Raw genomic sequence first — 225,101 nt, forward strand, 5'->3', positions numbered from 1 at the left:
TTAATTTTGGCGGCCTACCAGGGCCCGTGTTTCGGGGGGGGGCCGGGGGCGGGCGCACGCGCGCGCGCGCGCGCGGGGGGGGGGGGGGGGGGGGCGGGTTTTTTTTGGGCCCCCGGCCCCACCGCCGTTTCCCTCATTTTCCCCTGACCGGGGCCCTGACTTCTGTCCGTAACGCGCAGTTCGCGCGGCGGAATGAATTACCTGAGAGACTTTGTTCCCGTAGAGAACTTAAGGCTGTCCCTGTCACCGCGCGCCGCTACGGGCGCGCACCCCTTTGATCCTGAAAGGTCACTCATGCCCTTGGCTCTGCTCGCACTCGCGATCTCGGCCTTCGGTATCGGCACCACTGAGTTCGTGATGATGGGCCTGCTGCCCAACGTCGCGAACGACCTGGGCACCAGCGTGCCCACCGCCGGCTACCTCGTTTCCGCCTACGCTCTCGGCGTCGTCATCGGCGCCCCGCTGCTGACCGCCCTCGGCTCGCGCATCCCCCGCAAGCGGATGCTGCTGCTGATGATGGCGGTCTTCACGGCCGGCAACCTCGCGTCCGCGCTCGCCCCGAACTTCGGCCTGCTCATCGCGGGCCGGCTGCTGGCCGGCCTGCCGCACGGCGCGTTCTTCGGCGTCGGCGCGGTCGTCGCGGCCCGGCTCGTCAAGGAAGGCCGCCAGGCCCGCGCGGTCGCCACGATGTTCCTCGGCCTCACCGTCGCCAACATCGTCGGCGTCCCCGCCGCCACCCTCCTCGGCCAGCACCTCGGCTGGCGCGCGACCTTCCTGGTCGTCGCCGCCATCGGCCTGCTCGCCATGGCCTCGCTGGCCAAGCTCGTCCCCTATGTACCGCGCGACGAGCAGAGCGGCGTCAAGCAGGAGCTGCGCGCCCTCGGCAACCGTCAGGTACTCCTCGGCCTGCTCACCGCGGTCTTCGGCTTCGCGGGCGTCTTCGCCGTCTACAGCTACCTCGCCTCGATGATGACCAAGGTCACCGGCTTCACCGAGTCGACCGTCCCGGTGGTGCTCGCCCTCTTCGGCATCGGCATGACCCTCGGCGCGCTCGCCGCGGGCCCGCTGACCGACCGGGCGCTGCGCCCGACCCTGTACGGCTCGCTCGGCGCGCTGGCCGTCACGCTCGTCGTCTTCGACTTCACCGTGCACGTGAAGTGGGCGGCCCTGGCCACCGTCGTCGTCCTGGGCGCGGTCGGCTTCATGACCACCACGCCGCTGCAGATGCTGGTGATGCGCAAGGCCGAGCACGCCCCGACGCTCGCCTCCGCCTCCAACCACTCCGCGTTCAACCTCGCGAACGCGGGCGGCGCCTGGCTCGGCGGCGTCGCGATCGCCGCCCACTGGGGCTGGACGTCCCCGACCCTGGTCGGCGCGGCCCTGGCCGTGGTCGGCCTGGCGATCGCCATCACCGCGGGCCTCCTGGACCGCACACCGACCCGCTCCCGCATCGTGGCGACGAGCGAGGCGGGCGCGACGGCTCAGGAACCGACACACGCCAACTGAGCACACGCCAACCGAGCGCGTGCCAACTGAGCCCAAGCCGACTGAGCGCGTGCCAACTTGGCCGTACCGTTTGCCCCCCACCTCCCCGTGGGGGGCAAACCGTTTCACCCCCCACTGCCCCCATGGGGGTGCAAAAAGGTCCCCTTCTCAACACGGTAGTGGGCGGCACTGACAACGAGGCGGCACTGACAATGAGGCCGCCCGCACCTTCCGGTCAGCCGCCCGGTCAGCCCCCCTCCCGCCACCGATTTGTCGTCGGGAGGCGGCGGTCCTTGCCGAAGCCCTTGGCGGAGATCTTGGTGCCCGGGGGGTACTGGCGGCGCTTGTACTCGGCGGTGTCGACCAGGCGGAGGACGCGGGTGACCAGTTCCGGGTCGAAGCCGCGGGCGAGGATCTCGGCGTGGCCCAGGTCGCGGTCGACGTAGAGGTCCAGGATCGCGTCGAGGGTGGGGTAGTCGGGGAGGGAGTCGGTGTCGACCTGGCCGGGGCGGAGCTCCGCGCTGGGTGGCTTGGTGATCGAGTTCTCGGGGATGGGGGGCGTCTCACCACGGGCGGTGGCTGTTCGGTTGCGCCACTCCGCCAGTTGGAAGACGACCGTTTTGTAGACGTCCTTGATCGGGCCGTACGCGCCTACGGAGTCGCCGTACAGGGTCGAATAGCCGCACGCCAGCTCGGACTTGTTGCCGGGGGCGAGGACCAGGTGGCCTTCCTGGTTGGAGATCGCCATCAGGGTCGTGCCGCGGATGCGGGACTGGAGGTTTTCCTCCGCCAGGCCGGTCAGGTCCAGTGAGCCCATGTACGCGTCGAACATGGGGCCGATGGGGACCGTGCGGTAGTGCAGTCCGGTGCGGCGGGCCAGTTCGGCGGCGTCGTCCTTGGAGTGTTCCGAGGAGTAGCGGGAGGGCATGGAGACGCCGTGGACGTTGTCCGGGCCGAGCGCGTCTACGGCGATCGCGGCTACCAGGGCCGAGTCGATGCCGCCGGAGAGGCCGATCACCACGCTGCGGAAGTTGTTCTTGGTGATGTACGCACGCAGGCCCATCACCAGGGCGCCGTAGATTTCCTCCGAGGCGTCCAGGCGGGGCGCGGGGGCGGGCATCGGCAGCGGCTCGTACGGCGGCAGCGGGTCCGAGGAGAGCGTGACGTGGTCGACGCGGAGGCCGTCGTCGACGACGCCGGACGGCGGCTCGGGCGTGGCGGCCGGCAGGTCCAGGTCGAGGAGGAGACGCTGCTCGGTGAACTGCGGGGCGCGGGTGAGCACATCGCCGGCCGCGTCCACCACGATCGAGTCGCCGTCGAAGACCAGGTCGTCCTGGCCGCCGGTCATCGCCAGATACGCCGTCGTGCAGCCCGCCTCCTGGGCGCGCTTGCGGACCAGTTCCAGCCGGGTGTCGTCCTTGTCCCGCTCGTAGGGGGAGGCGTTGACGGAGAGCAGCAGGCCCGCGCCCGCCGTACGGGCGGCGGGCACCCGGCCGCCGTCCTGCCACAGGTCCTCGCAGATGGCGAGGGCGATGTCGACGCCGTGCACCCGGACGACGGGGAGCGTGTCGCCGGGCACGAAGTAGCGGTACTCGTCGAAGACGCCGTAGTTGGGCAGGTGGTGCTTGGCGAAGGTGAGCGCCACCCGGCCGCGGTACAGCACGGCGGCGGCGTTCTGCGGGGCGCCGGCGGGCCGCCCGTACCGCGGCTGGTCGCGCTCGCAGCGGTCCAGGTAGCCGGTGACGACGGCGGTCTCGCCGAGGCCCTCGTCGGCCAGCCGGGCGGCCAGGGCGCGCAGCGCGCTGCGGCTCGCCTCGACGAAGGAGGGCCGCAGGGCAAGGTCCTCGACGGGGTAGCCGGTCAGCGCCATCTCGGGGAACGCCGCCAGGTGCGCGCCCTGCCCGGCTGCCTCCCGGGTGTGGCGCACGATCGTCTCGGCGTTGCGGGCGATGTCGCCCACACAGAAATCGGTCTGATGCAGAGCCAGGCGAAGTTGAGGCACGTGAGGGAGTGTAATCGTCGTACTGACGTTATGGGGGGCGGTCGGGTTTCGGGGGTGTTGCGGGCCCGGGACCCCGGGCCCGCCCCACCGCTCAGCTGTTCTGCGCCTGGTCGTACAGGTTCTTCGCGTCGTCGCCGAAGTACGGGCCGAACATCGTGTTGGGCAGGAAGGTGTAGCCGAAGCTGTTCACCGAGGACTGCAGACCGGTGCCGGTCTTCTCGTCGAACTTCGTGAACCACGGCCCGCCGCTGGAGCCGCCGGTCATGTTGCAGGTCATCCCGTGGTCCTTGGAGAACGCCGGGTCCTTGATGGTGGTGCCGCTGCAGTAGATGAGCTTGCTGCCGTCGTAGGGGGCCGCGGCCGGGTAGCCGAACGCGTACATCTTTTTGAGGTAGCCGGTGTTGAAGGCGACGCCCTGGCCGCCGACCGCGTCGGTGAGGCGCTTGCCGTTCAGCGGCGGGACGACCGCCGCGCCGACGTCGTAATTGATGTCCTCGCTCTTGGTCCACTGCGGGGTGGAGAGGGTCTTGCTCGCGGCCCACTCGCCGTGCGGGGCCTGGCCGTCGTGGTAGCCGGGCACGAAGATCCAGTTCGTGTGCCACTTGCCGTCCAGCTTCACGCAGTGCCCCGCGGTGAGGACCGTACTGCCGTTCTTGCTGGTCACCGCGTCACCGGAGCAGGACGCCTTGCGGCCCTGGTACGTGAAGAAGACCCGGCCGGTGGTTTTGGTGACCTTGCCGCCGCCGGTCCACGGGCCGCCGGGCTGGGTGAAGGACTTCAGGGCGGGCGACGGCAGGGACGGCAGGGTGGGCGGCACGGCCACCTTCTTGCCGCGCGGCACGGCCCGCGTGGCCGGGGCGGACGCCGCGCGGGCGGCCGCGGCGTTGAGTTTCTTGCGGCCGACGGACAGCAGGTCGAGCGGCTTCGCCGCGCGCATCCGGTCCGCCGTCCAGAAGGCGGCCGCCTTCTTGGGGTCCTGGGTGGCGGCGGCGCCGGGCGGTTCGGCGGCGCCGGCCGCGGGGGCCTGCAGCGCCGTGGCGCAGAGGGCGCCGGCGGCGAGCAGCGCCGCGGCGGTGACACGGGCGGACGTCCGGCCGGGTATCCCGGGTAACGCGGCGCCGGACGTGCGGGAGCGGTGGCGCCGGACGGTGCCGGAGCCCTGGACGGTGAATCTCACGCGTACCCCCTGGTGCGGTGGTCCCGCGGGTGCGCGGGCCACGACGTACGGACCGCCGGCCGGCGGCCCGGAGCGGAGCGGACGTACAGCGATGTGCAGAGGCAGCGTCCCACCGCTCCCGTAGCACTGTCAGGGGCGCGTCAAGGGTTTGGCCGGAACCGCCGGGGAACGCGAAACCCCGTACGGCCCCCGGGCCTGCCCGAAGGGGCCGTGACAACGTAATGTGACGGTAACCCCCGCACGCGATACTGGCGTGCCGCGCCCCGTCAAGGGCGATGGGCGTGGACAGGCCGTTCGACCTGCAAGGATTGGTGAACATGGACAAGCAGCAGGAGTTCGTGCTCCGCACGCTGGAGGAGCGCGACATCCGCTTCGTACGGCTGTGGTTCACCGATGTGCTCGGTTTCCTGAAGTCGGTCGCGGTGGCCCCCGCCGAGCTGGAGCAAGCCTTCGACGAGGGCATCGGCTTCGACGGTTCGGCCATCGAGGGCTTCGCACGGGTCTACGAGTCCGACATGATCGCCAAGCCCGACCCCGGCACGTTCCAGATCCTGCCGTGGCGCGCCGAGGCCCCCGGCACCGCCCGGATGTTCTGCGACATCCTCATGCCGGACGGCTCCCCGTCCTACGCCGACCCGCGCTATGTCCTCAAGCGCATCCTGGCCAAGACCTCCGACCTCGGGTTCACCTTCTACACCCACCCCGAGATCGAGTTCTTCCTGCTCAAGGACAAGCCGGTGGACGGCGGCCGGCCCACCCCCGCCGACTCCTCCGGCTACTTCGACCACACCCCGCAGAACGTCGGCATGGACTTCCGGCGCCAGGCGATCACGATGCTGGAGTCGATGGGCATCTCGGTGGAGTTCAGCCACCACGAGGGCGCCCCGGGCCAGCAGGAGATCGACCTGCGCTACGCCGATGCGCTCTCGACCGCCGACAACATCATGACGTTCCGGCTGGTCATGAAGCAGGTCGCGCTGGAGCAGGGCGTGCAGGCGACGTTCATGCCGAAGCCGTTCTCGGAGTTCCCCGGCTCCGGCATGCACACCCACCTCTCGCTCTTCGAGGGCGACCGCAACGCCTTCCACGAGTCGGGCGCCGAGTACCAGCTCTCCAAGGTCGGCCGGTCCTTCATCGCGGGCCTGCTGCGGCACGCCGCGGAGACCTCCGCGATCACCAACCAGTGGGTGAATTCCTACAAGCGCATCTGGGGCGGCGCCAACCGCCCGGCGGGCGCCGGCGGCGAGGCCCCCTCGTACATCTGCTGGGGTCACAACAACCGCTCCGCGCTGATCCGGGTCCCCATGTACAAGCCCGGCAAGATGGGCTCGACGCGGGTCGAGGTGCGCTCCATCGACTCCGGCGCCAACCCGTACCTGACGTACGCGGTCCTGCTGGCCGCCGGGCTCAAGGGCATCGAGGAGGGGTACGAACTCCCCGCGGGCGCCGACGACGACGTGTGGGCCCTGTCGGATGCTGAGCGGCGCGCGATGGGCATCGAGCCGCTGCCGCAGAACCTCGGCGAGGCCATCTCCCTCATGGAGCGCAGCGAACTGCTCGCGGAGACCCTGGGCGAGCACGTCTTCGACTTCTTCCTGCGCAACAAGAAGCAGGAGTGGGAGGAGTACCGCTCCGAGGTCACCGCCTTCGAGCTGCGCAAGATGCTGCCCGTGCTGTAGCGGTACGACGCAGAATCGATAATCCGAAAAACGATCCGGCAGGTCTCCGAGAGGCAACCGCCCGATGGCACTTCCCGCTCCGCAGGGACGGCGGAGCAGCACGTTCACCCGGATGCTGCGGCACGGATTCACCGATCCGCACGCATCCGGGAAGCTGCTGGACGCCCCCGCACTGTCCTCCGTACGGTCCGACTCGGTGCTCCTCGAAGCGCTCGGCGGCACCGCCGATCCGGACCAGGCGCTCAAAGGGCTGGTCCGGCTGGCCGAGGCACAGCCCGAGGAGGAGGACCGGCAGCGGCTGCTGTCCACGCTGGTCACGGCCAAGCCGCTGCGGGACCGGCTGCTGGGCGTGCTGGGGGCCTCGGAGGCGCTCGGCGACCACCTCGTGCGGCACCCCACGGACTGGGAGTCGCTGGCCACGTACGAGTCGGTCGACCTGCACCCCACCACCCCCGAGTTCGAGCAGGCGCTCGCCGAGGGCATCTGGGGCGAGCGGGGCGCCGGGCTGTCCCGCGAGGACGCGCTGCGGGCCGCGTACCGCCGTGCGCTGCTGGGCATCGCGGCGCGTGACGTGTGCGGCACGATCGACGTGGCGCAGACCGCCGCGGAGCTGGCGGACCTGGCCACCGCCACGCTGCGCGCCGCGCTGGAGATCGCCTCCGAGGAGCAGCCCGGGGACGCGGCCGTCAGCCGGCTCGCCGTCATCGGCATGGGCAAGTGCGGCGGCCACGAGCTGAACTACGTCTCCGACGTGGACGTCATCTTCGTCGCCGAGCCCAAGGACGGCGTCGAGGAGGCCGAGGCGCTGCAGGCCGCGACCCGGCTCGCCGCGCGCATGATGCGCGTCTGCTCCGACGTCACCCCCGAGGGCACGATCTGGCCCGTCGACGCCAACCTCCGCCCCGAGGGCCGCAACGGCCCCCTCGTCCGGACGCTGAGCAGCCACCTCGCGTACTACCAGCGCTGGGCCAAGACCTGGGAGTTCCAGGCGCTGCTGAAGGCCAGGACGGTGGCCGGCGACCCCGCCCTCGGGCAGGAGTACGTCGACGCCGTCACCCCGCTGGTCTGGCAGGCCGCCGAGCGCGAGAACTTCATCGTCGACGTCCGGCAGATGCGCCGCCGGGTCGTCGCCAACATCCCGGCGGGCCAGGTCGACCGCGAGCTCAAGCTCGGCCCCGGCGGCCTGCGGGACGTCGAATTCGCCGTCCAGCTCCTGCAGTTGGTGCACGGCCGCAGCGACGCCACGCTGCGCAGCGCCACCACCCTCGACGCGCTGAAGGCGCTCGCCGCCGGCGGCTACGTGGGCCGCCAGGACGCCACCGCGCTGGACGCCGCGTACCGCTTCCTGCGCACTCTTGAGCACCGCATCCAGCTGTACAAGCTGCGCCGCACGCATCTGATGCCGGAGGACGAGCAGGACCTGCGCCGGCTCGCCCGCTCGCTCGGCATGCGCACCGAGCCGGTCGACACCCTCCGCAAGGAGTGGAAGTGGCACGCGCGCGAGGTGCGCCGGCTGCACGAGAAGCTGTTCTACCGCCCGCTGCTGGACGCCGTCGCCGTCCTGGAGCCGGGCGAGATCCGGCTCTCCGCCAAGGCCGCCGGGCAGCGCCTGGAAGCGCTCGGTTACGAGGACCCGGTCGGCGCGCTGCGCCACCTGGAGGCGCTGGCCTCCGGCGTCTCCCGGAAGGCCGCCATCCAGCGGACCCTGCTGCCGGTGCTGCTCGGCTGGTTCGCGGACTCCGCCGACCCGGACGCCGGGCTGCTGGGCTTCCGCAAGGTCTCCGACGCGCTCGGCAAGACGCCCTGGTACCTCCGGCTGCTGCGCGACGAGGGCGCGGCCGCCGAGAACCTCGCCCGGGTGCTGTCGGCCGGCCGGCTCGCCCCCGACCTGCTGCTGCGCGCTCCCGAGGCGGTCGCGCTGCTCGGCGCGCCCGACGGGCTGAAGCCGCGTGCCCGGGCCGCGCTGGAGCAGGAGGTGCTGGCCGCGGTCGGCCGCGCGGACGGCGCGGAGCAGGCGGTGGCGGCGGCCCGCGGGGTGCGCCGCCGCGAGCTGTTCCGCACCGCGGCCGCCGACCTGATCGGCGCGTACGGCACGGAGGCCAGCCCCGCAGCGGAGGACCACGGGCAGGCCGTGGACGCGGTGGGCTCGGCGCTGTCCGACCTGAACGCCGCGACGGTCGCGGGCGCGCTGCGGGCCGCGGTGCGCGAGCAGTGGGGCGACACCCTGCCGACCCGCTTCACCGTGATCGGCATGGGCCGCTTCGGCGGCCACGAGCTGAACTACGGCTCGGACGCGGACGTGCTCTTCGTGCACGAGCCGCGCGAGGGGGCCGACGAGCAGGAGGCCGCCAAGGCCGCGTTCGCGGTGGCCAACGAGATGCGCCGGCTGCTCCAGCTGCCCTCCTCCGACCCGCCGCTGGTGATCGACGCGGATCTGCGCCCCGAGGGGAAGACCGGTCCGCTGGTCCGCACGCTCGCCTCGTACGCCGCGTACTACCGCCGCTGGTCGCTGACCTGGGAGGCGCAGGCGCTGCTGCGCGCCGAGCCGGTCGCGGGCGACGAGGAGGTCGGGCGGCGGTTCATCGAGCTGGTGGACCCGCTGCGGTATCCGCGCGAGGGGCTGGCCGAGGACGCGGTACGCGAGATCCGCCGGCTCAAGGCGCGGATGGAGTCCGAGCGGCTGCCGCGCGGCGCCGACCCGACGATGCACACGAAGCTGGGGCGCGGCGGCCTCAGCGACGTGGAGTGGACCGTACAGCTGCTCCAGATGCGGCACGCCCACGAGCTGCCGCAGCTGCGCACGACCCGGACCCGCGCGGCGCTGGCCGCGGCGCGGGACGCGGGGCTGATCGGCGCGGAGGACGCGCGGACGCTGGACGAGGCGTGGGTGCTCGCCACGCGGGTGCGCAATGCCGTGATGCTGGTCCGGGGCCGCCCGGGAGATACCTTCCCGGGCGACGCTCGGGAGCTGGCCGCGGTGGGGCGCTACCTCGGGTACGAGGAGGGGCACGTCGGGGAGATGCTGGACGACTACCGGCGGATCACGCGGCGGGCGCGGGGTGTCGTCGAGGAGCTGTTTTACGGGGCCTGATCTGCCCCGTTGGCGCCATTCCCGGCCGCGGCGCCGTTGTGGTCGCTCGCGCAGTTCCCCGCGCCCCTGATGGCTCGGCAGTACTCCAGGAAGCCCGCCAGGGTCAGGTCGAATGCCTGATCGGCGCGGGAGGGGCCGGTGGCGGACTGGGCCGCGGTCAGGTGGGGGGCGTGGACACCCTCGGTGACCTCCCACATGGTCTCGGGCGCCGACATGTCCAGGGCCGAGCCCAGGACGATGTTGTCCAGGCCGGTGATGACCGGCATGACCGTGGCGGGGGCGAAGCCCGCGGCCAGCAGGAGGCCCGCCACCCGGTCGTACTGGGCGATCACTTTCGGTGCGCGGATCGGTGACGTCATCAGCATCGGGATCGCGCGGGGATGGGCGGCGAAGGCGGCCCGGTAGGAGCGCGCCCAGGCCGCCAGGATGAGGTCCCAGGGGGCGTCGTCGGCCAGGGGACGTAGGTCTATCGCGTCGGTCACCCGCTCCCGCAGCAGTTCGATCACGCCGGCCCGGCCGTCCACATGGTGATACACCGAGGCGGTCTGCACGCCGAGCCTGCGGGCCACCTCCGGCACGCTGAAGTCGCCTTTTTCATCGACGAGTTCGAGCGCCGTCGCACCGATGCGCTCCCGGTCCAGCAGGGCCTTCCGCGGCCGCCCCATGTTCGTTTCTCCTGCCCGTGAGGTCTTCCCGAATCGTACGGCGGCGACTACATTGCCGAAAACCGAAAGGCTTTAGGTTTTCGCCGCGGTCATGCTGCCGTTCCACCCGTGTACGTGCCGGACCGCCCCACCCCTCTTCCGCAGCAGAAGGGCAAGAGCGCATGGCCGTAGAGTCCGGGGCCCGCGACGGGTCGCCACAGCACACCGCACCACCACCCGGCGAGGACGACGCCCCCGCCCTCCGCAAGGGCACCCTCGGCGTCGCCGACATCGCCTTCTTCGTGGTCTCGGCCGCGGCGCCGCTCACCGTCATGGCCGGCGTCGCGCCGCTCGCCATCGGCGTCGGCGGCATCGGCGCCCCCGTCGGCTACCTCCTCGCCGGCGCCACCCTCGCCCTCTTCGCGGTCGGCTTCACCGCCATGACCCGGCACGTGAAGCACGGCGGCGGTTTCTACGCGTTCATCACCCGGGGCCTGGGCCGCCCGGCCGGCTTCGGCGCCGCCACGCTGGCCCTGCTCGCGTACAACGGCATGCAGATCGGCGTGTACGGACTGCTCGCCACCGGCACCCAGGACGCGCTGAAGGCCCTGTGGGGCATCGACGTGCCCTGGCCGCCGATCGCGCTCGGCGGCGTCTTCGTCATCTGGTACCTGGGCTACCGCTCCATCGACTTCGGCGCCAAGGTCCTCGGCGTCCTGCTGGTCGCGGAGACCGGCATCCTCGTCCTGCTGGCCGGCGGGGTGCTGCTGGACGGCGGCGCCGAGGGGCTGGCACTGGACTCCTTCACCCCCGGCAACGTCCTGGTCCCCGGCACCGGCGCGGTCCTGGCCTTCGCGTTCGCCGCCTTCACCGGCTTCGAGTCCACCGCCATCTACCGCCGCGAGGCCCGCGACCCCGGCCGCACCATCCCGCGCGCCACCTACATCGCCGTCGGCTTCCTCGGCCTCTTCTATGCCTTCAGTGTCTGGGTCGTCATCCAGGCGTTCGGCGGTACGAAGGTCCTCAAGGCGGTCGCCGCCGACCCGGCCGGGCTCTTCTTCAGCGCCACCACGCACTATGTCGGCGCCTGGGCCGCCGACCTGATGCACGTCTTCATCGTGACCAGCATCCTCGCCTCGCAGCTGGCCTTCCACAACGCGATCAACCGTTACGGGCTGGCGCTCGCGCAGGAGGGCGTGCTGCCCGAGGCGCTCGGCAGGGTGCACCCCAAGCACCGCTCCCCGTACGTCGCCGGAGTGCTGCAGAGCGTGCTGGCGCTGCTCGTCGTCGCGGGCTTCGCGCTGGCCGGCGCCGACCCGTACCAGCAGCTGCTGCTGTGGATGAACACCCCCGGAATGATCGGCCTGTTGACCCTCCAGGGGATCACCGCGGTCGCCATCCCGTTCTTCTTCCGCGGCATCCGGCACCAGGAGGGCCGCTGGCGCACGGTCGTCGCGCCGATCGCCGCGACCGTGCTGATGGCGGGCGCGCTCTGGCTGGTCATCGCCAAGATCGGGCTGATGACCGCGGCCCCCCTCGCGACCAACACCGCGCTCGTCCTCACCGTCCCCGCCGCCTTCGCCGTAGGCGTCCTGCTCGCCGTGCGCTTCCGCCGCGGCCGCCCCGCGGTGTACGCGGAGTTCGCCGCCGAGCCCGCCGACTGACCACGACGGCCGTACCGCCGCAACCCCCCGCAGCCGTTTCGCAAGGAGATCCGAAGCAGTGTCCGAGCCCCGCAGCACCGCCGCCGACACCGTCCTGACCGGCGCCCGCGTCCGCACCCTCGACCCCGCCCGGCCCTGGGCGAGCGCCGTCGCCGTCAAGGACGGCCGGATCGCCGCCGTCGGCGAGGAGCACGAGGTACGGGACTGGCGCGGCCCGGACACCGAGGTGATCGACCTGGCCGGGGCCACCCTCACCCCCGGACTGGTCGACGGCCACAGCCACCCGATATGGGGCGGCGAGATGGCCACCGGGCTGGACCTCTCCGGCTGCCGGGACCTGGACGGGCTGCGGGACGCGCTGGCCGGCGCGGCGCGCGCGGCCGGCCGCGGCGCGTGGGTCATGGGGTACGGCCTGGACCACAACACCTTCGGCGGCCGGCCCGTCCACCGCGACCTGATCGAACCGGCCCTCGGCGGCGTGCCCGCCTTCCTCCGCCTCTACGACGGACACTCCGCGCTGGCCACCGGCCCCGCGCTGGCCGCCGCCGGCATCGACGGGCCGCGCGCCTTCGAGCAGCGCGCCGAGATCGTGTGCGACCCGGACGGCCGGCCCACCGGGCACCTCGTCGAGCACGCCGCGATGGACCTCATGCTGGCCGTGCTGCCCCGCCCCAGCGCCGCCGAGCGGCGCGCCCGGCTGCTCACCCTGCTGGGCGAGATGGCCGCGACCGGCCTGACCGGCGCGCATGTGATGGACCTGGAGGGCCAGGACGTACTGGACGTACTGGCCGGGATCGAGGACGGCGACGAGCTGCCGGTACGGCTGCGGATCGCGCCCTGGTGCATGCCGGGGGTGGACACGGCGGGCCTGGACCACCTGGTCGGGCTGCAGCGGCGGGCTGGGCGGCACTGGCGGGTGGGCGGCGTGAAGTTCTTCATGGACGGCACGGTCGAGGGCGGCACGGCCTGGCTGGAGCACGCCGACTGCCACGGCCAGGGCACCGAGGCGTTCTGGCCGGATCCCGCCGCGTACACCCGCGCCGTGCACCATCTCGCGCGGGCCGGCGTACGGACCGCCACGCACGCCATCGGGGACGCGGCCGTCCGGCACGTCCTGGACACCGTCGAGGCGCTGGGCGACTCCGCGCAGCGCGGGATGCACCGTATCGAGCACATCGAGACCGTGCCGAGCGAGCAGCTGCCGCGGTTCGCCGCGCTCGGGGTGGCCGCGTCGATGCAGCCCACCCACACCGCCTACACCCGCGCCGACCACACCGACGAGTGGTCCAAGCGGGTCGGCGAGGAGCGGGCCGCGCGGGCGTGGCGCTGCCGCGACCTGCGGGACGCGGGCGCCGTCCTGGTCCTCGGCTCCGATTGGCCGATCGCGCACTACGACCCGCGGGGCGTGCTCGCGACCGCCCGGCTGCGCCGCCCGGCCGGGGCGCCGGAGACCGCGCCGGTCACCGTCGAGCAGGCGCTGACGGGGGAGATGGCGCTGGAGGGCATGACCTCGCATGCGGCGCTCGCCGTGGGCGAGGAAACGTATGCGGGACGCATCGCGCCTTGCTTCCGGGCCGACCTCACGGCGCTCGGGGTGGATCCGGTTTCCGCGCCGGCGGACGAGGTGGGCGAGGCGCCCGTCGTACTGACGATGACCGGCGGGCACATCGTCCACCGCGCCTGACGGACGTCCTAGGCGCCCGACGGGCTTGTTTGTGGGCTCGGTTCCGACGGACGGGTCGGGGCCGGGCCCGGCCGGGGCAGGCGGGGGAGGCGCGAGAGGGAGGCGCCGTACCAGAGGCGGGCCACCGCGAAGGCGAACGCCAGACACAGCACGCCGCCCACCGCGTCCAGCCAGAAGTGATTGGCGGTGGAGACGATCACCAGCAGGGTCAGCACCGGATACAGCACGCCCAGCACCCGCACCCAGACGTGCCGCGCCAGCAGCGCGAGGGTGAGGCCGCACCACAGCGACCAGCCGATGTGCATCGAGGGCATCGCCGCGTACTGGTTCGACATGCTCGCCAGGTTCCCCGAGGCCATCGAGCCCCAGGTGTCGTGCACCATGACCGTGTCGATGAAATGGCCGCCCGGCATCAGGCGGGGCGGCGCGAGGGGGAAGAAGTAGTAGCCCAGCAGGGCGACCGCGGTGGTGAGGAAGAGGACCAGCCGGGAGGCGGCGTAGCGGCCGGGATGCCGGCGGTAGAGCCAGACGAGGACGCCGACGGTGACGATGAAGTGCAGCGTGGCGTAGTAGTAGTTCATCGCGACGATCAGCCAGGTCACGGCGTTCATCGCATGATTGACGGTGTGTTCGACGGCGATGCCGATGCTGTGCTCGGCGCGCCAGACCCAGTCGGCGTTTCTCAGCGCCTGCGTCTTCTGCTCCGGCACGGCGTTGCGGATCAGGGAGTACGTCCAGTAGCTGACCGCGATCAGCAGGATCTCGAACCACAGGCGAGGTCTTGCCACGCCGTGCGCCCGGGCGGCTGACGCCCGTCCGCGAGGCGGGCCGGAACGCTGCGGAGGGGGTGTCGGTGCGCTCGTCCGGCCGTCAAGGATCCTCGCGTTGGCATCACCCATAGCCCGACAGTCTGCCAGAAATCGGGGTAGACCCGATCATTCTGGAGTCGGGTCCTGGACAGCCTTTCTCGCCCCGGAGACGGAGGCTATACCCCCACCGCCGTCGGGGTCGGGGCGCCGCGCCGAGGCCGTCGAACCGCGCACCACGAGCTCCGGATGGAAGACGAACTCGGTACGCAGCGGGGCCCGCGAGGTCTCGGCCGGACCCTCCGGCAGACTGCCGCCGACCTCCTCCAGCAGGGCCCGCACCGCCGCCTGGCCCATGGCCTGCACCGGCTGCCGGATGGTGGTCAGCGGCGGGTCGGTGAACGCGATCAGCGGGGAGTCGTCGTACCCCACCACCGAGACGTCGTCGGGCACCTCCAGACCGCGCTGCCGGGCCGCCCGGATCGCGCCGAGCGCCATCATGTCGCTCGCGCAGACCACCGCCGTGCAGCCGCGCTCCAGCAGCGCACCGGCCGCGGCCTGGCCGCCTTCGAGCGTGTAGAGGGAGTGCTGGACGAGGCCCCCGGCCGCGGCCTCGGACATGCCGAGCTGCTCGCGCATGGCGCGCAGAAAGCCCTCGATCTTGCGCTGTACGGGCACGAAGCGGCGCGGGCCGAGCGCGAGGCCGATGCGCTCGTGGCCGAGGGCCGCGAGGTGGGTGACCGCGAGGGAGATCGCCACGCCGTCGTCCGGCGAGATGAAGGGTGCCTGCACCTTGTCCGAGTAACCGTTGATCAGGACGAACGGCACGCCCTGGCCGCGCAGCGCCTCATACCGGCCCATGTCCGCCGTGGTGTCGGCGTGCAGCCCGGAGACGAAGATGATGCCGGCCACGCCGCGGTCCACCAGCATCTCGGTCAGCTCGTCCTCGGTCGAGCCGCCCGGCGTCTGCGTGGCGAGCACCGGGGTATAGCCCTGGCGGGTCAGGGCCTGGCCGATGACCTGCGCGAACGCCGGGAAGATCGGGTTCTCCAGCTCGGGCGTGATGAGCCCGACCAGCCCGGCGCTGCGCTGCCGCAGGCGTACCGGGCGCTCATAGCCCAGGACGTCCAGTGCGGCGAGTACGGACTGGCGGGTGGTGGCGGAGACGCCGGGCTTGCCGTTGAGCACCCGGCTGACGGTGGCTTCGCTGACACCCGCCTGTACTGCGATGTCAGCCAGGCGCGCGGTCATGGAAGGCGACCTTACCGGTCGGGATGCGGCTTGCCCACCACGCGCAGGATTCGCCGGGAAGGCCCACCCGGCCGTCCTCGGTGCGCAGCGGCGCGCTCGCGAGCAGCGGACGGCCCGCGCCCGACACCTCCACCGGCCGGGTGCGGGTGTTCAGTACGCACACGAAGCCGGGCCGGCGCAGTGCCAGCACTCCGTCCGGCGCGTCCAGCCAGCTCATCCGACCGTCGCCGAGACCGGGCAGCGCGCGGCGCCAGGCGAGCGCGGCACGGTACAGCTCCAGCGTGGAGCCGGGGGAGCCGGTCTGCGCCTCGACGGTCAGCTCCGCCCAGCCCGCGGGCTGCGGCAGCCAGCTCCCGCCGGGCCCGAAGCCGTACGGTGCCTGTGTACCGGACCAGGGGAGCGGCACCCGGCAGCCGTCGCGGAAGCCGTCCTGGCCGTCGCCGCGGAAGAACGCGGGGTCCTGGCGGACCGCGTCGGGCAGCTCGGTGACCTCCGGCAGCCCCAGCTCCTCCCCTTGGTAGAGGTAGGCGGAGCCGGGGAGGGCGAGCATGAGGAGGGTGGCGGCGCGGGCGCGCGCGACGCTGCCGAGCCGGGTGGTGTGGCGGACGACGTCGTGGTTGGAGAGCACCCAGGTGGTGGGCGCGCCGACCAGGGACGTGGCGGCCAGCGACTCGTCGATGACGCGGCGGAGCGCGGCCGCGTCCCAGTCCGCTTGCAGAAAGTGGAAGTTGAACGCCTGGTGCAGCTCGTCGGGGCGTACGTAGTGGGCGAGGCGGCGGGCGTCGGGGGCCCATGCCTCGGCGACGCCGATCCGTTCGCCGCCGTAGGAGTCCAGCAGCCGGCGCCAGTGGCGGTGGATCTCGTGCACGCCGTCCTGGTCGAAGAAGGGGAGCACGTCGGTGCCGATGAGGCGGGCCTGCTGGCGGCGGCCGACGTCGGGCAGGCCCGGCGCCTTGACCATGCCGTGCGCGACGTCGATGCGGAAGCCGTCGACGCCGCGGTCCAGCCAGAACCGCAGGATCGCGTCGAACTCGGCGCGCACCTCGGGGCGCTCCCAGTCCAGGTCGGGCTGTTCGGGCGCGAAGAGGTGGAGGTACCAGTCGCCGCGCTCGGTGCGGGTCCAGGCGGGGCCGCCGAAGACGGACTCCCAGTCGTTGGGCGGCAGCTCGCCGTGGGTGCCGCGGCCCGGCCGGAAGATGTACCGCTCGCGGGCGAGGTCCGGGTCGCGGAACCACGGGTGCCGGTCGGAGGTGTGGTTCGGGACGATGTCGACGATGACGCGCAGGCCCAGCTCGTGGGCGGTGTCCAGGAAGTCCTGGGCGTCGTCGAGGGTGCCGAAGAGGGGGTCGACGGCGCGGTGGTCGGCGACGTCGTAACCGCCGTCGGCCTGCGGTGACGCGTAGAACGGCGTCAGCCAGACGGCGTCGGCGCCCAGCTCCTTCAGGTACGGCAGGCGGGCGCGGGCGCCGGGCAGATCCCCGACGCCGTCGCCGTCACCGTCCCCGAAGGACCGTACGTAGATCTGATAGATGACGGCGTCGCGCCACCAGCCCGTGCCGGGTCGGTCCGGGGCCGGCGGCGCGGCGGGCGAGGGAAAGGTCAGCTCATCGGTCATCGGCCGTCCTTCGGTCGATCGGGCTACTGATGATCAACGCCCGGGCAGGCGCCGGGGTGACGGGTCGAGGTAACCGGGCTGCAACATCTTCCGGTGGTCTTGCAGAAATTTGCCGCAAGCTCTTTCGGTTTCTTTTCGCCGCTGTTACGTTCCTGACGCCCTCTCGGGCGGATTCCTACCTACCTCGTTCGTATCTCGTGCGTATCTCGGGCTTTTCCAGAAGGAGTTCACATGCGACGTGGCATAGCGGCCACCGCGCTGGTCGCGGGTCTGGCACTGACGGCGACCGCGTGCGGGGGTGACGGCGGCGGGAGCGACCAGAAGAGCGGCGGCGAACTGTCCGGCACCGTCACCTTCTGGGACACCTCCAACGACGCCGAGAAGGCGACGTACAAGAAGCTCGCCGAGGGCTTCGAGAAGGAGCACCCCAAGGTCGACGTCAAGTACGTGAACGTCCCCTTCGGTGAGGCCAACGCCAAGTTCAAGAACGCGGCCGGCGGCAACTCCGGCGCGCCGGACGTGATGCGTACCGAGGTCGCCTGGGTCGCCGACTTCGCCAACCTCGGCTACCTCGCGCCGCTGGACAACACCCCCGCGCTGGACAAGAACGAGGACTACCTGGAGCAGGCGGCCGGCTCCACCCGCTTCAAGGGCAAGACCTACGCGGCGCCCCAGGTCATCGACACCCTCGGGCTCTTCTACAACAAGAAGCTGCTGAAGGAGGCCGGGGTCGGGGTCCCGAAGACCTTCGACGAGCTGAAGTCCGCCGCGAAGAAGATCAAGTCGAAGACCGGCGCCACCGCGCTCTACCTGCGCGGCGACGACCCGTACTGGTTCCTGCCCTACCTCTACGGCGAGGGCGGCGACATGGTCGACACCAAGACCAAGCAGGTGGCCATCGACGACCAGGCCGGCGTCCGGGCCTTCAAGACGATCAAGGACCTGGTCGACTCCAAGGCCGCCGTCACCGACGCCACCGACGGCCAGGAGAACCAGCTCAAGGCCCTCAAGGACGGCGACGTCGCGATGGCGATCGACGGGCCGTGGGACATCGAGGGCGCGCTGGCCGGCAAGGAGTTCAAGGACAAGAGCAACCTCGGCGTCGCGCCCGTACCCGGCGGCGGCAAGGCCCAGGGCTCCCCGCAGGGCGGCTGGAACCTCTCCGTCTACGCCGGGTCCAAGAACCTCGACGCCTCCTACGAGTTCGTGAAGTACATGAGCTCCGCCAAGGTCCAGCAGCAGACCACCGAGAAGCTGAGCCTGCTGCCGACCCGCAAGTCGGTCTACGACGTGCAGTCCGTGAAGGACAACACGATGGTGAAGTTCTTCCGGCCGGCCGTGGAGAAGGCCGTGGAGCGCCCCTGGATCGCCGAGGGCAACTCGCTCTTCGAGCCCGTCAAGGTCCAGATGAACAAGGTCCTCACCGGCGCCGCCCCCCCCGAGCAGGCCGCCAAGAACACCGGGGACGCCTACCGGAAGCTGCTCAAGGACTACAAGTGACGACGCTCGCTCCTCCCAAGAGCCGTGACGACCGGGCGGTGCGCTCCGCGCCGCCCGGCCGGGTGCGCCGGGCCCTGAGCACCCACTGGTACGCCTGGGCCATGGTCGCCCCGGTGGTGCTCGTCCTCGTGGTCATCATCGGCTACCCGCTGGTCCGCGGCCTGTACCTCTCGCTCACCGACGCCACCGAGGCCAATGTCGCCCGCGACATCGGCATGAACCACATCCCCGCGACGTACAAGTTCGTCGGCCTGGACAACTACACGGCCGTGCTGAGCGACAGCGTCTTCTGGAGCCGGCTGGGCTGGACCGTGGTGTGGACCGTCGCCTGCGTCGGGATCACCTTCACCCTCGGCCTGGTCCTCGCCAACCTCCTCAACCGGAAGCTGAAGGGCCGCACCTTCTACCGGCTGGCGCTGATCCTGCCGTGGGCGATCCCGGCCTTCATCTCCGTCTTCACCTGGCGGATGCTCTACAACGAGAAGCACGGCCTGCTCAACAAGCTCCTCCAGGGCGGCGGCATCGACGCGGTCCCCTGGCTCAACGACCCGACCTGGGCGAAGCTCTCCGTCATCGCCGTCAACGTCTGGCTCGGCGTGCCCTTCATGCTCGTCGCGCTGCTCGGCGGGCTGCAGTCCATCCCCGGCGAGCTGTATGAGGCCGCCGAGATGGACGGCGCGAGCGCCTGGCAGCGGTTCCGGCACATCACCGTGCCGTCCCTGCGCTCCGTCTCCAGCACGGTGATCCTGCTCAGCACGATCTGGACCTTCAACATGTTCCCGGTGATCTTCCTGCTGACGCGGGGCGGGCCCGGCGACGCCACCGAGATCCTCGTGACGTACGCCTACCGGCTCTCCTTCGTCGACAGCCCGCGCAACTTCTCCGAGTCGGCCGCCTGGGGCGTGCTGATCCTGCTGCTGCTCTCGGCCGTCGCGGTCGTCTACCGGCGCAGCCTGCGCAAGCAGGGCGAGGTGTGGTGACGATGCGCGACAAGAAGAGAAGCCCGCTGGCCTCCACCGGCCTGCATGCCACCCTGCTCGCCGCCGCCGTCGTCGCGGTCTTCCCGCCGCTGTGGCTGCTGGTCACCTCCTTCAAGCCGAAGAACGACGCCTTCACCACCGAGCCGGTCACCCACTTCACGTTCGCCAACTACACCCATGTACTGGCCGACACCTCGTTCCTGACCTGGTTCGGGAACTCCGTGGTGATCGTCGGCGTGACCACCGTCCTCGGCGTCTTCCTCGCCGCCACCACCGGCTACGCCGTCAGCCGCTTCCGCTTCCCCGGGATGCGCCCGCTGATGTGGCTGCTGCTGATCACGCAGATGTTCCCGGTGGCCGTGCTGATCGTGCCGCTGTACAACCTGATGGCGAGCCTGGGCCTGCTCAACCAGCCCACGGGCCTCGTCATCACCTACCTCACGATCGCGGTCCCGTTCTGCGCCTGGATGATGAAGGGGTTCTTCGACACGATCCCGGTGGAGATCGACGAGTCGGGCCGGGTCGACGGGCTCAACCCCTTCGGCACCTTCTGGCGGCTCGTCCTGCCGCTGGCCCGCCCCGGGCTCGCCGTCACCGGCTTCTACACCTTCGTCACGGCCTGGGCCGAGGTCGCCTACGCCTCCGCCTTCATGACGGGCGAGGAGAACCTCACCCTCGCCGGCGGCCTGCAGACCTTCGTCAGCCAGTACAACAACGACTGGGGATCGATGACCGCCGCGGCCGTGATCGTCGCCGTGCCCGCGGCCGCCGTCTTCGCCTTCGCCCAGCGCCATCTCGTATCCGGCCTGACCGCCGGCACGACCAAGGGATGACATGAACCAGAACTCCACCACCGCTGCCACCGAGTGGTGGCGCCATGCGGTGATCTACCAGGTCTACCCGCGCAGCTTCGCCGACGGCAACGGCGACGGGATGGGCGACCTGGCCGGCATCCGCGACCGGCTGCCGTACCTGAAGGACCTGGGCGTCGACGCCGTCTGGCTCAGCCCCTTCTACGCCTCGCCGCAGGCCGACGCCGGGTACGACGTGGCCGACTACCGGGCCATCGACCCGATGTTCGGCGACCTGGCGGACGCCGAGGCGCTGCTCCGCGACGCCCGCGCGCTGGGCCTGCGCACCATCGTCGACGTGGTGCCCAACCACTGCTCGGACCAGCACGAATGGTTCCGGCGTGCGGTGGCCGAGGGGCCGGGCTCGACACTGCGCGAGCGCTTCCACTTCCGCAAGGGCCGCGGCGAGAACGGCGAGGAGCCGCCCAACGACTGGGAGTCCATCTTCGGCGGACCGGCTTGGACCCGGCTCCCGGACGGCGAGTGGTACCTCCACCTCTTCGCCCCCCAGCAGCCCGACTTCAACTGGGAACACCCCGCCGTCCAGGACGAGTTCCGCTCGATCCTGCGCTTCTGGCTGGACCTGGGCGTCGACGGCTTCCGCGTCGACGTCGCGCACGGCCTGGTCAAGGCCGCCGGGCTGCCCGACATGGGCCACGCCGAACAGCTCAAGCTGCTCGGCAACCAGGAGCTGCCCTTCTTCGACCAGGACGGCGTGCACGCGATCTACCGCTCCTGGCGCAAGGTCCTCGACGAGTACGCGGGGGAGCGCATCGCGGTCGCCGAGGCGTGGACGCCCAGCGCCGACCGCACCGCCCTCTACCTGCGTCCCGACGAGCTGCACCAGGCGTTCAACTTCCACTACCTGAACGCCGGCTGGGACGCGGCCGAGCTGCGCGAGGTCATCGACTCCTCGCTGGAGGCCATGCGTCCGGTCGGCGCGCCCACGACCTGGGTGCTCTCCAACCACGACGTCGTCCGCCACCGCACCCGGCTCGGCGGCGGCCTGCCCCGCGCCCGCGCCGCCGCGCTGCTGATGCTCGCGCTGCCCGGGTCCGCGTACGTCTACCAGGGCGAGGAACTGGGCCTGCCGGAGGTCACCGACCTGCCCGACGAGGTCCGCCAGGACCCCTCCTTCTTCAAGGAGAACGGGCAGGAGGGGCTGCGGGACGGCTGCCGCGTGCCGCTGCCCTGGTCCGGCACCGAGGCCCCGTACGGCTTCGGGACCGGCGGCAGCTGGCTGCCGCAGCCCGCCGAGTGGGCGTCCCTGAGCGTCGCGGCGCAGACCGGCGACCCGGACTCCACGCTGGAGCTGTACCGCACGGCGCTCGCCGTCCGCCGGGAGCACCCCGGGCTCGGCGCGGGCGACGCGGTGGAGTGGTGCCCCGCACCCGAGGGCGTGCTCCACTTCCGCCGCGCGGGCGGCTTCAGCTGCGCGGTGAACACCACGGCGGAGGCCGTGCGCCTGACCGTCCCCGGCCGTCCGCTGCTGTCCAGTGGCGCGCTGCCGCAGGAGATCCCGGGCCACCCGGGCACCTACGAACTGGCCGCCGACACGGCCGTGTGGTGGACCGCGTGACGCTGCCCCCCAGGCTCGCCGACATCGCCGCGCAGGCCGATGTCAGCGAGGCCACCGTGAGCCGGGTGCTCAACGGGAGGGCCGGGGTGGCCGGCGCCACCCGGCAGCGGGTGCTCGCCGCACTGGACGTGCTCGGATACGAGCGTCCGGTGCGGCTGCGGCGGCGCAGCGCGGGCCTGGTCGGGCTGGTCATCCCGGAGCTGACCAACCCGATCTTCCCGGCGTTCGCGCAGATCATCGAGCAGGCGCTGGCCGGGCACGGCTACACGCCCGTGCTCTGCACGCAGATGCCGGGCGGCGCGACCGAGGACGAGCTGGTCGAGCAGTTAGAGGCGCGGGGCGTCACCGGGATCGTGTTCCTCTCCGGGCTGCACGCGGACACCGGCGCCGACCCGGCCCGCTACACCCGCCTCACCGCGCGCGGCGTGCCGTACGTCCTGATCAACGGCTACAACGCGGACATCCACGCCTCGTTCGTCTCGCCCGACGACCGGGCGGCCGCCCGGATGGCCGTCACCCATCTCGCCGCGCTGGGGCACACCCGCATCGGGCTGGCCGTCGGCCCGTCCCGGTACGTGCCGTCCCGGCGCAAGGCCGAGGGGTTCACCGCGGCCATGACCGAGCTGTTCGGCCTGCCACAGGGGGAGGCCGAACGGCTCGTGCAGCACACCCTGTTCAGCGTCGAGGGCGGGCATGCCGCGGCCGCCGCGCTGCTGGACGCGGGCTGTACGGGGGTGGTGTGCGGCAGCGATCTGATGGCGCTGGGCGTCGTACGGGCCGCCCGGCAGCGCGGCCTCGCCGTGCCGGGACAGCTCTCGGTGGTCGGCTTCGACGACTCGCAGCTGATCGCGTTCGCCGACCCGCCGCTGACGACGGTACGGCAGCCGGTGCAGGCGATGGCGACCGCGGCGGTCGGCGCGCTGATCGAGGAGATCCAGGGAAACCCCGTACAGCGCACGGAGTTCGTCTTCCAGCCGGAGCTGGTGGTGCGGGGGTCGACGGGCCGGTACCGGGAGGACCGGTCCGGCCGGCCGGGCGCGTGAGGCCCTCCGCCCAGCGGGTGGCCCCCGGCCGGCCGGACCGGGGTGCTGCCCGCTGAAGTTAACACCGTTGCAATGTCTTGCGAAAGGTCTTGCAACAACGGATTGCGGCCGATACAACATGCAACGGCCTTACGGGCATGGCGCGTTGCCGGGCAAGGCCCTTCCGTCTCCCCTCAGGAGGAACCATGCCCCACCGCAGAACCCTGGCCCGCTGCGGCGCGGCGGCCGCCCTGGCGTTCGCCGTGGCAGCCACCGGCGCGCCCGCCGAGGCCGCGCCGCCCGGCACGAAGGACGTCACCGCCGAACTCTTCGAGTGGCGCTACGACTCGGTCGCCAAGGAGTGCACTTCGGTGCTCGGCCCGGCCGGGTACGGCTACGTCGAGGTCTCGCCCGCCACCGAGCACATCCAGGGCGGCCAGTGGTGGACCTCGTACCAGCCCGTCAGTTACAGGATCGCCGGGCGGCTCGGTGACCGCACGGCCTTCAAGAACATGATCGACACCTGCCACGCGGCGGGCGTGAAGGTCGTCGCGGACGCCGTCATCAACCACATGTCGGCCGGCTCCGGCACGGGCACCGGCGGCTCCTCGTACAGCAAGTACACCTATCCCGGCATCTACCAGCCGCAGGACATGGACGACTGCACCGCGCAGATCAGCAACTACCAGGACCGCTGGAACGTCCAGCACTGCGAGCTGGTGGGTCTGGCGGACCTGGACACCGGCGAGCCCTACGTCCGCAGCCGCATCGCGCAGTACCTCAACGACCTGCTCTCGCTCGGCGTGGACGGTTTCCGCATCGACGCCGCCAAGCACATGCCGGCCGAGGACCTGGCCGCCATCAAGGGCCAGTTGAGCAGTCCGGGCGTGTACTGGAAGCAGGAGGCGATCTACGGGGCGGGCGAGGCGGTCTCGCCGAGCGAGTACCTCGGCAACGGGGACGTGCAGGAGTTCCGCTACGGCCGCGACCTCAAGCGCGTCTTCCAGAACGAGAAGCTCGCGTACCTGAAGAACTTCGGCGAGGGCTGGGGCTACATGGCGAGTGGCCAGTCCGGCGTCTTCGTCGACAACTGGGACACCGAGCGCAACGGCTCCACGCTCAGCTACAAGAACGGCGCGGACTACACCCTCGCCAACGTCTTCATGCTGGCCTGGCCGTACGGCTCCCCGGACGTGCACTCCGGCTACGAATTCAGCGACAACGACGCCGGCCCGCCCAACGGGGGCACCGTCAGCGCCTGCTGGCAGGACGGCTGGAAATGCCAGCACAAGTGGCCCGAGATCAAGGCCATGGTGGCCTTCCGCAACACCGCGCGCGGCACGGCCGTCACCAACTGGTGGGACAACGGCAACGACGCCATCGCCTTCGGGCGCGGCGACAAGGCGTACGTCGCGATCAACCACGAGGGAGCGAACCTGAGCCGTACGTTCCAGTCCTCGCTGCCCGCCGGGAACTACTGCGACGTGCAGAGCGGGCGGACCGTCACGGTCGACGGGTCCGGCCGGTTCACCGCCACCCTCGCCCCGAACACCGCCCTCGCGCTGCACACCGGCGCCCGCACCTGCGGCTGACCACAGCGCGTCAGGCCCACCGATCCGGCCGCCCGGCGACCTCCCCGCCTGCCGGGCGGCCCTTCACCTCACCGAGGAGACCCCGACGTGACCGGCACCCTCCGCCGAACCGTCACCGCGCTCGCCGCGGCGCTCTGCGCCGCGGCGGCCGCCGCGCTGCCCGGCGCCGCGCCCGCGCAGGCCGCCCCGCCGCCCTACCCCGCCAAGGCCGAGGCCCAGTGGATCGACCGGGACACCGTCGTCTGGAAGGGCGCCCCCGACCCGGCCGGCGGCACCCTCCAGCTCGAATCCGGGCCCGACGGCGACCGGCGGCTGCGGCTCGCCCCCGGCACCCTGACCCCCGACGAGCGCGCCAAGTACCCGCATCTGAAGGACTTCCCGGCCTTCACCGTCGACCCGCGCGACCAGGCCCAGGCGGCCACCGCGCTGCGCGACCGCCTCGTCGCCACCCGCCGGGCCGCCGACGGCACCCTGCGCGAGGCCACCGGCGTGCAGATACCCGGTGTACTGGACGACCTGTACGGCGCGGCCGCCTCCCGGGCCCGGCTCGGCCCGGTCTTCGACCGCGGCCGCCCCACCCTCTCCGTCTGGGCACCCACCGCCCGCACCGTCGCCCTCGAACTGGACGGCCGGACGGTGCCGATGACCCGCGACGACCGGACCGGGGTGTGGTCGGCGCGCGGCGAGCGCGACTGGACCGGCAAGCCGTACCGCTACGCCGTCACCGTCTTCGCGCCCGCCGCCGGGGAGACCGTCACCAACAAGGTCACCGACCCCTACGCCACCGGGCTCACCGCCGACTCCGAGCGCAGCCTCGTCACCGACCTCGCCGACCCCCGCCTCGCGCCCCGGGGCTGGGACCGGCTGAAGAAGCCCGCCGCCGTACCGCTGCGCGACGCCCGCATCCAGGAGCTGCACGTCCGCGACTTCTCGGTCGCGGACCGCACCTCGAAGCACCCGGGGCAGTACCTCGCCTTCACCGACCGGTCCTCCGACGGCATGAAGCACCTGCGCGGCCTGGCCCGCGCCGGGACCACCCATGTCCACCTGCTGCCCGCCTTCGACTTCGGGTCCGTCCCCGAGCGCCGCGACCGGCAGGCCGCGCCGGACTGCGACCTCGCGGCCTACCCGCCGGACTCCGAGAAGCAGCAGGAGTGCGTCGCGAAGACCGCCGCGAAGGACGCGTACAACTGGGGTTACGACCCGGTGCACTACACCGTCCCCGAGGGTTCGTACGCCTCCGACCCGGACGGCACGGCCCGCACCGTGGAGTTCCGCCGCATGGTCCAGGGCCTGAACGGTGCCGGGCTGCGCGCCGTGATGGACGTCGTCTACAACCACACCCTCGCGAGCGGCCAGGACCCCCGGTCCGTGCTGGACCGCATCGTCCCCGGCTACTACCACCGGCTGCTGGACGACGGCACCGTCGCCACCTCCACCTGCTGCGCCAACACCGCGCCCGAGCACACCATGATGGGCAAGCTCGTCGTCGACTCGCTCGTCACCTGGGCGAAGGAGTACAAGGTCGACGGCTTCCGGTTCGACCTGATGGGGCATCACCCCAAGGCCAGCCTCCTCGCCGTGCGCAAGGCCCTGGACGCCCTCACGCCCGCGAAGGACGGCGTGGACGGCAAGGCGATCGTCCTCTACGGCGAGGGCTGGAACTTCGGCGAGGTCGCGAACGACGCCCGCTTCGTCCAGGCCACCCAGAAGAACATGGCCGGGACCGGCATCGCCACCTTCGACGACCGGGCACGCGACGCGGTACGCGGCGGCGGCCCCTTCGACGCCGACCCGCGCGTCCAGGGCTTCGCCTCCGGCCTCTTCACCGACCCCAACGACTCGCCCGCCAACGGCACCCGGGACGAGCAGAAGGCCCGGCTGCTGCACTACCAGGACCTGATCAAGGTCGGGCTGACCGGCGGCCTCGCCGACTACACCTTCACCGACTCGGCGGGCCGCACCGTCAAGGGCTCCCAGGTCGACTACAACGGCGCGCCCGCCGGCTACGCGGCCGCGCCCGGCGACGCGCTGGCCTACGCCGACGCGCACGACAACGAGACCCTCTACGACGCGCTCGCCTACAAGCTCCCGCAGCGCACGAAGCCCGCCGACCGCGCCCGTATGCAGGTCCTCGCGCTGGCCACCGCCACCCTCTCGCAGGGCCCGGCGCTCTCCCAGGCCGGCACCGACCTGCTTCGCTCCAAGTCGCTGGACCGCAACTCCTACGACAGCGGCGACTGGTTCAACGCGCTGCACTGGAACTGCGCCGACGGCAACGGCTTCGGGCGCGGCCTGCCGCCCGCCGCCGACAACAAGGACAAGTGGCCCTACGCGCGGCCGCTGCTCGCCGACCCCGCGCTGCGCCCCGGCTGCGCGGAGATCACCGGTGCCTCGGCCGCGTACCGGGACCTCACCCGCATCCGCGCCACCGAGCCGGACTTCGGCCTGGCCACCACCGAGCAGGTGCAGCGGGCGCTGTCCTTCCCGCTGTCGGGGCGGGACGAGACGCCCGGGGTGGTCACCATGCGGCTCGGCCGGCTGGTCGTGGTCCTCAACGCCACGCCGGAGAAGCAGACGCAGACCGTACGGGACGCGGCAGGACAGCCGTACGCGCTGCACCCGGTCCAGGCCCGCGGCGCCGACCCGGTCGTACGGACCGCGTCGTACGAGAAGGGGACCGGCACCTTCACCGTCCCGGGCCGTACGGTCGCGGTCTTCACCCGCGGCTGACCCGGCGGCCGCCCCGCCGTCCGGCGCTCAGGTCGGCCCGCCCGTCCGTTCCCCCGGCCGCCGTGCCGCGGGAACGGACGGCATCAGGGCCGCTGTGCCCGGCTGGCACAGCATCAGCGCGAGGTCGTCCCGGAGCGGCGCCGCCGTGTGCGCCGTGAGGAGGTCCTGCAGCGCCTCGACCGCGTCGTGCAGCGTGGGCCGGGTCAGCGCCTCGAGGACCCGCTCGTCCAGCGGAAAGGGGTCACCGTCCGGGTCCAGCGCCTCGATGAGCCCGTCGGTGTAGAGCAGCAGCCGCTCGTTGGGGGCCAGCCGGACGCGCTGCGGACGCGGGACCGGCTGCAGGCCGAGCGGCGGCCCCGGATCGTCGGGGGTCAGCGGCTCCAGCCGGGCACCGATCCGCAGCGGGGCCGGGTGGCCGCAGTTGACCAGCCGTACCTCGCCCGGCGCGAACTCGGCCAGCAGGGCCGTGACGAACCCCTCGGCGTCCAGCTCGGGCGCGAGCCGCTCGTCCAGCGTCCTGGTCAGCTGGACCAGGTCGGGCATGGTGAAGGCGTGCTCGCGGAAGCAGCCGATCGTGAGCGACGCGAGCCGCGCCGCCTCCAGGTCGTGGCCGCGCACGTCACCGATCAGCACCCGCGGGCCGTACGGGGTGTTCGCCACGTTGAGCAGGTCGCCGCCGAGGACGGCGTTCTCGGCGGCGGGGCGGTAGCGGCCGGCGAGGCCGACGCCGTTCAGCTGACCGGAGAGGGGCTGCAGGAGCGCCCGCTGGGCCGCGTGCGCGAGCGCTGTCAGCGTGGCGGTGCGCGCGTCGTGGGCGTCGTGGGAGCCGTGGGCGCGGGGCTCCGGAGCCGGCGTCCGCGCCCGGCGCACCGCGAGGACGCCGCAGGCCAGGCCGGTGAGGAAACCGCAGCCGTACCCGAGCAGTGCGCCGATGAACTCCATCGCGGCCAACCCACGTCCCTCCCACGACCGGCGGTGGGACCGCCACTCTGGCACCGCCGCGGAGCCGTGCGGAAGCGGATGTCACAAGCAGGTGCCAGACGATCGCGTGGCGTCGGGAAGTGTCGGGTGGTGACGCGAAATGATCGTCAACGGAGCCCAGTGTCAGGCGTCACCCGGTACGAGCGCGAACAGCCGGGCCGCCAGCTCCGCGAACGGACCGTCGATCGGCTCGGCGGCGAGGATCGCCCGCAGCGTCTCCGCCATCTCCTCGTCGTACGCGGCGCTCACCGCCGCCAGCGCGGCGAAGTCGTGCACCAGCTGCCGCTCCAGCTCGGCGCGCGGGATGCGCTTGCCGTCCAGCCACAGCAGCGCGGTGGACTCCGCGAGCGAGATCCAGGAGCGGATCACCAGCTCCATGCGCGGGGCCGGGGTGACCAGGCCCAGGTGGGCGACGATCTGCTCGTAGGCGGACTGCCGCACGCCGTTGATCATCGCGCTGGTGCGGCTGGAGCCGACCGCCGGGCCGCCGCGCATCAGCGCGGAGAAGCCGGGGCCGTGCTCGTCGACGAAGTCGAAGAAGCGGCCCATGACCCGCAGCAGGCGGGAGCCCAGCGGGCCTTCGCGCGGCTCGACGAAGCGCGCGGCCAGCTCGTCGGCGGCCCGGCCGAGCGCCGCTTCGTACAGGCTCTGCTTGCCGGGGAAGTAGTGGTAGACCAGCGGCCGCGAGATGCCCGCGGCCTCGGCTATCTCATCGATCGACACGTCCTCGGGCGCGCGGTGGCTGAACAGGCCCAGAGCCACGGAGATCAGTTGGTCACGGCGTTCCTCGACGCCCATCCTGCGGCGCACCCCGGTCGTCATGCGAACACCCTAACGACCGGGGTGCGACAGCGGTATGCCACCGCCACCAGGGCCGTACCGCTTCAGCCCCGACGGCGAGTACGCGTCACAGATCCAGCACCAGCCGCTCCCCGTGGCAGCGCGAGACGCAGATCAGCATCTGGTCGTGGCGCTCGGCGTCGGTCAGCAGCTCGTCGCGGTGATCGATGTCGCCCTCGACCACACTCTGCAGGCAGGTACCGCAGAAGCCCTGCTCACAGCTGTACGGGAGGTTCGGCAGGGCCTGCTCCCGGATGGCACGCAGGATGCTCTGGTCCCCGGCCACCGCGACCGTGGTGCCGGTGCGCCGCAGCTCCACCTCGAAGGCGCCGCCCGTCGTGCCGGCCGCCGGCGCGAACGCCTCTGTGTGCAGCTCCAGGCCGTCCGGCAGCAGGTCGGCGACCGCGTCCATCAGGGGCTGCGGGCCGCAGCAGTAGACCGCGGAGTGCGGTGGCGCGCCGCCGAGCACGGCGGCCAGGTCCGGCCGGCCGTCCTCGTCCTCGGCCACCACCGTCACCCGGTCCCCGCCGGCCCCCGCCAGCTTCTCGATCTCGGCCAGGAACGGCATCGAGGCGCGCGACCGCCCGCAGTACAGCAGCCGCCACGGCACGCCCTCCCGCTCGGCCTGGCGCACCATCGGCAGGATCGGCGTGATCCCGATGCCGCCCGCGATGAAGAGGTACGCATGGCACTCCGCCAGCCGGAAGCGGTTGCGCGGGCCGCGCACCTCCACGACCGTGCCCTCGTGGAGCTGCTCGTGCACCTCGCGCGAGCCGCCCCGGCCGTCCTCGATGAGCCGGGTGGCGATCGTGTACGTACCGCCGTCGGCGACGTCACCGCAGAGCGAGTACTGGCGCACCGCGCCCGAGGGCAGCACGAGGTCGATGTGCGCGCCCGGCTCCCAGCCCGGCAGCCGCTCGCCCTCCAGGCGCAGCCGGACGACGCCCTCGGCCTCCTCGGCGCGCTCGATGACCAGCAGTTCGCGGCGGCCGGGGCGCCCGGTCCCCGATATCGGCTCCTCCAGGGCGGGCATCGGCCACAGCGGGGACTCCTTGACCCGGCGCCGCAGGGCGCGGTTGACCAGCAGCGCCGCACCGGTGGCCAGCACGAGGGCGCGGACGCGGCGGGAGCGGAAGAGGGCGGTCATGTCAGGCGGCTCCGGGAGAGGTGCGGGATTCCGCGGCGGTCGCGGCGGGGGAGGCGGCGAGGTACGCGGCGGCCTGCGTGGTGCTGCCGTACTGCGAGGGGTGGTACGTGCGGTGCAGGTACTGCGGGATCGTGCGGACCACGGCGCCGGTGGTGGGCAGCACGCCCTGCCGCCCGGCCCGGAAGAACTCCTTGAACGACGCCTTGCCGTCCAGCAGCGTCGGGTCGTTCGCCATGAAGAAGCGCACGCCGCGCTGCCACAGGAAGACCAGCGCGGCGAAGGCGGTGGCCCAGGTGCGGGCGCGGCGCCGGTAGCCGCCGTCGAGGTGCATGAAGAGGTCGAAGGCGACCGAGCGGTGCTCGACCTCCTCGGCGCCGTGCCAGCGCAGCAGGTCCAGCATGGTGGCGTCGGCGCCCTTGGCGTCCAGCTCCTCGGCGTTGAGCACCCAGTCCCCGAGGAACGCCGTGTAGTGCTCGATCGCGGCGATCAGCGCGACCCGCTCCAGCAGCCACCAGTGGCGCGCGCGGCCCGGCGGCAGGGTGCGGTCGCCGAGCAGCTTCTCGAAGAACCAGTCGACCTGCGCGGTGTACGGCGTGGGGTCCAGGCCCTGCTTCTTCAGGTGCGGCAGCACGTCGTCGTGCGCCTGGGAGTGCATCGCCTCCTGGCCGATGAACCCGATGACGTCCTCGCGCAGCCGCTCGTCGCGGATGTACGGCAGCACCTGCTTGTAGACGTGCACGAACCAGCGCTCGCCGGCCGGCAGCAGCAGGTGCAGCACGTTGATCGTGTGCGTGGTGGACGGGTCGCCGGGGACCCAGTGCAGCGGGGTGTCGGCCCAGTCGAAAGCGACGTTGCGGGCCTTCAGCGGGATGTGTTCGGACGCGACCGGCGCGGGCCGCAACGGGGCCTTGTTAGACATGGCGTCAATGTACTGGGGGGTAAGGAGGGAGCGACAGACCCTTGCACGAGGTTTTCCCGCTCCATGCCGACGGGGGTACGGGCGCGTGCCCGTACCCCCGTTCCGTCACCCTCGCGCTCAGTGCAGTGCCGTGAACCGGCCCCCGTCCGGCAGCCGCGCCGTGAGCCGGGCCCGCTCGCCCGCCTCGGTCCGCACCGCCAGCAGCCGGCCCTTCGTACGGCCGGTCACCCCGCCGCCCGCCGTCACCTTGCGCAGCTCCGCGCTGCCCGCCGCCACCAGCCACCAGTGCCCGGCCGCCGACTTCCACAGCACCCCGGCCAGCGCGTGCGGCGACCGCGGCCCGCAGGCCCGGCCGCCCTCCGTCCGGGCCGCCACCGCACCCGGCGGGTACCGCCGCGCCCCGGACGCGCCGCCCGCCACCGGCGCCTGGAACTGCGCCATCGTCCGGCTCCCGGGCCCCCGCCAGGTCTCGGCCCGCGTGCACAGCCACGCCGCCGTCCCGCCGTGCTCGGGCAGCCGCTGGCGCGCGTACTCCCAGGCGTTCACGCTCCGCACGCCCAGCGACCGCACGGCCGACAGCTGGCAGGCCGTGCGTGCCCAGGCCGTCAGCGCCGCGTCGCCCGCCGGGTCGCCCGCGCGGCCCGGAGCGCCGTACGTCAGCCGCGCCGGGGTCAGCTCGCCCAGGTCGGTGTAGAGGTGCCCGGCCATCCGCAGCGCGGGCCAGCGGGCGCAGGACGCGCCGCGCGCGGGCGCGGGCGCCGGGTCCGTCACGCCGTCCGCCGTGCGGTCCAGCGCGGCCGCGCGCTCCTTCGGGCCGCCGGTCAGGTCCGCGAGCGCGACCTTGCGCACCCAAGGAGCCGTCAGGTAGCGGACGTTGCCGTCCGTGCGGCTGACCACCAGCGCCGCCGAGCCCGCCGCGTCGGCGCCGTCCGTGCGCGCGAAGTCCAGCGCCGCGCCGCCGCCCGGCCCGTCCGCCGACTCCGCGTACCGCGCCACCCGCAGCCCGTCGTACAGCAGCACCACGGCCACCCGGTCCACCACCCCCGCGAACAGCAGCCGCGCGGGCCCGGCGGCGGGCCCGGACGGCGTGCCGGGCGTCGCGGAGACCTGCACCCGGGAGCCGGGGCGGGCCCAGGCCGCCAGCGCGCGGCGCAGCAGGGCGGTGTCGTGCGTCCGGCCGCCGCGCGCCGGCCAGGCCGAGAAGTCCGTACGGACCGAGGTCCGCCAGGCGTCCTCGGGCGCACGGGTCAACTCGCCGGGGTCCAGGGCCTTTTCGGCCGCGGCATTGCGCGCGTACGGAGGCGCCGCGGCGCCGTCCCGGCCCCAGCCGTCGCCCGGCAGCGCGAGCAGCGCCCCGCACACCACCGCCGCGACGCCCGCCGCCAGCGCGGCGCGCACATGCTGCCGCCGCCGGATCAGATCCGTCGGCCGGGCCTGCAGCGAGCAGGGGTCGAACTCGGCGGAGTCCAGCAGCGAGCCGTCCCGGCTGCCCGCCGGGGCCGCGGCGCCGTCCGCCTCGGCCAGCGCGTCCCGCGGCTCCGCCACGCCCGCGGCCGCCAGCGTGCGCCGCACCTCGCGGTCGGCCAGCCCCTCCAGGCCGCGCAGCGCGTACGCCGCGCGGGCCGGGGACGACAGCGCCGACAGGGTCTGGTCCAGGGCCAGTTCGTCCGCGCCGCCGGAGCGCGGGAAGAGCCGCAGCCCCCAGACCTGGGGGAGCGGCGGCGGGAGGTGCGGCAGCGGCACCCGCAAGCGGCCGAGGCGCAGCGCCGGGCGGCCCGCGGCGAGCGCCGCGCGCAGCACCCGCTGCCGCACGAAGGCGTACGCGGGGTCCGGCGCGGGCCGCCCGTCGGCACCGGGGCGCTGCGCGGGCAGCGCGCTCTCCGCGACGTCGGTGCGGTGCCGGGGCAGCGCGCGCTGGGTGACGGCGTGCGCCGTCAGCACCCGGCGGCTGCGGCCGAGCCGGGGCGGCAGCACCAGATAGGCCAGCCGCACCAGCCGCGGGTAGTGCTCCACGAGCGCGGCTTCGGCCTGCTCGACGTCGATGACGCCGAGCGGGGAGGTGCGGTCCGGTGGCGGGGATATTGCCTGCTGCTGTTCCACGTTCCGTAGAACGAGTGAATCTTCGGATGGTCACTTTGACCCTCGGGCGGACCGGACCGTGGTGGCCGGCACCGGCTCTCAGGCGCGGGGCACCGGCCGGAGGGCGAGCAGGGCGATGTCATCGGCGCTGTCGGCGCTCAGGGCGATGAGCAGTTCGTCGCAGAAGACGTCGAGGGGTTCGCGGGCGAGGGCGGCGGTGAGCCGGCTGAGCCTGGCCATGGCGTCGTCGAGGGACTCGTCGCGGCGCTCGATGAGACCGTCGGTGTACAGCAGTACGGTCGAGTGGGCCGGGAGCGGATCCGAGGCCGCGGGACGGGGCATGTCCGGTTCCATGCCCAGCAGGAGGCCCGCGCCGTCCTCGAGGTAACGGGTGTCGCCCTCCTGCGTGGTGAGCAGCGGCGGCAGGTGCCCGGCGGAGGAGTGCTTCAGCTCCCAGGGGCCGCTCTCCGGGCCCGCGACAAGGGCGTAGATGCAGGTGGCGGTGGCCTCGTGGTACAGGCTGTGGTTCGCCATGTCGAGCCGGCGCAGCACCTCCTCCGGGGGCTCCTGGCGGTCGATGGCGATGCCGCGCAGCATGCTGCGCAACTGGCTCATGGCGACGGCCGCGTCCAGGTCGTGTCCGGTGACATCGCCGATGACCAGAGCGGTCCGGCCGTTGGGCAGGAGGAAGCTGTCGTACCAGTCGCCGCCGATCTGCGCGGTGGTGGACGAGGGCGCGTAGCGGGCGGCCATCTCCAGATGCCCGACGTCCGGCAGTACGGGCAGCAGGGAACGCTGGAGGTTCTCGGCGATCTGCCGGGTCTCCTGGTACAGCCGGGCGTTCTCCACCCCCAGGGAGAGGCTGCGGACCAGGCCGTCGATCAGGGGGAGTTCCTCATCGGTGAACGGGTCCGCATCAGTACGGGCCAGGGTCAGGGCGCCGAAGACGGCTCCGCGGACCCGGAGCGGAGCGACGATGGCGCTGTTCGCCCCCATCCGGTCGAACAGCTGCACATAGCGGGTGTCGAGGGGGCTGTCGGCGCTGGTCGGTGCCGGGGCTTCGGTGAGCAGGAGCGGGCCGGCTCCGCGCAGTACCCGGGCCAGCGGCCCCCGCGCGGCCGCGGTCATCGAGGGCAGCCTGCCGGCGTACGCCTCGGTGGGCAGTGTCCGGGGGCTGCGGTGGGTGACACAGACCCGCTCCAGCTGGTCGGACCCGTCGAGACGGTCCACCACGCACCAGTCGGCCAGCCGCTGGGTCAGGATCTTGCACACCCGCTGCATGCCCTCGTCCAGGTTCGCGGCGCTGCTCAGCGCTTCCCCGATGTCCGTCAGCGAGGCGAGCTGCTGTTCCAGGAGCGACCCGCGGGCTTCCTCTTCGCCCGCCCCCGCGGGGAGTTCGGCGGTGTCCGGCAGGTGCGGGCCGCCCGGCTCCCGCGTCTCCGTCGCCGCCCGGCGGTCCTCTTCGGGGGAGGGCGGTGCGGGGGCCGGGGGAGCGGTCCTGGGGGCGAGCTGGGCGACGAACACGGTGCGGCCGTCGGTGGTGCCCTGGGTCTGGATGAACAGGCGGACGGGGACCAGCCGGCCGTCCCGGTGCAGTGCCGGGACCGGCACGGAGCGGCCCAGGATGCGCGGCTGGCCGGTGAGCAGGAGGGAGTCGAACGCCGCCACGTGGCGTTCCCGCAAGTGCTCCGGAATGAGTGCCGTGAGCCGCCGGCCGACCAGTTCCTCCGCCTGCCAGCCGAGCAGGTCGGCGGCCGGTCCGTTCGCCGCGACGATCCGGTTCTCGTCGTCGGCGGCGATGGTGGGGGCCCTGCTGGCCCATACGTGGCTGGCGTCCCAGGGCACCAGCTCGGAGGGGCTGGCGCTCGGCTCCCGGGGCACCACGGTCCACGCGGTGGGGGGCCCGCCGGTGAGCTGGCTGATGATCTGGTCGAGCAGCCACTGGCGGAAGGCGCGGTTCTGCGGGAGCGCCGGCCAGGTGAGGAGCCGCTCGTCCCGGGCCGCCTCCTCGGCCAGCTCGAGCACGTGGCGCAACGTGAGTACCGCCCTGATGCCGTCCGCCGGGAAGGCCATGCGCAGCGAGTGCATGTGCCCGGCAGGCTGCTCCTCCAGCGCGGCCGTCACACAAGCGCTGATCACGTTGCTCACGTCGTGCGCGAGGGTCAGGTCCTCCGGGCGCACGCCGAAGTCCTCCCCGGCGGCCGCGGCAAGGGTGAGCTCGCGCAGCAGCGCATGCCGGTGCCCCTGGGACGACAGGTACAGCGGGCCCGGCAGGTCGACCAGTGTGACGGTGCGGGTGGGGCCGGACGGTACCGCGGTGGTCTGCCAGCTGGACGGGGGTGGCGCTTCTCCGGCCGGCCACAGTTCGCACCACACCGTCTTGTGCTCGGCGCCGGTCTCGACCCCGTACCGGGAGGCCAGCTTCTCGACCACGGCCAGCCCCTGCCCCGGACCGGGGAAGGGGAGATGGCCCTGCGACACCGGCCCGCGGGACGGCCGGTGATCGCTCACCCGTACCTCGACCCGGTGGCCGACGGCCCGGACGGCCACCTCCGCCTCGGTGCGGGCATGCAGCACCGCATTGGTCATCAGCTCGCTGACCAGCAGCTCGGCCGAATCCACCACCTCAGCGGCGACACCCTCCAGTGCCGTGCGCGCGAAACGCCGGGCCAGTGCCACGCTCTCCGGCCGTGGCGGGAACCTCCGCGAGGGCGCCGACTCCGGCTGACTCCTGTGGTCCATCGGGCCAGTCTGCGGGACACGGCTTCACGAGTGCCCGTCCGGCGCGCTGCGGGAATCCCCCAAAGGGGTACGGCCGTCCGGCGGCCGCCTCAGTGCTGCCGGTCGAGGTCGAACTCGCCGTCCCGGGCGCCCAGTACGAACGCGCGCCACTCGCCCTCGGTGTACCGCAGCACCACGTCGGGGTCGGTGGAATTGCGCATCGCCACCGCGCCGCGCTCCAGGAACGCGATCTCCACGGCCTCCTCGGCGTCGCCGGGGGCCCGCTGCCAGACGGCGTCGGAGATGTCGAGGGCGTAGAGCCACTCCTTCTCAGCTGCGGCGCTCATGCGGTGCACTCCTCGGTAGCCGGGTCGGTACGGAGGTCAGCGTACGCCGCGCGGGCAGGGCGCGGGGAGCGTACGGCAAGGCCCCGGACAGCGCGTGTGCCGTCCGGGGCCCTGCCGTGGCGCCGCGGGGTCAGTCCGTGCGCCAGCCGTCGAACTCCACCCGGCCGCGGGCGCCCGAGCCGCCGTTGGCCGCCGACATGTGCAGCCCCGCGTCCTGCGCGGCGGCCGCGCCGGGCACGGTGGCGGTGGCGACGGTGCGCCAGGTGTCACCGTCGTCCGTGGAGTACTCGCCCTTGAACGCGCCGCCCGCTTCCCGGGAAAGCCGCAGCGTCACCGGTGCCTTGACGCCCGTGACCCGCTCGTACCGGTCCAGCGTGCCGTCGCCGTTGGTGTCGTAGGACAGCGCGACACCGTTCTCCGGGGTGACGGAGAGGTTCACGAACCCCGCCGAGGCCGCCTCCGCCAGGCTGTTCCGGACGGCGATCCCGGCGCGCGCCCACGGCCCGGTGGCGGTCTGTTCGGTGACCTTCACCGTCACCGAACCTCCTGCGCGCAGCGCGCCCGGGCGGTAGACCGCGCCGAACTCGGCGGTGGCCTTCCACAGGTCGGCGCCCGCGCCGTCGATGGCGAACCGCCCGTCGAGCTGACCGAAAACCGCCTCGTTCGTGGTGACCGTGCGCAGGCCCTCGTCCAGCGGCCCGGCCACGAAGAGCGACCCCGTGCGCACCGTCGAGACGGCCGTCTCGCCCTTCGGCCCGTAACTGACCGTCAGTTCGTACGGCATCGGCTTCAGCGGCGACGTCAGGGGCTCGGCGGGCGCCGCGACCCGCCAGTCGACGTCTCCCTTGCCGCCGGCCGGTATCGACGGCAGCGAGACGGGCCCGCGGTCCTCGGCGTCCACCCCGCTCAGCGCGAAGTCGACCCGGCCGGTGTCCCGCAGCCCGCTGACGTTGTACAGGGTCGCGGTGACGGTGGTCGCGCCGCCCGGCTCCATGGCGGCCGGCTCGGCGGTGACCACGACCCGCCCCTGGTACGGCGCCTTGGCGAGCACGTCATGCACCTTCTGGGCGGTGCGGTACGCGTCCGTGGTGGGCCGCAGCGGGTAGTTCTTGCGCTCCCGGGTCCACGGTTCCTCCATGGCGTACCAGTCGAAGGCCCGCGGCTTCCGGTCGGCGGCGAGCGCGTCCTCCAGCTCGTCCAAGTACCGCTGCCACTGCGGGAGATGGAAGTCGCCGATCAGGCCGTGCCAGTCGCGGTTGGCGTAGTTGGCGAGCCGCCCGCCGTCCGCGGTGGGCCGGTCCGCCCAGGTCGTGATCAGCACCCGTGCGGTGCGCTCCAGCTGCGCCGACTCCTGCGCGCCGGTCGCCATCCGCTTGGCGGCGTCCAGCCACGGCCCGAGGAGGAAGTGCCGGTGCGCGCCGGTCATGTCCTCGCTGAGCCGCATCAGCTGGAGCCAGAGCCTGGCGAGGGCGCGGAAGGCGGCCAGGTCCTTGCGCTGGTACGCCTCCTGGAGCTGCGGGATCAGCTGCCAGGAACGGTTCGCCAGCGCCTGCCGGGCCAGGTCGGTCAGGTCCAGCCGGTACGCGTCGCTGTTGCGCAGCGCGGGCCGGACCGCCAGCAGCGCCGCGAACGCCGCGTCGAGCCGGGCGGGCGAGAAGGCGGGCGTGTGCGTGGCGTAGTACGTACCGGAGCGGGCGGTCAGCGAGGGGCGCGCGGCGAAGATCGAGTCGTGCGGCCGCCCGTCCTTGCTGCTGATCTCGTACGTGCTCTCCCGGAGCGCCGCGAAGGCCGCCCGGGCCTTGGCGTCCCGGCCGCCGTACCGCGCGTCCGCGTACCCGTCGAACCACGCCGCGCGGTCCACCGCCTCCTCCCGCCACGCCAGCTCGCTGAAGAGCTCGAACGCGGCCGGGTCCCGCTCGGCGGCCTCGGCCATGTACGCCGTGCCGACCAGCTTGCTGCCCTTCTTGTCGCGCCACTTGGTGAACCGCTCGGCCCACATGTGGGTCTTGGCCCCTATGGTCGTCCGGCCGCCGAAGTTCGGGATGGTGCCGAACGCGTACGGCACGTCGCCCCAGTCCCGCTCCCGGTCCTTGACCGTCTCCAGGTCGGAGAGGCCGTCCACGATCAGCATGTGTGTGTGGTCGACGGCGTCCAGCAGGTCCCGCCGCGGGTTCTCCTGCCAGCCGAGAATCACCCACGTGGCGTCCTTGTGGGCGGCCAGCATCGCCCGCTCGACGGCCTTCGCCGCGGCCGGCACCGGGACGTCGCCCGGGTCGCCGCCCTCGTGCAGCAGGTCCATCTTGAAGTGCTTGACGGTCCCGAAGAGCGTCTTCTGGTGCCGGTAGAAGGACTGCGCCACCTTCTCGAAGACCGTCGTGCGCGGGTCCAGCCAGTCGGGGCGCTTCAGGCCCGCCCAGTTGCCCTGCGGGACGACCCGGGCGCCGGGATTGCGCTGCACGAAACCGTCCGGGACGGTGCCGAAGTAGCCCGGCAGCACCGGGTGCATGCCCAGCGACCGCAGCCGGTCGGCGATCCGCTTGCCCAGCGCGGTCCGCTTGGCGAGCAGATCCTTGCTGACCGGGCCGCCGTAGCCGCTCATGTTCTGCAGCAGCCACCACGGCTGGTGCGTCGGCGCGGGCAGCCAGGCCCGCGCCTCGGCGTCGGAGTACCCGAAGTCCTGCAGCACGCGGTGGTACACGGCCTCCGAGCCCGCCGTGACGAGGACCTCGTTCACGCCGTGCAGCGCGAGGACGTCGATCGTGCGTTCCCAGTGCGCCCAGTCGGCGTACGGCGCGGTGTACCCGTCGTGGGTGTCGTTGAGCGCGAAGCGGTGGGCGAGAGCGGTGGAGCGCTGCAGCGGGCGCTTGGGCGCGGGGAGCTTCGCGGGGAGGTCCAGCTGCTGTCCGGCCCAGGAGATGTGCGCCTGGCAGGTGTACTTCAGGTACCAGTTCACGCCGGTCAGGATCGCGGCCGGGCTGGTGCCCGTGACCTCGATGCGGCCGGGCGCACCGGCGACGAGGAACCGGTCGGCGGTGCCCGCGGCCCGCTTCAGCGAGACGAGGTGGAACTGGTCGGCGTGGTGGGGGAGGAGGCGCTGGAGCACGGCGCGCGCGGGTGCGGTGTCGAAGGGAGCTGCGAGGGGGGTGCGGCTCGTCGGGCCCGCGGGGCGTGCCGGCCCCGGTACGGCGGAGGCGGCCATGGCGGGGGTATGCCCGCCGACCGCGACCGTGACACCCAGGGCACCCGCGGTACCCAAGACGTTGCGTCTAGTGACGTGGCTCACGCATGCCCCCACTGCTCGGCAGTATCAACGGTTACGTGCGAGGGGTCACGCTAACGGGCCGTCAGCCCATCTCCAAGGATGTTGATACGACCAGAACGCGCCGAATGTCGCGGCTGTGGGCCGGTGGAGTGAGGGGGATTCCGGCGCGTTTTCGACCGTTGTCGTGGCTGCTGTGCCGAGCGTGACCCGGGCCCTTCGGGGGCCAGTGTTCGGCGGTTTCTTACCCGCGCTCCTTCTGGGCTTCACGCGACGGGGCGCCGGGCGGGGGAAAAGTCGGCTGGGCGGCCGGGTCTCCCCGGGCCCCTCGCCGCCACTGTGTCACGACCGCCGTGCCCGCCGGCCGGTGCCGTCCCCGCGACGGCCGGCGGGGTTCCCGCTCATCCGGACGGAGCTGTCATGTCCACGTCTTCCACGTTCTCGCCTGCGACGACCGCCTTCCCGCAGGACCGGCCCACGCCTGCCCCGGAAGCCCCCGCCGCGTACACCACCTCCATCGCCGACTCGACCGCGCAGATCCGCGCCGCGCAGCGGCTGCGCCACCGGGTCTTCGGCGAGGAGATGGGCGCCACGCTGCACTCCCCGCTGCCCGGCCACGACGTCGACGACTACGACGACCTCGTGGACCACCTGATCGTCACCGAGACCGCGACCGGCGAGGTCGTCGGAACCTACCGGCTGCTGCCGCCCGGCCGCAGCGAACGGCTCTATTCTGACGGCGAATTCGACTTGTCCGGACTGCGCGCCCTGCGCCCCTCGCTCATCGAGGCCGGCCGCTCCTGCGTCCACCCGGACCACCGCACCGGCGCGGTCATCAACCAGATGTGGGCCGCGCTCGCCCGCTACACCCTGCTCTCCGGCCACCGCTACCTCGCCGGCTGCGCGTCCGTACCGCTCGCCGACGGGGGCGCCTGCGCGGCCGCCACCTGGGAGCTGGGCCGCTCGAAGCACGCCGCCCCGGAAGAGCTGCGCGTCCGCCCGCACCGCCCCTGGCTGCCGGACGCCGGCGTGGCCGTCGCGACCGCCCCCGCCGTCGCCCAGCTGCCGCCCCTGCTCCGCGGCTACCTCCGGGTCGGCGCCTGGATCTGCGGGGCGCCCGCGCACGACCCGGAGTTCGACGTGGCCGACTTCTTCGTCGTGCTGGACATGGACCGGCTCGGCGAGCGGTACCGGCGGTTCTTCCTGGGCGACCAGCGGTGAGCGCCGGGACCGCGGCCCCCGCCACCGCGCGGACGGGCATCTGGGACACGCTCTCCACCTGCACGTCCGGCTGCATCGACCACGCCGCGCCCCGGGTGCCGCTCGCCGGGACGGCGCGCCGCGCAGCGTCCTTCGCCCACGTACTGCTGCGCGCGGCCGCCGACCGCGACCGGCTCGCCGAACCCGGGCGGCTGCGGCGGCACGCCCGCGCCGCACTGGGCGCGCTGGGCGTCGGCCTGGACCACGACGGCCCGCCGCTGCGCGTGGCGGGCGGCGGGACCGGCGGCCCCGGCACGCTCGTCGTGGTCAACCACATCTCCTGGCTGGACATCCTCGCGCTGCTGGCCGTCGAGCCGGTCACCATGCTCGCCAAGCAGGAGGTCGGCGGCTGGCCCGTCATGGGCCCGCTCGCCCGGCGCGCCGGCACCCGCTTCATCGACCGCAGCAGCCCGCGCGGCCTCCCGCAGGCCGTCGCCGACCTCGCGGCGGAGCTCCGCGCCGGGCGCTCGGTGGTGGTCTTCCCGCAGGCCACGACGTGGTGCTCGGCGACCGAGGGCGGCTTCCGGCGGGCGACGTTCCAGGCGGCCATCGACGCGGGCGCGCCGGTCCGCCCGGTCACCGTCCGCTACCTCCAGCACGGCGCGCCCTCCACCGTGCCCGCCTTCGTCGGCGAGGAGGACCTGGCGTCCTCGCTCCGCCGCGTCCTTGCGGCGCGCGCCCTCACGGCCCGGGTCACGGTGCATCCGCCGCTGGTACCGGACGGGCGGGACCGCCGCGGCCTGGCGGCGGCGGCCCAGGAGGTGATCCTCGGCCACCGCCACCGCGGCCTCCGTCAGGAGACCGGTACGTACTTGTAGCCGACGCGGCGGACCGTCACGATCGACGAGCGGTGCCCGGCGCCCAGCTTGCGGCGCAGCCGGGCGATGTGGACGTCGACCGTGCGGCCGTCGCCGACGTGCCCGTAACCCCACACCGTCGTCACGAGCTGATCGCGGGTGTGCACCCGCTGCGGGTGCGCCACCAGATGCGCCAGCAGCTCGAACTCCAGGAAGGTCAGGTCCAGTTGGCGGCCCTGGACGTGCACGGTGCGGCGCTCCGGGTCGACCCGGACGCCGCCCTCGCCGTAACCGGCCGCGGGGGCCTCGGGCGCCGGCCCGGGCTCAGGACGCGGCTTCGAGGCGGCCGGTACGAGCACGAGGTAGCCGACCATCGGCGGACGGCCCGGCAGCTCGGGAAGGGTGTGCTGGGGGGCCGGCAGCCAGGTGGCGTCGGTGCCCAGGAGGTCGGCGACCGGCGGTACTTCGTCGGGGGCCACGGCGCGCAGCCGGGGCGGAGCGGGAACGGTGGCCGTCGGGGCGGAGGCAGAAAGGGATCGTACGTTCGTCATCGAGGTCAGCTCTTTCGCGCAGTGGGGCGTCGGGGGACGTCGTGCGCGCGGGCAGGGCTGCTGTCTGGGTGCTTCGCGGGCCCGCGCTCAGTGCGCGCGGCAACACAGACGGTCGAAGAGGTGATCCTGCCGGGACGGCCAGAACGGCTCGAGGTCGGTGCGACCCGTCGAGGTTTCGGTGAGGCTGGCCATGCCCCTATTGAACCAGACGGGGCGTGATCTGTCCTTCGTGCGCCCGTCATACGGACGGAGCGCCCCGTCGGCATACGTGCAGGGCACTCACGGCATACGCAAAGGGCGCCCCGCTCCAAGCGGGGCGCCCTTCTTGCGAGTTGACCGCGAATCGATCGCGAGTCGACCGCGGCGGATCAGACCTGGAGGGCCTTCTCCAGGGCGGTGCAGCAGGTGTCCACCATCAGGCGGGTGACCACGTAGGGGTCGACGTTCGCGTTGGGGCGACGGTCCTCGATGTAGCCCTTCTTGTCCCGCTCGACCTGCCACGGGATGCGGACCGAGGCGCCGCGGTCGGACGCGCCGTAGCTGTACTGGTCCCACGGGGCGGTCTCGTGGGCGCCGGTCAGGCGGTCCTCGATGCCGGTGCCGTACTGCTTGACGTGCTCCAGCGGCTTGCCGTCCTGGCCCAGCGACTCGCACGCGGTGATGATCGCGTCGTAGCCCTCGCGCATCGCCTTGGTGGAGAAGTTGGTGTGCGCGCCCGCGCCGTTCCAGTCGCCCTTGGCCGGCTTCGCGTCCAGGGTGGCGGTGATGCCGTAGTCCTCGGCGGTGCGGTAGAGCAGCCAGCGCGCGATCCACATGTGGTCCGAGACCTCCAGCGCCGGCAGCGCGCCGACCTGGAACTCCCACTGGCCCGGCATGACCTCGGCGTTGATGCCGGAGATGCCGAGGCCGGCGGCGAGGCAGAGGTCGAGGTGCTTCTCGACGATCTCGCGGCCGAAGATCTCGTCGGCGCCGACGCCGCAGTAGTAGCCGCCCTGCGGGGCGGGGAAGCCGCCCTCGGGGAAGCCGAGCGGGCGGGTGCCCTTCAGGAAGGTGTACTCCTGCTCGATGCCGAAGATCGGCTCCTGGTTCGCGAACTTCTCCGCGACCGGGCGCAGCAGCGCGCGGGTGTTGGAGGCGTGCGGCGTCATGTCGGTGTTGAAGACCTCGCACAGCACGAGAATGTGCTCGCCGCCGCGGATCGGGTCCGGGCAGGAGAAGACGGGCTTCAGCACGAGGTCGGAGGAGTGGCCCTCGGCCTGGTTGGTGCTCGAACCGTCGAAGCCCCAGAGCGGCAGCTCGGCCAGCTCGCGGCGCTCGGAGAGGATCTTCGTCTTCGAGCGGAGCTTGGCGGTCGGCTGCGTGCCGTCGATCCAGATGTACTCGGCCTTGATGCTCACGGGGGCCCTTCCTGCGGGGTAGTACGAATACGCGTGCGGGCGTCCTAGGCACCCTGGCAACGAGCCGTTTCCCAGCCATTGCTCGAATGTGAACCCCGTGTTACTCGGGCCCCGTGTGACGCACGCCATGCGGCCCCGCCCGTGACCGGCTCGAAATGGCCGGTCAGTATGCGTGAACGCGCCGTGTGTCGTGTCACAGACAACATTGCGACACTGTGGCACGTTCAACTGCGTTACTCCTCCGTACAGTTGGCACGCCCACCCGCACGCGTGGAGAGGATCGCATGAGTACACTCGAAGCCACGACGCTCGACCAGATGGTCGACACGGCCCGCTACCCCCTGGCGGATCCCGACGGCGCCGAGGGCCTCGCCCTGACCGCCCGCGCCCGCCGCGAGCTGGCCACGACCGGCTGCACCGTCCTGCCGGACTTCATCCGCCCGGCCCTGCGCGACCTGCTGCGCGAGGAGTGCGCGGTCCTCGCGCCCCGCGCCTACTTCGACGTCGAGACGGTCAACGTCTACAACACCGCCGTGCACCCGGACCTGCCCGCCGACCACCCCGGCCGCACCACCTTCGAGCGTGGCAACGCCTTCGTCGCCCGCGACCGCATCCCGGCCGACGCCCTGATCAGCCGGCTCTACGCGCACCCCGCCTTCCGCTCCTTCGTCGCCCGCTGCTTCGGCCTCGCGGAGCTGCACGAGCTCGCCGACCCGCTCTCCGGCCTCGTCCTCAACGTCGTCGAGCCCGGCCGGGAGCACCCCTGGCACTTCGACACCAACGAGTTCACCGTCTCCCTGCTGACCCAGGAGTCCGAGACCGGCGGCACCTTCGAGTACTGCCCGAACATCCGGTCGGCGAAGGACGAGCACTTCGACGACGTACGGGACGTCCTGGCCGGGCGCGGCGAGCGGCTGATCCGCCGCCTCCCGCTGCACACCGGCGACCTCCAGCTCTTCAAGGGCCGCTACTCCCTGCACCGCGTCAGCCCCGTCGGGGGCGGCACGGCACGCCACTCGGCGATCTTCGCGTACAGCGAGCGCCCCGGCGTCATCGGCAGCGTGGCCCGCACCCGCCAGCTCTTCGGCCGGGTGCTGCCCGAGCACCTGGCGGCCGAGGGCCGCGCCGTGCGGGGGGACGAGCTGCTGGACTGAGCCGTCACGGGGCATCCTCCTTCTGACGGGGGCGCCCCGCAGCACGCCGCAGGACGTTTTCCCATTCGCGATCCACGGAGGAGTAACCCCGTGCGCTTCGACACGACCGGAAAAGTCTCGCTCGACCACATCTACACGCAGCCCGACCCGCGCGCGTACTTCACCATGCTGCGCACGCTCGACTACTGCGTACCGCAGCTCGCCAAGCCGTACTTCGCCAAGCTCCTCCAGGAGTACCGCGAGACCCGGCGGGTGGCGGTGCCCAAGGTCGTCGACATCGGCTGCTCGTACGGCATCAACGCCGCGCTGCTGAAGTACGACCTGGCCATGGACGAGCTGTACGCCCGTTACGGCGGCGACGCGGCCGCCGGGCTGACGCGCGAGGAGCTGCTCGCCCGGGACCGGGAGCTGTCCCGGGCCCGCCGGCCCGCCCAGCACACCCGCTTCGTCGGCCTCGACGCCTCCGAGAACGCCCTCGACTACGCGCGCGAGGCCGGCTTCCTCGACGGCACCGTCCACGCCGACCTGGAGAACCACGACCCCACACCGGAACAGCGCGCCCTGCTGTCCGGCGCCGACCTGGTGTTCTCCACCGGCTGCATCGGCTACGTCACCGAACGCACCCTCACCCGCGTCGTCCGCGCGCAGGGCGGCCACCGGCCCTGGATGGCCCACTTCGTGCTGCGGATGTTCCCGTTCGACCCGGTCGAGCGGGCGCTGGCGGGCCTGGGCTACGAGACCACCCGCGTCGACGGCATGCACAAACAGCGCCGGTTCGCCTCCCCCGAGGAGCAGGCGCTCGTCCTGGACACGATGTCGGCAGCCGGAGTGGATGCCACCGGCCTGGAGGCGGAAGGCTGGCTGTACGCACAGCTCTACGTCTCCCGGCCGTACGGCCCGGCAGAACGCCTCCGGTCCCACGATCCTCACGACCCGAATCGAGAGCAGCTTTGAACCCCAGTCAGGGCACGGCCACCGCCACCCCGGCCACCGCCGCCCCCACCACCCCCACCTTCGCCCACGAGGACACCCTGCCGCGGGTGCCGCTGCCCTCGCTGGAGGACAGCTGCGAGCGGTTCCTCGCCTGGTGCGGGCCGCTGCTGACCCCCGAGGAGCGGGCGGCGACCGAGGCGGAGGTGGCCGCCTTCTGCCGCCCGGACGGTCCGGGCCCCGTCCTGCAGGCGGCGCTGGCGGGGTACGACCGCACGCCGGGCGTGCACAGCTGGCTCGACACCTTCTGGCCCTACCGCTACCTGGGCCGCCGGGACCGCATCGCCCTCAACGCCAACTTCTTCTTCCTCTTCAAGGACACCGGGCAGCAGCAGGCCGAGCGGGCGGCCGGGCTGATCGCCGCGGCCGTCGCGTACAAGAAGCAGCTCGACGAGGAGAAGATCCCGCCCGTGGTGCTGCGCGGGGCGCCGCAGACCATGGAGCAGAACAAGTACCTCTTCTCCACCACCCGCATCCCCGGCGTGGAGCTGGACACGGTCCGCCACCCCTACTCCGAGGAGTGGCCCGGCCCCTCCGACGCCCGCCACATCGTCGTCTTCTTCCGGGGCGCGATGTACAAGATGGACGTCCTGGGCGCCGACGGCACCCCGCACAGCCTCGCCGACCTGGAAGCGGGGCTGGCCGCCGTGGTGAAGGCCGGCGCGGAACCGCCGGCGCCGGGCACGTCCGTGGGCCACCTCACCACGATGGCCCGCGCCGAATGGGCGGCCGCCCGCGCAGACCTCCTCGCCCACCACCCCGGCAACGCGGCGGCCCTGGACGACGTCGAAACGGCCCTCTTCTGCGTCTCCCTGGAGGACTTCGCACCCGCCGACACCCAGGAGACCTGCGACGAACTCCTCTACGGCGACCGCGGCAACCGCTGGTTCGACAAGGCGGTGACCTTCATCGTCTTCGCCGACGGCCGGGCCGGCATCAACGTCGAGCACTGCGGCCTGGACGGCACGACCATCCTCAGCTTCGTCGACACCCTCCTCGGCACCCCCGCCGAGGAGCACTCCCGGCTCTCCGGCGCCCGCTCCCAGGGCCGCCCGGAGATCGCCCCGGTCGTCTTCGAGCTGGACGACGCCCTCCAGGCCAGGGCCCGCGCCGCCGCCGAGTCCTTCGCCCAGTACGGCGCGGACACCGCCACCCGGACGGTGTCCTTCGAGGACTTCGGCAGTACGGCGGCCAAGGCGCTGCGCACCTCGCCCGACGCCTTCGTGCAGCTCGCCTACCAGCTCGCCCACCAGCGCGCGAAGGGCCGGCTGGGCGCCACGTACGAGTCGATCGCCACCCGCCAGTGGCGCCGCGGCCGCACCGAGGCCATGCGTGTCGTCACCCCCGAGATCCAGGCGTTCGTGGCGGCCATGGAGGACCCGGCGGCCGACGCCGGGGCCCGTCGCGCGGCTTTCCGCGCGGCCGCCACCGCACACGTCACCCGCGCCAAGGAATGCCAGGCGGGCGAAGCCCCCGAGCAGCACCTCTGGGAGCTGGAGCTGATCCAGCGCCGTCGCGGCGCGGACCTGGGCGTGACCGAACAGCCCGCGCTCTACCGCTCCCCGGGCTGGCTGACGATGCGCGATGACTACCTGAGCACCAGCTCGGCGCCGTCCGAGTACATCCAGTACTTCGGCTTCGGCTCCACGAGCAGCCGCTGCATCGGCATCGCCTACGTCCTCCTCCCCGACCGCTTCAACCTCTACCTGAGCACCCCCCGCGCGGTCGCCGACCAGATGCACGCCTTCGCCGACCACCTCCGCACGGCGGTCACCGAACTCCGGGAACTGCTGGCGGGGGAGTGATCTCGTGACGGGGAAGTGATCTCGTGACGGGGGAGTGACCCCGTGACGGGGGAGTGACCCCCTCCCCTCGCCGAGGGCCGCCACCTGCGTCGGGGTGGCGGCCCTCGCGCTGTGGGTAAAACCCCTTTCCGGCACCAGAGTTGCCGGTGCGGCGGAAGGGGGACGCGTGAGTGAGGAACGGGTCGAGACGGCACGTACGGGGGCCGAAGGCGAGGAGGCGGCGACGGAAGGCGGCGCCCGGTTCCAGAAGTTACGGACCTGGGGGCTGGCCCTCGCCGGCATCGTGGTCAGCAGCCTCGTGGCGGCACTGGTCACGAACTACTTCGACACCTTGACCAGCGCGGGCAACGTCCCGGGCGGCCGCGGGCTGCACGCGGAGTCCCAGGTCTGGTGGGACCGGACCCGGGACGTACGGACGGTGGCGATGCCGCACCCCGTGGATCTCGAAGACCTCGGGCTCGCCGCCGGCGACGCGGACGGACAGTTCGACGCCCTCGTCAAGGACGGCGGCAGCTACGCGGGCATGATGCGCATCCGGCTCACCCTCATGAACTTCGCCAAGTCGCCGGTCGTGATCACGGGCGTGCGGGCCGTGACCACCGCCGAGAAGCCGGTCCCTTCGGGCCCCGCCTTCTCCTGCGGCGGCGCCCAGGGCAGCACGGGCGTCACCCGCGTGCGGCTGGACCTGGGGAGCGCGGACAAGGAGGCGGAGGAGTACGACGGGGACGAGCTCGTGGGCCGCTATCCCGCCGAGGAGATCCAGCTCGCGAAGCAGGACGAACCGGCGATCTTCGATGTCCGGGTGACGGCCGGGCCGAAGTTCTACCGGTACGTCATCGAGATCCACTACACCCAGGGCACCACGAAGGGGACGCTCCGCGTCGACGACGGGGGAAAGCCGTTCGCGCTGGGCCCGGTGAACAAGCGGGCGACGCGCTACCGCTGCGACGAGAACACCAACACCTGGGTACGGTCGTGAGCCCCCGCGGCCTCCTGCTCCTCGCCGCGCTCACGGCCGGAGCCGTCGTGGGAGCGCTCACCGCGGCCGGGACCGGCGGACCGGAGACGCTCGGGGGCGGCCCGGACATCCAGGTGCTCGGCCGCTCGGTACTGGGGGAATCGGGCGGCTGGACGGCGACGGTACCGACCCGGAGCGCCGTGCCGCGCCGGCTGCTCGCCCCGGCCGGCGGCTGCCTCCCGCTGCACGCCTGGGCGAGCGAGCGCGCCGCGGTCCCCCGGGGCACGGCCACCGCGGCCTTCACCGTCGCGGCACCCGCCGACCGGGCACTGCTCATCCGCGGCGTGAAAGTGATCAAGGGCAAGCGCCTCCCGCTGCCGACGGGCCGGGACGTGGCGTGCTCCGAGACCGGCGGCTCCGTCCTGGGCTACGGCATGCCGCTGCGCGCCCAGCAGAGCCTGGACGGTCCGGCCTCCGCCCGGCCGCTGAGCCAGTACGTCCGTCCGGGCGGCACCACCGGCGGCTCCATTCGGGTTCGCACCCGCGATTGCTCCTGCCAGTGGTGGCTCGAACTGGACGTGCTCGACAACGGGAAGCCCCGGAAGCTCCGGATCGACGACGGCGGCAAGCCGTTCACCCTCGCCCCGCCGGTCCCGCCCGTCGCCACGGACGCGGACCGGGAGGTGTGGAAGTACGGCGGCGGGAACATTCCGCTGGCCCGCGCGCCCCACAACGGCACGGTCGGCGATCACCGCCACTCCGCCCGCGGGCTCTGGCTGACCCCCGGCTCCCAGGCGCCCTGGCAGCTCACCACCGACCACGAGGTCCCCGCCGTCCGGCGGATCGCCGGCAGCCTGGACGTACCGGGCGTGCCCTGCGTACGCATGTACCGCACGCTCATCGCCGCGGGCGGCCGGCACACCGGACACAGCACCTTCGTGGCGCAGGTCGCCTCCCGCACCGAGCAGTCCCTCACGGCGGACGTCAGCCTGCGCATCGAGAAGGCGGAGCCGCGGCGCGGCGGCCCGGCCCACGCCTGCCTGGCCGACAACTGGCAGCTGGACATGGACCGCAAGCGCGAGGAGGTGACCGTGCACCTGACGGGTGCCGCACCCGGCACGGAACTCCCGGTCATGACGGGAAGGGAGCTGGACCTCGCCCACCCGGAAGGAACCCCCGTCGGTGGCACCCCCCTGTTCTTCGGTGTGGAACCGGGCGACGCCGACTATTCCTTCACCGTACGGCTGCGCCTCACCGACAAGGCCGGCAAGGTCACCGAACACACCCTGACCGACAACGGCAGACCGTTCGTCGTGTCCGGGTCACCACCCCCCGACGAGGTCACCGTCCATCGCGAGACCGGCAACAGCACCAGCCTCTTCCTGCTCGACTGACGTACCGGCTCCCTGGCCGACTTCCCGGCCGACTCCCTGGCCGGCTTCTTGGCCGGCTTCGCGCCGCTCGGCGTCCGCAGGCCGACAGGCTCGGTGCCGGATTTGCCCCGCCCCCGGGTCGGTGTGTCACAGTGGTCCGCCCCGATCGACCGGGCGCGCGCGTGCGCAGCCGTCGTCGGGGTCCCCAACTCAAACGGACCTTCCGAGCCGTGCTTCTCGCATGCCCGAAAAGTCCCGTTCTCCTCCTGTCCATGTCCGTGCCCTACTGATGTCCTCCCGACATCCGTACTCCCCACCCAGAGAGCGATGCAGGCAACGACTCACGCACCCCGAGCCGCCGACCTGTTCCACCAGGGACTGGAGCGCCAGGCCGGCGCCGCCCTGCTGCGCTTCGGCGCCGCCCGGCCGCGCCCGGCCGGCCGGATCAGCTGGACCGGCGACGGCGCCGCCGCCTGGCTCGACGACGCCCGCGGCCATGTGTGGTCCGTCGGCGAGCCGGAAGCCGCCGCCGGCCTCGTGCTGCGCGCCGCGCTGGGCTCTCCCGACCGGGTACGCGAATTCACCGGCCCCCGCGGCACGGAAACCCTGGTGGCCCGCCACCTCGCGGTCACCGACATCATCGAGTGGATCTTCCGCTGGACGCTGGAGGAGCCCCCGCTCCAACGCGCCGAGGACCGCGTGATCACCCTCGACGAGTCCCATCACGACGAAATCCGCGCCTTCCTCGCCGAGCACAGCCCCGCCCACTCCACCGGCCCCGGCTCCGCCGACGTCAGCCTGTGGGCCGGCATCCGCAACACCGACGGCCGGCTCGTCGCCTGCGGCGCCCTCAGCAGCCTGCGCGACAGCGGCGCCCCCCTGATGGCCTCCGTCGCGACCGACGCCACCCAGCGCGGCCAGGGCCTCGGCGCGGCCCTGACCTCCTGGCTCACCCGCCACGCCGTCCACCACCACGGCTTCTGCACCCTCTGGCAACTGGCCGACAACACCCCCGCCGACCGCCTCTACACCCGCCTCGGCTACCGCAACGAGGACCCCTGCGTCTCGGCGCGCCTCGTCACCCCCTGAGCGCGGCGCCCAGAAACGCCCGAGGGCCGTCACCCCGACTGCGGGGTGACGGCCCTCGTACTGCGGAAGCCGCGCTCTTTAGATGTCGAAGTACAGCTCGAACTCGTGCGGGTGCGGGCGGAGCTGGATCGGGGCGATCTCGTTGGTGCGCTTGTAGTCGATCCAGGTCTCGATCAGGTCCGAGGTGAAGACGCCGCCCTGCTGGAGGTACTCGTTGTCCGCCTCGAGGGCGTCGAGGACCGCGGGGAGGGAGGTCGGGACCTGCTGGACGTTCGCGTGCTCCTCGGGAGCGAGCTCGTACAGGTCCTTGTCGATCGGCTCGGCCGGCTCGATCTTGTTCTTCACGCCGTCCAGGCCCGCGAGGAGGAGCGCGGAGAACGCCAGGTACGGGTTGGAGGACGGGTCCGGGGCGCGGAACTCGACGCGCTTGGCCTTCGGGTTCGAGCCGGTGATCGGGATACGCATCGCGGCCGAGCGGTTGCGCTGCGAGTACACCATGTTGACCGGGGCCTCGAAGCCGGGGACCAGGCGGTGGTAGGAGTTCACCGTCGGGTTGGTGAAGGCCAGCAGCGACGGGGCGTGCTTGAGGATGCCGCCGATGTAGTAGCGGGCGGTGTCCGAGAGGCCCGCGTAGCCCTGCTCGTCGTAGAAGAGCGGCTCGCCACCGGACCACAGGGACTGGTGGACGTGCATGCCGGAGCCGTTGTCACCGAAGATCGGCTTGGGCATGAAGGTCGCGGTCTTGTTGTTGCGCCAGGCGACGTTCTTCACGATGTACTTGAAGAGCATCAGGTCGTCGGCCGCGGCGAGCAGCGTGTTGAACTTGTAGTTGATCTCCGCCTGGCCGGCCGTGCCGACCTCGTGGTGCTGGCGCTCGACCTTCAGGCCCGCGCGGTCCAGCTCCAGGGAGATCTCGGCGCGCAGGTCGGCGAAGTGGTCGACCGGCGGGGCCGGGAAGTAGCCGCCCTTGTAGCGGACCTTGTAGCCGCGGTTGTTCTCCACCGCACCGGTGTTCCAGGCGCCGGCCTCGGAGTCGATGTGGTAGAAGGACTGGTTCGCCGACGTCTCGAAGCGGACGTTGTCGAAGACGTAGAACTCGGCCTCGGGGCCGAAGAACGCGGTGTCGGCGATGCCGGTGGAGGCGAGGTACGCCTCGGCCTTCTTCGCCACGTTCCGCGGGTCACGGCTGTACTGCTCGCCGGTGATCGGGTCGTGGATGAAGAAGTTGACGTTGAGCGTCTTGTCCCGGCGGAACGGGTCGACACGGGCGGTCGAGAGGTCCGCGCGCAGCGCCATGTCGGACTCGTGGATGGCCTGGAAGCCGCGGATCGAGGAGCCGTCGAACGCGAGCTCCTCGTTCGGGTCGAACGCCTCCGCCGGTACCGTGAAGTGCTGCATGACACCGGGCAGGTCGCAGAACCGGACGTCGACGAACTTGACGTCCTCGTCCGCGATGAACTTCTTGGCCTCGTCGGCGTTCTGGAACATCCAACTCCTCCTAGCCCGGTCACCGGTCGGCGGCTCGGGGTTGCTCCTCGGATCGCGACCATGTGCGGTGGCGCGCTCGCCCGACCTTAGGTAGGCGGGATTTCCCAAGCATGACCCATTTGTTTCGCCCAGGTTAACCGGCGCGCGGCGGCCGTCGCCCGTCGTGGCGTCCCGGCCGGGTGCCGGGACGGCCCCGTACCCCGTACGGCGGGGTGGCCGCCGCACACCCCGTTCCGGCGCCCCGCCCCGCGGGAAATGTATGCGGTCGCAGTACCGTGGACGGGTGGACAACAGGCAAGCAATGGGATCGTGGCTCTCCGGGCCCCGCGCGGCGGCCGAGGACATGGGCGTCGACTTCGGTTACCGGGGGCAGCAGCTGGGACTGCCGGAGCACGGCTCCGGCTCGGTCGCCCGCCCGGGCCGCCGCTTCGTGGCCCTGCTCATCGACTGGGCGCTGTGCATGCTCATCGCGTACGGGCTGCTCAGCGGCGGCAAGGCGAACGCGGCGAGCAACTGGGCGCTGCTGGTCTTCCTGGTCCTGAGCGTGCTGACCGTCGGCACGGTCGGCTTCACCCCCGGCAAGCGGCTGCTCGGCCTGCGCGTGGTCGCCGAGGGCGGCGGCCGGCTGTCGCTGCCCCGCGTACTGGTCCGTACGGTCGCGCTGATGATCGTCATCCCCGCCGCGATCTGGGACCGCGACGGCCGTGGCCTGCACGACCGCCTGGCGCGGGCGGTCCAGGTCCGCATCTGAGACGCGGACACAGAGAACAAGGAGAAGCGGGGGGGGGGGGGGGGGGGGGGGCGGGGCGGGGGGGGGGGGGGGGGGGGGGGGGGGGGGCCCCCCCCCCCCCGACCGGTGGGTCAGGAGAGGGTCGAGACGGTCTTGCGGACCTGCTCGGCGATCTCGGTGGGCAGCGGGGCGTAGCCCAGGTCCTTCAGAGCGGCCTGGCCGTCCTTGCTGGCCATGTAGGTCAGGAAGGACTTGGTCGCCGGCAGGGTCTCCTTCTTGTTGCCCTTGTCGCAGGCGATCTCGTAGGTCACCAGGGTGATCGGGTAGGCACCCTCGGCCTTGGTGTCGTAGGCCAGCTCCAGGGCGTGGTCGTTGCCCTTGCCGACCCGCTTGGCCTCGGCGATGGCCTTGGAAGCGTTGTCGACGTCGGCCTCGACCGGCTCCTTGGCGCCGGTGTCCAGCTTGACGGTGTTCACCTTGCTGGACTCGGCGTAGGAGAGCTCGAAGTAGGAGATCGCGCCGGCGGTCTGCTTGACCTGCGAGGAGACGCCGGAGGAGCCGGAGGCGGCCTGGCCGCCCTTGCCCGCCCACGCCTTGTCGGGCTCGTACTTCCAGGACTTCGGCGCGGCCTTCTTGAAGTACTCGGTGAGGTTCTTGGTGGTGCCGGACTCGTCCGAGCGGTGGAACGCCTGGATCTTCAGGTCGGGCAGCTTGGCGCTGGGGTTGAGCTTCTTGATCGCCGGGTCGTTCCACTTGGTGATCTTCGAGTCGAAGATCTTGGCGAGGGTCTCGGCGTCCAGGACGAGGTCCTCGACACCCGGGACGTTGTAGCCGATGGCGACCGGGCCGCCGACCATCGGCAGGTTGATGCCCTGGCCGGTCTTGCACAGCTGCTTCGACTTCTCGACCTCCGCCGGCTCGAGCGCCGAGTCGGAGCCCGCGAAGGCGGTCTGGCCCTGCAGGAAGGTGGTGACACCGGCACCGGAGCCCGTGGGCTGGTAGTTGATCTCGGTGTCCTTACAGGCGCCGGAGTAGTTCTGCACCCAGACGTCCATGGCGTTCTTCTGCGCCGAGGAGCCGGAGGCGAGGAGCTTGCCCTTGCCGTCGCACTTGATGTTCGCGGCCTTGGCGGACGAGGCGCCGGGACCGCCCGTGGTGTCGTCCGAGCCGCACGCCGAGAGGGCCAGGGCTCCGGAGACGGCGAGAGCGCCAACGGCGAGGGCGCGAACCCGGGTCTTGCGCTGAAGCTTCACTGTCGAGAGTTCCTTCCTGGGGCCCGCCGTGGTCAGTGGCGTGCTGGGCCGTGAAATGAATCAGTTGAGGTGTCCAGCTATGCGGTGCCGCGCCGCCTTCCGGGCATGACGCGCACTCGGTAAGGCCGAAATTAGGCAGATCAGGTGAAGCCGCCGAAGGAGCGGAGTGAACGCGGGGTGAACCTCGGCCGTCGGATGAGTGCGGCCGGTTTGTCCGCTGCGCACCGGACCGGACGGTGATCTACCGGAAGAAGTGATGCGCTGCTCTTCTGTATTACCGGCCGGTATGGCAGCATCCGCGGCTGAGGTCCGCTGCAGGGGTGGGGGCGTCCGCTCCCCGACGACGCGTACGGCGACATGACCGGAGGTGGCCCGTGAGGAGCCCGGTGGAACGGCGGAACGTGGGGCGGGGAGCGGCGGTGGTCTGCGCGGCCGTGGTGCTGTGCGCGACGGGCGCCCTGGCGGGCCCGGTACCGGCGGCGTACGCGGATCCGGCCCCGGCGGGCACGCGGGACCTGGAGGAGGTACGTAAGAAGATCGACGGCCTCTACCGCCGCGCCGAGCGGGCCACCGACGCGTACAACGCCGCGAAGGAACAGGTCGAGCGCCAGCAGAAGGACATCGTGAAGCTGGCGAAGAACATCGTCAGTACGCAGCACGAACGCAAGGAATTGCGGCGCCGGGCCGGCTCGCTGGCCAGCGCGCAGTACCGCGGCGGCGGCCTGCCCGCCGAGGCGAAACTGATGCTCGACAAGGACCCGGAAGGATTCCTCGATCACGCCACGCTCGCCCGCAAGGGACAGCACGCGGTCCGCGGCGTACTGGCGCGGCTGGCCCGCACGGAGAGCGATCTGCAGGGCTACGCCGAGGACGCCACCGCGCGCTGGGAGAAGCTGGAGAAAGAGCGGAAGAAGAAGGCCGCGGCGAAGAAGGACATCGAGCGGAAGATCGACGCCGCGGAGCGGATCGAGTCGCGGCTGAAGGCGGCGGAAAAGGCCCGGCTGAAGAAGCTGGAAGAGGACCGGGCCCGGCAGGCACAGACGAAATGGCTGGATTCCGGAATCCTGGCCGACATCGGCGGTACCGCGTCCGCAGCGGGCAAGCGGGCGATTTCCTACGCGACGGAACAGATCGGCAAGGATTACGTGTGGGGCGCGGAAGGCCCGGACACCTTTGACTGTTCCGGACTCACCATGCGCGCGTGGGAATCGGCGGGCCATCCCATTCCGCGCACGTCACAGGAACAATGGCGGCAACTGCCGCACATCGACATCGAGGACATGCGTCCAGGGGATCTGATCATTTACCACGAGGACGCCAGCCATGTGGGGATGTACCTGGGCGACGGCGCCATCGTGCACGCCCCGCGGCCCGGCCGCCAAGTGACCCTGGCCGGCGCCGGATCGATGCGGATCCTGGGCGTCGTACGGCCGGACGCGAAGCGCTGACCCGACGTAGCGTATTGCGCTGTGTGCGCGCTGTGTCCGCCCTGTGATTCCGCCATCGGGACGGCGAAAACAACGTCACCGTCCGGTTGCCGAGCGTGTGCCCGGGGTGATGTTCGTCATTCCGCATTTCTCCCCAGGACGGCCAAATCGCTGGCGTAACCCGGTTTATGGTCGTGGCCGCGTGTCGGCCGCCATTCCGTACGGGCCCGTACTGGCGCTAAGGTCGGCTTCCAGTGCCCGGTGGCGCACCGCTCGTAGGACCAATGAGCGGCGCGGAACCGGGCACGGTGGTGCGCCGGTCGGTCACCGCCGCCGCACCCTCGGGGGGAGGGAAGGAACCAGAGGACATGCCCGTACCCGGACCGCGCCAGCGCACGGCCCTGCTGCCATCGGCTGCGGGGCCGGCGAACGGCGCGCCCGAGTCCGCGCGCCCTGCGCAGGGGGAGCCCGCGCCGCGGGACGCGGCGCTGGGGGAGGCCGCGCGCCCGCAGGACGGCGCGGACACGCTCCCGGATCCGGCACACACGCCCGGGCCGGCCGCGCCGGGCACCACCGGCCACGGGCTGACCCTGCTGGTGATCGGCGAGGACCCCACCAGCTCCGTACCGGAGATGTCCGACGGCCAGGGCCACAAGGTCAGGGTCCGCACCGCGCGCAACCTCACCGAGGCCCAGCGGCTGCTCACCGACGACGTGCACTGCGTCCTGCTCGACCTGGCGGCCATGCCGGGCGGCCGGGAGGCGCGGGAGGCCGGGGACCGGGAGAGCCGCCCCGAGGCCGGGGAGACCGTGGCACCGGACGAGCTGGAGCCGCTGCGCGCGGTTCTGCGGCTCGCCCCGCGCCACGCCGTGCTCGCGCTGACCGCGGAGGCGGACGCGGAGCGCGGCGCCGAGGCCGTGCGCGTCGGGGCGCAGGACTACCTCTCCCGTGACCAGCTGGACGGCGCCGTGCTCAGCCGCGTCGTGCGCTACGCCGTGGAACGCAAACGCGCCGACCTCGCGCAGCGCCAGCTCACCGAGTCCCGGCTGCGCGCCCAGGAGAACGCCCGGCTGGAGCGCGGGCTGCTGCCCACCCCCCTCCTGGAGGGCTCCGACCTGCGCTTCGCCGCCCGGTACCGCCCGGGACGCAGCCGTGCGCTGCTCGGCGGCGACTTCTACGACACGGTCCGCACGCCCGACGGCACGGTTCACGCCATGATCGGCGACGTCTGCGGGCACGGTCCCGACGAGGCGGCCCTCGGCGTGGAACTCCGTATCGCCTGGCGCGCGTTGACCTTCGCCGGCCTGTGCGGCGACGAACTGCTCTCCACCCTCCAGCAGGTGCTGGAGAACGAGCGCGACAACGACGAGATCTTCGCGACGCTGTGCACGGTCGACATCGCGCCGGACGGGCGGAGCGCCGGGGTCTGCCTGGCGGGCCACCCGGCGCCGCTGCTGGCCCGGGCAGGCCGCCCGCCGCGGCTGCTTCCGTACGAGAGCGGTGGCCCCGCGCTCGGCCTGCTGCCGCGCGCCCGCTGGCCGCGCCACCAGATCGCGCTGGGCGGCTCCTGGAGCCTGCTGATGTACACCGACGGCATGATCGAGGGCCGGGTCGGGGACGGCAGTCAGCGGCTGGGCCAGGACGGGATGGTCGATCTCGTGGCCGCCCGGATGGCCGCGGGGCTGCGCGGCGAGGCGCTGCTCGACGCCGCCGTCACGGAGGTGCGCGACCTCAACGGCGGTGAACTCACCGACGACCTCGCGGTCCTGCTGCTGGACCGCGGGGGCGCGTGGGGCTGAGAGCCTGTTCCTCACAGGCTCTGACCGGCCGGCTCGGAGGCGCGGTCAGCAGCCGCCTCGGAGGAGCGGTCAGCGGCCGCCGTTCCACGGGCCGTACGGGCCGTCGGAGCTGGAGCCGCCGCGGCGCGGGCCGCGGCCGCCGCCGGAGACCTGCTTGAGCGCGGGCCGGACGTCGACCATGTACACGATCGTCGCGATCAGACCGATGATCGGCAGGAACGACATGACGCCGAAGAGCACGTTGACCAGCGTCGCCAGGCCCAGAATGATCAGCCAGAACGGCTTGGTCTTCTTGTCGGCGGCGCGGTAGGCGTCCTCGCGGCGGATGGCGGAGTCGACGAAGGCGAACGCGCTGAACACCAGCAAGGCGAGCGAAATCAGCCACAGCAGATTGTTGAATCCCTGGATCAGCATGCCGTTCCACCACCCGTTGACTGTCGGACTGTCCTCGTCACCGTACCGGTAGAACGGGCCGGGCACGTCGCACGTGCCCGGCCCGCTCCCCTTGCCCCGCGGCTTACTTCGCCGGCGGCGTGGTCTTCTTGGCCGTCGTCTTGCGGGCGGCCGGGGCCTGCTTCTTCGCCGGCTCGGACTTCGCGCCCTCCTCGGCCTTGGCGGCGGCCGGCTTCTCGCCGGCCTTCGTCTCCCCGGCCTTGGCCGGCTCGGACTTGGCCGCGCCGGACTTCTGCTGCTCCTCGGGCTCCGGCTCGATCGCGACCGCCAGCTCCTCGACCTCGTCCGCGACCTCGCCGCGCCAGGTCTGCACGGCGCCGCGGCCGCGCTCGGCGAGCTCGTCGTAGCCCTCGCGCACCTTGACGGCGTACTCGGCCGCGCGGCCCACGCCCTGGAGCGCGAGGTCCTGGGCCTGCTCACGGATCTTCTTGAGGTCGGTGTCCAGCGAGCCCAGCAGCTCGTAGAACTTGTCCTGGGCCTCCTTGGCCTGCTTGGACACGCGGTCCTGCACGGCCTTGGCGTCGGTGGTGCGCACCTCTTCGAAGCGCTTGGGCGCCTCGGCGCGGATCTTCTCCACCAGCGCCGGCACCTCCTTGAGCTTCTCGCTCGCGAGGTCGGCCGTACCGGCCAGGGCGTACAGCGGGGTGGGGTCGGTCAGCGTCTTGCGGAGGTCGTCGGTGATGGCCATGGCGTTCTTCCTCCTGGAATCGGTTGCTCAGGTGGCGTGCGGGTCGCCGTCGGCCTCTTGGGTGCCCTGCTTCTTGCCCTTGCCCGTACTGCCCTTGCGCGTACTGCCGTGCTCATCGCCGCCGCCGTGCTCGCCTTCCGGCGCGGTCCGGTCGAGGTCCAGACCCTCGGCGCGCGCGATGTCCGAGCTGTAGCCGTTCTCCTTGCGGAACGACTCGTAGATCTGCAGCAGCACCTGCTTCTGCTTCTCGTTCAGGGCCGGATCGGTCAGGATCGCGCTGTGCACTTCCAGCCCGTCCGGATCCCGCCGCTCGTCGAGTATCCCCGCCTGTACGTACAGGGTCTCCGCCGAGATCCGCAGGGCCTTCGCCAGCTGCTGCAGGATCTCCGCGCTCGGCTTGCGCAGGCCGCGCTCGATCTGGCTGAGGTACGGATTGGACACCCCGGCGGCATCGGCGAGCTGCCGGAGGCTGAGCTGCGCGTTGCGCCGCTGCTCCCGCAGGAACTCCCCGAGATTGCCGACGTTGAGTGATGCCATACCCCGATCCTGCACGCATTCGCTAACTATTGCAAGCACCCGCTAGCAAAAGTGTGCCGCATCATGGCTGAGCGAGCGGTTTCCGCGACCGGGCGTGGGATGCTGGGCGGGTGACGCTCGAGGATCTGGTCCGGCTTCGGCGGGCCCGTGACCTGATGGACCGCGAGTACGCGGAGCCGCTGGACGTCCCCGCGCTGGCGCGCGCGGCGCACATGTCGCCCGGCCACTTCTCCCGCAGCTTCCGCGCCGCCTTCGGGGAGACGCCGTACAGCTATCTGATGACCCGCAGGATCGAGCGGGCCAAGGCCCTGCTGCGACGCGGCGACCTGTCGGTGACGGAGGTCTGCTTCGCGGTCGGGTGTACGTCGCTGGGCTCGTTCAGCTCGCGGTTCACCGAGCTGGTGGGCGAGAGCCCCAGCGCGTACCGGGCACGCCGGCACGAGGCGGGCGCGGCCATCCCGGCCTGCGTCGCCAAGATCTTCACGCGCCCGGTCCGGAACGCGGAACGGGCCGGGGCGCGGAGTCGGCCGGGAGCGCGGAACCGGTCACGAACAGGGGAGTGACCGGGGGCGAAGAACCGGCCAAGAACGGCCGAGCGGCCGGGGGCGCGGAATCAGCCAAGAACGGCAAAGCGGCCGGGAGTGCGGAACCGGTCAGGAATGGAGAAGCCAGGCGCGCGCCCCGCCCGTAGCGTGAGCGTCATGGACATCAACCTTTCGCAGTGCTTCATCGCCGTCGACGACCACGACAAGGCGCTCGCCTTCTACCGGGACGTGCTCGGGCTCGAGGTGCGCAACGACGTCGGGTTCGAGGGAATGCGCTGGGTGACGGTCGGCTCGCCGTCGCAGCCCGGCGTGGAGATCGTGCTGGAACCGCCCGCCGCCGACCCGAACGCCTCGCCGGCCGACCGGCAGGCCATGGCGGAACTGCTGGCCAAGGGCATGCTGCGCGGCGTGATCTTCTCGACCGACGACGTCGACGCCGCCTTCGAGCGCATCCAGGCATCGGGTGCCGAGGTGCTGCAGGAGCCGATGGACCAGCCGTACGGGGTCCGCGACTGCGCCTTCCGCGACCCCGCGGGCAACATGCTCCGCTTCAACCAGCGCCTCGCCAAGTAAGAGCCGGGCCGGAGCGATACATGAGTCGTCACATGAGTCGTCGTGATGCAGGGGGAGACATGAAGAGCAGGGCCACGGGGACCGGCGCGCAGCCGCCCGCGCCGCACGTCGCCGACAGCCACGATCTGATCCGTGTGCACGGCGCGCGCGAGAACAATCTCAAGGACGTCAGCATCGAGATCCCGAAGCGCCGCCTGACGGTGTTCACCGGCGTCTCCGGTTCGGGCAAGAGCTCGCTGGTGTTCGACACGATCGCCGCCGAGTCGCAGCGGCTGATCAACGAGACGTACAGCGCCTTCCTGCAGGGATTCATGCCGACGCTCGCACGGCCCGAGGTCGACGTGCTCGACGGACTGACCACCGTGATCACCGTCGACCAGCAGCGGCTGGGGGCCGACCCGCGCTCCACGGTCGGCACCGCCACCGACGCCAACGCCATGCTGCGCATCCTCTTCAGCCGCCTCGGCAAGCCCTACATCGGCTCGCCCAAGGCGTTCGCCTTCAACGTCGCCTCGATCAGCGGCGCGGGCGCGGTCACCGTGGAGCGCGGCGGCCGGACGGTGAAGGAGCGGCGCAGCTTCCGCATCACCGGCGGAATGTGTCCGCGCTGCGAGGGCCGGGGCTCCGTCACCGACATCGACCTGACCGAGCTGTACGACGACAGCAAGTCGCTGAACGAGGGCGCGCTCACGATCCCCGGCTACAGCATGGACGGCTGGTACGGCCGCATCTTCACCGGCTGCGGGTTCTTCGACCCGGACAAGCCGATCCGCCGCTTCACCAAGAAGCAGCTGCACGACCTGCTGTACAAGGAACCGACCAAGATCAAGGTCGAGGGCATCAACCTCACGTACGAGGGCCTGATCCCGAAGATCCAGAAGTCGATGCTGGCCAAGGACGTCGACTCGCTGCAGCCGCACGTCCGGGCGTTCGTGGAGCGCGCGGTCACCTTCGCCACCTGCCCCGACTGCGACGGCACCCGGCTCAGCGAGGCCGCCCGGTCGTCGAAGATCGGCGGGATCAGCATCGCCGACGCGTGCGCGATGCAGATCAGCGACCTGGCCGCCTGGGTACGCGGACTCGCCGAGCCCTCGGTGGCGCCGCTGCTCACCGCGCTGCAGCAGACCCTCGACTCGTTCGTGGAGATCGGCCTCGGCTATCTCTCGCTCGACCGGCCGTCCGGCACCTTGTCGGGCGGTGAGGCGCAGCGCGTCAAGATGATCCGGCACCTCGGCTCGTCGCTCACCGACACCACGTACGTCTTCGACGAGCCGACCACGGGCCTGCACCCGCACGACATCCAGCGGATGAACGACCTGCTGCTGCGGCTGCGGGACAAGGGCAACACGGTGCTCGTCGTGGAGCACAAGCCGGAGCTGATCGCGATCGCCGACCATGTCGTCGACCTCGGCCCCGGCGCTGGTTCGGGCGGCGGCAGCGTCTGCTTCGAGGGCACCGTCGAGGGGCTGCGGGCCGGCGGTACGGTCACCGGCCGGCACTTCGACGACCGGGCGGCGGTGAAGGACACGGTACGCAAGCCCAGTGGAGTGCTGGAGATCCGCGGCGCCTCGACGCACAACCTCCAGAACGTCGATGTCGACATTCCGCTCGGCGTACTGACCGTCGTCACGGGCGTCGCCGGGTCCGGCAAGAGCTCACTCGTGCACGGGTCGCTGTGTCAGCAGCGGGGAGCGGCCGGGGAGGGCGTGGTCTCGGTCGACCAGAGCGCGATCCGCGGCTCGCGACGGAGCAACCCGGCGACGTACACCGGTCTGCTCGACCCGATCCGCAAGGCGTTCGCCAAGGCCAACGGCGTGAAGCCGGCGCTGTTCAGCGCCAACTCCGAGGGCGCCTGCCCCACGTGCAAGGGCGCCGGCGTCGTCTACACGGACCTGGCGATCATGGCCGGTACCGCCACGACCTGCGAGGAGTGCGACGGAAAGCGGTTCGACGCCGCCGTACTGGACTACCACCTCGGCGGACGCGACATCAGCGAGGTCCTCGCGATGCCGGTGGCCGAAGCCCTGGAGTTCTTCGCCGCGGGCGAGGCGCGCGTGCCGGCCGCGCACAAGATCCTGGAGCGGCTGGCCGACGTCGGGCTCGGCTACCTCACCCTCGGCCAGCCGCTCACCACCCTCTCCGGCGGCGAACGGCAGCGGCTGAAGCTGGCCACGCACCTGGGCGAGAAGGGCGGCATCTACGTCCTCGACGAGCCGACCGCCGGCCTGCACCTCGCCGACGTGCAACAACTGCTCGGCCTCCTGGACCGGCTCGTCGACGCCGGCAAGTCGGTCGTCGTGGTCGAGCACCACCAGGCCGTCATGGCACACGCCGACTGGCTCATCGACCTCGGCCCCGGCGCGGGCCACGACGGCGGCAGGATCGTCTTCGAGGGCACGCCCGCTGAGCTGATCGCGGCCCGCGCGACGCTTACGGGGGAGCACTTGGCGGCTTACGTGGGCGGGTGACGGGGCGGCTGACCGGGCGACTGGCCGGAGCAGCCGACCGAGGCGGCGGGCCCGCGGCGTTGTGATCATCTGCCTGCGGGCCGCCGCACCTCTGTGCTACTTCTGACGTCATGAGCTCTGACGCGAACGGCCGTGTCCGGCCAGGGGACTTGCCGGCGATGGCCTTCACCATCCTGTCGGAGGCGTTCTTCGATGACGCGGGACGTGCGGTGCCGTTCCGGCTGCGGGACAAGCGGAACACGCAGGACGACCCGTTCGACGAGTACGTCACCGAACTGTTGCGCGCAGAGCTGCCGACGGAGGTCCTCGTACTCCGCGCGGACAAGCCCCTGGTCAGCCCCGATGTCGTGATCGCGCGGCCCGAGGAGTACGAGCTCCTGAAGTCCGGCGGCGCCGACTACGACCCGCGCGCGATCTTCGGACTCGAGGTCAAGAAGGTCGATCTCGGCAGGAACGGCAAGCCCGCGCGTTCCACGGGTCTCGACTACAACAGCACCCCGCCCTGCGCGACCGTGCGCGTATACGCCGAGGACGGCAGCGAGATCCGGATTCCCGGTTTCTATCTCTTCGTTGCTCTGGAAGGCGACGAAGAAGGCGGCACGGTGTGCGTGCATTCGATGGTGCTGGTGGCTGGGGCAGTGCTGAACAAGGACATCGACCTCTACGACCGCATCACGGGTACGCGGACAAAGGAGATCCGGCTCGGCACCTACGGTGACGGAGCGAACCGCGTGCGGCCGATGCTGCTCTTCTCCAACCCGCTCGGCTGGGAATGGACGCTGGGCGCGGCGACTCTCATCAGTGAGCGCGACGATCTCGCGGACGAGCAACCCCTCGCCCATGTACGCGAGATGACCCGGACCGTCCCCTCGGGGGTGTCCGAGCGATTCCACTGTTACCGGCTCGCCAAACTGTCTCCCCCGGTCGAGGAGACAGCACACGACCCCTTCCCCCAGCCGTCGAAACGCAAGGAAGAGACGGCTCAGCGCGGCCGGTTCGAAATCGACCTCCGGACGCTCACGCTCGGATAGCGTGACGGGAACGGATATCGGTGGGCGCGGTCAGCGACCGGCGCGGTCAGCGGCCGGCGCGGTTGGAGCGCACGTCGAGGGCGGCGGCAGCCGCGGTAACCGCCTCACCGGCTGTCGCCGTCAGTTCCTCAAGGGACAGCGAGTTGCCGGGAATGGTGTGCAGCGCGAGGATGGATCCCCGGACCACGGATTCCACATCCGCATAACCGACCTTGACGCCGGCGTCCTGACACTCGCGCAGCGCGACCACCGCACGATCCCGTACGGATTCCACCGTGAGCCGTTCGGGAACCGTATGCCCGGTGAGCCGGCACACCACGATCGAGTCCAGATTCGACGGATCGGCGGCGCTGGACTTGACGGTGCTCGTACTCATCTCCGCCTTGACGGGCTGCACCGCGGTAATGACCAGTCCCGCGTTCTCCAGCGCCTTGACCAGCTCGACCCACCCGGTGATCCGCGCCTGATGGAAGGTGAACGCGAGCAGACCGTCCGGCTTCAGGAGCCGGGCGCACTCCTTCCACACGGCGGCAAGCGCGCGGCCGAATTCCGCGGGGTCGGCGGACTGTACTTCCTCCGGGTGGCGGGTCGTGACGGCGGTTTTCGGGTAGCTCTCGAAAGGCTGGAGCTGCCGGAGCCAGGCGTGGAAGAAGTCGGCGAGCTCGCTGTAGTGGACGTTGTCCATGAACGGCGGATCGGTGATGACCAGGTCCACCGACTCATCGGGAAGGTCGAACGAGGACGAAGACCCGGAGCGGACATACGCGGGCACGTTCTCCCGCGTGAAATCCTCGGCACCGCCGATTTCCATCGCGAGGGGCTGTGACAGCCCGAAGACACGTTGTGGCTGTGGCGAGCCGTCCATGGGCACGAGATCGTGCGGAGCGCGCTTGTACTCCCAAGCACGGACGATGCGTGACTGATACAGCGTGGAGAAAGCCCCGGAAGACGCGGGGGTACCCCACGGGTGCGCCTCGAGCGGGATCCGTTCCGGCTTCAGAACGTGGTGGGAGAACATGTGCCGGACGGCACCGGTTCCCTCGCCCTTGAACGAACAGAAGAGATTGTTGAATTCGAGCACTCCGGAGAAGAGCGCCGCCAGCGCCTCCCGCTCCGGCCCCGGATCGAGGTCACGGATGGCCTTGCCGAGCAGTCCAAGACTGTAGAGCTGACGGTCGTTGAAGAACTGCCGCCATTCGCGATAATTCCAGCGGAGCGCCTGCCGGGTGTTGTGCCCGTCGTCCAGCGTGCCGACCGGCAGTACGAGCTCTTCACCGCGTTCTTCGAGCAGTTTCCCGGCCTCCGCGTAGAGCGCCAGATCGAAGTCGTCGATGGGTTCGTAAGCGCGCGATCCGTCGGCGGCAAGTACCTGCTTCGCGTACATCCGGAGCCGCGGAGGCCGCCCGCCCAGGGCGTCGATGACCTTCGTCGTGTGGCCCAGCGGGCAGGTCATGGTCGCGCGGTTGACCGGACCGGCCAGGTCCGCGGTCCGGCCGCAGGCGTGGCAGGTGAGCTGCGCGTCCCGCACCACGTTCACGAGGACGACCGCGTGACAGTGCGGACACGTGGCCTTGCTCTCCGGATATTTCTTCGGGTAGGCGTGCTGGGCGAAGACGTACCGGCTGAACAGTTCCACCGGCGGCGCGTCCGGAGGGCACTGCGCGCACGCGGCCAGCGCGACCCAGAAGTAGTACAGGACGGGCCGGCCGTGCCGGTCCTTGTGCAGCCGGTCGATCTCGGCGCGGACCTGGGACTCCACCTGCTCGAATGCCCGGTCCAGCCGGGTACGGTCCCAGCGGGCCAGGGCCTGCCGCTGGACCAGGGTGGCCACCGGATTGATGTCCTTGCCGATCACCTTTGCGCCGAGCTTGGCCGCCTCCGCCAGCGTCGTCCCGGAGCCGGCGAACGGGTCGCAGACGACGAGGCCGTCGAGCCGGAGCGCATTGCTGTAGCAGTCGACCGCATCCTGTTCGTCCTGAGCCACCGCCGCGGCCAGGATGCCGCGGAAGACGGACCCGAGCCGCTGCGCCCACCACTTGTGGGTGTGGGTGGCGGGGCGGTGCACTTCCTTGCGCCAGGACTCCCGCTCGCCGGCCGCCGACACGATCCCGGCAGGAAAGGCCGTCTCCAGCGCCGTCACCGTCGGGACCGCGGTCCGGACGATCGTCGTCGGGGCGTCCTCCGCAGCACCGAAAATGCTGTCCTGCTCGAAGACCGTCATTCACACCTCCAGGTTCGGTCCAAGTATCGCCGGTCCGCTCCAGCGGAGCGGACGCCCGGCAGCGCCCGGCAGGATCCAGTACGGGCCGGCAAGGTCCGGTACCGGCCGGCCGGATCTCCGGTGCCGGCCGGCCGGATCTCCGGTGCCGGCCGGCCCGGAAATCGTTTGCCGGTGGTCGGGGGGCGGGTGACGATGGCCGGTATGGTGCGTGATTTTGATGAGCTGGTGGGCGAGGCCGAATCCGTGTCCGTCGAGGGGTGGGACTTCTCGTGGCTGGACGGGCGGGCCACCGAGGCGCGGCCCTCGTGGGGGTACCAGCGGCTGATGGGCGAGCGGCTGGCGGGGGTCTCGGCCGCGCTGGACATCCAGACCGGCGGCGGCGAGGTACTCGCGGGGGCCCCGAAGCTGCCGCCGGTGATGGTGGCCACCGAGTCCTGGCCGCCGAATGTCACCAAGGCGACCCGGCTGCTGCACCCGCTCGGCGCGGTGGTCGTCGCAGACGCGGACGAGCCGCCGCTGCCGTTCGCCGACGACGCGTTCGACCTGGTGACCAGCCGGCATCCGGCGACGGTGTGGTGGGCGGAGATCGCGCGCGTACTGCGGCCCGGTGGCACGTACTTCGCGCAGCACGTGGGGCACGGGAGCGTGTTCGAGCTGGTGGAGTACTTCCTGGGGCCGCAGCCCGAGGAGACCCGGCGGGCGCGCCACCCCGACGACGAGCGGGCGGCCGCCGAGGCGGCCGGGCTGGAGATCACCGACCTGCGGTTCGAGCGCCTGCGGATGGAGTTCTTCGACGTCGGCGCGGTCGTCTACTTCCTGCGGAAGGTGATCTGGATGGTGCCCGGCTTCACCGTCGCGCAGTACCGGGACCGGCTGCGCGAGCTGCACGAGAAGATCCAGGAGGAGGGACCGTTCGTCGCCCACTCCACCCGCTTCCTGATCGAGGCGCGCAAGCCGGAGTGAGTTCGGGGTACCGCGGCGGGAACGGGTGAAGACGCCCGGGCGGGCGGTGGTTGACTTCGAGTGCGCTCCAACTCCTACCGTCGCTGACGTGAGCCCGAAACAGTCCTCGCCCACGGGGGACGGGGCACTTCAGGAGGTAATCGCATGACCAGCATTCCCACCCGGCAGCTCGGCGCCCTGACCGTTTCCGCGCAGGGACTGGGCTGCATGGGGATGAGCCACGGGTACGGCGCTTCGGACGACGCGCAGTCGATCGCGACCATCCACCGCGCGCTCGACCTCGGTGTGAGCCTCCTGGACACCTCCGACTTCTACGGGGCCGGGCACAACGAGGAACTGGTCGGGCGGGCCGTCGCCGGCCGCCGCGACGACGCCGTGATCGCCACGAAGTTCGGCTTCGCCAACAAGCTCGGCGAACCGACCGCGATCCGGGGCGACGCCGCGTACGTACGCCAGGCGTGCGACGCCTCGCTGCGCCGGCTCGGCGTCGACCACATCGACCTGTACTACCAGCACCGCGTCGACCCCGAGGTGCCGATCGAGGAGACCGTCGGGGCGATGGCGGAGCTGGTCGCGGCCGGGAAGGTGCGGCACCTCGGGCTGTCCGAGGCGAGCGCGGAAACGATCCGGCGGGCGCACGCAGTCCACCCGATCGCCGCGCTGCAGAGCGAGTGGTCGCTGTGGACGCGGGACCTGGAGGAGGAGATCGCGCCGGTCTGCCGGGAGCTGGGCATCGGGATCGTGCCGTTCTCGCCGCTCGGCCGCGGCTTCCTCACCGGGCAGTACCGGTCCGTGGACGGGCTGGCGGAGGGCGACGTACGGCGTACCCAGCCGCGGTTCGCCGACGGCAACCTGGAGCGCAACCTCGCCATCGTCGAGCAGCTGAACGAGCTGGCCGCCGAGAAGGGCATCACGGCCGGACAGCTGGCGCTGGCCTGGGTGCAGCACCGCGGCGCGGACGTCGTGCCGATCCCGGGCACGCGTCGTGAGAAGTACCTGCTGGAGAACGTCGCCGCGGTCGCCATCGGGCTGTCCGCCGACGAGCTGGCCGCCATCGACGCGGTGGCCCCGGCCGAGGCGGTGGCCGGCACGCGGTACGACGCGACGAGCCTGACCTTCGTCAACCGCTGACCCGGGGTGACGGGCGCCGGTCCGGGGGTGACGGGGTTGTCCACAGCCCCGGTTTTCCCCGGACTCCCCCGGGCTTGCCCACAGGCCCGCTCGCCGCGCGCCGTCCCGCCGTAAAGTCGGAGACATGAGTGAGGACGAGGGGAGCGTGCGGATCGACAGCTGGATCTGGTCCGTGCGGCTCATGAAGACGCGGTCGATGGCGGCCACGGCGTGCCGGGGCGGGCACGTGCGGGTCAACGGCGAGCGCGTGAAGGCGGCGCACGGCGTGCGGACCGGCGACGAGGTGCGGCTGCGGCACGCCGGGCGGGAGCGGATCGTGGTCGTGAAGCGGCTCGTGAAGAAACGGGTCGGGGCGCCGGTCGCGGTCGAGTGCTACATCGACAACAGCCCGCCCCCGCCGCCCCGCGAGATCGCCGTACAGGTCCCGATCCGCGACCGCGGCACGGGCCGCCCGACCAAGCGCGACCGCCGCGAGATGGAACGCCTGTGGGCGCGACGTGGGGGGACGGGGGAGGGGCCGAGCTGACAGCCCCGGGCTGACAGCTGAGCTGACAGCCGAGCTGAGAGCTGAGCTGAGAGCTGAGCTGACAGCCGAAGGGGGTGGGGAGGGGGGAGGGGAGGGCCCCCGGAGGGGCATTCTCGGAGGGAGCGGGACTTCCGGAGGGGCATCCTCGGACGGAGGCGAGATCCCCGGAGGGGCATTCTCGGGGGGCGGAGGGGCATTCGGAGGGGAGCGTTGAGCCTCAGCCTCCGTTCTCCGCAAGCCAAGCCGGGTTCGGCTCGATGAGCTGCAGTACTTCGATCAGGATGCCTTCCGGGCTGTGGACGTTGAAGCGGCGTTGGCCCCATGGCTCGTCGCGGAGCGGGGCGGTGATCGGTACGCCCCGTTCGCGCAGCGTGGCCTCCTCGGCGGCCGCGTCCGTGACCAGGAAGGCGAGGCAGAGGCCCGCGGTGTCCTGGGTGCGGAAGCCTGCCGGCATGGACTCGTGGCCGCGTTGGACGAAGTCCAGGACGTATGCCGGGTGTTCGGGGTGGTGCAGGCTGACGTACCAGCCCAGGTCGGCGACCTGGGTGAAGCCGAAGTGCTCGGTGTAGAAGCGGCTGCTGGCGGCGGTGTCGTCGGTCAGTACGGCGATGCCCAGCTTTTCGAAGCGCATGGGTTCCCCTCCCTGTTGGCGGCCGTGCGCCGCTAACCACTGTATGTGTAGTACGTTACGTGTAGTGGTTGCAAGGGGTGAGAGCGAGGAGGCTGCCGGTGGTGCGCAATCCGGAGCGGCGTACGGCGCTGGTGGACGCGGCGATCGAGGTGCTGGCAAGGGACGGTGCGCGCGGGCTGACGTTCCGTGCCGTGGATGCGGAGGCGGGCGTACCGAAGGGCACCGCGTCCAACTACTTCGCCACCAGGGACGATCTGCTGGCGCAGGTCACCGGGCAGATCCACCAGCGCATCGCGCCGGATCCGGACGAGGTCGCCGAGGTCATGACGGCGCCGCGCGGGCGCGAGCTGGTGACCGAGCTGATGGGGTGGATCAACCGCAGGGTGAGCGCGAACCGCACCGGTTACCTGGCGATGCTGGAGCTGCGCCTGGAGGCCACCCGGCGGCCCGAGCTGCGGGAGGAGCTGACCGCCACCATGCGCGGCGCGCTGGAGGAGGATCTCCGCTTCCACCGGGAGGGCGGGCTGCCGGGCGACCGTACGGCCGTGCTGCTGATGTATCTCGCGATGACCGGGCTGATGCTGGAGCAGCTCACGCTGCCGGGCGTGGTGCCGGCCGAGGAGACGGACGGGCTGATCGCCGCCCTGGTCGACCGGGTGATCCCGTCGACCGCGTGATCCCGGCCGGGTGACCTCGACCGGGCCCGGCCGGGCCCTCTTGAGACCGCCGGCCCTCTTGAGACCGGAGCCACGGCGCGGTCGAGTGCCGCGCGCCGGAGCCGCGACGCGGGTGTGTGCCGCGCGCCCGAGCCGTGACGCCGGAGTGCGGCACCGGTGTACGTCCCGTGCCGGACTCCCGCGTCCAGCGGCGGTTCACTGGCTCTCGAACAGCTCCAGCAGTTCCTTCTTCTCGAACATGCGGGCAGTGTCCAGCGCGGACGGTGAGCCCGCGGCCGGGTCCGCGCCGTGGCTCAGCAGCAGCCGTACGATCGCGTCCTCGCCCTTGAAGACCGCGCCCGCGATCGGGGTCTGGCCACGGTCGTTGGGCCGGTCGGCGTCCGCGCCGCGCTGGAGCAGGGCCTCGACGGTCGCGACATGACCGTGGTACGCGGCCAGCATGAGGAGCGAATCGCCCTTCTCGTTGGTGAGGTTGGCGGGCACCCCGGCGTCGACGTACGCGGCGACCGTGTCGGTGTCGCCCTGCCGCGCCAGGTCGAAGACCTTGGCCGCCAGCTGCAGCACCTCGGGGTCGTGCGCGTGCTCGATCGACTCGGGGCCCTGCGCGCCTGGTGTCGTCTCGCTCATGCTGTCGGCCTCCTGCTCTCGTGGTGTGCGCCTGCACTGGCCACTTTATGCAGGCCACGGCCGTTGGCGGCGAGGGTACGCCGCGGAAAACGGTACGTCTCGGAACGTCTCGGAAGGCGAGCACGCCTCGGAGGACAGTACGTCTCGGAGACGGTACGCCCTCAGAAGAGGTCCGGGCACCACGGCCGGCGCGCTGTCCGCAGCAGCGTCTCCGCGGTGGCGAGCGCGCCGGGCCGGTCCTCCTGGACCCGGCCGAGCGCCGCGAGCCGCGTGGGGGACTCGTCGCCGAGGTACAGCGTGGCCAGTTCCCGGACGTCGAGCGTGAGGTCGGCGGAACGGGTGGTGCGCGTGCAGGTGGCGCCTTCGGGCCCGGCGTCGAGGTGGTACCGGCCCGCGGCGTACCCGTCCGCGTCCCGCACCTCCAGGACCAGTGACCCGGGCCCGCCGTACGTCCGCGCCGCCAGCAACCGCGGTACGTCCAGGGGCCGTAGCCACAGGAAGTCGGCGTGCGTCTCGATGCTCGCGGCGCGCGGGTCGCCGAGCAGCTGCGGCATCAGGTCGTCGGGGGCGCGGGGCCCGGTCTTCACGTGCAGGATCCAGTCGATCGAGCAGAGGAAGTGCCACAGGGCGCGCTCGGCGGCCGGGGTGATCGTGATCAGCCTGCTGACCTGGAGCGTCTGTTCGGGCCGCTCGTGTTCCCAGCGATCGTCACTGGTGTACGTGACCAGGCCCTCGACCTCGCCGCCGGGTGACCGGTACACGGCGTGGAAGGGCTCCCGCCACGTTTCCTCGGGGAACCGGACCGCGCCGGTCGCCTGCGTCCACCAGCGTTCGCCGCGCGAGACGGCGCCCGCTTGCCGCGCGCGGAAGCGGTCGTGGAGGACGGGGCCGAGGGTGCGGACCTCCTCGGGCGTCACGAAGTCCACCCGGCCGCCGTCCTGCGGACCCGCGTACCGCGCGTCCAGCTGGGCGCGCGCCACGTCGATGCGCCACTCCGTGCACGACGCCGCGGGACCGAAGCCGTACCGTCCGTAGATCGGGTACTCCGCGGCGACCAGCGTGGCCACCGCGTCGCCGCGCTCCTTCGCCGCCGCCAGGTCCCGCGCCATCATCCGGCTGAGCAGGCCGCGGCGGCGGTGCGTGGGCGAGACGGTCACCTGCGAAATGGCGTCGGCCGGCACCCGGGCGCCGCCCACGACCGTCAGCTCCTGCGCGAAGCTGCGGAAGGTCGCGACGCAGCGTTCGCCGTCGAACGCCCCCTGCGTACGCGTGAGATCCGTACCGACGAGCCGCCACTCGAACAGTTCCTTGGAGACTTCCGGCGACTTCAGGAAGCCGGTCCCCACCGCCGCCAGCCAGCCGTGGAATTCGTCCTCACCGACCGTACGCACCTCAAGGCTCATGTACGTACGCTAGCCACGCTCCTGACGGGTTGTCGCCTGGTTTTCACGGCGCCGAGGGCCCGCGAGGCCGGCGACGGCCCAGAAGGACCCCGACGGCCAGGAGCCGCGCCGACGGCTCAGAAAGACGCCGCCCGGATCTTGCCCACGCGCTCGGCGCCGCCCAGGAGGGGGACGTCCGCGATGCGGTCGAGTACCGGGGCGTCGATGCCCATCAGGCGCAGGGTGCGGGCCAGGACCGGGCCGAGCGTGCGGGTCGCGCCGTCGTCGATTTTGAAGGCGAGCGCGCGGCCGTCGGGCAGCGCCAGCGCCTGTACGGCCTCCGCGCCCATCTTGGACAGCACGCCGGGGATCTCCCGCATCAACCAGGTGTCGGGGCGGCGGGTGCCCGCGACGTACTCCGGGTGCGCGCGCATCGCGTCCGCGACCCGGCGCTCGGGGGTGCCGGGCTCGGCGAGTACGAAGTGCCGGTAGGAGCGGGCCAGGCCGGTCAGCGAGAGCGCCATGAGGGGCGCGCCGCAGCCGTCCGTGCCGATGTGGTCGACGGCCTCGCCGCTCGCATCCCGTACGGCTTGGAGGACCAGCTGCTGGAGCGGGTGGTGCTGGTCGAGGTAGCTCTCCAGGGGCCAGCCGTTCGCGGCGCAGGCGGCGAGCATGGCGGTGTGCTTCCCGGAGCAGTTCATGGTCAGCCGGTCGCGGACCTTGCCGGCCGCCAGGTAGTTCTCCGCCTCGGTGGGGTCCAGCGGCAGGTCGGGCGGGGTCTGCAGCTGCTCGGGGGAGAGGCCGTGCTCGGCGAGCATCTTCTGCACGAGATCGAGGTGAAAGCTTTCGCCGGAGTGGCTGGCGGCGGCCAGTGCGAGGCGCTCGCCGCTCAGGTCCAGGCCCGCGCGGAGGATCGCGGCGGCCTGCATCGGCTTGTTCGTGGAGCGCGGGAAGACCGGCGAGGTCACGTCGCCCAGCGCCAGGTCCACGCTGCCGTCGGCGGCGAGGACAACCAGCGAGCCGCGGTGCACGCCCTCGACGAAGCCGGACCGGACGACCTCGGCGAGCACGGGCGGGACGGAAGTCCCGGCGGACTGCCCGGCGGTCGGCGCACCGGATATCGGTGCGTCCGCACCGGATATCGGGCCGGTGGGCTCGTGCGTGGGCTCGGGAGCGGAGGAGGAGGTCATCGCGGGCCTTCCGGGGACGGGTCACGGACCGCCTCCTCGGAAGGCCGGTGGCCTCCGCGTCAGGAGAGCAGGTCGTCTACTTGCGCTTCCCCTTCACGGTACCTGCGGGCGATCTCCGCGCTGCAATCGTCGGCCGTGCGCTGCAGCGACTGGCGGCGCAGCGAGACCTGCCGCTCGTACTGGACCAGCCGGGCCATCGCCTCCCGCAGCTCGGCGTCCGTGCGCGCACCCAGGTCGGAGAGCTCGACCTCGCCGAGCATGTCCTCGGCGAGCCGGCGGTACTCCTCGCTGTGCGGCGTCCCGACCGTGACGTGCCGGGCCGAGGAGCGGTGCCGGGACGGCTCGTCGGTCAGGATCTCCGGGAGCCGGTCCAGGACCGTGGTCTGCGGCGCGGCCCGCCGGGCGGCCTCGGCGCGCAGGATGTCGATCCGGCCCTGGAGCAGCCGGCGTACATAGCTGAGGTCGGCCTCCTCCTGCTGCGCGTCCCGGCGCAGCTTGCGGATCTCGGGCAGGCCGAGCCCGGAGAGGTCGGGCCGGGGGGCCGGACGGAAGCGGTCGCGCTGCAGCGGAGGGCGGGGCTGTGCCGGGCCTGCGGGGAGCATGGGGCCATCCTCGGTGCGGTCACCGTCCTGTGCCGGGCGCCCGGGCGGGGGTGCCGGCTCGGGCCGGGACGTGGACGTCGTCGTCGGCGGGGGCAGGGGCCCGCTCGCGGACGGTGCCGCGGCCCCTTGGGTGGATGTACGGGCAAATGGTACGGAACCGGAGGGTGTCTGCCCGGCGCCGGCGGTGCTCATGCGTATGTCCGTCCCCTCGTGCGGTGCGGTCCCGGACCGAGTGGCCCCGCGCACCTTGTGCACGCATCGTGCCACTGCGAGCGGTGTGCGCGCAGGGTCATCGGCCCGCGAACGGTCCGTGTGGGGGTACGGCGTGTGCTGCGGTTGGGCTGTCCGGGTGGTACGGGCTCCGCACCCCATGGGGTGGTGTGGGGTGGCGCCCGGCATCATGGCGGTATGCGAGCAGTGGTGCAGAGGGTGAACGGCGCACGCGTCGACGTGGCGGGCGAGACGGTCGGCGAGATCGTGGGGGAGGGGCTGTGCGTCCTGGTGGGCGTGACGCACGACGACACCCCGGAGAAGGCGGCTCAGCTGGCCCGCAAGTTGTGGTCGGTGCGCATCCTCGACGGCGAGAAGTCGTGCTCGGACACGGGTGCGGGGCTGTTGGTGATCAGCCAGTTCACGCTGTACGGGGACGCCCGTAAGGGGCGTCGGCCCACGTGGAACGCCGCCGCGCCTGGGCCGGTCGCCGAGCCGCTCGTCGATGAGGTCGTCGCGCAGCTGCGGGCACTCGGTGCGCAGGTGGAAACGGGCCGGTTCGGGGCGGACATGAAGGTGTCCTTGACGAACGACGGCCCGTTCACGGTGCTCGTGGAGGTCTGACGTGGCCCGCGGGCCGGCGCGGCTTACGGCTCGACCACGACCTCCTGTGCCGCCGCCGTCCCGTCCGCCATCAGTTCCGCGTCCGCGGGGACATTGCGCTTGACCAGGGCCAGCGCGATCGGGCCCAGCTCGTGGTGGCGGGCCGAGGTCGTGAGGAAACCGACCTGGCGGCCGTCGGGGCCGTCGGCGGCGAGCCGGACGGGCGCGCCGTGGCCCGGCAGCTTGACCTCGCTGCCGTCCAGGTGGAGGAAGACCAGGCGGCGCGGGGGCTTGCCCAGGTTGTGGACGCGGGCGACCGTTTCCTGGCCGCGGTAGCAGCCCTTCTGGAGGTGGACGGCCGTGCCGATCCAGCCCAGCTCGTGCGGGATGGTGCGGTGGTCGGTCTCCAGGCCGAGCCGCGGGCGGTGCGCCTCGACGCGCAGCGCCTCCAGGGCCAGTACGCCGATCGCGGGGCCGTGCGCGGCGGCGAACTTCTCCAGGGAGGCGCGCGGCAGGAAGAGGTCGCGGCCGTGCGGCGTCTCGCGGACGGCGGCGGCGTCCCCGGGCGTCTCGGTGATGGAGCCGGCCGGCAGGTGGACGACGGCGATCTCGTCCGTGCGGTCGGCGGCCTCGACCCGGTAGAAGAACTTCATGCTCTCGAGGTACTCGAGCAGCGCTTCCTGGTTGCCCGGCTCGGTGTGCATCCAGGTCGTCTCGCCGTCGTCGACGAGGTAGACCGCGTGCTCGATGTGGCCGTTGGCGGAGAGGATCAGCGCCTCGGTGGCGTGGCCGGGCGCGAGCTCGCTGACGTGCTGGGTGAGCAGCAGGTGCAGCCAGGCCAGCCGTTCGGGGCCGGAGACGGAGAGCACGCCGCGGTGCGAGAGGTCCACGAAGCCGGCGCCGTCGGCGAGGGCGCGTTGCTCGCGGAAGAGGTCGCCGTAGTGGGCGGCGACGCCTTCATCGGGGGCCTCGGCGGGGACGGCACCGGGCAGCGACAGCAGGGGGCTGGCTTCAGCGGGACGCAGCATGGTTACCAGCGTACGACCCGGTAGTACCGGACGTCCGGCCCGCTCGCTCCGGACGTCGGCCGCAGGCTCTCGGCCCGCGTCCGTACAGGCCCTCAGCCCGCGTCCGTACCGCCGGACCCCGCGTCCGTTCCGGCGGCCTTCTCCTCGGCGTCCGCCGCCTTCGCCGTGCACGTCGCGCACCGGCCGAAGATCGCGAAGTGCTTGAGGTCGGTCTCGAAGCCGAACTGCTCGCGCAGCGTCTCCGTGAACGGCGCCGCCACCGACAGGTCGGCCTCGATCACGTCCGTGCAGTCCCGGCACACCAGGTGGATGTGGTGGTGCCGGTCGGCGAGGTGGTAGGTGGGGGCGCCGTGCCCGAGGTGGGCATGGCTGACCAGCTCCAGTTCCTCCAGCAGCTCCAGGGTGCGGTAGACCGTGGAGATGTTGACGCCGCCCGCCGTCTTGCGCACCTCGGTGAGGATCTCGTCGGGCGTGGCGTGCTCCAGCCGGTCCACCGCCTCCAGCACGAGCTGCCGCTGGGGGGTCAGACGGTATCCGCGCTTGCGGAGGTCGCTCTGCCAGTCGGTGGTCACCACGCCCCCAGTGTAGGCGCGCCCGCCACAGGGCCCGCCGGGAGCGGAGCCTGTGTACGAAGAGCCTGTTATGCCTGGTGTACGGAGCGGCTGTTACGCCTCGCCCTGCGGCTTGTACGGGGTGCCGTCCGCGTTGAAGAAGGAGACGCCGTCCGGCATGTCGTCGGGCAGGCTCTCCGCCCACTCCTGCAGGCTCGCGTCAGCGACCTTCTTCAGGTGGGCCGACATGTACGGGCGCAGCGGGACGTCCGGCGTGGCCTTCTCGCCGACCCACATCAGGTCGCTGTTGACGTAGCCGTACAGCCGCTTGCCGCCGCTGTACGGGCCCGCGGCCTCGGTGCGGGCCACGGCGTCCGTCGCCAGGTCGATCTGCGGCTTCTGGTCGGCCAGCTCGCCGTACCAGACCTCGACGACGCCCTGGTCGCGGATCATGACGATCTCGACCTTGCGGTCCTTGTCGACGCGCCAGTAGCCGCTCTCGGTCTCCAGTGGGCGGACCTTCTTGCCCTCGCCGTCCAGCACCCAGCTGTGCGAGGTGTACTCCAGGAAGTCACGGCCGTCGTGGGAGAAGGTGACCTCCTGCCCGAAGTTGCACTTCTCGGTGCCCGGGAAGTCGGCGACGCCGGCACCCTCCCAGCGGCCCAGGAGGAAGGCCAGCGGTACGAGGGCCGGGTTCAGGTCGGACGGGATCTCGATCATGAGAGCTCAGGCGATCTATAGAGAGAGGGGGAAGGCTTCGGTCCGCGCGTGCTCAGCGCTGGCCCTGGTACAGCTTCTTCCAGGTCAGACCGGCGAAGGCGATGACGCCGATGCCGACCAGGACGAGCAGAGTGGTGAAGAATGCCTCAAGCACGAGCGCGCTCCTCGGACGGAGTGAGGGTTTACGGACCGTAGGTGAGTCTAGTCGCCGTGCGAAGCGGTGGCGCTGTGAGGTCCGCCCCAGCGGGCTGCACCGTCCGCTACCGGCGGCCTGCACCGTCCGCTACCGGCGGCCTTTGTCGTCCAGCTCGCGCCACCAGCGGTCCGATTCCGGGTCGCCGGACTCGTCCCACCAGCGTTCGCCCGGCTCTCTGCGGTTGGCGACGATCGCGGCGAAGGGCGGGATGACCATGGCGACGACGCACATCGCCACCGCCGCCGGGACGGACCAGAGCCGCACCACGCCCCAGGCCAGGACGAAGAGCGCGATGCAGACGGCCATCATGGCGTAGTACCGGCGATGACGGCGCTGGACGGACATACCTCCACGGTAAGACCGCGCGGCGGCCGGGGAAACGGTTGGGCAGACCGCACGGACCGCCCGCGCACGCACGGAGGGCCGCACCCCCAGCCAAGGCGTCCAAACCCCTGGGGTGCGGCCCTCCGGCCGTAGAAGTACCGCTGAAGCGGTGCCTCAGACGGCGATGGCGACCTCCGCCAGGCCACCCTTCTGGGCGACCACGGTGCGGTCGGCGGTGCCACCCGGGACGAGCGCGCGCAGCGTCCAGGTGCCCTCGGCCGCGTAGAAACGGAACTGTCCGGTCGCCGAGGTGGGGACCTCGGCGGTGAACTCGCCGGTGCTGTCCAGCAGGCGGACGTAACCGGTGACGGGCTCGCCGTCCTTGGTCACGCTGCCCTGGATCGTGGTCTCACCGGGCTTGATGGTCGACGCGTCGGGGCCGCCGGCCTGTGCTCCACACATGGGGATTCCTTGAGGGGTGTAGGGAAGGGTCGGGGCTTACTTCGCGGCGCCGAGCTCGATCGGCACGCCGACCAGCGAGCCGTACTCGGTCCAGGAGCCGTCGTAGTTCTTGACGTTCTCCTGGCCCAGGAGCTCGTGCAGCACGAACCAGGTGAGCGCGGAACGCTCACCGATACGGCAGTACGCGATGGTGTCCTTGGCCAGGTCGACCTGCTCGTCCTGGTAGAGGGCCTTGAGCTCCTCGTCGGACTTGAAGGTGCCGTCGTCGTTGGCGTTCTTCGACCACGGGATGTTGCGGGCGCTCGGCACGTGGCCGGGGCGCTGCGACTGCTCCTGCGGGAGGTGCGCCGGGGCGAGCAGCTTGCCGCTGAACTCGTCGGGGGAGCGGACGTCCACCAGGTTCTTGTTGCCGATCGCGTTGACGACGTCGTCGCGGAAGGCGCGGATGGAGGTGTCCTGCGGCTTGGCCTTGTACTCGGTCTTCGGGCGGTTCGGCACCTGCGAGCCGTCGACCAGGTCGCGGGAGTCCAGCTCCCACTTCTTGCGGCCGCCGTCGAGGAGCTTCACGTCCTGGTGGCCGTAGAGCTTGAAGTACCAGTAGGCGTACGACGCGAACCAGTTGTTGTTGCCGCCGTAGAGGACGACGGTGTCGTCGTTGGCGATGCCCTTCTCCGACAGGAGCTTCTCGAAGCCGGCCTGGTCGACGAAGTCACGGCGTACCGGGTCCTGCAGGTCCTGCTGCCAGTCGATGCGGACCGCGTTCTTGATGTGGTTCTTGTCGTAGGCCGAGGTGTCCTCGTCCACCTCGACGATGACCACCTTGGGGTCGTCGATGTGGGCCTCGACCCAGTCGGCGTCGACGAGGACGTCGGTACGGCTCATGAGTTTCTCCTCCGGGGCAGTTTCGGATTCGGATTGCGCGGGGGTACGCCGGACGCGCGCGGCGGCAATTCAGAAGGCGCGCGGCGCTGCGCGGGGATACAAGCGGAATGGCCTCGCGGCCGGGAGAACGGGTGGCAGAAACCCGTCAGACAGAGCGACAGAGCATGGCGGCGACGCGGCACAGGTCGACTGCCCGCCGCTTCGTGAGATCCGCCTGTCCCCGTATACGGGAACGGCTCATCAGGCTCTGCATGGCTCCGATCGTAAAGAGGGACGGCGGGGCGTGTCACCGGTGTGTCGGATGCTGAGACGTAGTCGTCCGCATTGTGGAAGCGGAGTCGGTGCGGAGTGGCCGGGAGGCCGCCGGACAGCGGGTTCGGCGGCCTCTTCGGGTCGCGGTACGGACAGCGGCGTCTCAGGAGTTGGACGCCCGGCTCCGTACGGAGGGTACGAGGGGCGGGGGATCAGCCCGGCAGCCGGACGTCGGTGCCCTTCGCGGAGACCACTATGCCGTCGCGGGTGGTCGTCACGCGGTCCAGCTCCAGCCCGGCCGGCAGCTCCCCCAGCTTCCAGTCGTGGTCCGTGCGGGCCCGCACCTTGTCCTCGCAGCCGGGGATCGCGGTGCACAGCGTCGGGAGCTCGTCGGCGCGCAGCCGTATCGTGTCGCCGCCCACCGTGGAGATCGTGCCGACCACGTCGAGGTTGCTGAGCACGGGGACATCCGGCGAGATCTTGACCTGGCTCTTGCCGGCGCCGCCGGAGCCGCCGTAGGACACGCGGACGCCGTCGCCCGCGGCCTCGGTCAGGTCGGCGTAGCTGATCCGCGCGTCGCCGGTCGCCGAGGCGGCGCCCTCGATGGAGGTGTAGTCGCTGCTCAGCTTCACGTCGTGGAACTGGGCGTTCAGCTCCGTCACGCGCAGCCGGCGGCCCTCCGCGGTGGCCTCGATGCCGCCGAGCGTGGCGTCGACCTCGGTGAGCGTGCCGCTCGCGACCTGGGTGAGGAAGGGGAAGCCCTTGACCGAGACCTGTGGCGTCTCGCGGAGGCCCAGGCTGCCGCGGATCTTCTCGGCCGCCTTGTCCTCGGCGAAGTTCACCGCCAGCCGGTCCGCGGCCACGAACAGCACGCCGACGATGACCAGTAGCACCACGAGCCTTCTCAGAGCACGCATCGAACCCCTTCCCCCCACGCTTCTGTGTCGCGCCGAGCCTAACCGGACCACTCACGCGGCGGCATGAATCGGCCGGTCACCCTCCGTATACAAGGAGCGTGACCGGCCGCGTGCGGTTGCCTCCGGCGGAGGACGAACGGGAGGACGAGCGGGCGGACGAGCGTCAGCCGAGGGCGCGGCCCAGGACGTAGACGGCGGGCGCCGCGAGCGCCAGCGGCAGCGCCACCCCGGCCGTCAGGTGCACGAACCGCGAGGGGTAGTCGTAGCTGGCCACCCGCAGGCCGATCAGCGCGCAGCCGCCGGCCGCGAGCCCGAGGACGGCGCCGGCCGTGCCGTAGTCGCCCAGCTGTCCGGCCGCGATGCCCGCGCCGGCGGCGGCGAGCAGCGCCAGTACGACGGAGACGGGCCCCGGCAGCGGCAGCGCGCGGGCGAGCACCGCGACGGCCACCGCGGCCGCGCCGATCACCGTGGCGTGCGGCGCCGCCGCGAGGTGGCCCGCGGCCAGTACGGCCAGCGCCGAGGAGGTGAGGCCCGCGGTCAGCGCGTACATCCGCTCGTCCGCGCTGCTGCGGTTGCGCAGCTGCAGGACGAGGACGAGCAGGCACCACACGCCGAGCGTGCCGATGCCGACGACGGGCGCGTCGTCCCGGTCGGTGGCCAGCAGCGCGACATCGGTGACCAGGCCGCCGAGGAACGCCAGCGCGATGCCCTGGCGGGCCGGCCACATGCCGTTCAGCCGGAACCAGCCGGCCGCCGTGACCGCCTGCAGGACCGCGACCACCACGGCGGGGAACACCCGGGGCAGCGGCGCCGCCAGCGCGAGCAGTACGGCGAGCCCCGCCGTGAGCGCGGCCGGCTGGAAGCCGGGCGGGATGATCGGGGAGTGGCCCAGCGCGCGGGCGCGCTGGTTCGGTGCGAGGTGGGAGAGGTCGTCGCCGGGCGCGGCGGCGGCCTGCGGCGCGGGCTCGTCGAGCACCGCGGCCGGCGGCGCGGCGTGCCGGCCGGGCAGGTGGGCGGTCTCCGCGGTGGCGGACGCGTGCGCGGGCAGGCCCGCGTCGGTCTGCCAGGTGTCGCCCTCCCAGGTCTGGGTGCGCGGCTGGGCGTAGGGGGTTTGGGGGTTGCCGTACGAGTCGGCGTACGGGTCCTGGGGCTGGGCGTACGCGTCGTGGGGCTGGGCGTGCGCGTCCTGGTGGTGGCCGCCGTACGCGTCGTCGCCGTACCCGCGGCCGTCAGGGGCCCCGTACTGCTGGCCGTACGACTGGTCGTACGGCCCGGGGGTCCCGAACTGCTGCTGCCCGTAAGGGTTGTGCTGCTGATCGCTCATCTCGGCCCTCATCCTCCCGCGAACGGCGGGAGGACCTCGACGGTGCCACCCTGGGACAGCGGGACCGCGGCGTGCTCGCGGCCGCCGACCGCGGTGCCGTCCACGAGGAACGAGCAGCGCATGAGGACGCGTGCGAACTCCGGGTTCGCCGCGTGCGCCGCACGCGCCGCGTCCAGCGCCTCGGCGAGCGTGCTCGCGGCGTACGGCTCCTCGGCGGTACCGGCCGCGGCCTTCGCCGCCGCCCAGTAGCGCACGGTGCCTGTTGTTGTCACGACGGCCCCTTCTCCTCTGTTGCCGCCTCCATGATGGCCTACGCGGAGACGGAGAAAAGTCGGTTGCTGCGGGCAAGCGTTCGCATAAGCTCGACCGAGTGCTGGTACGACTCGCCAGGGCGCACCTTGGCCCCCACAGACGCGCGATATCGCTGATCGTGCTCCTCCAGCTGATCCAGACGCTGGCCACCCTCTATCTGCCCACCCTCAACGCCGACATCATTGACAACGGTGTCGTGAAGGGGGACACGGGCTACATCTTCCGTACCGGCGGCCTCATGATCGCCGTGACGCTGCTGCAGATCGTCTGCGCGATCGGCGCCGTCTACTTCGGCGCCCGCACGGCCATGGCGCTCGGCCGCGACATCCGCGCCGCCGTCTTCGACCGCGTGCAGTCCTTCTCCGCGCGCGAACTGGGCTCCTTCGGCGCGCCCTCGCTCATCACCCGCACCACCAACGACGTCCAGCAGGTCCAGATGCTGGTCCTGATGACGTTCACGATGATGGTCGCGGCGCCCATCATGATGATCGGCGGCGTCGTCATGGCGCTCAACCAGGACGTGCCGCTCTCCGGCCTGCTGCTGGTCATCGTGCCCGTGCTCGGCGTGCTCGTGGCGCTGATCGTCCGGCGGATGCGGCCGCTCTTCCGCGGCGTGCAGGAGCGCATCGACACGGTCAACCGCGTGCTGCGCGAGCAGATCACCGGCATCCGGGTCATCCGTGCCTTCGTCCGCGACCAGCACGAGCGGACCCGCTTCGGGCACGCCAACACCGACCTCTACGACGTCTCGCTGCGCGCGGGCCGGCTGATGTCGATGATGTTCCCGCTGGTCATGCTGATCGTGAACGTCTCCAGCGTGGCCGTCGTCTGGTTCGGCGGCCACCGCATCGACAGCGGCGGCATGGAGATCGGCGCGCTCACCGCCTTCCTCAGCTACCTTATGTACATCCTGATGTCGATCATGATGGCGACGTTCATGGTCATGATGCTGCCGCGCGCCGAGGTCTGCGCCGAGCGCATCCAGGAGGTACTGCACACCGACACCAGCGTCACGCCACCCGAGGCCGGCATCACCGAGCTGCGCCGGCACGGCGAACTGGAGCTGCGGGACGTCGAATTCCGCTTCCCGGGCGCCGAGGAACCGGTACTGAAGGACGTCTCCCTCCTCGCCCGCCCCGGCGAGACCACCGCCGTCATCGGCTCCACCGGCAGCGGCAAGTCCACCCTCCTCGGCCTGGTGCCCCGGCTCTTCGACGCGACCGGCGGCCAGGTGCTGGTCGACGGCGAGGACGTGCGGAACCTCGATCCGCGCACCCTCTCCGACGCCATCGGCCTGGTACCGCAGAAGCCGTACCTCTTCTCCGGGACCATCGCGAGCAACCTGCGCTACGGCAGGCCGGACGCCACCGACGAGGAGCTGTGGCACGCGCTGGAGACCGCGCAGGCCCGCGACTTCGTCGAACGGACGGAGGGGGGCCTTACGGCCCCGGTCGCGCAGGGCGGCAGCAACTTCTCCGGCGGCCAGCGGCAGCGCCTGGCCATCGCCCGCGCACTGGTCCGCAGGCCCGAGATCTACCTCTTCGACGATTCCTTCTCCGCGCTGGACTACGCCACCGACGCCGCGCTGCGGGCCGCCCTGGCCCGCGAGACCGGCCGGGCGACCGTGGTGATCGTCGCGCAGCGGGTGTCCACCATCCGCGGCGCCGACCGGATCGTCGTCCTGGACGAGGGCCGGGTCGTCGGCACCGGTACGCACACCGAACTGATGGCGGACAACGAGACATACCGGGAGATCGTTCTCTCCCAGCTCACCGAGCAGGAGGCGGCGTGAGTACCCCGGCACCCCAGAAGAGAGGCCCGGCACCGGCCGCGGGCCCGGCCCGCTTCATGGGCGGCCAGCCCACCGAGAAGTCCATGGACTTCAAGGGCTCGGGCAAGCGGCTGCTGCGCCAGATGCGGCCCGAGCGCGCCGTCATCACGGTCGCGCTGGCCCTCGGCACGATCAGCGTCGCCCTGACCGTCGCCGGGCCCAAGGTGCTCGGCCACGCCACCGACCTGATCATGGCCGGCATCGTCGGGCGGCAGCTGCCCGCCGGACTCACCAAGGAGCAGGCCGTCGAGGCGCTGCGCCACAAGGGCGAGAACGGGCTGGCCGACATCCTCGGCACGATGCCCGTGGTCCCCGGGCAGGGCATCGACTTCGGCGCGGTGGGCACCGTACTGCTGTGGGTGCTGCTGATCTACGTGGCCGCCTCGCTCTTCGGCTTCGTCCAGGCCCGCATCGTCACCAAGGTCGTACAGCAGACCGTCTTCCGGCTGCGCGAGCAGGTCGAGGAGAAGCTCGCCCGCCTGCCGCTCCGTTACTTCGACAAGCAGTCCCGCGGCGAGGTCCTCTCCCGCGCGACCAACGACATCGACAACATCCAGCAGACCTTCCAGCAGACGTTCAGCCAGATCGTCGCCTCCCTGCTCACGATCGTGGGCGTCCTCGCGATGATGTTCTGGATCTCCCCGCTGCTGGCCCTGGTCGCCCTGGTCACCGTCCCGGTGTCCGTCGTCGTCGCCACGAAGATCGGCAAGCGCGCGCAGCCGCAGTTCGTCCAGCAGTGGAAGACCACCGGCAGGCTCAACGCGCACATCGAGGAGATGTACACCGGCCACTCCCTGGTCAAGGTCTTCGGCCGCCAGCAGGAGTCCGCCGAGATCTTCCGCGAGCAGAACGACGCGCTCTACGAGGCGGGCTTCAAGGCGCAGTTCATCTCGGGCATCATCCAGCCCGCGATGATGTTCATCGGCAACCTGAACTACGTCCTGGTGGCCGTGGTCGGCGGCCTCCGCGTCGCGTCCGGCGCGCTGTCCATCGGCGACGTCCAGGCGTTCATCCAGTACTCCCGGCAGTTCAGCCAGCCGCTCACCCAGGTCGCCTCGATGGCCAACCTGGTGCAGTCCGGCGTCGCCTCGGCCGAGCGGGTCTTCGAGCTGCTGGACGCCGAGGAGCAGGAGCCGGACGGAGCGCACCCGCAGCGCCCCGACCACGTACGGGGCAAGGTCGCCTTCGAGAACGTCTCCTTCCGTTACGAGGAGGACAAGCCGCTGATCGAGGGCCTGTCCCTGGCGGCGGAGCCGGGCCAGACGGTCGCCATCGTCGGCCCCACCGGCGCCGGCAAGACGACGCTCGTCAACCTCCTGATGCGCTTCTACGAGGTACGCGGCGGCCGGATCACTCTCGACGGCGTCGACATCTCCGCCATGTCCCGCGAGGAACTCCGCTCGAACATCGGCATGGTCCTCCAGGACACCTGGCTGTTCGGCGGCACCATCGCCGAGAACATCGCGTACGGAGCGCCCGAGGGCACCTCGCTGGACAAGATCGTCGAGGCGGCGAAGGCCACGCACGTGGACCGCTTCGTACGCACCCTCCCCGACGGCTACGACACCGTCCTCGACGAGGAGGGCTCCAACGTCTCGGTCGGCGAGAAGCAGCTGATCACCATTGCCCGCGCGTTCCTCGCCGAGCCGGCCATCCTCGTCCTGGACGAGGCCACCAGCTCGGTCGACACCCGTACCGAGGTCCTCATCCAGCAGGCCATGGCCCAGCTCCGCTCCGGCCGGACGAGCTTCGTGATCGCCCACCGCCTGTCCACGATCCGCGACGCCGACCTGATCCTGGTCATGGAGTCCGGCGCGATCGTCGAACAGGGCACGCACGACGCCCTGCTGGCCGCGGACGGCGCGTACGCCCGCCTGTACGCGGCCCAGTTCGCGGAGGCCCTGGCGGAGACGGACTGAGGGGAGGCGGGGGCGAGGCGCTGAGGGGGGGCGGGCTGGGGGGAGCGGGCGCCGACGGCGCGTTGTCAGTGACCCTCGGTAATGTGTTGAGCAGGGGACTCAAATCCCCCCATGGGGGAGAGGCGGGGGGAAACGGTACGCCTCCCATGGGGGAGAGGCCGGGGGGAAGCGGTACGCCTCACGGAGCGCGCCGGTGCCGGGCCCGCGCCGGCGTCAGGCCCGCTCCCTGATCCACCCCGCGATCCGCTCCAGCAGTTCCGGTGCCGCCGCGTTTTCCGCGTGGCCGTAGCCGTGCTCGATCCACAGCTCCGTGGAGGCGGGGTCGGCCGCGGCCGCGAGGGCGCGTGGGTGGTCGAGCGGGAAGTACGCGTCGCGGTCGCCGTGGACGATCAGGAGCGGGGTCGGGGCGAGCAGCGGGGCGGCTTCCGTGGGGGAGAGGGGGACCGGGTCCCAGGCGATGCCGTGTATCCGGGTGCGGAGCCCGAGGCGGCCCACCAGGCGGCCCAGCGGCCGCTCCACCACCCAGTGCAGCCGCCGCATCGCCGCGGTACCCCGGTAATACCAGCGAGCAGGGGCGCTCACCGCCACCACCATGTCGGTGTGCGCTCCTGTGCGCCCCTCGTGCGCGGCTCGGTACTCGGCGGCGTGCCGGACGACCACCGAGCCGCCCATGGAGAAGCCGACCGTGGCGACCCGGGTGTGGCCCAGGGTGCGTGCCCAGCGCACCGCGGCCGCCAGGTCCAGCACCTCCCGGTCGCCCACCGTGGAGCGCCCGCCGGACCGGCCGTGCCCCCGGAAGGAGAACGTGATCACGGGCGTGTACTGCGCGAAGGCGGCGGCCGCGCGGCGCAGCGCGGGGCGGTCCAGCGAGCCGGTGAAGCCGTGCGCGAGGACCACGACGAGGCCGTCCGGCACGGCGTGCGGAGCGCCCGCCGCAGCGGAATAATCGGCTTCGATGCGGACGCCGTCCTCGGTCAACAATGACACGCGACGACCACTCGAAGTGATCGAAGGAACACAAGATCGCGCAAAGTCGGCCGCCGCTCGGGAAGTCATGTGGGCTATTCTGTCGGGCAAGAAGGATCCGGGCAGCGTAGCCCCCGGGTCCTTTTGTGCTTTCAGACGCGCAGTGCGCGGATGAGCGCGGGTGTGCTCCAGGGCGCGGAGCGTACTGCGGTGCTCACGTTCCGGAGGCACGCGAGCCTCGCAAGGGCGCGGGGCCCGCGACCATACGAAGCAGTGCCGCAAAAGTCCTCGCAGGCAGGGACCGAGGAGGAACCGATGGGCGAGCGAAGCGTGCAGGAACACCGAACGGTCAGGGAACGACGGACGACCCGGGGCGGTGAGGGGCACGCGAACGAGCGGAGCGAGCGAGCCATCGTCAGGTGCGTCCCGAGCGCATGCTCGGCCTCGCGAAGCGAGGTGCAAGCATGAGTTCGCTGCTGCTCCTGACGAACGCCCTCCAGCCCTCGACGGAAGTGCTGCCCGCGCTCGGCCTCCTGCTGCACAGCGTGCGCGTCGCGCCGGCCGAAGGCCCGGCCCTGGTGGACACCCCCGGTGCCGACATCATCCTCATCGACGGCCGCCGCGACCTCCCCCAGGTCCGGTCGCTCTGCCAGCTGCTGCGCTCCACCGGCCCCGGCTGTCCGCTCGTCCTGGTCGTGACCGAGGGCGGCCTCGCCGCCGTCACCGCCGACTGGGGCATCGACGACGTCCTGCTCGACACCGCGGGCCCGGCCGAGGTCGAGGCGCGGCTGCGGCTCGCCATGGGCCGCCAGCAGATCTCCACGGACGACAGCCCGATGGAGATCCGCAACGGCGACCTGTCGGTGGACGAGGCGACCTACAGCGCCAAGCTCAAGGGCCGGGTCCTGGACCTGACCTTCAAGGAGTTCGAGCTCCTGAAGTACCTCGCGCAGCACCCGGGCCGGGTCTTCACCCGCGCCCAGCTGCTCCAGGAGGTCTGGGGCTACGACTACTTCGGCGGTACGCGGACGGTCGACGTCCACGTACGGCGGCTGCGGGCCAAGCTCGGCCCCGAGCACGAGTCGCTGATCGGCACGGTGCGCAACGTCGGCTACCGCTTCGTCGTACCGGACAAGGTCGAGCGGGCCGCCGAGGAGGCCAAGGAGAAGGCCGCCAAGGAGGCCGAGCGCAAGGCGCAGCGGGCCGCCGCCGAGGCCCGCGAGCACACCGCGGACCGGGGCGCGGCGGCCAGCGGCGCACGCCCTGCCGAGCGGTAGGACGACCCGCGTAGACTGCCGCGCGTGGCCAAGGTGACGCGGGATGATGTGGCGAGGCTGGCGGGGACGTCCACCGCCGTGGTGAGTTACGTCATCAACAACGGACCGAGGCCGGTCGCCCCGGCCACGCGCGAGCGGGTGCTCGCCGCGATCAAGGAGCTGGGGTACCGGCCGGACCGGGTCGCGCAGGCCATGGCCTCGCGCCGGACCGACCTCATAGGGCTGATCGTCCCCGACACCCGCCAGCCGTTCTTCGCGGAGATGGCGCACGCCGTGGAGCGCGCCGCCTCCGAGCGCGGAAAGATGGTGCTGGTCGGCAACGCCAACTACGAGGACGAGCGCGAGGTGCACTACCTCCGTGCCTTCCTCGGCATGCGGGTCGCCGGGCTCATCCTGATCAGCCAGGGCCCCAGCGAGCACGCCGCCGCCGAGATCGACACCTGGGACGCCCGCGTGGTGCTGCTGCACCGCCGCCCGGATGCCATCGACGACGTCGCCGTCATGGCGGACGACGTCGGCGGCGCCCAGCTCGCCACCCGCCACCTCCTGGAGCACGGCCACCCGTACGTCGCGTTCTTCGGCGGCCTGGAGGAGACCCCGAAGTCCGGCGACCCGGTCACCGACCACGTCAAGGGCTGGCAGCGGGCCATGCAGGAGGCCGGCCGCTCGACCGAGGGCCGGTACTTCCAGGCTCCGTACAACCGCTACGAGGCGTACCCGCTCGCACTGAAGCTCCTGGAGAGCCCGGACCGGCCGCCGGCGATCATGTGCGCCACCGACGACCAGGCCATCGCGGTGCTGCGCGCGGCCCGTGAGCTGCGCATCGACGTGCCCGGCGAGCTGGCGGTGGCGGGCTTCGACGACGTGAAGGAAGCGGCGCTGACCGACCCGCCGCTCACCACGATCGGCTCGGACCGCGAGGCGATGGCCCGTACAGCGGTGGATCTTGTGCTGGACGACGGGCTGCGGGTGGCGGGTTCGCGCCGGGAGCGGCTGCGGCAGTACCCGTCCCGGCTGGTGATCCGCCGGTCCTGCGGCTGCGGCGGCTGACCGCCCGGGCGCGCGTCTTTATACCGGGCATACCGACTTCTGCCGGACCTCTCAGGGCGTTCTCAGCCTCTTCTCATGCACGGCTCGCAGAGTTGTGGACATGACCGAGAGCTACCGCCGCAGCGGCGATGATTCCCCGCAGACCTCGCAGATCCCGCAGTACGACGCCCAGCAGACGGCCTCGTACGCGTCCTTCGGCGCGCAGGGCGCCTACCCGCCGCCGCCCCCGTACGCGCCGCCGGCGCCGCCCGCCGGCGGTGGCGAGCCGCAGCCCCCGCGCCGCCGGATGCGCCGCCCCGTCGCGCTGATCGCTGCGGTCGCGCTGGCCTCCGGCCTGATCGGCGGCGGCAGCGCCGCGCTCATCGAGAGCGCCACGCAGGCCGGCAGCAGCGGCCAGAGCACCGCCGTGGTCAACGCGGGCGCCACCACCGGCAACGGGGTCTCCTCGGTGGCCAAGGCGGTCAGCCCCGCCATAGTCGAGATCAAGGCGCGCACGACCCAGGGCGAGTCCACCGGCTCCGGCGTCGTCCTCACCGGCGACGGCGAGATCATCACCAACAACCACGTCGTCTCCGGCGCCGGCACCGTCTCGGTGTCCTTCAGCGACGGCTCCACCCGGACTGCCAAGGTCGTCGGCACCGACCCCGACAAGGACCTGGCCCTGATCAAGGTGCGGGGCGCCAAGAACCTCACGCACGCCACCCTCGGCGACTCCAGCAAGCTCGCCGTCGGCGACCAGGTCGTCGCGATCGGCTCCCCCGAGGGCCTGACCGGGTCGGTGACCAGCGGCATCGTCTCCGCGCTCGGCCGCGAGGTGACCGTGCCCAAGGAGGACCAGCAGCAGCAACAGCAGCAGAGCCAGGGGCAGGGCGACCTCCCGTGGCCGTTCGAGTTCGGCGGCAACCAGTACAACGGTGACACCGGCTCCTCGACCACCTCGTACAAGGCCATCCAGACCGACGCCTCGCTCAACCCCGGCAACTCCGGCGGCGCCCTGATCGACATGCAGGGCCGGGTCATCGGGATCAACTCCGCGATGTACTCGCCGTCCGACGCCACGAGCAGCAGCGCCGGCAGCGTCGGTCTCGGATTCGCCATCCCGATCAACACCGTCAAGGCGGACCTGGACACCCTGCGTGCCGGCGGCAGCGGCAACTGAGGAGCGGCCGCCGCACCTGAGAAGCTGGCACCGCAACCGTCCGCTTCCCGTACACACCGAGGACCCGACACCCATGAGCGCCGCCGAGCAGGGCGAGACGCCCGCCCGCATCCTGATCGTCGACGACGAGCCGGCCGTCCGCGAGGCCCTCCGGCGCTCGCTCGCCTTCGAGGGCTACGCCACCGAGGAGGCCGTCGACGGCCTGGACGCGGTCGAGAAGGTGGCCGCCCACCGGCCCGAACTGATCGTGCTGGACGTGCTGATGCCCCGCATGGACGGCCTGACCGCGGCCCGCAGGCTGCGCGCGAGCGGCGTGACCGTGCCGATCCTGATGCTCACCGCGCGCGACACGGTCGGCGACCGGGTCACCGGACTGGACGCGGGCGCCGACGACTACCTGGTCAAGCCCTTCGAGCTGGACGAGCTGCTGGCCCGCATCCGCGCGCTGCTGCGCCGCAGTTCGTACGCGGCGGCCGCCGGCGCGGCCCCCGACGAGGGCGACACGCTCGCCTTCGCGGACCTGCGCATGAACCTCGCCACCCGGGAAGTCACCCGCGGCGACCGGCCCGTGGAGCTGACTCGCACCGAATTCACCCTGCTGGAGATGTTCCTGGCCCACCCGCGCCAGGTCCTCACCCGCGAGCAGATCCTCAAGGCCGTCTGGGGCTTCGACTTCGAGCCCTCCTCCAACTCCCTGGACGTGTACGTCATGTACCTGCGGCGCAAGACCGAGGCGGGCGGCGAGCCGCGGCTGGTGCACACCGTGCGCGGCGTCGGGTACGTCCTGCGGTCCGGCGGTGCCGAGTGAACCTGCGCGAGGAGGCGGCCCAGCGCTACCGCCGGCTGCCGCTGCGCTCCCGGCTGGCGATGCTCACCGCGCTCGCCGTCGCGCTCGCCGTCGCCGCGTCCGCCGCCGCCTGCTGGCTGATCACCCGCGACCGGCTCACCGAGCAGCTCGACGCGACCCTGGGCAACGTCAGCGTGGACGCGGCGTACGTCCGGGCGCTGAGCGCCGAGTGCAACGGCACCGCGCCCGAGGGCATCCGCTTCCAGCCCACCCCGTACACGATCCAGCTGGTGTCCGTGGACGGCAGCGTCTGCACCTCGCCGGAGAAGTCGCAGATCCCCGCTCAGCGGGCGGACGTCGAGGTCGCGCAGGGACGTTCCGGCGGCACCGTGCACACCGCGCGGGCCGCCGACGGCGCGGAGATGCGGGTCTCGACCGTGCCGTACCACGGGCCGGCCACCGACGCGCTGGGCAACCAGGTCGCGGTGTCCGTCGCCGCGCCCATGGAGCAGGTCACCGAGCCGCTGAACCAGCTCGCGCTGGTGCTGCTGATCGTCGCCGGGGTGGGCGTGCTGGGCGCCGCGACCACCGGCCTGTGGGTGGCCAGGGCGGGCCTGAAACCCGTCGACCGGCTCACGGCGGCCGTCGAGCACGTCGCCCGTACGGAAGACCTCGCGATCCGCATCCCCACCGAGGGGGAGGACGAGATCGCCCGGCTCTCCCGGTCCTTCAACTCCATGACCGCCGCGCTCGCCGCCTCCCGCGACCTCCAGCAGCAGCTCATCGCGGACGCGGGCCACGAGCTGCGCACCCCGCTGACCTCGCTGCGTACCAACATCGACCTCCTGGAACGCAGCGAGCGCACCGGCCGCGCCATCCCGGCCGCCGACAAGCTCGCCCTGCTGGACTCGGTGAAGGCCCAGATGGGCGAGCTGGCGGCGCTCATCGGTGATCTCCAGGAGCTGTCCAGGACGCCGGAGCAGGGGCCCGGCGGGCACCCCGCGCTGAAGGTGGTCGCGCTGCACGAGATCGCGGACACCGCGCTGGACCGGGCCCGGCTGCGCGGCCCGTCCCTCACCTTCGACGCCGCGCTGGACCCCTGGTACGTACGGGCCGAGCCCGCCGCGCTGGAGCGGGCGGTGGTCAACCTGCTGGACAACGCGGTGAAGTTCAGCCCGCCCGGCGCCACGGTCGAGGTCCGCCTGAAGGACGGCCTGCTGACCGTGCGGGACCACGGCCCGGGCATCCCCGAGGACGAACTCCCGCACGTCTTCGAGCGGTTCTGGCGCTCGCCGTCGGCGCGCAGCCTGCCCGGCAGCGGCCTCGGCCTGTCGATCGTGGCCCGCACGGCGCAGCAGGCGGGCGGCGGCGTCCGGCTGCTGCCCGCGGCGGGCGGCGGCACGCTGGCGGAGCTGCGGCTGCCGGGTGCCGCGGTGCCGCCGCCGGAGGAGCCGCCCGCCGCGGAGTGAGCCCTCGCGGAGTGCGCCTTACCGGGCGAAGCCCGAGCCCAGGCCCGCTCCCGCCTCGGGGGCGCCGATCGCCCCGGGACCGTACGAGACGACACCGTCCGTCGTCAGCCCGCCCGCGGCGCCCCGGAGGGACCACACCGCGCCCGTGTCCTTCGGCGTCGTGCCGTCCTCGCCCGGCGCACCGGCCGCGAGGTCCGCCTTGCCGTCGCCGTCCGTGTCGAGCAGCGAGACGGCCTCGCCGAACCGGTCCCCGGCCTCGGCGACGCCCGGGACGCCCGCGGTGTCCTGGTGGAAGGACTGCGCGCCGGTGCCGGTCAGGCCGCCCTTGCCGCCCTTGAGGAGGACGGTGCTGCCCGCGTCCTTCAGCGCCGCGCCGGAGGCGGACGTCAGGTCCTCGTACGGGACGCCGACCGCGACGTCGGCGTACCCGTCGCCGTTCACGTCGCCCGCGCTGAGCGAGTAGCCGAACTGGTCGCCCTCCTCGCCCGCGCCCGGTACGCCCGCGGTGTCCTGGGTGATCGTCGTGGTGCGCGTGCCCGGGCCGTCGGGCGAGCCGTACGCGACCTTCACGGTGCCCTTGTCGTACGGGAGGTCCTCCACGACGCCGCCCGGCACCGGGCGGTATATGAGGTCGCCGTAACCGTCCTTGTCGACGTCGCCGACCGTGGCGGAGGCGGCGTCCGGCAGCTCGGTGGACTTGGTGGCGAGACCGCCGTCGCCGCCCTTCCACAGCTCGCTGGACTCCGACCGCTCCTCGAACGCGTGCATGCTGACGAGGTCGTCCCGGCCGTCCCCGTTGAGGTCACCGGCGACCAGCTCTTCGGTGGGGAAGAGGTGGCCGGTGTCGATGTCCGCGGTCCGGGCGGGCGCCCCGGCCCGGGTGAACGGCCCGTACATCACGTGCAGCCCCGAGGAGTCCGATCCTTCCGAGCCGTCGCCGTCGGCGACCAGGTCGGCGTGGCCGTCGCCGTTGAAGTCCCCGGCGGTGAGGTTGCGGCCGCCGACGCCCTGGAGGCTGCCCGCGCCGCCCTTGCCGTCGGCGGAGCCCCACAGGACGACCGGCGCACCGCCGCCGGTGATGACGAGGTCGCCGGTGCCGTCGCCGTCCAGGTCGCGGGCGACGGTGCGGCTGCCGAAGCGGCCGTTCTCGCTGGGCGAGCCGGGCACGCCGGCCGTGGCGCGGCTGATGACCTGGTGCTTTCCGGTGGCGGCACCGGAGGCGGAGCCGTAGACCACGGTGATGTAGCCGGCCTTCGCCGTGCCGTCGGCCGTGCCGCCGGGGGCGGTGGCAACGATGTCGGCGTAGCCGTCGTGGTTGAAGTCGGCCTGCGGCGCGGTGCCGGCCGGGCCCGCGGCAGCGGCGGCGGGCGCGGTGTCCGCGGGCGCCGCGCTCGCCGGCGCGGCCAGCACGAGGGGGGTGGTGAGCAGGGCGGCCACCGCGGCGCAGCGCGCTGCGGTGGGGGTGGGGCGGTGGCGCACGGTTCCTCCTGGGGTCGGCACCCGGACACCCCGGGTGCACCTTTCGTACACCTGGAAGGACGAATGTCGCCTACACATGGTTGTCCGCGCTTTGTAACACCCGTCCCACAGACCCCGGTTCAGCGCTGCTTTTTCGCCGCGTCCCCGAACGGGATGCCAGTGCCGGAGAGTTGGGCCCGGATGCCGTCCCGCTCCACGGAAATGGTGCGGAGCCGCACGTCACCGGGGGTGGCCGGGAGGCGGAAGGAGAGGTCCATGCGGTCCGCGAGCTCGGGCTTGGTGAGCCCCGCGAGCGAGCCGAGGATCTTTGGGTCGATGCCGACCTTCTTCAGCAGCCAGGGGTGGTCGACGACGACGTCGACCAGATTGACCTTCATCAGCTTGCTGATGAAGCGCGGCGTGCCGATCAGGTCGTGCAGCTTGCGCTCGTTGTGCAGGGCCGCGTCGATGTAGGCGTGCGGGATGCCGATGCGGTCGGCGATGGCCGGGACGGCGAGCATCGCCCTGACCTTGGCGGCCTCCCGGCTGAGCTGCCGGGCCGTCTTGCGGGTGAGCTGCAGGCCCTCGCCCTTGCCCGTACCGGGGCGGTAGACCGCGATGTCGCCGATGTCCAGCCGCATGTTGCTGATCTCGGTGGAGACGCCGCGGTCGCCGGCCTGCCGGATGTGGGCCCTGGCGTGCACCCGCAGCTCGTGCCCGGCGATCGGCAGCCGCCCCTCCGCGCGTACGGAGTTGGGTCCCAGCTCGCTGAACTTGACCTGCGAGGCGCCCAGTTCGCGGTTCATGTCCTCGAAGGAGAGCAGGACGTCGCCGTGCATCCGGCCGACCGTGCCGCCCTTGAGGGACGTCGGCAGCTCGCCGTCGAGCCGTACGTCCTCCGCGGTCGCCTCGAACTTCGCCAGCGAGACCCGGTCGGCGGCGAGGTCGGGGATGGCCACGTGCACCCGGTCCAGGCGCTTGTCCGCGACCTGGGTGAGGAAGGGGAAGCCCTCGATGTCCACCTCGGGGTCGGCCGCCAGGTGCAGCGAGTCCTTGAGCTTCTCGGCGGCCTTGTGCTGCGCGTACAGCACGGCGAACCGGTCGGCGAGGCCCGCGAAGGAGGCGGCCGCGAGCACCGTGGCGAGCAGCTTGACGGTGATCGGCACGGCGGCGAACCGGCCGATGCCGCGCCGGGCCTTGCGGTGGTTGGGCGGGGTCCACGCCTCGTCGTCGTCCGGGTCGTCGCGCAGCCCGAGCCCCAGCGGGTCGTCGCTGTCGTCGCGCTCGTTGAGGTACGACCGCCCGGGGCCCGGTTCCGGCTCGGGATCGGCCAGCCCGGCGAGCTCCGCGTACGGGTTGACCGGCGCCATCTCACGGGTGTCGCCCTGCGCGTCAGGGCCCTGGGACGCGCGGGGCTCCTGCGAGCCCTGCGCGTCCTGCGGTGCGTGCGATGCGGATATGCGTGTGGGGGTTCGCATCGGCACATCCCACCATGTGCACGACCCTCGAACGCAAGTCCTACTGCCGGTAAGTGGGGATATGAGCGGTTACTTCACCACGGCGGTCGGTTACTTCACCACGGTGATCCACGCGATGATCGGTTATTTCACCACCGTGATGCGGTCCGCCTTCGGCGGGGCCAGTGGGCCGGACGCCGAGGAGTGCGCGCCGAGGTACGCGGTGAACGCGTCCAGGTCCGACGGGCCGACGAACTTGTCCGTGCCGTCCTTGAACGCGGCGAAGCCGTCACCGCCGCCCGCCAGGAACTCGTTCAGCGAGACACGGTAGGTCTTCGCCGGGTCGATCGGCTCGCCGTTCAGCTTCACCGAGTCCTTGACCACCCGGTCCGCGCCCGACTTGGTCATGTCCAGGGTGTAGGTGAAGCCCTTCGACACCTGGAGGATCTTCGGGGAGGCCGCGTTCGCGCCGCTGACCTGCTGCTGCAGCGCGGTGATCAGCTGCGCGCCGGTCAGCCCGATCACGTTCGTCATGTTGGTGAACGGCTGCACGGTGAACGCCTCGCCGTACGTCACGACCCCGTCGCCCTCGCTCCCCGACGCCTTGAAGGCCAGGTCGGAGCGGACGCCGCCGGGGTTCATCAGGGCGAGCTGCGCGCCGCCCTTGCCGCTGTCGGCCGTCGCCTCCAGCTGCGCGTCGGCGATGACGTCGCCGAGCGGCGACTCGGGGGTGGTCGCGCCGCGGCCCGCGATGTCGGCGGAGATGTAGCCGACCGGCTTGTTCGCGACCGGCGCGGCCAGCTTGTCCCAGCGCTTGATCAGCGAGGTCAGGTCCGGCGCCTTGGGCTGGGTGCGGTTCACCACGTGGTTGGCCGACTTCACCGCCGTCCGCACGATGTCCTTGGTCCTCCGGTCGTACGTCAGCGTGGTGTCGGTGTAGAGCTTGCCGAAGGAGGAGGCCGAGGTGACCATCCGCGGCTGCCCGGCCGGGTCCGGGATCGTGCACGCGTACGCCTGGTGCGTATGGCCGGTGACCAGCGCGTCGACGTCCGGCGTGACCTTCTTGGCGATCTCGGTGATCGGCCCGGAGATGCCGTCGCCGTCCCCGGGGCTGTCGCAGTCGTAGTTGTACGCGGTGGACGCGGGCGCACCGCCCTCGTGGATCAGCGCCACGACCGACTTCACGCCCTGCTTCCGCAGCACCTTGGCGTACTTGTCGATGGTCTCGGCCTCATCGTGGAACTTCAGGCCCTTGACCCCGTCGGCGCTGACGATGTCCGGGGTGCCCTCCAGCGTCACGCCGATGAAGCCGATCTTCACGCCCTTGTGCTGCCAGACCGTGTACGGCTTGAGGATCGGCTTGCCGGTCTTCTCGTCGGTGACGTTGGCGGCCAGGTAGGGGTAGTCCGCGCCCCCGAAGGTCCGCCCGTCCTCGTAGCAGCCGTCCTTCGGGTGGCAGCCGCCGTTCTGCAGCCGCGCCAGCTCCGCGCGCCCCTCGTCGAACTCGTGGTTGCCGACGCCGGTCACGTCCAGCTTCAGCTTGTTCATCGCCTCCACGGTCGGCTCGTCGTGGAAGAGGCCCGAGAGCAGCGGGCTCGCGCCGACCAGGTCGCCGGCGGCCGCGGTGACGGAGTACGGGTGGCCCGTGCGCGCCGTGCGCAGCGCGTTCGCCAGGTACTCGACGCCGCCCGCCTCGATCTTCTTCCTGCTACCGTCCGCCTGCTCCTCCTCCACGGTCCCGGACGAGCCCTGCGGCGGCTCCAGGTTGCCGTGGAAGTCGTTGAAGGAGAGCAGCTGCACGTCGACGGTGCGCGAGGAGTGGCCGGGGCCGCCCGGGGTGCCGGCGCCGGCGGGCAGCGCCGCGGCGGTGACGCCGGCCGCGGCGGCCAGTACTGCCGCCCCGGCCGCCAGGCGGCGCTTCAGACGGCGCCGATGAGGTGTAACTGACATGGGTCGTCCCCCTTGTGTACTGCGGATGAGGAGTGGCGAGCGACCGGAAGCCTATGGTCAACGCGCGTAGCGCACCAGAGGCGAAGGGTTAAGGGACGGTTGCGATGCGGGGACCGGGGACGCCGCGGGACGCCCGGCGGGCCGTACCCTTCGGGACATGACTGACGCTGCACAGGGAACGGGCCCGGCCGGGCGGGACATGCAGGTACGGGAAGCACTCACGCCGGACGTGGCCGGTGCCGTACTGGAGCTGATCGAGACGGCGGCACGGACGGACGGCCAGCCGGCCGTGTCCGAGCAGGGACGGCTGCAGCTACGCGGCGGAGCGCGGGAGGGCGTGAAGCACGTACTGCTGCGCGCCGCGGGCGACCGCATCGTCGGATACGGGCAGCTGGAGGACACCGACCCGGTCGAGGCGCCCGCCGCCGAGCTGGTCGTGCACCCCGAATTCCGCGGCCACGGCCTGGGCCGCCGGCTCGGCGGCGCGCTGCTGGAGCAGTCCGGGCGGCGGCTGCGGCTGTGGGCGCACGGCGGCCACCCCGCGGCCCGCCACCTCGCGCAGACCCTGGGCCTGACCCTCTTCCGCGAGCTGCGCCAGATGCGCCGCCCGCTGGCCGACCTGGACCTGGCCGAGCCGGTGCTGCCCCCGGGCGTCACCGTCCGTACCTTCCAGCCCGGCACCGACGACGCGGCCTGGCTCGCCGCCAACGCCGCGGCCTTCGCGCACCACCCCGAACAGGGCTCGCTCACCCAGCGTGACCTGGACGACCGCAAGGCCGAGCCGTGGTTCGACCCGAAGGGCTTCTTCCTGGCCGAGAAGGAGGGAGAGCTCGTCGGTTTTCACTGGACGAAGAAGCACGCCGAGGAGGGCCTGGGCGAGGTGTACGTCGTGGGCGTACGGCCCGAGGCACAGGGCGGCGGCCTCGGCAAGGCGCTCACCGCGATCGGGCTCCGGCACCTGGCCGCCGAGGGCATGCCGACGGCGATGCTCTACGTCGACGCGGACAACGTTCCCGCTGTCACCGTCTACGAGCGCCTCGGCTTCGTCACGCACGAGACGGACCTGATGTACCGCACGGAGCTGTGACGTACAGCGGGGCTGCGACGCAGTACTGGTGACGGCGCGTCAGGCGCGGCGGCGGGCTCCGTCCCGCCGCCGCCCGGCACCGGAAAATCCCCTCCGAGTAGCCCCCCGCTTGCCTGTCCGCCATGTCCGCGTTACCAGCGATTCAAACTCGCTTGCGAGCATCACTGAATGCAGCCCTCCGCGCAGCCGGCCGGTGACCGAAGGCTCCGAGTCGCCCCGCCGCCTCCCGACGCGCCTTCCCTGCCGGGAGCGCGGAAGAATGAGGTCATGGACCAGCAGACCAGCGCCCAGGCCCCGGCAACGCCGTCCGCACAGGCTCAGCCCTCGGTCGGTTCGATCGCCGCGCACCGCCCGAACACCGTCGCCGCCTCCCTGCCCGAGCTGGAACCGGACCTCGACGCCGATCTTGACGCGTACGACGTCGACGGCGCGCTGGGCGACGGCGGCGTGGAGCTGCCCGCCGGCCGCTTCCTGGACCGCGAGCGCAGCTGGCTCGCGTTCAACGAACGGGTGCTGGAGCTGGCCGAGGATCCGGCCACACCGCTGCTGGAACGCGCCAAATTCCTGGCGATCTTCGCCTCGAACCTGGACGAGTTCTTCATGGTCCGGGTCGCCGGACTCAAGCGCAGAATCGCCACCGGGGTCGCCACCCGCTCCGCCTCCGGGCTGCAGCCCCGCGAGGTACTGGACCTGATCTGGACCCGCTCCCGCGAGCTCATGGCCCGGCACGCCGCCTGCTACCAGCAGGACGTCGCCCCGGAGCTGGCCGGTGCCGGCATCCACCTGATCCGCTGGCCGGAGCTGACCGAGAAGGAACAGGCCCGCCTGTTCACCCTCTTCCGCCACCAGATCTTCCCCGTCCTCACCCCGCTGGCCGTCGACCCGGCCCACCCCTTCCCGTACATCTCCGGCCTCTCTCTGAACCTGGCCGTGGTCGTCCGCAATCCCGTCAGCGGCCACGACCACTTCGCCCGGGTCAAGGTCCCGCCGCTGCTCTCCCGCTTCCTGGAGGCGTCCCCGCAGCGCTACGTCCCCATAGAGGACGTCATCGCGGCGCACCTGGAGGAGCTGTTCCCGGGCATGGAGGTGCGTGCGCACCACATGTTCCGGGTCACCCGCAACGAGGACCTGGAGGTCGAGGAGGACGACGCGGAGAACCTCCTCAAGGCCCTGGAGAAGGAGCTCATGCGGCGCCGCTTCGGGCCGCCGGTCCGGCTGGAGGTCGAGGAGTCCATCGACCCGGCCGTCCTGGACCTGCTCGTCCAGGAACTGAAGATCTCCGAGGCCGAGGTCTATCCGCTCCCCGGTCCGCTGGACCTCACCGGCCTCTTCGGCATCTCCGCGCTGGACCGGCCCGAGCTGAAGTTCCCCAAGTTCGTGGCCGGCACCCACCGCGACCTCGCCGAGGTCGAGTCGGCCTCGGCCCCCGACATCTTCGCGGCCCTGCGCAACCGCGACGTCCTGCTCCACCACCCGTACGACTCCTTCTCCACCTCCGTCCAGGCGTTCCTGGAGCAGGCCGCCGCCGACCCGGACGTCCTCGCGATCAAGCAGACGCTGTACCGGACCTCCGGCGACTCCCCGATCGTCGACGCCCTGATAGACGCCGCCGAGTCCGGCAAGCAGGTCCTCGTCCTCGTCGAGATCAAGGCGCGCTTCGACGAGCAGGCCAACATCAAGTGGGCGCGGAAGCTGGAGGAGGCCGGCTGCCACGTCGTCTACGGCCTGGTCGGCCTCAAGACGCACTGCAAGCTCTCCCTGGTCGTCCGCCAGGAAGGCGACATGCTGCGCCGCTACTCCCATGTGGGGACCGGCAATTACCACCCGAAGACCGCCCGGCTCTACGAGGACCTGGGGCTGCTGACCGCCGACCCGCAGGTCGGCGCCGACCTCTCCGACCTGTTCAACCGGCTCTCCGGCTACTCCCGCCGGGAGACCTACCGGCGGCTGCTCGTCGCCCCCAAGTCGCTGCGGGACGGCCTGGTCCAGCGCATCACCAAGGAGATCGCGCACCAGCGCGCCGGCCACCCCGCGTTCGTCCGCATCAAGGTCAACTCGATGGTGGACGAGGCCGTCATCGACGCCCTGTACCGCGCCTCCCAGGCCGGTGTGTCCGTGGACATCTGGGTACGCGGAATCTGTGCACTGCGGCCCGGCGTACCGGGTCTGAGCGAGAACATCCGCGTCCGCAGCGTCCTCGGCCGCTTCCTCGAGCACTCGCGGGTGTTCGCCTTCGGCAACGGAGGGGAGCCCGAAGTGTGGCTGGGCAGCGCGGACATGATGCACCGCAACCTCGACCGGCGGATCGAGGCACTGGTACGGGTCACCGACCCCGGCCACCGCGCCTCGCTCGACCGCCTGCTGCGGACCGGCACGTCGGACACCACCTCGTCCTGGCACCTCGGCCCGGACGGCAACTGGACCCGGCACGCCGCCGACGCGGACGGCACCCCGCTGCGCAACGTACAAGAAATGCTCATCGACGCCCGGAGGCGCCGGCGTGGCCCTGCGACCTGACCTCTCCCCGACCTGCGAACGGACCGGTGCCGATCCGGCCGGACCCGCGCCCGACCGCGCGACGGCCGGCGAGGTGCTCTCGGCCTACCTCCACGAACAGTCGGCGGCCTTCCTGCGCAACCTGCGGCTGCACCGCGAGAGCGGCTCGGACGCGCGGGGCGCCGGCGACGCGGCCCGGGAGCTGCGGGCCGCGGCCCGCCGGATCAGCGGCGCGCTGCACACCTTCCGGCCGCTGACCGACGAGGCGTGGGCCGACCAGCTGCGCGGCGAACTGGGCTGGCTGTCGGGCACCCTGGCCCGCGAGCACGCCTACGCCGACCGGCTCGCCCGCCTGCTGGCCGCCCTGCACCGGGTCGCCGGCCCCGCCGAACCGGCCGGCGGCACGAGAGCCCCCGAGGGCGACGCTCCACGGGGACAGGCCCGCACCCCGAGGCCGAGGAGCTCCGGCGCCCGGGACAGCCGAGCCCGGGACGAGCGGACCGGCGACGAGCGGTCCCGCGACGAGCGGAGCCGCGACCCCAAGGACCCGGCCGCCACCACCGCGGCGGGGGCCGCGCGGGCCGGCGCGCTGCTGGACCGGCAGCTGACCCTGGCCCGCACCCGCGCCCACTCCGCGGCGCTCCAGGCGCTCGGCTCCTCGCGCTTCCACGCCGTCGCGGACGCCGTCGCGGTGCTCGCCTCCGAAGCCCCACTGGACAAGAACGCCGCCGACCGGCTCGCCACCGAGGCGCTGCCGCCGCTCGCCGACCAGGCGCACCGTCGGCTCTCCGAGGCCGTTGCCGCACTGCCGCTGACCCGGGTCGGACACCCGTACAACGCCGCGGCGCTGACCTCCGACGACCGCCAGGACGGCGCCTGGCACCAGGTACGGCTGCTGCTGCGGCACAGCCGGTACGCGCAGGAGGTCGCCGACGGCGGCGTCACCGACCTGAGGCTGCTGGAGGCGGCCCGGGCCCTGGAGCGGCACCGTGACGCGGCCGAGGCCGCCACCGCGGCCGCCGCCGCGGCCCGCACCCCGCGCATCGCCCCGGCCACCGCGTACACCCTCGGCATCCTCCACGCCGACCAGCGCCACGAGGTCGAGGCCGCCCGCTACGCCTTCACCCGAGCCTGGAGGCCCGCATGAGCGACGGAACACTGATCCGGGCCGCCGGCTGCGTCCTGTGGCGCCGCTCGCCGGGCGCGTACGGGCTGGAGATCGCCCTCGTGCACCGGCCGAAGTACGACGACTGGTCGCACCCGAAGGGCAAGCTGAAGCGGGGCGAGGAGGCGCCGGCGGCGGCCGTGCGCGAGGTCGCCGAGGAGACCGGCATGGACTGCCGGCTCGGCACCGAGCTCTCGACGGTGTACTACGAGGCGAACGGCGGGCCCAAGGAGGTCCGCTACTGGGCGGCGGAGGCGTGCGGCGGGGAGTTCGTCCCCAACGACGAGGTCGACCGGGTGCTCTGGCTGCCGCCGGCCGAGGCCCGCGACCGGCTCACGCAGGACCGGGACCGCCTCCTGGTCGATGCGCTCATGGAGGCTCTGTACCCGGCCTGACCTGGTCTTTTTCGTTCCGCACGACAGTGCCCCGACTGACTTGAGTCGGGGCTTGTCAATTTTCCTTCGTGGGGCTATACCGGAGGGCGAAGGGCATCGCAGACAGGAGTCAGCGACTCGGAAGGAGATGACCCGTGATGCTCATGCGTACCGACCCGTTCCGCGAGTTCGACCGGCTCACCCAGCAGCTGTTCGGTACGGCGACGCGGCCGGCGGCCCTGCCGATGGACGCCTACCGCGCGGACGAGAACTTCGTCGTCCACTTCGACCTCCCCGGCGTGGACCCCGAGTCCATCGGCCTCGACGTCGAGCGGAACGTCCTGACGGTCCGGGCCGAGCGCCGCTCGCCCGCGCCCGAGGGCGCCGAGCTGATCGCCGCCGAGCGCACCACCGGCACGTTCAGCCGCCAGCTCTTCCTGGGCGACAGCCTGGACACGGAGCACATCGACGCCTCGTACGACAACGGCGTACTGACCCTGCGCATCCCGGTCGCCGAGCAGGCCAAGCCGCGCCGGATCGAGATCAGCGGCGGCACCGGCGCGCCGAAGCAGATCCAGAGCTCCCAGTAAGGCAGCCGAAGGAGTTCAGGCGCTGGCGCCCCGTGGCGCCAGCGCCTCCCAGCGGACGGTGATCTCGCCCTGGCGCCAGCGGCGGGGGCCGTCGGTCAGCGGCCAGCCCGCGGCGTGCAGGGCGCGGACCGAGCGGATCCAGCGCTGGCGGGCGCCGAGGGCGCCGTAGGGCGCTGCCGCCGCCCAGGCGCGGTCGAAGTCCCGCAGGAAGGCGTGCACGGGCTCGCCCGGCACATTGCGGTGGATCAGCGCCTTGGGCAGGCGTTCCGCCAGGTCGGAGGGGGTTTCCAGGGAGCCGAGGCGGGCCGCGAAGGTGACCGTGCGGGGGCCCTCGGGGCCGAGCGCGACCCAGACGTGCCGGCGCCCGATCTCGTCGCAGGTGCCCTCCACCAGCAGGCCGCCCGGCGCCAGCCGCGCGCACAGCCGCGCCCAGACCGCCGCCACCTCGGCCTCGTCGTACTGCCGCAGCACGTTCGCCGCCCTGATCAGCGCGGGGGAGCGGCCCGGGGCGCCCGGCAGCGGCACCTCGAAGCCGCCGTGCAGGAAGACCAGCCCGTCCCGCTCGTAGGGCCGGGCCGCCGCGACCCGCTCCGGATCGATCTCCACCCCCACCACCTGCGCGTCCCCGCGGGCCGTACGCAGCCGGTCCAGCAGCTCCACGGCGGTCCAGGGCGCGGCGCCGTACCCGAGGTCGACGGCGACCGGGTCGGCGCTGCGGCGCAGCTGGGGCCCGTGCGTGGCGGCGATCCAGCGGTCCATGCGGCGCAGCCGGTTCGGGTTGGTGGTCCCGCGGGTGGCGCTTCCGACCGGACGTACGGACGGGGGAGGGGAGGAGCTGCGGGCCATGGCATGACTGTATGCGCTGGGCTGGTACGTGCTGACGCTGAGCTGCGGGGGCCGGCCCGGCGGTCGGCCCGGTGGCGAGCCAGGCGGTGGGCCAGGCGGTGGGCCAGGTGGTGGGCCCCGGTGGCCGTGCGGCGTCCGGCCCGTGGACCGCCGGGGACAATCCGCCGGACATCCCATAGAGTCACGCTTTGGCAAAGAGGGGGCGGCGCGGCGCCTGGCGGGAAATGGCACGGCCGGCTCTGTTGTTGGCCGGTGGAGAGGCGCTGTCGCGCCGGGTTTCTGCCGGATTTTCGGAGGTAGCTCGCAGTGAGCCAATACGTGTCCCGGCTCCGCGGCCGTCCCCAGAGCCAGTTCGCGGGCCCCGCCCGGCTCCGGCTGGGGGGCTCCCGCAAGCCGCGCCGGGTGGCGATGCTGAGCGTGCACACCTCCCCGCTGCACCAGCCCGGCACGGGCGACGCGGGCGGCATGAACGTCTACATCGTCGAGCTGGCCAGGAAACTCGCGGCGCTCAACATCGAGGTCGAGATATTCACCCGCGCCACCACCGGCGCCCTCCCGCCCTCCGTCGAGCTGGCCCCCGGCGTCCTCGTACGCCACGTGGACGCGGGCCCGTACGAGGGGCTGAACAAGGAGGACCTGCCCGCCCAGCTGTGTGCCTTCACGCATGGCGTGATGCAGGCGTGGGCCGGCCACCGTCCCGGCCATTACGACCTGGTGCACTCGCACTACTGGCTCTCCGGCCACGTCGGCTGGCTCGCCGCCGAGCGCTGGGGCGTCCCCCTCGTCCACGCCATGCACACGATGGCCAAGGTCAAGAACGCCGCGCTCGCGGAGGGCGACACCCCCGAGCCGGCAGCCCGCGTCATCGGCGAGACCCAGATCGTGCGCGCCTCGGACCGCCTGATCGCCAACACCGCCGAAGAGGCCGGTGAGCTCGTCCGGCACTACGAGGCCGAGCCCGGCAAGGTCGCGGTCGTGCACCCCGGCGTCAACCTCGACCGCTTCCGGCCGGCGCACGACGCGACGGGCGGCATCGCCGCGGGCAGCGGCGTGGCGGACGCCCGGGCCGCGGCCCGGGACCGCCTCGGCCTGCCCCAGGACGCGCTGATCCCGCTCTTCGCGGGCCGCATCCAGCCCCTGAAGGCGCCCGACATCCTGCTGCGCGCGGTCGCGGTGCTGCTGGACCAGGACCCCTCGCTGCGCTCCCGGATCGTGGTCCCCGTCGTGGGCGGGCCGAGCGGCAGCGGCCTGGCCAAGCCCGAGGGCCTGCAGAAGCTGGCCGCCCGGCTCGGCATCGCGGACGTGGTGCGGTTCCGGCCGCCGGTCGGCCAGGACCGGCTCGCCGACTGGTACCGCGCGGCCAGCGTGCTGGTCATGCCGTCCTACAGCGAGTCCTTCGGGCTGGTGGCCATAGAGGCGCAGGCGTGCGGCACCCCGGTGATCGCGGCGTCGGTCGGCGGCCTGCCGGTCGCGGTGAAGGACGGCGTCAGCGGCTTCCTCGTCGACGGACACGACCCGGCGGACTACGCCCGTGCGCTGCGCCGCTTCGCCGACGAGCCCTCGCTGACGCTGCGGATGGGCGCGGCGGCCGCGCGGCACGCCGGGTCCTTCGGCTGGGACACCGCGGCCGCGGCGACGGCCGACGTGTACACCGCCGCGCTGCAGGAGCGGCGCCGTCGCCTACGATCACTGCATGGCTGACGACGCGCGGCAGATCATCGAGGCGACGCTCAACGACGCCGGACTGGAGTGGGAGTCCCCGGAGAAGGGCAGTTACGTCGTCAAGCTGCCCGGCACCCGCAAGCTCTCCACGACGTGCTCGCTGCTCGTCGGCAAGCACTCGCTGTCCATCAACGCCTTCGTCGTACGGCGCCCGGACGAGAACCACGAAGCGGTGCACCGCTGGCTGCTGGAGCGCAACACCCGTCTGTACGGCGTGAGTTACGCGATCGACAAGCTCGGGGACATCTATCTCGTCGGCAAGCTGCCGCTCGCGGCCGTCACCCCCGAGGAGCTGGACCGCATCCTCGGCACGGTCCTGGAGAACGCCGACGGCTCCTTCAACACCCTGCTGGAGATGGGCTTCGCGTCGGCGATCCGCAAGGAGTACGAGTGGCGGGTCTCGCGTGGCGAGTCCACGCGCAACCTCGAGGCGTTTGCGCATCTGACCGGCCAGGACAAGTAGCGCTTTCCGGCCCATTTCGCGGTCACCCTTCCCGGCTCTTCCACCGCCCTGTGAGCGCGTGCCATGCTCGCGGCCTCCTCTCCCATGCACCTCTTCACCTGCATGAAGGGCGGCCCATGGACATCAGCAGGCGCACCCTGCTGGGCAGCGCGACCGCCGTGGCGGCGGCCGCCGTACTGCCCGCACTCCCGGCCTCGGCGGCCGGTCGGCACCACGCACTCCCGGCCCCGGTGGCCGGTCATGGCAACGCACTCTGGGACGAGTTCACCGCCCGCCCCTTCACGCATCCGCAGATCCCGTACATCGGCCGGGCGGGCTGCCGGCGCGGCCCCCGGGCCGCCGGCGAAGGGCCCGAGATCGACGCGGTACGGGAGTACGGCGCCACCCCGGGCGGCAGGAAGGACTCGGCCCCCGCCCTCAACCGCGCCCTCGAGGCCGCGGGCCGGCGCGGCGGCGGCACCGTCACCCTCCCGCCCGGCACCTTCCGCATCGACGACGTCATCCGCATCGGCCACAGCAATGTGGTGCTGCGCGGGGCCGGCAGCGGCCGTACCAAGCTGCTCGCCACCAAGCACCTCACCGAGCTGATCGGCCCGTACGGCAGCCGGTACGGGGGCGACAAGTCCGCCTGGTCCTGGACCGGCGGCCTCATCTGGCTCTGCCCCACGGCCCGTTACGACTCCCTCGTCGCGGCGATCAGGAAGAAGCAGTGGCCGTTCGAGGGGTGGACGGGCAACCGGCGTGACGAGTGGCGCACGCTCACCGCCGTACGCCCCGCGCGCCGCGGCGACTGGACGGTGCAGGTCGCCGACACCTCGCGCCTGCGCCCCGGCACCCTCGTCCTCCTCCGGCTGGCCGACGACAAGGATCACACCCTCCTCCAGCACATGGCGGGCGGCGGCCCCGGCCCCGCCTCGTACACCTGGGACGGCAGGGTCAAACTCAACAGCTTCGTCCCGTACGAGTGGCCCGTACGCATCGTCCGTATCAAGGGTCGCGAGGTGACCTTCGAGCGCCCGCTGCCCCTCGACGTGCGCCCGGAGTGGGACCCGCGCCTCACCACCCACGTCCCCGCGCTCACCGGCGCCGGCGTCGAGGGCCTCACGATCGAGGCGGTCGAGACGCCGATGTCCCCGCACCTGCAGGACAAGGGATACAACGGCGTCCTCCTGCAGTGCGCGTACGACTGCTGGGTACGGGACGTCGTCGCGCGCCACGTCGACAACGGCATCGGGCTGACCGCCTCGTCCTCCTGCACGATCAGCGGCACCCGTATCGCGGGCCGCGGTTCCCACCATCCGTACTTCTGCCGCGAGGGCGCGCACGACAACCTCTTCGAGGACTTCGTGATCGAGAAGCGCAGCGTGCCCGAGCAGCCCGGCACCATGCTGCACGGCATCAACGTCGAGAACCTGTCCAGCTACAACGTCTGGTCGCGCGGCCGGATGGAGATGGGCACGTTCGACTCCCACCGCGGCATGCCGTTCGCCAACGTCCGTACCGACATCGTCATCAATAACACCGGCCGGCACGGCGGCGACCTGCGCGCGGGGCCCCTCTTCGGGGCCCGCTTCACCCACTGGAACGTCCGCGTCACCAACGGCCGGGCCGGCATGGTGAAGATCGACGGACTGGCCCCGTACAGCGTCACCGCCGGCATCTCCGAGGTCCGCGAGTTCGGCCAGATCGACGAGCCGGACTTCACCGGTGACCTGCACAGCAGGCTCGTGGCGTACGGCCGCCCGGGGTCGCTCAGGCCACGGAATCTGTACGAGGCACAGCGGCGGCTGCGTCCGTGACGGGCGTGGGGGGTGCGGCCTGCGCGCGCTCCTCCGCGTTCATCCGCCGCAGCAGCAGCCCGTAACCGAGCGCCGCCACCGTCCCGATCACCGCACTGGCCGACCAGAGGGTGGCCGGGCCGTAGTGGTCGATGACCGCCCCGCCGAGCAGCGGGGCGGCCAGCGAGGCCACCGACCAGGACAGCGAGTACATGCCCTGGTACCGGCCGCGGCCGTGGGTGGGGGAGAGGCGCACCACCAGCCCCATCTGCGTGGGCGAGTTGATGATCTCGCCGAGCGTCCAGACCGCGACGGACACCGCGAACAGCGCCACCGAACCGGCGAACGCCGTCAGCCCGAAGCCGTAACCGGTCAGCAGCGCCGAGCCGATCAGCAGTGCTGCCGGGCTGCGGTGCTCGATGAAGCGGGTCACCGGGATCTGCAGCAGCACGATCAGCACGCCGTTCGTGGCGATCACCAGTCCGAAGTCCGTGCTGCTGAAGCCTGCCTGACCCATGGTCACCGGCAGCGACACATACGCCTGCTGGAAGAGCAGCGCGAGCATCAGGTTCAGCCCGACGACGACCATGAAGCGCCCGTCCCGCAGCACTGTCATCATCGACACGCGCCGCCCGGACTCCTCCGCGGTGCTGTCCGCAGCCGTCTTTTCTCCTTCCTCCGGCCGGGACTCGGGCAGCTTCACGAAGACCACGACCGCGCAGGCCAGCACCAGCGCCGACTCACCGAGGAAGAGCAGCAGATAGCCGTACTGGGCGAGCAGCCCGGCCAGCGACGAGGAGATCGCGAAGCCCATGTTCAGCGCCCAGTAATTGAGCGCGAAGGCCCGCACCCGGTCCTCCGGGGCCACGATGTCCGCCATCATCGCCGCCACCGCGGGCCGCGAGCCGTTGCTCGCCATGCCCACCACCGCGGCCACCGCCGCGATGGCCACCGGGTTCTCCATGAAGCCCAGCAGCGCCACCGAGACCGCGGTCATCAGCTGCGCGATCAGCATCGTGGGCCGCCGCCCGAGCCGGTCGGTCAGCACCCCGGCGACCACCGAGGAGACCGCCCCGCCCAGCCCGTACAGGGCGCCGACCAGCCCCGCGTAGGACGCCGAGTACCCCCGCTCCACCGTGAGGTACAGCGCCAGGAACGTGGCGACGAACGCCCCCAGGCGATTGATCAGTGTGCTCGTCCACAACCACCAGAACTGCCGCGGCAGCCCCGACACACTCGCGACGACGGCTCGTCTCACCCTGACTCCCCCGTTAACCGTGTACGTACCGTGCACGTGTGGCGCCGATGTAAGTGGCGCTACCACCAAAGGGAAGCTACATACGCAGGTCAGCCACCGCCATTGAATTGACGCGAACCGTCAAACGTCGGCGCCCCGGCACAGACGAGCGCCCCGGATTCCACGAACCGGCCCCCTGCCTGGCCTGTCACCGTTTTCGATTAGTCTCAAAGACATGGCCGACGCACCGTACAAGCTCATCCTCCTCCGCCACGGCGAGAGCGAGTGGAATGCGAAGAACCTGTTCACCGGCTGGGTGGACGTCAACCTGAACGAGAAGGGCGAGAAGGAGGCGGTCCGCGGCGGTGAGCTGCTCAAGGACGCCGGCCTGCTCCCCGATGTCGTGCACACCTCCCTCCAGAAGCGCGCCATCCGCACCGCGCAGCTGGCCCTGGAGGCCGCCGACCGCCACTGGATCCCGGTCCACCGCAGCTGGCGCCTGAACGAGCGGCACTACGGCGCGCTGCAGGGCAAGGACAAGGCCCAGACCCTCGCCGAGTTCGGCGAGGAGCAGTTCATGCTCTGGCGCCGCTCGTACGACACCCCGCCGCCGGCGCTCGACCGCGACGCGGAGTACTCCCAGTTCTCCGACCCGCGCTACGCGACCCTCCCGCCGGAGCTGCGCCCCCAGACGGAGTGCCTCAAGGACGTCGTCGTCCGCATGCTCCCGTACTGGTTCGACGGCATCGTCCCGGACCTCCTCACCGGCCGCACCGTCCTGGTCGCCGCCCACGGCAACAGCCTCCGCGCCCTGGTCAAGCACCTCGACGGCATCTCCGACGCGGACATCGCCGGCCTGAACATCCCCACCGGCATCCCGCTCTCCTACGAGCTCGACGCCGACTTCAAGCCGCTCAACCCGGGCGGCACCTACCTCGACCCGGAAGCCGCCAAGGCCGCCATCGAGGCAGTGAAGAACCAGGGCAAGAAGAAGTAAGCCCACAGCAATAAGCCCCCTACCTGCGGTTTTCCCGCGAGTAGGGGGCTTGTCGCTGCCCGTGGGCCGTCTCTGGGCCGTCAGCTGTTTGATTGGGCCGTCCCGGTCGGAGCGAAGACAGCGGCCACGGCCTTCCGAGTCCGCTCCTGGCTCGACGGCAGGAGATGGGCGTACACCCGTAGCGTCAGCCCGGGGTCGGAGTGCCCGAGGTACTCGGCGAGCGCCTTCACGTTCTCCCCGGCGTCCAGGAGCACCGAGGCGTAGAAGTGCCGCAGCGCGTGCATCCCGTTCTCACGAGACTCGGCGTACGGCCGACCGCGCTCAGGAACCGAGATCACTCCAGCAGAGGCGAGCGCGGGCTTCCACGCCTCCTCGTTGAGTGACGTACGCCATACATGGCCACCACGCGGCCCGGTGAAGATCAGGCGTTTGGTCACCGGCTCACCGTCCGCCACCTTCCACGGCAGCGTGATCTCGACCGGAGGGAACTCCTTCATGTGAGCCCGCAAGGCATCCGCCACCGGCCCGGGAAGTGGCACATCCCGCAGCTTGCCGCCCTTCGGCGGGGCGAACACGGGCTTGCTCCGGCTCAGCTTGAGCTGCTGGACCACGTGGAGCGTGTCCGACTCGAAGTCGATGGCGTCCACGGCCAGGCCCAGGATCTCGCCCTGCCGCAGCCCGCAGCCACCACCCAGGTCGACCATCGCTCGATACCTCTCGGGCATGCCCGCCCTGACCGCGAAGACGCGTTCCGTCGTCCACGGGATCACCCGTTTGGTGTCCACGGCGGGTGGCCGGACCGAGCGAGCAGCGCACGGGTTACGGGGGAGGTGGCCATCGTCCACGGCTGCGCTCAGGGCAGCCCGCACGTTGGAGTAGATCGTCCGGGCGTAGGAGCCACGGACCCCGTTCTGCTGGAGCTGCCGCACCCAGTCCCGAATGTGAGCAGGTTGGAAGGAGCCGAGCGGCCGCGAACCGAGGTACGGGAACGCGTGCAACCGCAGCTGTGACTCCATGGACGCCTGCGTATTCGGATCGGCTCCCTGGGTGACGACCCACCGTTCGGCGTACTGCTGGAAGGTGGTTCGAGCCGCACGCGGGTCGATGTACTGGCCCCGAGACATGTCCGCCTCGACGTGGGCAAGCCACTGATCAGCAAGACGCTTCTGTCGGTCGGGGAACGACTTGTTCTTCTCCGTGCCGTCCGGGCCGATGTAGCGGGCACGGTAGCGCGAACGAGAGCCGTAACGGTCCGTCTTGACCTTGCGGGGCTTGCCGTCCGGTCCGATCTCGGTCTTGTACCAGCGGTCCTGGATGTGCCCGGCCATCAGGCGGCCTCGCTCATCTGCTCAGCGACCCAGCGGTGGACGACTTCGGGGTCGTAGCGGACGTGCTTGCCGACGCGGAAGCCGCGGGGACCGGTGCGCTTGCGGCGCCACTGGTAGACGGTCTCGACCGGTACGCCGAAGAGGTCCGCGAGGTCCAGCGGGGTCAGGAACCGCTCGGGCAGCGTGCGGGCGCTCATGTCCAGCTCTCCTCTGTCTCCAGTTCGGCGCGTACTTCACGAGCGATGTCGCGGTTGGCTTGGACCTCGCGGGCGAGGTTGGCGGCGAGCCAGGATTCGCCGGGGGTGTGGCCGTGTCCGGCGTAGGCCCAGTGGGCGATGACGCGGGTGGTGGCTTCGGGGTGGTCGTCGGGGTCGGGGAGGCCGAGGGCGGCGCGTTGTTGGGCGGCGCGGTAGTCGGCGCGGACCTGGCGGAGGGCGCCGAGGGTGGTGGAGTAGCGGCGGGACTTGGTGGAGAAGTGGCCGCGGAAGCCGAGCATGTGGGCCCACTGCCACAGCTTGCGGTCCGGGTAGAGGTCGTCCAGGTCGCGGCAGGCGCGGATGAGGCGGCGGGTGTGGTCGGGCAGGTCGGGATGCTTGTCCAGCTCGTGCATTTCGCCGATGCGGCGGTCGACGGTGCCGGTGGTCTCGGCGGCCTTGGTGGCGTACTTGGCCACGTAGGAGGCCACGGCCTGCTCGGTGAGGTCTTCGCCGTTGCCGAAGGCGCCGATGGGCCGGACGTCGAGCTGGGTGCCCCAGCGCAGGGTGCGAGCGGGCTGGTCCCCGACCGAAGGCAGCTCGATCTCCGCGCGGGCAGCAGCGGCCCGAAGGGCATCGGTGAGGAGGTCGATGGTCGCCCAGGCCGGGGGCGCGGTGTCGGGCCCGTCGGGTCCGTCGAAGCGGATGACGGCGTGGAAGTGGATGGCCCCGCGCTTTTGGTACTCGGCGACCTTGCCGTAGGAGACCCGGAGCTGTTCCTTGAGTGCCTTCTGGGTGATGCCGGCGCGCTTGGCCAGCTCGCGGGGGAGGTAGATGGTCACGTACCGCCACAGGTGTCCGGCGTGGTTGTTCCAGAGCACGGCGCCCGCGTAGTCGTAGGTCTCCGGGTTCAGGGCGGTGCCGAGTTCGGGGGCGTCGGCCTGGTGGTGGATGCCGCAGCGGCAGGGACGGTGGCCGTTGTCGGGGCGGTTGTGGACCGGGCCGAAGGAGGGGGCGGTGAGGGTGGCGAAGACGCGGGGGTGGTCGCGGACGGTCTCCGGGGTGCCCTTGGCTTCGTCTCCGGTGAGTCCGGCGCGGATGAGGTGGTAGGTGTCGCCCGCGTAGGTCCAGGCGCAGGACGGGCAGCGGGAGGCCCGGCGGTTGCCGCAGGCCACCCGGAGCCGCCCGCCGGGTTCGGCGTCGGTGGAGTAGGCGTGCAAGACGGTGCCGGTGGCCCGGTCGACGGTCTTGGTAGTGCCGGTGAGGTGGATGGGGTCGGCGCATCCGCCGGTGCGGCGGATCTGGTCTTCCCAGCGGTCGAAGCCGGGGGACCCGGCCACCCGGAGGAGGTCCCCCAGGGTGGTCGGGTCCAGGCCCGCCAGGGTGGCGGCGTCACTCACGCGGCCACCTCACGAGCAGCTGCACGACGGGCAACGGTCCCGGCGCCTTCGCAGGTCCGGCAGATGACGGTGAGGGTCGTACGGGAGCCGTCGGGGTTGGTCTGGCCGGTGGTGATGGCGACGGTGGGGAAGCCGTCGCAGTCGGGGCAGAGCCGGACGCGGGCAGGGGTGTTCTCGGGCATGATGAGGAGTCCCTTTCGGGTCAGCGGATCTGGAAGGGGTCAGGCGCCCGGGGCGGCGGAAACTTGGCGGTTGAGGCCGCCCCGGGGGCCGCTTAGCGCTTGCGGGCGAGCTTGAGCGAGATACCGGCGCCGCCCACGGTGGGGACAGCAGCGGCCGCAGCGGCGGCAGCGATCTGGAAGGCGATCGCGAGGACGACGATGACCACGGACGCGCCGACGGCGAGCGTGATAGTCAGCAGGATCGGGCCCGCGTAGGAGCGCGGCGGGGCCTGGATGACCACCACCTCACCGGGGCGGATGCCGGGCGGGATCAGGTCGGCCGGGCGGTGGTTGGCACGGAGCTGGGCGTCCGGGTAGCGCATGGGCCTTGCCTCCGTCCGGGTCAGGGGTTGCAGCGGTGGGTGCGGGCGGCGAGTTCGGCGGCGGACCGGTCCGGCTTCTCCACCGAGAAGCGGCAGCCGGGGGCGGTGCAGGTGGCGGTGTGCTTGGTCCGTCCCCGCCCGTCGTAGTAGGAGCCGACCTGGACGGGGCCGATGCGGATCACGTCGTAGAAGCGGTTCGGGCGCGGCATGGGGCTTCCTTTCAGGCGAGTTGGGCGGTGATGGCGTCGGCGAGCACCGGCGGAACACCGAGCCGGGCGCGGAGGGTGTCCGCGTCGATCGGGGTACCGGTGGCGGCCTGGTGGTTGTCGGCGACCTTCCGGGCGTGGGCGATCAGAGCCGGGGGCACGGTGGGTGCCGGCGGGGCAGGCCGGGGCGACGGCTCGACCGGGGCAGGCTCCGGCAACTGCTCGCGCACCGGCTCCGGTTCGGGCACCTTCTCGGGCTCCGACTCGGGGAGTTCCGCCGGGGAGGGCTCCGGGGCGCGTTCGACGGTGACCGGCTCCGCGACCGGTTCAGCCGCGGGCACCGGGGTGGGGTCGGTGACAAGGGTGTGGACCTGGCGCATGAGGGCGCCGAAGGCCAGGAGCGCGGCGGACGGCGGTACGGCTGCGACGACGTAGTCGAGGATCGGGGCGTTGGTGCCGACACCGGCGACGTTGAGACCGATGCTGCCGAGCGATCCGGCAACCGTCAGGCCGATGGCCCACCAGTCGGTCACATGCCGCAGCGCGGCGCGGAACATCAGGACCTCACCGGCCAGGATGAACAGGTCGATGGTGCCCGGCCAGGCCCAGCGGCGCACCGGGGATGCGGCGAGACCGTGCGACTCAGCGACCGAGGCGAGGTGCGCGTAGGAGAGCCAGAACGCGGCGATCGTGAGAGCCATGATCACGGCACCGGCGACGAGGATCGCGGTCCGTTCCGCCTGCGGCTTGGTCATCGCGTCCTCCTTTCGGTTTCAGGCATGGGCGGGGTAGGGACCTGGCGCGAGACGGTCACGCCAACCGTGCAAGGGGAGGGAGTTACTCGGTGACGGGCTGGGGCTTGATCAGCGAGGGCGCGTCAGCGGGTGTGGGGTCGGCCGGCACGTGCGGGCGGAACGGGGCCAGGTAGGGCAGGTCCGGCGTGAGGTGGGCGTAGTCCCGGCAGATCGCTGCCGCCTCGGTGGGGGTGGTTTCGGGGGTGCGGATGCGGGACCATCCGCCGGAGGAGTCTCCGGCCACCGCGATGCCGGGCCGATCCGGGGCGATCGAGGTGGCGGCGAACACCGCTTCCGAGGAGATGTCGTTCAGGCCCATCTCTGCGGTCTGCTTGTCGTTGACCCGATGGACGACGCGGCCGGTGAGCTGGGCGCGGAGCATGGTGGCGCCCTTGCCCAGTTCCGAGCCGAAGCGCTGGCCGCAGACCTCCAGGTAGATGCCGATAGCGCGGGCCATCTGTCCCAGGCGCACCATTTGCATGACCATCCGGTCCCGGCGTTCCTCGTCCTTCTTCGCGGCGGTCAGGAACAGTTCCGCCACCTCGTCGACGAGGACCACCAGCGGCACCGGGCGGACCTCTTCGGGCAGGTCCCACAGGTCCGAGACGTGGTACTCGCTGAGGAGATCGAAGCGCTTCTCCATCTCCGCGATCAGCACATCGAGCACCTGTGAGGCGTCCTCGGGGGTGGTGGCCAGGGCCGACAGGCGCGGGGCGTAGGCGCTGTGTTCCACCCCGCGCTTGCAGTCGATCCCGACCAGCCCCACCGGCAGCTTGGCCAGGCCGGTGATGAGGTTGCGCTGGTACATGGACTTGCCCGACTGGTTGGCGCCCAGGGTCAGGGCGTGGGGGACCTTGCGGTAGTCGCGGACGAAGACGGTCCCGTCCTCGCGCAGGGCCACCGGCACCACCATCGGTCCGGCCGCCCAACGACGGCGCGGCATCTTCACCCGGCGGAGCACGTCATAGCCGGTCATCCGCAGCTCCACCACGCCGGGCTTGGTCTCGGCGACGGTGACGGAGTGGACGCCCCAGGCGTGCCGGAGCCGTTCAGAAGCGGCCGCCACGTCCGAGGGCTCCAGCCCGGCAGGCAGCCGAAGCGAGGCGATCAGTCCGGTGGAGGTGCCCCGCAGGCGGCGGACCTTGGGCGGGACGGGCTGGACCTCGCGGCGGGCGACGTTGCGGACCATGAACGCCCGCAGCTTCGACGGCTGTACCGTCAGCCCGCACACGTCCATCGTGGTGCCGTAGGTGAAGGTGAAGCGGCCCATGGCGACCGGCATGCCCACCAGCGACCAGTACACGCGGGGAGCGTGGCCCTTGGCGTAGCCGAGGCCACCGACACCGGCGAGAGCACCGGTGGCCTCCAGCACCGTGGTCAGGTCCGTCATGATCAGGCACCCGCCGCAAGCGCGGCCGCGCGGAAGGCGATGCCGTGCCGCTTCTCGCCGTTGAACTCGTTCTCCCAGTCCCGCGCCTTGAGGCCCACGACCGAGACCGGCATGCCCGGCGTCAGGCCCTCGGGGACGCCCGTCTCCGGCACGGACACCTGGTAGAGGTTGCCCTCCCCGTCATCCGAGACCAGCAGGCCCACCGTCATCAGGTCGGCGCCGGTCTCGCGGTCCTTGGCGATCTCGCCCGTCTTCCGGTTGGCGACCTTCGGGGTCGGTGCGGTCGCGACGAACACCACGGCGGTCGACGTGTCGATCTTGAACGAAGGCATGAGGAACTTCCCCTCAGGAGGTGACTGACTTGGCTAGCCCGGTTGGGCACATGGCTAACGTAAGCAACATGGCTAGTCATGTCAACACCTGACTGTCCTGGCTGTCCCAATGTCAGTAGGGCCGCGTAGCATCGGGCCATGACCTTCGCTCCCGACCCGCTAGACCCGGACGACGACCGGCCCCCGTATGAGCAGGTGGCAAGCAGCCTTGGGGCGGCCATCCGAACCAGGAAGCTGGCTCCAGGCGAAAAGCTCCCGTCGCACAAGGCACTGACGGAGATGTACGGCTTCGCGCGGGCGACCATCCAGCGCGCGCTTCGGGACCTGGAAGACGAAGGTCTCGTGGTGTCCCGGAAGGGAAGCGGCGTCTTCGTCCGCAATCGCACGGAGCGGCCCGCCGGCCTACGTCCGTACGTCGAGCAGGCTTTCTCCAGCCAAGACGTCACCATCGACTTCGCCGGGTTCTCCAGTGAGACCCTTCACGGCGCGCTCCAGGAGCCTATGGACAAGATCCGGGTGGGTCGCCTCACGCCGTCGAGCATCACTGTCCGCATACTCGTGCCGGACATGTCAGTGCCTCACGCGGCACCAGTACGCCGCGAAGACTGCGCGGACGACGTGCGCCTCCGTAACCGGATGCACGACATCATGGTCGGCTACACGCGGAGCATCCGAGACTCGATCAAGGAGCTGGAGCACCTCGGTCTGGTGCCGGAGACTCGTGTGGACGTACGCGTTCACAGCGGGACCCAGTTCTTCAAGCTGTACGTGATCAACAACGAAGACGCGTTCTTCGGCTACTACCCGATCAAGCCCAACAAGGTGGTCGCTCAGGGCGAAGCGATCGAGATCTACGACCTTGTGGGCAGGGACACCGTGCTCTTCCATCACTCCGTGAACGACAGCGATTCGTCCAGCGGCACTCAGCAGGTGCAGCAGGCCCGCATGTGGTTCGACAGCGTGTGGGAGACGATCGCGAGGGACTTCGATCTCGATGCCCAGTGACGACCTCAGCAAGACGCTGGCCCGAGCATCCGCAGTGCTCTTCGACTTCGACGGCCCGTTGTGCGACGTGTTCGCCGGTCTTCCGGCGCCGAGGGTTGCGGACGATTTGAGGCGCCAGGTTGCCACGCATGATCCCTCGCTCAGCACGAAGCTCACCGAGACGGACGACCCGATGGAAGTCCTGCGACTGAGCTATGAGTCCAACCCTGAACTGGGCTTGCAGGTAGAGCGTGCCCTTACCTCTACTGAACTTGAAGCCGTAGAAGTCGCCGGAGCCCCCACCGCCGGTGCCGTAGCAGCGCTGAAAGCGGCGGAAGCCGCGGGGCGCCGGGTCGCCATCGTGAGTAACAACTCTGCTGAGTGCGTCCGCGCATTCCTCGCACAGCACTCGTTGAGTGAGCACGTACGCGAAGTCGTAGGGCGTGCGGCGAATCGCCCTGACCTGATGAAGCCGCATCCTCACTCGTTGCTCCGAGCTGCTGAGCTACTTGAGGTCGGCCCTTCCGAGTGCGTGCTCATTGGCGACTCCGTCACTGACATCCAGGCAGCCCACTTGGCAGGCGGTACGGCCATCGGCTACGCCAACAAGCCGCACAAGCGCGAGGCGTTCACGGAAGCTGGCGCCGAGGCGGTAACTGATCACATGGAGGCCATCGCCGACGCGATGCGATGAGGTGGTGGGAGCTGTTACAGGTTTCTCTACCTCATCAAGCCCCACCCTTCGGGCGGGGAAGAGGGGTGGGGAGGGGAAGCACTCCGGGGCTTTCTCATGAGGGGATGCCGTTCCCTGCCGGGCCGTCCTGGGCCGTTCGCTTGGCGTTCGCCTGTCGATCCACCGGGGCCGTTTGAGGCCAGCAGTCGCCTTGAGCCTTGGCGGCCGGGCACTTGTACGGCCAGGCCCTTTAGAGGCTGTCGGTTTGTCGGCGTCGTCCTTGTGGGTGCTCTTGCCTTCGGCATCCGGCGCGCGGTCAACGGCTGTCCAGCCGCCGCTACGAATCACACCCCACCGGCCCGTAAAGGGCCGGCGCGGGCACGGGGGCTCGGGCGCCGCTCCTGCCTGCGGCCCGCTCCGCCCGGCCCCCGGCCCCGCGCCACTCTCGTTGCCCGGGGTGATCCGCTAGACGCTATGTCCGCCCAAAGCAGCGCCGGAACGAGCAGCGATCCCCACCGGCCAACGCCACCGACCACGCCTTCCAGAACCAGCCACAGGCACCCACCACCAGCACGGGCAAGGCAGCCACACAGGCCCACATAACTCGGGGCGAGCCCAGACGGGGAGCCCCGGGGGCGGCGAGAAGAGCGCGAATGTGGGTGGTGGGGAAGGTGGAGCGGAAACGGTGAGCGGTTTACGTGACACGCGCACTGCCGACTGCCCCATAGGCCCTAGTCCTGTGGAGAAGGCCAGCTACGGGAGGGGTGGGGACGGGCGGCCGAGCACTCCGGGCAAGAACGCCGGCATGGGGAAGGCCGCCGTACCGCCACCGTCACGGATGCTCCAACGTGAGCGGACCGCACCCCGATATGTGGCTGAGGGGGAGCAGCTGCTGCCGCGATGTGGCGAAGGCCCGTAGACGTTCCACTCGACGCGGCACCATCGGGGCCAAGGAGCGTGTCACGCCTACGGACCAATCATCGTCCCGCCGCGAGCGCTCCACCCGGGCACAAAGCCAAGCCCGCTCGATGGCGTGTGGGACGACGGCAGGCGGGATGGCAGCAGGGGCGGGCAAGGTAGCCGCTAGCTCTCACATCGCACAAAGCGACCGTATGCTACGTGCATGAGCGAAAGGGAACTGAGTGCCGTCATGCGGGCCTTGAACCTCGTCGAGCGCATTCGCAAAGACGGCGCGGAAGGTTGGGAGGCATCTTGGCGGCGAGAGGCCGAGCCCGAACTAGTCGCACAACTCACCTCGCTGATAGTCAGCTTCTTGTTGGAGAACGACGCCCAACGGCGGGATATGACCTGGGACGAAATCTTCGATCAGCTCCGTCAGGAAGCCGTGGAGCACATGAGCTAGTCCTCAGAAGCTCGACGGGTCTTCTCGGTGCTGCCTGCGGGGTGGTTCTCATGATGCCGACGACGCCTCTTCCTCCAGAAGCACCAGCAATCGTCGCCCTAGATCAGACAGGGCGTACGGCCTACCGGCATCGCCCATCATGAAGCCGTTGAGGGCGCTCTCTACCAAGCCCAGGGCGATGAGCTTCTGCAGTACCGCGTGACCGCCTACTTCAAGGCCCGGGTCAAGAGAGCAGACAGCAGACAGGGACATCCCGTACTTGGTGTCGCTTGACGTCCGCTCAGGGGGCTTCGGCAATGACGGCGCAGGCGAGATGACGTGCATGAACCTGATGTGCGGCGGATCGATCTCAGAAATCGCTGCCTGTAGCAACTCCCAAATATCGAGTCGGGCAGGTGCGGGATCTGCCACAGCCGCCGCCAACGCTCGCGCCAACGCCCGACGTTTCTGTGCAAGTGAAATGTCCTGTGCCGCTCCGACGACTCGCCCGGCGAGTTCCAGCAGGCGTTCGTCTTCTAGGAGGCGCTCTGCCAGCTCTTCCGGCTCGATTCGCAGCAGTCGAGCCACGTCGCGTACCACCTGGTCCCTTCGCTCCGCCCGACGAGAGGCGATGCGATCAGCCACCAGTTCAAAGCCCGTGGACAAGGCTGGGCCGGCAGCGGCTCCAACTAGCGCGCCAGTCGAGCCACCAACAACCACACCAGCAACCGACCCAGCTGTGGCCGCCGCAATCTGTTTGAGGCCGTCTGCAACCTGACTTTCAGTCCTTTTGCTCACGAAGGTGACTGTAAGAGCATATGTGGAGGCTGTCAGCCATGTCTCGTCTCACGATCCTGATGAGTAGACGACCCGATGTCCGACGATCACAGCGTTCTCCCAAATGGTGCGCGAGGAGCCGAAGGCTCTGGGGCGTGACGGACTCGCGAGCGGCCTAGTGCGCGGCATATGCGCCTGGACGTTACTTGCCGCTGGTTGTGCGCTCTCCCCGCCCTCTAGGAGGCGGGAGCACTCTGGACCCCTGTTCGAGGCGAACTGTCCAAGGGGGAAGCGTGGGTGAGTGGAAGCAGGGGAAGTGCGGTTGGCCTTTGGCGAGCGGGCGCCGTTGCCAGAACAAGACGATGAAGGGCACGGCCCGTTGTTACCGCCACCAAGGGGACTGGACGAAGCGGGGCCAGGAGGAGAAGGGGAAGCGGGCACGGCGCCGTAAGAAGTGAGGTTCCTCAGCGTGGAGCAACACGGCACGGCGCGGGAGCCAGGGGCAGCCGGGTAGCAAATTCTGGGCCGTCTCTGGGCCGTCCGAGGTCGCTCAGCAGCGGCCAACGACGACCAATGACGCCGTACTCGGCATCGGCGATCAGCGCTCAGACCAGGGGAAATGCAGGTCGCAAAGATCGCTAGCAAGACCCAGGGCAAGAAGAAGTAGCCCTCACGATCATGCCCCTGAGCTGCGCAAACGGCGCGGCTCAGGGGCATTTTCACGGCCCGGGCCCTCCCTGGGCCCTCAGCGGACGGACATCAGTGGACGGTGAAGCCACCATTCCTTGATGATCCCGGCCATGGCCTCGGCCTGGTGCCACTCAGCGGCAAGCCCCCTGCCTGCGGAAATCCGCGGGCAGGGGGCTTGGTGCCGCTCAGGGCGGTGCCGGGGCGTCAGCCGCAGCTGCCGCCGCAGCTGCAGGAGCCGCCGGACTGGCAGCCGCAGCCGCAGCCGGGGCCGCACGAGCAGCCGTTGGCCGCGGTGGGCTCAGGGGTGCTGGAAACAGGGGTGTGGGGCATGAGTTGCCTCCTGGTTGGCAGCCATAAGGGAGGTTCCTTCCCTCCCCTACCCACGCCAGGGGGCGCACCAACGGCGTGCGGCTGCACGGGGCGGGGCACACGCTGCCCCGCCCGCCCCTGTCAGGAGGACGCTCAGCTGCCCTCCACCGCGGCCTGCGGCGCGATCTCGTCCGCGTGCTCGCCCGTGACCAGGTACACCACGCGCTTGGCGACCGACACCGCGTGATCGGCGAACCGCTCGTAGTAACGGCCCAGCAGCGTGACATCCACCGCCGTCTCGATGCCGTGCTTCCAGCGGTCGTCCATCAGGTGCTGGAAGAGCGTGCGGTGCAGCAGGTCCATCGCGTCGTCGTCCTGCTCCAGCTGCAGCGCCAGATCGACGTCCTTCGTGATGATGACCTCGCCGGCCTTCGCCATCAGGCGCTGCGCCAGCTGCCCCATTTCCAGAATGGTGGCGTGCAGATCCTGCGGCACCGCCTTCTCCGGGAACCGCAGCCGCGCCAGCTTCGCGACGTGCTGCGCCAGGTCACCGGACCGCTCCAGGTCCGCGCTCATCCGCAGCGACGTCACGACGATCCGCAGGTCCGTGGCGACCGGCTGCTGGCGCGCCAGCAGTGCTATGGCCCGGGCCTCCAGGTCGTGCTGCAGATCGTCGACCTTCTCGTCGCCGGCGATCACGTTCTCCGCCAGCTTCAGGTCCGCGTCGAGTATCGCCGTGGTGGCGCGCCCGATCGCGGAGCCGACGAGCCTGGCCATCTCGACCAGACCTTCGCCGATCGAATCCAGCTCCTCGTGGTACGCGTCCCGCATCAGTGACCTTCTCTCGCATCGAGTCGTGTGTGGGCCTGCGACGCCCGTGATCAGACCTCCGGGTCCGTGCCCCTGCGTAGTCGCCCGGGCTGCGCCCCTGGTGGTGTGGGCCTACGATTCCCACGCTCCCACGTTCGAGCCCGGATGCGACCGGTTCGCCCCTCCGGAGTGAACCAGTACCGACATGAAGGTGAACTCTCGGCAACCAGTGGCCGAGGTGGCCCTCTGATGGCTGGGGAACTGTCACAACCGGCGCATAACCTGGACTCATGAACGTGGACGCGGCCATCGCCGCTGTGGCAGCGATCGCCGGTTGTTGTACCGGCGTGATCGCCATGCTGGCGTTCCGCTGGAGCGAGCGGGACCAGGCCAAGCCCACGCGTACGTCCCTGCACACCGACGCCGTCCTGCCGCCCGGCGTGGACACGGTCCTGTCGGTGCTCAGATCCTCCGCCGTCGTCCTGGACGAGGCCGACGGCGTGGTCAAGGCCAGCTCGGCCGCGTACGCCCTGGGCCTCGTACGAGGCGGCAAGCTCGCCGTCGACCCCATGCTCCAGATGGCCCGCGACACCCGCAGGGACGGGGAGATACGCCAGGTCGAGCTGGATCTGCCGCGCCGCGGCACCGGCCGCGGCGACGCCCTCGCCGTCTCCGCGCGCGTCGCCCCCCTCGGCTCCCGCCTCGTACTCCTCCTGGTCGAGGACCTCACCGAAGCCCGCCGTATCGAAGCGGTCCGCCGCGACTTCGTGGCCAACGTCAGCCATGAGCTCAAGACCCCGGTCGGCGCGCTCTCGCTGCTCTCCGAGGCGGTGATGGACGCCAGCGACGACCCCGAGGCGGTGAACCGCTTCGCGGGCCGCATGCAGACCGAGGCCACCCGCCTGACCAGCCTGGTCCAGGAGCTGATCGACCTCTCCCGGGTGCAGAACGACAACCCCCTGGAGGACGCCGAGCCCGTCCGCGTGGACGAGCTGGTCGAGGAGGCGATGGACCGCTGCCGCCAGCAGGCCAGCAGCAAGTCGATCACCATGGCCGTCGGCGGCATCGCCGACCTGCACGTATGGGGCAACAGAAGCCAGCTCGCCGGCGCCCTCGGCAATCTCGTCGAGAACGCCGTCAACTACTCCCCGGCCCGCACCCGCGTCGGCATAGCCGGCCGCCGAGTCCCGGCGTCCGGCGGCGCGATGATCGAGATAGCCGTCACCGACCAGGGCATCGGCATCTCCGAGAAGGACCGGGACCGGATCTTCGAGCGGTTCTACCGCGTCGACCCGGCGCGCTCCCGCGCCACCGGCGGTACCGGACTCGGTCTCGCCATCGTCAAGCATGTGGCCGCCTCGCACGGCGGGGAGGTCACGGTGTGGAGCTCCGAAGGACAGGGCTCCACCTTCACCCTGCGGCTCCCGGAAGCCGGCGCGGTCCGTGACCGCGACGACCGGCGGGACGGCCCCGCAGCAGACCCGGACGACCTCGATGGCGAGGACGGTCCGTACGACACCTTCAACGGCCCGGCCGACACCCACCACCACACTTCCCCGGATGCGCTGCGCGCGCCCTATCCTGCCCCGGAGGTCCTTCCGTGACCCGAGTGCTCGTCGTCGAGGATGAGGAGTCCTTCAGCGACGCCCTGTCGTACATGCTCCGCAAGGAGGGCTTCGAGGTCGCGATCGCCGCGACCGGCCCCGACGCACTGGACGAGTTCGAGCGCAACGGCGCCGACCTGGTCCTGCTCGACCTGATGCTGCCCGGCCTGCCCGGTACGGAGGTCTGCCGCCAGCTGCGCGGCCGCTCCAACGTCCCGGTGATCATGGTGACCGCCAAGGACAGCGAGATCGACAAGGTCGTCGGCCTGGAAATAGGAGCCGACGACTACGTCACCAAGCCGTTCTCCTCGCGGGAGCTGGTCGCCCGCATCCGCGCGGTCCTGCGCCGCCGCGGCGAGCCGGAGGAGGTCACCCCGCAGGCCCTGGAGGCCGGCCCGGTCCGCATGGACGTGGACCGGCACGTCGTCACGGTCTCCGGCGGCAAGGTCGACCTCCCGCTCAAGGAGTTCGACCTGCTGGAGATGCTGCTGCGCAACGCCGGCCGGGTCCTCACCCGCATGCAGCTGATCGACCGCGTCTGGGGCGCCGACTACGTGGGCGACACCAAGACCCTCGACGTCCACGTCAAGCGCCTGCGCGCCAAGATCGAGCCGGACCCGGGCGCGCCGCGCTATCTGGTCACGGTCCGCGGCCTCGGGTACAAGTTCGAGCCGTAAGCCGACCCGCTGGCCGGTGACCGGCCGGTACGACACGCTGTCGCTCCAGCGCTCCGCCTGATGCCGGGTGGGGCGCTTGTGGCGTTGTACGGGCGCCTGCGGTACGCAGGGCCGGCGCCCGCGGTACGGCTCACGTGCGGCCGTGTGTACCGCTGTGCCCGCGTATACGGCTGCGCCCGCCGCGCTCCCCGAGGGCGGGGGCGTGACGGGCGTCAGCTGCGCTCTGGATGCCCTACGGCGTCCGCCGCGGCTCAGTGGCCGGCGTGCTCGGACTCCGGCGCGGAGGCGGACTCCGACGGCTTGCCGGACTCGGACGGCGAGGCGGAGCCCGACGGCGTGGCGGAGTCGGACTGGCCCGGCTGCGGCACCTCGCTCGGCCCGTAGTCCTTGAAGTAGCTCTTCGCCGGGACGACGTACGCCCGCAGCGACACCTTGCCGGTGCGGCTGAGGTCGAAGGTCACCTTCTGCGCGTTGCCGTCCTGGACGGCCTCACGGCCGCTGGACAGGGTGGCCGAGGCGTTGCCCTTGCCGCCGATCACGAGGGAGCCGCCGGCCGGCACGGTGATCTTGCCGGAGCCCTTGGCGGGCTTCAGCTCGGCCTGCTGGCCGCTGCCGTCGACCGTGATGGAGTCCAGCGTCTGGTCCTTCGTACCGCCGTTGAACAGCGTCGCGGACACGACAGCCGGGCCCTTGGCGTCCGGCTTCGGCTGGGTGATCACGATGGCGTTCTGGATCTTGATGTCGCCGACGGAAGTGGCGGCGTTGTCCGGCTTGACTTGCAGCGTCGCGGCATCGTTCCCGGCCGCGCACGCGGAGAGCGAGGCGATCGAGAGCGTGAGGACGGTGGCGGCGAGGGCGCCGCGTCGAAGGCTGCGGCTCACGGCGGCGGCATCTCCTAGGACGAGCTTCGGCGGCCGAACGGTCATGCCCGGTCGCGGGGTGGACGGCTGGGCGGCCGTTCCGTACGCCGCGCGTCGGCGCCGTACGTAAAGCCGCCCTAAGGGTGTGTCAGCGCCGCTAGGTTACCGAGCCGCCCTTCAGGCGCCGCACCCGACCCGCCCCCTGCGCGATCACGTGCCGGTCACGCGCCACTCACCCGGTCACGACCGGCCACCCGGAAGGCGCTCGGCGCCGCCGCCGGCAGCCCTCCCCACGGACGCCCGGCCGGCTTACCGGAGCCCTCACGAGAACCGCCGCAAGAATTCACCTGACGTCCGTTCGAGTGATCGCCGCGGGAGAATCCGCCGGAGCCGCCGACGGGAATAGCGGCAAAGGCAAAGGAATGCGCCGCGTCACACGAATTGATCATGTCCGGTACGCCCGGCCGGGTGACGGGATGATCAATTCTCGATTCGGACCGGAGTGGTCGGGAGTGACCGAACGGAGTAGCGGAAGCACGCCATCCGGATCCCGGCAAACCGGGACGTTCGTCCTCTCGATCGGGCACTTCCGGAGCTGTAACGTACGCGTTTCGCTCCGCTCAAGAAGCGCCTCCGACCTGCGAATACCTGCTTCCGGCAAGCGGCCGATGCACGTCACGGCCGTCGTTGTCAAGCCCCGAGATACGCCCTGACCTGCGAAAACGCCATTCAGAACGGACCGTTCCCGTGTTAGGATGGATAGCCACGGAAGGGGTACCTGTCACATGACGTTCAAGGTTGGCGACACCGTGGTCTATCCCCATCACGGGGCCGCGCTGATCGAGGCCATCGAAACTCGCCAGATCAAAGGCGTGGACAAGACCTACTTGGTGCTGAAGGTCGCCCAGGGCGATCTGACGGTTCGTGTGCCAGCGGACAATGCGGAGTTCGTCGGTGTGCGCGATGTGGTCGGCCAGGACGGGCTCGACCGGGTCTTCGAGGTGCTTCGCGCACCATATGCCGAAGAGCCGACGAACTGGTCCCGTCGCTACAAGGCAAATCTCGAAAAGCTCGCCTCCGGCGACGTGATCAAGGTCGCCGAAGTTGTTCGCGACCTGTGGCGCCGTGAGCGTGAGCGCGGACTCTCCGCAGGTGAGAAGCGGATGCTCGCCAAGGCCCGCCAGATCCTGGTGAGCGAGCTCGCCCTCGCGGAGAACACGAACGAAGACAAGGCCGAGGCTCTGCTCGACGAGGTCCTCGCGTCCTGACCCCGCCGCTGCTGGGTCTCCACGGTGATCGTCTCCACAGTGATCGCTCACGGTGGTGCACCCCGCGATGAGGCGCTCAGCACAATGAGGCGCGCTCAGCGGTGCTCAGCACGAAAATGCCGCGGTGCCCGAGCGACGATTGCTTCCTACGGAAGCAGTCCGTTGCCGGGCGCTGCGGCATATCTGATGACCGGCGTATCCACGACTGGCCCACCTGCGGCCGACCGACCGGCCTGCCTGTGGCCGGCGTACCCGAGCCGACGCGACGGCTGTACCCGGAACCGAACCCGGAAGTGACGTGCCGGGCCCGGGCAGCTGGCTCGACCGGTCGTCACGGAAGGGTCCGGTCGGGGCGTCGCGCCCGGCACGGTGTGGCCATACCCACCTCTGCCGAGTAAACAAACCTGCCGCTCGAAATTCGGGGTGCGACCCCCGGCTCACGGAGTGCAACCGATGTCTGAAGATTCCCGCCGACTTCGCACGGCGGCGGTCATCCCGGCGGCCGGCCGAGGCGTACGCCTCGGCCCCGGCGCCCCCAAGGCCCTGCGCGCGCTGGGCGGCACGCCCATGCTCATCCACGCCGTACGGGCCATGGCGGCCTCCCGCGCCGTCTCGCTCGTCGTCGTGGTCGCGCCGCCCGACGGCGCACCCGAAGTACGCGCGCTGCTGGACAGCCACACCTTCCCCGAGCGCACCGAGCTACTGGTCGTCCCCGGCGGCGACACCCGCCAGCAGTCCGTGAGCCTCGGCCTGCGGGCCCTGCCCGACGACGTCGACGTGGTCCTCGTCCACGACGCGGCGCGGCCCCTCGTGCCGGTCGACACCGTCGACACCGTGATCAACGCCGTACGGGGCGGCGCGCCCGCCGTCGTACCGGCGCTGCCGCTCGCCGACACCGTGAAGGAAGTACGGCCGGATTCCGACGGTGGATCCGAGCCAGTGGTGGGCACCCCGGAGCGCGCCCGGCTGCGCGCCGTACAGACCCCGCAGGGCTTCGACCGCGACACGCTGGTCAAGGCGCACGAGACCGTGACCTTCGACGGCGAGGGCGCCACGGACGACGCCGGCATGGTCGAACGGCTCGGCGCGCCGGTCGTGGTCGTCCCCGGCCACGAAGAGGCGTTCAAGGTCACCCGCCCGCTGGACCTGGTCCTCGCGGAGGCGGTACTGGCACGCAGGCGGGTGACGGACGGGTACGCCTGAGACGTCTCCGCGGTCGGGAGGCCGGGCGACCGTCGGCGACGGGCCGGCGGCGGGGCGGTCTCCGGTCGGGCGGCTCGGTGGCCTCGCGGGGGCGGGGTTTGGGGTGGGTGGGGGGCGTATACGGGGCGGTGGGGGGTGGCCCCCTACCCGTCCGACGAGCGGGGGCGGGGCGGAGTTCTCGCGCGGTTCGATGTTCACTCGCAGGGAGGAAAATTTCATGGTCGCGTTGCCCCAGGTGGGGATCGGGACGGACGTACACGCCTTTGAGCAGGGGCGTGAGCTGTGGTGCGCCGGCCTGCTCTGGGACGAGGCGGCCAGCGGCGGCTACGGCCTCGCCGGGCACAGCGACGGCGACGTGGCCGCGCACGCCGCCTGCGACGCCCTCTTCTCCGCGGCCGGCATCGGCGACCTCGGCGCGCACTTCGGTACGAGCCGCCCCGAGTGGTCCGGTGCCTCCGGCGTGACCCTGCTCGCCGAGGCCGCCCGCATCGTCCGGGCCGAGGGCTTCGAGATCGGCAACATCGCCGTCCAGGTCATCGGCGTACGCCCGAAGGTCGGCAAGCGCCGCGAGGAGGCCCAGAAGGCCCTCTCCGCCGCGGCCGGCGCCCCCGTCGCGGTTTCCGGCACCACCACCGACGGCCTCGGCCTCACGGGCCGAGGCGAGGGCCTCGCAGCCCTGGCCACGGCCCTGGTAATCCGCACGGCGTAACACCCCCCGGCCACGGGAACGCCCCCACGGCGTCCCCCCCACGGCACGGGAAGGGCCCCACGGCGTCCCACCCACGGCACGGGAACGCCCCCACGGCGTCCCACCCACGCCACGGAAACGGCCCCTACCCATGCCACGGGAACGGTCGCCGTACGGCGTCCCACCCACGCCACGGGAACGCCCCCACGGCACGGAAACACCCCCGGGAACAACCCCCACCCCCCATTCGTCAGACGGGGTGGGGGCCTCAGGGTGCGCGCATACGGGCGCAGCGCCGACTCCTCGTGCAGTCCCGAACTCCTCACCCCCCAGGGGGAATTCTTCGCCCCTGGGGAATTCCCTGCCCCGTACGGACGTTGGCCCGGCAACAGCACCGGGCCGAGTCCCGTTCCGTACGCTCCGCAGGAGGCACCGCCGTGGCAGTCGAGCTCTCCGAGGCCCTCAAGAAGGTCCTCGATTCCCCGGTCCTGGTCACGGTGGCCACGATCCAGCCCGACGGCTCCCCGCAGCTCTCCCCGGTGTGGGTCAAGCGGGACGGCGACGCCCTCCTGTTCTCCACGACCGCGGAGCGCCGCAAGGCGGCGAACCTGCGGCGCGACCCCCGGGTGACCGTCGTCGTCCAGGCCCCCGACGACCCGTACGTCTACGCGGAGATACGCGGCACTGCGGAGGTCAGCAGCGAAGGCGCGCAGGAGCTGCTCGACGAGGTCTCGGTGAAGTACACGGGGAAGCCGTACGCGGAGTTCAACCCGAGGGCCGGGCAGGACGGGGAGCGCGTGGTCGTGCGCATCACCCCGCGGAAGATCGTCGGGCGCCTCTGACCGGCCGGCCGCGCTCTCCCTGCTGACCGGCCGCCCGCACTCCTCCTGCCGACCGGCTGCCCCCGCGCTCCCCTCCGCCGCGTCCCGCACCCCGTCCGCCCGCGCCCCGCATCCCCGGGCGTACCGCCGCGAAGTGGTGTGGAACACCCGCGAATATCACGCTTCTGTGTCCCCGTGGCCCATCGGGTCGCGGGGCACTGCCTCGTTCCGTCTACCCTTGATGCGTGACCATTCGCCTGTACGACACCAGCGCCCGGCAGATCCGTGACTTCACCCCGCTCACGCCGGGCTCCGTCTCGATCTACCTGTGTGGCGCGACCGTGCAGGCCGCCCCGCATATCGGGCACATCCGATCGGGACTGAACTTCGACATCATGCGCCGCTGGTTCGAGTACCGCGGCTACGACGTGACGTTCGTGCGGAATGTCACGGACATCGACGACAAGATCATCAAGAAGTCGGCCGAGCAGGGCCGCCCCTGGTGGGCGATCGGGTACGAGAACGAGGTCGCGTTCAACACCGCGTACGACGCCCTCGGCTGCCTGCGGCCGACGTACGAGCCGCGTGCGACCGGCCACATCCCCGAGATGATCGAAATGATGCGCGGCCTGATCGAGCGTGGCCACGCCTACGCCGCCGACGGCAACGTCTACTTCGACGTGCGCTCGTTCCCCGGCTATCTGGAGCTGTCCGGCCAGGAGCTGGACAAGCTGCTGCAGCCGTCCGGCGAGGGCGAGACCGGCAAGCGCGACCCGCGCGACTTCGCGATGTGGAAGGCGGCCAAGGAGGGGGAGCCCAGCTGGGAGACCCCGTGGGGCCGCGGCCGGCCCGGCTGGCACCTGGAGTGCTCGGCGATGGCCCACAAGTACCTGGGTGCGCAGTTCGACATCCACGGCGGCGGCGTCGACCTCGTCTTCCCGCACCACGAGAACGAGATCGCGCAGGCCAAGGCGTTCGGTGACGAGTTCGCGCGGTACTGGGCGCACAACGCCTGGGTCACGATGAGCGGCGAGAAGATGTCCAAGTCGCTGGGCAACTCCGTGCTCGTCTCCGAGATGGTCAAGCGCTGGCGCCCCATCGTGCTGCGCTACTACCTCGGCACCCCGCACTACCGTTCGATGATCGAGTACAGCGAGGAAGCGCTGCGCGAGGCCGAGTCCGCGTTCGCGCGCATCGAGGGTTTCGTCCAGCGCGTCGTGGAGCTGGCCGGGGGACCGGTCGAGCCCGCCGACGAGGTGCCGCTGGCCTTCGCCGAGGCGATGGACGACGACCTGGGCGTGCCGCAGGCGCTGGCGATCGTGCACACCGCCGTACGGCAGGGGAACTCCGCCCTGGCCGCGGACGACAAGGAAGCGGCCGTCGCCCGGCTGGCCGAGGTCCGTGCCATGCTCGGCGTGCTGGGCCTGGACCCGCTGGACGAGCGGTGGTCCGGCGGCGGCTCCGAGCGCGGCGAGGACCTGCACGGCGTCGTCGACTCCCTCGTCCGCATGGTCCTGGACCAGCGGCAGGCGGCCCGCGCCCGTAAGGACTACGCCACCGCCGACGCGATCCGCGACCAGCTCCAGCAGTCCGGGCTCGCCATCGAGGACACGCCGTCGGGGCCGCGCTGGTCACTCTCGTGACAGACGGCGACGCCCGCGCCGCGACCGGACGCGGGCGGCGCAGCCCTGCCCCGGTCGCCCGTCCAGGGCGCCGCGGGCGACACTCATACCTATACGCAGCAGACATCCACGTCGCGAGACGTCGAGAGCAGTAAGAAACAGGTGACCCATGGCCGGCAACAGCCAGCGCAGGAACCGCCGCACGTCCAACAAGAAGGGCATGCAGGTCGGCAGCGGCGGCCAGCGCCGCCGGGGCCTGGAGGGCAAGGGCCCCACCCCGCCCGCGTCCGCCCGCAAGGGACATGTGAAGAACCGCGTCGCCAACGCGAAGGCCAAGCAGGCGGCCCACCGCCGCCCGGCCCCGCGCCGCGGCGGCGCCAAGGGCACGGCCGAGCTGGTCGTCGGCCGTAACCCGGTCGTGGAGGCGCTGCGCGAGGACATCCCCGCGACGACCCTCTACGTCCAGCAGTTCATCGACAGCGACGAGCGGGTGCGCGAGGCGCTCCAGCTCGCCGCCGACCGCGGCATGAACCTCCTGGAGGCGCCGCGCCCCGAGCTGGACCGGATGACCAACGGGCTCAACCACCAGGGCCTGGTCCTGCAGATCCCGCCGTACGAGTACGCGCACCCGGAGGACCTGGGCGCGGCCGCGTTCGACGCCGGCGAGGACCCGCTGATCGTCGCGCTCGACGGCGTCACGGACCCGCGCAACCTCGGTGCGGTGGTCCGTTCGGTCTCCGCGTTCGGCGGCCACGGCGTGGTCGTACCGGAGCGGCGCGCGGCCGGAATGACGGCGGGCGCCTGGAAGACCTCCGCCGGTACCGCGGCGCGCACGCCGGTCGCGCGTGCCACCAACCTCACCCGCACGCTGGAGTCGTACCAGAAGGCCGGGATGATCGTCGTGGGCCTGGCGGCCGACGGCGAGGTCGAGCTGCAGGACCTGGAGGCGCTGGACGGCCCGGTCGTCATCGTCGTCGGCAGCGAGGGCAAGGGCCTCTCGCGCCTGGTCGGCGAGACCTGCGACGTGCGCGTCCGCATCCCGATGCCGGGCGGCGCCGAGTCGCTGAACGCGGGCGTCGCCGCCGGCGTCGTCCTGTGGGAGGCGGCCCGCCGCCGGGCGTGACGTTCGTTCGCTCAGCGGGGGCGGGCTGCTGCCCGCCCCCGCGCGCACGCTCTTTCGTCCGCCGTCCCATACCGGGGCAAACTCCGTCCGCAACTCGGGGCAGAACGTAACCCTCTGTTCCGTACGGGAAGTTTTGACGGGTCTCGGACAGATCGGCGCGGTCAAGGCAGTGTCTTAAACGCTGGTCACTCGGTTAGATGAGCGTGGACACCAGAACACCCCGCACGCCTACGGGGGGACGCTCGCCGGGCTTCGATGACGAGCCGGTACTGAGCTCGGTCAAGGTGCCGTGCGACCCCGCGCAGGTCATCGTCAATCACGCCAGCTTCCGCGTGCAGCTCGCGGCCCCCGTGTCGGCGGGCGCCGCGCGGGGTGCCACGGCCGGCGCGGCGTCCGGCCCGGGTACCGCCGCTGCCGGCGCCACCGCGTCCGGGCCCGCCCGGCGGCGCGCGCCCGTCGTCTGGAGCGGCCGTACGACGCCGGGCGACACCACGGCCCCCACCACCCAACTCCTGCACGCGGTGCGGAACAACGCGGGCCGGAGCGACGACGCCGGCGCGACCCAGGTGCTGCCCAGGGTCAGGCCCGAGGAGACCACCTCCTTCGCGCCGCCCCCGTCGGCCGGCGTGATCGGGCCGCGCGGCGCCTCCGACGACACCGAGCTGCTGCCCCAGGTCCCGCAGGCCCGCCCGTCGGACGCCGGCTGGTCCGACGACACGTACGCCCACGCCGGTGCGTACACCGGCTCGTACACCGATTCGTACGCCGACTCGTACGCCGATTCTTCCGACGGCTCGTATGCGGGTCCGTACGACGGTTCCCGGGAGGGGGCGGCCTCCGGCCCGTACGACGGTGCGGCCACTGGCCCGGACGGCGGCTCCCGCGGCGCCTGGGGCGAAGCCCCGTACGGCCACGAGGGCCCGTACGGCGGCGAAGGCCCGTACAGCGACGCCGAATTCGAGCCCCGCCAGGACGGCGGCCGCCGCTTCGCCGGCGACAAGCAGGCGTTCTACCCCGACCGCAGGATGAACCTCGGCGTCGTCCTGCTGCCCCTGCGCATCTTCCTCGGTTTCATCACGATCTACGCGGGCATGGGCAAGCTCTGCGACCCCGTCTACTTCGACGGCGGCGAGCGCGGCTCCATGGTCAAGTGGCTGGAGTCGCTGGACCCGTGGGCGCTCGCCACGCCGCTGCGCGACTTCGCGCTCGCGCACCCGGTCGGCGCCGGCCTCACCGTCGCCTTCCTCCAGGTCGTCGTCGGCGTACTGACCGTCTGCGGCCTCTGGCAGCGGGTCGCCGCTTCCCTGGGCGCGCTGCTCTCGGCGGCCCTCCTGATGACCGTCAGCTGGCGGAACGTCCCTGTGTACGACGCGCCGGACATCATCTACCTCGCCGCCTGGAGCCCGCTGATCATCGCGGGCGCCCCCGTCTACTCCCTGGACGCGCGGCTGGCCGGCGAGGCATGGCGCAACCTCGGACCCCGCGTCGAGGTCTGGGACCTGCGGCGCCGGGTACTGCGCCGCGGCGCCGTGATGACCGCGGTGGTCGCCGGCCTCACGCTGCTGATCGGCTCCCTCCTGGGCGGCGCCGTACGGTCCGCCTCCGGCCCGACCGTCCCGAAGCCGGGCGAGCCGCCGACCAACAGCCTGCCCGGCCGCCCGCTGCACACCCCGCGCGAAGCCCCCGGCCGTACGGACAGCGGCCGCACGGCCGGCGCCTCGCAGGGCAGCAGCGCCTCGCCCACCGCCGGCGCCTCCCGCGGTACGGACTCCTCGGCCTCCCCGCAGCCCTCACAGCCGAGCACGGCCAGGGAGACGGCCGGCGCCACCCAGGGCGTCCAGCCCGGCCGGACCACGAGCGGCCCGCCGCAGCAGTCGACCCCGGCCGACCCGCCGGCCGCCACCCAGGCCCCGACCTCCACGGCAGGCACGGGCGGCGGCACGACGGGCGGCTCCTCGGGCGGCTCGTCCTCCGGCGGCTCCTCGGGCGGCTCTTCCAGCGGCGGCACGCTGGGCGGGCTGCTGGGCTGACGACCGGGGGTGTGTGCGACGACCGGGGGTGTGCGCGACGGTCGGTGGCGCCACGACGGTGGGTGGCGCCACGGCGGTCGGTGGCATATTGCGGCGAACTGGGCGGGGATTCCCGCCCAGTTCGTCTGCCCAGTTCGTCTGACAGTCTGCCCAGGTCGTCTGCCCAGTTCGCCCGACGATGCCTCGCCTGCCTCGCCTGCCTCGCCGATCAGTCGGGATTCCACCTGATACCCCTGGCGCTCGTCGGGGTGCCGGCCTACTTGCTCCGCCACGTCACGCACAAGAAGACGCCGAAACTGGCCGTTACGGCGTTCACCGTCGCCCTCCCCGCCGCAATCGTGCTGCCGATCATCACCCAAGAGGCCGGCGACGAGCGGGGACTGGAGAGGTGGGGCCGGTGGGCCGAGGCCGTCGTGGTCGAGATCGACGGAGGCAAGACCGACGAGTCCACGCTTCGCACCCGCGACGGCCGGGAGATCTCACTTCAGCTGTCGGACGGCTGCGACCGGGGAAGGGTTGAGCCGGGTGACAAACTGCGCGTGCTGTACGACCCCGAGGGCGCCGCCGCTCCGTTGGAGGACGCGGACACGGAAGTGGACCTGGACCCCGGCGCGTACGGAAGGACGATCGGCGGCCTGGCAGCGCTGACCGTCGTGGCAGGCACGTGTGGCTGTGTACGGGCGAGTCGGGGGAATGACGGGTAGGACGGGCCGCCTGTCTCCAGGACGAGTGCCCCTATCCAGGCGCGCGTCCGTATCCGTGCCCGCGCCCGTATTCGTTCCCGCGCCCGTATCCGTTCCCGTATCCGTTCAGAAGGCCCGGCTCTGGCTGTGTCCGTGTCCTTGTCCGGGGCCGTACCTGGCGAGTTCGCTCGCGGCCTCGGTGAGATCCTTCGCCGTGTCGATCGCGCGCCAGTAGGCGCCGTGCGGCAGCGGGAAACCTGCCAGCCGGCGCTCGCGCGCGAGCCGCGGGAACGTCATGCGTTCGTGGTCGCCGCGGTCCGGCAGCAGCCCTCTGAAGGCCGCCGAGAAGACGTACACGCCCGCGTTGATCAGGTACGGCGACGGCGGCGCCTCGATGAAGTCCAGTACGTGCCCGAAGGGATCCGTCTCGACGGCGCCCCAGGGGATCCGCGGCCGGGCCAGCGCCAGCGTGGCCTCCGCGCCCCGCTCGTGGTGGAAGTCCGCCATCTCGCGCAGGGAGAAGCGCGTCCAGATGTCGCCATTGGTGGCGTACCAGGGCTGGTCGGGGCGGGGGAGTGAGGCGGCGGCGTACTTGAGTCCGCCGCCGCGGCCCAGCGGTTCGGTCTCCACGACCGTGGTAACCCGCAAGGGCAGGTCGGCCTGGTCGAGCCAGTCCTGGAGGACGTCGGCGAGGTGGCCGCAGGAGACGACCGCGTCGGTGACGCCCTCGGTGGCCAGCCAGGCGAGCTGATGGCCGATGATCGGGGTCCCGGTGCCCGGGATCTCGACCATCGGCTTGGGCCGGTCATCGGTGTACGGGCGGAGCCGCGAGCCCTGGCCGCCTGCCAGGACCACGGCCTGCGTGGGATGCGGGTACGGGACGCCTGTCATGATCCGCACCCTATGCGGTGATCGCGGCGGCCGACGGCGGTCACCGCGACCAGGGGGCCGACGACCGTTTTCCGGGGAGCGACGAGAGGCCATGACACCTGTCACTGACCGTGTCACTACACCTGTCACTGACTGTGCCACTGCACTGGACACTGACTCTGCCACTGCACTTGTCACTGACCCTGTCGCTGTACTTGTCACTTCACCTGCCACTGCACCTGTCACTGCGCAGAGGCAACCCCGCTCGCGAACGACGTGTCACAGACCGGCCGCGAGTACGCCTGCGCACGGTGCGAGGCGCCGTACTTCTGGACGGCGGCGCGCCCCAGGGCGCGGGCGATGGACGCGCAGTGCTTGGCCAGCGACGGACGCTTGGTGGTGGCTTCCTGGAGGTGGGTCAGGGCGGTCCCCGGGTTCTTCTCCTGGAGTTCGGCCAGGAGCTGGTCGCGCAGGACGTCCTGCGGGGCTCTGTGGGGCTGCTGGTGGCTGGTGACCGTACCGGAGGACGCGGTGAGCACCTGCGACTCGGAGGTCGGCGAGGCCCACGGCACGCGGGTGACGGCGAGCGTCCCCGAGAGCACGAGGACGACGGGCAGGACGAGAGCGAGAGTTCGGCCGATACGCCGGGCTGCGGAGTTCACGTCCGTGATGGTAGCGAGCAGTGATGATATGGCGACATTTAGTCACCCGGTCGAGGGATGAATTCGCCTGTCGTGCGTTACATGATGTTGACGCACACTGCTCGAAATGGCGGAACTGCCGGGGTATTTGTCGACAACTGGGAAGCTCACGTACCTCCCCAACCCACCCGTCGCCCCAAACCGCCCGTACGGCAGGAAGTTCCCGTCCCCCTGAACCAGCGGGCCGAGCAGCGAAAACGGCGGCCGAGGCGGCCCTCCGCAAGGAAGACCGCCCCGCCCACCACCAAACTCACCCGTTCCGGGCACCTACAACATGCTCAGGGGCGTGACGCGGGGGTGTGTGTTGCCCCCGGGAGCCCCCGGGCCTCTCCGGGGGCTCCCCGAGCCGTCCGGCCCTCCCTGCCTCAGTCGCTGAGGCGCTCGCCGCTCGCTCAGTCGCTGAGGCGCTCGCCCGTCGACGTCGAGAAGACGTGCGTCTCGCCCGGCCGCGGCACGACGTGCACCTGCGTGCCCTTCTCCGGCACCTGCCGGCCGTTGACGCGGACGACCAGGTCCTTGACCTCGCCACCGACCTCGGCGGTGCCGTACACGTACCCGTCCGCGCCCAGCTCCTCGACGACGTTGACCGTCACGGCGAGCCCGGCCGGAGCGTCCGCGGCCTCCTTGGCCAGTGTCTTGGCCGCGCTGCCGTTCTGCTCCACGATGTCGAAGTGCTCGGGCCGCACGCCGACCGTGACCGTACGGTCGCCCTTGTCCGCCGCCGCGCTGAGCGCCTCCCGGCTGACCGGTACGACACTGTTCCCGAACTTCACCCCGCCATCCGTGATGGGAACTTCCACCAAATTCATCGCGGGCGACCCGATGAACCCCGCCACGAACAGATTCGCCGGCCGGTCGTACATGTTCCGCGGCGAGTCGATCTGCTGCAGCAGCCCGTCCTTGAGCACGGCCACCCGGTCACCCATCGTCATGGCCTCGACCTGGTCGTGCGTGACGTACACGGTCGTGATCCCGAGGCGGCGCTGCAGCCCCGCGATCTGCGTACGCGTCTGTACACGCAGCTTCGCGTCCAGGTTGGACAGCGGCTCGTCCATGAGGAACACCTGCGGCTCACGCACGATCGCGCGCCCCATCGCCACACGCTGCCGCTGACCACCGGACAGCGCCTTCGGCTTCCGACCCAGGTACTCGGTCAGGTCCAGGATCTTCGCCGCATCCTCGACCTTCTGCCGGATCTCGGCCTTGTTCACGCCCGCGATCTTCAGCGCGAAGCCCATGTTGTCCGCGACCGTCATGTGCGGGTAGAGCGCGTAGTTCTGGAACACCATGGCGATGTCCCGGTCCTTGGGCGGAAGGTGCGTGACGTCGCGGTCCCCGATGCGGATCGAGCCGCCGTTGACGTCCTCCAGGCCCGCGAGCATCCGCAGGGAGGTGGACTTGCCGCACCCGGACGGCCCGACCAGGACGAGGAACTCCCCGTCCTCGATCTGGATGTCGAGCTGATCGACGGCGGGCTTGTCGGAACCCGGGTAGATGCGGGTTGCCTGGTCGTACGTGACCGTAGCCATGGTGATGTGTCCCTTCACCGGCAGGAACGTGCCGGACGATCCGAGTAAAGGAATGAATGGGCAGCCCGGCGCGCGCTGTGGTGTAGTCCACTGCACACGGGCTGCCAGGGACGGTACCGGCACCGGCACCCGGTGTCAGTAGCCCGGACATCACCAAAATTCTCGACCCAGGTAACCTGCAGCCCTGGGTACACTTCACCAGACACGCCTCCTTAGCTCAGCTGGCCAGAGCACCGCTCTTGTAAAGCGAAGGTCGTCGGTTCGAATCCGACAGGGGGCTCTAGGCGCGACAGCGCGCTGAACAGTGCAAACGCCCCGGACGGGCCCTTTTGAGGGCTCGACCGGGGCGCTTGACATCCACACCTGACATCAGCCGACCGGTGGAAAGATCACCGCTCGCGCTCGACGCGCCCCTCCAGCAGCTGATCCATACGACTGATCGCTTCCCGCTGCGCGTCCTGACGATCGGCGAACGTCTGGCGCGTCGGCGTATCAGCAGGTGTACGGCGTGCTGGCAGCACGGTCGCGGACGACGCAACACGCTGAAGTGAGAGACGCGCGCCTGCTCACTCAGGAGGCATGATCGCCCCAGCCGACCCGCGAACGGGCGCCCACGGTGCCGCCAGGGGCCGGGACGAGGGCTGCGACCGCTGATCCCCAGACCCGTACAGAACGCACCCACAGCACCTCCCGGGGCGGCGAAGAGGCGGGAACGGGGCTGGTGGCCCGCCTGGGCTGCAGCTGTCCGTCCTCGCAACCCGGGCGGGCGGTCATGGGGAGGTGCGATCGCGATGCGCCGCGATCCGTTCATTGAGCCGCTGAAGCGCCTCCGCGTCATGCTCTGGGGCGCCCCACTCAGGGGGAAGCTGGACGCGGAACGCGTCTCTCAGCCCGTCGAGGTGCCGGTACAGCGCGCGCTCGGTGACGTGCCGGCACCACCAGTCTTCGGCTGCCCACCAGGCCGGGCGTGCTCGCTCGAAGAGCGTGCGGCGGGGTGGGTTCAGCAGCCGCTGAACGTTGAGTTCCTGATTGGTTGGATCGAAAGGTGTGCGTTCCTTCGCACGCCGGGCCATTAGCCGTCCTCCTTGACGCGCAGCTCGGCGCGCACGATCTTTCCCCAGTGCCGGACAACGGTCTCCCAGCAGTCCGCCGTCACGTCCACGAGGTAGAGGCCGCGCCCGCCTTCCGCGTCCTCCGCGGGAACCTGGTAGGCAGGGGGAGTCTTCGACCTGTCCGATACGGCGATGACCACCAACGCGGACTTCGGGCGGGTGATGCTCACCCGCACTACTCGGGACTGGCTGTGCTCAACGGAGTTGGTGACCAGCTCGGACACGATGAGCTCTCCCCGGTCCACCAGACATACGAGTCCCCAGGTGTTCAAAGCTGTCTTGACCAGGCTCCGAGCACGTCCAACTGTCGGTGGCTCACAGCGCCATGTCTGGCTGTAGCCGGGGGCTCCTATCGCGTGGGGCCGAGTCACGGTCATGGTCACGGGGCTTCCCTCCGGGGCGGTGGAACACCTGGCCGAGCAAGGCCGGGACGCTCTCCATCACCGACGGGCCGGGCCCGGCGGCGTCACGCGGATGCGAGAACGAACGTAGAGGGCACCGGAACCAACCCCCAAGGAGATTGCGCGAGTTTGCAGCAAGCCGATTGACGGCCTCGAATGCAGCCTCGACCATCGGTGTGGCGCGCAATCTCGCGCAAGGCCGCAGACAGGAGAAACGCCATGAAGCTACGGTTCCTTGGCAAGAACTCCAACGTGGGGGACTGTCCAACCCTGTACGCCACCGACCGTGACTCCTACCTCGTCCAGGGATGGAAGATCTTCGCCAACGACCTGCTCATGCAGCTCGCCATCCCCGAGGGCCAGACGGCTGTGGAGGTGCCCACCGAGTTGTTCGAGCACCTGGAGAAGGACGGTCTTCCCGCAGGCGAGTTCAGGCGTCTTGACGCCCCACTCATGATCCTCACGCCGGGAGGCACGTACGTTGTGCAAGGCCGCGAGGTGACTGACGTCGAGGCGCTGGCACAGATGGAGATCCCGGACTACGAGACCGTGGTCGAGGTCTCCAAGGCCGCGATCACTGCCCTACTGGAGGAACCGCGTGGAGCTGATCTCCAGCGCCGAGCGCAACCAGCTCTTTGAGAGCTTCTCGCACGATGCTTTCCACTTGGAGCTGAGGGACGACTACGGGGCGCCCGTCGAAGACACGCCGTACGTACGGTGGCAGAGGGGCGAGCCCGATGACTACGAGTGGTTCGACTCCTGGAGGACGCTCATAAAGCGAGTCACCGGAGAAGGGAAAACCGTTCGCAGGCTCCGAATCATCACCGAGCCGCACTCTCAGTACATCAGGTGGGAGCATTCCCTGACTCACCTGAACACCGAGGCCGGCGAGGACATCCGATGGCTTCCGCGGCACCTCCTGCCCGAAGACATCACGTTCCCCGTAGCTGGCAACGACTGGTGGCTGTACGACGATCGCCTACTCGCTGTCGGTCACTTTGATCCCGATGGTCGCGTACTGGGATCAGAGATCATCGACGGCCCCGAGACCGTGGCAGAGTGCCGGCGCACACGCGACCGGCTCTGGGCAATGGCCGTCCCCCACAACGAGTACAAGTTCTGACCCAACCGTGAGCAAACAAGCACAGGAAGCCCGTGAGGCACTGGGTGCCCGGCTGCGTGGATTCCGGAAGGATGCCGGATTCAGCAGTGGCCGGGCACTCGCGCGTGCCCTGAACTGGCAGGAGTCGAAAGTCTCGCGCCTTGAGAACGGTCGGCAGAACGCCAGTGAAGACGACATTCGAGCCTGGTGTGGGGCGACGGGCCAGGAGGGACATGTACCTGATCTGATCGCCACCGTCCGCCATATCGACGAGCTGTGGTTGGAATGGCGTCGGCAGCTCCAGACAGGGGCTGAGTCGCGACAGAAGAAGTCGCTCCCTGTCTACGCCAAGACGAAGGTCTTCCGGATCTGGAACCCCAACATGGTCTGGGGCACCTTCCAGACCGCGGAGTACGCGGCCGAGGTGTTCCGACAGGCTGTCTGTTTTTACGAGTTCCCCAACGACACCGAAGCGGCGGTGGCGAAACGACTGGAACGGCAGAGGTACCTCTACGAGGGGGAACGTGTCTACAACGTGCTCCTCGGCGAGCAGGCCCTGTACTCGAACGTCGGCGGACCGGACGTCATGAAGGCCCAGCTCGACCGCCTCATAGCGGTCATGGGGTTGCCGCGGGTGAGTCTGGGCGTGGTCCCCTCCGCAGCGGCCACAGCCATCTGGCTTGGCCACTCATTCTCGATGTTCGATGACAAGCTCGTGCTCGTGGAGACGTTTTCCGCCGAACTGTCGGTCACTCAGCCTCGCGAGATCGAGCTGTACAACAAGGCTTTCTCTCTCCTGCGTCAATCAGCGGTGTACGGGGAGTCGGCAAGGGCGTTGATCTTGACCGCAGTTCAATATTTCAATAGACAGCACGTGTGATCTTCCAACCAGAAGGAGAGACGGTGGTCGTTTCCCTGAAATGGCGCACGAGTTCTTACACCGGGACGGAGAATTGCGTCGAAGTTGCCGACAATGATCCATCCAAGGTCATGGTCCGGGACAGCAAGGACCGGGACGCCGGCATTTTGGCGTTCCCGCCGTCCTCCTGGGCTAGCTTCGTGGAACTCAGCAAGACCGTCAGGGTCTGAGACCTGCGGTCTGCGCTCACCCAGCGAGGTTTCGTCTCGACGCTTGGGCACCGGGCGGTGCCGCATGTGCTCAGCAGTACGGATGCGGTACACATCCCCTACACACGAGCCGGGAAGCCTCGGGATAATGAGCGACAGGGCGGGATTGGTTTTCGCAGGCCGACCGGCTGAATGATCACTGTCCGCGCCCCCTCGCCTCGCTTGAAGTTCACCGTCCATGCGGCCTACCGAGCGCTGGAGGCAGAAGGGCTGGTTACCTCGTCACGAGGACACGGCACCGTCGTGCGCCAGCAGACTCCGCTCAAGCGGCTCGGCATCGCCCGCTACGACAAGGCCAAGTGGCGCGATGCCGATGAGGTGGCGTTCATCGCTGACCGCGTGGCCACTGGGCGTGCGTACCGGCGTGGAGAGCAGACTCAGAGCGTCAGCCGTGTCGAGGCCCCGCCGGCCGTCGCTGCCGAGCATGGCCTGGAGCCTGGTGCGGAGGTGTACGCGCGGGCCCGCCTGGTGAAGGAAGGCGAGCAGCCGACGCACACCCTGACCAGCTACTACCGTCCCCAGTACGTGGAAGGCACGCGCATCGTCGACCCAACTCCGGGACCCACCGGCCGTGGTGGTGGCTTCCGGGTGCTGTACGACGCCGGGTACGAGATTGACCACATGACCGAGGAACTGTTCGCCCGTGTCCCCACCTCGGACGAGGTGGAGCTCCTGCAGCTGCCTGCCGGCGAACCCGTCGTGGAACTGCACCGGACGACGTACACGGCCGATGGCACCGTCGTCGAGTACGCGATCGGCCTGCACGCTGCCTCGCGCTTCGCCTGGAAGTACGACTTCAAGGTCCCCGACTCCACCCGCGACGGAAAGGCCGCACAGTGATCTCCGAGCAGGCCCGGGCAGACGCGCGCCGCATCTGGGACTACCACCAGATGCACCACGAGCCGCGGCCCTGCTCGGTCGCGATCGGCCTGGGCAGCCACGACCTCGGTGTGGCGACCACGGCGAACCTGTACCTGTCCGGCCTGGCGCCCCTGATCGTCTTCACCGGTTCCAACAGCCCCACGACTCGCGACCGGATGCCCCACGGCGAAGCGGTGCACTACAAGGAGCACGCAGTCGAGCTGGGCGTCCCCGAGTCCGCCATCATCGTGGAGCCCAAGGCAACGAACACCGGCGAGAACATCCGCTTCTCCCACGCGGCCCTGGACGAAGCCGGCGCAGTGGTCGAATCGATTCTCCTCGTCACCAAGCCGTATGAGGAACGCCGCGCCTACGCCACCGCCCGCCAGCTCTGGCCCGAGGTAGACAGTCATCTGTGCCTCATCACCCATGACCTACGACCAGTACGTCGACTCCATCGGAGACGAGCACCTCGTCATCGACATGCTCGTAGGCGCCCTGCAACGCCTCATGATCTACCCGAAGCAAGGCTTCATGATCGAGCAAGCAGTGCCGTCCGTCGTCGCTGAGTCATTCGATCGCCTCCGCAATGGCGGCTTCACGAGCCGACTCGTCAGCCCTCACTGACGCTCATGAGTAGCCCTCTGCACTCGGTATCTTTCGCTGGTGTGGTCGGCCGCGACGATGGTCGCATCCTGGCAAACCACGCGCGGACAACGGTAGGTGGGAGCCACCAGGAGGAGTTCTGGAGCTGGGGGAGTCCCCTCATGCCGGCACCCGCCGTGAGGTCCTGGGGAGACCAGCATCCTCGTCCAGGTCGACCACCTGACCGGCGTCTACAAGAACATGACGCTCGGAGTCGTATATCTCGTCTCCCGAGCTCGATCCGTATCGCGGCTGAGGCCAGCAGAGGTATCCCAGTACATGAGGGTGCCCTGGGCGATCCGCGTCCTGGACGCGCTGAGCGCTGCTGGCGCGCACGTCCGGGCTCACGACGACGGCGCGCCTGTCGGCTGACCAATTTGCGCCCTCCTTGTCGCCGCGTAGGGGACGAGAATCACTGCCTCTCGGGTGGATGAGTGGATGGGTTTCAACGGAGAGGGTTGCCTGTGCGGCAGATGCGTCGGTACACCAGATCGGTGTAGGCGACGCCTTGCTGACAAATGGTGGCTCAGTACTGATCAGCTCAGGGGCCGCGTCGAACGAAACCAGCGCGGTAGGTGTCACCGACGCGAGAGCGGGAAAGCGTAAACGAGGCCCACCATAACCTGCTCCTCACGCAGAGTGACGAGATGGCTACATACAGTCATTGTCAGTGTCGTCTGGCAGTCTGTAGGAGCTGGCGCTAACAAGACACAGTGCTAGGAGCCAACGACCGAGGAGTGGTACGCCATGACTAGCGTCCGCAAGTCTCGCGTTCATCACGTCGGCATACCCAATCCAAACGGCTGTAGGTGGTGTGGTGACGCTCAGCATCATCACGGCTACCAATGGGTGGCCTCGGTCGGTTTGCACCTTTGGGAAGCTCCCACCGCTGCACAGCGATTGAAGCGTATGCAGGCGCGACGTTCTTCGCGGCAGCGCAATCAAAGCAAGGTCTAGGATTCCCAGTAGTGGGGGCCGGCATCCTGGGCGTGCTCGACAAGCGCATCGAATAGCGTCGTCAGGGCGGACGGAATGCGATGCTTATCAATCATCGAAGAGATGCCGATCATCATTGCCTCCTTTCCCTTTGGCCCCTCAGGCGAGCCTGACTTCAGCATATCCAGAACGGCTGAGCTGAATTTCTTCCCTCGAAGGGAAGCGAAGTCTTCCTCGACCCAACTGTCGCGTTCACCGTTGCGCTTCCAAAGCACATTGGCGACCTCGGCCCAGTCGCTGTCGGAGAAGAGATCTTCTAGTTCGTTGGGCTGGCCAATGTAGTGACATTCGTGCTGCAGGTCGAATCCGTACTCTTTTAGCTTGTCATCGCGGAAGGTCTTCTTCTGGTTGAGGCGGCTGTCTTTGTCAACCACAAACGCGACGTCCCGCTGATTCTTCTTCAAGAACCGGGCGAATTTGAGTGCGCCTTCATTGTTCCCTCCGTCCCACAGGCAGATCCCCGCAGACTGGATGGGAATCCCTGTGTGCTTCTTGAATAGGATGGGGAATGCTGCAGTCTCTGAAGGGCCTTCGACGGCTACGAAGAACCTTTCATGCAGAAGTACGCTGTTCCTGAAGCCGAGCGATGTAGAGATTGTAGACAAATGCTTGCGCACTTCCTGATCGCCGCTGTCCGCAGAAAGCAATTCGGCATAGGTGCCCCCTTCCCCCAAGCGGAGGTGCACGACGTTGGCGATGTCCACCCCATCGATCAGGTTGAGGGAGTGCGTGGCCACGACTACACGAGCATTTCGTCTTGCGGACTGCTCGTGAATAAGACTCATTACGCGCCGCTGATGTTCGTAGTCTAGATGTGTGTCCGGTTCATCGTAAATGAACACCACATCTGTATCCACCTGCCCTGTTTCTTCCTGTGCGCTGTCGCCTGCAGCGCGCGTAAGGATCTCGCTGCTGCTCTCCCAGAGCGCTAGCGAGACTCGCCGGGAGCGACCGGTGCCAGCAGCGGATAGAGGAACCTCATGCCCCGCCTTATTGGATACCTTCACCTCGACCCTCGCAAGGGAAGGACGGATCTGCACCTCTGGATTGAGTTGAACCGCCGGAAATCCGCACCTTTTGGCCACGTGCTCACAAATTCGATCAATGTCAGGGCGCAGGCACTCGGCCAGCTCCCCTTCAAGTGCCGAAATCTTCTTTTGAGGGAACTCGCCCTTCGCGTATTCTCTAAGTTTGGAACTAAGGACGTTTTGTACTACGATTTCTGGCGCCTGGACAGCGTCACCCTTGAAATAGACAACTGTCGGCAGGGCTGTCGACGCAGCGCCAGAAAGGGAAACCCACTCCTCGATCCGAGGCTTTTCTGCGGCCATTTTGAGGAGAGGTGTCAGCCAACTCTCTCGAGAGTTTGCTCGCCCCGCGGGCTGGACGTGGTATTTAGCAGCAATTTCCTTCAGGGATTGGAGCTTCTCCGTGTCCAAGTCGCGCAAATCTTCATTCTTGCATACGAGCTTCTTGATCTGCAGGCAAGTCCCGTGAGTAGGGTTGTATAGGCGCCGGATCTTTACCATTTCCGGCAGTCCGAATTGTTCACACTCGATTCGGCCCAGTCGGAAGGTTCCCGTGACGGTGATCTGTTTGACTCGCGTGATGGGCTGCTGTTCTTCCACCTCTTCCGAGTCTGCCAGCTGAGACAGATCGTACTCGGAGGGTTCCTTGCCGGAGATTAGGAAGTCAAGAGCTTCCAGTAGTGTGCTCTTTCCCCCATCGTTCTGACCGGTAATGATTGTCTGACTATTAATCGGAACAAAGGGAATGCTAACGAGGGAGCGAAAGCCCTCAACCGCGATGTCGCAGATCTGCACGCCGATACCTCGCTACCTCGATCAGGCCCTGCAATGCTATGACCTCGGCCTTGCCGAGAGGTTACGGCGTCCGGTTGAGAGAGGTCACGACAGAGAGTGGGGTTTTGCTTGGAGCGATCTTCGTTAAATCCTTCTAAGGGCTGGTCGCGTCATGCGGTACGCGTATTTCCCCTTTATGAATTTAGCGAGATACGTTCCCTTGCTATCTGCCTTCATGAGGTCGGCATGCACATTAGCGGGAACGTTAATATATTGATAAGTCGCGCCGCTTTGGAACTGTATTTCGAGGATGCGCTCTTCGGCATCGTGAGCTACCGAACGTATGTGCGACGAAACTACCGCTCGATGCAACACTGTCCCCCCAGGACTAGCATGCGGCCAGCGCCGAGTAACTGGCGCACGATGGTATCAGCCACACGTCTGCCCCCAAGAGTGAACAGATGCCTCTCTTTGGACTCGGTGATGCGTTGACTGACGCTGATCTGGCGGGTCTTGGCTTCGCGGCCTTCGGAACGAAAGAAACGGCTGGCCGTGGCATTTTTCGAACACATGTTTGAGGCGGGTGTGTGGGACGGTTCGTGTTGAGTTGAGGGCAGGGTCTGCTGATGTGGAGTAACTGCTGAGTGCTTGGTGTTGCTGCTGAATGCTTTCTGGGACGCGCCTGACATCACCGATCGACATCAACGACGGTGGACAACAGAGGCGTCAGGGGGTGTGAGGCGTCACTAGCGGCGGTCGCGCTAGACGGTGCCTGGGCACCTCGGTCGAACTTGTAAAGCGAAGGTCGTCGGTTCGAATCCGACAGGGGGCTCTGCGTATGGAACGCGCTGACCTGCGGTTTCCCCGTCAGGGAGATGTTCTGCTCGGCCCCGGACTTCTCGTCCGGGGCCGTTTGCGTGAGCGGTGCGTGAGTGGACGTGCTGCCAGCGCTGGTTTTCGCGGGGAGTTTTTCGGGGCTGTGCGCCATGGCTGCGCGTGGCGCGAGTCGGGCTGTGGCCTCGGGTGTGGCGAGGGCGACCAGGTCAGGGGTGTGCGGAAGAGGGGGCTGTCCGGCCGCATCGGTCACGGTTGCGCTTGGCTCACGGCATTGAGGGGGCGCCGGGCTGTTGCCGGGGCCGTTGCCACGTCCGGGGTGGGGAACAACCGCTCGCCGCGGCAAAGCTCCTGCTGAGCCTGATGCCGGGGGTGTTGCCGGGTTCGAGGACGACGCGGCGCAACACGTGCCCGGTCCGCCAAGCTGTGTGGTCAGGCCATCCGTTCACGCCGTGGGAGGCGTCATGGACCATCCCCTACTTTCAGCGAGGGCCGCGCTCGTGCTGCTGCTCGCAGTCCTGACCGGCGTCGCTGCCGGGGTGCTGACCGCTTTGTCGGGTGGCGGCCTTGCGTCGTGCGTCCTCTGCGGAGGAGGCAGCTTCGGGGTGGCAACAGGGTTCTTCAACCGGATCGTGGCGCCCGAGCGGGCCGACGCCTCCCGCACCGGCGACCGGCAGCGTCACCGAAACCCCGAGGCGGAGGCGGGAGGGGAGCGTTCATGGGCGAACTGAAGCCTCTCGACCCGGATCTGACCAGGGAGTCCTACGCACTGGCCGACGCCCTGCGCGGGATTTTCGACGGGCTGGGGATATCGGTACGGCGCTACGCGGCCCGTCGCATGCGCGACCCCGGTGCCCTGTCCCGCTACCTGAACGGCACGCGGGTACCACCGTGGGAAGTGGTCACAGACCTGCTGACCGATCTTGGGGAACAACGGGGCGCGCCACCGAAGCCGGAGACGATCGACCTGCTGCGTACGCTGCATCGCCGCGCTGTGCAGGCGAACCCCTCGCCAAGACATGGCGTCGAGTTGCTGCAGGACCAGCTGGCGCAGGCGGACCGGGAGTCACGCGTGTCCAAAGAGCACCGGGACGTGCTCGGGGAGGCCCTGCTGGACCGCCGGCACCGCATCGCGGATCTGGAGGTGCGGCTGCACCAGCTCGAAGCCGAATGGGTCGCGGAGCGGGCCCGGGCGGAAGCGCTGGCCCAGGCCGCCCCGGACCTCGCCGAACTGATCCGGGACCGCGACCGACTCCAGGAGGAGGTCAAACGCCTCGCCGGCGAGGCACGCGAGGCGGAGCTGCGCCGAGCCCGGGCAGAAGAGCGCTGCGCATTGCTGGAACGACAGCTGTTGAGTCTGGAGGGGAACGCGGCGGAAGAGGGAGAAGTGGAAGTGGGCGTGTATGACGCAGCGCCCCTGGACGATCCTCCGCCTCTCGCCGGGGCGCAGCAGCTGCGTATGCCGAGGGTGCTGCTCGTGGACGATCAGGCCGACAACCGGTTTGCGATGACGGCCGTGCTGGAGACTCTCGATCAGGAGATCGTGACGGTCTCCTCAGGGCGGGAAGCCCTCAAGGCTCTCCTGGATCACGACGACTTCGCCGTGATCCTCCTGGACGTGCAGATGCCCGGGATGGACGGGTACGAGACCGCGGCGCACATCAAGCGCCGACCCCGCACCCGTGACATCCCGATCATCTTTCTCACGGCCATGGGGGTCGACCCGGAGCACTCGGCCCGTGGGTACGCCGCCGGCGCCGTCGACTACATCGGCAAGCCTTGCGATCCCTGGGCCCTGCGCGCCAAGGTCGCGGTCTTCACCGGCATCCACCTCGAAAGGATCCAGCGCACCCGCTGACGGGGGCCGGGTCGGGGGAAAGTCAGGCGGGCTGAGCTGTGTTGATGATGGCGAAGGGGGCGGATTGGGGGTCTTGGAGGAGGGACATTCGGCCGGCTGCCATGTTGAAGGGGGGCTTGAGGACGTTGCCGCCGGCGCGGGTGTGGGCGGCGACCGTGCTGTCGGTGTCGTCCACCGCGAAGTACGGCAGCCAGTGCGAGGGTGTGTCCGGGGGCGCGTCCTCGAGGGTGGAGAGGTCCTGCATGCCGCCGACCATGCGGCCGTTCGCCGAGAGTGAGTAGTAGCCCTGCGCGCCCTCCATGGGGGCGGCTTCGAGGCCCAGCGTCCTGGAGTAGAAGGACGCGGCGGTGTCGGGGTCGCGGGTGTTGAGCTCGTTCCAGATGACCGCGCCGGGCTCGTTGACGATGCCGGCGCCGGGGAAGTCGCGGGCCTGCCAGAGGCCGAAGACGGCGCCCGTGGGGTCACTGATGACCGCCATGCGGCCGAGTGTGAGTACGTCCATGCCCGGCATGATCACTTGGCCGCCGTTGGCCGTCGCCGCGTTCACGGTGGCGTCGACGTCGGTGGTGGCGAGGTAGGTGGTCCACACGGTCGGCGGCATCGGGTCGGGCACGCTGCCGTCCGGGTTCCTCGCCGCCATGATTCCGGCGACCGGGTTGCCCTTCAGCGAACAGACCGCGTAGCCCCCGGTCTCGGGCGGGCCGACCTCGCCCTGCCAGCCGAACAGGTCGCGGTAGAAGTCGAGAGCGGCCTGCTGGTCGGGGGCCATCAGGTCGATCCAGCAGGGGGTGCCGGGTGTGTACGGGTCGGTGACTGTCGGCATGGGTGACCTCCTTGGAAGAGCGGGGCGCCCCGGACGGGGAGAGGGAGAGGGGGCGAGGGGGCGGTGTGCGCAGTTGGCGGGGATGTGTGCAGCAGTGAGCGGTGTGTGTGGCTGTGTGTGGCTATGGGGGGGCTGGTGGGTCTTTGGTGGGCAGTGGCGATATCAGTTATCAGTCAGGCATCTGGTCTTCGCGGGTGCACGTTTGCGGTGGCCATTCGGGCTCGTCATGCGGGCAGGAGAAGGGATAGGGGGAGGGGCGGGGACAGGGGGCAGGTGCTCGCGGCGCTGCCCGCGGGTCTGGTGGTCGGGGTCACTGAGTAGCGGGCGGGACTTTGAGCAGGGATGACAGGTATGACTGGCATGGAACTGACGACTCTCACGCGTACCGAACTGTCCGAGCGGCTCGAAGAGCTCCGTGGTGAGCACGCTCGCCTCAAGGAGCGGGGGCTGCGGCTGGATCTGACCCGGGGGAAGCCGTCCGCCGAGCAGCTGGATCTTTCGCGGCCGCTGCTGTCCCTGCCGGGCGAGGGCGATCACACCGCGCAGGACGGCACCGACTGCCGCAACTACGGCGGGCTCCAGGGGCTGGCCGAGCTGCGCGCGACGTTCGGCGGGCTGCTTCAGGTGCCCGCGGAGCAGCTGGTCGCCTTTGGTAACTCCAGCCTTGAACTGATGTACGAATCGGTGGTGGACGCCGTGCTGTTCGGGCTGCCCGGAGGGCCCGGTCCCTGGGAGCGGGAGGGGCGGACGGCCATGCTCTGCCCCGTACCCGGTTACGACCGGCACTTCGCGCTGTGCGAGAAGCTCGGCATCGACATGATTCCGGTGCCGATGACGGAGAGCGGCCCGGACATGGACGAGGTCGAGCGCCTCGTCGCCGACGAGCGCGTCAAGGGCATCTGGTGCGTACCGAAGTACAGCAACCCCACGGGTGTCACGTACACGCAGGAGACCGTGCGGCGGCTGGCCGCCATGGAGACCGCGGCGCCGGACTTCCGCGTCTTCTGGGACAACGCCTACGCCGTTCACCAGCTGCGGGGTGACCGTGAGCCGGTCGCCGACATCCTCGGACTGTGCGCGGAGTACGGCAACGCCGACCGGGTATTCGTCTTCGGCTCCACCTCGAAGATCACCGCGGCCGGCAGCGGTGTGGCCTTCTTCGGCTCCTCGCCCGCCAACGTCAGCTGGCTGCTCGGCCACCTCGCCAAGCGGACGATCGGCCCGGACAAGATCAACCAGCTCCGGCACGCCCGCTTCCTGCCCGACGCCGAGGCCGTGCACGCCCTCATGGAGCGCCACGCCGAGCTGCTGCGGCCCAAGTTCGAGCTGGTGGACGCCGTCCTGGAGAAGCGGCTCGGGGGCACCGGCATCGCGACCTGGACCCGTCCGCAGGGCGGTTACTTCGTGAGCCTGGACGTCCTGGACGGCTGCGCTTCCCGTGTCGTGCATCTCGCCAAGGAGGCGGGCGTCGTGCTGACGCCGGCCGGAGCGCCGTTCCCGTACGGGAAGGACCCGCGGGACCGCAACATCCGCATCGCACCCAGCTACCCCCGCCTGGAGGAGCTGGGCGACGCGCTGGAGGGGCTGGCGCTCTGCGCCGAACTGGCGGCGGTGGAGAAGCTGCTGCTGGAGGGCTGACAGCGGGTGTCACCGATACCGGTGTCGCCGATGTCGGTGTCACCGATGCCGGTGACGACGTCGTCACCGGCATCTTCACCGGCGTCGTCGCCGGCATCGGCGCCGGCGTTCCGGCACGTTCGGTCCCCGGACGGCTCCTTCCGGCGTAAATTCCGGGGCATGGCGACTTCTGAGGGGACGACGGCGGCTACGGCGAGCGCGGGGGCGGCTGCGAGTACGGAGACGGCGGCCCGTGGGAGCACATCGGGGCGCACCGCGGTGAACCGGGAACCTACCGAGGTGACCCGGGAGGACTACGAGCGGCGGATGGAGCGGGCCGGGCGGGCGGCCGCCGATGCCGGGCTGGCCGGGCTGATCGTCACGCCCGGCCCCGACCTGGTGTGGCTCACCGGCTACCAGCCGACCGCGATCACCGAGCGGCTGACCGCCCTGGTGCTCGCCGTGGGCAGCAGGCCGCGCCTGCTGGTGCCCGTACTGGAGCGGGCGGACGCGCAGCACGCCGCGGGCGCCGGCGCGACGGAGGTTCTCGGGTGGCGGGACGGCGAGGACCCGTATGCCGTGCTCGCGAAGCTGCTGGAACCGCAGCGGCGGTACGGCATCTCCGACTCGGCGTGGGCGATGCACCTCCTGGGGCTGCAGCGGACCCTGCCGGGCAGCGCGTACGCCTCGCTCACGGAGGCGCTGCCGATGCTGCGCGCCGTCAAGGACGCGTACGAGGTGGAGCGGCTGGCGGCGGCGGGCGCGGCCGCTGACGCCACGTACGAGGACATCCTCAAGGTGCCCTTCGGGGGCCGGCGGGAGTGCGACGTGGCGGCGGATCTGGCGCGGCTGCTGGTCGAACACGGGCACAGCCAGGTGGACTTCACGGTGGTGGGTTCGGGCCCCAATGGAGCCGACCCGCACCACGAGGCGGGCGACCGGGTCATCGAGAACGGTGACATGGTCGTACTGGACTTCGGGGGGCTGCTGGACGGCTACGGGTCCGACACCACGCGGACCGTGCACGTGGGCGAGCCGTCCTCCGAGGAGCGCAAGGTCCACGACATCGTGCGGGAGGCCCAGCAGGCGGCGTTCGAGGCGGTGCGGCCGGGGGCCGCCTGCCAGGACATCGACCGGGTGGCACGGAAGGTGATCAAGGCGGCGGGGTACGGGGAGTACTTCATCCACCGGGTCGGGCACGGCATCGGCGTGACGACGCACGAGCCGCCGTACATGGTCGAGGGCGAACACCTGCCCCTCGTACCGGGGATGTGCTTCTCGATCGAACCCGGGATCTATCTGCCGGGACGCTTCGGGGTGCGGATCGAGGACATCGTGACGTGCACGGAGACGGGCGGCCGGCGGCTGAACAACACGGCTCGGGAGATGGGGATCGTGAGCTAGGGCGACCAGGGCGACCAGGGCGACCAGGGCGACCAGGGCGACCAGGGCGACCAGGGCGACCAGGTCGATCAGGGCAGTCAGGGCAGTCAGGGCGATCAGGGCAGTCAGGGCGCGTCTTGCGGACACGTCCTAGCTGTCGCCTCGGTGTTTTCGCAGGTCAGGTTTCCGCAGGTCAGGGCCGGTATCGGCGTCCATTGTCAGTGGTGGGGTGCACGATGGATCAGGACGGGGCGGGACCGAGGCGACAGCAAGGACGGGCGGTGGTCGGGGTGGCCGGGTTGGCCGGGCGTGGCGGGGACGCGGGGCGGACGGTGCGGGCCGTGCGGCGGCCGGAGGTCCGGCTTCCGGAGCTGGTGGCGTACGACGGAGGGGAGTGGGAGCCGGAGGGGGATTACGACGGACTGGAGTTCGCCGACGCGGACTTCGCGGGGCAGTCGGCGCGGGGCGCCCGGTTCATGGACTGCGCGGTGCGGCGGTGCGCGTGGGACGAGACGGTGCTGAGCCGGGCGCGGTTCATCGACAGCGTGCTGGAGGGGGTGCGCGGGGTCGGCACGGACCTCTCGCAGGTGTCGCTGCGGGATGTGGAGGTGCGGGACGCGCGGCTGGGCGGGACGCAACTGCACGGGGCGGTGCTGGAGCGGGTCGTGGTGCGCGGCGGGAAGCTGGACTTCCTCAATCTGCGCAAGGCGAAGCTCCGGGACGTCGCGTTCGAGGACTGTGTGCTGGTGGAGGCGGACTTCGGCGGGGCCGAGCTGGAGCGCGTGACGTTCGACGGCTGCACGATGGCGCGTACGGACTTCACTCAGGTGCGGATGCGGGACGTCGATCTGCGGGGCGCGGCGGCCCTGGACATCGCGCAAGGCGTCGACCGGCTGGCGGGCGCGGTGATCAGCCCGTCGCAGCTCATGGACCTGGCCCCGGCCTTCGCGGCCGAGGTGGGCGTACTGGTGGAGTGAGGAGCGGGGGAGGGGACGTGATCAGACGCGGGGGAAGCGGGCCTGGAGGTCCCATACGAGCGGGTTGTCGGCCAGCCCGTCGTGCATGTCCGTGAGGTCGGCGATCAGGTCGTGCAGGAAGTCGCGGGCCTCGCGGCGGAGCGCGGCGTGGTTGAAGCTGAGCGGGGCCTCGTCGGCCGGTACCCAGTCGGCGGTGACGTCGACCCAGCCGAAGCGGCGCTCGAACAGCATCCGGTCGGCCGACTCGGTGAAGTCCAGTTCGGCGTGCTGTGGGCGGGCGGCGCGGCTGCCGTGCGGGTCGCGGTCGAGCCGCTCGACGATGTCGCACAGGGCCCAGGCGAAGTCCAGGACCGGCACCCAGCCCCAGGCCGTGGACAGCTCCCGGTCCGTCTCGGTGTCGGCGAGGTAGACGTCCCCGCAGAACAGATCGTGGCGCAGCGCGCGGGCGTCCGCGGTGCGGTAGTCCGTCTGCGGGGGGTCAGGGAAGCGCCGGGAGAGCGAGTAGCCGAGGTCGATCACGTAGGTGATGGTCGCACGTCGGTCGGAGTGCTCGCTCGGGTGCGGGCGGGGGCCGGGGCCGGGGCCGGGTGAGACGGACAGGGGCGGGGGTCAGGACTCGGTGAGACGGGCAGGGGGCCGGGGCTGGGTGAGATGGGCGGGTCGCAGGGCTGGAGGGGGAACGGACGGGGACCAAGGTCGGGTGAGACCTGCGGGGTCAGGACTGGGTGAGGATGCGGGGGCCCTCGTCGGTGATGGCGACGGTGTGCTCGAAGTGGGCGGCGCGGCTGCCGTCGGTCGTGACCAGGGTCCAGCCGTCGTCCGCCGCGCGGTACGCGTCGTGGCCGCCGGACAGGAACATCGGCTCGATGGCGAGGACGAGGCCGTGCCGGAGTACGAAGCCGCGGCCGGGCCGGCCCTCGTTCGGTACCGACGGGTCCTCGTGCATCTGGCGGCCGATGCCGTGGCCGCCGAAGTCCGCCGGGATGCCGTAGCCGGCGGCGCGGCCGACGCTGCCGATGGCGTGCGAGATGTCGCCGATGCGGGCGCCCACGACGGCTGCCGCGATGCCTGCCTCCAGCGCGCGCCGGGTGGTGTCCATGAGGCGCTGGTCCTCGGGGTGCGGCGTGCCGACGGCGACGGTGATCGCCGCGTCGCCGGCCCAGCCGTCCACGGTCGCGCCGCAGTCGATGCTGAGCAGGTCGCCGTCGCGCAGCCGGTACGGGCCCGGGATGCCGTGCACGATCGCGTCGTTGACGGAGGTGCAGATGGTGGCGGGGAAGGGGGTGGGGGCGAAGGACGGGCGGTAGTGGAGGAAGGGGGAGCGGGCGCCGGCCTCGGCCAGTACCGAGCGGGCGACCTCGTCCAGTTCGCTCAGCCGCACGCCGGGCGCGGCTGCCGCGCGTACGGCCGTGAGGATGTCGGCGACGACGCGGCCCGCGGGCCGCATGGCTTCGAGTGCGGTGTCGGTCTTGATCTCGACCATGGGGAACCTCCGTGATGCGGGCTGCGGCTGCGGTTGCGGGCGCGGGTGCGGGAATCGGCTGACGACGCGGGCCGTCGGCCGGTCGGCAGTCGGTTCGCCAACCGGTCGCCAATTTTTATACCGGTATTTCTTTACCGGTATTAGTATCACGGGCATGGTCCGTACACCTCTGACTCCATGGGAACGCGAGCGCGGCGAGCGGCTGGGCGCGCTGCTGCGGGCGGCGCGCGGCGAACGCAGCATGGTCGAGATCGCGGCGGCCGCGGGGCTCTCGGCGGAGACGCTGCGCAAGATCGAGACGGGGCGGGCGCCGACGGCGGGGTTCTTCACGGTCGCCGCGTTGGGCGCCACGCTCGGCGTGTCCCTCGACGAACTGGCGGCACTCGCCGCGCCGCCGGCCGAGCCCTCCGCGGCGCCGCCGGTCGAAGCCGCCTAGCGCTGCCGCTCGAAGCCGCCTGAGTAACCGCCGGTTGCCAGCCCCCGGAACGACTCGCCTAAAGGGCCTTGTGGAGGACGGTGCACGGGCGGTTCATGGCGTGGTCCGTGCGGTGGTCGATCGCGCGGTAGCCGAGCGTCGACCAGAAGACGAGCGCCTGCGGGTTGGCGTCGAGGACGGCCAGGCGTACGCCGTCGTGGCCGGCCGCGCGCAGCCGTGCCTCGACCTGCGCCGCCAACCGGCGGCCCCGGCCCGCGTGTTGGTACGCGCCGTGGATCAGCAGCAGGCCGATCCACGGATACGGGTCGATCGGGTCCGGGTGCTCGGTGAGGGTGACGGCCACTCCGGTCAGCCGGCCGTGCTCGTTCCCGTGCTTACTGCCGTCCTCGCCGCCGTGCCCGCCGCCGTGCTCGCGGGCGAGGAGTACCTCGGCGGCCGGGTGGGTCAGTTCCCCGTTGATGCTCGACGCGACCTCGTCGCGCCGGATGGCGTACGGGTCGGGGAAGTCGCCGCTGAGGGCGAAGAACGCGGCGTTGGACGCATAGAGATCCGTCAGCTCGTCGAGGAGTGGTGACGGCAGGTGCCCGTCGTGTGCGGCGAGGAGGGACGAGAGTGGTTCCAGTACAAGCTGCATACGCCCATGCTGGCCAGGCCCGCGGCCGGGCGCGAGGGAGTTCCGCGCACGCCGAAGGCCCGCCCGCGCGAACGCACGCCGAAGGCCCGCCCGCCCGCGCGAACGCGGGCCGGACGGGCCTCCCGGCACGCCGTACGGCAATGACCGTCAGACGTGGACGGCGATGACCGTCAGACGTGGACGGGCATCTCCGTCAGGCGTTGACGGGCGATGAGCCTCAGACGTTGACGCCGAAGTCCTGGGCGATGCCGACCAGGCCCGAGGCGTAGCCCTGGCCGACCGCGCGGAACTTCCACTCCGCGCCGTTGCGGTACAGCTCACCGAAGACCATCGCGGTCTCGGTGGCCGCGTCCTCGCTGAGGTCGTAGCGCGCGATCTCGGCGCCGCCGGCCTGGTTGATGATGCGGATGAAGGCGTTGCGCACCTGGCCGAAGTTCTGGCTGCGGTTCTCCGCGTCGTAGATGGAGACCGGGAAGACGATCTTCTCGACGTCGGCGGGCAGCGCGGCGAGGTTGACGTTGATCTGCTCGTCGTCGCCCTCGCCCTGGCCGGTGAGGTTGTCACCGGTGTGCACGATGGACTGGTCCGGCGTGGCCTTGTTGTTGAAGAACACGAAGTGCTGGTCCGAGTAGACCTTGCCGCTCGGGTTGACCGCGATCGCGCTCGCGTCGAGGTCGAAGTCCGTGCCCGTGGTGGTGCGGACGTCCCAGCCGAGGCCGACCGTGACGGCGGTCAGGCCCGGGGCCTCCTTGGTGAGGGAGACGTTGCCGCCCTTGGACAGGCTTACAGCCATGGGAAGTCCCTTTCCTTGTCGACTCGTCGAATCGTCGGGCTCCGTACTGCGGACGAAGCTACCGTCACCCTGCACAACGTCGGCCGGGGACCAAGAGGTTCCAGCTTCCTTTACTTTCTTTGCCAAGTCCTGATGCCGTCCCCGAGGGCCGCCCCGCCGACTGCCCTGCCGACTGCCCTGCCGGCCATCCCCGGCGGCCGGTGAAATGCGGGTGACGGAACGGGGGCGGACGCGGGATCATGGGGGGCATGTCCGGCCCCTATGTCATCCGCGGTTCGGTCGTTCTCCCGGAGTCGGAGCTGGTCTGGCGCTTCTCACGGTCTTCCGGGCCGGGCGGCCAGCATGTCAATACTTCAGACAGCCAGGTGGAGCTGCGCTTCGACCTGGGCGCGACCGACGCGCTGCCCGAGGTCTGGAAGGAGCGCGCGCTCCAGCGGCTGGGGGAGCGCGGGCGGCTGATCGACGGTGGCGTGGTGTCCGTACGGGCGTCCGAGCACCGCTCCCAGTGGCGCAACCGCGAGACGGCCGCGGTCCGGCTGGCGTCACTGCTGGCGGAGGCGTCCGCGCCGCCGCCGAAGCCGCGCCGCAAGACGCGGATCCCGCGCGGCATCAATGAGCGCAGGCTGCGGGAGAAGAAGCAGCGCGGCGATACAAAGCGCGGCCGCTCGGGCCGCGACTGGCACTGAGAGCCAGGCGCTGACGGAGGCTCGGACCCGCACCGAGACCGGCCCCGCCCAGCCCCGTCGGCCCCTCCCCAGCCCCGACGGCCCCTACCCCAGCTTCCGGTACCGCCCCCGGAAGTACGTCAGCGGATTGCTCTCGATGTTCGGGGTGTGGGCGGTCAGTACGCGGCCGATGGTGAGGGTGTGGTCGCCGGCCACGACGCGCTGTTCCGTGCGGCACTCCATCGTGGCGAGCGCGCCCTTCACGAGCGCGGCGCCGGTCCGCTCGCCCCGTACGTGCGGGACGCTCGCGAAGAGGAGGCGGTCGCTGAGGCGGCCCTTCATGGCGAACTGGCCGGCGATGTTGCGCTGGCTCTCCGTCAGGACCGAGACGGCCCACAGGGGCTGCCGCTCCAGGATGTCGTCCATCCGTGAGTCGTTGCGCACGCTCACCATCACCAGCGGCGGGTCGAGCGAGACGGACATGAACGCGGTGGCGGTCATCCCCGCGTCCTCCCCGGCCGGCAGGCCGTCCGCGAGGTCCTCGTCGGCCGGATCGTCCTCCGGGTCGAGGGCGGTGATCAGTACGACCCCGGCAGCGAGCCGGGACAGGGCGGCACGGAACTCGTCGGCACTCACCCCACCAGCATGCGGGATCATCTCCGGAGCAGGGCTGGTCTCCCGGTCGGTGTGCGGGTCGGTGACGTCGGCGGCAGGGTTGCTCGTGAAGTCGGCGGCAGGGTTGTTCGTGAACACGTCATGAACGCTAAACGGGACCGCGCGCCGCCCGCATCGGGCCCTGGGACCAGCCGCGTCCTAGGACCCCCGACGGAGCCGATGCGCACGAGAGGACGGAATTTGCGTTCAGGAAGTTTACGAACACACACGAGGTGATTCCGAAGAGGGGCCGACGAGGCGCCGGAAGGGGCCTGATGCGGTCTCGGTAACTTCACGGCGTGTTCTGTGACTTGAGTCACAGCGAGGGGTAATTGTTGACCCTGTGTACCGGGTGTACAGCTCACTGTGATTCAGTGGCCGTGGCAATCGGACGACTAGAGGACGACAAGAAGCCTGGAGTTGCTGTCGAGGTCTCAGGGAGAGCGAGCGATGGAGACCGAGTCGGAGCCATACGTCCGTCTTGCGACCCTGCGGCAGCTGCACCAAGTGGTCGCCGACCTGAACACCGCACGCAGCCTTGCGGACACCCTGCAGGCCGTCGCCGACGGAGCGGTCAGCGGGCTGGGCTACGAGCTCGCCGCGGTCAATCTCGTACGGCCCGACGGTGACCTCGTGGTGGCCGCGGTGGCCGGGAGCGCGGGCGCCGAGGCGCTGCTGTCCGGCCGCGTCGGCTCCCGGGAGTCCTGGGAGCGCCGGCTGGCCATGGGGGAGCGCTGGGGCGCCCTGTGCTTCATCCCGTACACCCAGGGCTGGGTGCTGGACGACGACGACGTCCCGCAGTGGCACACCTCCGGGCCCGCGCCGCGCTTCCCGGACGAGTGGCATCCGATGGACCGGCTCTTCGCGCCCATGTACGCGGCCTCCTCCGGGGGCGGCGACCTGCTCGGCGTGATCTCCGTCGACCGGCCGCGCAACGGCCGGCGTCCGGGCGCCTGGGGGCGCGAGGCGTTGCAGATGTTCGCTTTCCAGGCAGCGATTGCGATCAGTAATGCCCGGCTTCGGGCAAACATGCAGCGTGCGCTGGTCCGTCTGGAGCGCGAGCAGCAGGCGCTGCGGGCGAGCGAGGAAAGCTTCCGGCAGGCATTCGAGTACGCGCCGAGCGGCATGGCCATCGCCGAGATGGGCGGCGACCAGCACGGCCGGCTGCTGCGGACGAACGACGCGCTCTGCCGGCTGCTGGGGCGGCCGGCGTCCGTGATGCGCCGCTACGCCTTCTCCGACCTGGTGCATCCGGAGGACATCGGGACGCTGCTGCGGACCTCGGCCGAGGGCGGCCGCGCGGAGCTGCGGCTGGCCCGCCGGGACGGCTCGTACGTCTGGGTGAGCCTGCGCAACAGCGTCGTCGCCGACACCGCCGACGGCCCGCGCTTCCTGCTCACGCACGTCGAGGACATCGAGGAGCGCAAGCGGCACGAGCTGCAGCTCGCGCACCGCGCCAGCCACGACGCGCTGACCGGCCTGCCGAACAGCGCCGAGCTGCGGACCCGGCTCAGCGCCCGGCTCTGCTCGCGGCCGCCCGGCACGGACGAGGCGGACGCGTTCGCCTCGGCGGCCGCCGCGGAGGACGACGGGCACGGCTTCCTGCCGGACGGCGGCACCGAGGCGTTCGAGGGCTTCCACCTGGCCCGCACGGGCCCCGCGTACGACAGTCATGTGCACGCGGTCGCGCCGTCGGACGGGCCCGAGGACGACGGGGCCAAGGGGCTGGCCGTGCTCTTCTGCGACCTGGACGGCTTCAAGTCGATCAACGACCGGTTCGGCCACCACACGGGCGACGCGGTACTCATCGAGGTGGCCCGGCGGCTGACCAACGGCGTACGGGACGGGGACACGGTCGCCCGCCTCGGCGGCGACGAGTTCGTCGTGCTGGCGGACGGGCTGGGCAAGGCGGACGCGGAGGACCTGGCCGTACGGCTGCGGAACGCGATCATCCCGCCGATCCGGGTGGACGGCCGGGCCGTGCGCGTCGGCGCCAGCTTCGGCATCGGCTGGGCGGGCTGCGGAATGTCTGCCGAGGAGGTCCTGCAATCCGCTGACCAGCGGATGTACGTCGAGAAGCGGTCCCGCTCGAAGGCGAACCGGCGAGTGAGCTGAGACGAGTGGGCTGCGGGCCCGCCGCCCCGGAGCGGCGGGCGCCCGGAGGACGGGGCGCCTTCGCGCCGCCCAGCGCCCCTCCGCAAGCCATGTGTCCACCATGTGTCCGAAGACACCTCCGGCCCGCCAAAGGCACGCCCGCACCGTGCTGACCGCCGACGACCCCGCCGGGCGCCCGCCGTTCACCGTCCTGTAGTGATCTTGTGGCCGTACGGAACCGGCGTACGCGGGTCCGTACCGGGTAGGCTGCGCCGATGCGGCGCTGGCCGCCAGGGGGCCTCACAAGCACGTAGACAACGGTGCGTGTGGACATCACTGCACGTAGACATCAGTTTGCAAGACCGCTGGGGAGTGACGCGGAATGACGGCCGGTAGTAACGGCACGGACACGCCGGAGAACGACGATCCGTTCGGCTACCTCTACCGCTCGGAGGGCGGCGAGGCAGGCGCGCAGGGATCGGCGGGCGACGGCGCGGCGGTGCGGCAGCCGGGCGTTCCCAGGAGGTCGTACAACCAGGTGCGCGCGGTCGGCGAGCGCCAGTACGGCCAGCAGGCACAGCAGCAGGCGTACGGCCGGCAGAACGCGCACTACGCGGCGCCCGAGACGCTGCCGAACGGCGGCCCGCGCCCGGCCGCCCCGGCGGCGCACGGCGCCGGCGACCAGGGCCCGCGCCGGAACCGCAACGGCCTGCTCATCGGTGCCATCGCCGTGGTCGCCGTGGTCTGCGTCGGCATCGGCGTCGCGATGATCTCCAACAGCGACGACGACAAGCCCGCCGAGGCCGGTGGCGCCGGGGCGTCCGCCGGTGCGAGCGCGGAGCCGAGCAAGAAGCCGTCCGACAAGCCGGCCGAGCCCGACCTGCCCAAGGCCGACGCGGGCAGCCTGCGGCTGGACGGCACGGCGACCACCGACAAGACCATTCCGGGAGCGCGCTCGGCCGGCGGCCTGTACGTGACCGGCATGAACACGCCGGGCGCCGCCGCGACGTGGCAGCTGGACGCGCCCAAGGACGGTCAGTACACCGTCTTCGTCGGGTACGGCGTGCCGGGCAAGGACGCCGACGCGACCCTGTCGATCAACGGCAAGGCCCGCGACTCCAAGCTCAACATGAAGAACTTCGCCGGGGCCGGGGAAGGCCAGTGGGACAAGGGCTGGACCCGGACCTTCGCCTGGATCAACCTCACCAAGGGCACCAACACGATCAAGATCTCCTGCGAGCAGGGGAACCAGTGCGACTTCAATCTTGATCAGGTGTGGCTGAAGCAGGGGCAGGTCACCAAGCCGTAGCCGCGTGGCGGGTGAGCCGACATGGGCCCTGCCCCGGTAGGCCGTCGTCGGCCGACCCGCCGTCGTGGCTGGTCGCGCAGTTCCCCGCGCCCCTGACGGCCGCTCACGCGGCCGCCGGGCCCTCCGTGACCTTGACCTGCTCAAGCAGGTCCTCGTACGTGGCGCGGTCGTACTCGCCCGCCGCCTCCGCCCGTACCGTCGCCGCCGACAGGGCCACCGCGCGGGTCAGCCGGTCCGGCCAGGAGAGGCCCTCCACCAGGCCGGACAGCAGTCCGGCCACCGCCGAGTCGCCCGCTCCCGTGGGATTGCCCGCGATCCGCTGCGGCGGCGCGGCCTGCCAGGAGCCGTCCGCGGTCACCGCGAGCATGCCGTCCGCGCCCAGCGAGGCCGCGACCGTGTGCGCGCCCCGGCGGCGCGCGTCCCGCGCCGCACGCAGCGGCTCGTTGTGCCCGGTCAGCGACGCCAGCTCGGCGGCGTTGGGCTTGGCGAGGTCGGGCCGCGCCGCGAGGCCGCGGCGCAGCGGCTCGCCGCTGGTGTCGAGGAGGACGGGGACGCCGGCCGCGCGGGCCGTACGGGTGAGCCGCGCGTACACGTCGACGGGCACGCCGGGCGGCAGGCTGCCGCACAGGGCCACCGCCTCGGCGCCGTCGAGGAGTTCGCGGTACCGGGTGAGGAAGGCGTCCCACTCGGCGGGGGAGACGGTCGGGCCCGGCTCGTTGAGCTGGGTGGTCTCGCCGCCGGCGGTGTCCACGACGGCGACGGTGCGCCGGGTGGCGCTGCCGATCGGCAGGAGCGCGTCGGTGACGCCGGTCTCCTGGGCGAGCATGGCGCGCAGCGCGTCGCCGGTGCCGCCGCCGGCGAATCCGGTGGCGACGGTGTCATGGCCCAGGGCGGCGAGCACCCGGGCGACGTTCAGGCCCTTGCCTCCGGGGCGTTCGGACACCTCGGTCACCCGGTTGGTGCCGCGCGGGCGGAGCCGCGGTACCCGGTAGGTGATGTCGAGTGCGGCGTTCAGCGTGACCGTGAGGATCATGGTTCCCCCTCCCGCGCAGTGGTCGGACGGCCGTGGTCTACGGCCGGGTACGGACGAGTGCGCGAGCGATCATGCCATCGGCGACGGCAGTTGGCACAGAGCGCGGTGACCGCCGGGGCCGCGGATCCGGATCAATCGGCCCAGCCCGGGCGGGAGCCCGCCCGGACCGCGTCCGCATCCAGGGATTACCCCGCCTGCGGCGGCCGTACCACCCACTCACCCCGGCGCATGACGCCCACCAGGTCGTACGAGGCGTCCAGTACGACCAGGTCGGCGTCCTTGCCGGGCTCGATGGAGCCGGTGCGGTCGTCGATGCCCAGCAGCCGGGCCGGGTTGCCGGACAGGGCCTGTACGGCCGCTTCGACGCCGATTCCGTCGATCGTGACGGCGCGCTTGAAGGCGAGGTCCAGGGTGAGCGTGGAGCCCGCGATCGAGCCGGCGGTGGGGCCGCCGTGGATGCGCGCGACACCGTCCCTGACCTCGACCTCCATCGGGCCGAGCGGGTACATGCCGTCGCTCATGCCGGCCGCGCCCATCGCGTCGGTGATGAACGCGACGCGCTCCGGGCCCGCGTGACGGAACGCCAGCTGGAGCACGGACGGGTGCAGATGGGTGCCGTCGTTGATCAGCTCGACGGTGATCCGCTCGTCCTCCAGGAGGGCGGCGATCGGGCCGGGGGTGCGGTGGTTCAGGCCCGGCATGGCGTTGAAGAGATGCGTGGCGACCGTGGCGCCCGCGTCGATGGCCTCGCGCGTCGCGTCGTACGAGGAGTCGGTGTGGCCGATGGCCGCGATGACGCCGGAGTCGGCCAGCAGGCGTACGGAGTCCAGGCCGCCGGGCAGTTCCGGCGCGAGCGTCATCATCTTCGCCGTGCCCCGGGCCGCGTCGACCAGCTTGCGTACGGCTGCCGGGTCCGGGTCGCGCAGCAGTTCGGGCTGGTGGGCGCCGCAGCGGTGGGCCGAGATGAACGGGCCCTCGAAGTGGATGCCGGCCAGCTCGCCCTGCTCGACCAGCTCGGAGAGGACGGCCGCCTGCCGGGCCAGGTCGGCCAGGTCGCCGGTGACGGTGGAGGCGGCCATGGAGGTGGTGCCGTGGCGGCGGTGGGTGTCGGCGACCTTGAGGCACTCCTCGGGGTCGGCGGAGGAGAAGGAGCCGCCGCCCCCGCCGTGTACGTGCAGGTCCACGAAGCCGGGGACGATCAGGTGCCCGAACAGGTCGACGGTGGTGCCGCCGGCCGCGGGGCCCACGGCGAGCCGGTGCCCGTCGACGGTGAGGGTGAGGCCGTCGACGACGCCCGCGGGCAGCGCCACCCGGGCGCCGCTGAGGATGGTTCGGTCCGCCATCAGGCAGTTACCTCCGTGGAGAGAAGATCCCGGGCCAGCAGTCCTGCGCCCAGGCAGCCGGCGGCGTCCCCGAGCGCCGCAGGAACGATCGAGGGGAGCGGCTGGAAGGTAACCCGCCGCCGGACCGCCTCCCGCAGAGGCGTGAACAGCGTGTCGCCCGCCTCGGCGAGCCCGCCGCCGATGATCAGGGTCCGCGGATCGAGCAGTGTGAGGCAGGTGACCAGGCCGTCCGCGAGCGCGTCGACGGCCTCCTGCCATACGGCCACGGCCCGTGGGTCGCCGGACTCGACCGCTTTGGCGGCGTCCGCTGCTGTGGCGTCCGGGTCACCGCAGGCGGCGGCCCAGGCCCGGCCGACGGCCGCGGCGGAGGCCAGCGTCTCCAGGCAGCCGCGCTGGCCGCAGCCGCACGGGGCGCCCTGGGGACGTACGACGATGTGCCCGATCTCGCCCGCGCTGCCGTGCGCCCCGGCCTCGATCCGGCCGCCGATGCCGATGGCGGCCGCGATGCCGGTGCCCAGCGGCAGGAAGACGAACCGGTCGGCGCCCTTGCCCGCGCCGATCCGGCCCTCGGCGAGCCCGCCGGTACGCACGTCGTGGCCGAGCGCCACGGGGACGCCGCCGAGCCGCTCCGAGAGCAGGGCGCGCAGCGGGACGTCCCGCCAGCCGAGGTTCGCGGCGTACACGGCGGTGCCGGTGGCCTCGTCGATGATGCCGGGGACGGCGACGCCGGCCGCCGCGGCGGGGACGCCGTACCGCCGCACACCGAGGGCGCGCAGCTCGGCGGCGAAGTCGAGGATCGTTTCGACCACCGCCTCGGGGCCGCGCTCGCGTCCGGTGGGGCGGCGCGCCTCGTGCAGCAGGACGGGGGGCCGGGCGGGCGTGCCGTCGGCGGACGGCGCCTCCGTACCGACGAGTGCGGCCTTGATCCCGGTACCGCCCACATCGAGCGCGATGACATGTCTCACGCGGAACAGTCTCCCGCGCGGAGGGTCGAGAGGTCTAGTCCACTGCGGTGCCGGTGGCGGTGCGTCAGGGCGGACGGCTGGTGAGTACGTCCGTACATGGGGAGTTGGGCGGCGGTTCGTGCGCGCGATGTCTGCCGGTCGCCGGCGCGGCGCGGGCACGGGGTGGCCGGAAGGTGATCCGGAGGAGGCTGGCGTTCCGTTTTCCTGATGCGAAACGGAGACCTTGTTTGGTGTAGACCTTGTGAGGGTGTGCGGGGCAGACTCGCAGCTCATGCGCCCGACGGGGGGTGATCCCCGCCGCCGCGGCGCGTCCCGGAACGTACGGCACCATCTGGACTCAAAGGGCGGAACAGGGCAGCAATGGCAGTACAGCGACGCTACAAGAGCCTGGCGGCGGCAGGTATCGCGACAGCCATGACGCTGACACTGGCCTCCTGCTCCGGCGGCCCCGTCGGCAAGGACGACGTCACCCTGAAGCTGGTCGCCGCCGACTACGGCGACGGCGCCGCCAACTCCAGCAAGCACTACTGGCACGACGTGGTCGAGGCGTTCGAGGCCAAGCACCCGCACATCAAGGTCGACGTCGACGTCTACAGCTGGAAGGACGTCGACAAGGAGGTCGAGAAGCGGGTCAAGGCCGGCGACGCCCCCGACATGGCGCAGATCGGCGCCTACGCCGACTACGCCGCCGAGGGCAAGCTCTACAGCGCCGACGACCTGCTCTCCATCAACACCCAGGCGGACTTCACGCCCGGTCTCGCGGAGGCGGGGGAGTACCACCGCGTCCAGTACGGCATGCCCTTCGGGGCCAGCACGCGCCGCCTCTTCTACAACAAGAAGCTCTTCGCGCAGGCCGGCATCGCGAACCCGCCCAAGACCTGGTCCGACATCAGGCAGGACGCGCAGCTCCTGAAGGCCGCCGGCGTGAAGATACCTTTCGCCCTGCCGCTCGGGCCGGAAGAGACCCAGGCCGAGACCATGATCTGGATGCTGAGCGGGGGCGGCGGCTACACCGACTCCATCGGCAAGTACACGATCGACTCGCGGCAGAACATCCGCACGTTCAAGTGGGTCAAGGACAACCTCGTCGCCCCGGGGCTGACCGGCACCGACCCCGCGAAGCTCAACCGGCAGGACGGCTTCAACGCCTTCGCGAGCGGCCAGGCCGGCATGCTCAACGGCCACCCCACGCTGATGCAGCAGGCCAAGGCCAAGGGCATCGACTACGGCACCGTCGCGCTCCCCGGCATCACCGGCCCGGCCAAGTCCACCATGGGCGTCGCCGACTGGATGATGGGCTTCAAGCAGCACGGGCACCGCGCCGAGATCGGCCAGTTCCTCGACTTCGTCTACAACCAGGACAACGTCCTGCGGTTCTCCGGCGATTACGGCCTGCTGCCGGTCACCGTCTCCGCCTCCCAGAAGATGCTCGCGGACGACAAGTACAAGAAGCTGCACAGCTTCCTGAAGCAGCTGCCGGAAGCGGAGTTCTACCCCGCCGACAAGACCTCCTGGCCGCTGGTCAGCAAGACCATCAAGGCGAAGATGAGCGGCGCGGTCGGGAAGAACGGCGACCCCGCGACGGTGCTCACCGACATCCAGAACATCGCGGACGAGGCGGACAGCGCGACGCGGTGACGCCCGCCGGACCGGCCCCGCGGCCGTCCGGCCGGGTGATCAGTAGGGATGTCGTACCGCGGGGCTATCGTGGACGGGTGGTCTCCGAATCGCCGTCCGAGCGGCTGTCAGCGCGCGACGAGGCCGTGCTCGCCGTGGAGCGCCGCTCCTGGTCCGGGCCCGGCGCCAAGGAGCGCGCCATACGGGAGCGGCTCGGCATCTCGCCGACCCGCTACTACCAGCTGCTCAACGCCCTCCTGGACGACCCGCGGGCACTCGCCCACGACCCGGTGACGGTGAATCGCCTGCGGCGGGTGCGGGAGGCGCGGCGGGCCCGCCGCTGACGATCCGAAAGATCGTCGTACGACCTCCGTACGCCCCGTCCCACCGATAGGCTCGGCCCCATGGGCAGCCCCGAGAACCTCCTCGCGCAGCCGATGACCGAAGCGGGCCGTGCGGGCCTGGCCGGCTTTCTCGACCGGCCGGCCGACGCCGTCGTCGCGCTCGATTTCGACGGCACCCTCGCCGGCATCGTCCCCGACCCCGAGCAGGCCCGCGCCCACCCCGGCGTGGTCCAAGCGCTCACGCGCCTCGCCCCGCTGCTGCGCGCCGTCGTAGTGATCACCGGCCGTCCGGCGGAGACGGCCGTCCGGCTCGGCGGCTTCGCGGGCGTCGACGGCCTGGACCGCCTCGTCGTCCTCGGGCACTACGGCGCGGAGCGCTGGGAGGCCGCCACCGGCCGGATCGAGGCGCCCGCGCCGCCGCCGGGCGTCGCCGCGGCGACCGCCGAGCTGCCGGGCCTGCTGAAGCGCTCCGGAGCCTGGCAGGACGGGCCGGCCGAGGCCGCGATCGAGGCCGCGATCGAGACCAAGGGCGGCCGGGCCGTCGCCGTGCACACCCGGCGCACCGCCGACCCGCAGGGCACCTTCGAGGCGCTGCGCGCGCCGCTGGCCGCGCTCGCCGAGCGGCACGGCCTGATCGTCGAGCCGGGCCGCTTCGTCCTGGAGCTGCGCCCGCCCGGCGTCGACAAGGGCGTCGCGCTCACCTCGTACGTACGCGAGGTGAACGCCGACGCGGTCCTCTACGCGGGCGACGACCTCGGAGACCTGGCCGCCTACGCCGCCGTCGAAGCGCTGCGCGCCGAGGGCCTGCCCGGGGTCCTGGTATGCAGCTCGGCAACGGTCGGCGAGGGCGCCGAGGAACTGGCGAACCGCGCGGACCTGGTGGTACCGGGCCCGGCGGGCGTGGTGGATCTGCTCACGGCGCTGGCGGAGGCGAGCGCGCCGCAGGCATGAGGGCGCGCCCCGCAGGGGCGCGGGGAACTGCGCGACCAGCCAACAACGGCGGGTCAGCCGGCAGCCACACCGCCCGGGGCAGCCCGGAACCCGCCGGCCACAGCCCCGCAGGGCCCGGCAGCCCGGAACCGCGCGGCGTCAGCCGCCAAGCGCCCGCAGCTGCTCCAGGAACCACTGCGCCGGCGGCAGCGCAGTCGCCGCCGCAGCCAACCGCTTCGCGCGCTCGGCCCGCTCATCGAGTGGCATGGTCAGCGCTGCGTGCAGCGCCTCCGCCGTGCCCCCGATGTCGTACGGATTGATCACCAGCGCGTCCTCCGCCAGCTCCGCGCAGGCCCCGGCCTCCCGGGAGAGGACCAGCGCGCAGCCCGCCTCGGACACCACCGGCACCTCCTTCGCGACCAGGTTCATGCCGTCGCGGATGGGGTTGACCAGCGCGACGTCGGCGAGCCGGTAGGCGGCCAGGGAACGTGCGAAGTCGTCCTTCACGTGCAGCACGACCGGCAGCCAGCCGTCCGTGCCGAACTCGTCGTTGATCTCCCCGGCCAGCCGCGAGACCTCCTCGGTGTACTGCCGGTACACCGCCAGGTCCTGCCGCGAGGGGTAGGCGAACGCTATGTGCACCACCCGGCCGCGCCACTCGGGGCGGTCGGTCAGCAGCCGCCGGTACGCCTGGAGGCCGCGCACGATGTTCTTCGACAGCTCCGTGCGGTCCACCCGCACGATCGTCTTCCGCGGCGTGCCGTCCTCCGCGGTGCCGATCTGCTCCCGCAGGTCCGCCAGCCGCTCGTCGACGTCCGGCTGCCGGGAGCGCTCGCGCAGGAAGTCCGCGTCGGCGCCCAGGCCGTGCACCCCGAGCCGGGTGGTCCGGCCCTCGTACGTGACGCGCAGGCCCGACGCGCCGTCTCTGGCGACCTCGGCGCCCAGCACCGCGGCGCAGCACTCCGCGAACGCCTCGGCCCAGCGGTGGGTCAGGAACGCCGCCCGGTCGCCGCCCAGGATCCCGCGCAGCACCTCGGCCGCGACGTCGTCCGGCAGCAGCCGGAAGTAGTCCGGCGGCGCCCACGGGGTGTGCGAGAAGTGGCCGATGCGCAGGTCGGGGCGGCGCTCGCGGAGCATCCCCGGGACCAGCGTGAGGTGGTAGTCCTGCACGAGGACGGCCGCGCCGGGCGCCGCGGCCTCGGCGAGCGCGTCGGCGAAGGCGGCGTTGTACGCCTCGTACGACGCCCACTGGCCGCGGAAGTCCGCGTCGAACGCGGGCTCCAGCGGCGTCTGGTAGAGCAGGTGGTGGACGAACCACAGCACGGAGTTGGCGACGCCGTTGTACGCGTCGGCGAAGACCCCGGGCGCGATGTCCAGCATCCGGACGGACTGTCCACCGGTGTCGCCGGGGTCCAGCAGCCCGTCGCCGGCGGCGGCCCGCCGGGCCGCCTCGCGGTCGCCGTCGCCGAGCGCGGCGCACACCCACACGGCCCCGGCGTCCGGGCCGATGGCGGAGAGACCTGAGACCAGACCGCCGCCGCCCCGCCGGGAGGTCAGCGTGCCGTCCTCGCCCAAGGCGTAGGAGACCGGACCGCGGTTGGACGCGACAAGAACCTGGGCACCTGAGCTGGAGGAGACCATGCCGATGACCTAACCCGCCATAGATCCGCTCAAACGTGCGGCCGCCCGGCCCTCATGCCGCGCGCCGCTCCGCGTACTCCGGTATGTCCCGCATCGGCGGCCGCTCCTCGGTGTCCACGTCGGTCGTCCGCGGTACGAACCCGCCCTGCTCCCCGCGGTCGAACTGGGTCAGCCGGGGCCGTACGAGGTGGCCGCGGGCCAGCCGCAGCTGGGCGGTGCGGTAGATCGCCGCGGCCATCCGGCCGAGCGCCTGCCCGTCCTGGTGCCGGTGCCTGCGCACGCCCACGTCCACCTGCGCCAGCGCGTCCAGGCCGACCGTGTGCAGCGCGTCGACCAGCAGGCCCAGCTCGACGCCGTACCCGACGGGGAAGGGCAGCTGTTCGAGCAGCGAACGGCGGGCCGCGTACTCGCCGCCCAGCGGCTGGACGAAGCCGGCCAGCTGCGGCCAGTGCAGATTGAGCAGCGGGCGGGCCACCAGCTCGGTGACCCGTCCTCCCTGGCCGGCCTTCGGGCCGCCGGCGCCCTCGCCCAGCGGCCGGTCGTACATCGCCTTCACGAACTGCACCTGCGGCTCGGTCAGCAGCGGCCCGACGATGCCGGACACGAAGTCGGCGGAGAACTCGCGCAGGTCGGCGTCGACGAAGCAGACGATGTCGCCGCTGGTGGCCAGCAGCGAGCGCCACAGCACCTCGCCCTTGCCGGGCACCGTCGCCAGCCGGGGCAGGACCGCGTCGCGGTGCACGACGCGGGCGCCCGCGGCGGCCGCGACCTCGGCGGTGCGGTCGGCGGAGCCGGAGTCCACCACGATCAGCTCATCGACCAGCGGCACCGCGGCGGACATCAGATCGCGCCGGATGATCTCCACGATCGTGCCGACCGTGGCCTCCTCGTCGAGCGCGGGCAGCACTACGCTGACCGTCTGCCCGGTGCGGTTCTTCGCGGCCAACAGCTGGTCGAGCGGTCGGTCGGCGGCTGACCAGGAGCGGCCGGTCAGCCAGCGCTCCACCTCTTCCAGCACCTGTCCGTCTCCTTAAAGTGATCCATCTCGCGCATCGGACGACTATCTCAACCGTCCATGCCTTCGGTTACAGTCTTGAACAACGCGGATGACCACCGCATGCCGGGGTCACCGCTGAACAAACGCCTGTGTTTCGTACGCAGGCCATACCGCTCATCCAGAGGGGCAGAGGGATACGGCCCGTTGAAGCCCCGGCAACCCTCCAGCCGGTCTTGCCGCCAGGACGCTGATGTCCGCCGCGCGAGGCTCCCGGCTAGGGAAGGTGCCAAATCCGTCTCACGGCGAGATGCGTCGTGAGGAAGATGAGGAGAAAGGGCCTCGCCTCCATGGCTGTGCAAGCTTCCGAAAGCACCACCACCTCTGCCGTCTCTCTCGGCCCCGCCGCCGCGCTGTCCTGTCGCGAGTGCGGTACGCGCTTCCCGCTCGGCCCGATCTTCGCGTGCCAGGAATGTTTCGGGCCGCTCGAAGTGGCCTACGACCTGCCGAGCGGCGACCCCGAGGGCCTGAAGAAGCAGATCGAGGCCGGTCCGAACAACATCTGGCGGTACGCGCCGCTGCTGCCCGTCCCCGCCGACGTGGCCGACAAGCCCAACCTGAACCCGGGCTTCACCAAGCTGGTCCAGGCCGACCGCCTCGCCGCCGAGCTCGGCGTCACCGGCGGCCTGTACGTCAAGGACGACTCCGGGAACCCGACGCACTCCTTCAAGGACCGCGTCGTGGCCATCGCCGTCGAGGCGGCGCGCGCCTTCGGCTTCACCACCCTGTCCTGCTCCTCGACCGGCAACCTGGCCGGCGCGGTCGGCGCCGCGGCGCGCCGGGCGGGCTTCCGCTCCTGCGTGTTCATCCCGCACGACCTGGAGGCCGGCAAGGTCGTCATGGCCGCGGTCTACGGTGGCGACCTGGTCGGCATCGAGGGCAACTACGACGACGTCAACCGCTTCTGCTCCGAGCTCATCGGCGACCCGCTGGGCGAGGGCTGGGGCTTCGTGAACGTCAACCTCCGCCCGTACTACGGCGAGGGTTCCAAGACGCTCGCGTACGAGATCTGCGAGCAGCTCGGCTGGGAGCTGCCGGACCAGCTGGTCATCCCGATCGCCTCGGGCTCGCAGCTCACGAAGATCGACAAGGGGCTCAAGGAGCTCATCGCGCTCGGCCTGGTCGAGGACAAGCCGTACAAGATCTTCGGCGCCCAGGCCGAGGGCTGCTCGCCGGTGTCCACCGCCTTCAAGGCCGGCCACGACGTCGTACGCCCGCAGAAGCCGAACACCATCGCCAAGTCGCTGGCCATCGGCAACCCGGCGGACGGCCCGTACGTGCTCGACATCGCCCGCCGCACCGGCGGTGCCGTCGAGGACGTCAACGACGAGCAGGTCGTGGACGCGATCAAGCTGCTGGCCCGCACGGAGGGCATCTTCGCGGAGACCGCGGGCGGCGTGACCGTCGGCGTCACCAAGAAGCTCATCGAGAACGGCCAGATCGACCCGGCGAAGTCCCTGGTCGTCCTCAACACCGGTGACGGCCTGAAGACGCTGGACGCTGTCGCGCCGACCACCGGGCCGACCGCGACCATCCGTCCGAGCCTGGACGCGTTCCGCGAGGCCGGCCTCGACAAGTAAGAGCCTGTGTCATGACACAGCCTCTAAGCGCCCGCACGCGCTGTTCCCCGGTCCCTGAAAGGTAGAAGATCCCCATGAGCGTCAACGTCCGCATCCCCACCATCCTGCGCACCTACACCGGCGGCCAGGCCGAGGTCTCCGCAGAGGGCGCGAACCTCTCCGAGGTCATCGCGGACCTGGAGAAGAACCACAACGGCATCGCGGCCCGCGTCCTGGACGACCAGGGCAAGCTGCGCCGCTTCGTGAACGTCTACGTCAACGACGACGACGTGCGCTTCGAGCAGGGCCTGGAGACCCCGACGCCGGACGGCGCCGGCGTCTCGATCATCCCCGCGGTGGCCGGCGGCTGCTGAAGCCCGCCGCCTTTCGCGCACGCCCCTGCGTGCGCCCTGTGTGCGCCCCCTGTGCACCGCCTCGTGGGTGACTGCATACGCCTCCTGGAATCGCCCCGTCCGCAGCAAAAGCGGACGGGGCGATTCCATGTCGTTAAAGGCGATACAGTTGAGGTGAATCCTCTTCGCGCGCGTGCCCCACGCATATGAGAACGCGACAAGATGTGCACAAAGTGTGTGCGTATTTTGTCGCGTTGATGAGCTATGCCCGGCCCGGCTTGCCCAGAATTATTGAGACTTCGCCGCAAATCGGCGAATGGTCGTGGGCAGAATTCTCGTCCGATTGACCTGTTGCGCTGGGCATCGGTGCAGATACATTCAGCGGCGGTCGACGCGTTCCGGCGCACACCCTCCTTGGGGGTGAGGTCTGACCCGGGTCCGCGGAGTGCGGTCCTGCGCAAGGGCCAGCAATAGGGGAGTTAGGAATGGCTCAGGGCACCGTCAAGTGGTTCAACGCGGAGAAGGGGTACGGCTTCATCGCGGTCGACGGTGGTGCGGATGTTTTCGTCCACTACAGCGCGATCCAGATGGACGGCTACCGCACCCTTGAGGAAGGTCAGCGGGTCGAGTTCGAGATCTCGCAGGGCCAGAAGGGGCCGCAGGCGGACATGGTTCGCGTGGCCGGCTGAGCGCCGACCGACTGCAGCGTACGGAGGCCCGTGCCCCCCTTGGGGGCGCGGGCCTTCTGTTGTGCACGGGCGCGTGCCGGCCCGGCCCCCTTGCGGCGCTGCCGCGCGGTCCCGCAGGCTGGCTGAGGCGCTTGCGCCCACCCGTCTCCCGGCCACCACCCCTCATCGAGCCTCCTTCGGAGGCGCTTGCACTCTAGGGTGCCGAGTGCTAATCATTGCGTTAGCACTCTGAAGGTGAGAGTGACAGAACTTCGGATCGGGCCGGTGAGGTCCGCGGTCCGGTGGGGCAGGGAACCACCGGGGCGCAGGCCGTCCGTCGCGGGCACCAGCGCGGTCCACTGCGTTTCCACCCCTGTCCGGGAGGACCACTTCACATGGCCAAGATCATCGCGTTCGACGAGGAGGCACGGCGCGGTCTCGAGCGCGGGATGAACCAGCTCGCCGACGCCGTCAAGGTCACCCTTGGCCCCAAGGGCCGCAACGTCGTCCTTGAGAAGAAGTGGGGCGCCCCCACGATCACCAACGATGGTGTCTCCATCGCCAAGGAGATCGAGCTCGAGGACCCGTACGAGAAGATCGGCGCCGAGCTGGTCAAGGAGGTCGCGAAGAAGACGGACGACGTCGCCGGTGACGGCACGACGACCGCGACCGTCCTGGCCCAGGCCCTGGTCCGCGAGGGCCTGCGCAACGTCGCGGCCGGCGCCAACCCGATGGCCCTGAAGCGCGGCATCGAGCGCGCCGTCGAGGCCGTCTCCGCCGCCCTGCTGGAGCAGGCGAAGGACGTGGAGACCAAGGAGCAGATCGCCTCCACCGCCTCCATCTCCGCGGCCGACACCCAGATCGGTGAGCTCATCGCCGAGGCCATGGACAAGGTCGGCAAGGAAGGCGTCATCACCGTCGAGGAGTCCCAGACCTTCGGTCTGGAGCTGGAGCTCACCGAGGGTATGCGCTTCGACAAGGGCTACATCTCGGCGTACTTCGCCACCGACATGGAGCGTATGGAGGCGTCGCTCGACGACCCGTACATCCTGATCGTCAACTCCAAGATCTCCAACGTGAAGGACCTCCTCCCGCTGCTGGAGAAGGTCATGCAGTCGGGCAAGCCGCTGCTGATCATCGCGGAGGACGTCGAGGGCGAGGCCCTGTCGACCCTGGTCGTCAACAAGATCCGTGGCACCTTCAAGTCCGTCGCCGTGAAGGCCCCGGGCTTCGGTGACCGCCGCAAGGCCATGCTCGGCGACATCGCCATCCTCACCGGTGGCACCGTCATCTCCGAGGAGGTCGGCCTCAAGCTCGAGAACGCCGGTCTGGACCTCCTGGGCCGCGCCCGCAAGGTCGTCATCACCAAGGACGAGACCACCATCGTCGACGGTGCCGGTGACAGCGAGCAGGTTCAGGGCCGCGTCAACCAGATCCGCGCCGAGATCGAGAACAGCGACTCGGACTACGACCGCGAGAAGCTCCAGGAGCGTCTGGCGAAGCTGGCCGGCGGCGTGGCCGTCATCAAGGCCGGTGCCGCGACCGAGGTCGAGCTCAAGGAGCGCAAGCACCGCATCGAGGACGCCGTTCGCAACGCGAAGGCGGCCGTCGAGGAGGGCATCGTCGCCGGCGGTGGCGTCGCCCTGCTGCAGGCTTCCTCGGTCTTCGACAAGCTCGAGCTCGAGGGCGACGAGGCCACCGGTGCCGCCGCTGTGAAGCTGGCCCTGGAGGCCCCGCTGAAGCAGATCTCCATCAACGGCGGCCTCGAGGGCGGCGTCGTGGTGGAGAAGGTGCGCAACCTGGCCGTCGGCCACGGTCTGAACGCCGCGACCGGCGAGTACGTCGACATGATCGCCGAGGGCATCATCGACCCCGCCAAGGTCACCCGCTCCGCGCTGCAGAACGCCGCCTCCATCGCGGCGCTCTTCCTCACCACCGAGGCCGTCATCGCCGACAAGCCGGAGAAGGCCGCCGCGGCCGCCCCGGGCGGCATGCCGGGCGGTGACATGGACTTCTGATCCACCCCTCCCGGGACCGGATCAGCTGTTCATCGCTGTACGAACCGAGGGCGGCACCCCCACCAGGGGGTGCCGCCCTCGGGCGTTTCCGGGCCGCCGCCCGTCAGGCGGCGGGGTGGGCGATGAACGCGACTTCTTCGTGCTCGTCGTCCAGGGCAATGCTCAGGGACGCGTCCAGGGCGCGGGCCAGGCGCCGCAGCAGGGGCAGCGTCGGCACGGTGTCGGCGCCCTCGATGCGGGAGATCTTCGCCTGGGCGAGCCCGGCGCGCTCGGCGACCTCTGCCTGGGTCAGCCCCAGTTCCGTACGGCGGTCGTACACGGCCTTGGCGAAGGCCATGGCCAGCCGGATCTCCGCGCGTTCGGCCGTGGCTTCGGGAGACTCGACGTGTCCCTCGGCGAGTTTCCTCTCGCGGGCCAGCTTCCAGCGGCTGTGATTCATCGCGCGTCCCCTTCCTCGCCGCGGCAATACGTCGTGTGGGCCGGGCCGTGCTCGCTTTCGCACACCTTACGGGCGGTCACTGCCCGGGAGACCTGAGCCGTTTCCCGCATACGGGTCTTACGGAAGACCGTGAGCAGCACGATGCGACGCTCCGGAGCGAACCAGTACGTGATCCTGGTGTCCTCGCCGCCCAAGGTGGGGCGTAGCTCGTACACCCCGTCCCGCAGCGGGCGGGCGAACGGCATGGGTGTCCGAGCGCCCAGGGTGGCCAAAAGCTCGGCGTACTCCTCGACCTTGCGGAAATGCCGGTCGGGGAGCAGCTCCAGCCAGGCCCGCACCTCGGGCTCGACCTCGATCACCTACAGGGCGTCCATGCGGCGCACCGTATTATGTCGTCAACGACATAATACGGTGCGGACGGGCGGATTCACCGGTTCTGGTGACGTCGGGCGGCCGGTGGGTCAGAGGGCTGCCGGTTCCTTGTCCGAAGGGGAGCTGGTGGGCGCGGCGGGGGCGGCCTTGGCGTGGGACGCCGGGGCATCAGCCGCAGGAGTGTCTGTGTCGGCGTTCAGCTCGGCGAGCATCTGCTTGCTGAAGCCGAAGAAGTAGGTGGCCAGGAAGCCGATTACGTAGCCGGCGAGGAGGCCGATGGCGTAGATGAGGGCTGTGGTGCCGAGGGCGTGGTTGCCCTTGAGGAGGGGGAAGAGGGCCCAGCCGGAGGGGCCGATGGCGGTGGAGCCGACGGCCGTGCCGAGCTGGTTGAGGAGGCCGACGAAGGCGCCGCCGAACGCGCCGCCGACGCAGGCGGTGATGAAGGGGCGGCCGAGGGGGAGCGAGACGCCGTAGATCAGGGGCTCGCCGACGCCGAGGAAGCCGGCCGGGAGCGCGGACTTGATGGTCGTACGGATCGAGCCGTTGCGGGGGAGGCGGAGGTAGACGGCGATGGCCGCGCCCACCTGGCCCGCGCCCGCCATGGCGAGGATCGGCAGCAGGACCGTGTAGCTCTGCTGCTCGATGAGGGTGGTGTGGATGGGGATGAGGGCCTGGTGGAGGCCGAGCATCACCAGCGGGAGGAAGAGGCCGCCGAGGACGAAGCCGGCGAGCGCGCCGCCGTGGGCGAGGAGCCAGTTGGCGGCCGTACCGATCGCGGCCGAGACCTCGCCCGCCGCGTACATCAGGCCGAAGACCGTCACCAGGCCGGTGAGCAGGACCGTGAGGGTGGGCGTGACGAGGACGTCGAGGGATTCGGGGACCCAGCGGCGGCACCACTTCTCGATGTGGACCGCCAGTACGGCGGCGCCCAGCGCGCCCAGGACGCCGCCCTGGCCCGGGGAGAGCTTCTGGCCGAAGGCGGTGACGTTCGCGACGCCGGGGAAGACGATGATCGCCGCGACCGCGCCGCCGAGGATCGGCGTGCCGCCGAACTCCTTCGCCGTGTTGAAGCCGACGAACACCGCGATCAGGGCCATGAAGCCGGAGGCGATGGCGGTCAGCGCGGGGACGAGCGTCGGCAGCCAGCCGAGGTTGGTGAGCAGGCCGTTGATGCCCGCGATGATGCCGCAGCCGATGAGCGCGGGGATCAGCGGCACGAAGATGTTCGCGATCCTGCGGAGGAAGAGCTTGAAGGGGGTGGCGTTGGCCGCCTTGCGCCGGGCCTTGATCGCGGCACCCTGGGCGGCCAGCTCGTCGGCGGTGGTGGTGGGGGCGGCCGGGGACCCGGGGGCCGGCTCGTCGGCGGGGGCCGGGCCGGGCGCCGCCCCGCGCTCCTCCTCGACCAGCTCTTCGAAGACGGGCGTGACGCGGGCGACCGTACCGGGGCCGAGCACGATCTGGTACGTGTCGTCCTCGACCACCCCCATGACGGCCGGCAGCGCCTTGAGCGCGTCGTCCTGGACCAGCGAACGGTCCTTGATGCCGAGGCGGAGCCGGGTCATGCAGTGGGCGATGGAGGTGATGTTGGCAGCGCCGCCGACGAGGGGCAGGAGCGCGGCGGCGGTGGCGCGGTTCTTGTCCGGGGAGCCGGAGTTCCCCTGGGGAGATGCAGAGGTCATGTGCGAGGCGCTGTTCTGTCGGAGGATGCGCCGCGGGGGCGCGGGGCAGCGGCGCCTCCCCGGGGGAGGAGGGGCGCCGGGCGGTCAGCTTTCCTGGGCGGCGGCCTGGAGCGCGGCGCGCAGGTGGCCGCGGGATTCGGCGAGCAGGCGGGCCGCGGTGGGCCCGTCCACGGAGCCGAGGAGCACCAGGATGGCGTGCTTCACCTCGCCGTCGGTGGCGGCGAGCGCTTCTTCGATCTCCGTGTCGGACGCGCCCGTGGCGAGCGCGACGATGCGGCGGGAGCGGGCCCGCAGCTTGTCGTTGGACGCGCGGACGTCGACCATCAGGTTCCCGTAGGTCTTGCCCAGTCGGATCATCGTGATCGTCGAGAGCATGTTCAGGACGAGCTTCTGGGCCGTGCCGGCCTTCAGGCGGGTCGAGCCGGTCAGCAGCTCGGGGCCGACGACGACCTCGATGCCGTGGTCGGCGGCGGCCGCGAGCGCGGAGCCGGCGTTGCACGACAGGCCGACGGTCAGCGCGCCCTGGGCGCGGGCGTGCTCGACGGCCCCGATGGCGTACGGCGTGCGGCCAGAGGCGGAGATGCCGACCACCGTGTCCTCGGCGGTCAGGCCCAGCGCGTCCAGCTCGGCGGCGGCCAGGTCCTTGCTGTCCTCGGCGCCCTCCACGGCGGTGATCATGGCGGGCGGGCCGCCCGCGATCAGCCCGATCACTTCTTCGGGAGCGGTGTTGAACGTGGGCGGGCACTCGCTGGCGTCCAGGATGCCCAGCCGCCCGGCCGTGCCGGCACCGGCGTAGATCAGCCGGCCGCCGCGGGCCATCCGCGCGGCGATGCCGTCGATGGCGGCGGCGATCCGCGGCAGCTGCTCGGCGACGGCGGCCGGGACCGTGGCGTCCTCGCCGTTCATCGTGCGGGCGATCTCCAGGGTGGGGAGTTGGTCGATCTCGGCGAGCTCCGGCCGGAACGCCTCGGTGGTGAGGGTGTCCAGCTGGGCCCGCAGGTCGGTGTGGTCAGCGGTGGAAGTCATGGCGGTGGGGGCTCTCCGAGTGCGGCTGAGGGGGGAAGGAGGGTGCGGCGTGCGGGCCGGCGGGCGCCCCTGCCGGGGGCCGCGCGCACAGGCTCTTAGCGGGGGCGGGGGGAGTGGCGGTGGGCCAGGGCTTCGTACGAAGCGGACAGGGCGGGCGCCGCCGTCTCGTACGTGCGCTGGGCGACGCCGACGAAGAGGCAGTCGACGACGAGCAGCTGGCTCGTGCGCGAGGACATGGCCGCCGGGCGCAGCTCGCTCTCGCGGGCCGTGGACGTGGTCAGTATGTGATCGGCGTACGCGGCGATCTCGCCGTCCGGGCGGCCGGTGATCGCGATGGTCGTCGCGCCGCGGTCGAAGGCGACCCGCAGCGGCTCTATGACGTCCGTGGTGCGCCCGGAGTGGGTGATCGCGACGGCGACGTCGCCGGTCCGCATCTGCACGGCGTTGGTCACCGCGAGGTGCGGGTCGGAGTGGGCGTGCGCGATCAGGCCGATGCGCAGCAGCTTCTGGGCCAGGTCCTGGCCTACGAGGCTGGAGGCGCCGATGCCGTACACATCGATCCTGCGGGCGCCTGCGAGCGCGGCCACGGCCGCCTCCAGCTGGGTGGTGTCCAGCGCGGCCGCGGTGTCGGCGAGGCACTGCTGCTCCTCCTGCGCGAGCTTGGCGACCACGTCCGTGAGCGAGTCGTCGACCGCTATGTCCGCCGTGACGGCGGGGGCGCGGCCCGCGGCCTGCTGGGCCGCGAGGGCGGCGAGCGCCAGCCGCAGATCGCGGTAGCCCGGGTAACCGAGCAGGCGGGAGGTGCGGACGACGGTGGCCTCGCTGGTGCCCGTGCGCTCCGCGAGGCCGGTGACGGTGAGCGCGGCGCAGCCCGCCGGGTCGCCGGCGACGGTCTCCGCGACCCGCTGCATGGAGCGGGTCATGGACGGCGCGAGGGTGCGCACCTTCGCCGCGAGGGCGGCGGGGGCGGGCGGGGTCCGGTCCGGCTGCGGCCGCCGGGCGGCGCCGGAAGCCGCGCCGGACGTGGCGGGGGCGGCCTCGGAACCCGTGCCGGACGTGGCCGGGGCGGCCTCGGAACCCGCGTCGGACGTGGCCGGGGCGCCGGGAGCCGTGCCGTTGAAAGTTTCCTTCAGTCTGGTGCTCACCTCTGAAAAGTAATTTCAGTCACCGGTGGCGTCAACACCTCTCCGCGGCCTGTGGACAACTCCGGGCCGCTGGGACGTGGGAGTACGCATGTGGGTGTTCGGCGTGTACGCGCGACAATGGGCACATGGAGTTGGAACAGGCGCTGCACGCCGCCCGGGCCCTGGTGATCGCGGACCTGATGGCGGGCGATGTCGCCGACGCGGACATCGTCTCGCTGGTGGAGGACGCGGTCGCGCACCGGCGGTGGTGGGTCGAACAGTGGCCGGAGGGCATCGAATTCGTCGCCGGGCTCGTCGCCCAGGACGTCCAGGATTCCCTGCTGGAGCGGTACGGCCGCTGGCCGCTGTGCCCGGTGTGCACCGAAGGCGGCGATCCGCACGCGCTGGACGTGGCGCCGGAGCTGGGGCCCGACCCGCACTGGGTCTGCCCGAAGACGGCCGTCTCGGTGGCCCGGGTCGGCTCGCTCGGCGCGCCGCTGGGGCGCTGAGGAGCGGGGTGACGGTCTACATCGATCCGCCGACCTGGCCGGGGCACGGCCGGCTGTGGTCGCATCTGGTGAGCGATGCGTCGTTCGAGGAGCTGCACGACTTCGCGGCCCGGATCGGCGCGCCACGGCGGGCGTTCGAGCGCGATCACTACGACCTGCCGGCGGAACGGTACGCCGACGCCGTACGGGCCGGCGCGGTCGAGATCGGCAGCAAGGAGCTGGTGCGCCGCCTCACGGCCGCGGGTCTCCGACGGCCGAAAAACCGCCGGATCTGACTGCTTTTGTCATAGGAGTCTGGATATGCGAACGGGGCGGCACCGGCTGACCGGGCCGCCCCGCCCGCTGCGCGGAGCTGTCAAGCGGAGCCGTCGCTCAGAGGCGCTTGCCGCTCGCCGCCGCGCTCCGGTCGTCCGCCGCCGCCTCGTGGGCGTGCGGCTCCTCCGAAGACGCGACCAGCCGGGAAGCCACACCCGTGGAGCGCTGTATCCGGTACGCCACGCCGGTCGCGGCGACGGCGGCCGCCGCCAGCGCGGCGCCGGTCCAGGCCACGGCCGGGTAGCCCCAGTGCGCGCTGATGACCAGGCCGCCCAGCCACGGGCCGAGCGTGTTGCCGATGTTGAAGGCGGCCGTCGTGGTGGCCCCCGCCAGCGTCGGCGCGGCGTTGGCGACGTTGAACATCCGGGCGTTCAGGGCCGGGGCCGTGGTGAACGCCGTGACGCCCAGCATCAGGGACAGCGCGATCGCCGCTACGGAGTTGTGCGCGGTCAGCGCGAGGACCGCCAGCACGAGGGTGGAGGCGATGATGCCTCCGAAGAGGGTCGGGAAGAGGTGCGCGTCGGCGATCCGGCCGCCTGTGTACGTACCGATGAGCGCGCCCACCCCGAAGAGCGCCAGCACCGTGGGCACCCAGCTCTCGGCGAGCCCGGCGGTATCGGTGAGCAGCGGGGAGAGGTACGAGAAGAGGGCGAAGACCGCGGCGCCGTTCAGCGCGGTGGCGGTGAGCGCGAGCCAGACCTGCTTGTCGCGGTAGATCGCCAGTTCGCGGCGGAGCTGCGGACGGTCCTCGCCCGTGGGCACCGCCGTACGCGGTACGAGCGCGACCACGCCGACCAGGCCGATGGCGGAGAGCACCGCCACCGCCCAGAACGCGGCGCGCCAGCCGGCCGTCTGCCCGAGCAGCGCGCCGGCCGGCACGCCCGCGATGTTGGCGATGCTCAGACCGCCGACCATCACGGCCATCGCGCGGGCGCGCGCCGTGAACGGCACGAGCGAGACGGCCACGGCCGCGCCCACCGCCCAGAAGCCGGCGCACGCCAGCGCGCTCACCACCCGGGAGATGAAGAGCACCGGGTACGAGGGCGCGAGCGCGCCCGCGACCTGGCCGAGGCCGAAGACGGCGAGCAGCGCGATCAGCGTCGTGCGCCGCGGGAGGCGGAGCGTGGCGGCGGCCAGCGTCGGAGCGCCGACCACCATGCCGATCGCGAACGCCGAGACGAGCAGCCCGGCCTGCGGGATCGAGACATGCATGTCCCGGGCCAGTGGCTGGAGGATCCCGGAGAGCATGAACTCGGAAGTCCCCAGGGCGAAAACGGACAATCCGAGGATGTAGACGGCGATGGGCATACGGGCGCGTTCGGCGCGATCAGGAGGGACAGGCATGACACGCATGAACAGCGTGAACACGCCTGACATTCCCGCGGGGTTCGCGCCGCCGCGTATGCCGCTCGCCGGCAGCCCGCCTCGTACAGCCGTCTCGTACGGCCGTCTCGTACGGCCGTCTCGCACGGCCGCCTCGTACGGCGTCTCGGACGCTCGTCAGCCCCGCTCGGGGGTCAGGGCGTCAGTACGCCGTCCCGTACGGCGGTGACGAACGCCGACCAGGCCCCCGGGGGCAGGACGAGCGCCGGCCCTCCGGGGTTCTTGCTGTCGCGCACCGGGACCGCGCCCGGCGCGCCGTGCCCCATCTCCACGCAGTCGCCGCCGCTGCCGCCGCTGTAGCTGCTCTTGCGCCAGCTGATGCGGGACAGGTCGAGCGTTGGGTGGAGCTGGAGTTGATCAATAACCATCGTGGTGATCCTTCGCCGCCGACTCGATGAGAACGAGGGACGCTTCGGGTGACAGTGCAGCGGCCCGGACGAGATCGTAAGCCAAGTCATACCGTTCCACATGCGAAGGCTCGTCCAACATTTGCCCTGTTGCAAGGCCCTGTAGGTACGCGACAGGAGGTGCATCTGCAAATTTCATCAGCTTGAGCGAGCCTTCGAGGGCCGCGTGGGCGCCCTCCGCGTACGGCAGTACCTGCACGATGACGCGATTCCGGCGTATGAGCGCCGCGATATGGGTGAGCTGGGTGTGCATGGCGGCCGGACCGCCCACGGGGCGGCGCAGCACGTTCTCGTCGAGCACCGCCCAGAACAAGGGGGTTGTTGGATCCTCGAGGACGCGGGCGCGGTCCAGCCGCGCGGACAGTAAGTCGTCGATGACGCTCTCCGGGGCGACCGGGTGCACCGCGCGGAACACGGCCCTCGCGTAGTCCTCCGTTTGCAGCAGCCCCGGGACGAGCAGCGGGGCGAATTCCCTGATCGAGATCGCCATTGCCTCGAACTCCGCGGCGTCCGCGAAGTGTTCCGGATAGCGGGAGCGCTGGGCCGCTTCGACGTTCCGCTCGAAGAACCCGTCCGTGCCGAGGATCTCGTCGATCCGCCGCGCGTACTCCCCCTGTATCCGTCGTGCGCCCGATTCGAGCTGGCCGATGAACGACCCGCTCACGAACATCGGCGCCCCGAGCTCCGCCTGCGTCAGCCCTGCGCTTTCTCGCTTGAACCGCAGCTCAGCGCCGTAAAGCGCCCTCGGTGAAAGCGACGGATCCAGTTGTTTCGGCTTCGGCATGGCCCACTCCCTGTCGTGCACCTGGTGTTGTTGGATGTCACCCTCTGTCAAGCTTAACCCCGGACCGTCACCATATAGACACAACGAGTAAGTCGGTACGGAGCGCGATGAGGCGCAGTGAGGCGCGGTGAGGCGCAGTGAGGTCCGCGACCGGAGAGACGAGGTACCCGGTGACGCTCCCGGCGAAGGGTTCGTATGTGGTCGACACCCGATTCGGCAGGATCGGGGAGGTGATGGGGCACGAAGGGCCCTACGTACAGCTGCGCCCGCCGGGGGGCGGACGTGAGTGGGACTGCCCGCCGGCCGACGCCCGGGCCGCCACCCCGCGCGAACGCCTGGCGGCCAGGACGGCGCTGGCCAACGCGCGCAGCCGCGGGGAGCGCGGCTGAACGAGACGCGCGAGAACGGCGCGTAATGAACGTGAGCGCGGTGCGCCCCGGACCCCGGCGCCCCCGCCTCAGCCCTCGCACCCCCGCCTCACGCCGTCAGAAGGTCGAGCTCCGTGGTCAGGTTCCGCCGGGCCAAACGCTCCCATCTGTCGTGCCCCTCCGGCGTGCGGAACAGCCGCGGCAGCGCCAGCAGTTGACGCAGTACATCGGCCCGGCCCGCCCGGAACGCCTCGTCCGGCACGAAAGCGAACTCCTCACGCACCGCGGCGGCGTACGCCGCGTACTGCTCCGGCGCCCCGGCCAGTACCGCCAGATCCGCGTCGCACAGCACCTCGCCGTTGCTGTCCCCCTCGGCCGGGTCGTGCGTGACCGTGAGCCGCACGAGACGCGCCACCTCCGCCGTGCGCTCCGCGTCGATCCCCAGCTCCGGCAGCGCCCGCTCGGCGAGCGCCGCGCTGCGCTCCTCGTTCTCGGACCGGTCGGGGCGGTAGACGGCGTCGTGGAACCACGCGGCGAGCCGTACGACATCGGGGTCGGCGGCGTGTCCGACCAGCTCGTCGATCCGGTCCAGCACGGCGGCCAGGTGCTCGGTCGTGTGATAGCGGCGCTGCGGCTCGGCCCAGCGCGCGAGCAGGTTGTCGGCGTACGGAGCGGGGTCGGGCGGCAGGGCGAGCGCGGTGCCGGGCACGGTCGCCGCGTCGGCGTTCCGGAGCGCCAGGACGGTGTCGTGCCAGCGGCGGCGCAGGTGTTCACCCGGGTCCATGCGGCCCGTGCGGCCCGTCGGGGAGGAAGCCATACGACCATTGTGCGCATCCGGACGGGGGGCCTCACCACAGGTGATCGCGCCGATCGCCGGCGCGTGCCGGGCACGTCGGCGCCGGACGCTTTTCGCGCCGGATCGGTGTCGCTCCGTAGCGCCGCCCTGCTGCGTATGGCACCCTTGAGCACATGTCTAGACCAATTCTCGAGGTGATCGCGCTCGATGCCGCGGACGCCGCCGCGGCCGAGGCCGGAGGGGCGGACCGCCTCGAACTGGTCACGGACATGGCATCCGACGGACTCACCCCGCCCCGCGAGACCTTCGCCGCCATCCGGGCCGCCGTCACCATCCCGCTGCGCGTCATGCTGCGCGCCGCGGACGGCTTCGCCGCGGGCGACGCCCGGACGTTCGACGCGCTGTGCGCGGCCGCCGCGGCGCTCCGGGCCGAGGGCGCCGAGGAGTTCGTCCTCGGATTCCTCGCCGAGGACGGCGGGCCCGACCTCGCCGCCGTCGACGCGCTGACCGAAATGATCGACGGCTGCCGCTGGACCTTCCACCGCGCCATCGACCACGCCGCCGACCGCGACGGCCTGCGCAAACGCCTGGACGGCCGGCCCGGCATGGACACCTACCTCACCGCGGGCTCGGCCGCCGGCGTCGACGACGGGCTGCCGGTGCTGCTCGCCGAGGCGGCGCGCGCGGCGGCCGGCGAGCCGGGGTACGGCCCGCAGATCATGGCGGGCGGCGGCCTCACCCTCGCGCACGTCCCGCGGCTGCGCGCCGCCGGCGTCACCGCCTTCCACATCGGCGGCGCGGCGCGCCCGGCGGGCTGGTCGGCGCCGGTCTCCCCGGCCGCCGTGGAGACCTGGCGCGCGGCGCTGGACGGCTGAGCGGTACCGGCCGCCCGGGGCGCCCGCCCAACCCGCGCGCCGGGCGCGTGCTTCAGCCCGCCAGCTCCTCCGGGAGCGGCGCCGCGTGCACGACCGTCAGGCCGGACACCGCACGCGTGAGGCATACGTACAGGCGGCGCAGCCCGGTCCGGTGGTCCGGCTCGGCGTCCACGAGCGCCGCCGGTTCGTCCAGCACCACGTAGTCGTACTCCAGGCCCTTCGCGAGCGTGGCGGGCACGAGGGTGAGCCGGGCGTCCGCCGAGGTCTCCTCTCCGGGGGAGAGCGTGGCCAGGCCGGCGGCTTCGAGTGCCTCGCGCAGCGCCGGGAGGCGCGGCTCCGCGGCGATCAGACCGATGGAGCCCTCCTTGGCCAGCGCGTCGCGGCAGGCGGTGATCACCGCCTCGTCGAGCGCGTCCGCCGCCGTCGCGCGGATCTCGAAGTCACCCGGGGACTCGCGGATGGACGTCGCCTCGGAGAGGTCCGGCGCGATGGCCGGAAGCAGCCGGGAGGCGTACGCGATGACCTCACGCGGCACACGGAACCCCTGGGTCAGCTCCTCCACCGCGGCACCCGGCTTGCCCAGATGGGCCAGCGCCTCCTCCCAGGTGTCCGTCGACCACGGCGTCGTGCCCTGGGCGATGTCGCCCAGTACCGTCGCCGAGCCGGTCGAACAGCGCCGGCCCACGGCCCGGTACTGCATGGGGGAGAGGTCCTGCGCCTCGTCCAGCACCACATGGCCGAGCGAGTGCGTACGCTCCACCAGGTCGTGCGCCTCGTCGATGAGCACGGCGTCGGCGGCGGACCACTTGGCGCTGCGCACGCTGCGGGCCGGCCGGGTCCACAGGATCGCCTTCTGCTCCTCGTCGGTGAGGATGCCGTCGGCGTGCTCGGCCAGGAAGTCCGCGTCGGACAGCAGCCGCAGCACCAGCTTCGCCGGATCGACCGGCGGCCAGACCGCCTTGACCGTCGCCTTCACCGCGGCGTTCCGGGCGACCGCGTCCTGCACACGGTCGTCGGGCGCCTCCCCGGCCCGCTCCATCTGCACGAGCACGGCGTGCGCGATCCGCTGCGGCAGCGCCTCGCGTGCCGCGCCGTAGCGGATGCCCCGGTCCAGCAACTGCTGGACGATCTCTTCCAGTTCGTACACGGGGACGCGCCAGCGGCGGGAGCCGCGGACCACCACGCACGCCTCCGTGGGCATCGTGACGTGCGCGCGGACGGCGCGCCGCAGCACCTCCGCCAGCCGCGCGTCCCCCTTGATCGTGGCGGCCGCGGCATCGTCCGTACCGCGCACCTCCACGTGCGCCACGAGGTCGTCGACCGTGGCCTGCTTGACCTCCAGCTCGCCCAGCGCGGGCAGCACCTGCTCGATGTAGTGCAGGAACGACTTGTTGGGCCCGATGACCAGGGTGCCGGCGCGGGCCAGCTTCTCGCGGTGCGCGTAGAGGAGGTACGCGACCCGGTGCAGGCCGACGGCGGTCTTCCCGGTACCGGGCGCCCCCTGGACGCAGACGGTGCCGCCGATCCCCGCCCGGACGATCTCGTCCTGCTCGGGCTGGATGGTGGCCACGATGTCGCGCATCGGGCCCACGCGCGGCCGCTCGATCTCCGTCTGGAGCAGCTTGCTGGCGTGCTCCGCCTCCGCCGGGTCGGTGAGGTGCTCGTCCTCGTACGCGGTCAGCTCGCCGCCGGTGTACCCGAAGCGGCGGCGCAGCCGCAGGTCCATCGGGTCCTTCTTGGACGCACGGTAGAAGGGCTGGGAGACGGGCGCGCGCCAGTCGATGACCATGGGGTCGCCGTCGGCGTCGTGGACGTGCCGCCGCCCGATGTAGAACTCCTCTCCCTCCGCCCCCTCCGCGAGATCGACGCCCGGCGCGTGCAGGTAGTCCAGGCGCCCGAAGAAGAGCGGGGTGTGGGAGAGATCGGCGAGCGCCTTGATGCGGGCCTCGACCTCGCCCTGCAGGATCTGGGCATTGACCCAGTTCGCCGCCACGTCCTTGATGTTCAGCGCCTCGGCGTCCTCGCGCATGGCACGGAGCGCGGCGCGGGACGCGGCCAGATGCGCTCGCTCGCTGGCGAGGGGGTCGTCCTGGTCGTGCTTTTCCTTCTGGTCAGGGGCGTGCGAGGGCACGGCTTCGCCTCCGGGCAGCTGCGGTGGTCTGGGGCCGGCCGGTTTCCGTCCGGGCGGCGGCGCTCCGCGACGAGAGTCGTACGGGAGGCGGGCAGACGCGCGATTGTATCCAGCACGCAGTGGCGGCGCGACCGAATTAAAAAGGGCCCGAATCCCTTAGGGGTGAGCCGCTGACCGGTGCTTCCGGGGCCGTACTCCCGGCGACACGCGGATCGGTCGTTGGTCGGATGTGCGGCGACCGGGTGAATTCCATCATGGAGGCATGGACAGCCGAGAGATGAACAGCCGCATGAATCCGCCCCCCGATCCCAAAACGACCGGCCGTGCCGGACACGGCGCCAGCGCCGTCGCCCACGAGCCGGGACACCGGCACCCCGTGGGCAGCGCCCTGCGGGCCGTGAAGGTCTTCGCCGGTACCGCCTTCAGCGTCGCCGTACTGGGCGAATACGCCGACGACAGATCTCCCCTCACCGACAAGCCCCAGGAATGACATCCGGACGTCCGGAAAGCGTCACGAAAGTCCGTGCGTGATCGATTAACGTCGCTGTAAAGGCTGTGAAGACTGTAAAGACTGTGCAAGCCGCATAAGGCGACAAGGAGGGGTCACCCGCGTGTCTGCCGCCGACGGGAAGCCGATCCAGCGGACAACGCCCCTCGTGGGCAGGCCACGCACCACCCGGGAGCTGCCGGACGGACCGGCAGACCGCAGTACGGCCCAACCCCGCCGTACTCTCCCCCGCCACACGCTCCCCGCGGCAGCGCTGCTCGCGGTATCCGTGGCCGCGCTCGGCGTCGTACACCTCTTCGTACCGATGCCCACCTCCGACATCCTCGTCTACCGGGCGATGGGCGACTCCGTCCTGACCGGCGGCGACCTCTACGGCTTCACGGTCACCGAGTGGCACCTCCCGGCCACCTACCCGCCCTTCGCCGCCGTGCTGTTCGTCCCGCTGGCGCGGATCTCCCCCGGCGTGCTGGAGCTCGCCTCCGTACTGGTCAACGTCGCGCTGCTCGCCCTGCTGATCCACTTCTCCGCGCGGCTCGCCGGGCTGCGCGCCACCCACCGCGTGCCCTCGCTGCTCGCCGCCACCGCGCTCGCCATCTGGCTGGAGCCGGTGTACCAGACGATCGTCTTCGGGCAGATCAACCTGGCCCTGACCTGCCTCGTCCTGTGGGACCTCACCCGCCCCGACGGCGCGCGCGGCAAGGGCCTGGCCATCGGCATCGCGGCCGGCATCAAGCTCACCCCGGCGCTCTTCGCCGTGTATCTGCTGCTCACCGGGCGGGTACGGGCCGCGCTGGTCGCGCTCGCCGGATTCGCCGGCACGGTACTGCTCGGCGTCGTCGCGCTGCCCGGCGCCAGCGTCGAGTTCTGGACCCAGCGGCTCTACGAGACCGGGCGGGTCGGCGAGGCGTGGATCGTCGACAACCAGTCGCTCCAGGGCCTCCTCGCGCGCGTGCTGCACACCACGCACCCCGGCGTCGTCTGGCTGGCCGGCGCCCTGCTGACGGCCGCGGTCGGGATGGCGGCGGCCCGCCGGACGGGCCTGGTCGCCGGCCGGGAGGCGTGGGGCGTGCTGTGCACGGCGCTCACCGCGCTGCTCGTCTCGCCGATCAGCTGGTCCCACCACTGGGTCTGGTGCGTACCGCTGCTCGCGGTGCTCGCCACGCACATCCGGCGGGACGCGTGGCGGCGCGCCATATGGGCCGCGCTGGCCGTGGTCTTCACCGCCCGCACGATGTGGCTCGTACCGCACAAGGGCGACCTGGACCTCGTACTCCCGTGGTGGCAACAGCCCTTGGCTGCGCCGTACCCGCTGCTCGGCGCGGCCTTCCTGCTGGCCGCGGTCTTCTGGCGCGGCGGCGTACTGACCGGTGTCGCGGCGGGAGCCCTGACCCGCCCGGACCCGGCCCGCCGGGAGTCGGTACCGGCTCCTCGGGCACCGAGCTAAGGGGAGCCAGGCTTACCGTTTCGCCCGGTCCTTCCCCCATGGGGGTGTAGCGAGCCCCCTTCTCAACACAGTACGGGGGGCCACTGACAACGGCCCCCCACCGCCCCGCCCCTCAAGCCCCCTCGTCCGCCAGCAGTTCGTGCGCGTCCACGATGCGGTACGCGTAGCCCTGTTCGGCCAGGAAGCGCTGGCGGTGGGCCGCGAAGTCCTGGTCGATGGTGTCGCGCGCGACGACCGAGTAGAAGCGCGCCTCGTGGCCGTCCGCCTTCGGGCGGAGCACCCGGCCGAGCCGCTGCGCCTCCTCCTGGCGCGAGCCGAACGTGCCGGACACCTGGATCGCGACCGTCGCCTCCGGCAGGTCGATCGAGAAGTTCGCGACCTTGGAGACGACCAGCACGGACAGCTCGCCCTCGCGGAACGCGTTGAAGAGCTTCTCGCGCTGTGCGTTGCTCGTGTCGCCCTTGATGACCGGCGCGTCCAGGTGCTCGCCCAGCTCGTCCAGCTGGTCGATGTACTGCCCGATCACCAGCGTCTGCTCGCCCGCGTGACGCCGCACCAGCGCCTCGGTGACCTTCTGCTTGGACGCGGTGGTCGCGCAGAAGCGGTACTTCTCGTCGCTCTCCGCCGTGGCGTACGCCAACCGCTCCGAGTCGGTCAGGTTGACCCGGACCTCGACGCAGTCGGCGGGCGCGATGTACCCCTGCGCCTCGATCTCCTTCCACGGCGCGTCGAACCGCTTCGGGCCGATGAGGGAGAAGACGTCGGACTCGCGGCCGTCCTCGCGTACGAGGGTGGCCGTGAGCCCCAGCCGCCGCCTCGCCTGGAGGTCGGCGGTGAACTTGAAGACCGGCGCGGGCAGCAGGTGCACCTCGTCGTAGACGACCAGGCCCCAGTCGCGGGAGTCGAACAGCTCCAGATGCGGGTAGACGCCCTTCCGCTTGGTCGTCAGCACCTGGTACGTCGCGATGGTGACCGGCCGGATCTCCTTCTTCGTACCGCTGTACTCGCCGATCTCGTCCTCGGTCAGCGACGTGCGCTTGACCAGCTCGTGCTTCCACTGGCGCGCGGACACCGTGTTCGTCACGAGGATCAGCGTGGTGGCCTTGGCCTCGGCCATCGCACCGGCCCCGACCAGCGTCTTTCCCGCGCCACAGGGCAGGACGACGACGCCGGAGCCGCCGTGCCAGAAGTTCTCGACGGCCTGCTGCTGGTACGGACGCAGCGACCAGCCGTCCTCCGCCAGCTCGATCGGATGTGCCTCGCCGTCCACGTAACCGGCCAGGTCCTCGGCCGGCCAGCCCAGCTTCAGCAGCGTCTGCTTGATCTGGCCGCGCTCGGAGGGGTGCACCGCGACGGTGTCCGGGTCGATCCGGGCGCCGACCAGCGGCTGCACCTTCTTCGACCGCAGGATCTCCTCCAACACCGGGCGGTCGGTGGTGGTGAGCACCAGACCGTGCGCGGGGTGCTTGCTGAGCGTGAGGCGGCCGTACCGGGACATCGTCTCGGCGATGTCGACGAGCAGCGCGTGCGGGACCGGGTAGCGCGAGTACGCGACCAGTGCGTCCACGACCTGCTCCGCGTCGTGCCCGGCGGCCCGCGCGTTCCACAGGCCGAGCGGCGTCACCCGGTAGGTGTGGATGTGCTCCGGGGCGCGCTCCAGCTCCGCGAAGGGGGCGATGACCTGGCGGCAGGCGTCCGCCTGCTCGTGGTCCACCTCCAGCAGCAGCGTCTTGTCGCTCTGGACGATGAGAGGTCCGTTCACGCGCCTCGCCTTTCGCTTCGCCTGCGGACGGCCGGCGTCGCCGCGCGGCCCGGCCGTTCGTACGGCCAAACGTCCAGTGTGCCGCATCGCGGCGAAAGGGGGGCCTGCGTCCACGGAGCGCGCCCCCGGCACCGCCCCCCGGGGGCCGCCGTCAGGACGCCGCGTCGTCGGCGAGCTCCGAGACGCCCGTGATGCGGTGCAGGGGGTACGTGCGGACCTCGTCGGCGGTGTGGTCGTACGCCGTCACGAAGCCGCCCTCGACCCGGACCGGGGCGATGACGCGCTGGCTGGCGGCTCCGTCGGCGTTGACGTAGCCGATCCACAGCGCCGAGTTGGTCAGCGCGGCGGCCTGCACGGTGGCGAGCGTCTCGGCGGACGTCGTACGCGGCAGCCGGCCCGGCGCGGGAGCCGCGGCCTCCGGGCCCGGCTTGCGCTCGGCGGTGGCCGCGAGGTCGCCCGCGCGGATGGCCCGCACGGCGGCTTCCAGCAGCGTCGAGTCCGGGGGCGGCGGGCCGTCGGGCACGGGGGCCGGGGCGGTGCGCGGCGGGGTGCGGTGGGCGTCGGCGCGGGCGATCACCACATCGCCCTCGGCGGACTCGGCGGCCGGCGCGTATCCCATGGCGCGCAGCCCCTCCAGGAGCGCGTCCGGGGCCGCCTGGGCGGCCAGCACGGTCGGCGCGAGGCGGCGCAGCCGCAGCCCGTCGGCGCGCCGGTCGGCCATGATCTCGTTCAGCAGCGCGTCGTCGTCGCAGCGCACGTAGGCGGAGGCGGCGCCCACCCGCAGCTGTCCGTGTCTGCGTGCCACGTCGTCGATCAGGTAGGCGAGCGGCTGCGGTACGGGCGTGCGGGAGTGCGCGGCCAGGAAGGACTGGATGTCCGCGGCCGAGCGGCCGGCGTCCAGCCCGCGGCGCACCGAGCCGGGCGTGAAGCGGTACACCGTCGCGCCGCCCTTGGACTCCACGTCGGCCAGCAGTTCGAGCGCGTCGGCGAGCGGGCGCTCCAGGGGGCCGGGCGCCACGGCGGTCAGGTCGGCCTGGAGGAGGACGTGGTCCAGGGGGGTGGGCAGCAGCGGGGCGAGGGCCGCGGCGGCGGCCCGGTGCGCCTCTGCGGGGTCGGCGTCCGGCTCCGCCTCCAGGAGGGCGCGGGTGTGGCCCGCGAGGGCGCCGCGGCCGGTGAGGCCGAGCAGTTCGGCCTCGTGGAGGGACCACAGGGCGATACGGGAGCGGAGGTCCTGCGGGGCGGTGTGTGCCCCGTGGGCCGCGTTCTGTGCGGCGTTGTGGTCGGCGCCGGGAGCGTGGCCGTTGTCCGGGGCGGCGTCGGGGGTGGCCTGCGCCGCGCCGCGGAGCGGCCGTTCCCAGCGCAGCCGGGCCAGTACGGCGTCCTGGGGCACGGCCGTGCCCGGGGGGAGGCCGCCGAGCAGCGCGAGGACGCGCCGCCGTACCTCGGGGGCGGGGGAGCGGTCCAGGTGCGGGCCGAGCGCGGCCAGGGTGCGGCCCTTGGCGTCGGCGGTGCCGACCAGGCCGGCCGTACGGGTCGCGGCCAGCCAGGCGGTCGCCAGCCGTACCCAGCGCTCCTCGGCGGGCAGCTGCCGCCAGTCCTCGGCGGCGGGCGTGGGCGCGTACTGCTCGTCGGCCTCGCCGTCCGAGGCGATCAGCCCCGCCGCGTACGCCAGCTCCAGCCAGAACGCGGCGGTGTGCACCCCGGTGTCCAGGGCTGTGGCGGTCCGCTTCAGGTCGCGGACGCTCAGGCCGCCGGCGCGCAGCACGGGCGGGCCGCCCAGGTCCCACTCCTTGAGCAGCTCGTCGATCGTGGCGAGCGCGGTGAACGCCTGGCCGGCCGCCGTACGGTCCACCATCTCCGGGTCGCGCGCGGTGGCCGGCGCGAGGGCGGGCGGCTCGGGCTCCGGCGCCCGGTGCGCGCGTCCGGCGCGCAGATGCAGGGCGGCTTCCCGGGGGAGCACGACATTGCGCGCGCCCACCGGGAGCAGCACGCCGCGGTCCAGCAGCCAGCGCAGGTGCGGCGCGGGCTGCGCGGTCACCGCACCGTACGGCGGGCCCCAGACGAGCCGGTCCAGTACGGCGTGGGACTCGGCCGGCGCGCCGTCGAGCAGCGCCGCCATGGCCTCCCGGTCCTCGAAGAGCGAGGTCAGCGCGGCGACGGCGGTGACCGGGTCGGGCGTGGTGGGCAGCCCGGCGGCCGTCACGATCTCCTGGAGGCGGCCGGGCGACATGCCGGCGGCGGCCTCGGCGACGGTGGGGCCGAGGCCGGTGGGGGAGGGGCGGGTGGCGCTCGGGGTGAGCAGTTCGCGGGCGGTGCGGACGAGCCGGAGGCGGTCGTCGGGGCCCCACACCAGGGCCTGGGCGCGGAGCACGGCCAGGGCGTCCGGGAGGCGGTCGCGGACGGCCGCCCGCAGCGCGGAGTCCGTACCGGATGCCTCACCGGGTGGTTCTTCGTCGCCCGTCATCAGCCCGGCGAGCGTGTCGTACGGGCAGGGGTCCGGGGCGACGGCCAGCGCCTCGGCCGTCTGCAGCGCGAAGGCGTCCAGCCGCTCCACGGCGCGGACCACGGAGGCGCGGGTGCCGGCGCGGGTGGCGAGCTGGGTGAGGTCGCTCGGGACGGGGTTGAGCAGGTCGGGGCGGGACCGCAGCAGAGCGGACAGGTCGTCGTCCGGCCGGTTGCGCAACTCCTCGGCCAGCGTGCGGGGGGACGGATGGCTGCCGCTCATTCGCCCCACGTTACCGCCTGCCGGTGGACGGGCCGACGGTCACGGGCCCGGCACCGGCATCCCGTGCCTGTGGAAAACCGGCGTCCGGCGCCTGTGGAAAAGCGCGGCATCCACCGCGCGCGGGGGTACCGTCGGAGCGGCGGAATCGGGCTGGCGCAGGGGTGTTCGGTGGGGATCGAGAGTGATCAGCTGGTCTTCGACTATCTGAGCCGGGTCGGGGACCTGGCGCAGGGGCGGGGGCTGACGGCCAAGCAGCGGATGCAGCTGGTCGCGCGGCTGCGGGCGGAGATAGACAAGAGACGGGCCGGGGGCGGCGGCGACGTCAAGCGCATCCTCGCGCGGCTGGGCACGCCGGAGGCGGTGGTGACCGCGGCGGTGAACGGCGGGGAGCCGGTGCCCGAGGAGCCGCCCGGCGGCGCGCCGGAGCGGAAGGCGGGCGCGCTGCCCTCGCTGCTGAAGCGGCCGGGGAAGTCGGTCGCGCTGCCCTCGCCGCGGAGCGGCGCGCAGCCGATGGTGCCTCAGCAGGCCCAGCAGGGGGCCGCGCCGCCGCATCTGGCGGGCCTGGACGAGCTGGGCGACCGGGACGCGACGGACGAGGAGGAGCCGGACTGGTGGCGGGTGTCGGCGGAGCCGTACGGCCCGGCCGGGCCGTACGCCCCCGGGGAGACCGTGCCGGGGTTCATCGGCGGGATCGAGATCGCGGAGATACGGCGGCCGCCGGAGACCGACGAGGAGGCTGAGGAAGAGACGGCCACGGAGGACGCCGGGCCGCGCGGGCTGCCGGGGGTGCTGAAGAAGGCCACGGGGAAGGTCCTGCCGTGGCGGCGGGAAGCGGCGGCAGCGCCGGCCGCGGAGCCTGCCGAAAAGGCCGAGGAGCCCGGCGAGGCGGTCGCGGCGCCGCGGCCGAAGCCGAGCCCGGTGCTGCTGCTGGCGGTCGTGCTGCTGGTCGCGGGCGCGGTGATCGGCAGCTGGCTGGCGCTCGCCGCGGGCTGGCTCGTGGCGTACTCCTCGCGCAAGCTCTCCCGCGCCGAGGCGAAGTTCGCGGCCCTGGGCGTGCCAGGGCTGGTGTGCGGCTCGGTGCTGGTCTGGCTGTGGGGCCGGTTCGCGGGCAAGTGGGGCGACCCGCTCGCCCAGGGACAGCTGGGCGCCGAGCTGACCGAAGCGCTGCCGTTGGTCGTGCGCGTCGCGGCCGTCGCCTCCGCCGCTTTCCTGCTGTGGCGGATACGGCGACGGCCGCGGTGAGCGGTAGGAGGCGTACGCCTGCAGAGGGTGAAGGTGAGGCTACGTCAAGTGCCCGGAGGTGGCCCTCGGGGCCAGAGGCACAATGGGTGCCATGGCCACGCACACCTTGACGGTCGGATTCGACCTCGACATGACCCTGATCGACTCCCGGCCGGGCATCAAGGACGCCTATACCGCGCTCTCCGCGGCCACCGGTACGTACATCGACACCGACCTCGTGACCACTCGGCTCGGGCCGCCGCTGGAGCAGGAGATCCGCAACTGGTTCCCCGAGGACCAGGTCGCCGAGATCACCGACCGCTACCGCGCGCTCTACCCCGAGCACGCCATCACCGGCACGCTCGCCATGGAAGGCGCCCGCGAGGCGATCGAGGGCGTACAGCGTCTCGGCGGCCGCGCCATCGTGGTCACCGCCAAGTACGAGCCCAACGCCAAGCTGCACCTGAAGCACCTGGACATCCACGCGGACGCGGTCGTCGGCTCGCTGTGGGCCGAGGGCAAGGCCGAGGCGCTGCGCGAGTACGGCGCGAGCGTCTACGTCGGCGACCACACGGGCGACGTGCGCGGCGCGCGGGCAGCCGGTGCGCTCTCGGTCGCGGTGGCCACCGGGCCGTGCTCCGAGGAGGAGCTGCGGGAGGCCGGCGCGGACGTCGTGCTGCCCGGCCTGACGGCCTTCCCGGCCTGGCTGGAGGGCTACCTCGCGGACGCCTCGCGCGGCTGAGCGGAACCCTCGCGCGGCGGAGCCGACGCCTCGCGCGCCTGACGGCGCTGGGCCGCGACCGACCGCAGCACCCCCGCGGCGGCGATCAGGAAGCCCGCGCCCATGAGCATGCACACCCAGTAGAAGACCGAGGGCAGCGGGTCGGACCCGAGGAAAAGGGGCGTCATCGTCGCGAGCGTGGCGAAGGCGCCAATAAGGAACACGATCGCGCCGATCCGGACGAGCAGGTCCCCGGCGCGCGGACCTTCGGGAGCCGCCGGGGTCGCACCCCGCACGGAAGGATTGTCAGACACACGACCAGGGTAAGTCCCCGGCCGGAAGCGCTGAGGAACCACCCGGCGACGTCTTGTCACCAGGCCCCGGACCATTAGCCTTGGATAGCGGCGGGTCGCAGACCCGCTGCACTGCTATCCAGAGCTGTTGTGTGCGCAGCTACCCCAAGTTTTCCCGACGAGTACGAGGACGAGGACAGACGTGCCTACCGGCAAGGTCAAGTGGTTCAACAGCGAGAAGGGCTTCGGCTTTCTCTCCCGCGACGACGGCGGTGACGTCTTCGTGCACTCTTCGGTCCTGCCCGCCGGCGTGGACGCACTCAAGCCGGGTCAGCGCGTCGAATTCGGCGTGGTGGCCGGCCAGCGTGGTGACCAGGCACTTTCGGTGACCCTCCTCGACCCGGCGCCCTCGGTCGCGGCCGCCCAGCGGCGCAAGCCCGACGAGCTCGCCTCGATCGTGCAGGACCTCACCACGCTCCTGGAAGGCGTCGCGCAGCAGCTGGAGCGCGGGCGGTACCCGGACAAGGCACACGGCGGCAAGATCGCGGGCATGCTGCGCGCGGTCGCCGACCAGCTGGACGTCTGAGCAGGACGCAGCGGTACGGAGATGCCCCCGCGGTCTCCCGCGGGGGCATCCGTCATACGAACTTCAGCGCGTCCGGTGCGAGGGGCGGTACGAGCCCCTCGGCCGCGGCACGGGTGAGCAGCCCGCGCACCGCCGCGTAGCCGTCCTCGCCCAGGTCCGCGCTGAACTCGTTCACGTACAGCCCGATGTGCTGGTCCGCGACGGCCGGGTCCATCTCCTGCGCGTGCTCCAGGACGTAAGCGCGCGAAGCCTCGGGGTCGTCCCACGCCATGCGTACGGACGTGGTGATCGTGCGGGCCAGCTCGCGCAGCCGCTCCTCGCCCAGCGACCGCTTGGCGATGATCGCGCCGAGCGGGATCGGCAGCCCGGTCGTGGTCTCCCAGTGCTCGCCCATGTCGGCCAGGCAGGTCAGGCCGAAGTTCTGGTACGTGAAGCGGGCCTCGTGGATGACGAGCCCCGCGTCGACGGCGCCGTCCCGCACGGCCGGCATGATCTCATCGAACGGCATGACCTTGACCTCGCCCACACCGCCGGGCACCTGGTCCGCGGCCCACAGCCGGAACAGCAGGTACGCCGTGGAGCGCTCGCTGGGCACCGCGACCGTACGGCCCGCCAGGTCCGCCGGCGCTGCCGCGTCCTTGGTCAGCACGAGCGGGCCGCAGCCACGGCCGAGCGCGCCGCCGCAGGGCAGCAGGGTGTACTCGTCCAGGACCCAGGGCAGCTCGGCGTAGGAGACCTTCAGCACGTCCAGCTCGCCGCGCTCGGCCATGCCGTTGGTGAGGTCGATGTCCGCGAAGGTGACCTCGGGCGGAGTGGCGCCGGGGACCTTGCCGTGCGTCCACGCGTGGAAGACGAACGTGTCGTTCGGGCAGGGCGAAAACGCGATCCTGAGCGCCTGGCTCATGGCGTGCTCCTTGCGGACAGGGCTCGCGGCAGATCGGCGAAGGCGGCGGTGAGGGCGGCGAGCGCCTCCCCGATCCGCCAGGCGGCGCGGTCCCGCGGGCCGACGGGGTTGGAGATCGTACGGAGTTCCAGCACCGGCACGCCGTGCGCGGCGGCGGCCTCGGCGACGCCGAAGCCCTCCATCGCCTCGGCGAGCGCACGCGGGTGACGGTCCAGCAGCTCCTTTGCGCGGGCCGCGCTGCCGGTGACGGTGGAGCCGGTGAGGACGGTGCCGGGCAGCGCGCCGGTGGCCGCGGCGACGGCCGCGACCAGTTCCTCGGGCGGGCGGTGCGCGTCGGTGCCGAAGCCGAGCGCGGTGACCGGCAGGAAGCCGTCGGGGGTCTCGGCGCCGAGGTCGGCGGCGGCGATGTCGTCGGCGACGACGAGGGCGCCGACCGGTGCGGCGGGCTGGAAACCGCCGCCGATACCGGCGGAGATCACCAGGTCGTAGCCGGAGCTCTCGCCCGCGGTGGTGGCGCCGAGTGCGGCGGCGGTCAGCGCGCTCGCGGCGCCGGCCGCGGCGGCCGCCGGGCCCACGCCCGCGGCCAGCGCGTCGAGCACGTACGGGCCCTCAGCGGCGCCCGGGCTGCCGGACACACCCCCCGCGGCAGCGGGGCGCGTGCGGTGCAGCACGAAGCCGCCCGGTACGGGGATGCGCTCGGGCCGTCCCGCCGTCGCGGCGGTGACCGCGTCGCGTTCGGCGGGGACGGCGGTGACGACCAGGATGTGCATCAGGGGACCGGGCGGCTTCGGTGCGGCGCTCAGGACTCGGCGCGGTTGAGCTTGATGTTCCAGATGCCGGTGTACTTGCCGCCCTTGGACGTCATGATCGAGATCGTCGTGGAGTCCGACATCTGGCGGGTCTGCTGGTTGTAGAAGACCTGGTCACCGTCGACGGAGGCGTAGGTCTGCTTGCTGAGGCTGGTCATCGGCATGCCGTTGGACATCGCGATCCACCCCTGCTCGGCCATGTCCGGCTCGACGCCGAGGCGCACCTTGTCACCGGGGTGCACGGTGAGCGTCTGGTCCGGCTTCGAGGTCAGGCACTTCTCGAACTTGGCCTGCTCCGCCTTTTCCTTGGCGGTGAGGTCGCCGAGGGTCTTGCCGTCCTCGTAGCAGGAGGCTTCGGCGGTGACGGTGTCCTGGCCGGCGGTCACGGTGGCCCGCGGCGTGGGCTGGTCACAGGCGGAGAGGACGAGCAGTCCCAGGGACACGGCGCCCGCGGCGGCGGCGGCACGGCGGCCCTTGCCCCGGAGCGAGGAGGAGAACGCGGTCATGCGGGCAGGCTATCTGGCCGCCGGGCCCGCACGTCGCCGGGGTACGGTGCGCGGCGCTCCGTGTGCCGCGGGTTACGCCACGCGGGGGCCGGGGCGCGCCGTGGAATCACGCGACGCGGGCGCGGGCGGCGCCGTGGTGGCGGTCCGCGGTCAGCAGTCCCCGGACGGTCGTGGCGGCCGCCAGGGCCAGTACCGCCGAGGCCACCGCCAGGCCCAGCACGCCGTGCAGCGGCAGCGCGATGCCCAGTCCGCCGCCCACCACCCACGACAGCTGCAGCACCGTCTCGGACCGCGCGAACGCGGACGTACGGAAGGTCTCCGGCACGTCCCGCTGGATCAGCGCGTCCAGCGACAGCTTCGCCAGCGCCTGGCACAGCCCGGCCGTCGTGGCGGTGGCGGTCACCACCACGCTCGCCAGTACGGCGTAGAAGACGGCGGCGGTGACCGTGACGCCCAGGGCCAGCGTCAGCACCACCGCGATGATCACTTCCGGGCCGCGGGCCCGCAGCCAGGCCCCGATCGCGGTCCCCAGCGCGTTCCCGGCGCCCGCGGCCACCGCCACCACCCCCAGCGACACCGCCGGACTCAGCCCGCCCAGCGGCTGCTCCCGCAGCAGGAACGCCAGGAAGAAGATGAGAAAGCCGGACAGCGCCCGAAGCGCGGCGTTGGCCTCCAGGCCGTGCAGGAGGGAGCGGCCGACCGTCCGCAGCCCGGGCCGGGGACGGCGCGCCCGCTGCCCGGCCGCCGGCGGCGCCGGCGCCTCGCCCCGCGCCGAGTCGACCTTGTGCGGCAGCGTGAAGGACAGGAACGCGCCGAGGCCGAAGACCAGGCACGCGCCGTACAGCGGCCAGGCCGGGCCGAGCAGGTGCAGCCCGGCGCCCAGCGGGGCCGCCACGCCGGTGGCCAGCAGCCCCGCGAGGGTGACTCGCGAATTGGCCTTCACGAGCGAGAAGCGGTGCGGCAGCAGTCTGGGCACCACCGCCGAGCGCACCACGCCGTACGCCTTGGAGGACACCAGTACGCCGAGCGCGGCCGGGTACAGCTCCAGCCCGCCGGTGGCCACCGCGCCCGACATGGTCAGCGCCAGCACCGCGCGGGCCAGCATCGCCCCGGCCATCGCGGCGCGCCGGCCGTGCGGCACCCGGTCCAGCAGCGGCCCGACGACGGGCGCGAGGAGGGCGAAGGGGGCCATGGTGACCGCGAGGTACAGGGCCACCCGGCCGCGCGCCTGGTCCGTGGGGACGGAGAAGAAGACCGTGGAGGCGAGCGCGACGGTGATCAGCATGTCGCCCGCGGAATTCACCGCGTGCAGCTCGATCAGCTTGCCGAGGCCCGACTCGCCCGCGCCGTGCGCGTGTGTCGCCCGGCGGATGCCGCGCCCGGTGGCGGCGAAGGGCCGGCGCACGGCGGCCCCGGCGGTCCGGCACGCGCGGCCCGCGCGCCCCGCGGCCCGGCCCGCGCCACGGACCGGGCCGCCTCTGCCCTTGGTCGATGCCCTGACGGCGGCCACGTCGTCATACTGCCCCAAACGCTGCCCCAACTCGCCCAACTGATGGCAGTTTCCATGAGTTTCGATGGGTTTTCATGGGGTCCTGACCAGGCTCCGCGGGCGTGGCGGAGGGGCCAGTGGCGGCTGCCGGTGACATTTGCCGCTCCCGCCGGGGGGTCGTACACGATTGAAGGGGTAGCGTGTGTAGCGCGCCACCGGCGGTCGCTCTTGGCCGCGCGCCTTGCCGCGATCCCGCAGAATGGTTCGTAGAGGTGCGCTGCTTCTGGAGGGCTGATCGGGCGCGGACGTCGACGCGGTCCCCAGGTCCGCTCCGCCCGCCCCGGCCCGTCGGTCGTCCGGACAGGATCAGGACGGCTCCGGCCGGCGCGCTCGTGAGACGGCGTGGAAGAGAGAATCGATTCTTGTGAGTGCTGCGATGCGAAGCCGTACGCCCGACCGCCTCTGCGCCGAGGCCGTCGAACTCGCCCGTGCGGCGGCCGAGGAGGCCGCCCTCCCGGGCATGGTCGGTGAGCACGTCGACGCCGTGGCCGACGGGGACCGCGTGGTCACCCATTTGTTCGAATGCAAGGAGCCGGGCTACCGGGGCTGGCGCTGGGCCGTGACGGTCGCCCGCGCCTCCCGGGCCAAGGTCGTCACGCTCGACGAGTCGGTGCTGCTGCCCGGGCCCGACGCGCTGCTGGCCCCCGAGTGGGTGCCCTGGAGCGAGCGGCTGCGCCCTGGCGACATGGGCCCGGGCGACCTGCTGCCCACGGAGGCCGACGACCTGCGGCTGGAGCCCGGGTTCGCCGCCGACGAGACCTTCGGCGACAACGGCGGCGTGGGCGTGTCGCCGGTCGCGCCCGGCTCGCCGGACGCCGCAGCCACCGGCCCGACGGCCGCCGACCTCGCGGACGCGGCACGGGCCGCGCGGCGGGCCGACGGGGCCGCGGAGAGCGCGCGGGCCGACGAGGCAGCCGAGGCGGCCAGGGGCCCGCTCGCCGAGCTGGCCGAGGCCGAGGACGCGGACGTCATCGCCGGTACCCCCGCGCACCAGACGACGGCACCGGCCCGCGGCAGCATCGCCGCGGTCGCCGAGGAGCTGGGCATGGGCCGCGCCCGGGTGCTCTCCCGGTACGGCCTGCACACCGCGGCCGACCGCTGGGAGGAGGCGTACGGCGCCAAGACCCCGATGGCCCAGGCGGCGCCCGCCGCCTGCATGAGCTGCGGCTTCCTCGTACCGCTCGGCGGCTCGCTGCGGCAGGCGTTCGGCGTCTGCGCGAACGAGTTCTCCCCAGCGGACGGCCGCGTCGTGTCGCTGGCGTACGGCTGCGGCGGGCACTCCGAGGCCGCCGTGATGCCGAAGCCGCCGCGCCCGGCGCCGCCGGTCATCGACGAGACGGTCGTCGAGCCGATGCCGCTGCGCCCGGACCGCACGAGCGGCTCGGTCTCCGAGGGCGAGCCGGCCGAGGAGCTCGGCCACAGCTGATCCGGGCCGGTGGCCACGGCCGGTGCCACAGAGGCACCGGTGGCCACGGCCGGCGCACACCGGACACCGTTTCCGGCCCCGTTCGCGGCACGCCCGTGCGGCGTGTCGTACCCCGGCCGGATCCGGGGCACCCGAGGCGGAAGAATGACACGTGAAGCCGCCGCTGGGCGGGAAGCTGTGTGCGAGGGAGCAGTCGTGAGCCGTAGGGCGACCGTCCACAATCCCGTCGATGGTGCGGACCCCTTCGGAGCCGCCCGGTTGCGGCGGGGCGTGCTGGACGCCTGGGCCGGCTCCCCGGCCAGATTCCGGGAGGACGCCAACGCCGAGGAGGACCTCGCGCTCGGCGGCTACCGCGACCGGCTCGTGGTCGAGCTGGCGCAGAACGCCGCGGACGCGGCGGCGCGCGCCGGCGTCCCCGGACGGCTGCGGCTGACGCTGCACCCCGGCGAGGGCGGCGAGCACGCCGTGCTCGTGGCGTCCAACACCGGTGCGCCGCTGGACGCCACGGGCGTCGAATCGCTCTCCACCCTGCGCGCTTCCGCCAAGCGGGACAGCGACGCCTCGGCCGGCGCGGTCGGCCGCTTCGGCGTGGGCTTCGCCGCCGTACTGGCGGTCAGCGACGAGCCGGCGGTGGTCGGGCGGACCGGCGGGGTGCGCTGGTCGCTGGCCGAGGCGCGCGCCATGACCATGGACGTCGCGGCCCACAGCCCGGGCCTCGGCAGCGAACTGCGGCGCCGCGAAGGCCACGTGCCGCTGCTGCGGCTGCCGCTGCCCGCCGAGGGCACGGCGCCGGAGGGGTACGACACCGCGGTGGTGCTGCCCCTGCGGGACGGCGCCGCCGAGGACCTGACGCTCCGTCTGCTGACCGCCGTCGACGACGCGCTGCTGCTGACCCTGCCGGGACTGGCCGAGGTGGTCATCGAGACCCCCGAGGGCGTACGGGAGCTGCGGCGCGGCGCCGACGGCCCGTACGTCGTCGTCGAGGACAGCGCGCGCGGCACGGCCCGCTGGCGGGTGGCCACCGACGGCGGCCCGCTGGACCCTGCGCTGCTGGCCGACCGCCCCGTCGAGGAGCGGCTGCGGCCCGCCTGGACGGTGACCTGGGCGGTGCCGGTGGACGCGGAGGGCGAGCCGGTACGCCCGGCCACCGTGCCCGTCGTGCACGCGCCGACCCCCACGGACGAGCCGCTCGGCCTGCCCGCGCTGCTCATCGCGTCCTTCCCGCTGGAGCCGACCCGCCGGCACGTCGCGCCGGGCCCGCTCGCCGACTTCCTCGCCGAGCGCGCCGCCGACACCTACGCCACGCTGCTGCGCGACTGGGAGCCGGTCTCCGTCGGCACCATCGACCTGGTGCCCGGCCCACTGGGCAAGGGCGGCCTGGACGGTGAGCTGCGCCGGCTGGTGCTGGAGCGGCTGCCCCGGGTGCCGTTCCTGCCCAGCGCCGGGACGGGCGCCGCGCTGCGCCGGGAGGCCGACCGCGCGCTCGCTGACTGGCCGGAGGCCGACGAGCCGGCGGGCACCGCGCCCGAGGGCCCGTACGTGCTGCGCCCCGTCGAGGCCGAGCTGGCCGAGGGCGCGGGCGCCGAGACCGTCGCCGTACTGGCCGAGCTCTTCCCCAGCCTGCTGCCCGCGGGCCTGGAGCGGCGGCCCGAGCTGCGCGCGCTGGGCGTGGCCCGGGTGCCGCTGGGCGAGGTCATCGACCGGCTGGCCGGAGTGGAGCGCACGCCGTCCTGGTGGCGGCGGCTGTACGAGTCGCTGGCCGGGACCGACCCGGACCGGCTCAGCGGGCTGCCCGTGCCGCTCGCGGACGGCCGCACGACGATCGGGCCCCGCCAGGTCCTGCTGCCCGTCCGCGAGGACCGGCCGGACACCGAGGCCCGGCACCGCACGCTGGCCCGGCTCGGCCTGAAGGTCGCGCACCCGGACGCGGTGCATCCGCTGCTGGAGAAGCTGGGCGCCGTGCCCGCCACGCCGCGCGCCGTCCTGAAGACCCCTCAGGTGCGCGCCGCGGTCGCGCATTCCCTGGAGGCGGCCGAGGACGAGTACGACGTCTTCGACGAGGAGACGGCGGACGGTCCCGGCGGCGCCCTCAGCGGCGAGGAGCTGGCCGAGGCCGTGCTCGGGCTGGTCCGCGACGCCGGCCTCGCGCCGGGCGACGAGCCGTGGCTGGGCGCGCTGGCGCTGCCCGACGAGGACGGCGAGCCCGCCCCGGCCGGGGAGCTGGTCTACCCGGGCAGCGCGTTCGAGCGGGTCATCCGGTCCGGCGAACTGGCCTGCGTGGACGAGGAGCTGGCGGCCCGCTGGGGCGAGCAGCCGCTCACCGCGGTGGGCGTGCTCGCCGACTTCGCGCTGGTCCGCGCCCAGGACGTGGTCCTGGATCCGGACGAGCTGGAGCCCCGCGACAGCGACTTCGCCGAGCCCGACGACGTCGGCCTGCTGGACGCGGTCGACGTCTGGTGCGAGGACGTCCTCGACGGCCTGCCCGAGACCCCCGTACCGCCGGTCGCCACCGAGATCGTCGCCGTCCGCGACCTCGATCTGGTCGACGACGACGCCTGGCCGCAGGTGCTGGCCATGCTCTCGCGGCCGCCGCTGCGGGACGCGCTGACCGCCCCGGTCCGCGTACTGCTGCCGGACGGCACGACCGAGTCGGTACGCCCGTACGCCGCGTGGTGGCTGCGCGGCCACCCCGTGCTCGACGGCCGGCGGCCCGCCGGGCTGCGCTCCGCGGGCGGCGACCCGCTGCTCGCGGGCCTGTACGAGGCGGCGGACGCCGGTGACGTGGACGCCCAGGTGCTGCGCGCGCTCGGAGTGCGGACCTCGGTCGCGGCCCTCCTGGACGAGCCGGGCGGCGCCGCCGAGCTGCTCGCCCGGCTGGCCGACGAGGACGCCGAGGTGACGGCCGCTCAGCTGCACGCGCTCTACGGCGAGCTGGCCCTGCTGGACCCCGAACAGGTCACGCTCCCGGACGAGCTGCGGGCCGTGGTGGGCGACACGGTCCGCGTGGTGGACGCGGCCGACGCGGTCATCGCGGACGCCCCCGATCTGCTGCCGCTCGCCGGGGACCGGCCGCTGCTGCCGGTCAGCCCCGCCCGCGCCGCGTCCCTGGCCGAGCTGCTCCAGGTACGGCGGCTGAGCGAGGAGTTCTCCGCGGAAGTACGCAGCGAGGGGACGGTACGCGAGGTGCCGGACGCGGTACGCGTACTGCTCGGCCCGGACACCCCCGGCACGTACGTCGAGCACGACGAACTGCTGGTGGGCACGGACGCCGGGGACACCGAGCTGGACTGGCGGCGGGCCGCCGACGGCACGGTGCACGCGGCCACGTTCGAGGGCGTGGCGGCCGGGCTGGCCTGGGCCACCGGCCAGTGGCCGCGCCGCTTCGAGGTGGCGGCCCTGCTGGAGGACCCGACGCGCACGGACGAGCTGGCCCGGGCCCGCTGGTTCGACTGACCGTCAGGCGGCGGCCCGTCAGCCCGGGCCCGTCAGCCCGGGGTCCGGCGGCTCACCCACCGCCAGGTGAGCTCCAGGGCCGCCGCGGCGGCCGCCGCCATCGCGACGGCCGCCCACGGCATCGTCGTACCGACCAGCCTCAGCTGGAAGAACGACTGTAGCCACGGGATCACGAGCACGACGACGAAGCCCGCGCCCATCGCCAGGACCAGGCCGATCCGCCACCAGGTGTACGGCCGGGCGATGATCGCCAGTACCCAGAGCGCGGTCAGGAACAGCGTCAGCGTCGCCACGCTGGTCTCGGACTTGAGGGCATCGGGCCCCGAATAGTGGCTCCGGGCCAGCAGGTACATCGCGAACGCCGCGGCGCCCGTGATCAGCCCGGAGGGGATCGCGTACCGCATGACGCGCCGTACGAAGTGCGGGCGCGCCCGCTCCTTGTTGGGCGCCAGGGCCAGGAAGAAGGCCGGTACGCCGATCGTCAGCGTGGACAGCAGCGTCAGGTGGCGCGGCAGGTACGGGTACGGGATCTGCCAGCAGGCGACCAGCAGTGCGAGCAGGACGGAGTAGACCGTCTTGGTGAGGAAGAGCGTCGCGACGCGGGTGATGTTGCCGATGACGCGGCGGCCCTCGGCGACGACCGCGGGCAGCGCCGCGAAGCTGTTGTCCAGCAGCACGATCTGGGCGACGGCCCGGGTCGCCTCGGAGCCGGAGCCCATCGCGACGCCGATGTCGGCGTCCTTCAGGGCCAGTACGTCGTTCACGCCGTCGCCGGTCATCGCGACGTGGTGGCCGCGCGACTGGAGGGCTTTGACCATGGACCGCTTCTGCTGGGGCGTGACCCGGCCGAAGACCGTACCGTCCTCCAGCGCCCCGGCCATGGCTTCCGGCTCCCCGGGCAGCCGGCGGGCGTCCACCGGACTGTCCGCGCCCGGCAGCCCCAGCTCGGCGGCGACCGCGCCGACCGAGACCGCGTTGTCGCCGGAGAGCACCTTCGTGCGGACCCGCTGCTCGGCGAAGTACCGCAGCGTGCCGGGCGCGTCCGCGCGCAGCCGCTGGGCCAGCACGACCAGCGCGGTGGGCGTGAGGTGCTCGGTCACGGCGGGGTCGGCCGGCTCGCGTTCCGCGCGGGCCAGCAGCAGGACGCGCAGGCCACGGGAGTTGAGGTCCTCCGTCTCGGCGAGCGTGCCGTCGCCCTCCGGGAGCAGCACGTCGGGGGCGCCGAGCAGCCAGGTCGAGCTCTCGCCGTCGGGTCCGTTGAGGGACGCGCCGCTGTACTTGCGGGCGGAGGAGAAGGGCAGCGACTCCGTGCAGCGCCAGCCGTCGTCCGCCGGGTAGGCGTCGATGACCGCCTGCAGCGAGGTGTTCGGCCGCGGGTCGCACTCGCCGAGCGCGCCGAGCACCTGCCGTACGTACTCCTCGTCCGCGCCGTGCAGCGGCCGCAGCTCGCTGACGTCCATGCCGCCCTCGGTGAGCGTCCCGGTCTTGTCCAGGCAGACCACGTCGACGCGGGCCAGGCCCTCGATGGCGGGCAGCTCCTGGACCAGGCACTGCCTGCGGCCGAGCCGGATGACGCCGATCGCGAAGGCGACCGAGGTGAGCAGGACCAGGCCCTCGGGGATCATCGGGACGATGCCGGCGACCATCCGGCGGACCGCGTCGTCACCGGCCATGTTCAGCGTGAAGAGGTGGCTCAGGACGAGGCCGACGGCCGTCGGGACCATCATCCAGGTGACGTACTTCAGGATCATGCTGATCCCGCTGCGCAGTTCGGAGTCGACGAGGGTGAAGCGGGACGCCTCCTCGGCGAGCTGCGCCGCGTAGGCCGCGCGGCCGACCTTCGTGGCGGTGAAGGCGCCGCCGCCCGCGACCACGAAGCTGCCGGAGAGGACCGGGTCGCCGGGCCGCTTCAGTACCGGGTCGGCCTCGCCGGTGAGCAGCGACTCGTCGACCTCCAGCCCGTCCGCCTCGGCCACCTCGCCGTCGACGATCACCTTGTCGCCGGGGCCCAGCTCGAGGAGGTCGCCGAGGACGACCTCGGAGGAGTGGATCTCGGTGGGCGTGCCGTCGCGGCGTACGGTCGGCCGGGACTCGCCGATGACGGCGAGCCGGTCCAGGGTCCGCTTGGCGCGCAGCTCCTGGATGATGCCGATGCCGGTGTTGGCGACGATGACGAAGCCGAAGAGGCCGTCCTGGATCGGGCCGATGACCAGGATGACCGCGAAGAGGACGCCGATGATGGCGTTGAAGCGGGTGAGGACGTTCGCGCGGACGATGTCGGCGGTGGAGCGCGAGGACCGTACGGGAACGTCGTTGACCTCGCCGCGGGCCACCCGCTCCGCGACCTCGGCGGCGGTCAGCCCGGCGTGGGCGCGTGCGGGCGCCGTCGCGGAGTGCCCGGCGGCGGACTGTGGGGGCTGTGGGGGCTGCGCCCGTTCCGTCATGCGTCCGACGCTACGGGCCGGATGCCCGGATCACCCGGCTATCAGGCGTCCGGTGTGGCCGCGGCGCCGGTGCGCTCGGCGGCCGCGGCCCGCTTGATGGCCGCGTCGCGCTTGCGGACGTACCAGACGCCGAGCAGCCCGAGGAGGCCGCCGGCCAGGCAGGTCCACACCCACCACGTCTGCCCGCGGCCGGCGAACCAGCCGTAGAAGGGGAGCTGTGCCAGGAAGAGGACGAACCAGATGACGGTGCCGCCGGTGATGGTGGCGACGACGGGCCCCTCCAGGGGAGCGGGTGCCTCGCGCAGTTCGGACTTCTTCCACATACGGGCAAGCTTACGGCGACCGGCCGGCCGCCTTGCCGCGGCACCTCCGTGAGTGCCTTCCAGCCCAGTCACCACAAGGGTCTACGCGCGGAGATAGCGATCAACGTTTTGTTGTTTCATACTGAACCTTTCCGGATCTGACCGGTTTCTGTCGTCTGATAGAACAAAGCTGATCCGATCGTTGTTGTGTGGTCCGACCCCGGGCCGCCGCGCCCCACCAGGCCCGTACACCTGAGGTCCTCACCGATGCCCACCCCGGCCCCCACGCAGGCCGACGCCGATTCCCCGTCCGGCGCCACGCCCGAGCCCAAGAACGGTCTCGACCGGTTCTTCCAGATCTCCGCACGCCGCTCCACGGTCTCCCGTGAGGTACGCGGCGGCCTGGCCACCTTCTTCGCGATGGCCTACATCGTGATCCTGAACCCGATCATCCTGGCCGGCGGCCAGGACATGAACGGGCACCACCTGGACAACGCCCAGCTGGTCACCGCCACCGCCCTGATGGCGGGCCTGACCACCGTCCTGATGGGCGTCATCGGCAACGTCCCGATCGCGCTCGCCGCCGGCCTCGGCATCAACGCGCTGGTCTCGCTCCAGCTCGCGCCCAAGATGACCTGGCCCGACGCGATGGGCATGGTCGTCTGGGCCGGCATCGTGCTGATGATCCTGGTCGCCTCGGGTCTGCGGCAGCGCGTCATGGACGCCATCCCCAACGGGCTGCGGCGCGCGATCGCCATCGGCATCGGCCTGTTCATCACCATGATCGGCCTGGTCGACTCCGGCTTCGTCTCGCGCAACCCGGACTCCGCGCACACCACCGTGCCGCTCGGCCTCGGCACCGGCGGCCAGCTGCAGGGCTGGCCGGTGCTGGTCTTCGTGCTCGGCCTGGCGCTGATGTTCATCCTGACCGTGCGGAAGACCAAGGGCGCGATCCTCATCGGGATCGTCGCGATGACCGTCGTCGCGATCATCATCAACACCATCGCGGGCCTGCCGGACAGCGCCTGGGGCCTGGCCGTCCCGAAGATCCCGGACGCGATCGTCGGCACCCCGGACTTCTCCCTGGTCGGTCAGATCAGCCTCTTCGGCGGCTTCCAGAAGGTCGGCCTGCTCACCGGCTGCCTCTTCGTCTTCACCGTGCTGCTCTCCGGCTTCTTCGACGCGATGGGCACGATCATCGGCGTCGGCGAGGAGAGCGGGCTGGCCGACGAGAACGGCCAGCTGCCGCGCATGGGCCGGATCCTGATGATGGACGGCATCGGCGTGGCGGGCGGCGGCCTCGGCTCCTGCTCTGCCAACACTTGCTTTGTTGAATCCACGGCGGGCGTCGGCGAGGGCGCCCGTACGGGTCTGGCGAACGTGGTCACCGGCGGGCTCTTCCTGCTCACGCTGGTCATCACCCCGCTCGCCACGGTCGTGCCGTCGCAGGCCGCGACCCCGGCCCTGGTCGTCGTCGGCTTCCTGATCATGGCGTCCAACGTCCGCGAGATCGACTGGAGCGACGCCACCGTCGGCATCCCGGCGTTCCTGACGATCGTCTCGATGCCGTTCACCTACAGCATCACCAACGGCATCGGCATCGGCGTCCTCGCCTTCATCCTGCTGCGGACCGCGACCGGCCGCTTCAAGGAGGTCCCCTGGCTGCTGGACGTCGTCGGCCTCTGCTTCCTGGTGTACTTCCTGCTCAACCCGATCGAGCAGGCGCTGGGCCTGAAGTAGCGGCCGAAGGTTCCGTCATATCGGCGGCGCGGCATAGAAACGTTCCGTCTCCTCGACCGACGTCGCGAAGCGTTCGTCGAAGTCCTCGCGCATGAGCGTCCGGATCACGTAATCCTGGACGCTCATGCCGCGTTTGGCGGCGTGCTGTCCGATGCGCTCCAGAAGCTCACCGTCGATGCGCAGGCTGAGCACTCTCGATCCCATGCGGTAACGGTCCCCGCAGGAGCGGCCCCGCGGTGTCACTTTCCGGAAACAGCTCACTCTTTTGGGTGATGAGTGGCTGATGCAAGAAGGCCGGGAACTCTCCGACTTTCTTTAGTTAGAGTAATGAGTTACGCTAACAAACATGCCGGAACTGTCCCTCGGTGACGACGCTGCCGCCGTGAACGCGCTGCGGTCCGCCGTCATGCGCCTCTCCCGCCGGATCAAACACCAGCGGGTCGATGAATCGCTCAGCCCCACCGAAATGTCGGTGCTGGGCACCCTCGCGCGCTGCGGCACCGCCACCCCCGGCGAGCTGGCCCGTAAGGAGCACGTCCAGCCGCCGTCGATGACCCGCATCGTGGCGATGCTCGAAGCCAAGGGCCTGGTCCGGCTGGAGCCGCACCCCGACGACCGGCGCCAGAAGGTCGTCACCCAGACCGAGCAGGCGGAGGCGATGCTCGAGGAGAGCCGCCGCCGGCGCAACGTCTGGCTGGCCGAGCTGGTCTCCGCCCTCGACGAGGACGAGTGGGCCACGCTGCGCGCCGCCGCGCCCGTACTGGAGAAGCTCGCGCACCTGTGAGTCCCCGCGCACCTGTCGTTCGGGTGCCGCCACCGACATGAAGCCACCGACACGAAGCCACCGACCGCCGAGGAGGCGAACCCACTTTGAGTACGGGATCCGGAACAGATTCCGCCCCCGCACCTGACCCCCACAACCCCGCCCCGGCCGCCGCCGAGCCGCGCAAAAAGGGCACCTTCAGCTCGCTGCGCATCCGTAATTACCGGCTCTTCGCCACCGGCCAGGTCGTCTCCAACACCGGCACCTGGATGCAGCGCATCGCCCAGGACTGGCTGGTACTGAGCCTGACCGGCTCCTCCGCCGCCGTCGGCATCACCACGGCCCTGCAGTTCCTCCCGATGCTGCTCTTCGGGCTGTACGGCGGTGTCATCGCCGACCGGCTGCCCAAGCGCAAGCTGCTCCTGCTCACCCAGTCCGCGATGGGCCTCACGGGACTCGCCCTCGCGGTGCTCACCCTCACCGGGCAGGTCCAGGTCTGGCACGTCTACCTGGTCGCCTTCCTGCTCGGCCTCGTGACCGTCGTCGACAATCCGGCGCGCCAGTCCTTCGTCTCCGAGATGGTCGGCCCCGACGACATACGCAACGCCGTCAGCCTGAACTCGGCGAACTTCCAGTCGGCCCGGCTGGTCGGCCCCGCCGTCGCCGGCGTGCTGATCACCGCCGTCGGCAGCGGCTGGGCCTTCATGCTCAACGGCCTGTCGTTCATCGCGCCGGTCGTCGGCCTGCTCATGATGCGCTCCTCGGAACTGCACCAGGGCAAGGTCGTACCGCGCGGCAAGGGCCAGCTCCGCGAGGGCCTGCGCTACGTCGCCGGCCGCCCGGACCTGATCTGGCCCATCGTCCTCGTCGGCTTCATCGGCACCTTCGGCTTCAACTTCCCGATCTGGCTGACGGCCTTCGTCGACAAGGTCTACCACTCGGGCGCCGGGACGTACGGCCTGCTCAACACGCTGATGGCGGCCGGTTCCCTGGCCGGCGCGCTGCTAGCGGCCCGCCGAGGCACGTCCCGCCTCCGCCTCCTCGTGGGCGCCGCCCTCGCCTTCGGCATCCTGGAGATCGCGGCGTCCCTCGCCCCCACGTTCTGGCTGTACGCGGCGCTGCTGGTCCCGATCGGCATGTGCGGCCTGACGATCAACGTCACCGCGAACTCCAGCGTCCAGCTGGCGACCGACCCGGCCATGCGCGGCCGCGTGATGAGCCTGTTCATGATGGTCTTCATGGGCGGCACCCCGCTGGGCGCCCCGCTGGTCGGCTGGATCACGGACGTGTACGGCGCGCGGATCGGCTTCCTGTCGGGCGGAGTGATTTCCGCGCTGGCGGCGGTGGGTGTCGGGCTCTTCCTCGCCCGTGCCGGGGGGCTGCGCCTCAAGGTCGACCTCCGCCGGGGTCACCAGCACTTCGCGTTCGTCCCGCGAGAAGGCGCTTCGCGGGAGAGGGTCACTGCCGCGGCCTGAGCGTGGCCGTCTGCGGATGCGTCGTGGTTCCTCGCGCAGTTCCCCGCGCCCCTCAAAGGGCGCGGGGAACTGCGCGACCAGCCACCGCGGCGCCGCAGCCGCGAGAATGACGCCATGAGACTCTTCGCAGCGGTCCTGCCGCCACCCGCGGCGATCGACGAGCTGGCCGCCGAGACGGCCGCCCTCCGTCGGCTACCGGGCGCGGACCGGCTCCGATGGACCGGCCACGACGGCTGGCACTTCACCCTCGCCTTCTACGGTGAGGTCGCCGAGGACCTGCTCCCCGAGCTGCACACCCGGCTGGCCCGCGCGGCCCACCGCCACCCCTCGTTCCCGCTGCGCATCAGCGGCAGCGGCCGTTTCGACCACAAGGTGCTGTGGGCGGGCGCGGCCGGCGGCCGCGAGCCGATGCGGCACCTCGCGGACTCCGCGCGGGCCGCGGCGCGCCGGGCCGGCGTCGACACGGGCGAGCACCGCCGCTACACCCCGCACCTGACGCTGGCCCGCCACCGGGGCGAGGACCGCGTGGACCTCACGCCCTTCGTGGACGCGCTCGCCGCGTACGAGAGCGCGGAGTGGCAGGTCGCCGAGCTGGCCCTGGTCCGCAGCAACCTCCCCACCTCCGGCGTCCCCGGCGAACAGCCCCGGTACGAGACGGTGGCGTCCTGGCCGCTGGGCCGCCGGACGGACTGAGTTCCGGTACCGGAACGGAGGGCGGTACCGGAACTGAGGGCGGTACTGGCTGCGGGCCCGTCCGGCCGTCCGGTTACGCTCAAAGGGTGGATCCCAAGACCCGTAACCGGATCATGTCCGGCCTGCTCGCCGTGCTGCTGATCGTCGTCATCGTCGCGGCCGCGCTTCAGTGACGCCCGCGCTTCAGTGACGCCCGCCCCGGGCAGGCGCCGCGCTCACCAGGCGAACGCCTCGGGGGACGGCCCCGGCCCCGGGAAGATCTCGTCCAGCGACCGCAGCAGCTCCTCCGGCAGCGTCAGCTCGACGGCCCGCAGCGCGGACGCGAGCTGGTCCGTCGTACGCGGCCCGACGATCGGCCCCGTCACGCCGGGCCGCGTGAGCAGCCAGGCCAGGGCGACCTCACCCGGCTCCAGGTCGTGCTTCGCGCACGCGTCCTCGTACGCCTGGATCTGCGCGCGGGCCGTCGGGTCGGCGAGCGCGTCGGCGGCCCGTCCGCTGGTGGTCCGCGCGCCGCCGCCCTCGCGCTCCTTGCGGATCGCGCCGCCCAGCAGCCCGCCGTGCAGCGGCGACCACGGGATCACGCCGAGCCCGTAGCTCTCGGCCGCCGGGATGACCTCCATCTCGGCCCGCCGCTCGGCGAGGTTGTACAGACACTGCTCGCTGACCAGCCCGTACGAGCCGCGCCGCGCGGCGGTCTCATTGGCCTGCGCGATGTGCCAGCCCGCGTGGTTCGAGGACCCCGCGTACAGGATCTTCCCCTGCTGGACCAGGACGTCGATCGCCTGCCAGATCTCGTCCCAGGGCGTCGCCCGGTCCACGTGGTGGAACTGGTACAGATCGATGTAGTCGGTCCCCAGCCGCTTGAGGCTGGCGTCCACGGCCCGCCGGATGTTCACGGCGGACAGCTTGTCGTGGTTCGGCCACACGGTGGCGCCGTCCGGCGCCATGTTCCCGTACACCTTGGTGGCGAGCACGACCTTGTCGCGCCGGTGCCCGCCCTTGGCGAACCAGGACCCGATGATCTCTTCCGTCCGGCCCTTGTTCTCGCCCCAGCCGTACACATTGGCCGTGTCGAAGAAGTTGACGCCCGCGGCCAGCGCGGCGTCCATGATCGTGTGACTGTCGGCCTCGTCGGTCTGCGGCCCGAAGTTCATCGTCCCGAGCACGAGCCGACTGACCTTGAGCCCCGTACGTCCTAGCTGCGTGTACTCCATGCCTCCACAGCCAACGCCTTGGAGTCCGCTCGAATCAAGCGCCCCCGTGCGCGGCGGCGAACCCGACGAAGGCCGCCCACGCGTCGGCCGACACGCACAGGGCGGGGCGCGCTATGTCTTTGGAATCCCGCACGTGGACGGCGGCGGGCGACAACGCGATCTCCACGCACTCGCCCTGGTCGCCGCTGTAGCTGGATTTGGTCCACTCCGCGGCGACCTCGACGCATTCGCCCTGCTCGGCGCTGTAGCTGCTCTTGAACCAGTTGAGGTCGGTCTTCATAGCTCGCCTGCCATCTGTTCGATGAGTTCCGCGGACTCTTCAGGGTTGAGAGCCTGGGCTCGCAGAATGCCATACCGTGCGAACAGGTCGCTGACGTCTGCCTGTTCGGCCACGAAGAAGCCGCCGCTCTGACCTTCGATGTAGGCGAGCCGGCGGCGTTCCTCCGTCTCCAGCAAAATCATGGGTCCGTTCAGTCCGGCGTGACTCTCCCGGTCCGGGGGCATGACCTGAACCTCGACATTGCGCAGCTGAGCGATGCGCAGGATGTGGTGCAGCTGGTCTTTCAGCACCTCCCGGCCGCCCAGTGGCCGGGTGAGCGCGATCTGCTCCAGCACGAAGCTGACGACAGGCGCCGGGTCGCGGCGGAACAATTGCTGACGGTCCAATCGGGTAGCGACCCGTGCTTCCACCTCGCCGTCGTTGAGTGGCGGACAGTGGCAGTTGAAGACGGCGCGGGCGTAAGCCTCGGTCTGGAGCTGTCCGGGCACGAGGTGGTTCTGATACGAGTACAGGGCCAGGGCCTTGGCTTCCTCCTCCGCGTACTCCGCGGTCCACCGCGGCAGGTGGCTGACCCGGAAGTGCGTTGCCGCCACGAGGAGCGCGCCCTGCGCGTTCAGCGTGTCGTCCGACATCGGGGCGAAGCTGCCCTTGGGCGGTCGGGCTCCCCGTTCGACCATGGCCACCTGCGACTTGGAGAAGCCGATGCGCTGGCCCAGAGCCTCTTGCGTCAGTCCGGCCCGTTCCCTGTAGAACCTCAGTAGCGCGCCGAACATCCGCGCATTCCCGTCCATGTACACGACGCCCTCCCCAAGTTCACGGCTTCGCACGAGCCGCATGTGGCACTGGTCACACTCAACCGCGCAGCGGAATGGTTCGGGTCATGAACCTGCGAATCTCACCCAATCTCGTGCCGGCCTGGGTGCCCGCCTCAGGGCATGTGCTCCGGTCCGTCGGCGTCCACTTCGACGCCATCCGGATCGCCGACCTCACCGGCGAGCAAGTCGCGTACGAAATCATGGCGTTCACCGACTTCCGGGCCGGGCCCGTCGTCCGTACCGCGACCGGCGGGCGGTACTCGTACTTCCTGCTGCCGCCGAAGAGCGCCGCGGCATACCGATGGCCCGTCGGGGCGCGCGATCTCGGAAGAGGCGGCCGGGAGGCCGCATTCGTCGGGGTGCCCGCGCTGTACGGGGACACCTGGCCGCTGTCGTGGCGGTCTCTCCCCTGCGCGGAAGCGCCCTACGTGGAGCCGGAGTTGCTGCACGAGGTGGTGGTGCGGGTGGTGGCCGGTCCGGCCTAGGGCCCGCTCCTGTGCGGCGCAACTCGTTCACTCACTCGAGTGGCGCCAATCCGGTCGAGTGGTCAGACGTTGCGGGCGGGCGGTGTGGGCAGTGGCCAGGGGACTGGGGCGGCTGGGGCACAGGAGAGGGCGTACGCCGTGGCCGGTATGCCGTGAGACGCCGCGTTGCCCGTTGTCCGGCCTGGTGCTGCGTTGCTTGGGTGAGCCGTGACCCAAGCGTTCCTGTGGCAGTGAAGTGCCCAGGTGACATGACGGAGGTTGATGCGATGACGGCATCGCGACGCCCGGCCCGGGCCGTGGGGATGTTGGCCCTGGCTGCGGGGATGATGCTGCCCTTGGCGGTGGCCGGACCCGCACACGCGGCCCCGCCGGTGGCCTTCTCCGAGCCCGGCATACACGAGTTCACCGTCCCGGCGGGGGTGGAGAACGTCATCGTCCTCGTGGTCGGCGCCGGCGCGGGCGGTGGCGGCGGTGGCCAGGGCATCGCCGGCCTCGGCGGCGGCGGTGGCGGAGGCGGCGCAGGGGGCACAACCATCGACTGCCGCCTCGGCGTCGCGGAAGGCGACACCCTCGAGATCCGCGTTGCCGCGGGCGGTGTCGGAGGAGCCGGCGGCAGCGGCCGCCCCCTCGGCAGGGCGGGAGAATCCGGGAAGACCGGCCGGGTGGCGACCACCGTCGTGGGTCCGGGATCGCGATTTGCGACCTCGGCGGGAGCCAACGGCGGTCAGGGCGGTGGCGGCGAACTGGCCGGGGGTGCGGGGCGAGGCGGTACCGCCGGCGGCCAGTCCCGCACCTGCAGCGACTTCACGGAGGCACAGCCCGGCGAGCCGGGCGACGACGGCAAGGACGGCCTCGTCACAGGTGGGGCAGGCGGCAAGGGCGGCGCTGCGGGCAGTGGCGTGCCGGAGGAGTGCCCCGCCGGGACCGGTGTCGGCGGTAACGGGGGAGCGGGCGGCGGCCCGCTCGGCAACGGCAAGCCCGGCACCAACGGCGGCAACGGCTGTGTCGTCCTGGCCTACTGAGCCTGCCCTCGGTGCCACCCGATCTGCGTGCCCTGCGGGACTGCCGCCTTGACCTCAAGGAAACTTGAGGTCATAGCGTCGGTCCCGTCGCCGAGCAAGCGCCCCGGCTCTGACCAGGAGGGACATCTCATGCCCGCCATTCCCGGCCGTTACCGCCACGCCGCGGTCCCGCACCTCATGATCGACGGCGCCGCCGAGGCGATGGCCTTCTACGCGACCGCGTTCGGCGCCGAGGAAATCATGCGTATCGCTCGCCCCGACGGGCGGATTCTGCACGCCGAGATGCGGATCCAGGATTCGGTGATCATGGTCGGCGACGGGGACGGCGCGTTCCGCACGCCGCGGCAAGCGGGCGGCACGACGGTGGGTCTGCACGTGTACGTCGACGATGTCGACACGCTGTACCGCCGGGCCGTCGCCGCCGGGGCGGAGTCGCTCCAGCCGCCCACCGACATGTTCTACGGCGACCGGACCGTCATGCTGAGGGACCCCTTCGGACACGTCTGGGTCTTCCTGACCCAGGTCGAGGAGCTCTCGCCGGAGGAGGTCGCCCAGCGGGGCAACGCGCTGCTCCAGGGCTAGCCGCCGGACACGGCCCGGCCCGGCTGCGATCAGGCCGCCGGCTCGTACGGACCGCCCACGTCCCACGCCTGGTGCATCGCGTCGGCGAAGGCGGCAGCGAGCAGGTGCTCGCCCGACGGCGACGGGTGCGTGCCGTCGTACGTGTCGCGGTCCAGGGAGTAGTCCTCCGGGGGCGACGCGAGGAGCAGCGGGGACGCCGGGGTGGAGAGGTCGGCGACGGCCTTGGCCAGCAGCTCGTTGAAACGGTCGCACTGGGCGGCGAAGTCGGGGTCGCCGGACGCCCGTACGTTGGGGATGACGGGCATCAGTACGGCCCGGACGTGCGGCCGCGCGGCGCGGGCCGCCGTGAGGAAGCGGCGCGCGTTCTCGGCGGTCTGGTCCGCGTCCGTGTAGAAGCCGAGGTCTATGAGGCCGAGGGAGATGAGCAGCGTGTCGGCCTTGTGCGCGCGGACGGCCTCGCCGATGAGCGGGGCCATGTGCAGCCAGCCCTCGCCCCAGCCGGCGAGATGGCGGCGGGCGCGCTCGGGAAAGGCGGAGTCGCCGTAGTCGTACGAGACGGGCTCGGCCGCCGCGATGTCGTACAGCGTGTCGCGCGGGCCGACGATGCGGTAGGGGCCGCCGTAGGTCCGGTTGAGGTGCTGCCACATGCGGTAACGCCAGGTGTAGTCGCCGGCGGAGCCGATGGTCATGGAGTCGCCGACGAACATGATCCGCATCCGGCCATTTTCGCCGATCGCGGGCCCGGCCGGTACGTGACGCTGCCCACGCGCCGTCGCGGACCGCCGCGCTGATGGGAAGCTGGGGGCATGCGTTCGCTTCTGTGTGCGGCCGGTGCCGCGGGGATCCTGCTGGTCGCGTCGGCCGCCACTGCGGTGGCCGCGCCCGCCGCCGACCCGGAACCGTTCACGATCAAGGATCAGCGGATCACCGAGTCCAGCGGGCTGGCCGCGAGCCGCGCGCACCCGGGCGTCTACTGGACGCACAACGACAGCGACGACGGGCCGTACGTCTACGCGGTGGACTCCCGGACCGGCCGTACCGTCGCCACCGTCACGATGCGCGGGGTCGGCGACCCGCGCGACGTCGAGGCGATCTCGATCGGGGCCGATGGTGACGTGTACGTCGGCGACATCGGGGACAACCTCGACGGGTCCTGGGACCACGTGTGGATCTACCGCTTCCCGGAGCCGAAGCAGCTGCGCGACCAGACGGTGACGGCCACTCAGTACGACGTGAAGTACGCGGACGGGCCGCGGAACGCCGAGGCGATGATGGTCCATCCGAAGACCGGGCGGGTGTACGTCGTGTCGAAGAAGGAGGACGGCGGGGCCGCGCTGTACGCGGGCCCGGAGCGGCTGAGTACCGCCGGCCCGAACGTCTTCCGGCGCGTCACGGGCATCGACATGTGGGTCACCGACGGCGCGTTCTCGCCGGACGGGTCCCGCCTGATGCTGCGCAGCTACTTCGGCGGGCGGATGTTCCGCTGGCAGGACGGCCGCCCGAAGGACGACATCGGCAGCGTGGGCGTACCGATCCAGGGCCAGGGCGAGTCGGTCACGTTCACCCCGGACGGCCGCACGCTGATGTTCGGCTCGGAGGGCGCGAACAGCCGGGTCGAGCCGGTCGGCCTGAACGGGAGACAGCTCCCGGACTCGACGTCCGGAGACGCATCCGCCACACCGGGCGTCGACAGTACGGGCGGCTCCTCCGATTCGTCAGACTCCTCCGATTCGTCCGACTCCTCGGAGAAGAGCAGCCCGGCCGTCACCGGCATCATCGTCATCGGCGTGGCCATCGCAGCCGTACTGGCCATCCGCCGCCGCGGCCGCCGCTGAGCGCGGAATGCGCAAGGGGCCCCGGCGATCGTCTCGCCGGGGCCCCTTCGTGTGTCAGCGCGGCTGCGCGACCGGAGTGATCAGAGCTTGTCGATCACGTAGTCGATGCAGGTCGTGAGGGCCTCGACGTCCGCCGGGTCGATCGCCGGGAACATCGCGATGCGCAGCTGGTTGCGGCCGAGCTTGCGGTACGGGTCGGTGTCGACGATGCCGTTGGCGCGCAGGACCTTGGCCACGGCCGCGGCGTCCACGTCCTCGTTGAAGTCGATCGTGCCGATGACCTGCGAGCGCTTCGCCGGGTCGGTGACGAACGGGGTGGCGTACTTGGAGTCCTCGGCCCAGCCGTACAGCGTGCGGGAGGAGGTCGCGGTGCGGCGGACCGCCCAGTCCAGGCCGCCCTGGCCGTTGATCCACTCCAGCTGCTCGTTGAGCAGGAAGAGGGTGGAGAGGGCGGGGGTGTTGTACGTCTGGTTCTTCAGCGAGTTGTCGATCGCCGTCGGCAGCGAGAAGAACTCCGGGACGTGGCGGCCGGAGGCGTGGACCGCGCGGGCGCGCTCCAGGGCCGCGGGCGAGAACACGCCGATCCACAGGCCGCCGTCGGAGGCGAAGGACTTCTGCGGGGCGAAGTAGTAGACGTCCGTCTCGGTGATGTCGACCGGGAGGCCGCCCGCGCCGGAGGTGGCGTCGACCAGGACGAGGGAGCCCTCGTCGGCGCCCGCGACGCGCTTGATGGGCGCGGCGACACCGGTGGAGGTCTCGTTGTGGGTGAAGGCGTAGACGTCCACGCCGGCCTCGGCCTGCGGCTCCGGGTGCGTACCGGGGTCGGAGGAGATGACGGTCGGCTCCTCCAGCCAGGGCGCGAGCTTGCTGGCCTTGGCGAACTTCGAGGAGAACTCGCCGAAGGAGAGGTGCTGGGACTTGCGCTCGATCAGGCCGTGCGTCGCGATGTCCCAGAAGGCGGTCGAGCCGCCGTTGCCCAGGACGACCTCGTAGCCCTCGGGGAGCTGGAAGAGGTCGCGAACGCCCTCGCGCACCTTGCCGACCAGGTTCTTGACCGGGGCCTGGCGGTGGGAGGTGCCGAGGAGGGAGGTTCCGGTGGCGGCCAGGGCGTCGAGCGCCTCCGTACGCACCTTGGAGGGGCCAGCGCCGAAACGTCCGTCGGCGGGCTTGATGTCAGCGGGAATCTGGATCTCAGCCACGTATGAAGCCTAATCCGTCGGGCCGCCGGGGTCTGACCGGAGTCCAGCCGTTGAGACGCATGTGTCCGAGATGGACGAGACGCAGGTGTCCGGGGATGGCCGGGCGTCGTGGGCCATCTCCCGCCGCTCCGCGGGGCAGGCTGAGGGGTATGGCTGAGCGTGCGCAGAGGGAGACAGGGACAGGAACGGCGGACCAGGAGCTGGTACGGGCCTTGGCGTCGGCCGTACGCGGGGAGGTGTCGGGCACCGCGGCGGACCGCGCGCTGGTGACCATGGACGCGTCGAACTACCGGCGGGTGCCGCGGGCCGTCGTCACACCGCGGGACGCGGAAGACGTCGCGGCCGCCCTCGCGGTCTGCCGGGAGCACGGCGTGCCCGTCGTGCCGCGCGGCGGCGGTACGTCCATCGCGGGGCAGGCCACCGGCACGGGCGTGGTGCTGGACTTCACCCGGCACATGCGGCGGATCGTGTCGCTGGACCCGGAGGCGCGGACGGCCGTGGTCCAGCCGGGTGTGATCTGCGACGAGCTGCGCACCGCGGCCGCCGCGCACGGCCTGACCTTCGGGCCCGACCCGTCCACGCACAGCCGCTGCACGATCGGCGGCATGATCGGCAACAACTCCTGCGGCTCGCACTCGGTGGCCTGGGGGACGACGGCGGACAACGTGAGCGCGCTGGACGTGCTGACGTACGGGGGCGAGCGCGTCCGCGCGGGACAGGGCTGGGACGGCGTGCCGGGCGCCCTCGCGGACGGCGTGCGCGCCCTGGTCGACGGGGACCTCGCGCTGCTGCGCACCGGTTTCCCCGAGCTGCCGCGCCGGATCTCCGGGTACGCGCTGGACGCCCTGCTCCCGGAGCACGGCGTCGATCTCGCCCGGGCGCTCACCGGGAGCGAGGGCACCCTCGGCGTGCTGACCGAGGCGACGGTGAAGCTGGTCGAGGCGCCGGCCGCCAGGGTCCTCGCCGTACTGGGGTACCCGGACGAGAGCGCCGCCGCCGAGGCCGCGCACACCCTGCTGCCGTATCGGCCGCTGACGGTGGAGGGCATGGCGTCCGACCTGGTGCCCGACCCTGGTGGGCTGCCCAAGGGCGGGGCGTGGCTCTTCGTGGAGATGGGCGGCGGATCGCCGGAGGAGGCGCGGGCGCGCGCGGAGGAGCTGTGCCGGGCGGCGGCCGCGGACGGGGTCACGGACCATCTGCTCGTGTCGGATCCGGCGGGGCAGCGCGCGCTGTGGCGGGTCCGGGAGGACGCGTCGGGGACGGCGACGCGGATGCCCGACGGGAGCGAGGCGTGGCCCGGCTGGGAGGACTGCGCCGTGCCGCCGGCGCGGCTCGGCGGCTACCTGCGCGACTTCCGGGCGCTGCTCGGACAGCATGGGCTGCGCGGCACCCCGTACGGCCACTTCGGGGACGGCTGCATCCACGTACGCATCGACTTCGACCTGCTGAGCGAGCCGGGCATCCGGCGCTTCCGGGACTTCTCGCACGACCTGGCGGATCTCGTCGTCGCGCACGGCGGGTCGCTGTCCGGCGAGCACGGCGACGGGCAGGCGCGCGCCGAACTGCTGCCGAAGATGTACGGGACGGAACTCGTCGGCCTCTTCGGGCGCTTCAAGGACGTGTGGGACCCGGCGGGCGGGCTCAACCCCGGCATGCTCGTCCGCCCGGACCGCATGGACGAGAACCTCCGCTTCGCCGTGCTGCCGAAGAAGCCGGTCGACGTGGAGTTCGGGTATCCGCACGACAAGGGCGACTTCTCCGCCGCCGTCCGCCGCTGCGTCGGCGTCGCCAAGTGCCGCAACACCTCCGTCTCCGGCGCGGGCGTGATGTGCCCCTCCTTCCGGGCGACCGGCGAGGAGCAGCACTCGACCCGCGGCCGCGCCCGGCTGCTGCACGAGATGCTCGCCGGTGACATCGTCACGGACGGCTGGCGGTCGACAGAGGTGCGCGACGCGCTGGACCTGTGCCTGTCCTGCAAGGGCTGCCGCAGCGACTGCCCGGTGGGTGTCGACATGGCGACGTACAAGGCGGAGTTCCTGCACCACCACTACGAAGGGCGGCTGCGGCCCGCCGCGCACTACGCCATGGGGCGGCTGCCGCTGTGGCTGCGGGCCGCCGCCATCTCCCGGCTGGCGCCCGTGATCAACGCGGCGGCCCGGGTCGGGCCGCTCGCCGCGCTGGCCAAACGGGCGGGCGGTATCGCGCCGGAGCGCACGATCCCCGAGATCGCGCCGGAGCCGTTCACGCGCTGGCTGGACCGCCACTCCCGGGCGCGCCTCGGCGACGGTACGCACATCTTCTCCAGCGACCGGGTCGCCTTCCTCTGGCCGGACACCTTCACCAACCACCTGGCGCCGTCCGTCGGACGGGCCGCCGTCAAGGTCCTGGAGGCGACCGGCAGGGAGGTCCTGATTCCCGGCCGTGGCGACCAGAAGCCCGTCTGCTGCGGCCTGACCTACGTCTCCACCGGCCAGCTCGACCAGGCCCGCAAGGTCATGCGGCGCACGCTGGACCACGTCGAGACGTCGCTCGGCTCGCCGGTCGTCGTCCTGGAGCCGAGCTGCGCCGCGACCCTCCGCACCGACCTCCCCGAGCTGCTGCCGGACGATCCCCGCGCCGCCGAGCTGGCCGGCTCCGTCCGCACCTTCGCGCAGTACCTGGAGGAGTACGCGCCGGACTGGCGGCCGCCCCGCGTCGACCGACCGGTGGCCGGGCAGACCCACTGCCACCAGCACGCGGTGCTCGGGGACGCGGCGGAGCGCAGGCTGCGCGAGCGCGCCGGGCTGACCGGCGAGCTGAGCGGCGGCTGCTGCGGCCTCGCGGGCAATTTCGGCTTCGAGCGCGGCCATTACGACGTGTCCGTGGCGTGCGCGGAGGAGCAGCTGCTGCCTGCGGTACGGGAGGCGGCCCCGGACGCGGAGATCGTCGCCGACGGCTTCTCCTGCCGTACGCAGCTGGCGCAGCTGGGCGCGCGGCCGGGGCGCCACTTGGCGGAGGTACTGGCGGAGCACCTGTGACGGTCCGGCCGGAAACCTCTGTCAGTACCTAAAGCCGCTGAAGCGCATTTCACCAACCGGGGCGGTGGCCCTTAGCTTGGGGTACGTGAACCACTCGTCTCCCCAGTCCGGCCCGCAGGCCGGCTCGCGCTCCAGCTCCTCCGCCGGCCTCCCGGACGCCCGTGAGCCCGCGGAGCTCGCGGCGGTACCGGCCTCGGACGAGGTACGGCGGGCCGAGCGGGCCGGCGGCTCCCGCGCGCGCATGATCTCGGTCGGGCTGGTCATCGGCGGGATCGTCTCGCTGCAGTTCGGCTCGTCGGTGGCGGTACTGCTGTTCCCGCGGGCCGGTGCGCTCGGCGTGGTCACCCTGCGCCTCGTCGTCGCGGCGCTGGTCCTGCTCGTGGCCTGCCGCCCGAAGCTGCGCGGCTACTCGCGCGGCGACTGGGCCACCGTCGTCGGCTTCGGCATCGCGCTGGCCGGCATGAACTCGCTCTTCTACCAGGCCATCGACCGCATCCCGCTGGGCGCGGCCGTCACCCTGGAGTTCCTCGGCCCGCTGATCCTGTCGATCGTGACCTCGCGGCGCGCGCTCAGCCTGGTGTGGGCGGCGCTCGCGCTGGGCGGCGTCGCGCTGCTGGGCCGCGGGGGCTTCGACGGGCTGAACGCGGCCGGCGCCGGCTTCGCGCTGGCCGCCGGCGCGCTGTGGGCCGCGTACATCCTGCTGTCCGCACGCGCGGGACAGCGCTTCCCGCAGGCGGACGGGCTGGCGCTGGCGATGACGGTCGCGGCGCTCCTCAGCCTGCCGCTGGGCATCGCGTCCGCCGGTCCGGCGCTGATCGACCCCGTGACGCTCGGCCTCGGCGCGGCCGTCGCGCTGATGTCCTCGGTGCTGCCGTACACCCTGGAGCTGCTGGCCCTGCGCAGGCTCCCGGCGTCCGGCTTCGCCGTGATGATGAGCCTGGAGCCGGCCGCCGCCGCGACGGCGGGCTTCCTGGTCCTGCATCAGGCGCTCGGCTGGGCGGAGATCGCCGCCATCGCCATGGTCGTCCTCGCGAGCGTCGGCGCCGTCCGCTCGGCCGGCTCCGCGCACTGACCCCCGCCGCCGGCCCGTGGGGGCCGTTGGTGTGAGCGGCCGGGGGCGGATGGATGAAGCCGCCGGAAAACGCGTGTGGCGCCTGTCCGTCACCGGTCACACGTCTCGCTGTACGGAACGGAAGACGTACGGACGACGACGTACGGAACGGCGACGGAGGGGCGACGCGGTATGACGGGGATCGGGCGCAGGGAACTTCTCAGGTTCGGAGGCGCCGCGGTCCTCGGCGGCCCGGTGCTGCTGACCGGCCGGGCCGAAGCCGCACCGAGGCCACCCGGCCCGGGCGGCGTCCCGTACGACGCGCCACTGCCCGACAAGAAGCCCGCGGCCGACGTGCCCACCGTGAAGCCCGCCCCCGCCTTCCCCGCGCGGGCCCCGGGCGACTGGATCGACCTGACCGGCCCGGCCGAGCCGCTGCTGCTCAAGAAGCGCCTCACGCACTTCTCCGTCCTGCAGTCCTTCGCGTTCGACGAGGCGGCCGGGTACATCTACGCCCTCCAGATCGTGCAGGGCGGCGTCCGCCTCAAGGGCGAGGGGCGCACGTACAGCCACGCGCAGCGGGCCAGCCGCGGCGACCTGTGCCTGAACCGCCTCACCATGTCGGGGAAGCTGAAGGACCGGATGTTCCTCAAGGGCTTCGGGCACGGCGGCACCCTCGGCGTGCAGCACCGGCCCGGGAAGGCGCCGCTCCTCTGGACGGAGTGGGACGTCAACCCCGCCTCCGGCTACGGCCGCGGCATCGCCCGCTTCCCCTACGCCCCGAACCGGGTGCTGCGGGCCGACGACCGTGCGCTGCGCACGTACCGGCCGCAGCCCGGCACCACGAAGAACCAGCCGGCGGTCGACATGACCACCCGCCGCCTGCTGCTCCGCTACCGCCGCCCGACCGGCGTCTACCGCTACGCGCTCTACGACCTGGACGACTTCGGCGCGGGCAGCCCGAAGCCGCTCGCCGACGTCGCGCAGCCGCTCCTGCGCAAGGGCGTCTTCCACCAGGGACTGGCGCTGTCGGGGAACTACGCGTACCAGCTCACCGGCAGCCCCTACGGCCCCGGCAACCCGGCATCCGGGCCCGGCAACGCCCGCCTGACCTGCGTCGACATGCGCAGCGGCGCGATCGTGCAGGAGGTCCGCACACGCGCGGGGCAGAAGCTGCACCCGCGCGAGCCGGAGGGCCTGGCCGTACTGCACCGCGGCGGCGAACGCCTGGTCGCGGGCTTCACCTCGGGCAAGGTCAACCGCCGCCGCTTCTCGCTGTACGCGCACGGCGGCTGACACACGGACCGGACTCCTGCCGCTGAACTCCTACTGCGGCTTCGCGTACTGCTGGGCCATGACGCCGGCGAAGTCGAACACCACGACCGGCTCGTCGCCCACGACCCAGGCGTCGTGCCCGGGAGAGATCACGAAGACATCGCCGGGGCCGCCGTCGGCCTCCGTGCCGTCGTCCATGCGGACGTGCATCCGGCCCTGCACGATGTAGCCGTTGTGCGGCACCTCGCAGCTGCTGGTCCCCGCGACCGGGGCCAGGGACTCGGACCAGCGCCAGCCCGGTTCGAAGGTCGCCCTGGCGAAGTCCAGCCCGGGCAGGTGGACGGCTTCCATGTGGCCGCGGGGGAACTCGCGCCGTTCGTCCGGTTG

The 225,101-nt window shown here is 71.5% G+C and carries 202 protein-coding genes, 2 tRNA genes, 3 pseudogenes and 1 riboswitch; of the genes and pseudogenes, 108 read left to right on the forward strand and 99 right to left on the reverse strand.

Annotated elements, in window-relative coordinates; all coding sequences use genetic code 11:
• Positions 1-294 precede the first annotated feature (294 nt).
• Entirely contained in the window at positions 295-1,506 is a 1,212-nt protein-coding gene (locus tag ACIGXO_RS22695) for an MFS transporter (RefSeq protein WP_399789721.1), read from the forward strand.
• A gap of 226 nt (positions 1,507-1,732) precedes the next feature.
• Here ACIGXO_RS22695 and ACIGXO_RS22700 read toward each other — a convergent pair whose 3' ends face one another.
• Both ACIGXO_RS22700 and ACIGXO_RS22705 read right to left on the reverse strand, forming a co-directional pair.
• Positions 1,733-3,487: an NAD+ synthase gene (locus tag ACIGXO_RS22700; RefSeq protein WP_399789724.1), complete on the reverse strand. Its 1,755-nt coding sequence runs from the start codon at positions 3,485-3,487 to the stop codon at positions 1,733-1,735.
• A 91-nt stretch (positions 3,488-3,578) separates the two neighbouring features.
• Positions 3,579-4,589 (reverse strand): trypsin-like serine peptidase, encoded by a 1,011-nt coding sequence (locus ACIGXO_RS22705; RefSeq protein WP_399790592.1) that lies wholly within the window; start codon positions 4,587-4,589, stop codon positions 3,579-3,581.
• Positions 4,590-4,981: 392 nt separating this feature from the next.
• On the opposite strand from ACIGXO_RS22705, the gene glnA (ACIGXO_RS22710) reads away from it, so the two are divergent.
• Both glnA (ACIGXO_RS22710) and ACIGXO_RS22715 read left to right on the forward strand, forming a co-directional pair.
• The gene (glnA, locus tag ACIGXO_RS22710) at positions 4,982-6,343 is read left to right on the forward strand and encodes a type I glutamate--ammonia ligase (RefSeq protein WP_030256929.1); all 1,362 of its coding nucleotides are present in this window, start codon (positions 4,982-4,984) and stop codon (positions 6,341-6,343) included.
• A gap of 64 nt (positions 6,344-6,407) precedes the next feature.
• On the forward strand, positions 6,408-9,434 hold the full coding sequence (locus tag ACIGXO_RS22715) for a bifunctional [glutamine synthetase] adenylyltransferase/[glutamine synthetase]-adenylyl-L-tyrosine phosphorylase (protein ID WP_399789727.1): 3,027 nt from the start codon (positions 6,408-6,410) through the stop codon (positions 9,432-9,434).
• Here the strand turns inward: ACIGXO_RS22715 and ACIGXO_RS22720 are convergent.
• Positions 9,422-10,099 (reverse strand): TetR/AcrR family transcriptional regulator, encoded by a 678-nt coding sequence (locus ACIGXO_RS22720; protein WP_399789730.1) that lies wholly within the window; start codon positions 10,097-10,099, stop codon positions 9,422-9,424. The two genes, ACIGXO_RS22715 and ACIGXO_RS22720, sit on opposite strands and share 13 nt — an antisense overlap.
• Positions 10,100-10,260: 161 nt before the next feature.
• Here ACIGXO_RS22720 and ACIGXO_RS22725 point away from each other — a divergent pair, with 161 nt between their 5' ends.
• On the forward strand, positions 10,261-11,742 hold the full coding sequence (locus ACIGXO_RS22725; RefSeq protein WP_399789732.1) for an APC family permease: 1,482 nt from the start codon (positions 10,261-10,263) through the stop codon (positions 11,740-11,742).
• Positions 11,743-11,800: 58 nt separating this feature from the next.
• Entirely contained in the window at positions 11,801-13,426 is a 1,626-nt protein-coding gene (locus ACIGXO_RS22730; protein WP_399789736.1) for an amidohydrolase, read from the forward strand.
• A gap of 8 nt (positions 13,427-13,434) precedes the next feature.
• Here the strand turns inward: ACIGXO_RS22730 and ACIGXO_RS22735 are convergent, their stop codons facing one another.
• Genes ACIGXO_RS22735 through ACIGXO_RS22745 form a run of 3 tightly spaced genes read right to left on the reverse strand, consistent with a single transcriptional unit; the run spans position 13,435 to position 17,098 of the window.
• Positions 13,435-14,325, reverse strand: coding sequence for a phosphatase PAP2 family protein (locus ACIGXO_RS22735; RefSeq protein ID WP_399789739.1), 891 nt, complete (start codon positions 14,323-14,325; stop codon positions 13,435-13,437).
• A gap of 36 nt (positions 14,326-14,361) precedes the next feature.
• Entirely contained in the window at positions 14,362-15,483 is a 1,122-nt protein-coding gene (locus ACIGXO_RS22740) for a LacI family DNA-binding transcriptional regulator (protein WP_399789741.1), read from the reverse strand.
• Complete coding sequence (locus ACIGXO_RS22745; protein WP_399789744.1) at positions 15,464-17,098, reverse strand: glycoside hydrolase family 13 protein; 1,635 nt, start codon at positions 17,096-17,098, stop codon at positions 15,464-15,466. The genes ACIGXO_RS22740 and ACIGXO_RS22745 overlap by 20 nt, the downstream gene beginning before the upstream one ends.
• A 231-nt stretch (positions 17,099-17,329) precedes the next feature.
• Here ACIGXO_RS22745 and ACIGXO_RS22750 point away from each other — a divergent pair, with 231 nt between their 5' ends.
• From ACIGXO_RS22750 to pulA, 7 genes and pseudogenes are all read left to right on the forward strand, one after another.
• Positions 17,330-18,598: an extracellular solute-binding protein gene (locus tag ACIGXO_RS22750; protein WP_399789746.1), complete on the forward strand. Its 1,269-nt coding sequence runs from the start codon at positions 17,330-17,332 to the stop codon at positions 18,596-18,598.
• 101 nt (positions 18,599-18,699) lie between these two features.
• Positions 18,700-19,578 carry a carbohydrate ABC transporter permease gene (locus ACIGXO_RS22755; RefSeq protein ID WP_399790595.1) on the forward strand — a complete coding sequence of 293 codons (879 nt, stop codon included), beginning with the start codon at positions 18,700-18,702 and terminating at the stop codon, positions 19,576-19,578.
• 2 nt (positions 19,579-19,580) lie between these two features.
• Entirely contained in the window at positions 19,581-20,411 is an 831-nt protein-coding gene (locus ACIGXO_RS22760; RefSeq protein ID WP_399789749.1) for a sugar ABC transporter permease, read from the forward strand.
• A 1-nt stretch (position 20,412) separates the two neighbouring features.
• Positions 20,413-22,008 (forward strand): alpha-amylase family glycosyl hydrolase, encoded by a 1,596-nt coding sequence (locus ACIGXO_RS22765; protein ID WP_399789752.1) that lies wholly within the window; start codon positions 20,413-20,415, stop codon positions 22,006-22,008.
• A complete protein-coding gene (locus ACIGXO_RS22770; protein WP_399789755.1) occupies positions 21,993-23,051 on the forward strand; it encodes a LacI family DNA-binding transcriptional regulator in 1,059 nt (352 codons plus the stop codon). Before ACIGXO_RS22765 ends, ACIGXO_RS22770 begins: the two co-directional genes overlap by 16 nt.
• A gap of 185 nt (positions 23,052-23,236) precedes the next feature.
• Positions 23,237-24,619, forward strand: a pseudogene (locus ACIGXO_RS22775) (alpha-amylase family protein); the annotation flags it as partial.
• A 90-nt stretch (positions 24,620-24,709) separates the two neighbouring features.
• A complete protein-coding gene (gene pulA / locus ACIGXO_RS22780) occupies positions 24,710-27,355 on the forward strand; it encodes a pullulanase-type alpha-1,6-glucosidase (RefSeq protein WP_399789758.1) in 2,646 nt (881 codons plus the stop codon).
• 27 nt (positions 27,356-27,382) lie between these two features.
• Here the strand turns inward: pulA and ACIGXO_RS22785 are convergent, their stop codons facing one another.
• From ACIGXO_RS22785 to ACIGXO_RS22820, 8 genes are all read right to left on the reverse strand, one after another.
• A complete protein-coding gene (locus tag ACIGXO_RS22785) occupies positions 27,383-28,297 on the reverse strand; it encodes a PP2C family protein-serine/threonine phosphatase (RefSeq protein ID WP_399790599.1) in 915 nt (304 codons plus the stop codon).
• 162 nt (positions 28,298-28,459) lie between these two features.
• Positions 28,460-29,158: a TetR/AcrR family transcriptional regulator gene (locus ACIGXO_RS22790; protein ID WP_399789761.1), complete on the reverse strand. Its 699-nt coding sequence runs from the start codon at positions 29,156-29,158 to the stop codon at positions 28,460-28,462.
• 85 nt (positions 29,159-29,243) lie between these two features.
• The gene (locus tag ACIGXO_RS22795) at positions 29,244-30,323 is read right to left on the reverse strand and encodes a PDR/VanB family oxidoreductase (protein ID WP_399789763.1); all 1,080 of its coding nucleotides are present in this window, start codon (positions 30,321-30,323) and stop codon (positions 29,244-29,246) included.
• A gap of 1 nt (position 30,324) precedes the next feature.
• On the reverse strand, positions 30,325-31,242 hold the full coding sequence (locus ACIGXO_RS22800) for a metal-dependent hydrolase (RefSeq protein WP_399789766.1): 918 nt from the start codon (positions 31,240-31,242) through the stop codon (positions 30,325-30,327).
• A gap of 117 nt (positions 31,243-31,359) precedes the next feature.
• Complete coding sequence (locus ACIGXO_RS22805) at positions 31,360-33,342, reverse strand: hypothetical protein (protein ID WP_399789769.1); 1,983 nt, start codon at positions 33,340-33,342, stop codon at positions 31,360-31,362.
• 78 nt (positions 33,343-33,420) lie between these two features.
• Positions 33,421-36,063: a SpoIIE family protein phosphatase gene (locus ACIGXO_RS22810; RefSeq protein ID WP_399789772.1), complete on the reverse strand. Its 2,643-nt coding sequence runs from the start codon at positions 36,061-36,063 to the stop codon at positions 33,421-33,423.
• 89 nt (positions 36,064-36,152) lie between these two features.
• On the reverse strand, positions 36,153-36,389 hold the full coding sequence (locus ACIGXO_RS22815; RefSeq protein WP_030617767.1) for a DUF397 domain-containing protein: 237 nt from the start codon (positions 36,387-36,389) through the stop codon (positions 36,153-36,155).
• 130 nt (positions 36,390-36,519) lie between these two features.
• Positions 36,520-39,672 (reverse strand): alpha-N-acetylglucosaminidase TIM-barrel domain-containing protein, encoded by a 3,153-nt coding sequence (locus tag ACIGXO_RS22820; protein WP_399789776.1) that lies wholly within the window; start codon positions 39,670-39,672, stop codon positions 36,520-36,522.
• A 396-nt stretch (positions 39,673-40,068) separates the two neighbouring features.
• Here ACIGXO_RS22820 and ACIGXO_RS22825 point away from each other — a divergent pair, with 396 nt between their 5' ends.
• Complete coding sequence (locus tag ACIGXO_RS22825; RefSeq protein WP_399789779.1) at positions 40,069-40,869, forward strand: GNAT family N-acetyltransferase; 801 nt, start codon at positions 40,069-40,071, stop codon at positions 40,867-40,869.
• A complete protein-coding gene (locus ACIGXO_RS22830; RefSeq protein ID WP_399789782.1) occupies positions 40,866-41,726 on the forward strand; it encodes a lysophospholipid acyltransferase family protein in 861 nt (286 codons plus the stop codon). Before ACIGXO_RS22825 ends, ACIGXO_RS22830 begins: the two co-directional genes overlap by 4 nt.
• Here the strand turns inward: ACIGXO_RS22830 and ACIGXO_RS22835 are convergent.
• Both ACIGXO_RS22835 and glnII read right to left on the reverse strand, forming a co-directional pair.
• Complete coding sequence (locus ACIGXO_RS22835; protein ID WP_399789784.1) at positions 41,702-42,256, reverse strand: winged helix-turn-helix domain-containing protein; 555 nt, start codon at positions 42,254-42,256, stop codon at positions 41,702-41,704. The two genes, ACIGXO_RS22830 and ACIGXO_RS22835, sit on opposite strands and share 25 nt — an antisense overlap.
• A 368-nt stretch (positions 42,257-42,624) precedes the next feature.
• Entirely contained in the window at positions 42,625-43,653 is a 1,029-nt protein-coding gene (glnII, locus tag ACIGXO_RS22840; RefSeq protein ID WP_399789787.1) for a glutamine synthetase, read from the reverse strand.
• Positions 43,654-43,937: 284 nt separating this feature from the next.
• Here glnII and ACIGXO_RS22845 point away from each other — a divergent pair, with 284 nt between their 5' ends.
• The 6 genes from ACIGXO_RS22845 to ACIGXO_RS22870 all read left to right on the forward strand — a co-directional run bounded on the left by ACIGXO_RS22845 (position 43,938) and on the right by ACIGXO_RS22870 (position 51,022).
• Positions 43,938-44,807, forward strand: a complete 870-nt coding sequence (locus tag ACIGXO_RS22845) for an arpA protein (protein ID WP_399789790.1) — start codon at positions 43,938-43,940, stop codon at positions 44,805-44,807.
• Positions 44,808-44,897: 90 nt separating this feature from the next.
• Positions 44,898-45,761: a class I SAM-dependent methyltransferase gene (locus tag ACIGXO_RS22850; protein ID WP_399789793.1), complete on the forward strand. Its 864-nt coding sequence runs from the start codon at positions 44,898-44,900 to the stop codon at positions 45,759-45,761.
• A complete protein-coding gene (locus tag ACIGXO_RS22855) occupies positions 45,758-47,602 on the forward strand; it encodes a choline/carnitine O-acyltransferase (protein WP_399789798.1) in 1,845 nt (614 codons plus the stop codon). The genes ACIGXO_RS22850 and ACIGXO_RS22855 overlap by 4 nt, the downstream gene beginning before the upstream one ends.
• 166 nt (positions 47,603-47,768) lie before the next feature.
• Positions 47,769-48,581 (forward strand): hypothetical protein, encoded by an 813-nt coding sequence (locus ACIGXO_RS22860; RefSeq protein ID WP_399789801.1) that lies wholly within the window; start codon positions 47,769-47,771, stop codon positions 48,579-48,581.
• The gene (locus ACIGXO_RS22865; RefSeq protein WP_399789804.1) at positions 48,578-49,954 is read left to right on the forward strand and encodes a hypothetical protein; all 1,377 of its coding nucleotides are present in this window, start codon (positions 48,578-48,580) and stop codon (positions 49,952-49,954) included. Before ACIGXO_RS22860 ends, ACIGXO_RS22865 begins: the two co-directional genes overlap by 4 nt.
• Positions 49,955-50,260: 306 nt before the next feature.
• Positions 50,261-51,022: a GNAT family N-acetyltransferase gene (locus ACIGXO_RS22870; RefSeq protein WP_399789807.1), complete on the forward strand. Its 762-nt coding sequence runs from the start codon at positions 50,261-50,263 to the stop codon at positions 51,020-51,022.
• 78 nt (positions 51,023-51,100) lie between these two features.
• Here the strand turns inward: ACIGXO_RS22870 and glnA (ACIGXO_RS22875) are convergent, their stop codons facing one another.
• Positions 51,101-52,510, reverse strand: coding sequence for a type I glutamate--ammonia ligase (glnA, locus tag ACIGXO_RS22875; protein WP_399789809.1), 1,410 nt, complete (start codon positions 52,508-52,510; stop codon positions 51,101-51,103).
• A gap of 283 nt (positions 52,511-52,793) precedes the next feature.
• On the opposite strand from glnA (ACIGXO_RS22875), the gene ACIGXO_RS22880 reads away from it, so the two are divergent.
• Positions 52,794-53,261: an RDD family protein gene (locus ACIGXO_RS22880; protein ID WP_031055560.1), complete on the forward strand. Its 468-nt coding sequence runs from the start codon at positions 52,794-52,796 to the stop codon at positions 53,259-53,261.
• Between the two features lie 110 nt (positions 53,262-53,371).
• Here the strand turns inward: ACIGXO_RS22880 and pstS are convergent, their stop codons facing one another.
• Entirely contained in the window at positions 53,372-54,493 is a 1,122-nt protein-coding gene (gene pstS / locus ACIGXO_RS22885; protein ID WP_399789812.1) for a phosphate ABC transporter substrate-binding protein PstS, read from the reverse strand.
• Between the two features lie 386 nt (positions 54,494-54,879).
• On the opposite strand from pstS, the gene ACIGXO_RS22890 reads away from it, so the two are divergent.
• Both ACIGXO_RS22890 and ACIGXO_RS22895 read left to right on the forward strand, forming a co-directional pair.
• Complete coding sequence (locus tag ACIGXO_RS22890) at positions 54,880-55,941, forward strand: NlpC/P60 family protein (RefSeq protein ID WP_399789815.1); 1,062 nt, start codon at positions 54,880-54,882, stop codon at positions 55,939-55,941.
• A 347-nt stretch (positions 55,942-56,288) separates the two neighbouring features.
• Positions 56,289-57,719 (forward strand): SpoIIE family protein phosphatase, encoded by a 1,431-nt coding sequence (locus ACIGXO_RS22895; protein WP_399789818.1) that lies wholly within the window; start codon positions 56,289-56,291, stop codon positions 57,717-57,719.
• A 69-nt stretch (positions 57,720-57,788) separates the two neighbouring features.
• Here ACIGXO_RS22895 and ACIGXO_RS22900 read toward each other — a convergent pair whose 3' ends face one another.
• The 3 genes from ACIGXO_RS22900 to ACIGXO_RS22910 all read right to left on the reverse strand — a co-directional run bounded on the left by ACIGXO_RS22900 (position 57,789) and on the right by ACIGXO_RS22910 (position 59,397).
• Positions 57,789-58,133, reverse strand: coding sequence for a DUF2516 family protein (locus ACIGXO_RS22900; protein ID WP_399789821.1), 345 nt, complete (start codon positions 58,131-58,133; stop codon positions 57,789-57,791).
• A 103-nt stretch (positions 58,134-58,236) separates the two neighbouring features.
• Positions 58,237-58,860, reverse strand: coding sequence for a hypothetical protein (locus tag ACIGXO_RS22905; protein WP_399789823.1), 624 nt, complete (start codon positions 58,858-58,860; stop codon positions 58,237-58,239).
• Positions 58,861-58,887: 27 nt separating this feature from the next.
• Complete coding sequence (locus tag ACIGXO_RS22910) at positions 58,888-59,397, reverse strand: helix-turn-helix domain-containing protein (RefSeq protein WP_399789826.1); 510 nt, start codon at positions 59,395-59,397, stop codon at positions 58,888-58,890.
• 110 nt (positions 59,398-59,507) lie between these two features.
• Between ACIGXO_RS22910 and ACIGXO_RS22915 the strand changes: the two genes are divergently transcribed.
• The 4 genes from ACIGXO_RS22915 (at position 59,508) to ACIGXO_RS22930 (ending at position 64,014) form a co-directional block, all read left to right on the forward strand.
• Positions 59,508-59,960: a helix-turn-helix domain-containing protein gene (locus ACIGXO_RS22915; protein WP_399789828.1), complete on the forward strand. Its 453-nt coding sequence runs from the start codon at positions 59,508-59,510 to the stop codon at positions 59,958-59,960.
• Positions 59,961-60,098: 138 nt separating this feature from the next.
• Positions 60,099-60,515, forward strand: a complete 417-nt coding sequence (locus ACIGXO_RS22920; RefSeq protein WP_399789831.1) for a VOC family protein — start codon at positions 60,099-60,101, stop codon at positions 60,513-60,515.
• 59 nt (positions 60,516-60,574) lie between these two features.
• The gene (locus ACIGXO_RS22925) at positions 60,575-62,983 is read left to right on the forward strand and encodes an ATP-binding cassette domain-containing protein (RefSeq protein ID WP_399789833.1); all 2,409 of its coding nucleotides are present in this window, start codon (positions 60,575-60,577) and stop codon (positions 62,981-62,983) included.
• A gap of 158 nt (positions 62,984-63,141) precedes the next feature.
• Positions 63,142-64,014: a hypothetical protein gene (locus ACIGXO_RS22930; RefSeq protein WP_399789836.1), complete on the forward strand. Its 873-nt coding sequence runs from the start codon at positions 63,142-63,144 to the stop codon at positions 64,012-64,014.
• A 46-nt stretch (positions 64,015-64,060) separates the two neighbouring features.
• Here the strand turns inward: ACIGXO_RS22930 and ACIGXO_RS22935 are convergent, their stop codons facing one another.
• Positions 64,061-66,235: a DNA methyltransferase gene (locus ACIGXO_RS22935; protein WP_399789839.1), complete on the reverse strand. Its 2,175-nt coding sequence runs from the start codon at positions 66,233-66,235 to the stop codon at positions 64,061-64,063.
• 201 nt (positions 66,236-66,436) lie between these two features.
• Here ACIGXO_RS22935 and ACIGXO_RS22940 point away from each other — a divergent pair, with 201 nt between their 5' ends.
• The 3 genes from ACIGXO_RS22940 to ACIGXO_RS22950 all read left to right on the forward strand — a co-directional run bounded on the left by ACIGXO_RS22940 (position 66,437) and on the right by ACIGXO_RS22950 (position 68,855).
• Entirely contained in the window at positions 66,437-67,198 is a 762-nt protein-coding gene (locus ACIGXO_RS22940; protein WP_399789842.1) for a class I SAM-dependent methyltransferase, read from the forward strand.
• A gap of 144 nt (positions 67,199-67,342) precedes the next feature.
• Complete coding sequence (locus tag ACIGXO_RS22945; protein WP_399789845.1) at positions 67,343-68,329, forward strand: aldo/keto reductase; 987 nt, start codon at positions 67,343-67,345, stop codon at positions 68,327-68,329.
• 124 nt (positions 68,330-68,453) lie between these two features.
• A complete protein-coding gene (locus tag ACIGXO_RS22950) occupies positions 68,454-68,855 on the forward strand; it encodes an RNA-binding S4 domain-containing protein (RefSeq protein ID WP_399789847.1) in 402 nt (133 codons plus the stop codon).
• Positions 68,856-69,072: 217 nt separating this feature from the next.
• Here ACIGXO_RS22950 and ACIGXO_RS22955 read toward each other — a convergent pair whose 3' ends face one another.
• Positions 69,073-69,486, reverse strand: coding sequence for a VOC family protein (locus ACIGXO_RS22955; RefSeq protein WP_399789850.1), 414 nt, complete (start codon positions 69,484-69,486; stop codon positions 69,073-69,075).
• 98 nt (positions 69,487-69,584) lie between these two features.
• Here ACIGXO_RS22955 and ACIGXO_RS22960 point away from each other — a divergent pair, with 98 nt between their 5' ends.
• Complete coding sequence (locus ACIGXO_RS22960; RefSeq protein WP_399789853.1) at positions 69,585-70,163, forward strand: TetR/AcrR family transcriptional regulator; 579 nt, start codon at positions 69,585-69,587, stop codon at positions 70,161-70,163.
• Between the two features lie 195 nt (positions 70,164-70,358).
• On the opposite strand, the gene ACIGXO_RS22965 is transcribed toward ACIGXO_RS22960, so the two are convergent.
• The 4 genes from ACIGXO_RS22965 to ACIGXO_RS22980 all read right to left on the reverse strand — a co-directional run bounded on the left by ACIGXO_RS22965 (position 70,359) and on the right by ACIGXO_RS22980 (position 73,964).
• Positions 70,359-70,790, reverse strand: a complete 432-nt coding sequence (locus tag ACIGXO_RS22965) for an ankyrin repeat domain-containing protein (protein WP_399789856.1) — start codon at positions 70,788-70,790, stop codon at positions 70,359-70,361.
• 161 nt (positions 70,791-70,951) lie between these two features.
• The gene (locus ACIGXO_RS22970) at positions 70,952-72,193 is read right to left on the reverse strand and encodes a GNAT family N-acetyltransferase (RefSeq protein WP_399789859.1); all 1,242 of its coding nucleotides are present in this window, start codon (positions 72,191-72,193) and stop codon (positions 70,952-70,954) included.
• 116 nt (positions 72,194-72,309) lie between these two features.
• A complete protein-coding gene (locus tag ACIGXO_RS22975) occupies positions 72,310-73,362 on the reverse strand; it encodes an asparaginase (protein ID WP_399789862.1) in 1,053 nt (350 codons plus the stop codon).
• 59 nt (positions 73,363-73,421) lie between these two features.
• Entirely contained in the window at positions 73,422-73,964 is a 543-nt protein-coding gene (locus ACIGXO_RS22980) for an ABC transporter substrate-binding protein (protein ID WP_351594174.1), read from the reverse strand.
• A 408-nt stretch (positions 73,965-74,372) separates the two neighbouring features.
• On the opposite strand from ACIGXO_RS22980, the gene dtd reads away from it, so the two are divergent.
• Positions 74,373-74,798 (forward strand): D-aminoacyl-tRNA deacylase, encoded by a 426-nt coding sequence (gene dtd, locus ACIGXO_RS22985; protein ID WP_399789867.1) that lies wholly within the window; start codon positions 74,373-74,375, stop codon positions 74,796-74,798.
• Positions 74,799-74,821: 23 nt separating this feature from the next.
• Here dtd and ACIGXO_RS22990 read toward each other — a convergent pair whose 3' ends face one another.
• The 10 genes from ACIGXO_RS22990 to ACIGXO_RS23035 all read right to left on the reverse strand — a co-directional run bounded on the left by ACIGXO_RS22990 (position 74,822) and on the right by ACIGXO_RS23035 (position 81,687).
• On the reverse strand, positions 74,822-75,805 hold the full coding sequence (locus ACIGXO_RS22990) for a YgfZ/GcvT domain-containing protein (RefSeq protein WP_399789870.1): 984 nt from the start codon (positions 75,803-75,805) through the stop codon (positions 74,822-74,824).
• 92 nt (positions 75,806-75,897) lie between these two features.
• On the reverse strand, positions 75,898-76,380 hold the full coding sequence (locus tag ACIGXO_RS22995) for a Fur family transcriptional regulator (protein ID WP_399789872.1): 483 nt from the start codon (positions 76,378-76,380) through the stop codon (positions 75,898-75,900).
• 90 nt (positions 76,381-76,470) lie between these two features.
• Positions 76,471-77,076 (reverse strand): FABP family protein, encoded by a 606-nt coding sequence (locus tag ACIGXO_RS23000; RefSeq protein ID WP_399789875.1) that lies wholly within the window; start codon positions 77,074-77,076, stop codon positions 76,471-76,473.
• A 283-nt stretch (positions 77,077-77,359) separates the two neighbouring features.
• The gene (locus tag ACIGXO_RS23005; protein WP_031056170.1) at positions 77,360-77,617 is read right to left on the reverse strand and encodes a DUF3099 domain-containing protein; all 258 of its coding nucleotides are present in this window, start codon (positions 77,615-77,617) and stop codon (positions 77,360-77,362) included.
• A 153-nt stretch (positions 77,618-77,770) separates the two neighbouring features.
• The gene (locus ACIGXO_RS23010; RefSeq protein WP_030610252.1) at positions 77,771-78,058 is read right to left on the reverse strand and encodes a DUF1416 domain-containing protein; all 288 of its coding nucleotides are present in this window, start codon (positions 78,056-78,058) and stop codon (positions 77,771-77,773) included.
• A gap of 36 nt (positions 78,059-78,094) precedes the next feature.
• The gene (locus ACIGXO_RS23015; protein ID WP_399789880.1) at positions 78,095-78,940 is read right to left on the reverse strand and encodes a sulfurtransferase; all 846 of its coding nucleotides are present in this window, start codon (positions 78,938-78,940) and stop codon (positions 78,095-78,097) included.
• Between the two features lie 145 nt (positions 78,941-79,085).
• Positions 79,086-79,193, reverse strand: a complete 108-nt coding sequence (locus ACIGXO_RS23020; protein ID WP_399789883.1) for a putative leader peptide — start codon at positions 79,191-79,193, stop codon at positions 79,086-79,088.
• Positions 79,194-79,404: 211 nt separating this feature from the next.
• Positions 79,405-80,109 (reverse strand): DUF2993 domain-containing protein, encoded by a 705-nt coding sequence (locus ACIGXO_RS23025; protein ID WP_399789886.1) that lies wholly within the window; start codon positions 80,107-80,109, stop codon positions 79,405-79,407.
• 163 nt (positions 80,110-80,272) lie between these two features.
• Positions 80,273-81,433: a hypothetical protein gene (locus ACIGXO_RS23030; protein WP_399789888.1), complete on the reverse strand. Its 1,161-nt coding sequence runs from the start codon at positions 81,431-81,433 to the stop codon at positions 80,273-80,275.
• An 8-nt stretch (positions 81,434-81,441) separates the two neighbouring features.
• Positions 81,442-81,687, reverse strand: a complete 246-nt coding sequence (locus tag ACIGXO_RS23035) for a MoaD/ThiS family protein (protein ID WP_037959140.1) — start codon at positions 81,685-81,687, stop codon at positions 81,442-81,444.
• A gap of 116 nt (positions 81,688-81,803) precedes the next feature.
• On the opposite strand from ACIGXO_RS23035, the gene ACIGXO_RS23040 reads away from it, so the two are divergent.
• Positions 81,804-83,537, forward strand: coding sequence for an ABC transporter ATP-binding protein (locus ACIGXO_RS23040; RefSeq protein WP_399789891.1), 1,734 nt, complete (start codon positions 81,804-81,806; stop codon positions 83,535-83,537).
• A gap of 56 nt (positions 83,538-83,593) precedes the next feature.
• Positions 83,594-85,495: an ABC transporter ATP-binding protein gene (locus ACIGXO_RS23045; RefSeq protein ID WP_399790602.1), complete on the forward strand. Its 1,902-nt coding sequence runs from the start codon at positions 83,594-83,596 to the stop codon at positions 85,493-85,495.
• Between the two features lie 213 nt (positions 85,496-85,708).
• On the opposite strand, the gene ACIGXO_RS23050 is transcribed toward ACIGXO_RS23045, so the two are convergent.
• A complete protein-coding gene (locus ACIGXO_RS23050; protein ID WP_399789894.1) occupies positions 85,709-86,551 on the reverse strand; it encodes an alpha/beta hydrolase in 843 nt (280 codons plus the stop codon).
• A gap of 374 nt (positions 86,552-86,925) precedes the next feature.
• On the opposite strand from ACIGXO_RS23050, the gene ACIGXO_RS23055 reads away from it, so the two are divergent.
• From ACIGXO_RS23055 to ACIGXO_RS23075, 5 genes are all read left to right on the forward strand, one after another.
• Entirely contained in the window at positions 86,926-87,738 is an 813-nt protein-coding gene (locus ACIGXO_RS23055; RefSeq protein WP_399789896.1) for a winged-helix domain-containing protein, read from the forward strand.
• 24 nt (positions 87,739-87,762) lie between these two features.
• Entirely contained in the window at positions 87,763-88,788 is a 1,026-nt protein-coding gene (locus tag ACIGXO_RS23060; RefSeq protein WP_031056198.1) for a LacI family DNA-binding transcriptional regulator, read from the forward strand.
• Between the two features lie 100 nt (positions 88,789-88,888).
• On the forward strand, positions 88,889-89,947 hold the full coding sequence (locus ACIGXO_RS23065; RefSeq protein ID WP_399789899.1) for a S1C family serine protease: 1,059 nt from the start codon (positions 88,889-88,891) through the stop codon (positions 89,945-89,947).
• 73 nt (positions 89,948-90,020) lie between these two features.
• Positions 90,021-90,755 (forward strand): response regulator transcription factor, encoded by a 735-nt coding sequence (locus tag ACIGXO_RS23070; protein WP_399789902.1) that lies wholly within the window; start codon positions 90,021-90,023, stop codon positions 90,753-90,755.
• 59 nt (positions 90,756-90,814) lie between these two features.
• Complete coding sequence (locus tag ACIGXO_RS23075) at positions 90,815-92,203, forward strand: ATP-binding protein (RefSeq protein ID WP_399790606.1); 1,389 nt, start codon at positions 90,815-90,817, stop codon at positions 92,201-92,203.
• A gap of 18 nt (positions 92,204-92,221) precedes the next feature.
• Here ACIGXO_RS23075 and ACIGXO_RS23080 read toward each other — a convergent pair whose 3' ends face one another.
• The 3 genes from ACIGXO_RS23080 to ACIGXO_RS23090 form a co-directional block, all read right to left on the reverse strand.
• On the reverse strand, positions 92,222-93,682 hold the full coding sequence (locus ACIGXO_RS23080; protein ID WP_399789905.1) for an FG-GAP and VCBS repeat-containing protein: 1,461 nt from the start codon (positions 93,680-93,682) through the stop codon (positions 92,222-92,224).
• A gap of 119 nt (positions 93,683-93,801) precedes the next feature.
• Complete coding sequence (locus ACIGXO_RS23085; protein ID WP_399789908.1) at positions 93,802-95,139, reverse strand: DUF2993 domain-containing protein; 1,338 nt, start codon at positions 95,137-95,139, stop codon at positions 93,802-93,804.
• Between the two features lie 123 nt (positions 95,140-95,262).
• Positions 95,263-97,068: a bifunctional metallophosphatase/5'-nucleotidase gene (locus tag ACIGXO_RS23090; protein WP_399789911.1), complete on the reverse strand. Its 1,806-nt coding sequence runs from the start codon at positions 97,066-97,068 to the stop codon at positions 95,263-95,265.
• Positions 97,069-97,225: 157 nt separating this feature from the next.
• Here ACIGXO_RS23090 and mshD point away from each other — a divergent pair, with 157 nt between their 5' ends.
• From mshD to ACIGXO_RS23115, 5 genes are all read left to right on the forward strand, one after another.
• Complete coding sequence (mshD, locus tag ACIGXO_RS23095; RefSeq protein ID WP_399789914.1) at positions 97,226-98,155, forward strand: mycothiol synthase; 930 nt, start codon at positions 97,226-97,228, stop codon at positions 98,153-98,155.
• Positions 98,156-98,422: 267 nt separating this feature from the next.
• Entirely contained in the window at positions 98,423-100,672 is a 2,250-nt protein-coding gene (locus tag ACIGXO_RS23100; protein ID WP_399789916.1) for an RNA degradosome polyphosphate kinase, read from the forward strand.
• Complete coding sequence (locus ACIGXO_RS23105) at positions 100,656-101,798, forward strand: CHAD domain-containing protein (RefSeq protein WP_399789919.1); 1,143 nt, start codon at positions 100,656-100,658, stop codon at positions 101,796-101,798. Before ACIGXO_RS23100 ends, ACIGXO_RS23105 begins: the two co-directional genes overlap by 17 nt.
• Positions 101,795-102,211: an NUDIX hydrolase gene (locus tag ACIGXO_RS23110; protein ID WP_399789922.1), complete on the forward strand. Its 417-nt coding sequence runs from the start codon at positions 101,795-101,797 to the stop codon at positions 102,209-102,211. Before ACIGXO_RS23105 ends, ACIGXO_RS23110 begins: the two co-directional genes overlap by 4 nt.
• Positions 102,212-102,348: 137 nt before the next feature.
• Complete coding sequence (locus tag ACIGXO_RS23115; protein WP_399789925.1) at positions 102,349-102,780, forward strand: Hsp20/alpha crystallin family protein; 432 nt, start codon at positions 102,349-102,351, stop codon at positions 102,778-102,780.
• A 15-nt stretch (positions 102,781-102,795) separates the two neighbouring features.
• Here the strand turns inward: ACIGXO_RS23115 and ACIGXO_RS23120 are convergent, their stop codons facing one another.
• The gene (locus ACIGXO_RS23120; RefSeq protein WP_399789928.1) at positions 102,796-103,626 is read right to left on the reverse strand and encodes a class I SAM-dependent methyltransferase; all 831 of its coding nucleotides are present in this window, start codon (positions 103,624-103,626) and stop codon (positions 102,796-102,798) included.
• A gap of 306 nt (positions 103,627-103,932) precedes the next feature.
• Between ACIGXO_RS23120 and mshA the strand changes: the two genes are divergently transcribed.
• From mshA to ACIGXO_RS23135, 3 genes are all read left to right on the forward strand, one after another.
• Positions 103,933-105,327, forward strand: a complete 1,395-nt coding sequence (gene mshA, locus ACIGXO_RS23125; protein WP_399789931.1) for a D-inositol-3-phosphate glycosyltransferase — start codon at positions 103,933-103,935, stop codon at positions 105,325-105,327.
• Entirely contained in the window at positions 105,320-105,811 is a 492-nt protein-coding gene (locus ACIGXO_RS23130; protein WP_399789934.1) for a YbjN domain-containing protein, read from the forward strand. Before mshA ends, ACIGXO_RS23130 begins: the two co-directional genes overlap by 8 nt.
• A 116-nt stretch (positions 105,812-105,927) precedes the next feature.
• Positions 105,928-107,610: a glycosyl hydrolase family 28-related protein gene (locus ACIGXO_RS23135; RefSeq protein WP_399789937.1), complete on the forward strand. Its 1,683-nt coding sequence runs from the start codon at positions 105,928-105,930 to the stop codon at positions 107,608-107,610.
• On the opposite strand, the gene ACIGXO_RS23140 is transcribed toward ACIGXO_RS23135, so the two are convergent.
• Positions 107,564-108,847: an MDR family MFS transporter gene (locus ACIGXO_RS23140; protein WP_399789939.1), complete on the reverse strand. Its 1,284-nt coding sequence runs from the start codon at positions 108,845-108,847 to the stop codon at positions 107,564-107,566. The two genes, ACIGXO_RS23135 and ACIGXO_RS23140, sit on opposite strands and share 47 nt — an antisense overlap.
• A gap of 214 nt (positions 108,848-109,061) precedes the next feature.
• Between ACIGXO_RS23140 and ACIGXO_RS23145 the strand changes: the two genes are divergently transcribed.
• A complete protein-coding gene (locus tag ACIGXO_RS23145) occupies positions 109,062-109,823 on the forward strand; it encodes a phosphoglyceromutase (RefSeq protein ID WP_030254751.1) in 762 nt (253 codons plus the stop codon).
• 80 nt (positions 109,824-109,903) lie between these two features.
• Here ACIGXO_RS23145 and ACIGXO_RS23150 read toward each other — a convergent pair whose 3' ends face one another.
• From ACIGXO_RS23150 to ACIGXO_RS23190, 9 genes are all read right to left on the reverse strand, one after another.
• The gene (locus ACIGXO_RS23150; RefSeq protein WP_399789943.1) at positions 109,904-111,151 is read right to left on the reverse strand and encodes a tyrosine-type recombinase/integrase; all 1,248 of its coding nucleotides are present in this window, start codon (positions 111,149-111,151) and stop codon (positions 109,904-109,906) included.
• Positions 111,151-111,348: a helix-turn-helix transcriptional regulator gene (locus ACIGXO_RS23155; RefSeq protein WP_399789946.1), complete on the reverse strand. Its 198-nt coding sequence runs from the start codon at positions 111,346-111,348 to the stop codon at positions 111,151-111,153. Before ACIGXO_RS23155 ends, ACIGXO_RS23150 begins: the two co-directional genes overlap by 1 nt.
• Positions 111,345-112,745: a replication initiator protein RepSA gene (gene repSA, locus ACIGXO_RS23160; RefSeq protein WP_399789949.1), complete on the reverse strand. Its 1,401-nt coding sequence runs from the start codon at positions 112,743-112,745 to the stop codon at positions 111,345-111,347. Before repSA ends, ACIGXO_RS23155 begins: the two co-directional genes overlap by 4 nt.
• A complete protein-coding gene (locus ACIGXO_RS23165; protein WP_399789951.1) occupies positions 112,742-112,927 on the reverse strand; it encodes a hypothetical protein in 186 nt (61 codons plus the stop codon). Before ACIGXO_RS23165 ends, repSA begins: the two co-directional genes overlap by 4 nt.
• A 92-nt stretch (positions 112,928-113,019) precedes the next feature.
• On the reverse strand, positions 113,020-113,289 hold the full coding sequence (locus ACIGXO_RS23170; RefSeq protein ID WP_399789955.1) for a hypothetical protein: 270 nt from the start codon (positions 113,287-113,289) through the stop codon (positions 113,020-113,022).
• Positions 113,290-113,309: 20 nt separating this feature from the next.
• Entirely contained in the window at positions 113,310-113,498 is a 189-nt protein-coding gene (locus ACIGXO_RS23175; RefSeq protein WP_399789958.1) for a mobile element transfer protein, read from the reverse strand.
• 11 nt (positions 113,499-113,509) lie between these two features.
• Positions 113,510-114,250 (reverse strand): DUF2637 domain-containing protein, encoded by a 741-nt coding sequence (locus ACIGXO_RS23180; protein ID WP_399789961.1) that lies wholly within the window; start codon positions 114,248-114,250, stop codon positions 113,510-113,512.
• Between the two features lie 82 nt (positions 114,251-114,332).
• Positions 114,333-115,679, reverse strand: a complete 1,347-nt coding sequence (locus ACIGXO_RS23185; protein ID WP_399789964.1) for an FtsK/SpoIIIE domain-containing protein — start codon at positions 115,677-115,679, stop codon at positions 114,333-114,335.
• Between the two features lie 2 nt (positions 115,680-115,681).
• The gene (locus ACIGXO_RS23190; RefSeq protein ID WP_399789967.1) at positions 115,682-116,011 is read right to left on the reverse strand and encodes a hypothetical protein; all 330 of its coding nucleotides are present in this window, start codon (positions 116,009-116,011) and stop codon (positions 115,682-115,684) included.
• A gap of 138 nt (positions 116,012-116,149) precedes the next feature.
• Between ACIGXO_RS23190 and ACIGXO_RS23195 the strand changes: the two genes are divergently transcribed.
• The 3 genes from ACIGXO_RS23195 to ACIGXO_RS23205 all read left to right on the forward strand — a co-directional run bounded on the left by ACIGXO_RS23195 (position 116,150) and on the right by ACIGXO_RS23205 (position 119,031).
• Positions 116,150-117,016: a GntR family transcriptional regulator gene (locus ACIGXO_RS23195; RefSeq protein WP_399789969.1), complete on the forward strand. Its 867-nt coding sequence runs from the start codon at positions 116,150-116,152 to the stop codon at positions 117,014-117,016.
• The gene (locus tag ACIGXO_RS23200) at positions 117,006-117,689 is read left to right on the forward strand and encodes an HAD family hydrolase (RefSeq protein ID WP_399789972.1); all 684 of its coding nucleotides are present in this window, start codon (positions 117,006-117,008) and stop codon (positions 117,687-117,689) included. The genes ACIGXO_RS23195 and ACIGXO_RS23200 overlap by 11 nt, the downstream gene beginning before the upstream one ends.
• 1,102 nt (positions 117,690-118,791) lie before the next feature.
• Positions 118,792-119,031, forward strand: coding sequence for a hypothetical protein (locus ACIGXO_RS23205; RefSeq protein ID WP_399789974.1), 240 nt, complete (start codon positions 118,792-118,794; stop codon positions 119,029-119,031).
• A 48-nt stretch (positions 119,032-119,079) separates the two neighbouring features.
• On the opposite strand, the gene ACIGXO_RS23210 is transcribed toward ACIGXO_RS23205, so the two are convergent.
• Both ACIGXO_RS23210 and phoU read right to left on the reverse strand, forming a co-directional pair.
• On the reverse strand, positions 119,080-119,808 hold the full coding sequence (locus tag ACIGXO_RS23210) for a hypothetical protein (RefSeq protein WP_399789977.1): 729 nt from the start codon (positions 119,806-119,808) through the stop codon (positions 119,080-119,082).
• Positions 119,809-120,939: 1,131 nt separating this feature from the next.
• Positions 120,940-121,617 (reverse strand): phosphate signaling complex protein PhoU, encoded by a 678-nt coding sequence (phoU, locus tag ACIGXO_RS23215; RefSeq protein ID WP_399789980.1) that lies wholly within the window; start codon positions 121,615-121,617, stop codon positions 120,940-120,942.
• A gap of 269 nt (positions 121,618-121,886) precedes the next feature.
• Here phoU and ACIGXO_RS23220 point away from each other — a divergent pair, with 269 nt between their 5' ends.
• Positions 121,887-123,200, forward strand: a complete 1,314-nt coding sequence (locus ACIGXO_RS23220) for a sensor histidine kinase (RefSeq protein ID WP_399789983.1) — start codon at positions 121,887-121,889, stop codon at positions 123,198-123,200.
• The gene (locus tag ACIGXO_RS23225) at positions 123,197-123,877 is read left to right on the forward strand and encodes a response regulator transcription factor (protein ID WP_030254743.1); all 681 of its coding nucleotides are present in this window, start codon (positions 123,197-123,199) and stop codon (positions 123,875-123,877) included. Before ACIGXO_RS23220 ends, ACIGXO_RS23225 begins: the two co-directional genes overlap by 4 nt.
• Positions 123,878-124,128: 251 nt before the next feature.
• Here ACIGXO_RS23225 and ACIGXO_RS23230 read toward each other — a convergent pair whose 3' ends face one another.
• Positions 124,129-124,758 (reverse strand): DUF461 domain-containing protein, encoded by a 630-nt coding sequence (locus tag ACIGXO_RS23230; protein ID WP_399789987.1) that lies wholly within the window; start codon positions 124,756-124,758, stop codon positions 124,129-124,131.
• A gap of 764 nt (positions 124,759-125,522) precedes the next feature.
• Here ACIGXO_RS23230 and ACIGXO_RS23235 point away from each other — a divergent pair.
• The 8 genes from ACIGXO_RS23235 (at position 125,523) to ACIGXO_RS23270 (ending at position 134,196) form a co-directional block, all read left to right on the forward strand.
• Positions 125,523-126,005 carry a CarD family transcriptional regulator gene (locus ACIGXO_RS23235; protein ID WP_003953493.1) on the forward strand — a complete coding sequence of 161 codons (483 nt, stop codon included), beginning with the start codon at positions 125,523-125,525 and terminating at the stop codon, positions 126,003-126,005.
• 453 nt (positions 126,006-126,458) lie between these two features.
• On the forward strand, positions 126,459-127,208 hold the full coding sequence (gene ispD / locus ACIGXO_RS23240) for a 2-C-methyl-D-erythritol 4-phosphate cytidylyltransferase (RefSeq protein ID WP_399789990.1): 750 nt from the start codon (positions 126,459-126,461) through the stop codon (positions 127,206-127,208).
• Between the two features lie 217 nt (positions 127,209-127,425).
• Complete coding sequence (ispF, locus tag ACIGXO_RS23245) at positions 127,426-127,917, forward strand: 2-C-methyl-D-erythritol 2,4-cyclodiphosphate synthase (RefSeq protein ID WP_399789993.1); 492 nt, start codon at positions 127,426-127,428, stop codon at positions 127,915-127,917.
• Positions 127,918-128,333: 416 nt separating this feature from the next.
• Positions 128,334-128,738, forward strand: coding sequence for a PPOX class F420-dependent oxidoreductase (locus tag ACIGXO_RS23250; RefSeq protein ID WP_399789996.1), 405 nt, complete (start codon positions 128,334-128,336; stop codon positions 128,736-128,738).
• 224 nt (positions 128,739-128,962) lie between these two features.
• The gene (gene cysS, locus ACIGXO_RS23255; protein ID WP_399789999.1) at positions 128,963-130,360 is read left to right on the forward strand and encodes a cysteine--tRNA ligase; all 1,398 of its coding nucleotides are present in this window, start codon (positions 128,963-128,965) and stop codon (positions 130,358-130,360) included.
• A gap of 148 nt (positions 130,361-130,508) precedes the next feature.
• Positions 130,509-131,462 (forward strand): 23S rRNA (guanosine(2251)-2'-O)-methyltransferase RlmB, encoded by a 954-nt coding sequence (rlmB, locus tag ACIGXO_RS23260; protein WP_399790002.1) that lies wholly within the window; start codon positions 130,509-130,511, stop codon positions 131,460-131,462.
• A 197-nt stretch (positions 131,463-131,659) separates the two neighbouring features.
• A complete protein-coding gene (locus tag ACIGXO_RS23265; RefSeq protein ID WP_399790005.1) occupies positions 131,660-133,492 on the forward strand; it encodes a DoxX family membrane protein in 1,833 nt (610 codons plus the stop codon).
• 260 nt (positions 133,493-133,752) lie between these two features.
• A complete protein-coding gene (locus ACIGXO_RS23270) occupies positions 133,753-134,196 on the forward strand; it encodes a hypothetical protein (protein ID WP_399790008.1) in 444 nt (147 codons plus the stop codon).
• A 105-nt stretch (positions 134,197-134,301) separates the two neighbouring features.
• Here the strand turns inward: ACIGXO_RS23270 and ACIGXO_RS23275 are convergent, their stop codons facing one another.
• From ACIGXO_RS23275 to ACIGXO_RS23285, 3 genes are all read right to left on the reverse strand, one after another.
• Positions 134,302-135,066 (reverse strand): NDP-sugar synthase, encoded by a 765-nt coding sequence (locus tag ACIGXO_RS23275; RefSeq protein WP_399790011.1) that lies wholly within the window; start codon positions 135,064-135,066, stop codon positions 134,302-134,304.
• Between the two features lie 221 nt (positions 135,067-135,287).
• The gene (locus ACIGXO_RS23280; protein WP_399790013.1) at positions 135,288-135,707 is read right to left on the reverse strand and encodes a hypothetical protein; all 420 of its coding nucleotides are present in this window, start codon (positions 135,705-135,707) and stop codon (positions 135,288-135,290) included.
• 431 nt (positions 135,708-136,138) lie between these two features.
• A complete protein-coding gene (locus tag ACIGXO_RS23285) occupies positions 136,139-137,275 on the reverse strand; it encodes an ABC transporter ATP-binding protein (RefSeq protein ID WP_223731123.1) in 1,137 nt (378 codons plus the stop codon).
• 206 nt (positions 137,276-137,481) lie between these two features.
• Between ACIGXO_RS23285 and ACIGXO_RS23290 the strand changes: the two genes are divergently transcribed.
• A tRNA-Thr gene (locus ACIGXO_RS23290) sits at positions 137,482-137,555 on the forward strand.
• 490 nt (positions 137,556-138,045) lie between these two features.
• On the opposite strand, the gene ACIGXO_RS23295 is transcribed toward ACIGXO_RS23290, so the two are convergent.
• Complete coding sequence (locus ACIGXO_RS23295) at positions 138,046-138,348, reverse strand: hypothetical protein (protein ID WP_399790016.1); 303 nt, start codon at positions 138,346-138,348, stop codon at positions 138,046-138,048.
• Positions 138,348-138,764, reverse strand: a complete 417-nt coding sequence (locus ACIGXO_RS23300) for an ATP-binding protein (RefSeq protein WP_399790019.1) — start codon at positions 138,762-138,764, stop codon at positions 138,348-138,350. The genes ACIGXO_RS23295 and ACIGXO_RS23300 overlap by 1 nt, the downstream gene beginning before the upstream one ends.
• A 243-nt stretch (positions 138,765-139,007) precedes the next feature.
• Here ACIGXO_RS23300 and ACIGXO_RS23305 point away from each other — a divergent pair, with 243 nt between their 5' ends.
• The 7 genes and pseudogenes from ACIGXO_RS23305 (at position 139,008) to ACIGXO_RS23335 (ending at position 142,896) form a co-directional block, all read left to right on the forward strand.
• On the forward strand, positions 139,008-139,427 hold the full coding sequence (locus ACIGXO_RS23305) for a hypothetical protein (RefSeq protein ID WP_399790021.1): 420 nt from the start codon (positions 139,008-139,010) through the stop codon (positions 139,425-139,427).
• A complete protein-coding gene (locus tag ACIGXO_RS23310) occupies positions 139,387-139,911 on the forward strand; it encodes a DUF6879 family protein (protein WP_399790023.1) in 525 nt (174 codons plus the stop codon). The genes ACIGXO_RS23305 and ACIGXO_RS23310 overlap by 41 nt, the downstream gene beginning before the upstream one ends.
• A gap of 7 nt (positions 139,912-139,918) precedes the next feature.
• Positions 139,919-140,770, forward strand: coding sequence for a helix-turn-helix domain-containing protein (locus ACIGXO_RS23315; protein ID WP_399790026.1), 852 nt, complete (start codon positions 139,919-139,921; stop codon positions 140,768-140,770).
• Between the two features lie 23 nt (positions 140,771-140,793).
• On the forward strand, positions 140,794-140,979 hold the full coding sequence (locus ACIGXO_RS23320) for a DUF397 domain-containing protein (RefSeq protein WP_399790029.1): 186 nt from the start codon (positions 140,794-140,796) through the stop codon (positions 140,977-140,979).
• Between the two features lie 201 nt (positions 140,980-141,180).
• On the forward strand, positions 141,181-141,858 hold the full coding sequence (locus tag ACIGXO_RS23325; RefSeq protein ID WP_399790032.1) for a GntR family transcriptional regulator: 678 nt from the start codon (positions 141,181-141,183) through the stop codon (positions 141,856-141,858).
• A pseudogene (locus tag ACIGXO_RS23330) lies at positions 141,855-142,506 on the forward strand (YdcF family protein). The gene ACIGXO_RS23325 and the pseudogene ACIGXO_RS23330 overlap by 4 nt, the downstream one beginning before the upstream one ends.
• Positions 142,507-142,511: 5 nt before the next feature.
• Positions 142,512-142,896 (forward strand): annotated as a pseudogene (locus tag ACIGXO_RS23335) (NUDIX domain-containing protein).
• A gap of 581 nt (positions 142,897-143,477) precedes the next feature.
• On the opposite strand, the gene ACIGXO_RS23340 reads toward ACIGXO_RS23335, so the two are convergent.
• Both ACIGXO_RS23340 and ACIGXO_RS23345 read right to left on the reverse strand, forming a co-directional pair.
• Positions 143,478-145,343 carry an AAA family ATPase gene (locus tag ACIGXO_RS23340; protein WP_399790035.1) on the reverse strand — a complete coding sequence of 622 codons (1,866 nt, stop codon included), beginning with the start codon at positions 145,341-145,343 and terminating at the stop codon, positions 143,478-143,480.
• 123 nt (positions 145,344-145,466) lie between these two features.
• On the reverse strand, positions 145,467-145,697 hold the full coding sequence (locus ACIGXO_RS23345) for a KTSC domain-containing protein (protein WP_399790038.1): 231 nt from the start codon (positions 145,695-145,697) through the stop codon (positions 145,467-145,469).
• A gap of 395 nt (positions 145,698-146,092) precedes the next feature.
• Here ACIGXO_RS23345 and ACIGXO_RS23350 point away from each other — a divergent pair.
• From ACIGXO_RS23350 to ACIGXO_RS23360, 3 genes are all read left to right on the forward strand, one after another.
• Positions 146,093-146,154 (forward strand) — tRNA-Tyr (locus ACIGXO_RS23350).
• Between the two features lie 466 nt (positions 146,155-146,620).
• Entirely contained in the window at positions 146,621-146,887 is a 267-nt protein-coding gene (locus ACIGXO_RS23355) for a hypothetical protein (protein ID WP_399790041.1), read from the forward strand.
• A complete protein-coding gene (locus ACIGXO_RS23360; RefSeq protein ID WP_399790043.1) occupies positions 146,875-148,014 on the forward strand; it encodes a response regulator in 1,140 nt (379 codons plus the stop codon). The genes ACIGXO_RS23355 and ACIGXO_RS23360 overlap by 13 nt, the downstream gene beginning before the upstream one ends.
• Positions 148,015-148,036: 22 nt before the next feature.
• Here the strand turns inward: ACIGXO_RS23360 and ACIGXO_RS23365 are convergent, their stop codons facing one another.
• Complete coding sequence (locus ACIGXO_RS23365; protein WP_399790046.1) at positions 148,037-148,837, reverse strand: VOC family protein; 801 nt, start codon at positions 148,835-148,837, stop codon at positions 148,037-148,039.
• 360 nt (positions 148,838-149,197) lie between these two features.
• Between ACIGXO_RS23365 and ACIGXO_RS23370 the strand changes: the two genes are divergently transcribed.
• The 3 genes from ACIGXO_RS23370 to ACIGXO_RS23380 all read left to right on the forward strand — a co-directional run bounded on the left by ACIGXO_RS23370 (position 149,198) and on the right by ACIGXO_RS23380 (position 152,814).
• The gene (locus ACIGXO_RS23370; RefSeq protein WP_399790048.1) at positions 149,198-150,475 is read left to right on the forward strand and encodes an aminotransferase class I/II-fold pyridoxal phosphate-dependent enzyme; all 1,278 of its coding nucleotides are present in this window, start codon (positions 149,198-149,200) and stop codon (positions 150,473-150,475) included.
• A 279-nt stretch (positions 150,476-150,754) separates the two neighbouring features.
• A complete protein-coding gene (locus ACIGXO_RS23375) occupies positions 150,755-151,858 on the forward strand; it encodes an aminopeptidase P family protein (protein WP_399790609.1) in 1,104 nt (367 codons plus the stop codon).
• Positions 151,859-152,169: 311 nt separating this feature from the next.
• Positions 152,170-152,814, forward strand: a complete 645-nt coding sequence (locus ACIGXO_RS23380) for a pentapeptide repeat-containing protein (RefSeq protein ID WP_399790612.1) — start codon at positions 152,170-152,172, stop codon at positions 152,812-152,814.
• Positions 152,815-152,835: 21 nt separating this feature from the next.
• Here the strand turns inward: ACIGXO_RS23380 and ACIGXO_RS23385 are convergent, their stop codons facing one another.
• Positions 152,836-153,333, reverse strand: a complete 498-nt coding sequence (locus ACIGXO_RS23385) for a hypothetical protein (protein WP_399790051.1) — start codon at positions 153,331-153,333, stop codon at positions 152,836-152,838.
• Between the two features lie 196 nt (positions 153,334-153,529).
• Positions 153,530-154,297: a type I methionyl aminopeptidase gene (gene map / locus ACIGXO_RS23390; protein WP_399790055.1), complete on the reverse strand. Its 768-nt coding sequence runs from the start codon at positions 154,295-154,297 to the stop codon at positions 153,530-153,532.
• Positions 154,298-154,451: 154 nt separating this feature from the next.
• Between map and ACIGXO_RS23395 the strand changes: the two genes are divergently transcribed.
• Positions 154,452-154,733 carry a helix-turn-helix transcriptional regulator gene (locus tag ACIGXO_RS23395; protein ID WP_363260610.1) on the forward strand — a complete coding sequence of 94 codons (282 nt, stop codon included), beginning with the start codon at positions 154,452-154,454 and terminating at the stop codon, positions 154,731-154,733.
• A 58-nt stretch (positions 154,734-154,791) separates the two neighbouring features.
• On the opposite strand, the gene ACIGXO_RS23400 is transcribed toward ACIGXO_RS23395, so the two are convergent.
• Together ACIGXO_RS23400 and ACIGXO_RS23405 are read right to left on the reverse strand one after the other, a co-directional pair.
• Positions 154,792-155,367: a GNAT family N-acetyltransferase gene (locus ACIGXO_RS23400; protein WP_399790059.1), complete on the reverse strand. Its 576-nt coding sequence runs from the start codon at positions 155,365-155,367 to the stop codon at positions 154,792-154,794.
• A gap of 217 nt (positions 155,368-155,584) precedes the next feature.
• Positions 155,585-156,160: a TerD family protein gene (locus ACIGXO_RS23405; RefSeq protein ID WP_399790062.1), complete on the reverse strand. Its 576-nt coding sequence runs from the start codon at positions 156,158-156,160 to the stop codon at positions 155,585-155,587.
• Positions 156,161-156,408: 248 nt separating this feature from the next.
• Here ACIGXO_RS23405 and arfB point away from each other — a divergent pair, with 248 nt between their 5' ends.
• Complete coding sequence (gene arfB / locus ACIGXO_RS23410) at positions 156,409-156,846, forward strand: alternative ribosome rescue aminoacyl-tRNA hydrolase ArfB (protein WP_399790065.1); 438 nt, start codon at positions 156,409-156,411, stop codon at positions 156,844-156,846.
• A gap of 84 nt (positions 156,847-156,930) precedes the next feature.
• On the opposite strand, the gene ACIGXO_RS23415 is transcribed toward arfB, so the two are convergent.
• On the reverse strand, positions 156,931-157,482 hold the full coding sequence (locus ACIGXO_RS23415) for a flavin reductase family protein (RefSeq protein ID WP_399790615.1): 552 nt from the start codon (positions 157,480-157,482) through the stop codon (positions 156,931-156,933).
• Between the two features lie 447 nt (positions 157,483-157,929).
• Here ACIGXO_RS23415 and cdgB point away from each other — a divergent pair, with 447 nt between their 5' ends.
• Positions 157,930-159,594 carry a diguanylate cyclase CdgB gene (gene cdgB / locus ACIGXO_RS23420; RefSeq protein ID WP_399790069.1) on the forward strand — a complete coding sequence of 555 codons (1,665 nt, stop codon included), beginning with the start codon at positions 157,930-157,932 and terminating at the stop codon, positions 159,592-159,594.
• A gap of 361 nt (positions 159,595-159,955) precedes the next feature.
• The gene (locus ACIGXO_RS23425; protein WP_399790072.1) at positions 159,956-160,882 is read left to right on the forward strand and encodes a carbohydrate-binding protein; all 927 of its coding nucleotides are present in this window, start codon (positions 159,956-159,958) and stop codon (positions 160,880-160,882) included.
• A 103-nt stretch (positions 160,883-160,985) separates the two neighbouring features.
• On the opposite strand, the gene pfkB is transcribed toward ACIGXO_RS23425, so the two are convergent.
• From pfkB to ACIGXO_RS23440, 3 genes are all read right to left on the reverse strand, one after another.
• Entirely contained in the window at positions 160,986-161,915 is a 930-nt protein-coding gene (gene pfkB / locus ACIGXO_RS23430) for a 1-phosphofructokinase (protein ID WP_399790074.1), read from the reverse strand.
• Positions 161,916-162,100: 185 nt separating this feature from the next.
• A complete protein-coding gene (gene nagA / locus ACIGXO_RS23435; RefSeq protein WP_399790077.1) occupies positions 162,101-163,258 on the reverse strand; it encodes an N-acetylglucosamine-6-phosphate deacetylase in 1,158 nt (385 codons plus the stop codon).
• The gene (locus ACIGXO_RS23440; RefSeq protein ID WP_399790080.1) at positions 163,258-164,223 is read right to left on the reverse strand and encodes an ROK family protein; all 966 of its coding nucleotides are present in this window, start codon (positions 164,221-164,223) and stop codon (positions 163,258-163,260) included. Before ACIGXO_RS23440 ends, nagA begins: the two co-directional genes overlap by 1 nt.
• 360 nt (positions 164,224-164,583) lie before the next feature.
• Between ACIGXO_RS23440 and ACIGXO_RS23445 the strand changes: the two genes are divergently transcribed.
• The 3 genes from ACIGXO_RS23445 (at position 164,584) to otsB (ending at position 167,135) form a co-directional block, all read left to right on the forward strand.
• Positions 164,584-165,861, forward strand: a complete 1,278-nt coding sequence (locus tag ACIGXO_RS23445; RefSeq protein WP_399790083.1) for an extracellular solute-binding protein — start codon at positions 164,584-164,586, stop codon at positions 165,859-165,861.
• A gap of 77 nt (positions 165,862-165,938) precedes the next feature.
• Positions 165,939-166,184 carry a DUF3263 domain-containing protein gene (locus tag ACIGXO_RS23450; protein WP_363260599.1) on the forward strand — a complete coding sequence of 82 codons (246 nt, stop codon included), beginning with the start codon at positions 165,939-165,941 and terminating at the stop codon, positions 166,182-166,184.
• 60 nt (positions 166,185-166,244) lie between these two features.
• A complete protein-coding gene (otsB, locus tag ACIGXO_RS23455) occupies positions 166,245-167,135 on the forward strand; it encodes a trehalose-phosphatase (protein ID WP_399790085.1) in 891 nt (296 codons plus the stop codon).
• 138 nt (positions 167,136-167,273) lie between these two features.
• Here otsB and ACIGXO_RS23460 read toward each other — a convergent pair whose 3' ends face one another.
• Both ACIGXO_RS23460 and ACIGXO_RS23465 read right to left on the reverse strand, forming a co-directional pair.
• The gene (locus tag ACIGXO_RS23460; protein WP_399790088.1) at positions 167,274-168,755 is read right to left on the reverse strand and encodes a trehalose-6-phosphate synthase; all 1,482 of its coding nucleotides are present in this window, start codon (positions 168,753-168,755) and stop codon (positions 167,274-167,276) included.
• A gap of 52 nt (positions 168,756-168,807) precedes the next feature.
• Positions 168,808-169,773: a glucosyl-3-phosphoglycerate synthase gene (locus ACIGXO_RS23465; RefSeq protein ID WP_399790091.1), complete on the reverse strand. Its 966-nt coding sequence runs from the start codon at positions 169,771-169,773 to the stop codon at positions 168,808-168,810.
• Positions 169,774-169,923: 150 nt separating this feature from the next.
• Positions 169,924-170,082: riboswitch (SAM riboswitch) on the forward strand.
• A 17-nt stretch (positions 170,083-170,099) separates the two neighbouring features.
• Here ACIGXO_RS23465 and thrC point away from each other — a divergent pair.
• The 4 genes from thrC (at position 170,100) to groL (ending at position 174,407) form a co-directional block, all read left to right on the forward strand.
• Positions 170,100-171,389, forward strand: coding sequence for a threonine synthase (gene thrC / locus ACIGXO_RS23470; RefSeq protein ID WP_399790094.1), 1,290 nt, complete (start codon positions 170,100-170,102; stop codon positions 171,387-171,389).
• A 74-nt stretch (positions 171,390-171,463) separates the two neighbouring features.
• Positions 171,464-171,742: a MoaD/ThiS family protein gene (locus tag ACIGXO_RS23475; RefSeq protein WP_399790097.1), complete on the forward strand. Its 279-nt coding sequence runs from the start codon at positions 171,464-171,466 to the stop codon at positions 171,740-171,742.
• A gap of 464 nt (positions 171,743-172,206) precedes the next feature.
• The gene (locus ACIGXO_RS23480; protein WP_003986833.1) at positions 172,207-172,410 is read left to right on the forward strand and encodes a cold-shock protein; all 204 of its coding nucleotides are present in this window, start codon (positions 172,207-172,209) and stop codon (positions 172,408-172,410) included.
• 374 nt (positions 172,411-172,784) lie between these two features.
• A complete protein-coding gene (gene groL / locus ACIGXO_RS23485; protein WP_399790100.1) occupies positions 172,785-174,407 on the forward strand; it encodes a chaperonin GroEL in 1,623 nt (540 codons plus the stop codon).
• 103 nt (positions 174,408-174,510) lie between these two features.
• Here groL and ACIGXO_RS23490 read toward each other — a convergent pair whose 3' ends face one another.
• The 5 genes from ACIGXO_RS23490 to ACIGXO_RS23510 all read right to left on the reverse strand — a co-directional run bounded on the left by ACIGXO_RS23490 (position 174,511) and on the right by ACIGXO_RS23510 (position 178,867).
• The gene (locus ACIGXO_RS23490; RefSeq protein WP_399790103.1) at positions 174,511-174,846 is read right to left on the reverse strand and encodes a helix-turn-helix domain-containing protein; all 336 of its coding nucleotides are present in this window, start codon (positions 174,844-174,846) and stop codon (positions 174,511-174,513) included.
• The gene (locus ACIGXO_RS23495) at positions 174,843-175,205 is read right to left on the reverse strand and encodes a type II toxin-antitoxin system RelE/ParE family toxin (protein ID WP_399790106.1); all 363 of its coding nucleotides are present in this window, start codon (positions 175,203-175,205) and stop codon (positions 174,843-174,845) included. The genes ACIGXO_RS23490 and ACIGXO_RS23495 overlap by 4 nt, the downstream gene beginning before the upstream one ends.
• A gap of 102 nt (positions 175,206-175,307) precedes the next feature.
• Positions 175,308-176,897: a PTS transporter subunit EIIC gene (locus tag ACIGXO_RS23500; protein ID WP_399790108.1), complete on the reverse strand. Its 1,590-nt coding sequence runs from the start codon at positions 176,895-176,897 to the stop codon at positions 175,308-175,310.
• Positions 176,898-176,981: 84 nt separating this feature from the next.
• Positions 176,982-177,923 (reverse strand): N-acetylmuramic acid 6-phosphate etherase, encoded by a 942-nt coding sequence (gene murQ, locus ACIGXO_RS23505; RefSeq protein ID WP_399790111.1) that lies wholly within the window; start codon positions 177,921-177,923, stop codon positions 176,982-176,984.
• Between the two features lie 95 nt (positions 177,924-178,018).
• Entirely contained in the window at positions 178,019-178,867 is an 849-nt protein-coding gene (locus ACIGXO_RS23510; RefSeq protein WP_399790618.1) for a MurR/RpiR family transcriptional regulator, read from the reverse strand.
• A 326-nt stretch (positions 178,868-179,193) separates the two neighbouring features.
• Here ACIGXO_RS23510 and ACIGXO_RS23515 point away from each other — a divergent pair, with 326 nt between their 5' ends.
• Positions 179,194-179,556 carry a hypothetical protein gene (locus tag ACIGXO_RS23515; RefSeq protein ID WP_399790114.1) on the forward strand — a complete coding sequence of 121 codons (363 nt, stop codon included), beginning with the start codon at positions 179,194-179,196 and terminating at the stop codon, positions 179,554-179,556.
• Between the two features lie 8 nt (positions 179,557-179,564).
• On the forward strand, positions 179,565-179,831 hold the full coding sequence (locus tag ACIGXO_RS23520) for a DUF4031 domain-containing protein (protein ID WP_399790117.1): 267 nt from the start codon (positions 179,565-179,567) through the stop codon (positions 179,829-179,831).
• Between the two features lie 97 nt (positions 179,832-179,928).
• On the opposite strand, the gene ACIGXO_RS23525 is transcribed toward ACIGXO_RS23520, so the two are convergent.
• From ACIGXO_RS23525 to ACIGXO_RS23535, 3 genes are all read right to left on the reverse strand, one after another.
• Positions 179,929-181,215, reverse strand: a complete 1,287-nt coding sequence (locus tag ACIGXO_RS23525) for a Cmx/CmrA family chloramphenicol efflux MFS transporter (protein WP_399790120.1) — start codon at positions 181,213-181,215, stop codon at positions 179,929-179,931.
• A 173-nt stretch (positions 181,216-181,388) separates the two neighbouring features.
• Complete coding sequence (locus ACIGXO_RS23530; protein WP_399790123.1) at positions 181,389-181,622, reverse strand: DUF397 domain-containing protein; 234 nt, start codon at positions 181,620-181,622, stop codon at positions 181,389-181,391.
• Positions 181,612-182,445 (reverse strand): Scr1 family TA system antitoxin-like transcriptional regulator, encoded by an 834-nt coding sequence (locus tag ACIGXO_RS23535; RefSeq protein WP_399790126.1) that lies wholly within the window; start codon positions 182,443-182,445, stop codon positions 181,612-181,614. The genes ACIGXO_RS23530 and ACIGXO_RS23535 overlap by 11 nt, the downstream gene beginning before the upstream one ends.
• A 197-nt stretch (positions 182,446-182,642) precedes the next feature.
• On the opposite strand from ACIGXO_RS23535, the gene ACIGXO_RS23540 reads away from it, so the two are divergent.
• On the forward strand, positions 182,643-182,834 hold the full coding sequence (locus ACIGXO_RS23540; protein WP_399790668.1) for a hypothetical protein: 192 nt from the start codon (positions 182,643-182,645) through the stop codon (positions 182,832-182,834).
• Positions 182,835-182,922: 88 nt separating this feature from the next.
• On the opposite strand, the gene ACIGXO_RS23545 is transcribed toward ACIGXO_RS23540, so the two are convergent.
• Complete coding sequence (locus tag ACIGXO_RS23545; RefSeq protein WP_399790129.1) at positions 182,923-183,630, reverse strand: hypothetical protein; 708 nt, start codon at positions 183,628-183,630, stop codon at positions 182,923-182,925.
• Positions 183,631-183,782: 152 nt separating this feature from the next.
• Between ACIGXO_RS23545 and ACIGXO_RS23550 the strand changes: the two genes are divergently transcribed.
• Positions 183,783-184,484 carry a copper homeostasis protein CutC gene (locus ACIGXO_RS23550; RefSeq protein ID WP_399790132.1) on the forward strand — a complete coding sequence of 234 codons (702 nt, stop codon included), beginning with the start codon at positions 183,783-183,785 and terminating at the stop codon, positions 184,482-184,484.
• Positions 184,485-184,536: 52 nt separating this feature from the next.
• Here ACIGXO_RS23550 and ACIGXO_RS23555 read toward each other — a convergent pair whose 3' ends face one another.
• The gene (locus ACIGXO_RS23555) at positions 184,537-186,615 is read right to left on the reverse strand and encodes a HelD family protein (protein ID WP_399790136.1); all 2,079 of its coding nucleotides are present in this window, start codon (positions 186,613-186,615) and stop codon (positions 184,537-184,539) included.
• Between the two features lie 262 nt (positions 186,616-186,877).
• On the opposite strand from ACIGXO_RS23555, the gene ACIGXO_RS23560 reads away from it, so the two are divergent.
• Together ACIGXO_RS23560 and ACIGXO_RS23565 are read left to right on the forward strand one after the other, a co-directional pair.
• A complete protein-coding gene (locus tag ACIGXO_RS23560; protein WP_399790139.1) occupies positions 186,878-187,105 on the forward strand; it encodes a hypothetical protein in 228 nt (75 codons plus the stop codon).
• A 121-nt stretch (positions 187,106-187,226) separates the two neighbouring features.
• Positions 187,227-188,567 carry a glycosyltransferase 87 family protein gene (locus ACIGXO_RS23565; protein WP_399790141.1) on the forward strand — a complete coding sequence of 447 codons (1,341 nt, stop codon included), beginning with the start codon at positions 187,227-187,229 and terminating at the stop codon, positions 188,565-188,567.
• A 112-nt stretch (positions 188,568-188,679) separates the two neighbouring features.
• Here ACIGXO_RS23565 and ACIGXO_RS23570 read toward each other — a convergent pair whose 3' ends face one another.
• Both ACIGXO_RS23570 and ACIGXO_RS23575 read right to left on the reverse strand, forming a co-directional pair.
• Positions 188,680-190,329, reverse strand: coding sequence for a DNA repair helicase XPB (locus tag ACIGXO_RS23570; protein WP_399790144.1), 1,650 nt, complete (start codon positions 190,327-190,329; stop codon positions 188,680-188,682).
• Between the two features lie 151 nt (positions 190,330-190,480).
• The gene (locus ACIGXO_RS23575) at positions 190,481-193,054 is read right to left on the reverse strand and encodes a helicase-associated domain-containing protein (RefSeq protein WP_399790147.1); all 2,574 of its coding nucleotides are present in this window, start codon (positions 193,052-193,054) and stop codon (positions 190,481-190,483) included.
• Between the two features lie 168 nt (positions 193,055-193,222).
• On the opposite strand from ACIGXO_RS23575, the gene ACIGXO_RS23580 reads away from it, so the two are divergent.
• Both ACIGXO_RS23580 and ACIGXO_RS23585 read left to right on the forward strand, forming a co-directional pair.
• Positions 193,223-194,296, forward strand: coding sequence for a hypothetical protein (locus ACIGXO_RS23580; RefSeq protein WP_399790150.1), 1,074 nt, complete (start codon positions 193,223-193,225; stop codon positions 194,294-194,296).
• A gap of 91 nt (positions 194,297-194,387) precedes the next feature.
• Entirely contained in the window at positions 194,388-195,017 is a 630-nt protein-coding gene (locus tag ACIGXO_RS23585) for an HAD family hydrolase (protein WP_399790153.1), read from the forward strand.
• Here the strand turns inward: ACIGXO_RS23585 and ACIGXO_RS23590 are convergent.
• A complete protein-coding gene (locus tag ACIGXO_RS23590) occupies positions 194,990-195,310 on the reverse strand; it encodes a hypothetical protein (protein ID WP_399790155.1) in 321 nt (106 codons plus the stop codon). The two genes, ACIGXO_RS23585 and ACIGXO_RS23590, sit on opposite strands and share 28 nt — an antisense overlap.
• Before the next feature lie 181 nt (positions 195,311-195,491).
• Here ACIGXO_RS23590 and ACIGXO_RS23595 point away from each other — a divergent pair, with 181 nt between their 5' ends.
• Positions 195,492-195,875, forward strand: coding sequence for a cold-shock protein (locus tag ACIGXO_RS23595; protein ID WP_030254499.1), 384 nt, complete (start codon positions 195,492-195,494; stop codon positions 195,873-195,875).
• 52 nt (positions 195,876-195,927) lie between these two features.
• Here the strand turns inward: ACIGXO_RS23595 and ACIGXO_RS23600 are convergent, their stop codons facing one another.
• From ACIGXO_RS23600 to ACIGXO_RS23615, 4 genes are all read right to left on the reverse strand, one after another.
• The gene (locus ACIGXO_RS23600) at positions 195,928-196,779 is read right to left on the reverse strand and encodes a 1,4-dihydroxy-6-naphthoate synthase (protein ID WP_399790159.1); all 852 of its coding nucleotides are present in this window, start codon (positions 196,777-196,779) and stop codon (positions 195,928-195,930) included.
• Positions 196,776-197,549, reverse strand: a complete 774-nt coding sequence (locus tag ACIGXO_RS23605; RefSeq protein WP_399790162.1) for a futalosine hydrolase — start codon at positions 197,547-197,549, stop codon at positions 196,776-196,778. Before ACIGXO_RS23605 ends, ACIGXO_RS23600 begins: the two co-directional genes overlap by 4 nt.
• Before the next feature lie 29 nt (positions 197,550-197,578).
• A complete protein-coding gene (locus tag ACIGXO_RS23610) occupies positions 197,579-198,094 on the reverse strand; it encodes a hypothetical protein (RefSeq protein WP_399790165.1) in 516 nt (171 codons plus the stop codon).
• A 106-nt stretch (positions 198,095-198,200) separates the two neighbouring features.
• Positions 198,201-199,604: an MFS transporter gene (locus ACIGXO_RS23615; protein ID WP_399790168.1), complete on the reverse strand. Its 1,404-nt coding sequence runs from the start codon at positions 199,602-199,604 to the stop codon at positions 198,201-198,203.
• Positions 199,605-200,019: 415 nt separating this feature from the next.
• On the opposite strand from ACIGXO_RS23615, the gene ACIGXO_RS23620 reads away from it, so the two are divergent.
• Complete coding sequence (locus ACIGXO_RS23620; RefSeq protein ID WP_399790170.1) at positions 200,020-201,069, forward strand: DUF3027 domain-containing protein; 1,050 nt, start codon at positions 200,020-200,022, stop codon at positions 201,067-201,069.
• 270 nt (positions 201,070-201,339) lie between these two features.
• Entirely contained in the window at positions 201,340-204,522 is a 3,183-nt protein-coding gene (locus tag ACIGXO_RS23625) for a sacsin N-terminal ATP-binding-like domain-containing protein (RefSeq protein ID WP_399790621.1), read from the forward strand.
• Between the two features lie 32 nt (positions 204,523-204,554).
• Here ACIGXO_RS23625 and ACIGXO_RS23630 read toward each other — a convergent pair whose 3' ends face one another.
• Positions 204,555-206,966, reverse strand: coding sequence for an HAD-IC family P-type ATPase (locus ACIGXO_RS23630; RefSeq protein ID WP_399790173.1), 2,412 nt, complete (start codon positions 206,964-206,966; stop codon positions 204,555-204,557).
• A gap of 41 nt (positions 206,967-207,007) precedes the next feature.
• Entirely contained in the window at positions 207,008-207,289 is a 282-nt protein-coding gene (locus tag ACIGXO_RS23635; RefSeq protein WP_399790176.1) for a DUF2530 domain-containing protein, read from the reverse strand.
• 246 nt (positions 207,290-207,535) lie between these two features.
• Here ACIGXO_RS23635 and ACIGXO_RS23640 point away from each other — a divergent pair, with 246 nt between their 5' ends.
• A complete protein-coding gene (locus tag ACIGXO_RS23640) occupies positions 207,536-209,008 on the forward strand; it encodes an NCS2 family permease (RefSeq protein ID WP_399790179.1) in 1,473 nt (490 codons plus the stop codon).
• A 15-nt stretch (positions 209,009-209,023) separates the two neighbouring features.
• Here the strand turns inward: ACIGXO_RS23640 and ACIGXO_RS23645 are convergent, their stop codons facing one another.
• A complete protein-coding gene (locus tag ACIGXO_RS23645) occupies positions 209,024-209,212 on the reverse strand; it encodes a hypothetical protein (RefSeq protein ID WP_030254468.1) in 189 nt (62 codons plus the stop codon).
• A 142-nt stretch (positions 209,213-209,354) separates the two neighbouring features.
• Between ACIGXO_RS23645 and ACIGXO_RS23650 the strand changes: the two genes are divergently transcribed.
• The 3 genes from ACIGXO_RS23650 to thpR all read left to right on the forward strand — a co-directional run bounded on the left by ACIGXO_RS23650 (position 209,355) and on the right by thpR (position 211,939).
• Positions 209,355-209,792 (forward strand): MarR family winged helix-turn-helix transcriptional regulator, encoded by a 438-nt coding sequence (locus ACIGXO_RS23650; protein ID WP_399790182.1) that lies wholly within the window; start codon positions 209,355-209,357, stop codon positions 209,790-209,792.
• Positions 209,793-209,878: 86 nt separating this feature from the next.
• Positions 209,879-211,246, forward strand: coding sequence for an MFS transporter (locus ACIGXO_RS23655; protein ID WP_399790185.1), 1,368 nt, complete (start codon positions 209,879-209,881; stop codon positions 211,244-211,246).
• Between the two features lie 114 nt (positions 211,247-211,360).
• Entirely contained in the window at positions 211,361-211,939 is a 579-nt protein-coding gene (gene thpR / locus ACIGXO_RS23660) for an RNA 2',3'-cyclic phosphodiesterase (protein ID WP_399790187.1), read from the forward strand.
• A gap of 215 nt (positions 211,940-212,154) precedes the next feature.
• Here the strand turns inward: thpR and ACIGXO_RS23665 are convergent, their stop codons facing one another.
• Genes ACIGXO_RS23665 through ACIGXO_RS23675 form a run of 3 tightly spaced genes read right to left on the reverse strand, consistent with a single transcriptional unit; the run spans position 212,155 to position 214,206 of the window.
• Positions 212,155-213,153, reverse strand: coding sequence for an aldo/keto reductase (locus ACIGXO_RS23665; RefSeq protein WP_399790190.1), 999 nt, complete (start codon positions 213,151-213,153; stop codon positions 212,155-212,157).
• Positions 213,154-213,187: 34 nt separating this feature from the next.
• Positions 213,188-213,433, reverse strand: coding sequence for a DUF397 domain-containing protein (locus ACIGXO_RS23670; RefSeq protein WP_399790193.1), 246 nt, complete (start codon positions 213,431-213,433; stop codon positions 213,188-213,190).
• Complete coding sequence (locus ACIGXO_RS23675) at positions 213,430-214,206, reverse strand: helix-turn-helix domain-containing protein (RefSeq protein WP_399790624.1); 777 nt, start codon at positions 214,204-214,206, stop codon at positions 213,430-213,432. Before ACIGXO_RS23675 ends, ACIGXO_RS23670 begins: the two co-directional genes overlap by 4 nt.
• Before the next feature lie 107 nt (positions 214,207-214,313).
• Here ACIGXO_RS23675 and ACIGXO_RS23680 point away from each other — a divergent pair, with 107 nt between their 5' ends.
• From ACIGXO_RS23680 to ACIGXO_RS23690, 3 genes are all read left to right on the forward strand, one after another.
• On the forward strand, positions 214,314-214,733 hold the full coding sequence (locus tag ACIGXO_RS23680; RefSeq protein ID WP_399790195.1) for a hypothetical protein: 420 nt from the start codon (positions 214,314-214,316) through the stop codon (positions 214,731-214,733).
• 266 nt (positions 214,734-214,999) lie between these two features.
• Positions 215,000-215,755: a hypothetical protein gene (locus ACIGXO_RS23685; protein WP_399790198.1), complete on the forward strand. Its 756-nt coding sequence runs from the start codon at positions 215,000-215,002 to the stop codon at positions 215,753-215,755.
• A 129-nt stretch (positions 215,756-215,884) separates the two neighbouring features.
• Positions 215,885-216,337: a VOC family protein gene (locus tag ACIGXO_RS23690; protein ID WP_399790200.1), complete on the forward strand. Its 453-nt coding sequence runs from the start codon at positions 215,885-215,887 to the stop codon at positions 216,335-216,337.
• Positions 216,338-216,366: 29 nt separating this feature from the next.
• Here ACIGXO_RS23690 and ACIGXO_RS23695 read toward each other — a convergent pair whose 3' ends face one another.
• Entirely contained in the window at positions 216,367-217,053 is a 687-nt protein-coding gene (locus ACIGXO_RS23695) for a GDSL-type esterase/lipase family protein (RefSeq protein WP_399790203.1), read from the reverse strand.
• Positions 217,054-217,143: 90 nt separating this feature from the next.
• On the opposite strand from ACIGXO_RS23695, the gene ACIGXO_RS23700 reads away from it, so the two are divergent.
• A complete protein-coding gene (locus ACIGXO_RS23700) occupies positions 217,144-218,172 on the forward strand; it encodes a hypothetical protein (protein ID WP_399790206.1) in 1,029 nt (342 codons plus the stop codon).
• An 80-nt stretch (positions 218,173-218,252) separates the two neighbouring features.
• On the opposite strand, the gene serC is transcribed toward ACIGXO_RS23700, so the two are convergent.
• Positions 218,253-219,371 (reverse strand): phosphoserine transaminase, encoded by a 1,119-nt coding sequence (gene serC, locus ACIGXO_RS23705; protein ID WP_399790209.1) that lies wholly within the window; start codon positions 219,369-219,371, stop codon positions 218,253-218,255.
• A gap of 149 nt (positions 219,372-219,520) precedes the next feature.
• Here serC and ACIGXO_RS23710 point away from each other — a divergent pair, with 149 nt between their 5' ends.
• The 3 genes from ACIGXO_RS23710 to ACIGXO_RS23720 all read left to right on the forward strand — a co-directional run bounded on the left by ACIGXO_RS23710 (position 219,521) and on the right by ACIGXO_RS23720 (position 224,735).
• Complete coding sequence (locus ACIGXO_RS23710; protein ID WP_399790211.1) at positions 219,521-222,388, forward strand: FAD-binding and (Fe-S)-binding domain-containing protein; 2,868 nt, start codon at positions 219,521-219,523, stop codon at positions 222,386-222,388.
• Between the two features lie 241 nt (positions 222,389-222,629).
• Positions 222,630-223,460, forward strand: a complete 831-nt coding sequence (locus ACIGXO_RS23715; protein ID WP_399790627.1) for an EamA family transporter — start codon at positions 222,630-222,632, stop codon at positions 223,458-223,460.
• A gap of 171 nt (positions 223,461-223,631) precedes the next feature.
• On the forward strand, positions 223,632-224,735 hold the full coding sequence (locus ACIGXO_RS23720; protein WP_399790214.1) for a teichoic acid biosynthesis protein C: 1,104 nt from the start codon (positions 223,632-223,634) through the stop codon (positions 224,733-224,735).
• Positions 224,736-224,765: 30 nt separating this feature from the next.
• Here ACIGXO_RS23720 and ACIGXO_RS23725 read toward each other — a convergent pair whose 3' ends face one another.
• Entirely contained in the window at positions 224,766-225,065 is a 300-nt protein-coding gene (locus ACIGXO_RS23725; protein ID WP_399790631.1) for a cupin domain-containing protein, read from the reverse strand.
• Positions 225,066-225,101: the final 36 nt, after the last annotated feature.

The organism is Streptomyces sp. NPDC053542, from assembly GCF_044544685.1.
GTDB lineage: Bacteria > Actinomycetota > Actinomycetes > Streptomycetales > Streptomycetaceae > Streptomyces.

Bases quoted from the DNA above. Each gene is read 5' to 3' on its own strand.
- ACIGXO_RS22695 (WP_399789721.1), top strand. From the start codon at position 295: ATGCCCTTGGCTCTGCTCGCACTCGCGATCTCGGCCTTCGGTATCGGC.
- glnA (WP_030256929.1), top strand. From the start codon at position 4,982: ATGGACAAGCAGCAGGAGTTCGTGCTCCGCACGCTGGAGGAGCGCGAC.
- ACIGXO_RS22715 (WP_399789727.1), top strand. From the start codon at position 6,408: ATGGCACTTCCCGCTCCGCAGGGACGGCGGAGCAGCACGTTCACCCGG.
- ACIGXO_RS22720 (WP_399789730.1), bottom strand. From the start codon at position 10,099: ATGGGGCGGCCGCGGAAGGCCCTGCTGGACCGGGAGCGCATCGGTGCG.
- ACIGXO_RS22725 (WP_399789732.1), top strand. From the start codon at position 10,261: ATGGCCGTAGAGTCCGGGGCCCGCGACGGGTCGCCACAGCACACCGCA.
- ACIGXO_RS22735 (WP_399789739.1), bottom strand. From the start codon at position 14,325: ATGGGTGATGCCAACGCGAGGATCCTTGACGGCCGGACGAGCGCACCG.
- ACIGXO_RS22740 (WP_399789741.1), bottom strand. From the start codon at position 15,483: ATGACCGCGCGCCTGGCTGACATCGCAGTACAGGCGGGTGTCAGCGAA.
- ACIGXO_RS22745 (WP_399789744.1), bottom strand. From the start codon at position 17,098: ATGACCGATGAGCTGACCTTTCCCTCGCCCGCCGCGCCGCCGGCCCCG.
- ACIGXO_RS22750 (WP_399789746.1), top strand. From the start codon at position 17,330: ATGCGACGTGGCATAGCGGCCACCGCGCTGGTCGCGGGTCTGGCACTG.
- ACIGXO_RS22755 (WP_399790595.1), top strand. From the start codon at position 18,700: ATGGTCGCCCCGGTGGTGCTCGTCCTCGTGGTCATCATCGGCTACCCG.
- ACIGXO_RS22760 (WP_399789749.1), top strand. From the start codon at position 19,581: ATGCGCGACAAGAAGAGAAGCCCGCTGGCCTCCACCGGCCTGCATGCC.
- ACIGXO_RS22765 (WP_399789752.1), top strand. From the start codon at position 20,413: ATGAACCAGAACTCCACCACCGCTGCCACCGAGTGGTGGCGCCATGCG.
- ACIGXO_RS22785 (WP_399790599.1), bottom strand. From the start codon at position 28,297: ATGGAGTTCATCGGCGCACTGCTCGGGTACGGCTGCGGTTTCCTCACC.
- ACIGXO_RS22790 (WP_399789761.1), bottom strand. From the start codon at position 29,158: ATGACGACCGGGGTGCGCCGCAGGATGGGCGTCGAGGAACGCCGTGAC.
- ACIGXO_RS22795 (WP_399789763.1), bottom strand. From the start codon at position 30,323: ATGACCGCCCTCTTCCGCTCCCGCCGCGTCCGCGCCCTCGTGCTGGCC.
- ACIGXO_RS22800 (WP_399789766.1), bottom strand. From the start codon at position 31,242: ATGTCTAACAAGGCCCCGTTGCGGCCCGCGCCGGTCGCGTCCGAACAC.
- ACIGXO_RS22810 (WP_399789772.1), bottom strand. From the start codon at position 36,063: ATGGACCACAGGAGTCAGCCGGAGTCGGCGCCCTCGCGGAGGTTCCCG.
- ACIGXO_RS22815 (WP_030617767.1), bottom strand. From the start codon at position 36,389: ATGAGCGCCGCAGCTGAGAAGGAGTGGCTCTACGCCCTCGACATCTCC.
- ACIGXO_RS22825 (WP_399789779.1), top strand. From the start codon at position 40,069: ATGTCCACGTCTTCCACGTTCTCGCCTGCGACGACCGCCTTCCCGCAG.
- ACIGXO_RS22835 (WP_399789784.1), bottom strand. From the start codon at position 42,256: ATGACGAACGTACGATCCCTTTCTGCCTCCGCCCCGACGGCCACCGTT.
- ACIGXO_RS22845 (WP_399789790.1), top strand. From the start codon at position 43,938: ATGAGTACACTCGAAGCCACGACGCTCGACCAGATGGTCGACACGGCC.
- ACIGXO_RS22870 (WP_399789807.1), top strand. From the start codon at position 50,261: ATGCAGGCAACGACTCACGCACCCCGAGCCGCCGACCTGTTCCACCAG.
- glnA (WP_399789809.1), bottom strand. From the start codon at position 52,510: ATGTTCCAGAACGCCGACGAGGCCAAGAAGTTCATCGCGGACGAGGAC.
- ACIGXO_RS22895 (WP_399789818.1), top strand. From the start codon at position 56,289: ATGCCCGTACCCGGACCGCGCCAGCGCACGGCCCTGCTGCCATCGGCT.
- ACIGXO_RS22900 (WP_399789821.1), bottom strand. From the start codon at position 58,133: ATGCTGATCCAGGGATTCAACAATCTGCTGTGGCTGATTTCGCTCGCC.
- ACIGXO_RS22905 (WP_399789823.1), bottom strand. From the start codon at position 58,860: ATGGCCATCACCGACGACCTCCGCAAGACGCTGACCGACCCCACCCCG.
- ACIGXO_RS22910 (WP_399789826.1), bottom strand. From the start codon at position 59,397: ATGGCATCACTCAACGTCGGCAATCTCGGGGAGTTCCTGCGGGAGCAG.
- ACIGXO_RS22920 (WP_399789831.1), top strand. From the start codon at position 60,099: ATGGACATCAACCTTTCGCAGTGCTTCATCGCCGTCGACGACCACGAC.
- ACIGXO_RS22925 (WP_399789833.1), top strand. From the start codon at position 60,575: ATGAAGAGCAGGGCCACGGGGACCGGCGCGCAGCCGCCCGCGCCGCAC.
- ACIGXO_RS22930 (WP_399789836.1), top strand. From the start codon at position 63,142: ATGGCCTTCACCATCCTGTCGGAGGCGTTCTTCGATGACGCGGGACGT.
- ACIGXO_RS22935 (WP_399789839.1), bottom strand. From the start codon at position 66,235: ATGACGGTCTTCGAGCAGGACAGCATTTTCGGTGCTGCGGAGGACGCC.
- ACIGXO_RS22940 (WP_399789842.1), top strand. From the start codon at position 66,437: ATGGTGCGTGATTTTGATGAGCTGGTGGGCGAGGCCGAATCCGTGTCC.
- ACIGXO_RS22945 (WP_399789845.1), top strand. From the start codon at position 67,343: ATGACCAGCATTCCCACCCGGCAGCTCGGCGCCCTGACCGTTTCCGCG.
- ACIGXO_RS22950 (WP_399789847.1), top strand. From the start codon at position 68,454: ATGAGTGAGGACGAGGGGAGCGTGCGGATCGACAGCTGGATCTGGTCC.
- ACIGXO_RS22955 (WP_399789850.1), bottom strand. From the start codon at position 69,486: ATGCGCTTCGAAAAGCTGGGCATCGCCGTACTGACCGACGACACCGCC.
- ACIGXO_RS22965 (WP_399789856.1), bottom strand. From the start codon at position 70,790: ATGAGCGAGACGACACCAGGCGCGCAGGGCCCCGAGTCGATCGAGCAC.
- ACIGXO_RS22970 (WP_399789859.1), bottom strand. From the start codon at position 72,193: ATGAGCCTTGAGGTGCGTACGGTCGGTGAGGACGAATTCCACGGCTGG.
- ACIGXO_RS22975 (WP_399789862.1), bottom strand. From the start codon at position 73,362: ATGACCTCCTCCTCCGCTCCCGAGCCCACGCACGAGCCCACCGGCCCG.
- ACIGXO_RS22980 (WP_351594174.1), bottom strand. From the start codon at position 73,964: ATGCTCCCCGCAGGCCCGGCACAGCCCCGCCCTCCGCTGCAGCGCGAC.
- dtd (WP_399789867.1), top strand. From the start codon at position 74,373: ATGCGAGCAGTGGTGCAGAGGGTGAACGGCGCACGCGTCGACGTGGCG.
- ACIGXO_RS22990 (WP_399789870.1), bottom strand. From the start codon at position 75,805: ATGCTGCGTCCCGCTGAAGCCAGCCCCCTGCTGTCGCTGCCCGGTGCC.
- ACIGXO_RS23000 (WP_399789875.1), bottom strand. From the start codon at position 77,076: ATGATCGAGATCCCGTCCGACCTGAACCCGGCCCTCGTACCGCTGGCC.
- ACIGXO_RS23005 (WP_031056170.1), bottom strand. From the start codon at position 77,617: ATGTCCGTCCAGCGCCGTCATCGCCGGTACTACGCCATGATGGCCGTC.
- ACIGXO_RS23010 (WP_030610252.1), bottom strand. From the start codon at position 78,058: ATGTGTGGAGCACAGGCCGGCGGCCCCGACGCGTCGACCATCAAGCCC.
- ACIGXO_RS23015 (WP_399789880.1), bottom strand. From the start codon at position 78,940: ATGAGCCGTACCGACGTCCTCGTCGACGCCGACTGGGTCGAGGCCCAC.
- ACIGXO_RS23020 (WP_399789883.1), bottom strand. From the start codon at position 79,193: ATGCAGAGCCTGATGAGCCGTTCCCGTATACGGGGACAGGCGGATCTC.
- ACIGXO_RS23025 (WP_399789886.1), bottom strand. From the start codon at position 80,109: ATGCGTGCTCTGAGAAGGCTCGTGGTGCTACTGGTCATCGTCGGCGTG.
- ACIGXO_RS23030 (WP_399789888.1), bottom strand. From the start codon at position 81,433: ATGAGCGATCAGCAGCACAACCCTTACGGGCAGCAGCAGTTCGGGACC.
- ACIGXO_RS23045 (WP_399790602.1), top strand. From the start codon at position 83,594: ATGGGCGGCCAGCCCACCGAGAAGTCCATGGACTTCAAGGGCTCGGGC.
- ACIGXO_RS23050 (WP_399789894.1), bottom strand. From the start codon at position 86,551: ATGACTTCCCGAGCGGCGGCCGACTTTGCGCGATCTTGTGTTCCTTCG.
- ACIGXO_RS23055 (WP_399789896.1), top strand. From the start codon at position 86,926: ATGAGTTCGCTGCTGCTCCTGACGAACGCCCTCCAGCCCTCGACGGAA.
- ACIGXO_RS23065 (WP_399789899.1), top strand. From the start codon at position 88,889: ATGACCGAGAGCTACCGCCGCAGCGGCGATGATTCCCCGCAGACCTCG.
- ACIGXO_RS23070 (WP_399789902.1), top strand. From the start codon at position 90,021: ATGAGCGCCGCCGAGCAGGGCGAGACGCCCGCCCGCATCCTGATCGTC.
- ACIGXO_RS23075 (WP_399790606.1), top strand. From the start codon at position 90,815: ATGCTCACCGCGCTCGCCGTCGCGCTCGCCGTCGCCGCGTCCGCCGCC.
- ACIGXO_RS23085 (WP_399789908.1), bottom strand. From the start codon at position 95,139: ATGCGAACCCCCACACGCATATCCGCATCGCACGCACCGCAGGACGCG.
- ACIGXO_RS23090 (WP_399789911.1), bottom strand. From the start codon at position 97,068: ATGTCAGTTACACCTCATCGGCGCCGTCTGAAGCGCCGCCTGGCGGCC.
- mshD (WP_399789914.1), top strand. From the start codon at position 97,226: ATGACTGACGCTGCACAGGGAACGGGCCCGGCCGGGCGGGACATGCAG.
- ACIGXO_RS23100 (WP_399789916.1), top strand. From the start codon at position 98,423: ATGGACCAGCAGACCAGCGCCCAGGCCCCGGCAACGCCGTCCGCACAG.
- ACIGXO_RS23110 (WP_399789922.1), top strand. From the start codon at position 101,795: ATGAGCGACGGAACACTGATCCGGGCCGCCGGCTGCGTCCTGTGGCGC.
- ACIGXO_RS23115 (WP_399789925.1), top strand. From the start codon at position 102,349: ATGCTCATGCGTACCGACCCGTTCCGCGAGTTCGACCGGCTCACCCAG.
- ACIGXO_RS23120 (WP_399789928.1), bottom strand. From the start codon at position 103,626: ATGGCCCGCAGCTCCTCCCCTCCCCCGTCCGTACGTCCGGTCGGAAGC.
- ACIGXO_RS23130 (WP_399789934.1), top strand. From the start codon at position 105,320: ATGGCTGACGACGCGCGGCAGATCATCGAGGCGACGCTCAACGACGCC.
- ACIGXO_RS23135 (WP_399789937.1), top strand. From the start codon at position 105,928: ATGGACATCAGCAGGCGCACCCTGCTGGGCAGCGCGACCGCCGTGGCG.
- ACIGXO_RS23145 (WP_030254751.1), top strand. From the start codon at position 109,062: ATGGCCGACGCACCGTACAAGCTCATCCTCCTCCGCCACGGCGAGAGC.
- ACIGXO_RS23150 (WP_399789943.1), bottom strand. From the start codon at position 111,151: ATGGCCGGGCACATCCAGGACCGCTGGTACAAGACCGAGATCGGACCG.
- ACIGXO_RS23155 (WP_399789946.1), bottom strand. From the start codon at position 111,348: ATGAGCGCCCGCACGCTGCCCGAGCGGTTCCTGACCCCGCTGGACCTC.
- ACIGXO_RS23165 (WP_399789951.1), bottom strand. From the start codon at position 112,927: ATGCCCGAGAACACCCCTGCCCGCGTCCGGCTCTGCCCCGACTGCGAC.
- ACIGXO_RS23170 (WP_399789955.1), bottom strand. From the start codon at position 113,289: ATGCGCTACCCGGACGCCCAGCTCCGTGCCAACCACCGCCCGGCCGAC.
- ACIGXO_RS23175 (WP_399789958.1), bottom strand. From the start codon at position 113,498: ATGCCGCGCCCGAACCGCTTCTACGACGTGATCCGCATCGGCCCCGTC.
- ACIGXO_RS23180 (WP_399789961.1), bottom strand. From the start codon at position 114,250: ATGACCAAGCCGCAGGCGGAACGGACCGCGATCCTCGTCGCCGGTGCC.
- ACIGXO_RS23185 (WP_399789964.1), bottom strand. From the start codon at position 115,679: ATGACGGACCTGACCACGGTGCTGGAGGCCACCGGTGCTCTCGCCGGT.
- ACIGXO_RS23190 (WP_399789967.1), bottom strand. From the start codon at position 116,011: ATGCCTTCGTTCAAGATCGACACGTCGACCGCCGTGGTGTTCGTCGCG.
- ACIGXO_RS23195 (WP_399789969.1), top strand. From the start codon at position 116,150: ATGACCTTCGCTCCCGACCCGCTAGACCCGGACGACGACCGGCCCCCG.
- ACIGXO_RS23200 (WP_399789972.1), top strand. From the start codon at position 117,006: ATGCCCAGTGACGACCTCAGCAAGACGCTGGCCCGAGCATCCGCAGTG.
- ACIGXO_RS23205 (WP_399789974.1), top strand. From the start codon at position 118,792: ATGAGCGAAAGGGAACTGAGTGCCGTCATGCGGGCCTTGAACCTCGTC.
- phoU (WP_399789980.1), bottom strand. From the start codon at position 121,617: ATGCGGGACGCGTACCACGAGGAGCTGGATTCGATCGGCGAAGGTCTG.
- ACIGXO_RS23220 (WP_399789983.1), top strand. From the start codon at position 121,887: ATGAACGTGGACGCGGCCATCGCCGCTGTGGCAGCGATCGCCGGTTGT.
- ACIGXO_RS23235 (WP_003953493.1), top strand. From the start codon at position 125,523: ATGACGTTCAAGGTTGGCGACACCGTGGTCTATCCCCATCACGGGGCC.
- ispD (WP_399789990.1), top strand. From the start codon at position 126,459: ATGTCTGAAGATTCCCGCCGACTTCGCACGGCGGCGGTCATCCCGGCG.
- ispF (WP_399789993.1), top strand. From the start codon at position 127,426: ATGGTCGCGTTGCCCCAGGTGGGGATCGGGACGGACGTACACGCCTTT.
- rlmB (WP_399790002.1), top strand. From the start codon at position 130,509: ATGGCCGGCAACAGCCAGCGCAGGAACCGCCGCACGTCCAACAAGAAG.
- ACIGXO_RS23265 (WP_399790005.1), top strand. From the start codon at position 131,660: ATGAGCGTGGACACCAGAACACCCCGCACGCCTACGGGGGGACGCTCG.
- ACIGXO_RS23275 (WP_399790011.1), bottom strand. From the start codon at position 135,066: ATGACAGGCGTCCCGTACCCGCATCCCACGCAGGCCGTGGTCCTGGCA.
- ACIGXO_RS23285 (WP_223731123.1), bottom strand. From the start codon at position 137,275: ATGGCTACGGTCACGTACGACCAGGCAACCCGCATCTACCCGGGTTCC.
- ACIGXO_RS23295 (WP_399790016.1), bottom strand. From the start codon at position 138,348: ATGGCCCGGCGTGCGAAGGAACGCACACCTTTCGATCCAACCAATCAG.
- ACIGXO_RS23300 (WP_399790019.1), bottom strand. From the start codon at position 138,764: ATGACCGTGACTCGGCCCCACGCGATAGGAGCCCCCGGCTACAGCCAG.
- ACIGXO_RS23305 (WP_399790021.1), top strand. From the start codon at position 139,008: ATGAAGCTACGGTTCCTTGGCAAGAACTCCAACGTGGGGGACTGTCCA.
- ACIGXO_RS23355 (WP_399790041.1), top strand. From the start codon at position 146,621: ATGGACCATCCCCTACTTTCAGCGAGGGCCGCGCTCGTGCTGCTGCTC.
- ACIGXO_RS23360 (WP_399790043.1), top strand. From the start codon at position 146,875: ATGGGCGAACTGAAGCCTCTCGACCCGGATCTGACCAGGGAGTCCTAC.
- ACIGXO_RS23365 (WP_399790046.1), bottom strand. From the start codon at position 148,837: ATGCCGACAGTCACCGACCCGTACACACCCGGCACCCCCTGCTGGATC.
- ACIGXO_RS23370 (WP_399790048.1), top strand. From the start codon at position 149,198: ATGGAACTGACGACTCTCACGCGTACCGAACTGTCCGAGCGGCTCGAA.
- map (WP_399790055.1), bottom strand. From the start codon at position 154,297: ATGGTCGAGATCAAGACCGACACCGCACTCGAAGCCATGCGGCCCGCG.
- ACIGXO_RS23395 (WP_363260610.1), top strand. From the start codon at position 154,452: ATGGTCCGTACACCTCTGACTCCATGGGAACGCGAGCGCGGCGAGCGG.
- ACIGXO_RS23400 (WP_399790059.1), bottom strand. From the start codon at position 155,367: ATGCAGCTTGTACTGGAACCACTCTCGTCCCTCCTCGCCGCACACGAC.
- ACIGXO_RS23405 (WP_399790062.1), bottom strand. From the start codon at position 156,160: ATGGCTGTAAGCCTGTCCAAGGGCGGCAACGTCTCCCTCACCAAGGAG.
- arfB (WP_399790065.1), top strand. From the start codon at position 156,409: ATGTCCGGCCCCTATGTCATCCGCGGTTCGGTCGTTCTCCCGGAGTCG.
- ACIGXO_RS23415 (WP_399790615.1), bottom strand. From the start codon at position 157,482: ATGATCCCGCATGCTGGTGGGGTGAGTGCCGACGAGTTCCGTGCCGCC.
- cdgB (WP_399790069.1), top strand. From the start codon at position 157,930: ATGGAGACCGAGTCGGAGCCATACGTCCGTCTTGCGACCCTGCGGCAG.
- ACIGXO_RS23425 (WP_399790072.1), top strand. From the start codon at position 159,956: ATGACGGCCGGTAGTAACGGCACGGACACGCCGGAGAACGACGATCCG.
- pfkB (WP_399790074.1), bottom strand. From the start codon at position 161,915: ATGATCCTCACGGTCACGCTGAACGCCGCACTCGACATCACCTACCGG.
- nagA (WP_399790077.1), bottom strand. From the start codon at position 163,258: ATGGCGGACCGAACCATCCTCAGCGGCGCCCGGGTGGCGCTGCCCGCG.
- ACIGXO_RS23445 (WP_399790083.1), top strand. From the start codon at position 164,584: ATGGCAGTACAGCGACGCTACAAGAGCCTGGCGGCGGCAGGTATCGCG.
- otsB (WP_399790085.1), top strand. From the start codon at position 166,245: ATGGGCAGCCCCGAGAACCTCCTCGCGCAGCCGATGACCGAAGCGGGC.
- ACIGXO_RS23460 (WP_399790088.1), bottom strand. From the start codon at position 168,755: ATGGTCTCCTCCAGCTCAGGTGCCCAGGTTCTTGTCGCGTCCAACCGC.
- thrC (WP_399790094.1), top strand. From the start codon at position 170,100: ATGGCTGTGCAAGCTTCCGAAAGCACCACCACCTCTGCCGTCTCTCTC.
- ACIGXO_RS23475 (WP_399790097.1), top strand. From the start codon at position 171,464: ATGAGCGTCAACGTCCGCATCCCCACCATCCTGCGCACCTACACCGGC.
- ACIGXO_RS23480 (WP_003986833.1), top strand. From the start codon at position 172,207: ATGGCTCAGGGCACCGTCAAGTGGTTCAACGCGGAGAAGGGGTACGGC.
- groL (WP_399790100.1), top strand. From the start codon at position 172,785: ATGGCCAAGATCATCGCGTTCGACGAGGAGGCACGGCGCGGTCTCGAG.
- ACIGXO_RS23490 (WP_399790103.1), bottom strand. From the start codon at position 174,846: ATGAATCACAGCCGCTGGAAGCTGGCCCGCGAGAGGAAACTCGCCGAG.
- ACIGXO_RS23500 (WP_399790108.1), bottom strand. From the start codon at position 176,897: ATGACCTCTGCATCTCCCCAGGGGAACTCCGGCTCCCCGGACAAGAAC.
- murQ (WP_399790111.1), bottom strand. From the start codon at position 177,923: ATGACTTCCACCGCTGACCACACCGACCTGCGGGCCCAGCTGGACACC.
- ACIGXO_RS23515 (WP_399790114.1), top strand. From the start codon at position 179,194: ATGGAGTTGGAACAGGCGCTGCACGCCGCCCGGGCCCTGGTGATCGCG.
- ACIGXO_RS23525 (WP_399790120.1), bottom strand. From the start codon at position 181,215: ATGCCTGTCCCTCCTGATCGCGCCGAACGCGCCCGTATGCCCATCGCC.
- ACIGXO_RS23530 (WP_399790123.1), bottom strand. From the start codon at position 181,622: ATGGTTATTGATCAACTCCAGCTCCACCCAACGCTCGACCTGTCCCGC.
- ACIGXO_RS23535 (WP_399790126.1), bottom strand. From the start codon at position 182,445: ATGCCGAAGCCGAAACAACTGGATCCGTCGCTTTCACCGAGGGCGCTT.
- ACIGXO_RS23545 (WP_399790129.1), bottom strand. From the start codon at position 183,630: ATGGCTTCCTCCCCGACGGGCCGCACGGGCCGCATGGACCCGGGTGAA.
- ACIGXO_RS23550 (WP_399790132.1), top strand. From the start codon at position 183,783: ATGTCTAGACCAATTCTCGAGGTGATCGCGCTCGATGCCGCGGACGCC.
- ACIGXO_RS23560 (WP_399790139.1), top strand. From the start codon at position 186,878: ATGGACAGCCGAGAGATGAACAGCCGCATGAATCCGCCCCCCGATCCC.
- ACIGXO_RS23575 (WP_399790147.1), bottom strand. From the start codon at position 193,054: ATGAGCGGCAGCCATCCGTCCCCCCGCACGCTGGCCGAGGAGTTGCGC.
- ACIGXO_RS23585 (WP_399790153.1), top strand. From the start codon at position 194,388: ATGGCCACGCACACCTTGACGGTCGGATTCGACCTCGACATGACCCTG.
- ACIGXO_RS23600 (WP_399790159.1), bottom strand. From the start codon at position 196,779: ATGAGCCAGGCGCTCAGGATCGCGTTTTCGCCCTGCCCGAACGACACG.
- ACIGXO_RS23605 (WP_399790162.1), bottom strand. From the start codon at position 197,549: ATGCACATCCTGGTCGTCACCGCCGTCCCCGCCGAACGCGACGCGGTC.
- ACIGXO_RS23610 (WP_399790165.1), bottom strand. From the start codon at position 198,094: ATGACCGCGTTCTCCTCCTCGCTCCGGGGCAAGGGCCGCCGTGCCGCC.
- ACIGXO_RS23620 (WP_399790170.1), top strand. From the start codon at position 200,020: ATGCGAAGCCGTACGCCCGACCGCCTCTGCGCCGAGGCCGTCGAACTC.
- ACIGXO_RS23630 (WP_399790173.1), bottom strand. From the start codon at position 206,966: ATGACGGAACGGGCGCAGCCCCCACAGCCCCCACAGTCCGCCGCCGGG.
- ACIGXO_RS23635 (WP_399790176.1), bottom strand. From the start codon at position 207,289: ATGTGGAAGAAGTCCGAACTGCGCGAGGCACCCGCTCCCCTGGAGGGG.
- ACIGXO_RS23640 (WP_399790179.1), top strand. From the start codon at position 207,536: ATGCCCACCCCGGCCCCCACGCAGGCCGACGCCGATTCCCCGTCCGGC.
- ACIGXO_RS23645 (WP_030254468.1), bottom strand. From the start codon at position 209,212: ATGGGATCGAGAGTGCTCAGCCTGCGCATCGACGGTGAGCTTCTGGAG.
- ACIGXO_RS23650 (WP_399790182.1), top strand. From the start codon at position 209,355: ATGCCGGAACTGTCCCTCGGTGACGACGCTGCCGCCGTGAACGCGCTG.
- thpR (WP_399790187.1), top strand. From the start codon at position 211,361: ATGAGACTCTTCGCAGCGGTCCTGCCGCCACCCGCGGCGATCGACGAG.
- ACIGXO_RS23665 (WP_399790190.1), bottom strand. From the start codon at position 213,153: ATGGAGTACACGCAGCTAGGACGTACGGGGCTCAAGGTCAGTCGGCTC.
- ACIGXO_RS23670 (WP_399790193.1), bottom strand. From the start codon at position 213,433: ATGAAGACCGACCTCAACTGGTTCAAGAGCAGCTACAGCGCCGAGCAG.
- ACIGXO_RS23675 (WP_399790624.1), bottom strand. From the start codon at position 214,206: ATGTTCGGCGCGCTACTGAGGTTCTACAGGGAACGGGCCGGACTGACG.
- ACIGXO_RS23680 (WP_399790195.1), top strand. From the start codon at position 214,314: ATGAACCTGCGAATCTCACCCAATCTCGTGCCGGCCTGGGTGCCCGCC.
- ACIGXO_RS23685 (WP_399790198.1), top strand. From the start codon at position 215,000: ATGACGGCATCGCGACGCCCGGCCCGGGCCGTGGGGATGTTGGCCCTG.
- ACIGXO_RS23690 (WP_399790200.1), top strand. From the start codon at position 215,885: ATGCCCGCCATTCCCGGCCGTTACCGCCACGCCGCGGTCCCGCACCTC.
- ACIGXO_RS23695 (WP_399790203.1), bottom strand. From the start codon at position 217,053: ATGCGGATCATGTTCGTCGGCGACTCCATGACCATCGGCTCCGCCGGC.
- ACIGXO_RS23700 (WP_399790206.1), top strand. From the start codon at position 217,144: ATGCGTTCGCTTCTGTGTGCGGCCGGTGCCGCGGGGATCCTGCTGGTC.
- ACIGXO_RS23710 (WP_399790211.1), top strand. From the start codon at position 219,521: ATGGCTGAGCGTGCGCAGAGGGAGACAGGGACAGGAACGGCGGACCAG.
- ACIGXO_RS23715 (WP_399790627.1), top strand. From the start codon at position 222,630: ATGATCTCGGTCGGGCTGGTCATCGGCGGGATCGTCTCGCTGCAGTTC.
- ACIGXO_RS23720 (WP_399790214.1), top strand. From the start codon at position 223,632: ATGACGGGGATCGGGCGCAGGGAACTTCTCAGGTTCGGAGGCGCCGCG.
- ACIGXO_RS23725 (WP_399790631.1), bottom strand. From the start codon at position 225,065: ATGGAAGCCGTCCACCTGCCCGGGCTGGACTTCGCCAGGGCGACCTTC.